This window comes from Streptomyces sp. 5-10, assembly GCF_014712245.1.
In the GTDB taxonomy this organism is placed as follows: Bacteria; Actinomycetota; Actinomycetes; order Streptomycetales; family Streptomycetaceae; genus Streptomyces; species Streptomyces violaceusniger.
This window is the reverse complement of sequence record NZ_JACVYG010000002.1, coordinates 224,124-454,809: the sequence shown is the minus strand read 5'-3', so window position 1 is coordinate 454,809 and position 230,686 is coordinate 224,124. Positions and strand designations below refer to the sequence as shown.

The window sequence follows — 230,686 nt, the reverse complement described above, 5'->3', positions numbered from 1 at the left end:
CGCAATCTCTTCTGGTGCCCTGACTGCCAGCGGCCGTAAGGCGCCGACGGTCGTAAGGCGCCGACGGCCTTACGGTGGCGGCGGCCTTACGGTGGCGGCGGCCTTACGGTGGCGGCGGCCTTACGGTGCCGACGGCCTTACGGTGGCGGCGCCCACAAGATGGCCGCCTCAAGGCGGCCACCGGGCCTCTCATGGTCCCCTTGACGGCGCCGCCCGCCGCCCCGAAGCCGTCAGAAGGCGTGGGGCAGCCACGGGGCGACCGGGGACGCGAACGCGGTCGCGGCCTCCGTAAGGGCGCCCTGACGGGCCTCCTGGACGCGCCCCGCACCCGCCAGCGCGGTCAGCGAGACCCCGCCGAGATACGCCGCCCCCAGGTCCCGCGCGCCCAGCCGGAGATCGGGAGCGTCGTCCGTGCGCTCGCAGGAGGCGCCCTTGGCGTCGCCGCTCAGCCGCCAGCGCCCCTCGTTCCAGGGGCAGAAGGGGTCCGTGACCTCCAGGACGGTCTCCACGGGCGTGCTGTACGTCCGCGCCTCGAGCGCGGCCCCCACGTCCACCAGGCGGACGAACAACGAGTCGCGCAGCCTTACGGCGCACCGCCGGATGTCCGAGACCAGGAGCTGCCAGGGATCGTCGACCGGGCGGGGGCCGGTCCGGATCACCGAGGTCAGGTCGAGGTCGAAGAGGAAGCGCCAGAGCGCCGCGTAGGACGCCGGATCCAGGGCCTCCAGGTCGCGCAGGACGACCGTGCCCTTCGGCCCGGCCAGGTCCCAGTCGGGCTTGACCGCGAACCGCACATAGCCGCTGACCTCGCCGCCCGACTCGGCCAGCACACAGCGCAGCGGGGACGCCCCCTCGCGGTCGCCCGGCGGGTCCAGCAGCGGCACCCGCTCCCAGCCGGGGATCCGCTCCAGCATGCCCGGGCGGGTGGGTACCCGCCGGGCGTAGACGGCCTCGCACGCCTCGACGGCGGACTCCAGGGGCACGGCGCGCAGCCGCACGTCGTCGGTGCCTTCGGGGACGGTCAGCCGCACCCGGGTGGTGTCGATCTCGGCGTAGGCGGTCTGGGTGGCCGCGCCGTAGCCGAACCGTCCGTAGATGTCCGGTTCCGACGCGGTCAGAACGGCCAGCGGCTCATCGCCCGCCGCGCGGATGTCGTCCAACTGCCGCCGCATCATGGCCCGGAGCACCCCGCGCCGCCGGTGCGTGGCCTGCACGCTCACCATCGTGACCCCGGCCGCCGGTACGATCCCGCCGCCCGGGACCGACAGCCGGAAGCTGCTGAGCGACGCCGTGCCCACGATGTCGGCGCCGTCCCAGGCGCCGATCGAGCGCTCGCATTCGGTCAACTCCCGCCAGAGCGTGGATTCCTCCGGCGCTTCGGGAACTCCTCCGAAGGCGAGTACCAGTTTTCCGTACCAATCATCCCAAATCGATGGGTCGAGCACGCGCAGCTCAGTCCTCATATTCCCATCCCTAGCAGCCGTTTCCCGTACACGCGAACGAATTTCGCTTACGATTGCCCCCCTGGCTGGGTGGTTCAACGCGCCACGAATCGACGCGCGTCCGAACGGGTGGGTAGGGTCCCGATGCAATGACTGGCGGCGTGGACACTCCGTGGGCCCGGATGCGCAGAGCTCTGCACCGGGCTCGCACAGGCGTGCGCAAAGCCGGAGTGGACTACTTCCGCGGTGAGGGCTCCGACCGGCTCGCCCTGACCGCCCTGCTCCTCGGCGTCCCCGCCATCGCCGGAGGCACCATCGCCCAGCCCGACTGGTGCTCCCCGTCCGCCCTCGTCCTGCCCATCGTCGCGGGCGGGCTGCTGCTGCGCCCCGCCAGCCTGCTCGCCCTGTACGCGGCGGCCGCCACGGCCCTGATCGTGGAGTCCGCCGTGCTCGGCCCGTACACCGAGGAGGACGCCTCCTCCCGGGTCACCCCCGGCACCATCCTGGTCGTCGCCGCCGTCGGCTTCTTCGGCCTGCTGATCGCCCAGTTCCGCAGCCGCGTCGGGGTGCCCTGGCGGCGCGGCGGCACCATGCTCTTCGACCTGCGCGAGCGCATCCGCGTCCAGAGCAAGCTGCCCGGCCTGCCGCGCGGCTGGCACCGCGAGATGGCGCTGCGCCCGGCCGGTGGGCAGTCCTTCTCCGGCGACTTCGTGGTGGCCGCCCGCACCGGCGGCGGCCGCATCCTCGAGGTCGTCCTCACCGACGTCTCCGGCAAGGGCATGGACGCCGCCTCGCGCGCCCTGCTGCTCTCCGGCGCCTTCGGCGGCCTCCTCGGCTCCCTGCCACCGCACGGCTTCCTCCCGGCCGCCAACGGCTATCTCCTGCGCCAGGACTGGGACGAGGGCTTCGCGACCTCCATCCATCTCGTCCTCGACCTCGACAGCGGCGACTTCGAGCTCTTCTCCGCCGGGCATCTGCCCGCGCTCCAGCTGAGCGCGGGCACCGGCAAGTGGGAGGAGAAGTCCGCGGACGGCCCGCTGCTGGGCGTCTACGACGGCGCCCAATTCGACCCGACCAAGGGCACGCTGCGGCCCGGCGACGTCCTGATGCTCTTCACCGACGGCCTCGTGGAGACCGCCGACCGGGACATCAGCGAGGGCATCGACCGCCTCACCGGCGAGGCGGACCGCTACGTCGGCTCCGGCTTCCACGGCGCGGCCTGGCACCTGATCGAGACGGTCGCCAAGGACGTCAACGACGACCGCGCCCTGCTGCTGATCTGCCGCCAGTAGGGGTGGCTCGCGGCCGCCGGTAGAGGCGCCTCGCGGCCACCGGTAGGGCGCCTCGCGGCCACCGGTAGGGGTGCCTCTCCGCAGTCAGCACGGCCGCCTTACGGCCGCGCCGGACTGCCCCGCGGCGCCTTACGGTCCGATCGGCCCGCCCGGCGGGGGTTAGCCCCACCCCGGATACGCCGGTGGCCGTCATGGCTGCGGAGGGGACGTGATCCGTACGTTCGAGGGGAATCGGGCGAACTCCTCGGAAGGGTCACCACCATGGGGCTGCGCAGGCGGCGACAGACAGCGGCGGCACCGGCCCCGCACCACGCCCATGCCATCGAACTCCACGGCGTCCAGCGCCGCTACGGCCGGGGCCGCACCGCCGTCCACGCCCTGCGCGGTATCGACCTGGCCCTTCCGCACGGCAGCTTCACCGCCGTCATGGGCCCCTCCGGCTGCGGCAAATCGACATTCCTGCAGTGCGCCGCCGGGCTCGACCGGCCGACCGCCGGGACCGTCAAACTCGGTGGCACCGAAATCACCGGAATGAGTGAGAACACGCTCACCGCATTGCGCCGCGCCCGCCTCGGGTTCGTCTTCCAGTCCTTCAACCTCCTCCCCTCCCTGACGGTCGAGCAGAACGTGCTGCTCCCGATGCGGCTCGCGGGCGCCCGCCCCGACCGCCACCGGGCCCATGAGGTGCTCGCCCAGGTCGGGCTGGGGGACCAGGCCAGGCGGCGGCCCGGTGAGCTCTCCGGCGGCCAGCAACAGCGCGTGGCCATCGCCCGAGCCCTCGTCACCCGCCCCGACGTGGTCTTCGCCGACGAGCCGACCGGCGCCCTGGACACCAACACCGCCGCAGAGGTGCTCACCCTCCTGCGGGAGGCTGTGGACGCGCTGGGTGCGACCGTCGTGATGGTCACCCACGACCCCGTCGCCGCGAGCTACGCCGACCGTGTGCTGTTCCTCGCCGACGGCGCGATCGCCGACCGGCTCCTCCGCTCGCCCGCACACGAGATCGCCGAGCGGATGACCCGCCTCACCGCCCGCACTCCGGCCCTCGCGGGCGCCCGGGCCGAGGAGAGGGCCCGATGAGGCCGCTCACCAACGGGCTGGCCCGCGCCGCCGTCCGTTTCAAGCCGTCCGCCTTCGCGGGCACCTTCGTCGCCCTGGCCATGGCCGCGGCGATCGTGTCCGCGTGCGGCATCCTGCTGGAGACCGGGCTGCGGGCCTCCGTACCGCCGCAGCGCTACGCGGGCGCCCCGGTCGTGATCGCCGCCGACCAGCGGGTGCACTACGTCATCGGCCACGGCGACGGGCGCTCGGAGGAGTCCGAGCAGGTCCCCGACCGGGCCCGGCTCGACGCCTCCCTGGTGGCCACCGCCGCCCGCACCCCCGGAGCCGCGGCCGCGGCCCCGGACGTGACCTTCCCGCTGCGCACCGCCCATGGGGCGCTCACCGGCCACGGCTGGGGCGCGGCCCCCTTCACGGGGGTGGCGCTCGCCTCTGGGGCGGCGCCTCGCGAGGGCGAGGCCGTGCTCAGCCCCGGGGCCGCCCGTGCGGCGGGCACCGGCCTCGGCGGCCGGATCACGGTGACCGCGCCGGACGGCCGCCACACCTTCCGGGTCTCCGGTGTGACCCGTAAGGCGGGCGGCGCCGACGGTGACGGCCTTACGGTGTGGTTCACCGACCGCCGGGCCCGTGCGCTGAGCGGTCACCCCGCCACCGTGGACGCCGTCCTCGTCCGCCCCCTCCCCGGCACCAGCCCCGGCCGGCTGGCCGCACGCCTGGAGCGGACCGTGAAGGGCGCGGCGCACTCCCCTCGTGTGCACACCGGCGGCGGGCGCGGCGCCATCGAGGAGCCCTCGCTCGCGAACGCCAAGGAGACGCTCATCGGGCTCGGCGGCTCCTTCGGCGGCATCGCGACCGCCGTCGCCGTCTTCACCACCGCGGGCACCGTCGCCCTCTCCGTGGGCCAGCGCGGCCGCGAGGTGGCCCTGCTGCGGGCGATCGGCGCCACCCCGCGCCAGATCCGCCGCTCGGTCGCGGCCGAGGCGCTGCTGGTCGCCCCGCTCGCGGGCGCGGTCGGCCTGCTGCCCGGATGGGCGCTCGCCCGCTGGTGGTTCGGGCAGCTCAAGGAGAAGGGCGCCATCCCGGGGCCCGTGGAGCTCGCCATCTCCTGGATCCCGCTGCTCGTCGCGGTCGGCGCGGGCCTCCTCACCTCGCTCCTGGCGGGCCTGATGGCCGCCCGCCGCCCGGCGCGGGTCCCGCCGGGCCGGGCGCTCGGCGAGGCGGCCGTGGAGCGGCTGCGGCCCGGTGTGATCCGTACGGTCCTCGGCGTCGCGGCCCTGGCCGGCGGCTGCCTCATGACCGGCGTCGCCGCATCCGCCTCCGGCGACGACGCGGCCAACGCCGCCCTCGGGGTCGTGATGCTCTTCATGCTCGCCGTGGCCCTGCTCGGCCCGGTCATCGCCCGCCTGTGCGCCTGGCTGATCGGCCTGCCGCTGCGCGCCGGACCGGCGCCGGCCCACCTGGCCGAGGCCAACAGCCGGGCCAACGCCCGCCGCCTGGCCTCGGCGATCACCCCGATCGTGCTGGCCATGGCCTTCGCCTCGACCCTGGTCTTCATGCACACCAGCGAGGACCACACGGGCGCCCGCCAGCGGCGGGCGGGCATCGTCGCCGACCAGGTGATCTCCGCCCCGGAGGGGCTGCCGTCCGGCGCGGCGGCCCGCGCCGCTTCCGTACAGGGCGTGGCCGCGTCCGTGGGGCTGCTGCGCACCGGAGTGCTGGTCCCGGTGGGCTCGGGCGACGGCCGCTGGCTGCGGACCGCGTCGGCGCAGGGCGTCACCGGGAGCGGCCGCGACCTGGCGGCCGTACAGGACCTGGACGTCCGTAAGGGGCGCCTGGACGCCCTGGGGCCGGGCCGGGTGGCCGTGGACGGGCTGCTGGCGAAGGCGGCCCATGCCCGGGTCGGCCACCGGCTCGCCCTGCACCTCCCGGACGGTACGACGATCTCGCCCACCGTGGTCGCGATCTACGGGCGCGGGCTGGGGATCGCCGAGCTCACCCTCCCCCGTGCGGCGCTGTCCGGCCATGTGACGTCGTCGTTCGACAGCGATGTGCTGGTGCGGGACGCCGAAGGCGCCGACCGTAAGGCCGTCGCCGCGGCGCTCGGCCGGCGGCTCGGCGAGGACGTCACCGACCGGGACGGCTACGCGGCGGCCCAGGACGAGGAGCGGAAGCTGAACGCCTGGGCCAACACCGTCATGGCGGGCGTCCTCGGCGGCTTCGCGGCCGTCGCCGCCGTCAACACCCTGGTGATGACCGTGCTGGACCGCCGCCGCGAGCTGGGCATGCTGCGGCTGATCGGCACCACCCGGCGGCAGGTGCTCGGGATGGTGCGCTGGGAGGCCCTGCTGGTGGCCACGGCGGGCATCGGCCTGGGCTCGGCGATCGCCCTGGCCACGCTCGTGCCGATGATGCGCGGCCTGACCGGCGAGGACCCGTACGTCCCGCCGCTGACCTACGCGGGGTTCGCGGGCACCGCCGTGGCGCTGGGCCTGGCGGCGACGGCGCTCCCGGCCCGTGCGGCGCTGCGTCGCACGACGCCGAAGCCGTGAACCTCGGAAGAGCCGAGAAAGGGCTGGCCCGTGGGACCCACGGGCCGGCCCTTCGCGTCGTGGCGGCCGTTGGCGCGCTAGGCCGCCGTCGTACGGCTGCGGGCTTGTTCGGCCGGGTCCTTACGGAAGGCCCAGGCCATCTTCGGCTCCATGGCGAAGCGGAAGGCGCGCTGGACAGGAGGCGTGCACAGCACGGTGACCACGGTGGCGGCGATGACCGTGACCGCGATCTCCCCCAGCGGCTTGTGCAGCCACTCGTACTCGTCGAACCAGCCCCAGAACCGGGAGCCCTTGGCCAGGAAGCCGTGCAGCAGATAGCCGTACAGCGTCCCGGCGCCCAGCACCGTGAACCACATGTGGCGCCGCGGCACCCAGGCGAAGAAGCAGCTGACGAGCACGACCGAGCAGCCGAAGAGGGCGAGCGTCATCACCGGGCCGGTCCACGGCGGCGCCCCCAGCTCCTGGACGCTGTCGCGGTGGTAGAACCACGCCGAGCTCATCCGCGGCGCCGCCCAGTAGGCGAACACGAGGGCACACGCGAAGATCGGCACCGACGCGATCCGCACCGAGCGGCGGCGGATCATCTGGAAGTGCTCGGGCTTCATGCACAGGCCGAGGACGAAGAACGGCAGGAACTGCAGCAGCCGCTGCATGTCCAGGTCGTCGCCGATGTCGGGCGAGACCGCCGCGAGCGTGGCGACGGCGAGCGCGAGCGGGATCGGCCAGCGCACCAGCTTCCAGATCGGAGTGGTCAGCCGCCATGCGAACAGCGCGATCAGGAACCAGGTGAGGTACCAGGGGTCCAGCAGGCTGAAGTCGTACGTCGGGTCGTCGTCCGCCCAGCGCTTGAACAGCGTGTACGTGACCTCGAAGATCACATAGGGCACCGCGATGCCGGTGATCAGCCGCTTGAGCCGGTCCGGCCGCATGTCGAAGCTGCGCGAGAAGTAGCCGGAGATCAGGATGAAGGCCGGCATGTGGAAGGTGTACACGACCATGTACAGCGCTTCCGCGGTGCGGCTGCTGTCGGTGAGCGGCTCCCAGGAGTGGCCCATCGCGACCAGCACGATCGCGAGGTACTTCGCGTTGTCGAAGAACGCGTCCCGCTGTTTGGGCTTCTGCCCGGCGGGGGAGGCGGCCAGCGGGGTGGTCGCCTGCTGCCCTGGTTCTTCGGCCCGCGGCGAGGGGGGAGTGGGCGCCGCCTCCTGGGGGAGCGGGGTCCGCTGATAACCGTGCGGGCGCAGGGAGTTGGTCACAGGCCCTCCCACCAGGAACTGGGGGAGAGCACCCTCGACCTCACTGCGCGTGGGGGAGTCGTGGCAGCGTGAAACATCTGAGGCACGATAGCGCCGAAACCTGTATTGCGTAAAACCTCGTTCAGTTTGCTTTCCGTTCATCGTCTTCGTATCGCGGCCGATAGTCGATCCCGGTAAGTCGGCCGGGGAGTCGACAAAGCGATGCGATCATTCGATATCCGGGCGTGGGCTGTCCGTTCTGACGGCTTTCATCCCGCTTAATTGGGGCATATGCCCCGCAGGGGGCTCTGGTGGAATGTCTGATTCATTGATGTTTTGTCACCCTGCCGAGTGACCGCCGAGTGAATTCCGAATTCCTGCCCGGGATCGTCCGGGGTGATCGGAATTCACCGGTCGGGCGGCTCGCCGAGTTGTGGGGAGCGTCACCCGCGCCCCTTTGAATGAACGGTTACCGGCCGGGTACCGAGGGGGTGGGTGTCGTGTGCACATGTGACCGTTTATCGCTCCACCCCACTGCTGACCGGGGGGAGTTGATGGCACGATGGTGACTGCGGGGGTGTGCGGGGTCGCGTGCTTCCGGGGCCTGTGAGACGTGTGCGACCGAGGGTGGGATGTTGTGGCCATTTCCCTGTCATTGGTGCTGCTGGTGGGCATCATCCTGGTGTTCATGATCCGCAATGGCCGGGTCAAGTGGGGTCCGGCCCTGGTCGCGATCCTCTTCGGGTTCCTGCTCGCCTCGTCCAACGTCGCGCCGGACATCCAGAAGTTCCTCGACTCGGCCGCCGAGGCCATCGCCGACATCAACCCCTGATCGCCAACCCCTGGCATCGACTCCCGAGGCATCCGCCCCCGCGTCCACGCGTCCCGGAGGGCGGGTGCCGGGGACGCGCGAGTGTGCGCAAAAGCGAACGGCCCGGTCCGGGGAACTCCCCGGGCCGGGCCGAAAGCCGTGGAGCGGGCGACGGGAATCGAACCCGCGTAGCCAGTTTGGAAGACTGGGGCTCTACCATTGAGCTACGCCCGCACACGCCGCGTACACGGATGCACCGGTCTCCCGGACACCTCCGCCCAGGCATGATCGCCCGGATCGCGGCACGGCATGCATCGTAGCGGTTCTCGACCGTTCCCCGCACACCCTTGCCCACCAGTCGAATAACCGGCAGCCGGGGCGTCCGCGGGCATGTACCCTACGTGTCGCACCGACGGGGTGTGGCGCAGCTTGGTAGCGCGTCCGCTTTGGGAGCGGAAGGTCGTCGGTTCGAATCCGGCCACCCCGACCATCCACAGGCTTCAAGATCGCATTGTGGGGCCCGTCATGCTTGCGGTTACTATGCAAGCTGCGTGTCTGTGTCTTTTAACCGGACGCGAATCCGCTGCGACGCGACAGCGCACCGCAGCTGAACACCACACGTCAGCCCCCAAGGAGACCGAACCGTGAAGAGCGCCGTGGAGAACCTGAACCCGACCCGGGTTCGGCTCACTGTCGAGGTGCCCTTCGAGGAGCTCAAGCCCAGCCTCGACGCGGCGTACAAGAAGATCAACCAGCAGGTCACGGTGCCTGGGTTCCGCAAGGGCAAGATCCCGGCCCGCATCATCGACCAGCGGTTCGGTCGTGGCGCCGTGCTCGAGGAGGCCGTCAACGAGGCGCTCCCGAAGTTCTACACCGACGCGGTCAACGAGGGTGAGCTGAACCCGCTCGGCCAGCCCGAGGTCGACATCACCGAGCTCAAGGACAACGAGCTGCTGACCTTCACCGCCGAGGTGGACATCCGCCCGGCGATCGAGATCCCGGACTACTCCGGCATCGAGGTCACCGTCGACTCCGTCGAGGTCTCGGACGAGGACATCGACAAGTCCGTCGAGCAGCTGCGGGAGCGCTTCGCCACCACCAGCCCGGTGGACCGCCCCGCCGCCGAGGGCGACATCGTCGTGATCGACCTCGAGGCCAAGGTCGACGGCGAGGTCCTGGAGGACGGCGTCGCCACCGGCGTCACCTACACCATCGGTTCGGGTGAGCTGCTGGACGGCATCGACGAGGCCGTGACCGGCCTGGAGGCGGGTGGCGAGGCCACCTTCACCTCCGAGCTCAAGGGCGGCTCCGCCCAGGGCAAGGAGGCCGAGGTCTCGGTCAAGGTCTCCGAGGTCAAGGCCCGTGAGCTGCCCGAGCTCGACGACGACTTCGCCCAGCTGGCCAGCGAGTTCGACACCCTCGAGGAGCTGCGCGGCGACAGCCGTAAGCGCCTGGAGCGGTCGAAGAAGTTCGAGCAGGCCACCCAGGCCCAGGAGAAGGTACTGGACGCCCTGCTGGAGCTGGTCGAGGTGCCGATCCCGGAGAAGCTCCTCCAGGACGAGATCAACACCCGTAAGCACAACCTCGAGCACCACCAGCTCGGCCAGATGGGCCTCAACCTCGAGTCTTACCTGCAGATGCAGGACAAGACCGCCGAGGAGTTCGACGCCGAGCTCAAGGAGCAGGCCGAGAAGGGCATCCGGACCCAGTTCGTCCTCGACGAGCTGGTCAACAAGGAGCAGCTGTCCGTCGGCCAGGAGGAGCTCACCGAGCACCTCATGCGCCGTGCGCAGTCCTCCGGCATGAGCCCGGACCAGTTCGCCCAGGCCGTCGTCGAGGGCGGCCAGGTGCCGATGCTCGTCGGCGAGGTCGCCCGCGGCAAGGCGCTGGCCGTGGTGGTCGAGGCCGCCAAGGTCGTCGACGACAAGGGCGAGACCGTGGACCTGGACGACGAGGAGGACGAGACCGGCGAGACGGTCGAGGCCACCTCCGAGACCGCCGAGGAGCCCGCCGCGGCCGAGGCGGAGGCCGCCGAGGCGCCCGCGGAGTCCGGGGAGAAGCAGGACAAGGCCGAGAGCTGATCCCGGTCCGCTCCACAGCCCGTACGAACGGGCCCGAACGTCTGCGCGCGTCCGGGCCCGTTCGTGTTCCGCGACGCCGGTCCGGCGCCGGAACATGCGCTCAGAGCGAACAGTTCCTGATGCGGGATGGCGCCCGCCGACCAGCGCGTTAGGGTCCGTAGATACGAGGGCAGGGGAGTCTCGCGAGCCCGCCGGGGCCACACCGGCGGCCAGGTCCCCACACCCCAGAAGAAGACGCTGAGACGGCCAGTCAGCCGTCAGAGACGAGCAGGTGGATACGTGACGAATACGATGCCTTCCGCCGCCGGCGAGCCGACCGTCGGTGGCCTCGGCGACCAGGTCTACAACCGGCTGCTCGGCGAGCGGATCATCTTCCTCGGCCAGCCGGTCGACGACGACATCGCCAACAAGATCACGGCTCAGCTGCTCCTGCTCGCCGCCGATCCCGAAAAGGACATTTACCTCTACATCAACTCCCCGGGCGGCTCGATCTCGGCCGGCATGGCGATCTACGACACCATGCAGTACATCCAGAACGACGTGGTCACCATCGCCATGGGCCTCGCCGCCTCGATGGGCCAGTTCCTGCTGAGCGCGGGCACCCCGGGCAAGCGCTTCGCGCTGCCCAACGCCGAGATCCTGATCCACCAGCCCTCCGCGGGTCTGGCGGGTTCCGCCTCGGACATCAAGATTCACGCCGAGCGGCTGCTGCACACCAAGAAGCGCATGGCCGAGCTGACCGCCTTCCACACCGGTCAGACGGTTGAGCAGATCGTCCGTGACTCCGACCGCGACCGCTGGTTCTCCGCCGATGAGGCCAAGGAGTACGGCCTGGTCGACGACGTCATGACGTCCGCCTCCAGCGTTCCGGGCGGGGGCGGCACCGGGGCCTGAGGCCCGCCGTCCCGTAGCCGACCTCCAGCCCTCAGATCGCCACAGGATGGTGAAGACCCAGATGAGCAACTTCCCCGGCAGCGGCCTGTACACCGGCCCGATGGCCGAATCCCGCTATGTCGTTCCGCGTTTCGTCGAGCGCACCTCCCAGGGCATCCGCGAGTACGACCCGTACGCCAAGCTCTTCGAAGAGCGCGTGATCTTCCTGGGCGTCCAGATCGACGACGCCTCGGCCAACGACGTCATGGCGCAGCTGCTGTGCCTGGAGTCGATGGACCCGGATCGTGATATTTCGGTCTACATCAACTCTCCCGGCGGCTCGTTCACCGCGCTGACCGCCATTTACGACACGATGCAGTTCGTCAAGCCCGACATCCAGACGGTGTGCATGGGCCAGGCGGCGTCCGCCGCGGCCGTGCTGCTCGCCGCCGGAACGCCGGGCAAGCGGATGGCCCTGCCCAATGCCCGGGTGCTGATCCACCAGCCGTACAGTGAGACCGGGCGCGGTCAGGTCTCCGACCTGGAGATCGCGGCCAACGAGATTCTGCGGATGCGCTCGCAGCTCGAGGAGATGCTGGCCAAGCACTCCACGACGCCCATCGAGAAGATCCGCGACGACATCGAGCGGGACAAGATCCTCACGGCCGAGGAGTCCCTGTCGTACGGTCTTATCGACCAGATCGTCTCCACTCGTAAGACCTCGGTCGGTCTCGGCTGAATCTTCGGTGGAAACACCCCCCTTGGACCGAGTAGGTCCAAGGGGGGCCCGAACCGGGGGCCCGGCAAGGTACCGTCGTAGAGGGCTGGGGGCCCCGGCCCATGGGAAAGAAGCAGAAAGCGCAGCGCAAGCACCCGGTTCCGCGGAGCAAAGCGGATCCAAGGCGAAGGGGAAGCACCTCGTGGCACGCATCGGTGACGGCGGCGACCTGCTCAAGTGCTCGTTCTGCGGGAAGAGCCAGAAGCAGGTGAAGAAGCTCATCGCGGGCCCGGGTGTGTACATCTGCGATGAATGCATCGATCTCTGCAACGAGATCATCGAGGAGGAGCTCGCCGAGACCTCCGAAGTGCGCTGGGAGGAACTCCCCAAGCCGCGCGAGATCTATGAATTCCTCGAGGGCTATGTGGTCGGCCAGGAGGCCGCCAAGAAGGCCCTCTCGGTCGCCGTCTACAACCACTACAAGCGGGTCCAGGCGGGCGAGAACGGCGGCCACAACCGCGACGACGGCATCGAGTTGGCGAAGTCCAACATCCTGCTGCTCGGCCCCACCGGCTCCGGTAAGACCCTGCTCGCGCAGACCCTCGCCCGGATGCTCAACGTCCCCTTCGCCATCGCCGACGCCACCGCGCTCACCGAGGCGGGTTATGTCGGCGAGGACGTGGAGAACATCCTCCTCAAGCTGATCCAGGCCGCCGACTACGACGTCAAGAAGGCCGAGACGGGCATCATCTACATCGACGAGATCGACAAGGTGGCCCGCAAGAGCGAGAACCCCTCGATCACCCGCGATGTGTCCGGCGAGGGCGTTCAGCAGGCGCTGCTGAAGATCCTGGAAGGGACCACGGCGTCGGTGCCGCCGCAGGGCGGCCGGAAACACCCGCACCAGGAGTTCATCCAGATCGACACCACGAATGTGCTGTTCATCGTGGGCGGAGCCTTCGCCGGTCTGGAGAAGATCATCGAGGCGCGGGCGGGCGCCAAGGGCATCGGATTCGGCGCCACGATCCGCTCCAAGCGCGAGATCGAGGCGAGCGACCAGTTCCAGGAGGTCATGCCCGAGGACCTGGTGAAGTTCGGAATGATCCCGGAATTCATCGGCCGTCTCCCGGTCATCACCTCCGTCCACAACCTCGACCGCGAGGCGCTGCTGCAGATCCTCGTCGAGCCGCGGAACGCCCTGGTGAAGCAGTACCAGCGGCTGTTCGAACTCGACGGGGTTGAGCTGGACTTCGACCGTCCGGCCCTGGAGGCCATCGCCGACCAGGCGATCCTGCGCGGCACCGGGGCCCGGGGCCTGCGCGCGATCATCGAGGAGGTGCTGATGTCGGCGATGTACGAGGTGCCCTCCCGCAAGGACGTGGCCCGCGTCGTCATCACCGAGGACGTCGTGCACTCCAATGTGAACCCCACGCTGGTGCCCCGCACCCGCGGCACCGAGCCGGGCGAGCGACACGAGAAGAGCGCGTAACCGCACCCGCACGCGTAGCCGCCCCGCTGAGAGCGTACGAAGAGGGCCCCGGTCCCCGGGGCCCTCTTCGTGTCGTACGCGCCCTGTGGCCGCTTTACGGGCGGTTCAGGCGGGCTTGCGGGTGTCCTGGTAGATGCCCGCGGTCACCTTGGCGAAGGAGTCCATGTCGGCGTCGGACACCGAGGTGTTCTCCGCGTTCACGTCGAGCACCATCGCCGCGTCCGTCTCCTCCGCCCAGACGCAGGCCGGGGCGTAGATCCGGTCGTAGAGCTTGACCACCTCGCACTCCACCGACGGGCCGTCAGCGCCCTTCGGCTCGAACCGCTTGCGCTTCCGCTCCACCGTGGGGGAGCCGTCGCCGCCCGCGAAGCCCTTGAACATCTCGTCGCGGACCGTGTCCGGGTCGCTGATGTCGCCGTACATACCGGAGAAGGCGAGCCCCGAATTGTCGTCGTCCGACCGCTTGTACTGGGCCAGGACCGAGGTCGCGCCCTCGGGCATGCTGCCCTGCACGCTGGTGCCCTCGTTGTCGAGGTCGTCCGTGCCCTTGTCCAGCGTGTAGGTGCCGTCGTCGAGCGTCTTGGGGGTGACCAGCTTCATCGCCTTCGGGCCGTCGTCGCCGCCGGACAGCACCACGGCGCCGGTGACGATCGCGCCCACCACCACGAGCCCGGCCACCGTCACCGCGATGATCTTGGTGCGGTTGCCGCCCCCGCCGGCCGCGGGCGGCGCGGGGTAGGGAGGCTGGCCGTAGGGACCCGCCTGCTGCGGGTAGCCGTAGCCCTGCGGGGGCTGCGCCTGCGGATAGCCGTACCCGGGCGACTGCGCATACGGGTTCGGCTCCGCGGGCTGCTGCTGCCCACCGCCGTACGGATGGGGCTGGGCGCCCCCGTACGGGCCGGGCCCGCCGCCGTAGGGCCCCGGCGGCGGTGGCTGGTTGTGGCTCATGGCTGTGGGGGTCCCCCTCCGGATCGGCTGTGGCCTGTGAACCGCGCGGCCCGCTCGGCTACTTGATCTCCACGCGCGCGTCGTTGCGGACCTTCGCGGTGATGTCACCGGCCTCGTCGAGCGACATGCTCTTGCCGGACAGCGCCGCGGCCGCGTCGGAGACGACCACGTAGGCCACCGTGCTGTGGTCGCCCCACATGCAGATCGGGATCGAGAAGCCCTTGGTGGGTATGCCGCTGGAGCCGGAGTCCCCGGTCGGGGTGAACTTGGTGTTCTGGCACTTCATCACGGCGTTCTCGAAGCCGCTGGGCGTCACCGTCTCCGGGCTGCCCACGAGTTCGGCCTTCATCCCGCCGCTGGTGGAGGGGTCCTTCTCGGCCTCCTGCGCGATCTTCGAGAAGGCGCCGTCGACGACCGCCTCGGGGTCCTTCACCTCGCCCCAGACGCCGTTGAGCTGGAGCTGCTTGGCGCTCATGCCCTCGCCGGACTTGTACTCCGCGCTCTCGGTCTTGGGGTTGGTGACGCCGAACTTCTCGAAGTCGCCCGCGTCCGAGTCGGTGAGCCCGCCCCCGCCGGAGGAGCTCTTGGTGTAGTCGCCGGCCACCGTCTCGGGGGTGGTGAGCTTGTACCGCTTGCCGTCGTCGGCGACCTTACCGCCGCCACCGCTGTCGTCCCCGCCCTGGACCACCAGGACACCGCCGACGACCGCGGCCACCACGACCACCGCGCCGATCGCGATCGCCAGGCCCTTCTTCTTGCCGCCGCCCTGGCCCGGGCCCGGCTGGTACGGCCCCGGCATGCCCGGCTGGCCGTACGGCTGCTGCTGCTGGGCGTACGGGTTCGGCTGCTGGCCGTAGGGGCCCGGCTGCCCCTGCGGCTGCCCGGGGTAGCCGTAGCCCTGCTGGGGCGGCTGCTGCGGCTGCCCGTAGGGACCCGGCTGGCCCGGCTGCTGCGGCTGTCCGTAGGGACCCGGCTGACCCGGCTGCTGCGGGTAGCCGTAGCCGGGCTGACCGGCCGCTCCACCCTGTCCGTAGGGACCCGGCTGTTGGGGCTGCTGGCCGTAAGGGCCCGGCTGGTTGTAGCTCATCTGTATCCCTCGTTAGAAACGTGCTGTTGTGTTGCTCTGCGCCGGCCGCGGGCTAGCCGTCGATCTCGACGCGCGCGTCCTCGCGCACCTTGGCCGTGATGCCGGCGGCGTCCTCAAGGGACATGCCACCGCCGAGCACCGCGGCCGCCGGATCCGCCATGACTGTGACGCCCAGGGTGTCCTTGTCGCCCCAGACGCACGCGGGGGCCTCCATGGATCCCTGATCCGAGGTGAACTTCATGGACTGGCACTTCAGGACGTCCCCGTCGAAGCCGTCCGGCGAGAACGTCTGGGGGCTGCCCTTGGCCTGCGCGGTGCCGTTGTCCTGCAGCGTCTTGACGATGACCGCCAGCGCGAGGTCCGCGCCCCGCTCCGGGTCGGTCACCTCGCCCCAGACGCCGGTGAACTTCAGCATCTCCTTACCGGAGGTCTGGTAGTCGGCCGCCACCAGATGCGGGTCCTTGACGACCGGCACCTGCTGGAGGTCCTTACGGCCCGCCGCGGACAGGTCGCTGTCGTCCGTGCCCGAGCCCTGGCGCTCGTAGTCCGCGGCCACGGTCTCGGGCGTGGTCAGCTTGTACGGGCCGCCGCTGCCGCCGCCGAACAGCGCGAACGCCCCCGCCCCCAGTGCCGCCACGACCACCACCGCGCCGACCGCGAGCCCCACCTTCCTGCCCTTACCGGCGCCACCGGCCGCCGGCCCCGGGGGCGGCGTCTGGGGCCCGCCGTAGTAGCCCGGGCCCTGCTGGGGCGCGGGGCCCTGCTGGGGCGGCTGCGGCGGCTGACCGTAAGGGTTGGCGGGCTGAGGATGGCCATAGCCGCCGCCGGACCCGCCGTACGGATTCGGCTGCCCGTAGCCGCCCTGCTGGGGCTGCTGTGGATAGCCATAGCCCGGCTGCGCATACGGATTCGGCACGGGAGGCTGACCGGCGCCGTACGGCCCTGGCTGGCCCCCGTAGGGGCCGGGCTGCGGCGGCGGCTGCTGATGGCTCATGTGCCTCTCCTTATGCGCATGACAGGTTCCAAACATCCTTCCCGACGCCCTCGGGCGCCTTGGCGCCGGGGCCACAACGGGTTCGTAACGGAAGGCCGCGGCCCTTTAGACTGCGGGCGTGACCGAGAACTCTTCGCAGCGCCCCGCGAGCGGGCCGAACAGCCACCCCGAACTGCCGACCCAGTACGCGCCGGCCGATGTAGAGGGGCCGCTGTACGAGCGCTGGGTAGAGCGCGGTTACTTCGAGGCGGACGCGAAGAGCGACAAAGAGCCCTACACCATCGTCATCCCGCCCCCCAATGTGACCGGCTCGCTCCACCTCGGCCATGCCTTCGAGCACACGATCATTGATGCGCTCACCCGGCGCAAGCGAATGCAGGGCTTTGAGACGCTCTGGCAGCCGGGGATGGACCACGCCGGTATCGCCACGCAGAACGTGGTCGAGCGCGAGCTGGCCAAGGAGGGCGTCTCCCGCCACGACCTGGGCCGCGAGGCGTTCGTCGAGCGCGTCTGGCAGTGGAAGCGCGAGTCCGGCGGGCAGATCTCCGGCCAGATGCGGCGCCTGGGCGACGGCGTCGCCTGGAACCGCGAGCGCTTCACCATGGACGAGGGGCTCTCCAAGGCCGTCCAGACGATCTTCAAGCGGCTCTACGAGGACGAGCTGATCTACCGCGCCGAGCGCATCATCAACTGGTGCCCGCGCTGCCTTACGGCCATCTCGGACATCGAGGTGGAGTACGACGACGATGACGGCGAGCTCGTCTCGATCCGGTACGGCGACCTGGAAGAAGGGGCGGCGCGCAGCGCCTCGGCTGAGGGCGGTGGCGGGCGACGGGCGGGCACCACGATTGTCGTCGCGACGACCCGTGCCGAGACGATGCTGGGCGACACCGCGGTCGCCGTCCACCCCGACGACGAGCGCTACCGCCACCTGGTCGGCACCGAGATCGAGCTGCCGCTCACCGGCCGCCGGATCCCGATCGTCGCCGACGAGCACGTCGACCCCGAGTTCGGCACCGGCGCGGTCAAGGTCACCCCGGCCCACGACCCGAACGACTTCGAGATCGGGCAGCGGCACGGCCTGCCGAACCTGACCGTCATGGACGAGCACGCGGTCATCACCGCCCACGGCCCCTTCCAGGGCCTGGACCGGCTGGAGGCGCGCAGCGCCGTCGTCGGCGCCCTGCGCGCCGAGGGCCGCATCGTGGCCGAGAAGCGCCCGTACACCCACTCCGTGGGCCACTGCTCGCGCTGCAAGACCACCATCGAGCCGCGGCTGTCCATGCAGTGGTGGGTCAAGGTCGGCCCGCTGGCCAAGGCCGCGGGCGACGCGGTCCGCGACGGCCGGGTGAAGATCCACCCGGAGGACATGTCGAAGCGCTACTTCGACTGGGTCGACAACCTCCACGACTGGTGCATCTCGCGCCAGCTGTGGTGGGGCCACCGGATCCCGGTCTGGTACGGGCCGAACGGCGAGGTCGTCTGCGTCGGACCGGACGAGGAGCCGCCGAGCGGCGAGGGCTGGCACCAGGACAGCGACGTCCTGGACACCTGGTTCTCCTCCGGCCTGTGGCCGTTCTCCACGCTCGGCTGGCCCGAGCGCACCGACAGCCTCGAGAAGTTCTATCCGAACTCGGTCCTGGTCACCGGCTACGACATCCTCTTCTTCTGGGTCGCCCGGATGATGATGTTCGGCCTGTACGCGATGGACGGCACCCCGCCGTTCCACACCATCGCGCTGCACGGGATGGTCCGTGACCAGTTCGGCAAGAAGATGTCCAAGTCCTTTGGGAACGCGGTCAATCCGCTGGACTGGATGGACACCTATGGATCGGACGCGGTCCGCTTCACCCTGGCCCGGGGCGCCAACCCCGGCGTGGACGTCCCGATCGGCGAGGACTGGGTCCAGGCGTCCCGCAACTTCGCCAACAAGATCTGGAACGCGACCCGCTTCGCGCTGATGAACGGCGCCACGGTCGAGGGCGAACTGCCCGCCCCCGAGCGGCTGTCGGCCACCGACCGCTGGATCCTGTCCCGGCTGAACGCGGTGGTCGCCGAGGTCGACGCGTACTACGAGGACTATCAGTTCGCCAAGCTCTCCGACGTCCTCTACCACTTCGCGTGGGACGAGGTCTTCGACTGGTACGTCGAGCTGTCCAAGACCACCTTCGCCAAGGGCGGCGCGGAGGCCGACGCCGCGCGGCGCGTCCTCGGCGAGGTCCTGGACGTCACGCTGCGGCTGCTGCACCCGGTGGTCCCGTTCGTCACCGAGAAGCTGTGGACCTCGCTGACCGGCCAGGAGTCCGTCGTCATCGCGGACTGGCCGGGCGACAGCGGCTTCCGGGACGAGGCGGCCGAGCGGGAGATCGAGAACCTCCAGCAGGTGGTCACCGAGGTCCGCCGGTTCCGCGCCGACCAGGGCCTCCAGCCCGGTCAGCGGGTCCCGGCCCGGCTGGAACTCTCCGGCACCTCGCTGGCCGCCCACGAGGACGCGATGCGCTCCCTGCTGCGCCTGCAGCCGGCCGGTGAGGACTTCGCGGCCACCGCCTCGCTGCCGGTCGCGGGCGCGACCGTGGCGCTGGACCTGTCCGGCGCCATCGACGTCGAGGCGGAGCGCAAGCGGCTGGCCAAGGACCTCGCCGCGGCCGAGAAGGACAAGGCGCAGACGACCGCGAAGCTGTCCAACGAGGGCTTCCTGGCCAAGGCCCCCGACCATGTCGTGGAGAAGATCCGCACCCGGCAGGCGACCGCCGAGGCCGATATCGCCCGGATCACCGCCCAGTTGGCGGCCCTCCCCAAGGGCTGACCACCGAGGAGCACCGATCGCACCACGGCGCCCCCGCCGGAATCCGCGGATTCCGGCGGGGGCGCTTGTGTGCGAGGTGTGTGCGATGTGCCACAGACGCCCCGGAGAAGCCTCACAGGCGGCCTGGAGAAGGCTCACAGGCGGCCTGGAGAAGGCTCACAGGCGGCCTGGAGAAGCCTCACAGGCGCCCCACAGGCCCCTCACAGCAATGCCCCACCGGGAACCAAACACTGCCTTCGGGGAGTTATCCGGCCGTACGTCCCGGAAGGAGCTCCCCCTCCATGAACAAGCCGCTGAGAAGGGCATCCGTTTTCTCGCTGCTGCTCGTGCTGGCCCTGCTCGCCTGGGTCACCTATGTGCAGTTGGCGAGAGGGGACAGTCTCCGGGAGAACCCGCGCAACGCCCGGGTGGCCATCTCCGAGTACGCCGGGCCGCTGGGCGACATCATCGCCGGCGGCAAGCCGGTCACCGGCTCGGCCGCCACCAAGGGCGACCTGAAGTACAAGCGCACCTACCCGGACGGGAAGCTCTGGGCGCCGATCACCGGCTATGCCTCCCAGTCCTACGGCAGCACCCAGCTGGAGGCCCTGGAGCGGCAGGTGCTCGACGGCTCCGACAGCCGGCTGAAGAACCCGCTCGAGGCGGTGACGCGGGAGCGGTCCAAGCCCGGCGACGTGGTCACCACGATCAACCCGGCCGTGCAGAAGGCCGCCTACGAGGGGCTGGGGAACAAGACCGGCGCGGCCGTGGCGATCGACCCCACCACTGGCGCCGTCCTGGGCCTGGCCAGCACGCCCTCGTACGACCCCGGCACCTTCGCGGGCTCCTCCACGGGGGACCAGAAGGCGTGGACCGCGCTCCAGAAGGACGACAAGCAGCCGATGCTGAACCGCGCGCTGCGCCAGACGTACCCGCCGGGCTCGACCTTCAAGGTGCTGGTCGCCGCAGCGGCGCTGGAGAACGGGCTGTACTCGTCGGTGGACGAGCCGACCAAGAGCCCGGATCCGTACCGGCTGCCGGGCACGGTCACCGATATGCACAACGAGAACAGGTCGGCGCCCTGTGAGAACGCGACGATACGCACCGCCCTGCAGTACTCGTGCAACACGGTCTTCGCGAAGATGGCCGTGGACCTGGGCCAGTCCAAGGTGGCGGCGGAGGCCAAGAAGCTGGGCTTCGACAATGGCGAGCTGGACATCCCGGTACGCGCCGCGAAGAGCACCTACCCGAGCGGGATGGACGACTCGCAGACGGCCCTGACCGGTATGGGGCAGTTCGATGTGACGGCCACTCCGCTGCAGATGGCGATGGTCTCCTCGGCCATCGCGAACGACGGCAAGCTGATGACCCCGTACGAGGTCGACCGCACCACGGACGGCAGCGCGTCCGCCCTGGACCGCCACCAGGACAAGACCTACAGCCAGGCGATGTCCCGGCACACCGCGTCCGAGCTGCAGTCCGCGATGCGGACGGTCGTGGACCAGGGCACCGGGACCAACGCGAAGATCCCCGGGGTGACGGTGGGCGGCAAGACCGGCACCGCCCAGCACGGTGAGAACAACAGCGCCAATCCGTACGCCTGGTTCATCAGTTACGCGGACGCCGGCGGCGGCCACAAGGTCGCGGTCGCGGTGGTGGTCGAGGACAGCGACGCGGCCCGCGCCGACATCTCCGGCGGCGGCCTGGCGGGGCCGATCGCCAAGTCGATGATGAAGGCGGCGCTCGCTGATACCGGCTCGTGACCGGGCGGATGGCGCTGGGCCGGGTTGTCACCCCTCCCTCGTAGACTGGTCGGCGTGAGCGAGGAGCGTCCCCAGAACGAGTCCGACGAGTTCGAAGAGATCGTCGGAGCCGAGACCGACCGTGACCCCGATCTGGCGGTGATCGAGGCCGGGAGCCGGACGCTGCGTGCGCAGTCCGGGCCGCCGCAGGGGGACGGCGTCCCCGCCCGCCCGGCCGACCCCGAGGTGGACCGTGCCCTGCGCGAGGTGGAGGGCGAGCTGGCCGGGCGCTGGCCGGAGACCAAGCTGGACCCGTCGCTGGTGCGGATCGAGTCGCTGATGGACATCCTCGGCTCGCCGCAGCGGGCCTATCCCTCGATCCACATCACCGGTACGAACGGCAAGACCAGCACCGCCCGCATGATCGAGTCGCTGCTGGGCGCCTTCGAGCTGCGCACCGGCCGCTACACCAGCCCCCACGTCCAGTCGATCACCGAGCGGATCAGCCTGGACGGGGCGCCGATCTCCGCCGAGCGGTTCATCGAGACGTACGAGGACATCCGGCCGTACATCGAGATGGTCGACGCCCAGCAGGAGCACCGGCTGTCCTTCTTCGAGGTGCTCACCGGCATGGCGTACGCGGCCTTCGCGGACGCGCCCGTGGACATCGCGGTGGTCGAGGTCGGCATGGGCGGCTCCTGGGACGCCACCAATGTGATCGACGCGGGTGTCGCGGTGATCATGCCGATCTCGCTGGACCACACCGACCGGCTCGGCACCACTCCGGAGCAGATCGCCGTCGAGAAGGCCGGCATAGTGAAGCAGGACGCCACCGTGGTGCTCGCGCAGCAGCCGGTGGAGGCCGCCTCGGTGGTGCTCAAGCGCGCGGTCGAGGTGGATGCCACGGTCGCCCGTGAGGGCATGGAGTTCGGTGTGCTGTCCCGGGAGGTGGCGGTCGGCGGTCAGCTGCTGACCCTGCGCGGCCTCGGCGGGGAGTACACCGATGTCTTCCTCCCGCTGCACGGCGCCCACCAGGCACACAACGCGGCGATGGCGCTGGCGGCCGTGGAGGCGTTCTTCGGCATCGGCTCCCAGCACGCCCGGCCGCTCGACATCGACACCATCCGCTCCGCCTTCGCCTCCGTGACCTCGCCCGGCCGGATGGAGGTCGTGCGCCGCAGCCCCACCGTGGTGCTGGACGCCGCGCACAACCCCGCGGGCGCCCGTGCCGCCGCCGAGGCGGTCACCGAGTCCTTCGACTTCAGCCGGCTGATCGGCGTGGTCGGGGGGAGCACCGGCAAGGACGTGCGCGGTCTGCTGGAAGCCTTCGAGCCGATCTTCGCCGAGGTCGTGGTGACCGGCAATTCCAGCCACCGCGCCATGGACCCGGACGAGCTGGCCGCGATCGCCGTCGAGGTCTTCGGCTCCGACCGGGTCCAGGTCGAGCCGCGGCTGGACGACGCGCTGGAGGCCGCCATCACCCTGGCGGAGGAAGAGGGTGAATACGCGGGAGCGGGCGTTCTGGTGACCGGGTCGGTGATCACGGTCGGCGAGGCCCGGCTCCTCCTGGGAAAGGGCTGATATGCGAACGCTGTGCGCTTCCACCCTCATCGGCGAGTTCTTCGTGATCGGCTTCGCCGGGCTGGTCGCGATGAAGACGTCCGGGCTGTCCACGGGCACCGTCTGGACGGTCAGCGGGATCGCCATGGGGCTGTGTGTGCTGCTGTGCGGGCTGCTGAGCCGTCCGGGTGCGGTGCAGATCGGCTGGGCCCTGCAGATCGGCCTGGTGCTGAGCGGTTTCGTGGTGCCCACCATGTTCTTCCTGGGGGCGGTCTTCGCCGCGCTGTGGTGGGCCTCGGTCCACTTCGGCCGCAAGGTCGACGAGGCCAAGGCGCGGTTCGCCGCGTCCTCGGCCGCCTCACCTGACACTGCGTGACGTGGCGCTCGTTCCCCCATGTAGCCTCTGCCTCACACCCCCACCGCATGTCTTTTCCCAAAGGAGCCCGCACCGTGAGCCAGCGCACGCTCGTCCTGCTCAAGCCCGACGCCGTCCGACGCGGACTGGTGGGCGAGATTCTGGGGCGGATCGAGAAGAAGGCGGGCTGGACGATCAGCGCCCTCGAGCTGCGTCAGCTGGACCGTGAGGTCCTGGAGCAGCACTACGCCGAGCATGTCGGCAAGCCGTTCTACGAGCCGCTGGTGGAGTTCATGGCCTCCGGTCCGGCCGTGGCGCTGGTGGTCGAGGGCGAGCGGGTGATCGAGGGCGTCCGGGCGCTGGCCGGGCCGACCGACCCGATCGCCGCGGCGCCGGGCTCCATCCGTGGCGATTTCGGCACCATCGTTCGGGAAAATCTGATCCATGCCTCCGACTCGGCGGAGTCCGCCGAACGGGAAATCAAGATTTTCTTTCCCGGGCTCGCCTGATCCCGATCCGATCGTGACTGATCGGCCATCAGTTTGATCATCAGCTTGCCACACCCCTGCTGACCTGGGGGCGGTCGAATTACCCGGCCGCCCTTCGGCATATGCGAGCCGATCGGGGGAACGCATCTCCGCGACACGACGTCACCATTAGAGGAGGCGGGGTCGTGTTCTGCTGACAATGGCGGAGGACCCCCGCAGCGTGTTCGAGCGGGCGTGACTACGATGAAGCCTCCGCGCCTCGCAGCGCACACCCATCCTGCCGACCTCAAGCAAGCAATCGCTCCAGCAGGGAAGGCCTGACGTATCCTCATGGGGAACAACATGTCGTTCATCGGCCGTGACATGGCTGTCGACCTCGGGACCGCCAACACGCTGGTGTACGTCAGGGGCCGCGGGATCGTCCTCAACGAGCCATCCGTCGTCGCCATCAACACCAACACCGGCGGAATTCTCGCCGTGGGCGCCGAGGCGAAGAAGATGATCGGCCGCACCCCTGGCAACATCGTCGCTGTGCGTCCGCTCAAGGACGGCGTTATCGCCGACTTCGAGATCACCGAGCGGATGTTGCGGTACTTCATCCTGAAGATTCACAAGCGACGCTATCTCGCCCGGCCCCGAGTGGTCGTCTGTGTGCCGTCCGGTATCACCGGCGTCGAGCGTCGTGCCGTCATCGAGGCGTCCACCCAGGCGGGCGCCCGTCAGGTGCACATCATCGAGGAGCCCATGGCCGCGGCCATCGGCTCCGGCCTTCCGGTCCACGAGGCCACCGGCAACATGGTCGTGGACATCGGCGGTGGCACCACCGAGGTCGCCGTCATCTCGCTGGGCGGCATCGTCACCGCGCAGTCCATCCGGGTGGCCGGCGATGAGCTGGACAACGCGATCATCCAGCACATCAAGAAGGAGTACAGCCTCCTGCTCGGCGAGCGCACCGCCGAGAACATCAAGATCACCATCGGCTCGGCGTACGAGGGCGACGAGGAGGAGCACACCGAGATCCGCGGCCGTGACCTCGTCAGCGGCCTCCCCAAGACCGTGGTGATCTCCGCCGCCGAGGTCCGCAAGGCCATGGAGGAGCCGGTCAACTCGATCGTCGACGCGGTCAAGACCACCCTCGACAAGTGCCCCCCGGAGCTCTCCGGCGACGTCATGGACCGCGGCATCGTGCTCACCGGCGGCGGTGCGCTGCTGCGCGGCCTGGACGAGCGGCTGCGCCGCGAGACCGGGATGCCGATCCACATCGCCGAGGACCCGCTGGACTCCGTCGCACTCGGGTCCGGCAAGTGCGTGGAGGAGTTCGAGGCGCTCCAGCAGGTGCTGGACGCCCAGCCCCGCAGATGACAACGCGGCGGACCGGCCGTGCGGGTGGTTGGCTGCCCGTGCGGCGGAACGCTGATATACAGGCATAAGGCTCCCCAGGACCGACCGGTCTCTTTCATCCCCGGCACCGGTCCGACTTCGACGAGGAAGGCACGTCGCCGCACGTGAGGGACACACGAGAGAGCCGGCTGCTCCTGGTGCTGCTGGTCGCCATCGCGTTCGCGCTGATCACGGTGGATATCCGCGGCGGCGAGGACTCACCCCTCGACGGCGCCCGGCACGCCGCCGCTTCCGTCTTCGGGCCCGTGGAGGACGGCGTCGCGTCCGCCGTGGACCCGGTCGGCAACGCGGTCGCCGCGGTACGGGAATCCGGTGACCGGCACGACCGGGTCCGCCGGCTGGAGGAGGAGAACACCAAGCTCAAGCAGCGGCTGGGCAACAACGCCCGCGACCGCGCCCGCTCCGCCGAGCTCGACAAGCTGCTGAAGACCGCCGGGGCCGGTCAGTACGGCATCAAGGGCGCCCAGGTCATCGGCATCGGCGCCGCCCAGGGCTTCTCCTGGACCGTCACCATCGACATGGGCAGCAGCGACGGCATCCGCCGCGACATGACCGTCATCAACGGCGACGGGCTGGTCGGCCGGGTCACCACCGTCGGCTCCTCGACGGCCACCGTGCTGCTCGCCATCGACCCGGACTTCACCGTCGGCACCCGTATGGAGGGATCGGGCGAGCTCGGTTTCGCCACCGGGCGCGGCGACCGCTCGCTCCATGTGCAGCTCCTCAACGGCAAGGCCCGGATCAAGAAGGGCGACCGGATGGTCACCTTCGGCTCCCAGGCGGACAAGCCGTTCGTCCCCGGCGTCCCGGTCGGCAAGGTCGTCCGCGTCGACCCCACCGGGGGCGACCTGACCCGCACGCTCCAGGTGCGCCCGTACGTCCGGTTCAGCAAGCTGGACATCGTCGGGGTCGTCGTCCAGCCGCCGCGCGTCAACCCGCGGGACAGCGTGCTCCCGCCCAAGCCCGCGAAGCCCAAGCCGACGCCCACGGTCACCGTCACGGCCAACCCCTCCGCCACCGCCACCAGCCCGGCCGCCAACAGGAGCTGACCGATGCTGCACCTCAACCGGATCATCCTGTCGACCTGCCTGGTGGTCTTCGCCCTCGTCGTCCAGATCTGCGTACTGGCCCGCCTCCAACTGCCCGGCGCCGTGCCGGACCTGCTGCTGCTCGTCGTGCTCGGCCTCGCGCTCGTCTACGGCCACACCGGTGGCGCGCTCATCGGCTTCGGCGCGGGGCTGCTCGCCGACTTCGCCCCGCCCGCCGACCACGCCGCGGGCCGCTATGCCCTGGTGCTCTGCGTCATCGGCTATCTGGCCGGGCTCGCCAAGCCGGAGACCGGCCAGCTCAGGTCGGCCACCGGGCCGATGCTGGTGGTCGTGGCGGCGGCCATCGGCGCCACGCTGCTGTACGCCGGGGTCGGCATCCTCGTCGGCGACGACGCGGCCCGTCAGGTGGGCCTGGGCAAGCTGCTGTTCACCGCGGCCCTCTACGACCTGCTGCTGGCCCCCTTCACGGTGCCGCTGATCATGGGGCTCGCCAGACGGAGTGAGAACGATCCGATGGCCGACAGCGCGGGCGGCGGCGGTGAGAGCCCGTCCCGCTGGATCAGCACGGCGGGCGGCGTCAGCACCGGCCGGATCGGCCGGATGAGCCGGCTCAGGCGCCCGGGCCGGGCGGCCCGGATCGGCAGCCAGCGCGGCGGGCTGCTGGCCCGCACCGGGAAGAACAGGACGGCACGCATCAAGGGGGTCAAGCGCCTGTGAGCAACGCCCTCCCGTCGCCCGTCGCCCTCCCGTCTCCCGCCGCCCTCCCGTCGCCCGTCGCCCTCCCGTCGCCCGCCGCCGCCCTCAGGGGATGCCATGAGTAATATTCCTGAGACCGGACGGACCCCCCGGGTCACCATCCGGCTCGTCGGCCTCCAGATCCTGGTCTTCTCGCTGCTGCTGACCCTCGGCGGACGCCTGTGGTACCTGCAGATCCGCAACGGCGACGAGTACACCGCCGAAGCCGCCAACAACCACGTCCAGCAGGTCGTCCACCCCGCCGTGCGCGGTTCCATACTGGACGCCCGCGGGGTGCCGCTGGCCGACAACGAGACCCGTCTGGTGGTCTCCGCCAGCCGGACCGAGCTGATGAAGATGCCGGACGACGGCAAGGCCGTCCTCACCCGTCTCGCCGACGTCCTGGGCATGAAGCCCAAGGACGTCCTGGACAAGGTCCGGCTGTGCGACGCCAAGACCCCGCAGCCCTGCTGGAACGGCTCCCCGTACCAGCCCATCCCGATCACCGACGAGGCCAGCGCCAAGCAGGCGCTCCAGATCCGCGAGCGCGAAGAGGACTTCCCCGGCATCAGCGCCGAGCCCACCGCCGTGCGCCGCTACGCCGCGCCCGCCGGCTCCAACGCCGCCCAGGTGCTCGGCTATCTCTCCCCGGTCACCGATGAGCAGGTGAAGGCGGCCGAGCACACCAAGTCGCCGCTGCTCCGCTCCGACCAGGTCGGCAGCAACGGCCTCGAGCGCCAGTACGACAGCGAGCTGCGCGGCAAGGCGGGGGTGACCCGCTACGAGGTCGACAACCTCGGCCGGGTCATCGGCCAGCGGGAGAGCCAGAAGGCCCGCCCCGGCGCCAACGTCGTCACCAGCATCGACTCGCGGGTCCAGGCGGTCGCGGAGAAGGAGCTGGACCAGGCGATGCGGGACGCCCGCAAGCAGCACGACCGGAACACCGGCACCAACTACAAGGCGGACTCCGGCGCGGTCGTGGTCATGGAGGCCAAGACCGGCCGGGTGGTGGCCATGGCCTCCAACCCGACGTACGACCCCAACGCCTGGGTCGGCGGCATCTCCGGCAAGGACTACAAGCGGCTCACCGGCAAGAAGTCCAACTACCCGCTGCTCAACCGGGCGATCCAGGGCCAGGCGGCCCCCGGCTCGATCTTCAAGGTGATCCCGACGACCGCCGCGGTCAACGCCGGCTACGACTTCAACGGCCCCTACGCCTGCACCAGCTCGTTCAACATCGGCAGCCAGGTCTTCAAGAACTTCGAGTCCGAGAACTACGGCGGGATCAGCCTCGGCCGCGCGCTGGAGGTCTCCTGCGACACCGTCTTCTACCGGATCGCCTACGACGAGTGGAAGAAGGACGGCGGCAACAAGCCCAAGAAGAAGCCGGGGGACTGGTTCTACAAGACGGCGCACCAGTTCGGCCTCGGTAAGGAGACCGGGATCGACCTGCCCAACGAGGTCACCGGCCGGATCCCGGACCGCCAGTGGAAGAAGGACTACTGGAAGGCCAACAAGGACGCCTGGTGCAAGAGCGGCAAGAAGGACGGGTCCTACGGCGAGCGGATCGCCTACGAGAACTGCCTCGAGGGCATGAAGATGCGCGCCGGTGACTCCGTGAACTACTCCATCGGCCAGGGCGACACCCTCGTCACCCCGATCCAGATGGCCACCATCTACGCGGCCATCAGCAACGGCGGAACGCTCCACGACCCGACCGTCGGCAAGGCGATCGTCAGCCCCGACGGCAAGGACATCCAGGAGATCAAGCCGAAGTCGCACGGCAAGCTGCCGATCAGCGCCGCACTGCACAAGAAGATCGACAGCGCGCTCGCGGGCGTGGCCACCCGGGGCACCGCCGCCTGGCGGTTCCAGGGCTGGCCGCAGAGCAAGATCCCGATGCACGCCAAGACCGGTACCGCGGAGGTCTACGGCAAGCAGACCACCTCGTGGTTCGCCACGTACACCAAGGACTACACGGTCGTCATGACGATCTCCCAGGGCGGCACCGGCTCGGGCGCCTCCGGCCCCGCCGTGCGCAAGATCTACAACGCGCTGTACGGGGTCGACGCCAAGGGCGGCATCGACAAGAAGAAGGCGCTGCTGCCCCAGCCGCAGGCCAACCTGCCGAAGATCTCGTCGGACGGCTCCATCGAGGCCCAGCCGCTCGGCAAGCAGTTCGAGGCGGCGTCGCGGGAGCGGCGGCGGGGAGCTGATTCATGAGCGCGTCCACGCATGGGTACTCCGTCCGCCGCTTCACCCCGGAGCGCGGCGCCTGGAGCAAGCTCATGGCGCGCGACTCGGTCGTCCGCCGCCTCGACTGGGTGCTGCTGCTCACCGCGCTGGCCCTGTCCGCGATCGGCGGGGCGCTCGTCTACTCCGCCACCCGCAACCGCACCGAGCTCAACCAGGGCGACCCGTACTACTTCCTGGTCCGGCACGCCCTCAACACCGGCATCGGGCTGCTGCTCGCCATCGGCACCATCTGGCTGGGCCATCGCACCCTGCGCGGCGCGGTCCCGGTCCTCTACGGGCTGTCCGTCATCCTCGTCCTCGCCGTGCTCACCCCGCTGGGCTCGACGATCAACGGCGCCCACGCGTGGATCGTGATCGGCGGCGGATTCTCCCTGCAACCGGGTGAGTTCGCCAAGATCACGATCATCCTGGGGATGGCGATGCTGCTGGCCGCGCGCGTGGACGCGGGCGACCGGCTCAACCCCGACCACCGCACCGTCGTCCAGGCGCTCGGCCTGGCCGCGCTGCCCATCGCGATCGTGCTGCTGATGCCGGACCTCGGCTCGGTGATGGTCATGGCGATGATCGTGCTCGCCGTGCTGCTCGCCTCCGGCGCGTCCAACCGCTGGATCGCGGGGCTCATCCTCACGGCCGTGGTGGGCGCGCTGCTCGTCTGGCAGCTGCACGTCCTCGACCAGTACCAGATCGACCGCTTCGCGGCCTTCGCCAACCCCGCGCTCGACCCGGCCGGCGTCGGCTACAACACCAACCAGGCGCGCATCGCGATCGGCTCGGGCGGGCTCACCGGCAAGGGGCTCTTCCACGGCACCCAGACCACCGGTCAGTTCGTCCCCGAGCAGCAGACCGACTTCGTCTTCACGGTCGCGGGGGAGGAGCTCGGCTTCCTCGGCGCGGGCCTGATCATCGTGCTGCTGGGGGTCGTGCTGTGGCGCGCCTGCCGGATCGCGCGCGACACCACGGAGCTGTACGGGACCGTCGTCGCGGCCGGGATCATCGCCTGGTTCGCCTTCCAGTCGTTCGAGAACATCGGGATGACGCTGGGCATCATGCCGGTGGCCGGTCTGCCGCTGCCGTTCGTCTCCTACGGCGGATCCTCGATGTTCGCCGTATGGATCGCGATCGGGCTGCTCCAGTCCATCCGGGTGCAGAGGCCCGTGTCCGCATAAGGGCGCCCATCCACTTGGCGTCGCGTCTCCGCTTGGGGCGTCGCGTCTCCGCTTGGGGCTGATAAGCCCGAGTTTGGGTACGTGACTCACATGGTGGACACGAAGCAGGAGATAGAACGCAAGTACGAGGCCACCGCCGAGGAAGCCGGCCCGTCCGGGCGGCCCGACCTGCCGGGCCTGCCCGAACTGACCGGAGCGGGGCCGGTCGCGACCGTGGTGAGCCGGGGCGTCGCCACCCTGGAGGCCACCTACTACGACACCCCCGGGCGGCGGCTGCTGGCCGACGCCATCACCCTGCGCCACCGCACCGGCGGCGATGACGAGGGCTGGCATCTGAAGCTGCCCGTCGGCCCGGACACCCGGGAGGAGCTGCGGGCGCCGCTGGGCGACGAGGTGCCCGCCGAGATGGCCGCGCTGCTGCGCTCGCGGGTCCGCCACGACCCGCTGCGCCCGCTCGCCCATCTGCGCACCGAGCGGGACCGCAAGGATCTGGTGGACGCCGACGGCACCGTGCTCGCCGAGGTGTCCGTCGACCGCGTGACGGCCCGGCGGCTGGGGCCAGAGGAGAGCCGGCCGGTCCGGTGGACCGAGGTCGAGGTCGAGCTCGCCGAGGGCCGGGGCCACGATCAGCGGCTGCTCGACGCGGTCGAGGTGCGGCTGCGCGACGGCGGTCTGCACCGCGCCGACACCCCCTCCAAGCTCGCCAAGGCCCTGGCCGAGACGGAGAAGGCCGCGGTCGCGGCCGGGAGCGGCGCGGGCGGGCCCGGCAAGCCCGCCAAGCCTGCCAAGCCCGGCAAGCCCGCGAAGACCGCCCGTCAGGTCGCACGGGCCGCGTCGGAGCCCCGGCGGCCGCTGGGCGCCGACGATGTCGTCCTGGACTACATACGCCGTCAGGTCGACGCCCTGGTGCGGCTCGACCCGGCCGTGCGCGGGGACGTGCCGGACGCGGTGCACCGGATGCGGGTCGCCACCCGCCGGCTGCGCAGCGCGTTCCGCTCCTACCGCAAGGTACTGGACCGTTCGGTGACCGATCCGATCGGCGACGAGCTGAAGTGGCTGGCCGGTGAGCTGGGCGTGGAACGCGACCGTGAGGTGCTCACCGAGCGGCTGGAGGGCCGTCTCGCCGAACTGCCGGAGGAGCTCCGGCGCGGCCCGGTGCGGGAACGGCTGCACCACTGGTCGCACGGGCGGCGCGACGGCGCCCGCGCCACCGTCCTGGGCGCGCTGGACAGCGAGCGCTACCTGACGCTCCTGGACACCCTCGACGCCCTGGTGGCCGATCCGCCGCTGCGCCGCGACGCCGCGAAGCCGGCCGCACCGGTGGTCGCCAAGGCCGTGCTGCGCGACTACGAGCGGCTGGCGGGCCGTATGGCCACCGCCCTGGAGACGCCCCCGGGGCCGGACCGCGACATCGCCATCCACCAGGCCCGCAAGGCCGCCAAGCGCGTCCGCTACGCCGCCGAGACGGCCCGGCCCGCGCTCGGCAAGTCCGCCAAGCGGTTCGCCCGCCGCATGCAGGACGTGCAGGACGTGCTCGGCGACCACCAGGACAGCGTCGTCGCGCGCGAGGCGCTGCGGCAGCTGGCCACCCAGGCCCATGTGGCGGGGGAGAGCGACTTCACCTTCGGGCTGCTGTACGGCAGGGAGGAGGAGCGGGCGGCCGCCCGCGAGCGTGAGCTGCCGGACCTGTGGGCCGAGGTCTCGCGCGAGAAGCACCGGGCGGACCTGGAGGTGTGACCGAACGGGCTGTCGATCGTTGGTACGGGTGCACGGCTTTCCCCGCTCACGCGGGGGTGGTCCTGACTGAGGCTCGTGCGATGTCCGTTGGGCTCCGTCGGCCCCGCGATCTGCGGGGTGATCCTATGGCCGTGCGAGGGGTGGCTCCGGTCGCGTTAGGCTTGAGGGTCACCCCTGTCGGCGCACGAAGGTTACTGATGTCTGTCGAGTCGGTCTTCCCACAGCTCGAGGCCCTGCTCCCCCATGTGCAGAAGCCGATCCAGTACGTCGGCGGTGAGCTGAACTCCACCGTCAAGGCGTGGGAGGCGTGCGACGTCCGCTGGGCGCTCATGTACCCGGACGCCTACGAGGTCGGGCTCCCCAACCAGGGCGTCATGATCCTCTACGAGGTCCTCAACGAGCGTGAGGGCGTGCTCGCCGAGCGCACCTACAGCGTGTGGCCGGACCTCGAGGAGCTGATGCGCGAGCACAAGGTGCCGCAGTTCACCGTGGACGCGCACCGCCCGGTGTCCGCGTTCGACTTCCTCGGCGTGTCCTTCTCCACCGAGCTGGGGTACACCAACCTGCTCACCGCGCTGGACCTCGCCGGCATCCCCCTGGACGCCGTGGACCGCACCGAGGACCACCCCGTGGTGGTCGCGGGCGGTCACGCCGCGTTCAACCCCGAGCCGATCGCCGACTTCATCGACTGCGCGGTGATCGGCGACGGTGAGCAGGCCGTGCTCGACATGACCGGGATCATCCGGGACTGGAAGGCCGAGGGCCGTCCGGGCGGCCGCGATGAGCTGCTCTTCCGTCTCGCCCGCACCGGCGGCGTCTACGTCCCGAAGTTCTACGACGTGGAGTACCTGGCCGACGGGCGGATCTCGCGCGTGGTGCCGAACCGCTCCGGCGTGCCGTGGCGGGTGTCCAAGCACACCGTCATGGACCTCGACGAGTGGCCCTACCCCAAGCAGCCGCTGGTGCCGCTGGCCGAGACCGTCCATGAGCGGATGTCGGTGGAGATCTTCCGCGGCTGCACCCGGGGCTGCCGGTTCTGCCAGGCGGGCATGATCACCCGCCCGGTGCGCGAGCGGTCGATCACCGGGATCGGCGAGATGGTCGACAAGGGGCTGAAGGCCACCGGTTTCGAGGAGGTCGGCCTGCTGTCGCTGTCCTCCGCCGACCACACCGAGATCGGCGACATCGCCAAGGGCCTCGCCGACCGGTACGAGGAGGACAAGATCGGCCTGTCCCTCCCGTCGACCCGGGTGGACGCCTTCAACATCGACCTCGCCAACGAGCTGACCCGCAACGGGCGCCGCTCGGGCCTCACCTTCGCCCCCGAGGGCGGCAGTGAGCGCATCCGTAAGGTCATCAACAAGATGGTCTCGGAAGAGGACCTCATCCGTACGGTGGCCACCGCGTACGGCAACGGCTGGCGGCAGGTGAAGCTGTACTTCATGTGCGGTCTGCCCACCGAGACCGACGACGACGTGCTCCAGATCGCCGACATGGCCACCAAGGTCATCGCCAAGGGCCGCGAGGTGTCCGGCAAGAACGACATCCGCTGCACGGTCTCGATCGGCGGCTTCGTCCCCAAGCCGCACACCCCCTTCCAGTGGGCCCCGCAGTTGAGCGCCGAGGAGACCGACGCCCGGCTGGAGAAGCTGCGCGAGAAGATCCGCGGCGACAAGAAGTACGGCCGCTCGATCGGCTTCCGCTACCACGACGGCAAGCCCGGCATCGTCGAGGGCCTGCTCTCGCGCGGCGACCGCCGGGTGGGCGCGGTCATCCGCGCCGTCTACCAGGACGGCGGCCGCTTCGACGGCTGGCGCGAGCACTTCAGCTACGACCGGTGGATGGAGTGCGCCGAGCGGACCCTGCCCGACTTCGGCCTCGACGTCGACTGGTACACCACGCGCGAGCGCACCTACGAGGAGGTCCTGCCCTGGGACCACCTCGACTCGGGCCTCGACAAGGACTGGCTGTGGGAGGACTGGCAGGACTCCCTCGACGAGACCGAGGTCGACGACTGCCGCTGGACCCCCTGCTTCGACTGCGGCGTCTGCCCGCAGATGCAGACCGAGATCCAGGTCGGCCCCACCGGCCGGAAGCTGCTGCCGCTGTCGGTGAAGTAGCCGACCGGCGGTGACGGCCGTCCGGCAGTGAGGTAGCCGTCCGGCGGTGACGTGGCGGTCGGACGGTGACGTAGCGGTCCGGTGGCCCTCCGTCACCGGGCCGCCCGTGACACCCACAAAGTAGGCTGGAAGACACCGGGGCCCGCGTGGCCCTGGTGTTCGACCGCAAGCAAGTACAAGGAGACAGTCCCCTGGGCAAGCGACAGCCCGAAGGCCCGCCGCCCGCACCCGCGGTGCAGCGCATCCGTTTGCGTTACACCAAGCGCGGCCGCCTCCGGTTCACCAGCCACCGCGACTTCCAGCGCGCCTTCGAGCGGGCGCTGCGCCGCGCCGAGGTGCCGATGGCGTACTCGGCGGGCTTCACCCCGCATCCGAAGGTGTCCTACGCCAATGCCGCACCCACCGGCACCGGCAGCGAGGCGGAGTACCTGGAGATCCAGCTGACCGAGGCGCGCGACCCCGAAAAGCTGCGGGCGGTCCTCGACGAGTCGCTGCCCGCGGGTCTCGATGTGATCGAGTCCGTGGAGGCCGGCACCTCGGGGCTCGCCGACCGGCTGCAGGCGTCCGTATGGGAGATCCGGCTCGACCGGGTCGACCCGGCGGACGCCGAGCGGGCCGTCGCGGCCTTCCTGGAGGCCGACACGGTCGAGGTGGAACGCCGAACGAAAAACGGGTTGCGAACCTTCGACGCCCGTGCCGCGGTGGCCCGGCTGGAGACGCTTCCGGCTCGGGCCGATAGGCCCGGCGACGGTTGCTGTGCGATACTGCGGCTGGTGGTACGGCATCTGACACCTGCCGTGCGACCCGACGACGTCCTGTCCGGTCTCCGCGCTACGGCCGACCTGGCGCCGCCGGTCCCCGCAGCGGTGACCAGGCTGGCGCAGGGGCTGCTCGATGAGGAGTCCGGCACGGTGACCGACCCGCTCGCGCCCGATCGCGAGGCAGCTCAGGCCGCTCCATCCACGGCCGCCAAGCTGACCGCCGCGATGGCGCCGGAAGGTTCCGCGTAGGGCCGCCGTCGATGCGCCGCCGATGCACTTGGGAGCCACCCGGGTCCGGCTGGCGCACTGACCAGAAGACTTTCGCCGGTCCCGACAGATCCGGTCCCGGCGAGCGAGACGACAGCTCCCGTGCGGCGCCCGCGCCCCGGACGGCGGCACCCGCGCACAGTGCGCGGGTGGCCGGCCGGAAGCAGGCGCGGCGCCCGGGAGCGTGACGGGAGAAACGCCCGCATGCTCGAACCTATTGAGCCGACCCAACCTGTCCAGTCCCTCGGATCATCCGCGCCGCGTGCCGCGGTGCCCGGGGAATCCATCGAGAACACACCCAGCGACACGCTGCCGCCGCGCCGCCGCCGCGCGGCCTCCCGCCCGGCCGGTCCGCCGTCCGGCGCGGTGGGCGAGGCCGAGGTCACCACGTCCTCGGTACCGGCCATAGCCGCTGAGCGGACCGGTGCCGTCGCCGCCGAGGCCGCTTCCGAGCCCGTCGCCGCCGGTGCGGCCATGGCCACCGCGAGCGGATCCGTATCCGGGCCCGACACCGAATCCACCGCTCCGCCCGCCCGTCCGCGGCGCCGGGTCGCCCGCAAGGCGACCGCCCCGGCGGGCTCGCCGGAGGCCGCGGAGACCGTGGTCCCGGCCGACGCCGGGCGTGGCGGCGAGGAGACCGGGGCCGCCGCCGAGCCTGTCGCGGAGCCCGTGGTGGAGACCGCTTCCGAGGCCACGCCGCCCGCTCGTACGCGTCGTCGTGCGACCCGTAAGGCGACCGCTCCGGCCGGTGCCCCCGCGGAGGCGGAGGCCGCCGAGGTCGTGGCGCCGAACGAGCCGGAGGCGGCGGAGGAAGCCGAAGAGACCGAGGAGGCCGCTGCGGCTGTGGAGGCCGAGGCCGAGACCGTGCCCCCGGCCCCCGCCCGTACCCGTCGTCGTGCGACCCGTAAGGCCACCGCCCCCGCGGGCGCGCCCCAGGCGGAGGCCGCCGACGCGGACGCGTCGTCTGCGGCGGCCGCTGGTGGCAGTGGCGACGAGGCCACGGCCCCAGCCGCAGTCGCAGCCGATGCCCCGGCCGACGAGGCCCCGCGTACCCGTACCCGCCGTCGTGCGGCCCGTAAGGCGACCGCTTCGGCCGGTGCCCCGGCGGAGGCGGAGGCCGCGGAGGTCGTGGCGCCGGAGGAGGCCGAGGAGGCCGCGGCGGCTGTGGAGGCCGAGGCGGAGACCGTGCCCCCGGCCCCCGCTCGTACCCGTCGCCGTGCGACCCGTAAGGCCACCGCCCCCGCCGGAGCGCCCGCGGAGGCCGATGAGGCCGCTGAGGAGCCCGCCGCCGAGCAGCGCGGCGAGAGCGCCGAGGAGACCGCCGGTACGCGGGCCGAGGACGACGCGCCGCGCACCCGCACCCGCCGCCGTGCCACCCGGAGCACCGCCCCCGCCGCCGAGGAGCCGAGCGGCGCTCAGGAGCCGCGGGCCGCCGAGGCCGAGACTCCGGCCGCCGAGGCCGCGTCCGAGCCGGAGCCCGCGCCCCGTTCGCGGCGCCGGGCGGTCCGCCCGCCGACGGCCGTGTTCCAGGCGCCCGTCTTCACCGAGCCGGTCTTCCAGACGCCGGAGAGCGCGGCCGCCGAGGCCGCCGCCGCGCTGGAGGAGCCCGAGGAGGAGGACGAGGAGCAGCCGACGGCCGAGACCGTCGAGCCCGAGGCGCCCGTCGGCCGCCGCCGGCGCCGCCGCCGTGGCGCCGCGCCCGCCGAGGAGCAGCCGGAGGCCGAGGAGCCCGAGGCCGCCGAGGAGACCGAGACCGAGGCCGAGGCCGGTCAGCCCGAGGGCGAGCCCGGCGAGGAGGAGTCGGGCGACCGTCCGGCCCGTCGCCGCCGCCGGGGCGGACGGCGTCGCCGCCGGGGCGAGACCGCCGAGGCCGAGGGTGCCGAGGGGCGCTCCGAGACCGGTGAGCACGAGGACGAGTCGGCCGCCGAGGGCGAGGGCGCCGAGGAGCAGGGCGAGGGCCGGGACGAGCCGGGCGCCGAGGCCGGTGAGCCCGGCGGCTCCAGCAGCAGCCGTCGTCGCCGTCGCCGTCGCCGTCGCAGTGGCGACGCCGTCGAGCCCGAGGCGGCCGGTGACGACCCGGAGCGCACGGTCGTCAAGGTCCGTGAGCCCCGTGAGCGGCGCGGCAAGGAAGCCGAGTCCAGCGCCGACGAGGTGCAGTCGATCAAGGGGTCGACGCGTCTGGAGGCCAAGAAGCAGCGCCGTCGCGAGGGCCGTGAGCAGGGCCGCCGCCGCGTGCCGATCATCACCGAGGCCGAGTTCCTGGCCCGCCGCGAGGCGGTCGAGCGGGTCATGGTCGTCCGGCAGAACGGCGACCGCACCCAGATCGGGGTGCTGGAGGACAACGTCCTCGTCGAGCACTTCGTCAACAAGGAGCAGGCCACCAGCTACGTCGGCAACGTCTACCTGGGCAAGGTCCAGAACGTGCTGCCGTCCATGGAGGCCGCCTTCGTCGACATCGGCAAGGGCCGCAACGCCGTGCTGTACGCGGGCGAGGTGAACTTCGAGGCGCTGGGGCTCGCCAATGGGCCGCGCCGCATCGAGACCGCCCTGAAGTCCGGCCAGTCCGTGCTGGTGCAGGTCACCAAGGACCCGATCGGCCACAAGGGCGCCCGGCTGACCAGCCAGGTCTCCCTGCCCGGCCGCTACCTGGTGTACGTGCCCGAGGGCTCCATGACGGGCATCAGCCGCAAGCTGCCCGACACCGAGCGGGCCCGGCTGAAGCAGATCCTCAAGAAGATCGTCCCCGAGGACGCGGGCGTGATCGTCCGCACCGCCGCCGAGGGGGCGAGCGAGGAGGAGCTGTCCCGCGACGTCGCCCGGCTGCAGGCGCAGTGGGAGGAGATCAAGAAGAAGGCGAAGAGCGGTGGCGCCCCGTCGCTGCTCTACGGCGAGCCCGACATGACCGTCCGGGTCGTCCGCGACATCTTCAACGAGGACTTCTCCAAGGTCATCGTCAGCGGTGACGACGCCTGGGAGACCATCCACGGCTATGTCTCGCACGTGGCGCCCGACCTCGCGGACCGGCTCCAGAAGTGGACCTCGGACGTCGACGTCTTCGCCACCTACCGGATCGACGAGCAGCTGATGAAGGCGCTGGACCGCAAGGTCTGGCTGCCCAGCGGCGGTTCACTGGTGATCGACCGGACCGAGGCGATGGTCGTCATCGACGTCAACACCGGCAAGTTCACCGGTCAGGGCGGCAACCTCGAGGAGACGGTCACCAGGAACAACCTGGAGGCGGCCGAGGAGATCGTGCGCCAGCTGCGGCTGCGCGACCTCGGCGGCATCATCGTGATCGACTTCATCGACATGGTGCTGGAGTCCAACCGCGACCTGGTGCTGCGGCGGCTGCTGGAGTGCCTGGGCCGGGACCGTACGAAGCACCAGGTGGCGGAGGTCACCTCGCTCGGCCTGGTCCAGATGACCCGTAAGCGGGTCGGCCAGGGGCTGCTGGAGTCCTTCTCCGAGTCCTGTGTGCACTGCAACGGCCGCGGCGTGATCGTCCACATGGACCAGGCGTCGTCCGCCGGCGGCGGTGGCGGCAAGCGCAAGAAGAAGAAGTCCGCTGCCGGTGCCGCGCAGCAGCAGGAGCGGGCCGCGGCGGCCGAGGCGGAGGCTGAAGCCGAGGCCGAGGCCGAGGCCGAGGCCGAGGACGTCACGGAGGCGGCGGCCGAGATCGCGGCGGAGGCCACCCAGCCCAAGCCGCTGCCCGAGCCGGTCTTCGCGGCCGACGAGGAGCTGTACAGCAGCGCCGCGGAGGCCGAGGCCGCCGCGACCCGTGGGCGTACGCGCCGCCGTGCCACCCGTAAGGTGTCCGCCCCGGCGGGCGCCCCTAAGGCCGCCAAGGAGCCCGAGGGCGTGGTGGTCGTGGTGGCCGACGAGCCGAGGGAGGCGGCCCCGGCGGAGCCGGAGGCAGCCGTCCGGGCCCCCGCCGCCGCGCCCACCGAGGAGCCGGCCCCGCTCGAGGGCGTTCCCGCGCCGCGTACGCGCCGCCGTGTGACCCGTAAGGTGAGCGCCCCCGCGGGCTCGCCGACGGGCTCCGAGGAGGCGGCCGTGGTGGTCGTGAGTGGGTCTTCCGCGGAGCCGGAGCCGGAGCCGGAGTCGGACCGGGAGTCGAAGCCTGAGTCCGAGTCGAAGCCCGAGCCGGAGGCGGCGCCCGAGATCGCGTCCGCCGAGGGCGAGGGCGAGGCCGAGACCGCGGCACCGGCGAAGAAGACAGCCCGTAAGACGGCCAAGAAGGCCCCCGCCAAGAAGGCGGCGGCCAAGAAGACCGCCGAGAAGAAGACGGCGGCGAAGAAGACGGCCGCCAAGAAGACCACGGCCAAGAAGACGACCGCCAAGAAGACGGCGGCGAAGAAGACCGCGGCGGCGGAGCAGCAGACTCCGCAGTCGGTCTCGGCCGCCGCCGACGACTGACGGCACCCGGCCCCCGAGGGGCGCCCGCGCACCCGCGCAGGCGCCCTTCGAGGCTCTGGTAGCCTTGACCCTCGGCGTCTGTACGCCAAACCCCTGAGCACATCCCTTCCGCTTCGCCGGAAGAGGCCGTTCGGCCGATGGTGAATCGCATGATCACTCGGTTGTCACGACCCTCGTGGGCCGTGTTGGGCGGCTGGCATCAGAGGTCCCGTTTTCTAGCGAGAGAGTGAGAACCGCGTGTACGCAATCGTGCGCACCGGCGGCCGCCAGCAGAAGGTGGCCGTGGGCGATGTCATCGAGGTCGACCGTCTGGCCGCCAACAAGGTCGGCGACACCGTCGAGCTTTCCACTCTGCTCGTTGTCGACGGCGATGCCGTCACCAGCGACCCGTGGGTCCTGGCCGGTGTGAAGGTTCACGCCGAGGTCGTCGACCACCACAAGGGTGGCAAGATCGACATCCTGAAGTACAAGAACAAGACCGGTTACCGGAAGCGGATCGGCCACCGCCAGCTGCACACCGCGCTGAAGATCACCGGCATCGACTCGGCTGCGAAGTAAGGGACTGAGGAGAGATGGCACACAAGAAGGGCGCATCGTCCACTCGGAACGGTCGCGACTCCAACGCCCAGCGGCTCGGCGTCAAGCGCTTCGGCGGCCAGGTCGTCAACGCGGGTGAGATCCTGGTCCGCCAGCGCGGCACGCACTTCCACCCGGGCACGGGTGTCGGCCGCGGCGGCGATGACACGCTGTTCGCGCTGGCCGCCGGTGCGGTGCAGTTCGGCACCAGCCGTGGCCGCAAGGTCGTGAACATCGTTCCGGTCGCTGAGTAATCAGCCCGGGCGACATCGCACAGCCTTTTCCGAGGGCGGACCGCTCTTCCCGTGACGGGAAGCGGGTCCGCCCTCGGCGCGTTACGAGCGTGAGGCACATCAGAACACCCCCGAACCCGTATGTAACTGGAGGCACCCGTCATGACCACCTTCGTGGACCGCGTCGAACTGCACGTCGCCGCGGGTAACGGAGGCCACGGCTGCGCCTCCGTGCACCGCGAGAAGTTCAAGCCGCTCGGAGGGCCGGACGGTGGCAACGGCGGCCGGGGCGGCGATGTGATCCTGGTCGTGGACCAGTCCGTCACCACCCTGCTCGACTACCACCACAGCCCCCACCGCAAGGCCACCAACGGCAAGCCGGGCGAGGGCGGCAACCGCTCCGGCAAGGACGGCACCGACCTGGTCCTGCCGGTCCCGGACGGCACCGTCGTCCTCGACAAGCGGGGCAATGTCCTGGCCGATCTGATCGGGCAGGGCACCACCTACATCGCCGCCCAGGGCGGCCGCGGCGGCCTCGGCAACGCGGCGCTCGCCTCGGCCCGCCGCAAGGCCCCCGGCTTCGCGCTGCTGGGCGAGCCGGGGCACTCCGGGGACGTCATCCTGGAGCTGAAGACCGTCGCGGACGTGGCCCTCGTCGGTTACCCGAGCGCCGGCAAGTCATCGCTGATCTCGGTGCTTTCGGCGGCCAAGCCGAAGATCGCCGACTATCCGTTCACCACGCTGGTGCCCAACCTCGGTGTGGTCACGGCCGGTTCGACCGTCTACACCATCGCCGACGTGCCCGGCCTGATCCCCGGCGCCAGCCAGGGCAAGGGCCTCGGCCTGGAGTTCCTGCGCCATGTCGAGCGCTGTTCGGTGCTGGTGCACGTGCTGGACACCGCGGCGCTGGAGTCCGAGCGCGATCCGCTGACCGACCTCGATGTCATCGAGGCGGAGCTGGCCCAGTACGGCGGTCTGGACGACCGGCCGCGGGTCGTGGTGCTCAACAAGGTCGACATCCCCGACGGCAAGGACCTGGCCGACATCATCCGGCCCGATCTGGAGGCCCGCGGCTACCAGGTCTTCGAGGTCTCGGCGGTCGCCCATCTCGGCCTCAAGGAGCTGTCCTTCGCCCTGGCGAAGATCGTCGCGGAGGCGCGGGAGGCGAAGCCGAAGGAGGAGGCGACCCGGATCGTCATCCGGCCGAAGGCCGTGGACGACGCGGGCTTCACGGTCGTCGCCGAGGAGGGTTTCTACCGCGTGCTGGGCGAGAAGCCCGAACGCTGGGTGCGCCAGACCGACTTCGCCAACGACGAGGCCGTGGGCTACCTCGCCGACCGCCTGGCCCGTCTCGGCGTCGAGGAGGAGCTGATGAAGGCGGGCGCCCACTCGGGCGACGAGGTCGTCATCGGCCCCGAGGACGACGCGGTCGTCTTCGACTGGGAGCCGAGCCTCGCGACCGGCGCGGAGATGCTGGGCCGCCGTGGCGAGGACCACCGCTTCGACGCCCCGCGCCCGGCCGCGCAGCGGCGGCGCGACCGGGATGCCGAGCGGGACGAGGCGGACCAGGAGTTCGACACGTTCAAGCCGTTCTGAGGGCCGCACGGCCGTAGCGGGCGCTCTTGGGGGTGTGGGGGCGCCGTGTCCGGTCCGGGGCCCCTGCGCGGGCTCTGAGCGGGCTTCTCGGCGCCGCCCGGCGGGCAGCATGCGTGACGAAGGGCCCGGGAGGGATCTCCCGGGCCCTTCGTCACGCTGTCGGTGCCCGCCGTCGGCTCGGGCCCTGGGACGTCAGACCGTCGCGGTCTCCTCCGACTCCGGCGAGCCGGACTCCAGTTCCATCTCCTCCGCCGCGTCCCGGGCCTCGCGCTGCGAGGGGATCTCGTCGGTGAGCCGGGTGGCCATCCGGGCCCGGCGCTCGTCGGCCTTGCGGCACAGGGCCTGCGTGGCCTGGTTGAAGCGCACCAGCGACGGCGGGTCGGACGGGCCGAGCAGATGCACCTTCAGCTCGGCGCGGGCGCCCGCGAGGGTGTCCTTCTCGGGGTCGCGGACCGCTTCCAGCAGTCCGGCCACGCCCGCGGCCTCCGGCGTGAGGATCGTGGCGGCGCGCACGGTCGGGAAGCCCGCCCGGAACTCCTCCTCCGTCATCCCGCTGGTGTTCGCCACCGCGTACGGCTTCTCGCTCGTCAGGTAGTCCGAGACCACGCTGGAGACATCGCTGATCAGCACGTCGGCCTGGTTGAAGCAGGTGAAGATCGCCGGACGCGGGCCGGTGATGATCTGGTGCTCCCAGGCCGGCAGCGAGGCCCAGTAGGCGCTCTCCCAGGCGGCCGTCGCCGCGGCCACGGCCGCCGCGCGGTCGCCCTCCGGGGCCCCCTGGAGCTTCATGCGCTCGGTCTCGTCCGCGCTGGGGCGGAAGGAGGTGCTGGTGAGCCGGTTGAGCTCATCGGCGCACCGGGCCAGCTCGGCGGCGGCCTCCGGGCCGGGGCGGGCGCCGCCGCGCTTGGTGTTCGCCTCGGCGATCATCGCCTTGATGCGGTCGTTGGCGCGGCCCGCGCGCGGGTCCACGGAGCCGGTCATCGGGTGCGGCTTGTACAGCAGGCGCACCTTGGGGTCGGCGAGCAGCTCGCGGACGATGTTCTCACCGGCCAGGATCACCGAGGTGTTGCCGGGGTTCCCGTCCCAGCCCTCCCAGGTCGGCGCGTACAGCACCGTCGTCAACTCACCGGTGGGCACGCCCGCGTAGGGGCGGATGGGGGCCAGCTGCGGCCGGCCGACCTCCACGACGTCCTTGTCCTCGACGCCGATGTCGGCGAGCTGGTAGCGCTCGCGCGCCGCCGGGCCCGCGACCCACACCTCGTCGTACGCCTTGGCGTACGGGTTGCAGCTGGAGAGCTTGTCGCTCTCGCCGTGGTTGATGAACGCGTGCTTGATCGAGGGGATGCGCAGCACCTGCGAGGTCTTGCCGGAGTTCGCCGGGTGCAGCAGCACCTTGAGCGTCGAGTGCTCAAGACGCATCAGATGCGCGACCTTGGGGAGGCAGACGATCGGCACGTCCGTCGCCTCCACCTTCTGCACCATGAACCGCTCACGGAGCACGATGATCGGCTTGCCGTCGAGCGCGGCGAGCGTGGAGAGCCACATGTTCGCCTGGTACGCCGAGGAGTTGCCGCCGGAGAAGTACATGCCCACGGTCGGCTGGTAGTCGGCCAGCCACTGGTCCAGCCAGCGCAGGGCCGTGGCCTCGTTCGCCACGCGCTTGCGCGGCAGCAGCCAGGTGGCGAGGTGGGCCGTGCCGCCGATGCCGATCAGCAACGCGATGGTCAGGCCGACGCCGCCCCAGACGGCGTTCTTGGTGGCGGCGGTGACCAGCAGACCGGCGGTGACCGGCGCGGCCAGCCGCAGCAGACGGCGCCCGTGCTGGCGGGCGAACAGCCGCGGCGGGGCCTCGCTCAGGCGCAGCCCGGACGCGTCGATGTTGCGCGTCACGAACGGCAGCTGGCGGCTCCGGCGGACCAGTATGGCCGCCGCCTGGCACGCGAAGTGCACCAGGTAGAAGAGCAGCAGCCCCACGGTCAGGGGCGCCTGCTCGTGCAGGGGATTGATGCCCTCGATGCGCAGCAGCCCGACCATGATGAGCATGTCGCGGAACAGCTGGCGCACCGTGACGTCGAGGCGGATCTTCCCCAGCAGCGACAGCAGACCGGGCTGCTTGTGCTGCAGGAAGAGATCGAGCGCGAGACCGCACGCCGAGGCGGCGATGAAAAGCGGTACGTTCGGAAGCACGGCGCCGACGAGCTGTGTGGCGAAGAACACGAGCATCGCGAGCAGCGCCGTCAGCTGTACGACCCGGCGTGGGGCGATTCCGGCAGAGGGCACGGGGTGGGCTCCTGGCAGGAGGGCAACGGACTGGGGGGACCCCTGACCGTATGCCGATGCCCCGCCCGGTGACAATCCGCGCCGGTGCCAACCGGTCGCAATCGGTGTCAAAGGGGTCCCGGAGGGTGGCCGCGGGGTGTTGGTGGCGGTGGTGAGGCGGTGTGCGCGGGTGGTGTCCGGAGGCTGAAATGCCGAGGCGGGCGGGGCTCGTCTGTCGTAGATTGCCCCCTTGTCACGATGAGTGTGCAGAGCATGCGTTTCTCAGGGGCGTGTGGTGAGCGGGGACGAGCGAGGGAGCGGCGTGGCGGAGCGGGACGGGTCGGCGGTACGGGACGAGGTGGCCGCCGCCCGCAGGATCGTGGTCAAGGTCGGCTCGTCCTCCCTCACCACCGCGGCGGGGGGCCTGGACGCGGACCGCGTGGACGCGCTGGTCGACGTCCTCGCCAAGGTGCTCGACGGCGACGGTAAGGACGACGGCGGCAGGGACGGCGACGGTAAGGGCGGCACGAACGGCAAGGAGATAGTCCTGGTCTCCTCCGGCGCCATCGCCGCCGGGCTGGCGCCGCTGGGCCTGGACCGGCGCCCCCGCGACCTCGCCCGCCAGCAGGCGGCCGCGAGCGTCGGGCAGGGGCTCCTGGTGGCCCGCTACACGGCCTCCTTCGCGCGCTACGGGCGCCGGGTCGGCCAGGTGCTGCTCACCACGGACGACACCAGCCGCCGCGCCCACTACCGCAACGCCACCCGCACCCTGGACCAGCTGCTGGCCATGGGCGCGCTGCCGATCGTCAACGAGAACGACACGGTGGCCACGGACGAGATCCGGTTCGGCGACAACGACCGGCTCGCGGCCCTGGTCGCCCATCTCGTCCGGGCGGATCTGCTGGTGCTGCTCTCCGACGTGGACGGCCTGTACGACGGGGACCCCAGGACCCCCGGCACCTCCCGGATCGACGAGGTCCGGGGCCCGAGGGACCTGACCGGCGTCTCCATCGGCAGCGCGGGCCGCTCCGGAGTGGGCACCGGTGGCATGGTCACCAAGGTCGAGGCGGCCCGGATCGCCACCGCGGCCGGGGTCCCGGTGGTGCTCACCTCCGCCAGCCGGGCCGGGGACGCCCTGCTCGGCCGCCATACGGGCACGTTCTTCCACCGCACCGGCCGCCGCTCGGCGAACCGGCTGCTCTGGCTCGCCCACGCCTCCGCGCCACGTGGCGCCCTCACCCTGGACGACGGCGCGGTACGGGCCGTCGTGGAGCGCCGCACCTCGCTGCTGCCCGCCGGGATCGCGGCCGTGGAGGGCGAATTCACCGCCGGTGACCCGGTCGAGCTGAGGGACACCGGGGGCCGCCCCGTGGCCCGCGGACTGGTCAACTTCGACGCCAAGGAGATCCCGCAGCTGATCGGCCGCTCGACCAGGGACCTGGCCCGCGAGCTCGGCCCGGCCTATGAACGCGAGGTGGTCCACCGCGACGACCTCGTCGTCCTGGACTGAGCCGCTCCGGCGGCACGGTCCACCCTCGCGGGGGCACCTCCCAGCGGTGGCTGAGGGAGAAGCGAGCCGCCAGAAAATAACCCCCCTCCGAAAAACCTCAAAAGCGCCCCGCGGGCGGGCGTGGGCTGGTCAACTTTGTTCAACGGGGTCGCGCGGGGCAGCGCGCCGGCTGTGGGAGACGCGGCGGAGTCCGAGCGGAAGGCCGCGGCCACGGCACCGTCACGAGATGCTCCGCCCGCGCGTGAGCGGAGCAGCGAGTTACAGGAGGCCGCCGGTGAGACGAGGGCGCCCGGGGGCGTCGCCCAGAGGGGCGGCGGAGCGCACCCTGACCAGTGTCGGAGCGGGCGACGCCGGGTCCGGCGACGCCGTGGCGCACGATGCCGGGCGTGGCGAGGCGTCCCGGCTGTGGCACATCACCCTCAGCGTCTCGGGGAGCGAGGCGCCGCTGCCGGAGGTCCGCAGGGCGCTCGAGCAGCTGGCCCATGACCACCCGTTCCTGCTGACCAGCCGCTATGCCAACGATCACGCCGAGATCCGCTACTGGGAAGAGGCCCGTGATCTGCACGACGCCGCGGCGGTCGCGCTGCGGCTGTGGGGCGAGCACCGGGCCTCGGCCAAGCTGCCGCCCTGGGAGATCGTGGGGCTCGAGGTCATCGACCGTGATACGTATCACCAGCGGGTCGCGGAGGGGTACGGGCCGCCACCGGCCTCCCCGGTGGGCGTGCATCCGTTCTGAGGACGGATGTGCGGCATCGAGATGTGAGAATGCCATCTCGAACTGCGGAATAGTGCGTGGATCTCCGCTCCCGGCTCAGTACGCTTCGGGCATGACCAGCGCACCCACGTCGCCGCTCACCGACCCCTGGCCGAAGTCCCCGGTCCTCCAGGCCGCCTACCGGGCCCAGGTCGCGGCCGCCGATCTCGCGCCGCTGCCGCGCGCCGTCAAGGACGACGCGCTGCTCGCGATGGCCGACGCGCTGGAGGTGCGCACCAAGGAGATCGTGGAGGCCAACGCGGCCGATGTGGAGCGGGCCCGCGAGGCCGGCACCAGCGACGCCATCGTGGACCGGCTCACGCTCACCCCCGAGCGGGTGCGGGCCATCGCCTCCGACGTACGCGACGTGATCGCGCTGCCCGACCCGGTCGGCGAGGTGGTGCGCGGCTCCACGCTGCCCAACGGGATCGACCTGCGCCAGGTGCGCGTTCCGCTCGGCGTCGTCGGGATCATCTACGAGGCCCGGCCGAATGTGACGGTGGACGCCGCGGCGCTCTGCCTGAAGTCGGGCAACGCGGTGCTGCTGCGTGGCTCCTCGTCGGCGTCCCACTCCAACGCCGCGCTGGTGAAGGTCCTGCGCGACGCCGTCGGCGGGGCGGGGCTGCCCGCGGACGCGGTGCAGCTGGTGCCGGGCGAGAGCCGGGAGTCGGTGCGCGAGCTGATGCGCGCCCGCGGCCTGGTGGACGTGCTGATCCCGCGCGGCGGCGCGTCCCTCATCCGTACGGTCGTCGAGGAGTCCACGGTTCCGGTCATCGAGACCGGCACCGGCAACTGCCATGTGTACGTGGACGCCGAGGCCGACCTCGACATGGCGGTCGAGATCCTGGTGAACTCCAAGGCCCAGCGGCCGAGCGTGTGCAACGCCGCGGAGACGCTGCTGGTGCACCAGGACATCGCCGCCCGGTTCCTGCCCCGCGCCCTGGACGCGCTGGCCGAGGCCGGGGTCACGGTCCACGCGGACGAGCGGGTCATGGCGCTCGCGGAGGGCTCCAAGGCCACGGTGGTCCCGGCGGTGGTCGAGGACTGGGAGACCGAATACCTCTCGTACGACATCGCGGCGGGCGTCGTGGACTCCCTGGAGGCCGCGGTGAGCCACATCCGCCTGTGGTCCTCCGGGCACACCGAGGCCATCGTCACGTCGTCCCAGCGGGCCGCCCGCCGCTTCACCCAGCTCGTGGACTCCACCACGGTCGCCGTGAACGCCTCCACGCGGTTCACCGACGGCGGGCAGTTCGGCTTCGGCGCCGAGATCGGCATCTCCACCCAGAAGCTGCACGCCCGGGGGCCCATGGCGCTGCCCGAGCTGACCTCGACGAAGTACATCGTCACCGGCGACGGCCACACCCGCTGACTCACCCCTTCGGGGGAGGGTCGATTCCCGGCGCCGCTGGGGTGGATCTTCCCCCGAATACCATTTCACCCTGCCCAAATTGACCCGTCCGGTCTACTCTGAATGGGTGCCGGACGACGTGGGGGGCAAGCCGTTCCCGGACGGCGACGAGCCCGACGACCGCAGCCACGGCGAGACGAACGACGAGTTCGCCGCCGTGGTCTTCGACGAGGACTTCGTACGGTCGGCCCCGATCCATGAGCCCACCGCCATCGAGCGGATGCTGGCCGCCGCCGAGGCCCGCGCCGAGGCCGAGGCGTCCCGGCGCCGCAGGGCCGGTGTCCCTCCCGAGGACGAGCTCTTCGAGGACGGGTACGGCGCTGAGGCCGACCTCTATGGCGCGGACGACCCCGAGGGGCGCTTCGGCCCGGGGCGGGACGGGGACGACGCCTACGGCCCTTATGGGCGTTACGGCAGCGCGGGGCGCCCTTACCGCGGTCATGCCCGCTGGCACCGCCCGGTGGCCTGGCTGCTGGCCGTCCTGATGGGCATCGGGGTGGTCGCCCTGGCCTTCACGGCGGTCTACCGAGGAGCCTCGGGCAACCGCCAGGACCCCGCCCCGCCGCCCGCCACCAGCGGTGTCGACGGCTCGCCCTCGGGACAGCCGCGCCTGGAGCCCTCGGCGTCGGAGTCGGCCCCGGAGCCGACCGGGGCCAAGGGCTCGCCCGCCACCGCCGTACCGCCGTCGCGGTGACGTCCTGGCACATCGTCGGCACGTCGCGGCCTATGGGGCGTTTCCTCCGCACTCGCCTCCCAAGTTGTGGAGTACCACCGCGTTTACCGTCGCCCCTGGCGACCTACTCTTGAGATATGGCCGGGCGTGGAGACCCTCCCGAGGGGACACCCGAGGGCGTCCCGGGAGGTGGTGAGGACGAGTACCGCTCCGTCGTGTTCGACGAGTCGTTCGTCCGTGCTGCCCGGCTCCAGGAGTTCTCCGCCGACGAGCGCATGGGCGAGCACGCGCGGGCGGTGCGCAGCCGGCACGCCTGGGCCAGGGCCGGGGCGTCCCGCCAGGCCGTCGCGCTCGTCCTGCTGATCGCCATCGCCTTCGCCGCGGCCGTCTACATGGGGGTGCGCCACCCGTACCAGACGCCGCAGCCGCAGACCGTGGAGCCGCTGCACAGCAGCGTGGTGCCGCTCGCGCCGCGCGGTGAGGTGCCCGGAGGGCCGCCGGACCGGCTGTTCCGCAACAGCCCGGCCGCCGAGTTCCGCACCGGCGCCGAAGGGGTCACCGTGCCCGGCGCCCGCCGCACCCAGAGCTTCTCCGAGAGCCAGGTGATGACGGCGCTCACCACCGCCAAGGACTACCTGGTCAAGTCAGCCATCGACCCCGGTGTGCTCACCGGCGGCCCGGTGCAGGCCGTAAGGCTGTTGCTGGATCCCGCCCAGCAGACCCAGTTCGACCAGAGCTTCCACCACCCGGTCGACGACGGACGGCATGCGGCCACCGGCTGGCTGACCCGCTTCAACCCGGCCGAGGTGACCCTGGCCGACACCCCGGTGCGGGTCCGCGGCACCCTTACGGTCATCGAGCGCAGCGCCGCGACCCTGGAGGTCGCCGCCGACCACGTCTTCGTCTACGCGCTCCAGCCGGCCCATGAGCGCGGACCGGACCATGCCTCGCTGTTCACCGTGCGCCGCGAGACGCGGTTCCGCTTCGACCGGGACGATCTGCGCGACCACCATGTGGAGCTGGTGCAGAGCACCGTGCTGGCGGGCCCGCAGGCATGCGCCGCGAACGCCTCCGGCTATCTGCGGCCGATGCTCGCCGGTCAGAGCGCCAAGGGCGACGCCCCGACGGGCACCGACCCGTACACCACGGGCCGGACCACGGTCTCGCTGTGCGGCGTCATGGCCCCCGGGACCCAGCCCGCGGTCAACGGGCGGTCCTGAGGGCGCCAGGGGGCCTGGGGTCTCCAGGGGCGCCTGCCTGGCCTTGGGGTCCCGGGGCCCTCTTGGGGTCTCCAGGAGGCCTGAGGGGCTGCGAGGAGGCTCTCAGGGGCCGTCTCAGCGCTGCGGCGGGGTGTCCCCGGGCCCGTCGTTCCCCGGCCGCTCCTCCGGCCCGTCTCCGGGCCGCTGGTCCTCAGCCGCGTCCTGGGCCCCGCCCTGGGTCCCGCCCTGGGTCCCGTCCTGGGCCCCGCCCCGGGGCTCGTTCCGGGGCTCCTCCCGGGGCGGCGTGCCCTCCTCGGCGGTCTCGCCGTGCTTGCCCGCGCCGCCGGTGAACCGGTCGCGCAGCTTGCTGCCCAGGTCCCCGGCGCCGCCCGCCACGTCCCTGACGAAGGCGAGCAGCGGGTCCTTGCTGTTGCGGACCGACTCCGCGTAGTGGCTCGCGGACTCCCGGAACGAGTCGCTGACCGAGGTGTCCCCGTCCTCGTCGCGGCGCGGGTAGTGGCCGTCCATGAGCCGCTGGTAGTCGCGGGTCGCGGCCCACTTCTTGAGCTCGGCGGCGCGCACGGTGGTGAACGGATGGCTGCGCGGCAGCATGTTCATGATCTTGAGGACGGAGTCCCGCAGATCGCCGCTCGACTCGTACTCCTCCGCCTGCTCCAGGAAGGCGTCCACGTTCATCTCATGGAGGTGGTGGCCGCCCGCGAGCTTCATCAGCCCGCGCATCGAGGCCCGCAGGTCCTGCCCGACCAGCAGCCCCGCCCGGTCCGCCGACAGCTCCGACTTGCGGAACCACTCCCGCAGCGCCGTGACCAGCGCCAGCACCGCCACATTGCCGAGCGGAATCCAGGCAACCTTCATGGCGAGGCTGGTGAGGAAGAGCAGTATCGTCCGGTAGACCGAGTGCCCCGACAGCGCATGGCCCACCTCGTGGCCGATGACCGCCCGCATCTCCTCCTCGTCGAGCAGCTCGACCAGACCGGTGGAGATCACGATGATCGGCGCGTCCATGCCGATGCACATCGCGGTCGGCTGCGGGTTCTGGGTGACGTACATGGCCGGGACCCGCTCCAGGTCCAGGATGTAGCAGGCGTCCCGCAGCATGTCGTGGAGATGGGTGAACTGCCGCTCGCTGACCCGCACCGAGTCGGAGAGGTAGAGCAGCCGCAGGCTCCGCTCGGGCAGCAGACCGCTCATCGCCTTGAAGACGGTGTCGAAGCCGGTCAGCTTGCGCAGCGCGACCAGCGCGGAGCGGTCCGCCGGATGTTCGTACGCACGTGAGGAGATCCCGGGGAACCGCCGCCGCTCCCGGCCGGGCACATGCTCCCGGGCGTCTCCCGTCCCGTTTCCACCACCGGTCTCGTGGATGTCGCTCATGTCGCCCCCTCGTTGATGGCCCGCTCGGCCGGGCACCCGGTCAGGGCCCTCGTCCGGCGGCCCCCAGCCTAGGCCCTGAGCGCCTGGGGGTTAGCGTGGAGACATGCCCGAAATGACTGGCCTCACCGAAGCCCTCGCCGCCACCTCCCACAGCAACGACGGCCCGGGAGCGCTGCTGCGCATCGTCATCGTGGTCGGCGTGGTGGGCGCCGCCCTGCTCGCCTGGTTCCTGCTGCGCGGTTACAAGCAGGACTGAACTGAACCGAGCGGGCGAGCAGGACCGGTACGAGCGGGGCCGGTACGAGCCGGGCTGCCGCAAGCAGGACGGACATCGGGACCGAAAACCGCCTCGCATACGATGTGGCCGACGTGTTGTGACGCCTAGACCCGGATAGGTACTGCCGCGATGACCGCTTTCAGCACCGCACATGCCGCCCTGACCACGCTCGCGTCCGAGGGCGGTGAGCACACCGACACCCACCCGAGCATCAGCCCCTTCATGACCGGCGGTGCGGCCCTGGTGATCCTCTTCCTGCTGCTGTGGATCACCACGCGCTTCAACCGGGACCGCTGACCTGGGCGATTGCCCCTATGGGCCCCGGCTCCGGGCCGGGCCCAGTAGGGTCTGCACGCATGGAAGAGCAGAAAGGGTCCGGCAAGCGGCGACTGGGTGTGATGGGCGGGACGTTCGACCCGATCCACCACGGCCACCTGGTCGCGGCGAGCGAGGTGGCCTCGCAGTTCCACCTCGACGAGGTGGTGTTCGTGCCGACCGGGCAACCCTGGCAGAAGAGTCACAAGAAGGTCTCCCCGGCCGAGGACCGCTATCTGATGACGGTCATCGCGACCGCCTCGAACCCGCAATTCTCGGTCAGCCGTATCGACATCGACCGCGGCGGGCCCACCTACACCACCGACACGCTCCGGGAACTGCGCGCGCTCAATGGTGACGCCGATCTGTTCTTCATCACCGGGGCCGACGCACTCGCCCAGATCCTCACCTGGCGCGACGCCGAAGAGCTCTTCTCGCTGGCCCACTTCATCGGGGTGACCAGACCCGGGCACATACTGGCCGACCCGGGGCTGCCGGAGGGCGGGGTGTCGCTGGTGGAGGTTCCGGCTCTGGCGATCTCGTCATCGGACTGCCGGGCGCGGGTCGCTCATGGCGACCCCGTCTGGTACCTGGTGCCGGACGGCGTGGTGCGCTACATCGACAAGCGCGAGCTGTACCGGCACGACTGCTGAAGGGGTACCGGTGAACGACCGGCAGGATCCGTACGACCCGTACGCACAGGACCCGTATGGCCAGGAGCCGCAGATCTACGGCTATGACGCCTATGGGCGTCCGGTTTACCAGCCGCAGGCGGAACAGCAGCAGGGTTACGACCCGTATGCGCAGCAGCAGGCGCAGTACGGGGAGCAACAGCAGCAACAGCAGCAGCACGACGGGTACGGCTACGACCCCTACGGCCAGCCGCAGCATCACCAGTACCAGCAGCCCCAGCAGCTTCACACCCAGACGCAGAACTACGACCCGTACGTTCAGCCCCAGCAGCCCCAGTACCAACAGCAGCCACCGCAGGGTTACGGCCACGGCTACCCGCAGGCGGCCGCCGCCCCGACCGTCCCCCCGCAGCGCGAGGAGCCCAGCCCCGAGCCCAACCCCTACGAGGAGCTGAGCCCGGAGCAGCTGCGCCCCGGGTCCGAGGCGCCTCCGGCCGAGGAGCCCCGTTCCGCCGGTCCCCGGTCCACGGAGCGGAAGCGCCCCGGGGACGCCGATCAGCAGGAGTACCGCACCGAGCAGTTCTCCTTCGTCGAGGAGCAGGACGAGGAATCCGACGACGTCATCGACTGGCTGAAGTTCGCCGAGACCCGTTCCGAGCGCCGTGACGAACGCCGCCGTAAGGGCCGCAACCGCCTCGTCGCGCTCGTCGTGGTCCTGGTACTCGCCGCGGCGGGCGGGGTCGGTTACCTCTGGTACGCGGGCAAGCTCCCGGGGCTGTCCGACGACGCCCAGGACCAGGCGGCCGCGGGCGGTCCGCAGAAGCGCGATGTGATCGTCGTCCATCTGCGCGAGACCAAGGGCGGCCGCACCTCCACGGCCCTGCTGGTGGACAACGAGACCACCAAGAAGGGCACCACCGTCCTGCTGCCGAACTCGCTGGCCGTCTCCACCGAGGACGGCGCCTCCACCACGCTCGGCAAGTCCGTGACCGACGAGGGCTCCGACTCCACCCGGGACGCCCTGAGCACCCTGCTGGGGTCGAAGATCCAGGGCACCTGGCGGCTGGACACGCCGTATCTGGAGAACCTCGTCGAGCTGGTCGGCGGGATCACCCTCGACACCGACGCGACCGTCCCCAGTCCCCAGAAGGGCGAGGACCCCCTGGTCAAGCGGGGCAAGGACCAGATCGTGAGCGGCCAGGCGGCCGTGGCGTACGCCACCTACCGCGCGCCCGGCGAGGCACAGTCCAAGCAGCTCGCGCGGTTCGGACAGGTCATGCACGCGGCCCTGAAGAAGCTCTCCAGCGACCCGAAGGGCGCCACCAGCACCGTGGAGTCGCTGGCCCAGATCCCCGACCCGTCGCTGTCCGAGCAGCAGCTGGGCGCGTCGCTGGCGAAGCTGGCCGGACAGGCCAAGAGCGGCGCGTACGACACCGCGATGCTGCCGGTCCAGCCGGATGGGACGCTCAGCAGCCAGGCGACCGACCACGTGGTCAAGGACATCCTGGGCGGCACGGTCAAGAACTCCGACAAGAACACCGCGCCCCGGGTCAGCGTGACCAACGCCGGAGGCCCCAAGGACGCGTCGAGCGCCGCGCGGGTGGCGCTGGTCAACGGCGGCTTTACGGTCGTCACGGCTGCCGAGGGCGGCGATGCGCAGTCGGCCTCGCGGGTGACCTACGCGGACGCCGCCCAGGCGGGCCAGGCCAAGGAGGTCGCCAAGACGCTCGGGCTGCCGGAGACGGCGGTGCGGAAGGGCAAGGGCGCGGCCAACGCGGACATCACGGTCCTCCTCGGCCCGGACTACGACGCCACGGGCTGAGGCGACTGCCTGGCCGCAGGCGCCCTGGGGTACCCCGGGGCGCCCCGGGCGTTCCCCCGGGGTACTCCCGGCGTTCTCCCCGGGCACTCCGGGCGGTCGTTCCTCGGCCGCCCGGCGTGACGGTGGGCCGTGAGACCCTAGGGGGGAGCCAGACCTTCGAGGTACCACCGACCGAAAGCCTTGCCTGTGACCGCCACGGACCGCTCCCTCGAGCTCATCAACGCCGCCGCCCAGGCGGCCGCCGACAAGCTCGCGCACGACATCATCGCGTACGACGTCAGCGATGTGCTCTCCATCACCGACGCCTTCCTGCTGGCCTCGGCGCCCAACGACCGCCAGGTCAAGTCGATCGTCGACGAGATCGAGGAGCGGCTGAACAAGGACCTGGGCGCCAAGCCGGTGCGTCGCGAGGGCGACCGCGAGGCCCGCTGGGTGCTGCTGGACTACGTGGACATCGTGGTGCACGTCCAGCACAGCGAGGAGCGGGTGTTCTACGCCCTGGAGCGGCTCTGGAAGGACTGCCCGCAGCTGGAGCTTCCGGCCGACGCCGATGCCACCCGCGGCAAGGCGCAGGAGTACGCGCAGGCGCAAGGCCCGGACGGCGGCGTGGGCGGTGAGCTGAGCTGAACGGCACCCAAGGCGCCCGTGGCCGCCGCATCGTCCTGTGGCGCCACGGCCAGACGGCCTGGAACATAGAGCGCCGTTTCCAGGGCTCCCTGGACATCGAGCTGACCGACACCGGTGTCGCGCAGGCGCACCGCGCGGCCCGGCTGCTGGCCGCCCTGAAGCCGGACGCGATCATCGCCTCCGATCTGAAGCGGGCGGCGGCCACGGCCGCCGAGCTGTCCGCCGTCACGGGTCTGTCGGTCGCGCATGACGCGGGCCTGCGGGAGACCTACGCGGGCAAGTGGCAGGGGCTGACCCACGAGGAGATCATCGAGCGCTTCGGCGGGGAGTACGCGGCGTGGAAGCGCGGGGAGCCGATCCGGCGCGGCGGCGGTGAGCTGGAGACCGAGGTCGCCGACCGGGCGGCGCCGGTGGTGCTCGAGAGCGCCGACAAGCTGCCGGACGACGGCACGCTCGTGGTGGTCAGCCACGGCGGCACGATCCGCACCACCATCGGCCGGCTGCTCGGTCTGGAGCCCCGGACCTGGGAGGCGCTGGGCGGCCTGTCCAACTGCTGCTGGTCCGTTCTGGGCGAGGGCGCGCGGGGCTGGCGGCTCCTGGAGCACAACGCCGGATCGCTGCCCGAGCCGGTGCTCGGCGACGACGACTGAGCGGATTTCCTTTTCCGGCAGGTCACCGGCTATGCTCCTTCTCGTTCGAAGCGCTCCGGCGCGGAGAACAGCGGGGCTATAGCTCAGTTGGTAGAGCGCCTGCATGGCATGCAGGAGGTCAGGAGTTCAATTCTCCTTAGCTCCACAGGACCGGGATCCCGTCTCCCTCACAGGGAGGCGGGATCGCTGCTTTCCGCCCCGCTTCCGGCCCGTGTCTTCACCGCGGCTCTTTCCTCCCGCAGTACGGAGAGCGGCTTGGCGTGCATCGTGCAGCCGATCAGCGGGTCGTGGAGGTCGCGCACCCGCCGCACATGGTCGCGGCTCTCCTCGTCGCAGGGGGTGTAGACCACGATCCGGGTCTCCGGCACCCCGCTGACCCGCATCGAGGTCGAGGTCAGCCGGATCTCGCCGACCGAGGCGTGCCGCACCACCTTGATCCGGGAGCCCGGCGGCGCCACGTCCCCGCTCCGCCACAGCCGGGCGAAGTCGTCGCTGGCCTCCAGCAGCCGGGCGATGAAGCCCTCCCAGGCCGGCTCGCCCACATGGCGTCCGTACCCGCCGCGCAACGTGGCCACCAGGAGCGGCAGCTCCTCGTCGAGGCTCACGTAGGGGGCGCAGCAGCGGCGGGCCACGAACAGCTGCCACAGGGCGTTCCGCTCGGAGGCGGGGGAGAGCAGCATTTGCGGGAACAGGCCGCCGTACGCGGCATTGGCGGCCAGGACGTCGTAGCGGGCGTTGTAGACGACCGCCGGGAGCGGGTCGAGCGCGTCGATGATGCCCTGCACCTCCGGGCTCACGCTGCGCGGCTCGCGCTCCCGGCCGGGCACATACGGCACCTCGGCCAGGTGGTAGAGGTGCTCGCGCTCGGTCTGGTCCAGCCGCAGGGTGCGCGCGACCGCGTCCAACACCTGCACGCTGGCGTTGATCGGGCGGCCCTGCTCCAGCCAGGTGTACCAGGTCACGCCGACACCGGAGAGCTGGGCGACCTCCTCACGGCGCAGCCCCGGGGTGCGGCGCCGCAGACCGGGTGCCATGCCCACGTCGGCGGGGGTCACCCGGGCGCGGCGGCTGCGCAGGAAGGCGGCCAGCTCGGGCCGTCTGCGCCGAGTGTTCGCGGTCATCGTCGCTCTCCCCATCCCCCGTGCCGTCGGGCCGCACGATCCCCCTGTCGAGCCGTACCGTCCCCCCGTCGAGCCGTACGGTCCCATGCTCCCGGGGGCGGCGGGCGGCTGCCAGGTGCTGCCACTACCAGCATCGGCGGGCTCTCGTTACCCGTATCGGCCCGGCCACAGGCTCGGCCCATGAGACACACCACCCCGACCACCCTTCCTCCGACGGGGGACCTCGGTGGATCCAGTAAAAGCGAGACCACTGACAACCGGTCCGAGACCAGCTCGGCTGCCGGTCACCGGGCGGCACGGCGCCCTGCCGCGCGGCGGCCTCCGCGCCCCGGCTGGCTGCTCGCGATCGTCCTCACCGGCCAGCTCATGGCCGTCCTCGACGTCTTCATCGTCAATATCGCGGCCCCGACCGTCCGCGCCGATCTGCACGCCTCCGGCGCCGGGCTGCAGCTCGTCATCGCGGGCTACACCATCTCCTACGCCGTGCTGCTGATCACCGGGGCGCGGCTGGGCGCTCTGATCGGCCACCGGCGGATGTTCCTCACCGGGCTCGCGGTCTTCACCGGCGCCTCGCTGGCCTGCGGGCTCGCCGCCACCACCGGGCAGCTGATCGCCTTCCGGTTCGTCCAGGGCGCGGGTGCCGCGCTGATGCTGCCGCAGGTGCTGAGCCTGATCCAGCGGACGTTCACGGGCGGTTCGCGGGCACGGGCGTTGGGCGCGTACTCCGCGGTGCTGGCCTCCGGCGCCGCCGGCGGGCAGATCCTGGGCGGGCTGCTGGTCGAGGCCGATCTGCTCGGCTCCGGCTGGCGCCCGGTCTTCCTGGTGAACGTGCCGATCGGGCTCGCGCTGCTGGCCCTCGGCCCGCGGCTGCTGCACGACCCGGCCGACCCGCCGCGCCCCGCCGATGCCGCGCGCTCCGCCGATGCGCCGCGCCCTCGCGGGGAGGGCGCGGCCGTTCGCCGAAGCGGTCTGGATCTGCCCGGGCTGATGCTGCTCGCGGCCGCCGTACTGCTGTTCACGGCGCCGCTGGTGCTCGGGCAGGAGCGGGGCTGGCCGCTGTGGTGCTGGATCGTGCTGGGGCTGAGCGCGGTCCTCGTGGCGCTCTTCGCCGCGTACGAGACCCGGCTGGCCCGGCGCGGCGGTGCGCCGCTGATCTCCCCCAGGGTGGCGCGGGCGCCGGGGATACCGCTCGCGGTGATCCGTATCGCACTGGGGATGGCGGCCAACGCGGGTTTCCTGTTCGCCCTGACCCTGCATATGCAGGGCGGGCTCGGCTACAGCCCGCTGCGGGCGGGGCTGACGTTCGTCCCCACGGCCGTCGCGTTCGGCGTGGTGGGCCTCAACTGGCAGCGGCTGCCCGCCCGCTGGCACGCCGCCACCGTCCCGGGCGGATTCCTGCTGGCGGCCGTCTCGTTCGCCGGGGCCGGTCTGGCCCTGCGCGACGGCACGGACGGCGGCCCATGGCTCCTCGTCGCCCTTACGGCGTCCGGCGCGGGGCTCTCGCTGGCCTACAGTCCCCTGCTCACGCGGACGTTGGCGACCGTAAGGCAGCAGGACGCGGCGGACGCCAGCGGGGTACTGGTGACGGCGGCTCAACTCGGCCTGCTCATCGGCGTCGCGGTCTTCGGGGCGGTGTTCCTGGGCGCGGCGGACGATACGGTGCCCAGTGCGGGTGCCTCCGCGGACGCCCTGTGGGTGACCTGCGTCGCCTTGGCCGGGGCCGCGCTGTGCGGAGCACTGATGAGTCTGGTGAGACGAGTGGGGCATCTCCGCTGACCTGCGCGTCGTCCCGTGGCAGAATCGGACGGCCGGAGGGGGATGGGGCCGACACATCCGATGGGGAGGGCAGGTGGGATGCGGACCAGCATCCTCGATGCGATCGAGGACCCGTCCCGCAGGGCACGAGCGGGCATCGTGTGCCCGTCCTGCGGCTCCGGACACGTGGCACAGGTCCTCGGCGACAACGGCGGTGTTTCCTACGTGTGTACGGCCTGCGGCCATAGCTGGAGCTGAGTGAGATGGGAGCCCACAGCCGGAAGTGCGACTGGTGCGGCACCGGCACACCGATCGTCCGCGACATGGAGCCGCTCAACTCCGACTACCAGTACTGGTGTGCGGAGTGCGCGCGGGCGCTGATCATCAGGGGTGATCCCATCGAGACCTACCGTGAGCTCGAAGGGGAGCCGATCTACGGCCGGCTCCTCGACGAGCACTGCACGCTGAAGCGTTTCTATTCGTTCGCGACGGCGTAACGGGGATCTGCTCCGGCCTCCGGTCAATCGATTTGGCGGAAGGCCGGGGCATCCGTGTAATGTAGGCGTCGCCGCCGGGGAAACCGGGCGGGGCAAGACCTGGGGCTATAGCTCAGTTGGTAGAGCGCCTGCATGGCATGCAGGAGGTCAGGAGTTCAATTCTCCTTAGCTCCACATCAAGGAGGCGGGCCGTCCGTAAGGGCGGCCCGTCTTTCGTGTCACGTGACGAGGGCCACCACCTCCGTGCGCCTCGTCGGTGCCCTGCGGTAACCTGGCTCCATGCGTGCCGTACGCCTTCTGCTTAGCGGGCCGCGCTGATCGGTACCGGCCGAGTACAGCTCCGGTCGGCATCAGCGCGGCGTCCCCTCCTGTGCGAGGGGTCTTTTTGTTTCGGAAGCAGGGATCCGCTGCGTTGCCGCAGGCAGAGACGACCGATGGAGCTTTGAGGACCATGAGCGAGACCAATGCCGCGGCCGAGGTGGCCGCGCCGCACCGCTACACGGCCGCCCTGGCCGCCGACATCGAAGCCCGCTGGCAGGACTTCTGGGACGCGCATGGCACGTATGAGGCGTCCAACCCGAGCGGCGACCTGGCCGGCGACGCCGAGGCCGTCGCCCGGCCCAAGAAGTTCGTCATGGACATGTTCCCGTACCCGTCGGGGGCGGGACTGCACGTGGGCCATCCGCTGGGCTACATCGCCACCGACGTGTTCGCCCGCTACCACCGCATGACGGGCCACAACGTCCTGCACACCCTGGGCTTCGACGCCTTCGGCCTGCCCGCCGAGCAGTACGCGGTGCAGACCGGCACCCACCCGAGGGTCAGCACCGAGGCCAACATCGAGAACATGCGGCGGCAGCTGCGCCGGCTGGGCCTGGGCCACGACATGCGCCGCTCGTTCGCGACGATCGACCCGGACTACTACAAGTGGACCCAGTGGATCTTCCTGCAGATCTTCAACTCCTGGTACGACCCGGAGGCGAAGACGGCGCGCCCCATCGACACCCTGGTCCAGCAATTCGCCTCGGGTGAGCGCCCCACCCCCGACGGCCGCCCCTGGGCCGAGCTGACCGAGTCCGAGCGCGCCGACATCCTGGGCGACCACCGCCTGGCCTACGCCTCGGACGCGCCCGTCAACTGGTGCCCCGGCCTGGGCACCGTGCTGGCCAATGAGGAGGTCACCGCGGACGGCCGCTCCGAGCGCGGCAACTTCCCGGTCTTCAAGGCCAAGCTGCGCCAGTGGAACATGCGCATCACCGCCTACGCCGACCGGCTGCTGGACGACCTGGACGAGCTGGACTGGCCCGAGGCCATCAAGCTGCAGCAGCGCAACTGGATCGGCCGCAGCGAGGGCGCCCGGGTCGACTTCCCGGTGGCCGAGCACCCCGACGCCAAGATCACGATCTTCACCACCCGCCAGGACACCCTGTTCGGCGCCACCTACATGGTTCTGGCGCCCGAGCACGGCCTGGTGGACGAGATCGTTCCGGCCGCCTGGCCCGAGGGCACCCACGACGTCTGGACCGGCGGCCACGCCACCCCGGCCCAGGCCGTCGACGCCTACCGCAAGCAGGCCGCGGCCAAGTCCGACGTCGAGCGGCAGGCCGAGGTCAAGGAGAAGACCGGCGTCTTCACCGGCGCGTACGCCGTCAACCCGGTCAGCGGCGAGCGGGTGCCCGTCTTCATCGCCGACTACGTCCTGATGGGCTACGGCACCGGCGCGATCATGGCCGTCCCGGCCCACGACAGCCGTGACTTCGCCTTCGCCCGCACCTTCGAGCTGCCCGTGCGCTGTGTCGTCGAGCCCTCGGACGATCGCGGCACCGACCCCTCCACCTGGGACGACGCCTTCGTCTCGTATGACGCCAAGATCGTCAACTCGACGGGGGAGTCCGTATCGCTGGACGGCCTGGGCGTCGTCGAGGCCAAGGCGCGCATCACCGAGTGGCTGGAGTCCCGCTCCATCGGCGAGGGCACCGTCAACTACCGGCTGCGCGACTGGCTGTTCAGCCGGCAGCGCTACTGGGGCGAGCCCTTCCCGATCGTCTACGACGAGGAGGGCGTGGCCCACGCCCTGCCCGAGTCGATGCTGCCCCTGGAGCTGCCCGAGGTCGAGGACTACTCGCCGCGCACCTTCGACCCGGACGACTCCGACACCTCCCCGGAGACCCCGCTGTCCCGGAACGAGGAGTGGGTCAACGTGGTGCTGGACCTGGGCGACGGCCGCGGGCCGCGGCCGTTCCGCCGCGAGACCAACACCATGCCCAACTGGGCCGGCTCCTGCTGGTACGAGCTGCGCTACCTGGACCCGCACAACAGCGAGCGGCTGGTCGACCCCGAGGCCGAGCGCTACTGGATGGGGCCGCGCGAGGGGCAGCCGCACGGCGGTGTCGACCTGTACGTGGGCGGCGCCGAGCACGCGGTGCTGCATCTGCTGTACGCCCGGTTCTGGTCCAAGGTGCTGTTCGACCTGGGGCACGTCTCCTCGGCCGAGCCGTTCCACAAGCTGTACAACCAGGGCATGATCCAGGCGTATGTCTACCGGGACAGCCGCGGTATCGCCGTCCCGGCCGCCGAGGTCGAGGAGCGGGACGGCGCCTACTGGTACAACGGCGAGAAGGTCACCCGGCTGCTGGGCAAGATGGGCAAGTCCCTGAAGAACGCCGTCACGCCGGACGAGATCTGCGCCGAGTACGGGGCCGACACGCTGCGGCTGTACGAGATGGCCATGGGCCCGCTGGACGTCTCGCGCCCCTGGGACACCCGCGCGGTCGTCGGCCAGTACCGGCTGCTGCAGCGGCTGTGGCGCAATGTCGTCGACGAGAGCACCGGAGAGGTCACCGTCGTCGACGCCGAACCCGACGAGGCGACGCTGCGCGCCCTGCACAAGGCGATCGACGGCGTCCGGCAGGACATGGAGGGCCTGCGCTTCAACACCGCCATCGCCAAGATCACCGAGCTGAACAACCACGTCACCAAGGTGCGCGAGGTGCCCCGCTCGGTGGCCGAGGGGCTGGTGCTGCTGATCTCGCCGCTGGCCCCGCACGTCGCGGAGGAGCTGTGGCGTCGGCTGGGCCACTCCGGGTCGGTCGTCCACGAGCCCTTCCCGGTCGCCGATCCGGAGTACGTCGTGGACGAGACCGTCACCTGTGTGGTGCAGGTCAAGGGCAAGGTCAAGGCCCGGCTGGAGGTCGCGCCCTCGGTCTCGGACGAGGACCTGGAGGCGCTGGCGCTGGGCGACCCGGCGGTCGTGGCGGCGCTGAACGGCGCTGGCATCCGTAAGGTCATCGTGCGCGCGCCGAAGCTGGTGAACATCGTTCCGGCCTGATCGGCTTTTCCCGTGTGGGCGGGTTGGGGGTTCGTCAGGAACCTCTGGCCCGCCCGGCGCGTTTACGCTGAGAGGACGACCGCCACCGTGCCGTGACCGCCGCCCCAAGGAGCGCACATGGAAGCCATTTGGATCCTGTTGACGCTTTTCGTTCTGATCATGCTGGCGGGGGTCTACGGGGCCGTTCGCGCGGTCAGGGCGGCCAAGCGCGGTATCGACCGTACGGTGCACCAGGCCCGCGTCACGGTGGAGGAGACCAGACTCCGGGCCCGGCAGCTCGCCCAGCCGGGCGCGGCCGGTGAGCTCGCCCAGCTGCGGCTCTCCCTGCGCGGCTCGATGCGCGCCACCGGGCAGGCGCTGCAGGCGGCCGCCCCGCAAGACCGGTCCCTGTCGGAGTCGTTGGGCCTGTTCCAGCGGCTGAGCGCCCATGCGCGGGACCTGGAAGCGGATCTGAAGCGGCTGGAGCAGGAGCCCGACAGGGCCCGGCTCGCCGCCCTGCTGCCCGAGATGCGGGAGCGCACACAGCGGATCACCCACTCGGCCGACTCGCTGCGCTGGGCGGTGCAGGAGCGGACACAGCGGTTCGCGCACGACGATCTGGACTCGCTGGGCCGCGAGATCGAGATGGAGGCGGGGGCGCTGCGGCACTGGACGGCGGCGGAGCCGGACGAGCCGTGGACGGCCCCCGAGGCGAGTGCTCGACCTGGACCCGACGCGGGGGCGCGACCTGGGCCGGAGGCGGGTGCCCGACCTGGGCCCGGGGCGGGGCAGGCGCCGGAGCCGCCCCGGCCGTCGCTCGGGGCGAGGGGGAATACGGAGCCCCAGCCGTGGCAGAAGCCCTGGCAGAAGTCCCCCCGTCCCGAGAACACGGCCTGAGACCCCGGAACCCGGGAACTCGGGAACTCGGGAACTCTGTAACGAACCCGGTCTGAGAACAGGATCTGAGTCACGTCTGAACAGGGCATGATCGGCAAGGCAATTGATCACCCGGTGGGGTCGCGCTGTCGGCAGGCGCCATCCCCCGATAACCTCCCAGTCATGTCCCGCCATGTCGCGATCGTGACCGATTCCACGGCGTACTTGCCGCAGGATGCGATGGAGCGGCACCGCATCACCGCCGTGCCGCTGACGGTGGTGCTCGGGGACCGGGCCCTGGAGGAGGGCACCGAGATCTCGGCCCGGTCCCTCGCACAGGCGCTGCAGAAGCGGAAGCCGGTGACGACGTCCCGGCCCAGCCCGGAGACGTTCGCGGCCGCCTATCGGGCCGCCGCCGAGGAGGGCGCGACGGGCATCGTCTCCCTGCATCTGTCGGCCGAGTTCTCCGGTACCTACGACGCGGCCGTGCTCGCGGCACAGGACGCGCCCGTTCCGGTGCGGGTGGTGGACAGCGGAATGGTCGCGATGGCGCTCGGCTTCTGCGCGCTGGCGGCGGCAGAGACGGCGGAGGGCGGCGGCACGCTGGACGAGGCCGTGGCGGCGGCGGAAAAGCGGGCCGACGGCACGGCGGCGTACTTCTACGTCGACACCCTCGACTATCTGCGGCGCGGCGGCCGCATCGGCGCGGCCCAGGCCCTGCTCGGCTCGGCACTCGCGGTCAAACCGCTGCTCCAGCTCGACGAGGGGCGGATCGAGCTGAGGGAGAAGGTCCGCACCGCCTCGAAGGCCATCGCCCGGCTCGAGGAGATCGTGGTGGAGCGGGCCGGCCGGAGCCCGGTGGACATCGCGGTGCAGCACCTGGCGGCGGGCGAACGGGCGGCGGCGCTCGCGGAGCGGCTGAGGGAGCGGGTGCCGGGGCTGGCGGAGCTGTATGTGAGTGAAGTGGGCGCGGTGATCGGGGCGCACACCGGGCCGGGGCTGCTGGGGGCGGTGGTCTCTCCGCGGTAGCGGAGGGTGGGGGCGGCTCTTCACTCGGTGGGGTGACGGAGTTGTCCACAACGCGGCGGTTATCCCCGGAAATTGCGGCGGATCGGCGCGATCGGCCGCGTGTGCCTACCGTCAGGTGGCATGAGGTCACGATCACGCACAGTAACCACTGGTCCGGGGCGGAGCCGCCATCGCGACGGCGGGGCGGGCCGCCGCCCTCGCCCGCCGTCCGGTACGGGGTTGGTGGGTGGCGGAAGCCGCCGCCGCAGCGTCCACCGCCAGACGCACCCCGCCGCGTCTTCACGCGCGAGTCGCGCGGCGGCGCTCTTCGCCACGGCCTCGTCGGCGCCTCCGGCGTCTCCGGCGTCCCCGGTCGTGGTCCGGTCCATCGCGCTGGGCAGCAGGGACGGACCGAAGCACGTCGCGGGGTCGGCCGAGGCGGCGGAGGAGGTACGGAACGAGGAGCCGCCTGAGGACGGGCACGAGGAGGGGCACCAGGAGGGGCCTGAGAACGCGTCCGGGAACGCGTCTGGGAACGCGTCCGGGAGCGGGGCTGGGAACGGGTCCGGGAACGCTCCGCTGCGCAGACGCGACCGGGCAGGGCTGGCCCTGCGCGAGCGGCTGCCGTTGTGGCTTCAGCTGCGCTGCGGCATGGAGCTGAAGACGGTCGCCGCCCTGGCGGTCGCCCTGCTCACCGCGGTGGCCTTCGCGGCCTACCACTTCTGGACCGGCCGTCCCCAGACCGTGCGCGCCCCGGACCCGGAGCCTCCGCGCGCCGCACCCTCCGAACCCGGCCCCACGCCGGGCGGGCAGCTCACCCCGTCCGGCGGCGGCCGGAAGGTCGTGGTGGATGTGACCGGCAAGGTCCGCCGCCCCGGCCTGCGGAAGCTGCCGGACGGGTCGAGGGTCGCCGACGCGCTGGAAGCGGCGGGCGGGGTGCGGCCGGGCGCCGACCTGAGCGGGCTGAACCGCGCCCGCCCGCTGGTGGACGGAGAACAGATCGTGGTCGGCGCCCCCGCGGCGGGACCACCGGCGCCGGGCGCGGCGGCCGGTGGCTCGAACGCACCCAACGCGCCCAACGCACCCAACACAGCCAACGCGCCCAACGGGCCCAACGCACCGGCCGGGCCGGGGGCACCCGGTGGCTCGGTGAGCCTGAACTCCGCGACCGCCGAACAGCTCGACACCCTCCCGGGCGTCGGCCCCGTCCTGGCCCGGCACATCATCGACTACCGCACCCAGCACGGAGGTTTCCGCTCCATCGATGAACTCCGCGAGGTGAACGGCATCGGCGAGCGCCGGTTCGCCGACCTGCGCCCGCTGGTCCAGCCATGACGTCCGCACAGCCCCCACGCACCCGCGCCCCGGTCCATGTGGCAGCCGCGTCCCCACGCGGTGCGTCACACCCACGTCAGGAGGGCCCACCCGACCTCCGCCTCGTACCCCCGGCCCTGGCCGCCTGGGCAGCCGCGGCACTAGCCCTGGACGCACCGCCGTCAACGGTCGCCCTCGTCTGCGCAGCAGCCACCCTCGTAGCGGCGGCCCTGCTCATCCGGACCCGCCGACGAGCCCCGACACCGCCCGGCCGACGCCACGCCCCACCCGGCTTCCGATGCGGACCGGACGACCGGAGCACGCCCGAGCCCACCGCGTCGCGGGCTCACGGCGCCGAGCCTTGGCGGCAGGGGCGAACGCCGAATGCCGGACGGCCGCCCAACGCCGCACCCGTGCCCCACGGGGATGGCCACAAGGTGTCGGCCGGGCATGCCACGTCGCCGCCGCGCGGCGCCGTGCGGCGCGCACGCCGCACGGCAGGGGCGGTCGCCGGACGTTCGCCCGGTGCCGTACCCGCGGCCCGCAGGTGGCTGGGCCCCGGCGATGGCCGCAACGTGTCGGGGCAGCGAGCCACTTCACCACCGCGCGCCGTCACGTGGCGTGGACGGCGCACGGCGGGAGCGATGGCCGCATTGCTGTTGTGCGGGGCCGCTGCGGGGGCGGTCGCCGGGCTGTACGGGGCGGACGTACGCCGTGGCCCCGTCCCCGCACTCGCCCGGGAGTACGCCGAGGCCACCGCCGAGGTGACGGTCACGGGGGACCCACGGCTCACCCGGCCACGGGTGCGGGGCGCGGCGCTCGCGCCGGCGTCCGTGGTCCTGGAGGCTGAGGCCGATCGGATCACCGGCCCCGACGGCACCACGACCACCACCCGCACGCCCGTCCTGGTCACGGTCCACCCCAGGTCCGGTGAAGAGCGGACGGCCTGGCTCGGGCTGCTGCCGTCCACACGTCTACGGGTCCACGGCCGCTTGGCGCCGCCGCTGCGCGGCGGTGACCGCATAGCGGCCGTAGTGCGCGTGAGCAGCGGGCCCCCGAGGGTCACGGGCCCGCCCAGCGCGGTCCAGCGGCTGGCCGGGCGGCTGCGCGCCGGGCTGCGCACCGCGACCGACGGGCTCTCCCGGGACGCGCGGGCGCTGCTCCCGGCGCTGGTCGTGGGGGACACCTCACGGGTGCCGCCCGAGCTGGACGAGGCGTTCCGGGCCACGGACATGCTGCACCTCATGGCCGTCTCCGGCAGCAATCTGACGCTGGTGCTCGCCCTGCTCACGGGCCCGCCCCAGTTGGCCGGGCGCGCCGAACGGCGCGGTCTCGCGGGCGCGCTCGGCATCCGGCTGCGCACCACCGCCCTCCTCGGCGGCGGACTCACGCTCGCCTTCGTCATCGTCTGCAGACCCGAGCCCAGTGTGCTGCGTGCCGCCGCCTGCGGGCTGATCACCCTGCTCGCCCTCGGCACCGGCCGCCGCCGCACCCTGCTCCCGGCCCTGGCCGCCGCCGTCCTCGCGCTGGTGCTCTACGACCCCTGGCTGGCCCGGAGCTATGGCTTCCTGCTCTCCGTGCTGGCCACCGGCGCCCTGCTCACCATCGCGCCGGGATGGAGCGCGGCCCTCCAGCGCCGTGGCGTACCGCCCCGGGTGGCCGAGGCGCTGGCGGCCGCCGCCGCGGCCCAGGCGGTCTGCGCACCGGTCGTCGTGGTGATGGCCGCGCGAGTGAGCCTGGTGGCGATCCCGTGCAACCTCATCGCCGAAGTGGCGGTAGCCCCCGCCACCACCCTCGGCTTCGCCGCGCTCGCGGCAGCCGCCGTCGCGCCGCCGCTCGCCCAGTGGATCGCCTGGCCGGCGGGCTGGCCAGCCGAGTGGATCGCCCAGGTGGCCCGCACCGGCGCGGCGCTGCCCGGGGCCGGGGCCGACTGGCCGGACGGCTGGACCGGCGCGCTCCTGCTGGCCGCCGTCACCCTGGCCGTGGCCCTCGCGGGCCGCCGACTGCTGCGCCACCGCCTGCTGTGCGCCGTATGCGCGCTGCTGGTGCTGCTGGCCGTCGTACGTCCGGCACCCCTGGCCCGGGTCATCACCGGCTGGCCACCGCCCGGTTGGCGGATGGTGGCGTGCGATGTGGGCCAGGGCGACGCCCTGGTCCTGGCCGCGGGCCCCGGCACGGCCGTCGTCGTGGACACCGGCCCCGAACCGCGAGCCGTCGACCGCTGCCTGCGCTCCCTGGGCGTCGTCCGGATCCCGCTCCTGATCCTGACCCACTTCCATGCCGACCATGTGGCCGGGCTGACCGGTGCGTTACGCGGCCGCGCGGTCGGGGCGATCGAGACGACCGCCCTGGAAGAACCACCAGGCCAGGCCGAGTTCGTACGCCGCGAGGCCGGGTCGGCGCACATCCCAGTCATCGCGGCGCGGCCAGGGGAACGACGACGCTTCGGCCCGCTGTCCTGGCAGGTCCTCTGGCCCGCCCAGCCACCCGCCCCGGCCGCGGCCGAGGGCCCGAACGACGCAAGCGTCACCCTCCTCGTCCGCACGGCGGGCCTGACCCTGCTCCTCCTGGGCGACCTCGAACCCCCCGCCCAGCAGGCCCTGCTGACGACACACCCGGCCCTCCCCGAGATCGACGTGCTCAAGGTCGCCCACCATGGCTCGGCCTACCAGGACCCACAGCTGCTCCGACGCCTCAGCCCCCGTCTGGCCCTGATCTCCTGCGGCGCCGACAACCCCTATGGCCACCCCTCGCCCCGCACCATCGCCTCCCTGCGCGCCCAGGGCGCCGCCGTACTGCGAACCGACACCGACGGCCCCATCGCGGTCACGCGCGACCGGGGCCTGCGCGCGGTCCTCGGAGGCCGCGGCGGGGCTGCGTGACGGTCCGCCTGAAACACCCCAACTACCGATCACTCATGTCCGCGGCACGCGTCAGTGATGGTGGCCGTGTCGGCCCAGGGTCTCCACGGGGGTCGCGCCGGGGCGGGTCCACTGCGGCACGGGGCGGCTGGTCGGGCCCCAGGTGGCGTTCCCTTCCGCGTCCGAGCGCCAGGACCAGCAGGCGTTGCCTCCCTTCGGCCAGCCCTCGGGGTTGTCCTCCCACGCCTCGCCGCGGCCGTAGGGCGTCATGTCGAGCAGGCCGAGGGACCCGTTGACCCGCTCGTTGCCACGGCCCGTCGTGGAGTAGGTGAGGAACACGCGGTCGCCGTCGCGCAGATAGCTGGTGAGGTGCCCCATGTCGCCGCCGACCGGCGGGTCCACGTCGCGCACCGAGTACCAGGGCTGGGTGTAGCCCATGAACGCGACGTAGGAGGCCACCTCGTCCCAGCGGCCCGTGGTCAGGACGGCGAACGAGACGCCGCGGGCGTTGAGGTAGACGGCGTCCTTCAGGTGCCAGGCCGTGGTGGTGCAGCCCTCGCACTGCCCCTGGTGCGGCGCGCCGTCGTACCACATGTGCTTGTAGACCACGAGCTCGTCGCGGCCCTGGAACAGGTCCAGGAACGGGACCGGGCCGTCGGGGCCGACGACCTCGACCGTCCCGTCGAACTCCACCATCGGCAGCCGGCGGCGGGCCGCGGCGATGGCGTCGCCCTCGCGGGTGTGGGCCTTCTCGCGGACCAGCAGCTCGTCACGGGCCGCCTGCCAGGTGGCCAGGTCGACCACGGGCGGGCGGCCGGGCAGCGCGGTGGTCGGGTCGTCCGGTGTGGCCGTCATGGTGTCCTCCGTGGTGTCTCGTGCAGGGCAGCGTCGTACGGCGTTCTACGACGGTCACCAGAAGAGACTCCCGGCCCGGCCGGAACTCATCGCGACAGGGAGCGCCCGCTCTCAGACGCGGTCCAGGGGGCGGTGGGGTTCGGCGGGGAGCTCGGCGTGGATCAGGTCGCCCGGGCGGACGGTGCCGCCCTCCCGCACGATGCTCATGATTCCGGCCTTGCGGATGACGTTTCCGGCCTCGTCGCGGCCGACGACCTGCTTCAGGAGGCCGTTTTGGAAGTGGTCGATCTGCAGGCAGGGATTGCGGAGGCCGGTGGCCTCCAGCACTGCCTCGTCGCCGATGCGCAGCAGGGTGCCGACGGGGAGGGCGAGCAGGTCGATGCCGCGGGTGGTGATGTTTTCACCGAGGTCACCGGGCAGCACCTTGAAGCCCTCCGCACCGACCTCCGCGAAGAGTTCTTCGTGGATGAGGTGGACCTGGCGCAGGTTCGGCTGGGTGGGGTCCTGGGCGACGCGGGAGCGGTGCTTGACCGTTACGCCGGCATGGACGTCGCCCTCCACGCCGAGGCCGGTGAGCAGGGTGATGCTGTCCCGGTTCGGCTTGGTGAACGAGTACTCGCCGTTGCTGCTGACTGCCGTCACCGTTCCGCTCATCCTCGGAGTCCCCCTCTTCCGTGACCACGGTTCGTTATGAGCCTAGTCCCGGACGCTATTCGGCCTCCAGCCAGCCGTCGTACTCGTCCGCGAGCGCGTCCAGCGCCGTCGGGTCCAGCCGGCCGGCCGGGTCCTCGATCACCACCAGCCACTGGGCGTCCTCGGCGTCGTCCTCACCCGCCAGGGCGTCCCGCACCAGCTGCGGTTCCTGGGCGATGCCGAAGCGCTCGGGAAGGGCCTCGGCCACCTCCTCCGCCGCGTCGCGGTCGGGGAGCACCAGGATGTGCCGGGCGTGCGGGGCGCCGGTCAGTCCTTCATCGATCACCGGAACATTGTCGGACATCCGGACGGCGGGGCTGTCGGTGGTCCGTGGGATGCTGGACCGCGATGGCCAGGAAGACGACGACCGACGATCCACTCGCCCCGGTGACCCTCGCCGTGGGCCAGGAGGAGCTGCTGCTCGACCGCGCCGTGCAGCAGGTGGTGGCGGCCGCCCGCGCGGCCGACCCCGACACCGATGTGCGCGACCTCATGCCCGACGCGCTCCAGCCCGGCACTCTCGCCGAGCTGACCAGCCCCTCGCTCTTCGCGGAGCGCAAGGTCGTCGTGGTGCGCAACGCACAGGATCTGTCGGCCGACACGATCAAGGACGTGAAGGGCTACCTCGGCACCCCCGCCGAGGAGATCACCCTGGTGCTGCTGCACGCGGGCGGGGCCAAGGGCAAGGGGCTGCTCGACGCCGCCCGTAAGGCCGGGGCGCGCGAGGTCGCCTGCCCGAAGATGACCAAGCCCGCCGACCGGTTGGCGTTCGTACGGTCGGAGTTCCGTGCCACCGGCCGGTCCGCCACCCCCGAGGCATGCCAGGCCCTGGTCGACGCCATCGGGAGCGATCTGCGCGAGTTGGCCAGCGCGGTCTCCCAGCTCGTGGCGGACGTCGAGGGCACGATCGACGAGGCCGTCGTCGCCCGCTACTACACCGGGCGTGCCGAGGCGTCCAGCTTCACCGTGGCCGACCGCGCCGTCGAGGGCCGCGCGGCGGAGGCCCTGGAGGCCCTGCGCTGGGCCGTCTCCACCGGGGTGCCGCCGGTGCTGATCACCAGCGCCCTGGCGCAGGGCGTCCGCTCCATCGGCAAGCTGGCCTCCGCACCGCGCGGCGCCCGGCCCGGCGATCTCGCCCGTGAGCTGGGCATGCCACCGTGGAAGATCGACCGGGTGCGGCAGCAGATGCGCGGCTGGTCGGCGGACGGTGTGGCGATCGCGCTGCGCGCCGTCGCCGAGGCCGACGCGGGGGTCAAGGGCGGCGGGGACGATCCGGAGTACGCCCTGGAGAAGGCCGTCGTCACGATCGCCCGCGCCGCCCGGGCGGGCCGCCGCTAACCGTCAGCCGGGCCCCGGGGTTGGGGAGCGCGTCTCGTTCCGAGCACGTTTCTTTCCCCACCCCGCCCCTTCCCGAACCGGGGCTGCGCCCCGGGCCCCCGCCGGGGCTGCGCCCCGGGCCCCTATTGGGGCTCCGCCCCGCGTCGATACGCGGGGTTCGGGACCGTGATTACTCCTTCATCTTCGTCAGCGTCGCCTTCGCGCTCTTCTTCAGCATCTCGGTGGCCTCGTCCGGGGTCTTGGCCGAGGCACTGGAGGAGGACGACACGTACTCCGACCAGGTCGACTGATAGGTCATCCAGCCTTCCCGCACGGCGAGGATCACATAGGCGCCGGTGTTGGAGGTGCTGCTCTTGCTCTCCTGCCTCACCACATACGCCTCGTCGCCCAGCCCCCCGACCGGGCTCACCTCGTAGCTGTAGCTGGACGTCTTCTGGTCCTCGTACGCCCGGTACTGGGCCTCGAACTCGGGGCCGGGGTCGGTCTTCTTGTGCAGCGACGCCGTCGTGTAGAGCCACACCGAGGAGTAGTCGCTGCTGCTCGCGCCGCTCGGCTCGAAGTCGATGTTGCAGGTCATCGAGTCCAGCGCGGGGCTCTCGGAGCTGCTGTGCTGGGGGTTCGACGACGAGTCGCTCTTCTGCTCGTACCCGGAGTCCTCGAAGGCCTGGGAGTCCGTCGAGCCGCACAGATTGGTCGTGTAGCGGTAGCCCGCGAGATCGGCCTTCGCCTCGCTCCCGTCGAAGCCTCCCGTGGCGAACAGCACCCCGGTCCAGACCGCCGAGGCGACGACGGCCCCGCCCAGCCCCCACAGCCAACCCTTGCCGCCGCCCCCGGCCCCGGGGCCCATGGGCGGTGCTGCCCCGGGAGGCGTGCCCGGCGCGCCCATCGGGCCGTAGCCGCCGCCCAGGGGGACGGAGGGCATCGTCGGCTGGGCGTACGGATTGTGCTGGGACGGCTGGGTCTGGGGCGGCACCTGCCCGTACGGGCCGGGCGGCGGGCTCTGCGGCGGGCCCTGCGGTGCTGATCCCTGGAGCCCCTGCGCCGGGCTCTGCTGAGGCGGCTGAGGCGGTTGGGGCGGCTGCGGCGGCCCGTACGGATTGGGTGTTTCCCCCGGTGTCGACATGACGTGAACATACCCGAATTAAGCGCGAAAGCCCCGCGCTGTCCTGGGGATAAGGACAGGCGCGGGGCCTTCGTATCGATCAAGTGCGCCGCACCCGCGTGGCGAACGCAGGCCGCGTGCGGCGCGGTGCCGCTGAAGAGGCGGAAGGGGCTGAAGAGGCTCTCGGCTGCCGGTCGGAGCGGGTGAGAGGGACCGCTGTGCCCAAACCGGCTGGAGACCAACCCCGGAAGGCGTCAGCCTTCGAGGTCAGCCCCGGAGGGGGTCAGCCCCGGAAGGCGTCAGCCCTGGATGCTGGAGACCTGCTGGGCGAGCGCCGACTTCTTGTTGGCGGCGTTGTTCTTGTGCAGAACGCCCTTGCTGACGGCCTTGTCGAGCTTGCGCGCGGCGATGCGGATGGCTTCGGTGGCCTTCTCGGCGTCACCGGCGGCCACGGCCTCGCGGGTGCGGCGGATGGCGGTCTTCAGCTCGGACTTGACCGCCTTGTTGCGCAGGCGCGCCTTCTCGTTCGTCTTGTTGCGCTTGATCTGGGACTTGATGTTCGCCACGTAAAAGCCTTCACAGGTTCGTTGGGTTTCACTTGCTTCGTGGTGCGTCCGTGCCCATGGCGGCGTCCGCGGCGTCCGTGAAGACGTCCATGGAGCCCCCTACGGAGATGTCCTGGGAGATCTCCGTGAAAGAGGGGGCACGAGACACAGTCGGCCAGGTTACCAGCAGGGTCCATGGCGTCCCAAACCCGGAAGAGGTCGCCATTCATGGGACCATGGACGGGACTGACCCATACCGATAACACCGAGTCCCGCCTAGACACAGGACCCTGCGTGCCCGCGACCCCTACCAATGTGCCGGAGCCGAGCCGTACCGACCCGGCTCTGATCCGTAACTTCTGCATCATCGCGCACATCGACCACGGCAAGTCGACGCTCGCCGACCGCATGCTCCAGCTGACCGGTGTGGTCGAGCAGCGGCAGATGCGCGCGCAGTACCTCGACCGCATGGACATCGAGCGCGAGCGCGGCATCACGATCAAGTCCCAGGCGGTCCGGCTGCCCTGGGCGCCGACGAAGGACGAGGGCGGCGAGCCCGCCACCCACATCCTCAACATGATCGACACCCCCGGCCACGTGGACTTCACCTATGAGGTCTCGCGCTCCCTCGCCGCGTGCGAGGGCTGCATCCTGCTGGTCGACGCGGCCCAGGGCATCGAGGCCCAGACCCTCGCCAACCTCTATCTGGCGATGGAGCACGACCTCACGATCATCCCGGTCCTCAACAAGATCGACCTGCCCGCCGCCCAGCCCGAGAAGTACGCCGCCGAGCTCGCCCACCTCATCGGCTGCGACCCCTCCGACGTGCTGAAGGTCTCGGCCAAGACCGGCGAGGGCGTGGCCGAGCTGCTGGACCGGGTCGTCGAGCTGGTGCCCGCCCCGGTGGGCGTCCACGACGCCCCCGCCCGCGCGATGATCTTCGACTCCGTCTATGACGCCTACCGGGGCGTCGTGACCTATGTGAAGGTCGTCGACGGCACGCTCAGCAAGCGCGAGCGGATCAAGATGATGTCCACCGGCGCCGCCCATGAGCTGCTGGAGATCGGCACCAACTCGCCGGAGATGACCCCCGCCGACGGGCTGTCCGTGGGCGAGGTGGGCTATCTGATCACCGGTGTGAAGGATGTCCGCCAGTCCAAGGTCGGTGACACGATCACCCAGGTCAGCGGCGGCGCGCAGGAGCCGCTGGGCGGCTACAAGGACCCGAAGCCGATGGTGTTCTCGGGGCTGTATCCGCTGGACGGCTCGGACTACCCCGAGCTGCGCGAGGCCCTGGACAAGCTGCAGCTCAACGATGCCGCGCTGGTCTACGAGCCGGAGACCTCGGCCGCCCTCGGCTTCGGCTTCCGCGTCGGCTTCCTCGGGCTGCTGCACCTGGAGGTCATCCGTGAGCGCCTGGAGCGCGAATTCAATCTCGACCTGATCGCCACCGCGCCCAATGTGGTCTATCGGGTCGAGATGGAGGACGGCACCGAGCACACGGTGACCAACCCCAGCGAGTTCCCGGTGGGCAAGATCGCCACGGTGCACGAGCCGGTCGTCCGGGGCACCATCCTCGCCCCGAGCGAGTTCATCGGCGCGATCATGGAGCTGTGCCAGAACCGCCGCGGGGTGCTGCTCGGCATGGACTACCTCTCCGAGGACCGGGTCGAGATCCGCTACACCCTGCCGCTCGCCGAGGTCGTCTTCGACTTCTTCGACCAGCTGAAGTCCAAGACCCGCGGCTATGCCTCGCTGGACTACGAGCCCACCGGTGAGCAGACCTCCGACCTGGTCAAGGTCGACATCCTGCTGCACGGCGACAAGGTGGACGCGTTCTCGGCGATCACCCACAAGGACAAGGCGTACGCGTACGGCGTCCGGCTGGTCGCCAAGCTGCGCGAGCTCATCCCGCGGCAGAACTTCGAGGTGCCCATCCAGGCGGCCATCGGCTCCCGGGTGATCGCCCGTGAGACGGTCCGTGCCATCCGTAAGGACGTCCTCGCCAAGTGCTACGGCGGTGACATCTCCCGTAAGCGGAAGCTGCTGGAGAAGCAGAAGGAAGGCAAGAAGCGGATGAAGATGGTCGGCAGCGTGGAGGTGCCCCAGGAGGCCTTCATCGCGGTGCTGTCCTCCGACTCCGACGGCAAGGACTCCAAGGCGAAGAAGTAGGACCCCGCCCCGGGAGACGAAGAGAGCGCCCCGGGAGAAGGAGCAGAACCTCGTCCCGGGAGAAAAGGCCCGAGGCCACGGCACCGGGGACAGTGTGGTCAGCGGGCCTGGCGTGATGGATGCGCCGGGCCCGCCGCCATCCGGGGCGTCTCTTGGGCATCTCGTGAGAACAACGTGACCCGGCCCCCTTACGCCGTAAGGATTCGGCCCCTACCCTGATCACCTACTCGAAGGTTACTCGCGAGTCACCAAGCAATGATGCGGGCCCCGGAGGATGCCGTGACCGACACACAGAACTTGCTCGAGAACCGGCCGCCGTCCCTGGCGACGCACTTCCTCCAGCGCGTCGAGGCGACGCCGGACAAGGAGGCGTACCGGTATCCGGTGCCTCCTGCCTCGGGCACGGGCCCCGACGAGTGGCGGCCGCTGACCTGGCGGGAAAGCGCGGATCGGGTCTTCGCCATCGCCGCCGGGCTGATCGATCTGGGCATCCGCCCCGAGGAGCGGGTGGCGCTGGCCTCCTCCACCCGCGTCGAGTGGATCCTGGCCGACCTCGGCGTGCTGTGCGCGGGCGCGGCCACCACCACGGTCTACCCGACCACCAACGCCGACGAGACCTCCTTCATCCTCTCCGACTCCGGCAGCCGGGTGCTGATCGCCGAGGACGCGACGCAGCTCGCCAAGGTGCGGGCGCAGCGCGAGGAACTCCCCGAGCTGGCCCATGTGGTGGTGATCCAGGCCGACGACGCGGTCCCCGCCGCGGACGACCCCGAGGGCTGGGTGCTCTCGCTCACCGAGCTGGAGAAGCGGGGCACGGCCCTGCTGGAGCGGCAGCCGGACGCCGTACGGGAGCGGATGGACGCCCTGCGCAGCGATCAGCTGGCGACGCTCATCTACACCTCCGGTACCACCGGGCGCCCCAAGGGCGTACGCCTGGCGCATGACTCCTGGTCCTATATGGCCATTGTGATCGGCAATCAGGAGGGACTGCTCTTCCCCGACGATGTGCAGTACCTGTGGCTGCCGCTCGCGCATGTCTTCGGCAAGGTGCTGACGGCGGGGCAGATCTACGTCGGCCACACCACGGCGGTGGACGGCCGGGTCGACAAGATCATCGACAATCTGCCGGTGGTCCGGCCGACCTATATGTGCGCGGTGCCGCGGATCTTCGAGAAGGTCTACAACGGGGTGGCCCAGCGGGCGCGCGAGGGTGGGGCGGCCCAGTACAAGATCTTCCAGTGGGCGGCCGGGGTCGCCCGGGACTACGCCAGGATCTCCCAGGACAACTTCCGCCGCACCGGCACCGCCTCCGTGCCCTTCGGCCTCCGGGCCCAGCACGCGCTGGCCGACAAGCTGGTCTACGGCAAGTTGCGCGAGGCGTTCGGCGGCCGGCTGCGGGCCGCGGTATCCGGCTCCGCCGCGCTCGCGCCCGACATCGGCTACTTCTTCGCGGGCGCCGGGATCAACATCCTGGAGGGCTACGGCCTGACCGAGTCCAGCGCCGCCAGCTTCCTCAACCCGGCGGACTACCGCACCGGCACGGTCGGCAAGGCGTTCCCGGGCCTGGAGGTGCGGTTCGCCGAGGACGGCGAGGTGCTGCTGCGCGGCCCCGGCATCATGCAGGGCTACCACGGGCTGCCGGAGCTGACCGCGCAGGTGCTGGAGTCCGACGGCTGGTTCCACACCGGGGACATCGGCGAGCTGTCCCCCGACGGCTATCTGCGGATCACCGACCGCAAGAAGGACCTGATCAAGACCTCGGGCGGCAAGTACGTGGCGCCGGCGGAGGTCGAGGGCCAGTTCAAGGCGGTGTGCCCGTTCGTCTCCAACATCCTGGTGCACGGCGCCGACCGCAACTACTGCACCGCGCTGATCGCCCTCGACGAGCCCACGATCATGAAGTGGGCGGGCGACCACGGCCTCGGGGGCAGGACCTACGCGGAGGTCGTGGACACCGATGAGGTGCGCGAGCTGATCGGCGGCTATGTGCAGCGGCTCAACGACGGGCTGCAGCGCTGGCAGACGATCAAGAAGTTCCGGCTGCTGCCGCGCGATCTGGACGTGGAGCACGGGGAGTTGACGCCCAGCCTGAAGCTCAAGCGCCCGGTCGTCGAGCGTGAGTACAAGGAGCTGATCGAGGACATGTACGCGGGCGCGCGGGAGGTTTAACGGGCAAGGATACGACCCCGCACCGGATTTCAGGTTGACCGGCCCGCCGGACACATGAATTTTCCCCTTATCGCGGTTCACTTGCGTAACCCGGTGCATATGAGGGCGGTCCGTCTGTCACTCTGTCCGTGCCGGATACGGTTACGGATACGGCGTTATGACGGAGCTTCTTCAGGAGCCGCACAGTGGGGACGTCATCTTCTGCCACTTCTGGTGGGTCGGTTGAGGGCGGTGGGGTGGTTCTACCGGTCGGGGGTGGGGTCGGCCCCGTCCGTACCAGCGCATCGGCACGCGTCAGCCTGCCCGGCACTCCGCTCGCGGCCTCGGCCGCGCGCCGGTTCGTCCGTGCCGCACTCGCCGACTGGGCCGCGCTCGAGGTCCCGGCCGCCGACCGGGTCACCGACCAGGTGGCTGACGAGGCCGTACTGCTGGTGAGCGAGCTGGTCACCAACGCGGTGGTGCACGCGGGCACCGCCGTCGAGGTGAGCTGTGCGCTGGATGTCTCGGACCGCGAGGGTGAGCCGCCGTCCCTGGTGGTGGAGGTGACCGACCACCATCCCACCCGGGTGGTGCGCGGCGATCCGCCGGACGCGGACGAGCCGCCGGAGTACGCCGGGGGCCACGGGCTGCGGCTGGTGGCCGAGATCGCCGAGTCCTGGGGGACGACCTACCGGCGGGCGACCAAGTCGGTGTGGTTCCAGATGGCGGTGGCGCCCACGGGCCCGGCCGCCGCGGGCGGCATGGGCTCGGCCTTCATGGACGCCGCGGCCGCCGTGGACGCCATGGACGCCATGGATGCCATGGACGCGGCGAACGCCTCCGTGGCCGGGCCGGACGGCGGATTCGGGGCGGGGGCCGTCGCCGGGGGTTTGGGCGCCGTCCCCGACGGCCTGGAATCCGTCCCTGAGGGGCTGGGAGCCGTCTCCGAGGGCTCGGGAGCTGTCTCCGAGGGCCTGGGCGCTGAGGGCCTGGGGACCGTCGGTGAAGGCCGTAAGGAGGGCGTCGAGGCCGTCGAGATCGTCGCGCCCGCGCAGGGCCTCGTCCCCGTCCGCCGGGACCCCGAGTGGATCCAGCGCGGCGCGCTCTCCTTCCTCGCCGAGGCGTCCGATCTGCTGGCCGGGCAGTTCGACGAGGACATGGTCACCTCGCTCGCCGGACAGCTGCTGGTGCCCCGGCTCGCCGACTGGTGCGCGGTCTGGCTCGACTCCACGAGCGGCCCGCCGCGGCTGGCCCGGGTCTGGCACGCCAGCGAGGGGCGCATCGAGGGCCTGCGGCAGGTGCTGGAGAAGGAGCCGCCCCATGTGCCCACCGCCGTCCGCGGCAGCGCCGTGGAGTGGCCCTGGCCGGCCGACCCCGCCGCGTACGGGCCCGGCGGCGCGGCCCTCGCATGCCGGCTGGTGGCGGGCGGCCGCGCGCTCGGCACGCTGCTGCTGGGGCGGGCCGGGCTGGTGCGGATGCCGGCCGAAGTGGTCGGCCTGATCGAGGACTTCGCCCGCCGCGTGGCCCTGGCGCTCGCCTCCGCCCGCCGCTACACCCGGCAGGCGACCATCAGCCGGGTGCTCCAGCGCGGGCTGCTGCCGTCCGTGATCCCGCGGATCCCCGGGGTCGAGTCGGCGGTGGTGTATGAGCCGACGGGCGAGATCTCGGCCGGGGGCGACTTCTACGACGTCTTCCCGGCCGGTGACGGCCGCTGGTGCTTCGTCCTGGGCGACGTCTGCGGGAACGGCCCGGAGGCGGCCGTGGTGACCGGCCTCGTACGGCCCTGGCTGCGGCTGCTCGCCCGCGAGGGGTACGGCGTGGGAGAGGTCCTGGACCGGCTCAACCAACTGCTGGGCGAGGAGGCGGTGGAGCAGGCCGTCGAGGGCGCCGCGGAGGCCGTGGTGGCCGGTGTGGAGGCCGTGGGAGGCCCCGCGGGGGTCGTGGAGCTGGTGGACGGCGGCCTGGTCGGAGGCGCGGGGCTGCCGCCGGGCGGCGGGGTCGCGCGGTTCCTGTCGCTGCTGTACGGGGAGCTGGAGCCGCTGGGCGACGGCCTGGGGGTGCGCTGCACGCTGGCCAGCGCGGGGCATCCGCTGCCGCTGGTGCTGCGGCCGGACGGCGAGGTGCGGACGGTCGCGGCGCCGCAGATACTGCTGGGCGTCGTGGAGGATGTGTCGTACGAGAGTGAATCGTTCGATCTGACGCCCGGGGAAACGCTGCTCTGTGTGACGGACGGGGTGACGGAGCACCGATCGGGCGACCGGCAGTTCGACGACGAGGACGGCTTGGCGGCGACGTTCGCGCTGTGCGCGGGGCTGAGCGCGCGGCAGGTCGCGGAGCGGGTGCGCCGGGCGGTGGACGAGTTCGCGGCGGATCCGCCGGACGACGATCTGGCGATGCTGGTCCTGAAGGTGCTCTAGGGAGTGTCCGGCGGGTCGTGACGCCTGCGGCGGGCTGCTCCCCTCCCCGCCCCTTCCCGAAACCGGGGCTCCGCCCCAGACCCCGGACGGGGCTCCGCCCCAGGCCCTGGAACTGGCGCTCTGTCTCAGGCCTCGGGTGGGGCTCTGCCTCGGGCCTCGGGTGGGGCTCTGCCCCGGGCGCTGGGTGGGGCTCTGTCTCAGGCCTCGGGTGGGGCTCCGCCCCGGGCGCTGGGTGGGGCTCTGCCTCAGGCCTCGGGTGGGGCTCTGCCTCGGGCCTCGGGTGGGGCTCTGCCCCGGGCCCCGGGGGGGGCTCTGCCTCAGGCCCCGGATCGGGGCTTCGCCCCCAGGCCCTGGAACTGGCGCTTCGTCCCCAGGCCTCGGGTCGGGGCTTTGCCTCAGGCTCCGGGTCGGGACTCTGCCTCAGCACCCGGGCTGGGCTTCGCTCCTCCCCGCAGCAGCGATATGCGGCTCCGCCGCGCTGGGCCGGGGTCCAGGGGCGGAGCCCCTGCCGCGCGGCGGAGCCGCATATAGGTGCTGCGGGAAGGGGCGGGGAGGGGAAGTATCGCTATGCGGCTCCGCCGCGTGGTCCGCCGGACACCCCGTAGGTCCGCCGGAGACCTCGTAGGTCCGGTCGCCTGGGGCCGTGGCGTCCGGTCGCCGGGGGCCGCCGCGGCTGGGTGCCGTCTCGCGGTCCGGGTGGCGCCGGTGGTGCCGGACAATGGGGGCATGCCTTCCGTATTGCCTGATGGTGAGCCCATGCCCGAGGACGGCGCACTGCCCGCGACCGCTTTGGCGGGGGCGGAGCGGCGGCCGCTGGGGTTCTATCTGCACGTGCCGTACTGCGCCACCCGCTGCGGCTACTGCGACTTCAACACCTACACCGCCAGTGAGCTGCGCGGTTCCGGCGGTGTGCTCGCCTCGCGGGACAACTACGCCGAGCAGGTCGTCGAGGAGGTGCGGCTGGCGCGGAAGGTGCTGGGGGACGACCCGCGGGCCGTGGAGACCGTGTTCGTCGGCGGCGGGACCCCGACCCTGCTCGCGGCGGCCGACCTCGGGCGGATGCTGGGGGCGATCCGGGACGAGTTCGGGCTGGCCGAGGGGGCCGAGGTCACGACCGAGGCCAATCCGGAGTCGGTCGATCCGCGGTATCTGGTGGAGCTGCGGGAGGCGGGGTTCAACCGGATCTCCTTCGGGATGCAGAGCGCCCGGCAGCACGTCCTGAAGGTGCTGGACCGTACGCACACCCCGGGGCGTCCTGAGGCGTGTGTGGCCGAGGCACGGGCGGCCGGATTCGGCCATGTGAACCTGGACCTGATCTACGGGACGCCCGGCGAGAGCGACGCGGACTGGCGCGCCTCCCTGGAGGCGGCCCTCGGGGCGGGCCCGGACCATGTGTCGGCGTATGCGCTGATCGTCGAGGAGGGCACCCAACTGGCGCGGCGGATCCGGCGCGGCGAGGTGCCGATGACCGACGACGATGTGCACGCGGACCGCTATCTGATCGCCGAGGAGACCCTTACGGCCGCCGGGTTCGCCTGGTACGAGGTCTCCAACTGGGCCACCTCGCCCGCCGGGCGCTGCCGCCACAACGAGCTGTACTGGCGCGGCGCCGACTGGTGGGGCGCCGGCCCCGGCGCGCACAGCCATGTGGGCGGTGTGCGGTGGTGGAACGTGAAGCACCCCGGGGCGTACGCGCAGGCCCTGGGCGAGGGCCGGTCGCCCGGTGCCGGCCGGGAGCTGCTGTCCGCCGAGGAGCGCCGGGTGGAGCGGATCCTGCTGGAGCTGCGGCTGGCCGAGGGCTGCCCGCTGGAGCTGCTGCGCCCGGCCGGGGCGGCGGCCGCGGCACGGGCCCTGGAGGACGGCCTGCTGGAGCCGGAGCCGTACGGGCGCGGGCGGGCCGTGCTCACGCTCCGGGGGCGGCTGCTGGCGGACGCGGTGGTGCGGGACCTGGTGGACTGAGGCGGGGCCGTCAGAGGGCCGATACGGAAGATACGGAAGATACGGAAGATACGGAAACCCTCAGGCGGGCCTGAACAGGAGCCGTCAGCCCTTGCGGGAGCCCGTCAGCCCTATGGGAGCCATTAAGCCCTTACGGAGGCCATTAGTCAGCCCCTTACGGCGGCCATCAGCCCCTTACGGCGGCCGTCAGCCCTGTGGGGCCGTCACGAAGTCGATCAATTCCTCCACCCTCCCCAACAGCTCCGGCTGGAGGTCCTTGTAGGAGTGGACCGAGGACAGGATCCGCTGCCAGGCGGCCCCGGTGTTTTCCGGCCAGCCCAGGGCGCGGCAGACGCCCTTCTTCCAGTCCTGGCCGTGCGGCACCGTCGGCCACGCCGGGATGCCGACGGAGGACGGCTTCACGGCCTCCCAGATGTCGATGTAGGGGTGGCCGAGGACCAGCACATGCTCGCCGGTGACCTCCGCGGCGATACGGGACTCCTTGGAGCCCGTCACCAGATGGTCGACGAGGACGCCGAGCCGGGCGTCCGGACCGGGGGAGAAGCCGTCGACGATGGCGGGCAGGTCGTCGACGCCCTCCAGGTATTCCACGACGACGCCCTCGATGCGCAGATCGTCGCCCCAGACCCGCTCGACCAGCTCCGCGTCATGGCGTCCCTCGACATAGATGCGCCCCGCGCGGGCGACCCTCGCACGGGCTCCCGGAACGGCGATCGACCCCGAGGCCGTGCGCCGGGGCGCGCCGGGGGCCGCCGCGCGCGGGCGTACGAGGGTGACGACACGCCCCTCGAGCAGAAAACCGCGCGGCTCCATGGGGAAGACGCGATGTTTGCCGAAGCGGTCCTCCAGAGTGACCGTCGGACCCTGGGCGGTCTTCTCGCAGCGGATCACGGCACCACAGAATCCGGTGGTGACCTCCTCCACGACGAGGTCCGGTTCGGCGGGGACCTCGGGGGCGGGCCGCTGCCGCTTCCAGGGAGGGGTCAGGTCCGGGTCGTACTGTCGCATCCGGATGACGATAGCGCGCGACGGCCACCCGCTCCCGCAGGCGCACAACCGGGCGAACGAGTGGGCGAACGGCTAAGCGAACGACTAGGCGAACGACTAGAGCGACGGTGAGCCGGACACGCCAAAGCGGGCCGCCAGCTCGTCGCGTTGGGCCCGTACGAACGCGGCGTCCACCACGGAGCCGTGCCCCGGGACGTACCGGGCGTCCGCGCCGCCGAGGGCGAGCAGCCGGTCGAGCGCGGCGGGCCAGTGGCCGGGGATCGCGTCGGGCCCGGCCTGGGGCGTGCCGGACTCCTCCACCAGATCGCCGCAGAAGACCACCTCGGGCCGGCCGGGCACCAGGACGGCCAGGTCATGGGCGGTGTGGCCGGGCCCCACATTGGCCAGCAGCACCGTACGGCCGCCGAGGTCGAGGCTGAGCTCCCCGCAGACCAGGTGGTGCGGGGAGACCAGATGGTCCACGGCCTCGGTGGCGGCGTCCCGGTCCACCCCGTGGCGGATCGCGTCCTCGCGCAGCGTCTCCCGCTCACGGCGCAGCAGCTCGTCCAGGCCCGTGGCGCCGTAGACCTCGCAGCCCGCGAAGGCGGCCGAGCCCAGGACGTGGTCGAAGTGCGGATGGGTGAGCGCGATCCGGGTGGGGCGGCGGCCGGTCAGCCGGGTGATGCCGGAGCGCAGCTCGGCCCCGGCGCGCAGGGTCGCGCCGGTGTCCACGACCAGGACGTCGGTCCGGCCGACGACCACGCCGACCGTCTCGTCCCACTCCGGCATCCGACGGCGGGCCACACCGGGCGCGAGCCGCTCCCAGCCCGCCTCTTCCCAACACGTCTCCATACCGCGACGCTAGCTCAACGGGGATGGGGGAGAGTTGCTGCCAGCGTCGGCTCTTGCCCATGCCACCGCACCCCGCCGTACACTGGCGGAGGGGTTCTGGCACTCGTGCCCGGTGAGTGCCAGGCGGACGACCTGATGAGACCGCTGGACTGGAGGTGCGCGGGGTGCTCAGCGAACGCAGACTCGAGGTGCTGCGTGCCATTGTCCAGGACTATGTGGGGACGGAGGAGCCGGTCGGCTCCAAGGCGCTCACCGAGCGGCACCGGCTGGGGGTCTCCCCGGCCACGGTGCGTAACGACATGGCCGCCTTGGAGGACGAGGGCTTCATCGCCCAGCCGCATACGAGCGCCGGGCGGATCCCCACGGACAAGGGCTATCGCCTGTTCGTGGACAAGCTGGCCGGAGTCAAGCCGCTGTCCAGCCCGGAGCGGCGGGCCATCCAGAACTTCCTGGACGGCGCGGTCGACCTCGACGATGTGGTGGGGCGCACGGTCCGGCTGCTGGCGCAGCTGACCCGGCAGGTGGCGGTGGTGCAGTATCCGTCGCTGACCCGTTCGACGGTGCGCCATGTGGAGCTGCTCCCGCTGGCCTCGGCCCGGGTGATGCTGGTGCTGATCACCGACACCGGCCGGGTGGAGCAGCGCATGGTCGACTGCCCCGCCCCGGTCACCGAGGATTCGCTCGCCGATCTGCGCGCCCGGCTCAACAGCCGGGTCGTGGGACGGCGTTTCGCGGATGTGCCGCAATTGGTGCAGGATCTTCCGGAGTCCTTCGAACAGGAGGACCGGGGGACCGTCTCGATCGTACTGTCGACCTTGCTCGAGACGCTCGTGGAGGAGACCGAGGAGCGGCTGATGATCGGCGGCACCGCGAACCTCACGCGTTTCGTGCATGATTTCCCCCTGACGATCCGGCCCGTTCTGGAGGCACTCGAGGAGCATGTGGTCCTCCTCAAGCTGCTGGGCGAGGCCAAGGACTCGGGCATGACCGTGCGAATCGGGCATGAGAATGCTCACGAGGGGCTCAACGCCACCTCGGTCGTCGCGGTCGGTTACGGTTCCGGCGACGAGGCGGTCGCCAAACTCGGCGTGGTCGGACCGACCCGCATGGACTACCCCGGAACGATGGGAGCGGTACGCGCAGTGGCACGTTACGTCGGACAGATCCTGGCGGAGTCGTAAGTGGCGACGGACTACTACGCAGTCCTGGGCGTGCCTCGTGATGCCTCGCAGGACCAGATCAAGAAGGCATTCCGGCGGCTCGCCCGCGAGCTGCATCCGGACGTGAACCCGGATCCGAAGACCCAGGAGCGGTTCAAGGAGATCAACGCCGCTTACGAGGTCCTGTCGGACCCGCAGAAGAAGCAGGTCTACGACCTGGGCGGGGACCCGAACGCCGGGCCGGGCGGCGGTGGCGCCGGCGGCTTCGGCGCGGGTTTCGGCAACTTCTCCGACATCATGGACGCGTTCTTCGGCACCGCATCGCAGCGCGGTCCGCGCTCCAGGACCCGGCGCGGTCAGGACGCGATGATCCGCCTGGACGTGGAGCTCAGCGAGGCCGCGTTCGGCACCACCAAGGACATCCAGGTCGACACCGCGGTCGTCTGCACGACGTGCAGCGGCGAGGGCGCGGCGCCGGGCACCTCGGCGCAGACCTGTGACATGTGCCGTGGCCGCGGTGAGGTCTCCCAGGTGACGCGTTCCTTCCTGGGCCAGGTCATGACCTCGCGGCCGTGCCCCCAGTGCCAGGGCTTCGGCACCGTGGTGCCGACCCCGTGCCCGGAGTGCGCGGGCGACGGCCGGATCCGCTCGCGGCGCACCCTTACGGTGAAGATCCCCGCCGGTGTGGACAACGGCACCAGGATCCAGCTGGCCGGTGAGGGCGAGGTCGGACCGGGCGGCGGCCCGGCGGGCGACCTGTACGTGGAGATCCACGAGCTCCCGCACCCGGTCTTCCAGCGGCGCGGCGACGACATGCACTGCACGGTGACCATCCCGATGACGGCGGCGGCGCTGGGCACCAAGGTGCCGCTGGAGACGCTGGACGGCCTGGAGGAGGTCGACATCCGGCCCGGCACCCAGTCCGGCCAGTCGATCCCGCTGCACCAGCGCGGCGTCACCCATCTGCGGGGCGGCGGCCGGGGCGACCTGATCGTGCACGTCGAGGTGACCACCCCGACCAAGCTGGACCCGGAGCAGGAGGAGCTGCTGCGACGGCTGTCCAAGCTGCGCGGCGAGGAGCGCCCGACCGGCGAGTTCAAGCCGGGGCAGCAGGGGCTGTTCTCGCGGCTGAAGGATGCGTTCAACGGGCGGTAGGCGCTTCGGCCGGGGGTACGGGGGTTGGCCCCCGGGGGAGTGCGGCAAGCCGGGGCAGCAGGGGCTGTTCTCGCGGCTGAAGGATGCGTTCAACGGGCGGTAGGCGCTTCGGCCGGGGGTACGGGGGTTGGCCCCCGGGGGAGTGCGGCAAGCCGGGGCAGCAGGGGCTGTTCTCGCGGCTGAAGGATGCGTTCAACGGGCGGTAGGCAAGGGCTTTTCTCGCGCTTGAAGGACGCCTTCAACGGACGCTGAGCAGGTCGGAGGAAGTCCGCTACTGTTCGGCAGCGCCCCGAAGGGGCGCGGGGCCGTGTCGATATGCGGCTTCGCCGCGGCTGTGTCGATGTGCGGCTTCGCCGCGCGGGCGTGACCAGCCACGACGGCGCCGCAGTCGGCCGACGACGCATCGCGGCACCTCCAGCGGAGCGCTCAGGCGCTTCGGCCGGGAATCGGCTCGCGGCGCCCTTGATCCGGTGGTGAGCCGGTGCGGAGGGCATGACACGATGTGGCCATGTCCTCCGCGCTGACCGATCTTTACCGGTACCCGATCGTGCAGGCGCCGATGGCGGGTGGAGCCTCCTGCCCGCAGCTCGCCGCCACTGTCTCCGAGGCCGGTGGCCTCGGTTTCCTCGCCGCCGGCTACAAGACGCCGGAGGCGATGTATGAGGAGATCAAACAGCTGCGGGGGCTGACCGGCCGGCCCTTCGGCATCAATCTGTTCATGCCGCAGCCGCCCAACCCCGACCCGGCCGCCGTCGCGGCCTACGGCGAGCGGCTCGCGGGCGAGGCGGCCTGGTACGAGACCTCGCTGGGCGACCCGGAGTCGGGCTCGGACGACGCGTACGACGCCAAGCTCGCCGTGCTCCTCGACAACCCGGTCCCGGTCGTCTCGTTCACCTTCGGCTGCCCGACCCGCGCCGTCCTCGACGCCCTCGCCAAGGTCGGCACCCGTACGGTCGTGACCGTGACCTCGCCCGTCGAGGCGCAGACCGCCCAGTGGGCGGGCGCCGACGCCGTCTGTGTGCAGGGCGTGGAGGCCGGCGGCCACCAGGGCACGTACAGCAATGACCCGGCCGCGGACGGGATGGGTGTCGGGCTCGGGCTGCTGTCGCTGATCACGCTGGTCCGCGAGTACGTCCAGATCCCGATCATCGCGGCGGGCGGGATGATGCGCGGTGCGCAGATCGCTGCCGCGCTGGCCGCGGGCGCGGTCGCGGCCCAGTTGGGGACGGCGTTCCTGGTGTGCCCCGAGTCCGGGGCGAACGCCCTGCACAAGCAGGCGATGACGGACCCGCTGTTCGGCCGCACCGAGCTGACCCGGGCCTTCTCCGGGCGCCCGGCCCGGGGCCTGGTCAACCGCTTCATGCGCGAGCACGGCCCGTACGCGCCCGCCGCCTACCCCCAGCTGCACCACATGACCTCCGGCCTCCGTAAGGCGGCCGCGAAGGCGGGTGACCCCCAGGGGATGGCGCTGTGGGCCGGGCAGGGCCACCGGCTGGCGCGTGAGCTGCCCGCCGCGCGGCTGGTGGAGACGCTCGCGGTGGAACTCGACGCGGCGCGGGCCGCGGTGGCCCTTCAGCCCCAGCGGGGTGCGGTGTCGTGACCGCCCCGGTGTTCGTGGCCGACTCCCTGGCGGGGGCGGCCGCGGGGGCCCGGGTCTGGCTGGAGGGCCCTGAGGGGCGCCACGCGGTGTCCGTAAGGCGGCTGCGCGTCGGTGAGCCGGTGGTGCTGACGGACGGTCACGGTACGGGCGTCCAGGGCACCGTGGCGGCCGTCGAGGGCAAGGACCGGCTGGAGGTCGTGGTGGACGAGGTGCGCCGGGAGACGGCCCCGGACCCGAGGATCACCGTCGTCCAGGCGCTGCCCAAGGGCGACCGGGGCGAGCTGGCGGTGGAGACCATGACGGAGACCGGTGTGGACGCCGTCGTGCCGTGGTCGGCCGCCCGCTGCATCACCCAGTGGAAGGGCGAGCGCGGCCTCAAGGCGCTCGGCAAGTGGCGGTCGACCGCGCGCGAGGCGGGCAAGCAGTCCCGTCGGCTGACCTTCCCCGAGGTCACGGACGCGATGACGACCCGGCAGGTTGCCCGACTTCTCGCCGAAGCCGATTTCGCGGCCGTGCTCCACGAGGAGGGCGGCGAACCGCTCGCGACGGCCCAACTGCCCGCGAGCGGCGGGATCGTGCTGGTGGTCGGGCCCGAAGGGGGCGTGTCCCCCGAGGAGTTGGCCGCCTTCGCCGAGGTGGGCGCGCGGCCGTACCGGCTGGGCCCGAGCGTGCTGCGCACCTCCACGGCCGGAACGGCGGCCGCCGCGCTGCTGCTCGGCCGCACCGGCCGCTGGGGGTGAAAGGTCCCTCCGAGGCCCCTCGTCTGGGGATGAGAGACCCTTCCGGGGCCTCGTCTGGGGGTGGAAGGTCCCTCCGGGGCCCTCGTCGGGCACGTCCGTACCTGGCCGAGGACGGCCTTCCGGTGCGCGCCGGCCGATGGGAACCTACCCCCATGGGGGTATTGAGCCAGGCAAGGCAGGCACGACGGGCACGGCAGGCACGGCAGACAGGACGGGCACGGCAGGCACGGCAGGCATGGCGGACACGACGGGGACGGACGCTCTTCGCCATAGCGGCGGCAGGCGCGGCGGCGGTCGCGGTGACCGCCTGTGAGCCCACGGGCGGCGGTATCAGCTCCGTGACGGTCGCGATCACCACGGACCAGGTCGCCACCGAGGCGCTGGAGCGGGGCGGTGTCGGCGTCCGCTGGATGAGCTGCAACGCCGAGTTCAGGAACGGCCGTACGGCGGGTGCCGCTTCGCCCTCGCAGAGCGAGCGGGCCGGGGAGACCGACGCACGGGTGGACTGCCACGGCAGGACCGACAACGACAAGGACGTCCGGATCAGGGGCCGGGTCACCTACGTCCGGGAAGACCACTGCGTCCGGGGCGACTTGACCGGCCAGGTGGACGGCCGGAAGGTCTTCGAGGCGAATGTGATCGGGGAGTGCCAGGGCGGCGGCCGGGACACCGGGAGCCCCCGGCCGACCCGAAGCCAGCCCTGGGAGCACCGGACCACGGAGGCTCCCGAGCCGACCCGCAGCCACCCTTGGGAGCACCGGACGACCGAGGCCCCCGAGCCGACCCGCAGCCACCCTTGGGAGCACCGGACGACCGAGGCCCCCGAGCCGACCCGTAGCCATCCTTGGGAGCACCGGACCACGGAGGCCCCCGAGCCGACCCGCAGCCACCCTTGGGAGCACCGGACCACGGAGGCCCCCGAGCCGACCCGCAGCCACCCTTGGGAGCACCCGTCCACCGAGGGCCGGGCCGGCCAGGTCGGTGCCGACGACGGCGCCGGTGACGACGGTAAGGGCGGCACCGGGGGCGGTGCTCGGAGCGAATAGCCCGCGATCGCTTCGGTCGGCAGGCCCTCCCGGTACCATCCGGACCGTACGTGCCGACGATCCGTGAGGAGCCACCGGTGGCGGGAGAACCGCAGGCCGACTGCCTGTTCTGCAAGATTGTGTCGGGGGAGGTGCCGGCCACCGTCGTCCGCGAGACGGACACCACCGTCGCCTTCCGGGACATAAACCCCCAGGCGCCCACGCACGTCCTGGTGATTCCCAAGGCGCACTACCCGGACGCGGCCTCCCTCGCGGCGGCCGAACCGCAGATCACCGCGGATGTGCTGGGCGAGGCGGGCGCGGTCGCCGCCGATGAGAAGCTCGACGAGACGGGCTACCGCGTGGTGTTCAACACCGGCTCCGGCGCCGGTCAGACCGTCTTCCACGCGCATGCCCACGTCCTGGGCGGCCGCGGGCTCAACTGGCCCCCCGGATAACCCTTGTCCGCGAGGGAACTGATCGTCCTCGGCACCGCCAGCCAGGTGCCGACCCGGCACCGCAACCACAACGGCTATCTGCTGCGCTGGGACGGCGAGGGTCTGCTGTTCGACCCCGGCGAGGGCACCCAGCGCCAGATGCTGAGGGCCGGGGTCGCCGCCCATGACATCGACCGGATCTGTGTCACCCACTTCCACGGGGACCACTCCCTGGGCCTGGCCGGGGTGATCCAGCGGATCAACCTCGACCGGGTGCCGCACCGGGTGACCGCCCACTACCCGGCGAGCGGACAGCGGTTCTTCGAGCGGCTGCGCTACGCGACCGCCTACCGCGAGACGGTGGCGCTGGCCGAGGAGCCGGTCGCCGGTGACGGCGCGGTGCTGGCCCACACCCCCGCGTACACGCTGGAGGCGGTCCGGCTCTCGCACCCCGTCGAGTCCTACGGCTATCGCCTGATCGAACCGGACGGCCGCAGGATGCTGCCCGAGCGGCTCGGCGCGCTCGGCGTCCGGGGCCCGGACATCGGCCGGCTCCAGCGGGAGCGGGCGCTGGAGATCGAGGGGCGCACGGTGGCGATCGAGGAGGTCAGCGAGGTGCGCCGGGGGCAGCGCTTCGCGTTCATCATGGACACCCGGCTGTGCGACGGCGCCGACGCGCTGGCGCAGGGGTGCGATCTGCTGGTCATCGAGTCGACCTTCCTGGACGAGGACGAGGCCCTGGCGGTCGAGTACGGGCATCTGACCGCCGGGCAGGCGGCCCGGCTCGCGGCCGGGGCGGGGGTGCGGCACCTGGTGCTGACGCACTTCTCGCAGCGCTACGGCGACCCCTCCGAGTTCGAGCGCCAGGCGCGGGACGCGGGGTTCGACGGCGAGCTCACGGTCGCCCAGGACCTGATGACGGTGGCGCTGCCCAAACGGCGCTGAGGGCGCCCCGGCGGGGGCGCCGGGACCGTTGACCGCCGAGGGTGACAGTGGGCCGGACCCCGGCCCGTTGTCGGTGCCATCGTGCACACTGGCCGCACCCGCATCCGACGGCGGAGGCGGACCGGCAAGACCTGGGAGAGCGCGGTGACGACACACGACGGCGACAAGCTCACGGCGGGCTACCACCTGCTCGACCCGCTCGCGGACGTGCGCCGCCCCGGCGACGCCGACTGCGACGTCTATCTCACCGGCACGGTCTTCCTGGACATCATCTTCACCGGTCTTGACAGCGCCCCCGTCCGCGGCACCGAGTCCTGGGCGCGCGGCATGGGCTCGAGCCCCGGCGGCGTCGCCAATATGGCCACCGCCCTGGCCCGGCTCGGCCTGCGCACCTCGCTCGCCGCCGCCTTCGGCGACGACCACTACGGGGACTACTGCCGGGACGCCCTGGACCACGGCGAGGGCATCGATCTCTCGCTCTCCCGCACGATCCCCGGCTGGCACTCCCCGGTGACCGTCTCCATGGCCTACGAGGGCGAGCGGACCATGGTCTCCCACGGCCATGAGGCCCCGCCGCCCGAGGAGCCCGCACCCAGCAGCCCGCCCCCGGCCCGCGCCGCCGTGGCCTCCCTGGTGCCCGGCCGCGGCCAGGAGTGGGTCGCCGAGGCCGCCCGCCGCGGCAGCACGGTCTTCGCGGACGTCGGCTGGGACGACACCGGCCGCTGGGACCCGGCCGACCTCGCCGAGCTGGAGCACTGCGAGGCGTTCCTGCCCAACGCCGAGGAGGCGATGCGCTACACCCGCACCGACTGCCCGCGCGCCGCCGCCCGGGCCCTGGCCGACCTGGTCCCGCTCGCCGTCGTCACGCTCGGCTCCGAGGGGGCGTACGCGGTCGACGGCCGCACCGGCGAGACCGCCGAGGTGCCCGCGATCTCCGTGGAGGCCCTGGACCCGACCGGGGCCGGGGACGTGTTCGTCGCCGGTTTCGTCACCGGCACGCTCGCCGGGTGGCCGCTCGCCGACCGGCTGGCCTTCGCCGGGCTGACCGCCGCGCTGTCGGTGCAGGAGTTCGGCGGCTCGCTGTCGGCGCCCGGCTGGGTCGAGATCGCCGCCTGGTGGCAGCACGCCCGCGCCTACGACGACCAGCCCGCCCGCGCGCTGCGCCGCTACGCCTTCCTCGACCGGCTGCTCCCGGCCGCCGCCCGCCCCTGGCCGCTGCGCCGGGCCGTCCCGACGATCGGTTTCCGCCAGGCGTAGCGCGGGGCGCGGGCCGGGCGTAGCGCGGGGCGTGGACCGGGCGTAGCGCGGGGCGTGGACCGGGCGTGGCGTCGGGGCCCCGGGCCCTGGAGCATCCGGGGGCGCGGGAGGCTCCAGGTGAGCGGGGCGATGAGCGGATAGGAGTAAAAGGGCTCGGGTGTTGTCGGTGCTCCGTCGTACCCTTGGAACCCAAGGTTGTCGAGCGGCGAGAACCCTTGTAGCGGGAGGTAGAAGCAGGCCAGAGAGCCGGCCCATGACGCAACCAACCACAGCACCGCAGGCGCATGCGCAGTTCACGGTCCCGAGCAAGCACCCCATGGTCATGGTCCTGGGATCCGGTGACGCGCTGCTCCGTGTGATCGAGAACGCGTTCCCGGCGACCGATATTCACGTACGCGGCAATGAAGTCAGCGCCACCGGGGATCCGAAGGAAGTCGCCCTGGTCCAGCGTCTGTTCGATGAGATGATGCTGGTGCTCCGCACCGGTCAACCGATGACGGAGGATGCGGTGGAGCGCTCGATCTCGATGCTGCGCGCGGCCGATAACGGCGAGAGCGGGGTGCGGGAGACGCCCGCCGAGGTGCTCACCCAGAACATCCTCTCCAACCGCGGCCGCACCATCCGCCCCAAGACGCTCAACCAGAAGCGCTATGTCGACGCCATCGACAAGCACACCGTCGTCTTCGGCATCGGCCCCGCGGGCACCGGCAAGACCTATCTCGCCATGGCCAAGGCGGTCCAGGCGCTGCAGTCCAAGCAGGTCAACCGGATCATCCTCACCCGGCCGGCGGTCGAGGCGGGGGAGCGGCTCGGCTTCCTGCCCGGCACCCTCTACGAGAAGATCGACCCGTATCTGCGGCCGCTCTACGACGCGCTGCACGACATGCTCGACCCCGACTCCATCCCGCGCCTGATGGCCGCGGGCACGATCGAGGTCGCGCCACTGGCGTACATGCGTGGCCGTACGCTCAATGACGCGTTCATCATCCTCGACGAGGCCCAGAACACGAACCCCGAGCAGATGAAGATGTTCCTCACCCGGCTCGGCTTCGACTCCAAGATAGTGATCACGGGCGACATCACCCAGATCGACCTCCCCGGCGGGACCAAGAGCGGTCTGCGCCAGGTGCGGGAGATCCTGGACGGCGTCGAGGACGTGCACTTCTCCATGCTCACCAGCACCGACGTGGTCCGTCACAAGCTGGTCGGCCGGATCGTCGACGCATACGACCAGTACGACAGTCGCAACGGAAAGTAATCACGAACCCCCATGGCGATCGACGTCAACAACGAATCCGGTACCGATATCGACGAGCGGGCGGTGCTGGACATCGCCCGGTACGCGCTCGCCCGGATGCGTATCCACCCGCTCTCCGAGCTCTCGGTGATCGTCGTCGACGCCGACGCCATGGAGCAGCTGCACATCCAGTGGATGGATCTGCCGGGGCCCACCGATGTCATGTCCTTCCCGATGGACGAGCTGCGCCCGCCGGCCAAGGACGACGAGGAGCCCCCGCAGGGCCTCCTCGGGGACATCGTGCTCTGCCCCGAAGTGGCCAAGAAGCAGGGGGAGGAGGCGCCGACCGGGCACTCCATGGACGAGGAGCTCCAGCTGCTCACCGTCCACGGCGTCCTCCACCTGCTCGGCTATGACCACGAGGAGGCGGACGAGCGCGCCGAGATGTTCGGCCTCCAGGCCGCCATCGTCGACGGCTGGCGCGCGGAGCAGGGCGTCACCGGCCCCTCCCCGGCCCCCACCGTCCGATGAGCGCGCAGCTCGTCACCGCGGCCGTCCTGCTGGTCGTGGTGGCCTGGCTGGCGGCCTGCGCGGAGGCCGGTCTGGCCCGCACCACCCGGTTCCGCGCCGAGGAGGCCGTGCGCTCCGGGCGCCGGGGCAGCGCCAAGCTGATGCTCGTCGCCGAGGACCCCACCCGCTATCTCAATGTGGCGCTGCTGGTCCGCGTCGCCTGCGAGGTCGCGGCGGGCGCGGTCGTCACGTTCGCGAGCCTGCGCGAGTTCCCCGAGACCTGGAAGGCGCTGACCGTCGCGATCGGCGTGATGGTCCTGGTGTCGTACGTGGCCGTCGGCGTCTCCCCGCGCACCATCGGTGCCCAGCATCCGCTCAACACCGCGACCGTCGCCGCCTATGTGCTGATCCCGCTGGCCCGGGTCATGGGCCCCATCCCGCCGCTGCTGATCCTCCTCGGTAACGCGCTCACGCCCGGCAAGGGCTTCCGCAAGGGCCCGTTCGCCTCCGAGGCCGAGCTGCGCGCCCTGGTGGACCTCGCCGAGCAGGAGTCGCTGATCGAGGACGAGGAGCGGCGCATGGTCCACTCCGTCTTCGAGCTCGGCGACACCCTGGTGCGCGAGGTGATGGTGCCGCGCACCGACCTGGTGGTCATCGAGCGCTTCAAGACCATCCGGCAGGCGCTCACCCTCGCGCTGCGCTCCGGCTTCTCCCGGATACCGGTCACCGGCGAGAACGAGGACGACATCGTCGGGATCGTCTACCTCAAGGACCTGGTCCGCAAGACGCACATCAACCGCGAGGCCGAGACCGAGCTGGTCTCCACCGCGATGCGGCCCGCCGCCTTCGTCCCGGACACCAAGAACGCGGGCGATCTGCTGCGCGAGATGCAGCAGGATCGCAACCACGTGGCCGTGGTGATCGACGAGTACGGCGGCACGGCCGGGATCGTCACCATCGAGGACATCCTCGAGGAGATCGTCGGCGAGATCACCGACGAGTACGACCGCGAACTGCCGCCCATCGAGGACCTCGGCGACGGCACCCACCGGGTGACCGCCCGGCTCGCCCTGGGTGACCTGGGGGAGTTGTACGGCACGCATCTGGAGGACGAAGACGTCGAGACGGTGGGCGGGCTGCTCGCCAAGGCGCTGGGCCGGGTGCCGATCGCGGGCGCCAAGGCCGAGGTGGACGTCCCCGAGGGCGGGGTGGACCCCGCGCTCAAGGCGCTGCGGCTGACGGCCGAGTCCCCGGCGGGCCGCCGCAACCGCATCGTCACGGTGCTGGTCGAGCCGGTCCGCGAAACCGCCGCGGCCGAGTAAGTGCTCCGCTGGACGTGCCGCGATGCGTCGTCGGCCGGCTGCGGCGCCGTCGTGCCTGGTCCCACGCGGCGGAGCCGCATATCGACACAGCCCCGCGCCCCTTCGGGGCGCTGCCGAACGCGCTGCCGAACCATAGCGGACTTCCTCTGACCTGCTCAGGCCGCGCACCTGCGGTGCGGCCTCTCCGGACCGGCCCCTTCCCGCGCTCCCGCCGCACGCGCCGGGGCGCGGCGCCCGCCCGCGCGACAGCGGGCCGTCGCGCCAGCGCATCGGCAACGCGCGGGCCGCGCTGCGCCATCTGGGTGGAATAGCCGTCCGCTCCCTGGCCCATCTGGCGTAGGCGCCCGCTTACTTGCAGATACCGACTGGTGGGTCGCCCATACCTCTGTCGGGGGACAGTCGGCCTGTCTGCTTTGACGTAGACGGGTCGGCCGTATGGGCACCCCCGCACAGAGGCCAAGGCTCCGCGCGGCTGCGCCGCGCGGAGCCGGGCGGCTCATCTCCCTGAGCTCAGGAAAGGGCGGCCGCTTCCATGTCCACCACCACGGTGACCTCCACGCCGAACCCCTCCGTCTTCGGTCAATCCGTCACCTACACCGCCACCGTCACCGGCATCACCGCCGGGAGCCCTCCCTGGGGCGACGTGACCTTCGTCATCGCCGGTGGCCCGACCATCGGCCCCGTGACGCTCACCCCAACCGGGGTCGACTCCGGCACGGCCAGCGTGACCGACTCCTCCCTCGCCGTCGGCTCCCACCTGGTCACGGCGAACTTCGTCAACTCCAGCGATCCTTTGGACAATTCGTCCGGCACGACCATCCAGCAGGTCAACCAGTCGGCGACCACCACCGCGGTCACCTTCGTCCCGCCCGCGCCCGTCTGCGGCGAGACCGTGACGCTGACGGCGCATGTGGCGGCGGTGCCCCCGGGCAGCGGCACCCCCACCGGTACGGTCACCTTCATCATCAGCGCGGACGGGCCCACGGTGACCGGGACCCTCGATCCGTCCGGGAACGCCTCCGTCACCGTTCCCGCCCTGAGCGTGGGCACGCACCAGGTCGCCGCGTTCTACAACGGCGACGCCAACTTCGCCCCGTCCAACTCGCCCTTGACGCCGCTCACCATCAATCCGGCGTCCTCGACCACGACCCTCACCACCTCCCCCGCCTCGCCGGTCTGCGGTGAGCCGGTGACCCTGTGCGCCCAGGTGGCGGTCGTCGCGCCCGGCACCTGCACCCCGACGGGCACGGTGACGTTCACGGTCGCCGGCGGTCCGACGCTGACCGGGACGCTGAACGCCAGCGGCCAGGCGTGTGTGACCACCAGCGCCATCCCGGTGGGCACCCATGCCGTGACGGCCGCCTACGCCGGAAACGGGAATGTCGCGGGCTCGACCGACACCGGCTCGATCACGGTCGGTCAGGGAGCGTCGGCCACATCGGTCACGGTGTCCCCGGCCGCACCGGTCTGCGGTGAGTCGATCACCATCTGCGCCCAGGTGACGGTGTCGCCGCCGAGCACCTGTACGCCCACGGGCACGGTGACCTTCGCGATCAGCGGTGGCCCGACCCTGACGGGCACGCTGAACGCCAGCGGCCAGGCATGCGTGACCACCAACGCCCTGACCGCGGGGTCGTACACCGTGACCGCCACCTACGGGGGCAGCACGAACATCGCGATTTCCAGCGGCTCGGCGTCGTTCACCGTGGGCCAGGGCGTCTCGGGCATCTCGGCGAGCATCTCGCCCAGCCCGTCCGTCTGCGGTGAGCCGGTGACCATCTGCGCGGACGTGGGCGTCGCGCCGCCGAGCACCTGTGTCCCCACCGGAAACGTGACGTTCGCCGTCTCCGGTGGTCCGACCCTGACGGGCACGCTGAACGCGACCGGTCAGGCGTGTGTGACAACCAGCGCCATTCCGGTCGGCATGCACAGCCTGACCATCACCTATCCGGGCGACGGGGACGTCCTGGGCTCGACGGCGACCCTCCCCCTGACGGTGAACCAGGCCGCCTCGACGACCGCCCTGACCATCACGCCCAGCACGGCGTCGTGCGGTCAGTCGGTCACCCTGTGCGCGCAGGTGACCACGACCCCGCCGGGGACCTGCACCCCGACCGGAACGGTCACCTTCGCGATCGCGGGTGGTCCGACCTTGACCGGAACGCTGAACGCCAGCGGTCAGGCGTGTGTGACCACCAGCGCCATTCCGGTCGGCACCCATGCGGTGACGGCCACCTACTCCGGCGACACCGGCGTCGCCGGGTCGAACGCCACCGGGTCCGTCACGGTCAACCAGGGCGTCTCCTCCACGACCCTCAGCTTCCTGCCCGCCTCCCCGGTCTGCGGTGAGCCGGTGACCCTGTGCGCCCAGGTGACGGTCGCGTCGCCCAGTACCTGCACCCCGACCGGAACGGTCACCTTCGCGATCGCGGGTGGTCCGACCTTGACCGGGACGCTGAACGCCAGCGGTCAGGCGTGCGTGACGACGAGCGCCATTCCGGTGGGCACGCACGCGGTGACGGCCTCGTACGGTGGCAACACGGGCGTGGCGGGCTCGTCGGCCTCCGGATCCATCACCGTCGGCCAGGCCGCGTCCACGACCGCGCTGACCATCACCCCCGCCTCTCCGGTGTGCGGCCAGCCGGTGACCCTGTGCGCGCAGGTGACCACGACAGCGCCCGGCACGTGCGCCCCGACCGGGACGGTGACGTTCGCGATCGCGGGTGGTCCGACCTTGACCGGGACGCTGAACGCCAGCGGTCAGGCGTGCGTGACGACGAGCGCCATTCCGGTGGGCACGCACGCGGTGACGGCCTCGTACGGTGGCAACACGGGCGTGGCGGGCTCCTCGGCGTCCGGATCCGTCACCGTCGGCCAGGCGAGCACCACGACCACGCTCACCTCCTCGCCGAACCCGTCCACCCCCGGCCAGAACGTGACCTTCACCGCCACGGTGACCGCGGTGCCGCCGGCGACGGGCACCCCGACCGGGAACGTCATCTTCGTGATCAGCGGCGGGCCCACCCTCACCGGCACGCTCAACGCCTTCGGACAGGCCACCGTCAGCACCAACACCCTCACCACCGGGGCGCACACGGTCACGGCCGTCTACGGCGGCGACACCTGCTTCGCCGGTTCGACCTCAGCGACGATCACCCAGAACGTGGTCGCGGCGCCGACCGGGACCACGGTGACCGCCACCCCGGCCACCATCCGGCTGCGGATCAACGGCACGCTGATCATCCCGACCCTGAGCGCGACGCTGAGGGACGCGTCCAACAACCCGATCCCCGGCCAGACCCTCACCTTCGTCGCCAACTCCGCACTGGGCCCGATCGCGCTGGGCAGCGCGGTCACCAACGCCAGCGGCACGGCGACGCTCAGCAATGTCACCGTCCCGCCGACCGTGCTCACCGCCTCGACGTACACCGCCTCCTTCGCGGGCGCTCCGGGCCTGAGCCCGTCGTCGGGTTCGGCCTCGCTGACCTTCCAGCCGTCGCCGATCCTCCCCTAGGGCGCCTGAGGCCCTGAGGCCCTGAGACCCGCCCTGAGCCATCCACACAACCGCGTATCGCCCGCGCCGGGCCGCCGCACCGCGGACCGGCGCGGGCCGCCGTGTGCCCACCGGCGTCACCGCCGGTCAACGCCCCGCATATGCTCATCCGCATGAGCGAAGCAGCGCAGTTGGACCCCGAAGACCGCAAGATCATCACGCTGGCCCGCTCCGTGCGGGCCCGCAACTCCGTGCCGGAGGGCGCCGCCGTCCGCGACGAGACAGGGCGTACGTATGTCGCCGGGACCGTGGCCCTCGACTCGCTGAAGCTGAGCGCCCTCCAGACCGCCGTCGCCATGGCCGTGGCGAGCGGTGCCACGTCCCTGGAGGCCGCGGCCGTGGTGACCGACGCGGAGAGCGCGTCCGAGGAGGACCGCGCGGCCGTCCGGGACCTGGGCGGGGCCGGGACCCCGGTGCTGCTGGCGGGCCCCGACGGCACCCTGCGGGCCACGCTGGACGCCTGACCGGCGCCCTACGGTCACAGTGGGCCCGCCTGCCCCGCCCCACTGCCCGCGGCGGTCGCACGAGGCCGGGACGGCTGGTCCGAATGGGTCGGGGCATCGGGGAGAATGGGGGCCATGACTGCCGGTACCTCCCCGTCCCCGACCGAGCGGCGGGAGACCCCGCACCGCTCGGGCTTCGCCTGCTTCGTCGGCCGCCCCAACGCGGGCAAGTCGACCCTGACCAACGCGCTGGTGGGGACGAAGGTCGCGATCACCTCGAACCGCCCGCAGACCACCCGCCACACCGTCCGCGGCATCGTGCACCGCCCGGACGCCCAGCTGGTGCTCGTCGACACCCCCGGTCTGCACAAGCCGCGCACCCTGCTCGGCGAGCGGCTCAACGATGTGGTGCGCACCACCTGGGCCGAGGTCGACGTCATCGGCTTCTGCCTGCCCGCCGACCAGAAGCTGGGCCCTGGCGACCGCTATATCGCCACCGAGCTCGCGGGGATCAAGAAGACCCCCAAGGTCGCGATCGTCACCAAGACCGACCTGGTCGAGCCTCAGCAACTGGCCCAGCAACTGATCGCCATCGACCGGCTCGGCAAGGAGCTGGGCATCGAGTGGGCCGAGATCGTCCCGGTGTCGGCGGTGGGGGACCAGCAAGTGGATCTGCTGGCGGATCTGCTGGTCCCGCTGCTGCCCGAGGGCCCGACGCTCTACGCCGAGGGCGACCTTACGGATGAGCCCGAGCAGGTCATGGTGGCCGAGCTGATCCGGGAGGCCGCGCTGGAGGGCGTACGGGACGAACTGCCGCACTCCATCGCGGTGGTGGTGGAGGAGATGCTGCCCCGCGAGGGCCGCCCCGCGGACCGGCCGCTCCTGGACATCCACGCCAACCTCTACATCGAGCGGCCCAGCCAGAAGGGCATCATCATCGGCCCCAAGGGCCGCCGCCTGAAGGACGTGGGCACCAAGTCCCGCAAGCACATTGAAGCGCTGCTGGGTACGCCGGTCTTCCTCGACCTGCATGTGAAGGTTGCCAAGGACTGGCAGCGTGATCCGAAGCAGCTGCGGAAGCTGGGGTTCTGAGCCTGGTGCGTGGTCCTCGGCGCATGCGCCGAGGACCACGCGGCCCCTACGCGCCCTCCTTCAGCACCGCGCGGATCAGTTCCCGCTGGGCGTCGCTCAGATGGGGATCCGCGGCGTGGATGGTGCGGCCGTCGACGGTGATCTCGTACTGGAAGCCGTCGGGGACGCCGCGGAGGGCCGTGGTGTGGCCGGTCTCGACGGCCTGGTGGGCCAGGGCGTCCAGATGGGTGGCGTCGGGCCGGCCGGTGGTGTCCAGCTCGGCCCGGCGCTCGATTCCGGCGAATCCGCCGGTGCGGGTGACGGAGATGCGCATGGCTCCATCACTACCCGATGGCGTGGTCTAGCGCGCGCCCACGTGCGCCCGCAGATCGGTGATGCCCACCCCGGCCCAGGCCTCCCGCACCGCCGACTGCTCCTCGCCCTCGCCGTAGCGGGTGTGCGCCGCGGCCACCGTGAGCTGGGCGAAGTCGGCGAACTCCGCGTCGGAGGCCAGATCGCCGCCGGTCAGCACGTCGTACCAGATCTGCCCGGCGCGCTCCCAGGCGTTGCCACCCAGGGCGGTGGCGGCGAGGTAGAAGGCGTGGTTGGGGATGCCGGAGTTGATGTGGACGCCGCCGTTGTCCCGTGAGGTGTGGACGTAGTCGTCCATCGTGCCCGGCTGCGGGTCCTTGCCCAGCACATCGTCGTCGTACGCCGTGCCCGGGGCCTTCAACGAGCGCAGGGCCACCCCGGTGACCCGGTCCGTCAGCAGCCCCGCGCCGATCAGCCAGTCGGCCTCCTCGGCGCTCTGCCCGAGCACATGCTGCTTGACCAGGGAGCCGAAGACGTCGGACATCGACTCGTTGAGCGCCCCGGACTGGCCGAAGTACTCGAGGTTGGCGGTGTACTGCGTGACGCCGTGGGTCAGCTCGTGGGCCATCACGTCGACCGGGATGGTGAAGTCCAGGAAGACCTCGCCGTCCCCGTCGCCGAAGACCATCTGCTCGCCGTCCCAGAAGGCGTTGTTGTAGTCCTCGCTGTAGTGGACGCTCGCGTTCAGCGGCAGCCCGGAGTCGTCGATCGAGCGCCGGCCGTACGCCTTGAGGAAGAGCTCGAAGGTCGCGCCGAGCCCGTCGTACGCGCGGTTCACCGACTCGTCCCCGCTCGCCTGGTCGCCCTCGCCGCGCACCTTCCTGCCCGGCAGCGAGGTCCTGTGCTGGGCGTCGTAGATGGTGCGCCGGGGCTTGTCGGAGGGCGCGGCGGCCCGCGCGGCGGGGACGCCGCGCACGGTGGTGATCCGGCGGCGGGTGCGCTGCAGGGCGTCGTGCTCGAGCGTGCGGCGGGCGGGATCGGCCAGCGAGGTGTCCTCGGCGCGGGACAGCTTGTCCAGGACGTGCGGCGGCACGATCGTGCAGAAGGCGGTGTGGCGGTGACCGCGGGCAGGGCGGGTCGTAAGGCGGGTCTTGCGGCCGTTGGCATTGGCATTGGCATTGGCGTCCATGGCTGGCAATGTCGCATCGCGTGATGCCCGTGTCACGCCTTGCGGTCATGATTGCTGAAATCGAGTGGAAGATGTGTATTCCTCCGAAGCGCATGTATCGGTCCGCATAGTGATACGGGTCCGCCCCGCCCGCCCGTCTCGGTTAGGCTGCTCTGCATCATGCGTTTCGGGCTGCTTCTTCTTAGCTGCCGCGGCGAGGGCCTGTAGTCGAACGGCCGACCCCCTCCCCGCGGAGTTCGGCGTTGCTCTGATCACGCCCCGTCGGTCGCCCCAGGACCTCCGCGACAGCGGATCCGTCCAGCGGACAGCGGACCATCCAAGGAGCCCCGCGCACCATGACTCACTCCGACACGCCCGGCCAGACCTCCGAGACCTCCGAGATCTCCGGTGAGGCCGTCGGCCGTCCCACCCCCATCACCGCCGCCACCGTCACCCAGCGCCCCTCGGGGATGCCGATCCACAAGTACGGCCCGTACGAGGCCGTCGACATCCCGGACCGCACCTGGCCGGACAACCGCATCACCGTCGCCCCGCGCTGGCTGTCCACCGATCTGCGGGACGGCAACCAGGCGCTGATCGACCCGATGTCCCCGGCCCGCAAGCGCGAGATGTTCGACCTGCTGGTGCGCATGGGCTACAAGGAGATCGAGGTCGGCTTCCCCTCCTCCGGCCAGACCGACTTCGACTTCGTACGGTCGATCATCGAGGAGGGCGCGATCCCGGAGGACGTGACGATCTCCGTCCTCACCCAGGCGCGCGAGGAGCTGATCGAGCGCACCGTCGAGTCGCTGCGCGGGGCGCACAAGGCCACCGTGCACCTGTACAACGCCACCGCCCCCACCTTCCGCCGGGTCGTCTTCCGCGGCACCCGGGAGCAGGTCAAGCAGATCGCGGTGGACGGCACCCGGCTGGTGGTGGAGTACGCCGACAAGATCCTCGGCGATGACACGGTCTTCGGCTACCAGTACAGCCCGGAGATCTTCACCGACACCGAGCTGGACTTCGCGCTGGAGGTCTGCGAGGGCGTGATGGACGTCTGGCAGCCCGAGGAGGGCCGCGAGATCATCCTGAATCTGCCGGCCACCGTCGAGCGCTCGACCCCGTCCACCCACGCGGACCGCTTCGAGTGGATGTCGCGCCACCTGTCCCGGCGCGAGCACATCTGCCTGTCGGTGCATCCGCACAACGACCGCGGCACCGCCGTCGCCGCCGCCGAGCTGGCGATCATGGCCGGGGCGGACCGCATCGAGGGCTGCCTGTTCGGGCAGGGCGAGCGCACCGGCAACGTCGACCTGGTGACGCTGGGCATGAACCTGTTCTCCCAGGGCGTGGACCCGCAGATCGACTTCTCGCAGATCGACGAGATCCGCCGCACCGCCGAGTACTGCAACCAGATGGAGATCCACCCGCGCCACCCCTACGCGGGCGATCTGGTCTACACCGCCTTCTCCGGTTCCCACCAGGACGCCATCAAGAAGGGGTTCGAGGCGCTGGAGGCGAGCGCGGCCGAGCAGGGCAAGACGGTGGACGAGATCGAGTGGGCGGTCCCGTACCTGCCCATCGACCCCAAGGACGTCGGCCGCTCGTATGAGGCCGTGATCCGGGTGAACTCCCAGTCCGGCAAGGGCGGCATCGCCTATGTCCTGAAGAACGACCACAACCTGGACCTGCCGCGCAGGATGCAGATCGAGTTCTCCAAGACGATTCAGGCCAAGACCGACGCCGAGGGCGGCGAGGTCACCCCGGCCCAGATCTGGGCGGCCTTCCAGGACGAGTACCTGCCGACCGAGAACAACCGGTGGGGCCGGATCTCGCTGCGCAGCGCGCAGACCTCCACCACCACCGAGGGCACCGACGCGCTCACCGTCGAGGCGGTCGTGGACGGCGCCGAGACGGTGCTGAACGGCACCGGCAATGGCCCGCTGGCGGCCTTCTTCGACGCCCTGGCCGCGATCGACGTGGACGTACGGCTGCTGGACTACTCCGAGCACACCCTGAGCGAGGGCGCCGCGTCCCAGGCCGCCGCGTACATCGAGTGCGCGATCGACGGGCAGGTGCTGTGGGGTGTCGGGATCGACGCCAACATCGTGCGCGCCTCCCTGAAGGCCGTCGTCTCGGCGGTGAACCGGGCTCGCCGGTGATCCTTTCGGAATCCTTCGGATTCCTTCAGGTGCGTAGGTGATCTTTCAGCAGTCTGATCGGACGGGTTCATCACCCCGTTGACCTGGTCACCCATATGGGCCCCGTTCACCCCGCGAGGTGGGCGGGGCCTCGGGTTTGGCCTGTTGTCTCCGTTCGGGGTACTGACGTCACATCATGGATGTGGCTAGCATCACGTCAACGCGGCAACGTGGCCGAAGCGTTATGGAGGTGTGACGTGGTGCACCGGCGAGCCCGCCGTGACCGGGACCTGTGTGTGGTAGGCGTACGCACTCTGTGGCGGACCGTCGGCGATGGTGAGTTCTTCTGCCCCGAGTGCGGCGGTGACCGCAACTACCGCCGCCGTACCGGCCGCCGCCGCATCGTGGTGCTCGGCCTGCCGGTAATGCCGCGCGGACCGGTCGCGCCCATCGTGGAATGCGCGGCCTGCGGCAGCCGCTACGGCACGGAGGTGCTGGACCACCCCACCACGACCCGCTTCTCCGCCATGCTGCGGGACGCGGTGCACACCGTGGCCCTCGCGGTCCTCGCCGCGGGCGGCACCGAGGCGACGGCGGTCCGGCAGGTCGCGGTCGGCGCGGTGCGCGCCGCCGGATTCGCCGACTGCAGCGAGGAGCAGCTGCTCGCGCTCATCGAGGCCCTCGCGGCCGACACCGGGCGGCTCCCGGGCGCGTGCGGCGAGCGCGACGGCCTGGACCCGTGCGGTACGGCGCTCGCCATCGAGCTGCACGAGGCCCTGGAGCCGCTGGCCCCGCATCTGGCCCCCACCGGCCGGGAGGCCATCCTCCTCCAGGGCGCCCGGATCGCCGTGGCCGACGGCCCGTACCGGCCGGCCGAGCGCGCGGTCCTGGAAACGGTCGGCCGGGCCCTGATGATCTGCCCGGACGACACGGCCCGCCTGCTCGCCGCCACAAGGGCGGCCTTTTGATCCAGGACTCGGTTCAGAGCTCGGTTCTCCCCCAGCTACCGCTGGGGAGTGCCCTCGACCGGAAGACCCAAGGGGCCAGAACCGGCCGGAAGACCCAAGGGGCCAGAAGGGGAAGTCCCGCCTCCGTACTCCCCAGGGAGTAATCGCCCCGGTCCCGCCCCCGGCGTAGTAGCCGCCATGTCCGTCGTCGGCGCGACGTATCGGCGTCCCCGCGCCGGAAGCCTGGGGGCATGCAGACGACATCGTCAGGGATCCCGAGCGATCCCCACCAACCGGACGCGTCGCCGCCCGGCGCGGCCGGGGCGCAGCCCGCCGCGGCCGGCGGCAAGCGGCGGCGCACACTGCCCTGGGCGGTCATCGCGGGCTGGGTGCTGCTGCTCCTCGTCGCCGTCCCCTTCGCGGGCAAGCTCGAGGGCGCCAAGCGGGACACGGCCGTCGACTACCTCCCGGCGGGCGCCGACTCCACCCAGGTGGCCCGGCTCCAGGAGCGGCTGCCCGGTGGCGACACCATCGACCTCGTCCTCGTCTTCCACCGCGACGGCGGGCTGACCGACGCCGACCGTAAGGCGGCCGGCGGGCGGGTCGCCGAGGTGGCGGGGCGCCATGACCTCGTCGGTGGCACGGCGCCGCGCGCCATCCCGTCCAAGGACGGCACGACCCTGATGTACCCCATGGCGCTCACCGGCCTGACGGACGAGAAGGAGCGGGCCGACGCCGTCAAGGACGTCCGCGCCGAGCTCGCCTCCCACCCCGAAGGCCTGACCGTCCAGGTCGGCGGCCCAGGGGCGCTCAGCGCCGACTCGCAGGAGGTCTTCGCCTCCACCGACGGCACGCTGATGTTCGCCACCGCCGGGGTGGTCGCCCTGCTGCTGATCATCACCTACCGCAGCCCGCTGCTGTGGCTGGTGCCGCTGGGGGTGGTCGGCGTCGCCGCCATGGCCGCGATGGCGATCGTCTACGGCCTCGTGGAGGGCTTCGACCTCATCGTCACCAGCATGAGCTCCTCGATCATGACGGTGCTGGTCTTCGGCGCGGGCACCGACTACGCCCTGCTGATCGTGTCCCGCTACCGCGAGGAGCTGCGCCGCCACCACGCCCCGTACGACGCGATGCGCGAGGCCCTGCGCGGCTGCGGCCCCGCCGTGCTCGCCTCCAGCGGCACCGTGGCCGCCGGGCTGCTGTGTCTGCTCGCCGCCGACCTCAACAGCAGCAGCGGACTGGGTCCGGTCGGCGCGGTCGGGGTGGTCTGCGCGCTGGCCGCGATGGTGACGCTGCTGCCCGCGGTGCTGGTGCTGCTGGGGCGGCGGGTGTTCTGGCCGCTGATCCCCGTCTACGGCAGTGAACCGCGGGCGGCCCGGCGCGGGTTCTTCGAGGCGATGGGCAGCTCGGCCCGCCGCCGGCCCGGTGCCGTACTCATCGGCGGTGCCGCGCTGCTGGGCGTGCTCGCCCTGGGCGTGCTCAATCTGCCCGGCAACCTCAAGCAGGAGGACACCTTCACCGACAAGCCCGAGTCGGTGGCCGCCACGCAGACCCTCGCCGAGGCCTATCCGGACAGCAGCAGCCAGCCCATCAGCGTGATGGCGCGCACCGCGGGGGCGGACGAGGTGCTGCGGCGGGCGCGCGCCACGGAGGGGGTCGCGCGGGCGGACGCCGGGCGCAGCGGCGGCGGCTGGACGGAGATCGACGTCTTCCCGCGCGGCGCCCCGCAGTCGGCGGAGGAGACGGCCACGCTGCACGCCCTGCGCGCACAGCTGATACGGGTCGAGGGCGCCGACGCGCTGGTCGGCGGACCCAGCGCCCAGCAGCTCGACCTGGAGGACACCAACGCCCGCGACCGGATGCTGGTCATCCCGCTGGTGCTGATCGCCGTGCTGCTGATTCTCGCCGCCCTGCTGCGCAGCCTCGTCGCGCCGCTGGTGCTCGTCGTCGCCGTGGTCGCGGTGTGGGGCGCGGCGATGGGGCTCGGCGGGCTCTTCTTCGACCCGGTCTTCGGCTTCGCCGGAGTGGATCCGGGGCTGCCGCTGCTGTCCTTCGTCTTCCTGGTCGCCCTCGGCGTGGACTACGGCATCTTCCTGATGCACCGGATGCGGGAGGAGTCGCTGCGCGGGGCGGACGTCCCGGACGCGGCGGTGACCGCGCTGCGCACGACGGGCGGGGTGATCGCCTCGGCCGGTCTGGTGCTGGCGGCGACCTTCGCGGTGCTGGCCACGCTGCCGATGGTGATGCTGGTCGAGATGGGGTTCGTGGTGGCGGTCGGCGTGCTGCTCGACACCTTCCTCGTGCGGACGTACCTGGTGACGTCGGCGAGCCTGCTGCTGAAGCGGTGGGTGTGGTGGCCGGGCGCCCTCTTCCGCCGTACGCCCGCCTCGCCGGGCTCGGCCGCCCAGGACGGACCCGCCGCCGGGTCCCACGCCGGGTCCCGTCCCGAACCGGCCGTACGCGGCGGCTGACGCCGTCTCTCTGACGCCGTCCCTCAGCCCGGACCGGCCGCACAGGGGACGGCCGGTCCGGGAACCCATTCGTACCGCTCTATGGCCTATCTATGGCCTACCGCCCTACGGCCGCCCCTGGCCGGTCTATGACCTCTATGACCGCTCTCCGGATCCGTACAGCCCTATAGGACGCATGCAGCCCTATAGGACGCATACAGCCCTATGGCTCGGCCCGAGGCGGATCCCCGAGGATGGAGCCCGTGCCCGTACCTCCCACGACCCACTCCATGGCGAAGCCCGTGAGCACCCCGCGGACGCGCTCCGCCGTCCACCGCGCGATCGCCTCCGCGTCGCGTGCCCTGCACCACGGCGCCCGCCCCGCCGAGGCCCCGGGGGAGGCCCGCAGGCGGCGGCGGGTGGACGCCCGGATCGCCGGTGCGGTGCTGGTCCTCCAGGTGGTCCTGGCACTGCTCAACCCCGACCGGAACGGACACCGCCCCGACGCGGTCGGCTGGGCGCTGCTCGCGGCCAGCGCCACGGTGCTCATCGGGCGGCGGCACAGCCCGATGGTGGTCACCGTGGCGGTGGTGTTCATGGTCGGGCCGTACCACGCCATGGACAACGTCCATATAGCGGTCGTCCCGGCCGGGCTCCTCGCCGTCTACACGCTCGCCGTCATCGGCCCGCCGCTGCGGTCCTTCCTCACCGTCGCCGCCGTGATCTCGATCATGGTGTCGGTGATGACCCTGAGCGGCAAGCCGCACGCCGGTCTCGACATGCTGCGCACCTCCGGCTGGGTGCTGTCGGTCGTGGTGATCGGCGAGGCGGTGCGCATCCACCGCAAGTACATCGCCGCGATCCTGGAGCGGGCCGAACGCGCCGAGCGGACCCGCGAGGACGAGGCGGCCCGGCGGGTCGCCGAGGAACGGCTGCGCATCGCGCGCGATCTGCACGATCTGCTCGCGCACAGCATCACGCTCATCGGCGTCCAGACCTCCGTCGCGGCGCATGTCCTGATCGCCGACCCCGAGCGGCTGGACCGCGAGGCGATGGCCAAGGCGCTCGACTCGATCGCCGACACCTGCCGGGACGCCCGTGCCGAGCTCCGGGCCACCCTCCAGGTGCTCCGCGGCGGCGCGGGCGGCGACGCCGACCGCGCGGACGAGGAGGACACCGGACCGCTGCCGGGGCTCGCCGGACTCGCCGACCTGGCCGCGGCGGCGGAGGCTGCGGGCGTCCGTGTGGACCTTACGGTCGACGTGGAGGCGTCCGAGCTGTCGCCCGCCGTGGGCGCCGCCGCGTACCGGATCGTGCAGGAGGCCCTGACCAACGCCGTTCGGCACGCGCCCGGGACCCGGGTCCGGATCACGCTCGTACGGGACGAGGGGGAGCTGTGCGTCGCCGCCGTGGACGACGGCCCCAGGGGCGAGGGCGCGCCCCTTACCGCGCCCACCGAAACGGGCTACGGCATTGTGGGCATGCGCGAGCGGGCCCGCAGCGTCGCGGGCACGCTGTCCGCCGGACCGCGCGAGGACGGGCCCGGCTTCACGATCAGGGCCGCGCTGCCGTGGGGGAGGGGCGGCTCGCCCGGCGGCCGTACGGGCACCGGCACCGCCACGGGCGCCGCCACCGGCTCCGGCATCGGCAGCGGTACCAGCGCCGCCACTTGCACCGACACCGACACCGACACCGACAGCGGTACCGGCTCCGGCACCTCCATCGCCACCGGCAGCGGTACCGGCTCCGGCACCTCCATCGCCACCGGCAGCGGCAGCGGCACCGCCGACGGACAGACCGCCGTACCGCCCAGGGAGGCCACCGCATGACCACGCCACCGGACCCCGCCCCCGGGGCCGCCGCGCCGATCAGAGTGCTGCTCGCGGACGACCAGACGCTGGTCCGTTCCGCCTTCGCCATGCTGGTCTCCTCGGCCCGCGACATGGACGTGGTCGGGCAGGCGGGCACCGGCCGCGAGGCCGTAGAACTGGCCCGCACCGCCCGCGCCGACCTCGTGGTCATGGACATCCGGATGCCCGACCTCGACGGCATCGAGGCCACCCGCCGGATCGCCGCCGACGAGGACCTCGCCGGGGTCAAGGTGCTCGTGCTGACGACGTACGACACCGATGAGCACATCGTCGAGGCGCTGCGCGCGGGCGCGTCCGGCTTCCTGGTGAAGGACACCCGTCCCGCCGAACTCCTGGACGCCATACGGACCGTGGCGGCGGGGGAGTCCCTGCTCTCGCCCGGCCCCACCGCCCGGCTCATCGCCCGCGTCCTGCGCCTGCCGGAGGCCCCGCCGCCCGGCGTTCCCGCGCCCGCCGCCCTGGCCGCGCTCTCCGAGCGCGAACGGCAGGTGCTCGGCCTCGTCGCCCGGGGCCTCAACAACGCCGAGGCCGCCCAGACGCTCGGCCTCTCACCGCTCACCACCAAGACTCATGTCAGTCGCATCATGGGCAAGCTGGGCGCGCGCGACCGCGCCCAACTCGTCATCGCCGCCTATGAGTCCGGCCTGGTCACCCCGACGGGTCGGTCGGAATCCCCGTGACGCCCGTGCCTGCGGCGGGCTGCTCCCCTCCCCGCCCCTTCCCACAACTGGGGCTCCACCCCAGACCCCGAGGCCTGGGGGCGCCAGCCGCGCGGCGGACACCCGCAGCACACGTCAGCACACGTCAGCACACGTCAGCGGACGTCAGCGCACGTCAGCGCACGTCAGCACACGTCAGACCGCAGGTCAGGGCGCGTCAGCACACGTCAGACCGCGGGTCAGGGCGCGTCAGGGAGCGCCGAACAGGGCGTGGCACGGTTCCAGGCCGGCGATCTCGACCGGGGTGGCGCGGTGCTCCTCCCAGGCCGCGCGGTCCAGCCGCAGCCGCTGAAGGGTGCGGGCCTCGCCCCTTACGGCGAGCACGGACAGCCCGTCGGGGCGGTAGCCGAGCCGCCGGGACACCCCCAGCGAGCGGCCGTTCTCCACCATCGCGCCCGAGGTCAGCGACAGCGCGCCCAGCCCCTCGAACGCCAGGTGCGCCACCGCCGCCCGCATCTCCGTGCCCAGGCCCTTGCCCTGGTGGGCAGTGCCCAGCCAGGAGCCGGTCTCGGCCTCCCGCGTGACGGCGAACTCGGTCGCGTACACGTCCTGCCGCCCGATCACCGCCCCCTCGTGCAGCACGACGAGGCTCAGCGTCCACTGCTCCGGCCGCCATTCGGCGATGGTGCGCAGCACATGCTGGAACGTGCCGCGTCCGCGCTCCTCCGGGGGCGCGTCGGTCCAGGGGACGCCGAAGGGCATCTCGTCCGGGTCGTGCACCCCGCCCGCCGCGACCGCGGCGAGCTCGTCGAGCAGCGGGACGTCGGGAAGCCGCAGCTCCAGGCGTGGCGTACGCAGGCGAAGCCCGTACAGGGGCCAGTAGTGGGGGTCCATGACGAGAGGCTGCCGGAGGCGCGGCCGCCGCGTCGAACCGATTACGAGCCGAATCGTCAACTCATGTTGACGGATAGTGGGGCGTCAACCTACATTGACAACATGACCGAAGCAACGGATCTCGCCGAGCGTGCGGGCGACCGGGACCCCCGGATCGGGCTGCGTGCCGTCGCCGCGCTGCGCCGGCTGTTGGAGCAGTTGGAGTCCGTGCAGGTGCGCAGCGCCCGCGCGCAGGGCTGGTCGTGGCAGGAGATCGCCGCCGAACTGGGCGTCAGCAGACAGGCGGTCCACAAGAAGCACGGGAGGCGTTGAGATGTTCGAGAGGTTCACCGCTGACGCCCGCGAGGTGGTACGCGGCGCCGTCGGCCATGCGGAGGAGACCGGCACCGACACGGTCGGTGAGGCCGAGCTGCTGCTCGCGCTCCTGGACCGTGCTGGCGGCGACCGTACCGGCAGCGACAGCCCAGGCAGTGACCGCCCAGGCAGCGACCGCCCAGGCAGTGACCGTAAGGCCAGCGGCCGTACGAACAGCCCCGCAGCCGAGGTCCTCACCGCCCTCGGCGCGCACGGACGCCGTGCCTCCATCGAGCGGTCGCTGGCCGAGGTCCGTCGGCGCGGGGGCATCACCGGCGCCGACGCGGAGGCGCTGGCCGGGCTCGGGATCGATGTGGACGAGATCGTCGCACGGGTGGAGGAGTCCCATGGCGTGGGCGCCCTCGCCACCGCCGGATCCACCCCCGCACGCGCTCCCCGCCGCGGCAGGCGTCTCGCGCGCCGCCCGTTCTCCCGGGAGGCCAAGTCGGTGCTGGAGCGCTCGCTGCGGATCGCCCTCGCCCGCGGCGACAAGCACATCGGCGATGAGCATCTGCTGCTCTCCCTCACCGCCCGGCCCGGCGTCGCCGCGCATGTGCTGGCCGACCACGGCGTGACGTACGTCCAGGTCGAACGGGCCCTCACCGCCCGCGCCGCGAACGGCTGACCCGGACCCCGTCCCGCGCGCGGGCGCGCAATTCGTTTGCTGTCGTGCGGCATCCGGACGCATCCTGACCCGATGCTGATCCGACGAGAGACCCGCTCCGACATCGACGCCATACGGGCCGTCACCTCGGCCGCGTTCGCGAAGTCGGACACCACCTCGGACCCCTTGAGCAGCTCGAGCCCCCCGCCTCCGATCGAGGCCACGCTGCTGGACGAGCTCCGGATCAGCGACGGCTGGTTGCCCGCGCTGTCGTTCGTCGCCACCGGCGACCGCGGCGAGGTGATCGGCCACGTCGTATGCACCCGTGGCCATGTCGGCTCCGACCTGGCCCTCGGCCTCGGCCTCGGCCCGCTCAGCGTGCACCCCGCCCATCAGGGCCGTGGCGTGGGCCTCGCGCTCGTCCACGCGGTGCTCGGCGCCGCGGACGCCTTCGGCGAATCGCTGGTCGCCCTGCTGGGCAGTCCCGCCTACTACGGCCGGTTCGGCTTCCGCCCGGCGGCCGATTACGGCATCACGCCCCCGGATCCGGCCTGGGGCGAGTACTTCCAGGTCCGGACGCTGACCGCCTATCAGCCGACCATCAAGGGGCTCTTCAGGTACGCCGAGCCGTTCGACCGCGTCTGACGCGGCACGAGCCGAGGGAGACGAGCCGAAGGGCACGAGCCGATAGGCAAGAGCTGAGGGACGCGAGCCGAGGGACGCGAGCCGAGGGACGCGAGCCGAGGGACGCGAGCCGAGGGACGCGAGCCGAGAGACGCGAACCGAGAGACGCGAGCCGAGGCTCACTGCAGCGGTGCGTCGGGCGGCGGCAGCCGGACGATCCGCTCCCGGTCCACCGACTCCACGCCGTCCACCGCCTCCAGTACCGGGATCCGGTCCTCCGCGATCGTCCCGGACAGCGAGCCCAGGATCGGCTGCTCACCGGTGACCGTCAGCCCGGCCCGGCGCGCGGCCTCCACGACCTGGGCGAACCGGTCCGGGTCGACCGAGAGGATGACCCCGACCGGCCCGGACCGTGCCGTCCGCCCCATGGCGTCCCCGCTCACGGGGCCTGGAGCAGACCCGCGCCGATGTCCGCGGCCGGTTGCGCCAGCGGATGGGCGCCGGACAGCAGACGGCTGCTCAGGTCGGCCGCCGAGGCGTCCGGATGCGCCTGGGCCAGCAGCGTGGCCACACCGGCGGCATGCGGCGTCGCCATGCTGGTGCCGCTCATCGTCTGGTACGTGCCGCCGGGCGCGGCCGAGAAGATGTCGACCCCGGGCGCGGCGATATTGACCTCCCCGCCCGCGCCGTTGATGGCGCCGCAGGAGAAGAACGCGGTCCCGAGGTCCTTGCCGAGCGCCGCCACCGCCAGGATGGACGGGCAGTTGGCGGGCCGTCCCACCGGCGCCACGAAGCCCGGCCGTCGGCTCTCGTTGCCCGCCGCGGCCACGATCACGGTGCCGCGCCGCAGCGCGCGCCGCGCCACGTTCTCGTACGTCTGCGGGAACAGCTCGCCCGGCTCCACCGGAGCCCCGAGCGACATGGAGACCACCCGGGCGCCCTGGGCGACCGCCCAGGCCATCCCCGCCAGGATCTCACCGTCGGAGCCCACGCCCTGGTCGCTGAGTACCTTGCCGACCAGCACCCGGGCCTCACCGGCCACGCCGTAGCGCGGCGCGTGCCCGGGCGTGGCCGGACCGGCCACGGTGCCGACGCAGTGGGTTCCGTGGCCATGGCCGTCCTCGACACTCGCCCCGGACACGAAGGAGGCCGTCGCCTCGACACATCCGGTCAGATCCGGGTGGTCGGTGTCCACCCCGGTGTCCAGCACGGCGACCTTCACCCCGCTGCCCGTCAGATGCGACCAGTTGGCGCGGATCCCCTGGACTCCCCAGGTGGTGTTCTGCTCGTCCCACGCCGGTCCCAGCGAGGTGGCGAGCTCGGCCCGGGTGTGCCGGGACACCTCGTCATCGTCGCTGCGGTACGTCGGGAAGAAGCCGGTCAGCGTGCGCTGCGGCTCCGTGATCACCGACGCGTACACCACGCGCTCCGGCTCCGTCGCGATGATCGTCGGCTCCGCCTCCGCCGTGGTGACCAGCGCATGGCGCTGGTCCGGCTGCACATCGACGACGGCGACACCGAGTTCGTCGAAGACCACCGACACATCGGCGCGCCCCAGCAGCTCCGCGGCACCGGGCTCGGCCCCGCGGACGCGCTCCACGGACGAGATCCCCACCGACGAGCGCAGCGCCTCCATACCGCGGTCGGGTTCCTGCTGATCGAGCAGGACCACATACCGCCCGGTGTACTCGGTCTGCTGCGCCCCCAGCGGCATACCGGCCCGCCGCTGCGGCCGCTCCCCGTTCGGCCCCTTACCCATGGGCCCCACGGGCCCAGGTCCGTTCGTCATTGCCTTTCTCCGCTCCTGTGCGCGGTCAGTGTGCTCCCCGGGATGTTCACCCGCCCCACAAGTCCCCCAAGCCCCTCACAGTCCCCGGAGCCCCCACGTCCCCCGAGCCCCTCACGTCCCCCTTATGCCCACGGTCACCCCCCGCGTGGGGGCCCGCAACTCGGGGCCCGGGCGCCCCGCGTCGATGGATCCGAAGCGGCCACGGGGCGAGGCGAACGCATGCGGGTAGGGGACGGCACGGGGAGCGGGGGATCGGACGGCCGGCCCGGTGTCGGACACCACTGGTTCCCGTGATTCCGACACCGGGCCGACCCTCCACGGATTCTCGCCGGCGCCTTACGGGAAGGCGCCGGGGCTCACCCGAACTGGCCGGGCTGGTAGTCGCCTGCGGGCTGCTGGATGATGACGTTCAGCCGGTTGTAGGTGTTGATGACGGCGATGAGCGACACCAGAGCGGCGAGCTGCTCCTCGTCGTAGTACTTGGCGGCGTTCGCCCACGCCTCGTCCGTGACGCCACCGGCCGCGTCGGCGATGCGGGTGCCCTGCTCCGCCAGTTCCAGGGCGGCGCGCTCGGCGTCGGTGAACACCGTGGCCTCTCGCCAGACCGCGATGAGGTTGAGGCGCGTCGATGTCTCCCCGGCCTTCGCGGCTTCCTTGGTGTGCATGTCGGTGCAGAAGCCGCAGCCGTTGATCTGGCTGGCGCGGATCTTCACCAACTCCTGCGTCGCGGGCGGCAGCACCGAGTCGCTGATCACCTTGCCCGCCGAGTTGAGGTGCTTCAGGAACGTGCCGAAGAGCGAGGTGCCGAAGAGGTTCAAGCGAGCGTCCATGATGGGCTCTCCTATGCGGTTGCCGTCGTTACACCTCCCTGACGGAACGGCTCGGAGAGATGTGACAGGGCCGAATGTGACCTGCGTCTCTCGTGGTGGTGGGGGTGGGCTGGGGCGGCGGTCGGCCGGGGCGGCGGGTTCTGGGCGGTCCAGCCGCCGCCTCCGGAACCCCGGGGGCGGCGGCTAGGGCGGCCGAATTGCCGACGGCCGTTCGGAGTCGGCGGGCCGGTCGCGCGTCGCGGCGGCGTTCGCGGTCACTTGCGTACCCGCGCACCAGCAGTTAGCGCGCGAGTGGTCAGCACACCAGCAGTCAGCGCACGAGTGGTCAGCGCACCAGGGGGAGGAAGACCGTGTCCACGATCTCTTCGAGGGTGTGGTCGGGCACGGGGGCGAAGGTCGTGAGGATTTCATGGCGCAGCAGGTCGAAGGGGAGCGACTTGATGCGTTCGGTGAGGAGTTCCCCTTTGATCTCGCCACGGTCGACGGCGCGGTCGAAGAGTGCGTCGAGGGCTTCCGCGCGTCCCGTCACGAGGGGGTCGCGCAGGTCGCCGGGGTTGTTTCCGGTCGCCTGGTGGTAGTCGGCCAGGCGCATGCTCATGATGGTGATGAACTGGACGCGGGTGGAGTTGATCTCCCGCATGAGGGTGAGGATGTCCTCCCGCAGGCTTCCCGTGTCGGGAACGTCGAGGCGGGACTCCTTCAGGGTGTGGACGATGGCTGCCCGGACGAGGTCGTCGCGGTTGGACCAGCGGCGATAGAGAACGGGCGGACTGGTGCCCGCGCGCTTGACGACGGCGTCCATGGTGAACCTGGCGTAGCCGGTGTCCGTGAGTTCTTCCCAGGCCGCGTCGAGGAGCGCCTTCTCCAGTGCCGCTCCGCGGCGTCGCTCGGGCATGCGCCTCTCCCTTAGATAGACTTGCCTTTCTTATCCTACCGCCTTACTGTGGCCGCCGTAAGATAGAACTCTATATCTTAAGGCTGGCTGCCTCATGAGCACTCCCCACCGGTCCGACCCCACATCCGCGGCGGCCGACCCCGATCATGTGGACCCCGATCCTGACCACGTGGACCCCGACCGTGTGGACCCCGATCGTGCGGATCCCGACCGTGTGGACCCCGCCGTGTGGCGCATGGCGATCACCCTCATCGTGGGCGCCCTCGCCGTCGTCTTCGACACCACCATCGTCAGCGTCGCGCTCAACGACCTGGCGAAGGAACTCGACGCCCCGCTGTCCACCATCCAGTGGGTGAGCACCGGCTATCTGCTGGCGGTGTTCGTCACCATCCCACTCGCCGGATGGGCCCAGTCACGGCTCGGCGGCCGGCATCTGTGGATCGCGGCCCTGGGCGGGTTCCTGCTCGGCTCGATCCTGAGCGCGCTGGCGTGGGACGCGACCGGCCTCATCGCCTTCCGTATCGTCCAGGGCGTCGCGGGCGGCATCATGATGCCGCTCATGGCCACGCTGCTCATGCAGGCCGCCCGGGGCCGCAACATCGGCAAGGTCATGGCCATCATCACCGTGCCCACCGCACTCGGCCCGATCCTCGGCCCGGTCCTGGGCGGCCTCATCCTGCATCTGGCCGACTGGCGCTGGCTGTTCTTCGTCAACATCCCCTTCTGCGTCGTCGGCGGCTGGCTCGCCCGGCGCAATCTGCCCGACGACCGGCCCGCGCCCGACCGCCCCCGCGCCCGCCTGGACGTCGTCGGCCTGCTCCTGCTCTGCCCGGGCTTCGCCGCCCTCGTCTACGGCCTCTCCCAGGTCGAGGGCAGCGCGGGCTTCGCCGACGCCAAGGTCCTCGTCCCGCTGCTCGGCGGACTCGTCCTGGTCGGGGGCTTCGCCGCCCGGGCGCTGACCCGCACCACCGGCGCCCTGGTCAATGTGCGGCTGTTCCGCCACCGCGCGGTGGCCTCCTCCTCCACCCTGCTCCTCCTGGGCGGCATCTCCCTGTACGGGTCGATGATGCTGCTGCCGCTGTACTTTCAGCAGGTCCGCGGCGAGGACGCCCTCGGCGCCGGGCTGTTGCTCATCCCGCAGGGTGTCGGTGCGCTCCTCGCCCGCGGCCTGGCCGGCGCGTACACCGATCGCATCGGCCCCCGCGGGGTCGCCTTCGCGGCGTTCGCTTTCGTCGCCGCGTCCACCGTGCCGTTCGCCTTCGTCACCGCCGAGACCAGCGAGGTCCTGCTCATGGCCGCGTTGTTCGTCCGCGGCATCGCCTTGGGCGCCGCCATGATCGCGCCCATGGGCGCCGCGTACGTCGGTCTTGAGCACGGGGAGATCCCCGACGCCAGCATCATCACCCGCATCGCCCAGCAGCTCGGCGGCGCCGTGGGCATCGCCGTCCTCGCCGTCATCCTCCAGCACAGCACCGGTGGCGCCCACACCCCGGGCGCCCTGGCCGACGGCTTCGGCACCGCCTTCTGGTGGTCGGTGGCCCTCACCGCCGTCGCCGTCCCGCTGTGCCTGCTCCTGCCCGGCCTCCCCGAACCGGCGGCCCCCGACGACGCCGATGCGGTCGGGTGACCGTGTCGCGTCCCCCCCTGCTCACACCCGTGTTAGCCGGCCGTTAGCGGGGCGGCAGCCTTGCGGTAGCGGGCCCGACCAGAGTGGGTGACGCACCGAGCAGACCACCACACCAACCGCCCCTGGGGGAACCCGAAATGAGCTCTGGCACCACTGTCCGCACCGTTCGTCGCCGCACCCTGCGCGTTGCCGCCGCGGCCCTGATCGCGGCCGCCGGCCTGACCCTGACCGCCTGCTCCGGCTCGGACACCGCCGACTCGAAGCCCGCGGCCTCCGCCGGGTCCAGCAGCGCGGACTCCTCTACCGGAGGGAAGGGCTCCGATGCCAAGGTCGACACCAAGGCGGGCGCTGCGGACAAGGCGGCATCCTCGGTTCGCACCGAGACCCTGGTGGACGGCAGCACGGCCAAGATCTACAAGCTCGGCGACCTGCACTACCGCCTCAAGATCGTCAACGACGGTGACGTCCTGGCCACGTTCGAAGCGAACGGACGCGACGCCGGGCTCGACGCCAACGGCATGTACGTCGTGCTCACGGCGGGCGGCGAGGTCCAGTCCTGGATGGGCGGCGAACACCAGGGGCCGGGCACCTTCAAGCTCGCGGGCGGTTGGACGGCCAAGGTCACGAAGGTCGGCGAGGCCCAGTACCGTGCGGAGATCATCGGCCACGGTGACGTCATGGGCACGATGGAGGCGAACGGGCACGACGCCGGGCTCGATGCCAACGGGGTGTACATCGTGCTCAGCGCCGGCGGTGTGATCAGCGCCCACCAGTAACCGCCCGCCCGGCCGCGGTTGTGGAGCCGCCTTCCGGTGGCTCCACAACCGCAGTGATTTTTCCGGTCGTCTCCGTAGACTGACGGCATGGCATGTCGCATCAGTGAGCTGATCCTCGACTGCGTCGACCCCGAGCGGCTCGCCGCGTTCTGGAGCGAGGTCCTCGGCTACGTCGAACTCAGCCGGGAGGACGACGGAAGCATCGAGATCGGGCCGCCCGACGTCGGCTTCGGCGGCCTCCAGCCCACCCTCGTCCTCAGCCCCACCAGCGACCCTCGGCCCGAGAAGCTCCGGCTGCACATCGACGTCAACGCCACCGACCGCGACCAGGACGCCGAGTTGGAGCGGCTGCTCGCGCTCGGCGCCAAGCCCGCCGACGTCGGTCAGACCGGCACCGAGGACTGGCACGTGCTGACCGACCCCGAAGGCAACGAGTTCTGCCTCCTGCGCCGCCGGCTCCAGCCCCTCTGACCGGCTTCGACAAAAACCAGTGGAGCGGCACCGCTCCGCGCCATTACCGTCCTGCCGGACCAAGTCGTCTAGGCAAGGACGTGCCGTTGTACACCGTGTGAGACCTCCCAAGCGCTGATGTGTCGCGCGTCGCGCATATGCGCCGCGCTCCTTTTTGCTGCGGATTTCTCACTGAAACCGGTGTACTTCTGTGCTCAATAACTGGGTGGTCATGCCCACCTGCCTGCCGCTCGTTCTCCGCCGTTGTCACGCGTGCCCGTCCGGGCGCTTCCGGGCGAGCGGTAAGTTTCGCGTCAACGCGAACCACAAGCTCATCGACGCCTGGCTCCTCGTGCTCTGTACCGCTTGCGGGGAAACGGCGAAGCTCACGGTCCTGGAGCGGAGGAATGTGCGCTCCGTACGACCTGAGCTGCTGGACCGGCTGCATGACAACGACCTCGGCCTGACGGCCGAGTTGCTCCAGGATCCGGTCGTACGGCGCCGCAATCGCATCGCCCTCGACTGGGACAACGCCTGGCGCCTCGACACCGGCGGATCGGATCACCTGGACCGCGAGGTCATCGACGTCTCGGTCCGCTTCGCGGCGCGGATTCCCGTCCGGCCGGTGCGACTGATCGCTGAAGGTTGCGGTCTTCCGCGGGCCGAGGTCGAGAGGCTGGTCGCGGAGGGCAAACTCGTTTCGGCGGTCCGGCTGAGCACCAAGCTCACCGGCGACTTCACCTTCACGCTCAAGCGCTGAGCCAGACCCCAGGCCCCAGACCCCAGGCCCCAGGCCCCAGGCCCCAGGCCCCGGGGCCTGGGGCGGAGCCCCAGTTGCGGGAAGGGGCGGGGAGGGGAACAGCCCGCCGCAGGCGCCAAGGCCCGCCGGACAGGCCGCCAGTCCCCAGGGCCCGGCACGGGGCTGTGACATCGGCGCCACCGCGTGCGTACGGTGAAGGAGGAGTAACCCTCGGCCGAGCCATCGTCCCGGATAGCGGATGTGATCAGCATCACCATTCCAGGGTGCCCGTACGCGCCGCCCCGTCGTCCCACGCCGCCAACTCACCCGAAACGCGCCCAGGTCGACCGCCGGGGCGTAACGCGCCGACCCTCCGCGCCGTCTCCCGCATTCGCGCAGGTGGGCACCGTCACACGCCGAGGGATCCGCCCACGCGGAGCCGGTATGTAACGTGCGCCCATGCACGCCACGGATGACTCGGCCACCCCGCATGACCACGTCCTCGGACACCGCGCCGCCGGAGGCTGGATGTTCCTCCTCGAGGCCGCCCGCGACATACGCACCACCGGGGCCCTCGCCCCCAGCGGCAGGGCGCTGGCCCACGCGCTGACCGAACCGGTGCGCTCACAGGCGGGGCGGCCGCTGAGCGTCCTGGAGGCCGGCGCCGGTACCGGGTCGGTCACCCGTTCCCTGATCCACCAGTTGCCGGCGGGCAGCCGCCTGGACATCGTCGAGGCCAACCCCCGCTTCACCGGTCGGCTGCGCGACCTCGTCCGCACCCACCCGCACCTGGCCGGACGGTCCGAGCGGATACGTGTGCACGAGGCCTACGTCGAGGAACTCGACGTAGGCCGCCGTTACGACGCGATCATCTCGGCCCTGCCCTTCGCCAACTTCGATCCCCACCAGGTAGAGGCGATCATGGGCCGGTATCTGGAGCTGCTCCGCCCCGGCGGCCTCCTGGCCTACTTCGCCTACCGCGGCACCCGGCAGGCCCGCAGCCTGCTGCCCTCCCGGAACCAGGCGCGGCGGCACCGGGCCGCCGAAGAGGTGCTGGCCGGCTACCGCCGCCGCTACGCCACCGGCCGCAGCACGGTCTGGGCCAACCTGCCCCCGGCCGACGTCTGGCACCTGCGCCGCCCCGCGGGCCGTCTCCCCGCCGCGAGCCCGACATCCGCCGGAGCCGCGGCCGGCTGGTGACCGGCACGACCCGCCGGACGGGCACCGCTAGTCCCGGAACGAACCGTCCGCCCTGCGCGCGTGCCTCGACAGCAGGTGTTTGCACTGCGGGCAGTGCCGCCTGAACCCCTTCTTGATCAGGTAGCTGATGCCGATCGTCACCACGTGCATCAGCCCCACCGCCGCGTTCTGGAACAGCCGTCCCAGCCACGACCTCGTACACGTCTCACAGTCCCGGCAACCGGCCGCCATGGCGTATCCCCCCAACTCGTCGCTGACCTGCCCCGTAGGGCCAGTGTGCGCAATGGAGAACGCCACCGAGCCGCCAACTGCCGTCCCTCCGCCGGGTTGTGACCGGCCCAGATCGCGCCCAGCACACGTCTGTGACATCGCGGCACCGCCATCGCGGCCGGGATGCCGCACCGGCCGTGACGTAGATCACGGAGAAAGGGTGACAGGGTGTTGTCGCGGGCGGCTGCGACCGTCGGTGGCATGACGATCACAGATGAGGACTGCCTCGCCGAAACCCTGGCCTTCAACGAGAAGTTCGCGGCCGACGCGGCGAGCCGGCCGGCCCGTGGACCGGTGCCGAGCGCGGCCACACTGGCGCTCCTGCGGCGCAACCGGCTCGGCGCCGACACTCCACCGGTGAGACTGGAGCACGGCCAGGACCGCGTCGTCGCGGGCGGGGTGAAGGTGCGGACGTTCGTGCCGGACCGCGTCGACGGCGTGCACCTGCACATCCACGGTGGCAGCTGGACGATCGGCTCCGCGGACGGGCAGGACGAGAGGCTCTGGCGGCTTGCCGTGGAGGCCCGGCTGGCCGTGGTGAGCGTGGAGTACCGCCTGGCGCCGGAGCACCCGTTCCCCGCCGGGCCCGACGACTGCGAGGCGGTCGCCCGGTGGCTGGTGGAGCACGCCGCGGCCGAGTTCGGTACCGAACGGCTGCTGATCGGCGGTGAATCGGCCGGTGCCCACCTCAGCGTGCTGACGCTGCTGCGCCTTCGCGACCGGCACGGCGTCACCGGCGCGTTCCGCGCGGCCCACCTGCTCTTCGGCCCCTACGACCTGTCGATGACACCGAGCGTGCGGTTGTTCGGCCCCCGACCGCTGCTGAGCAACACCGATTCGCTCCGGGGCGCCTATGAGCTGTTCACGCCGGGAATGGGGACGGAGCAGCGCCGCGACCCCGAGGTCTCCCCGCTCTTCGCGAACCTGGCCGGTCTGCCACCCGCCCGCATCGTCGTCGGCACCGAGGATCCGCTGCTGGACGACTCCCTGTTCCTGGCCCGGCGATGGGAGTCGGCGGGCGCGCCCGTACGCCTTGACGTCATCGCCGGAGCGATGCACGGATTCACCCTGTTCCCCCTCACGATCACCGAGCGGGAACAGCAGCGCGAGCGGGACTTTCTGGCCGCCGCGTGACGGTAGCGTCGGCCTCATGAACCGCACCGCCCGGCTGTACGCGCTGGTGGAGGAGTTGCGCGCGGCCGCGCCGCGGCCACTGACGGTCGCGGCGCTCGCCGCGCGATTCGAGACCAGCACCCGCACGGTGCAGCGCGACCTCCAGGCACTGATGGAGACCGGCGTTCCGCTGCGCACCACATCCGGGCGGGGCGGGGGCTGGTCCATCGCCCCGGAGATGACCCTCCCCCCGATCCACTTCACCGCCGAAGAAGCCTCCGCGCTGACCGCCGCGCTCGCCGCTGTCGGCGCCGCCACCCCTTACGCGGGCGCGGCCCGCACCGCGGCCCAGAAGATCGCGGCCTCGATGACCGGCCCCGCCTCGACGGCGGCCCGCGAACTCGCCGCACGGATCGTGACGCGGCCGACCCGGACCGACTCCGAGATCCGCACCGCCGTGGAACAGGCCCTCACCCACAATGTGGCGCTGCGCCTGTCCTACACCGACGCGGCCGGACGCGAAACCGACCGCGTCGTGGAACCGGCCGGACTCCTCACCGCCGACGGCCGCTGGTACCTCATCGCCTGGTGCCGCACCCGCCGCGCCGGCCGAGGCTTCCGCCTGGACCGCATCACCGAGGCGACCCCCACCGACGAGCAGTCCCAGCCCCACAACCTGACCGACCTCCTCCTCGGCTCAACCGCCACCGACGCCGTCCGGCCCACCACACTGGCCTCACTGGCCCCGCAAACCGACGCACGGTCCCCTTCGCGGAGACTGAATGCGTGATTCCCCGGCTATCTTTGCCTCGATTATGGCGATGGTGGGGGTGTGGTGGCCATGGAACCGGATCCGACAGGGATGCTCGAGCGGCCGGGGAAACGGCCTCGGAAGCTGATCTTCCGGCTGCTGGTCGCCTTGGGTCTGGCCGCCCTCGTCGGGTGGGGCCTGTGGCAATACCCGGAAGCCGAGCGGGTGGTCACGGGGGATCGGGCCGATGTGCTGGAGGTACGGCGGTGCTCCACCCACAGCTACAAGGGCACCCCGCTGTACACCTGCCGCGCGACGTGGCGGTTCTCCGATGGGCGTACCGGCGAGGGGGATGTCGACGCGGGCGCCGAGCCGACGAGGAAGGGCGCCACCGTGTTCGCCGGCGATGACTGGGGATACGAATCGCGCGGCCAACTGCTGGGCTCGGTGCTGCCGAAGGCCGGCGTCTTCCTGCTGATCCTTGGCGAACTGGCCGTCTTGCTGGTTATCTCCAGGTTCGGGCTCAGGCGCGGCTACACGCTGCCGCGGGTCCGCCGACGCCCCCGTGCATCCGCGGGGTGCGGAACCAGAAGTGCTTGCCGGTGGGCTGCTCGCCGAGCTCCCAGGTGACGCCCGGAACAGGCCCACCCTTCACTTCGGAGCGCTCGCGCGCACCATGAGGGTCCCGACGTCCGCCGGCCTGGGCGCGGGGAGCACACGGGCGTCGATGTCTACGAGCCCGGTCCGCTTGAGCAGATCGGCCCACCACTGTGGCGGGTACGACCAGCGCAGGAGAGTGAGCTTGCGGCCCGCGAGGCCGTTCCCATACATCGGCTGCGGGCCGTAGTAGCCCTCGAGCGGCTCGGCCTGCGAGAAGGCAAGGGTGCCGCCTGGGTTGAGGCGCTTGGCGATCAGTGGGATCAGGTCGTCGGGGTCGGTGAACCAGAGCGCGCCCCAGATGGAGAAGACCGCGTCGTACGTCGTATCAGTCGTCATGAGGTAGTCGCATGCCTCGGCTTGGACGAATGTCAGCCCAGGGGTGCCGTCCCACCATCGGCGGGCACGTGCGACCTGGGCGGCGGAGAAGTCCAACGCGGTCACCGCGACGCCGGTACGAGCGAGGTACACGGCCTCCTTGCCCTCGGCGCAGCCCAGCTCCAGCGCGGTACGCGGGCTGCCCAGGAACTCCTCACCGGGGCCGTGCCCGTCGTACTGGGTCCACGCGAAGGTCTCAACGTCAGGCGTCGGCTGCTCGCCCTCCCCGCGGTACGGCTTGTAGGTGTCCCAGTACTCCGGCAAGGTGGTCGACTCGCGCGGCATGGGCGTCCTCCGGGGTGTCCGACAGGCTGGACACCGTACCCATGTCTCTCGTTGGCCACAGCGGAATCACGTCGTTTCATCCGCACGGGCGCCGAGCGCGCCAAGGTCCGGCAACCTGGCGGTGCCGGACCTGGCTGGTGGGTGCTGGATGGATCAGTGGCAGTTCTCGCCGGGACGGCAAGGGCCACACTTGGAGTAGTCGCGCTCCCACAGCGGCCAGTCGACGTTGAAGCCGTTGTCGGCGATGATGCGTGCGGTGCGTTCGACGGAGCCGTCGTACTTGAACTCAATCTCGGGAATGTGCTCCAGGAACCGGCCATCGAAGTGCTCGTGGCTCCACTCCCGGTAGTTCTTCGTGTCCAGGATGAAGACGTGCACCGCGATGTCGACGAGTCGGCCGCAGCACATCTCCAGACCCTGGCCCCACCTCTCAATGGCGGTGATCAGATAGGAGATCGCTGCTCCGAACAGCCGATTGGCCATGACCTCGTCGAAGGGATGGTCACGCATGAGGAGCTGAATTTCCCGCTCCCAGACCTCGGGCTTCACATAGTCCCGAGGGTCACGGACCTTGGTCTCTGCGGCTGTCGCCATGCTGTCCTCCGTGGCTGGGCCCCGCCACCTCAGCGGGGGCGCACTTCCAGAGAACCGCTCGTCGACCGGCTCCGGTGATCGATTGGCGCCGCGTGCACGCCGCTTGCAGATCCTGCACACGACATATACGGAAAGCGATGATTCTCATACCGTGATTGGGTAGCCGTTCGGGCTCATGCGCGGGAGGCCCCATGAGCATTGATCCGCTGTGGAGCACCGGCGAGGTCCGTATTCTCATCGACCGTAACGACCCCGGAGGGCTCATCCGGCTCGGTCGGCAAGGTCGCGGATGGCGCCAGGCGGAGCTGGGTGCACGCATCGGCTGCTCGGCGTCGACCGTCTCCCGCCTGGAGCAACGCGGCAGACACGCTGATCTGTCACTTATTCGACATGCTGCCGACGAGGTGGGCGTGCCAACACACGTCCTAGCTGCGAGCCTCGGCTTATCCGACTCAGCAACCACTAGAGTTGCGTCGTCAAGGCCGTGCCGTGCCGAGGAGGACCTGATGCGCCGTCGCACCCTGCTCGCCGCTGCCGGTCTGGGAACACCCGCCGCAATGCTCATGGGCGTGGACGACACTCGCAGGCGCGCCCACTGGATCGCCCGTCCCGCTGGACACCCGACTCGCCGCGGCGCGCGCTCACTTCGATGCCGGACACAACACGAAACTGTTGGAGCTGCTGCCCGGCCTTCTCACCGACGCGCATCATGCCGCCCGGAGCCGCCAGGAAATGCCCCTGGCCCGTCTGTCCGCCACATACAGCCTCGCCTCCCAAGTCCTGATCAAGGTTGGCCACTATGAGGAATCGAGGCGTACAGCTGATCGGGCAACGGTCTATGCGGACCTGTCCGGCTCTCCCCTCGCGGCCGCCGCTGCGGCCCGGGAAATGAGCATTGTCCTACGTCATCTCGATGAGTCCGCCGCCGCCCAGCGCCGCATCGTGGACGCCCTCGCCAAGGTTGAGGCCACTGGGCTGAAGACTGACGCTCAGGCGTCGGCCTACGCCCAGATGCTGTGCACCACCTCGTACACGGCGGCAATCGCCGGTGATCGGGACCAAGCCATCACGATGATGAGCGAGGCCACCCGGGCCGCCCGTGACCTGCCTGATGATCCACCGGACGGGCGACTCTTCGCCGTCACCCCCGCCATCGTTGCGCTATACGCCGTGGGAGTGCACTGGGCATTGGGGGACGCCGGACTCGCCTTGGACGCAGGCCGAGGTCTGCGTGCTGCCCAGTTCAAGACGGCTGAGCGCAAGGGAAGGATGCACACTGACCTCGCTCGTGCATGGTGGCAGTGGGGCAAGCCGGAGCAGACGGCGGCGGAACTTCTATCGGCGGTTCGAGTGTCGCCAGGTGAAGTGCGTGACAGGCCCTCGATCCGCAAGATCGTGACCGACCTTCACGTCCAACACCCACGCACAACCGGGGTGCGGGAATTGGTTGCGGCGCCGGGGTTCTGGCTAAGTTTTGATCACTCGGTGAGGGGTTCGCGCAGCTCGAACCAGATGTGCTTGCCGGTGGGGCGCAGCCCGTTCTCCCAGGTGACGCCCCACGCGTAGGCCAGCTCCTGCATCAGGAACAGGCCGCGTCCACCCTCCTCGTCGGGTTTGGCGTCGCGGGGGTACGGGTGGCGTTCCGGGGAGCCGTCACGTACGGCGATCGTCGCGATGCGGTCGCGGACGAGGGTGTCGATGTGGATCAGCTGGGTGTCGGTGTGCTGATTGACGTTCGTCACGGCCTCGGAGACCAGGAGTTTCGCCGTGTCCGCGAGGTCGTGCAGGTCGTTGGCCTGGAGGAGGGCGGCGATGGCGTCGCGGCAGACCCTGGGGCTCTTGGGGGAGTTGGGGGCGCTGAAGCGGTAGGCGTATGGGGGTTCAGTGGCTTCGGCGACTTCGGGCATGGCGGTGCTCCCAACGCGGTGCGTGATTGGTTCGATGCGTTGCGCTATCAGGACCATAGAGCATGTGGGTGCAGCTATGCAGCGATTAGTTCTCTATTCGTGCAGCCGCTCGTGGATTCGAGTAGTGTCGCAGGCGCACTCTGTGACGAGGTGGGCAAGGGGAGGTTCGTACATGCCGCAGAAGGCAGCCCCAACCGCGCGACAGCGCCGCGTTGGTGCCGAGTTGCGCAAGATGCGTGAGCACGCCGGGATGACGGTGGCCCACGCGGCTCAGCAGCTGGGCGCCGAGGGTGCACGGGTCAGCAACATGGAGTCGGGCCGCCTGGGTGTGAGCGAGGAGCGCGTCAGGATGCTGGCTGCTGTCTACTCCTGCGGTGACCAGGCGTATGTTGACGCTCTCGGGGCCATGGCTACCGAGCGCGGCAGGGGCTGGTGGGACGAGTACCAGGGCAAGATGGCTGCCAGCGCCCTTGACCTGGCCGAGCTCGAATTCCGAGCCGTGAGCTTGCGCGCCGTGCAGATCATGCACATCCCGGGTCTCCTGCAGACTGAGGACTATGCGAAGGCAGTGTTCTCGACCGCTGAGCCGGAACCGACTCCCGCGCAACTTCGAGTCAGCCTGTCCTTCCGGTTGCGTCGTCGCGATGTCCTGGATCGGGACGATCCGCCGCCGTGCACCTTCCTGATCCACGAAGCTGCGCTGAGGATGGAGTTCGGTGGGTCCAAGGTGGCCCGCGCTCAGCTGGAGCGTGTCCTTGAGGCATCGGAGCGGGACAATGTCACGGTGCGAGCCATTCCCTTCTCCGCCGGAGGGTTTCCCAATGCCGGGGTCTCGGCTGCCTATGTGCGTGGGGCGGTCCCGCAGTTGGATACGGTGCAGCTCGACGCGCCCACCGGTGTGTTGTTCCTTGACGGAGAGACCCACCTCGCCAACTACCGGCGGATTCTCGATCGGACGGAAGAGCTGTCCCTCACACCCGAAGACACGCGCGATTTCATTCACGCCATCGCGCCCCGACTCTGAAGGCATGGAGATGTCCCACATACAGTGGCGGAAGTCCTCGTACTCGGCCGACGCCCCAGACAACGCCTGCGTCGAGCTGGCCCGAACACCGGACACCGTCCTCCTGCGCGAGAGCGACGAACCCCAGACCGTGATCACCACCACCCCCGCCGCCCTCCGGGCGCTCACCCGGGCCGTCCGGGCCGGGCGGTTCGATCAGCTGTCCCGCTAGGGGACAATGGGCGCCATGAGTCTGTTCCGCGACGACGGCATCGTGCTGCGCACCCAGAAGCTGGGCGAGGCGGACCGGATCATCACCCTGCTCACCCGCAACAACGGCCGCGTCCGCGCCGTCGCGCGGGGCGTGCGGCGGACGAAGTCGAAGTTCGGCGCGCGGCTCGAACCGTTCAGCCACGTTGACGTGCAGTTCTTCGCGCGCGGTGGCGGCGAGCTGATCGGGCGCGGGCTGCCGCTCTGTACGCAGAGCGAGACCATCGCTCCGTACGGTGGGTCGATCGTCACCGACTACGCCCGCTACACCGCCGGTACGGCCATGCTGGAGACGGCCGAGCGGTTCACCGACCACGAGGGCGAGCCCGCCGTGCAGCAGTATCTGCTGCTCGTCGGCGCGCTGCGCACCCTCGCCGCCGGGGATCATGAGCCGCATCTCGTCCTGGACGCGTTTCTGCTCCGTTCCCTCGCCGTCAACGGCTACGCACCGAGTTTCGACGACTGCGCCAAGTGCGGGATGCCCGGTCCGAACCGGTTCTTCTCGGTCGGCGCGGGCGGGGTCATCTGCGGAGAGTGCCGGGTGCCCGGAAGCGTCGTACCCTCGGCGGAGTCGCTGACGCTGCTGGGCGCGCTGCTGACCGGGGACTGGGAGACGGCGGACGCGTGTGAGGCGCGGCATGCCCGGGAGGGCAGCGGGCTCGTGGCGGCGTATTTGCACTGGCACCTGGAGCGGGGACTGCGGTCGCTGCGGTACGTAGAGAAGTAGCTGCAAACAGCAGCATGAGCAGCACAGAGAGCAAGAGCTGAGGGAGACATGGCAGGCATGGCAGGACGCGGGTTTCTGGGCCGACAGCGGCGCGAGTACCGGACCCCGGAACCGCACCCGTCCGGGGCCAGGCCGCCGAAGATCCCCGGCGAGCTGGTGCCGCAGCACGTGGCCTGCGTGATGGACGGCAACGGCCGCTGGGCCAAGGAGCGCGGGCTGCCGCGCACCGAGGGGCACAAGGTCGGCGAGGGCGTCGTGATGGACGTGCTCAAGGGCTGCCTCGAGATGGGCGTCAAGAACCTCTCCCTCTACGCCTTCTCGACCGAGAACTGGAAGCGCTCGCCCGACGAGGTGCGCTTCCTGATGAACTTCAACCGCGATGTCATCCGCCGCCGCCGCGACGAGATGGACGCGATGGGCGTCCGGATCCGCTGGGCGGGCCGGATGCCGAAGCTGTGGAAGTCGGTGGCGCAGGAGCTCCAGGTCGCCCAGGAGCAGACCAAGGACAACGACGCCATGACGATGTACTTCTGCATGAACTACGGCGGCCGGGCGGAGATCGCGGACGCGGCGAAGGCGCTGGCGGAGGACGTCCGGGCGGGCCGCCTCGACCCGTCGAAGGTGAACGAGAAGACGTTCGCGAAGTACCTCTACTACCCGGACATGCCGGATGTCGATCTCTTCCTGCGCCCCTCGGGCGAGCAGCGGACGTCCAACTACCTGATCTGGCAGAGCGCGTACGCCGAGATGGTGTACCAGGACGTGCTGTGGCCGGACTTCGACCGCCGTGACCTGTGGCGGGCGTGCCTGGAGTACGCCTCGCGGGACCGCCGCTTCGGCGGGGCGATCCCCAACGAGGAGCAGCTGAAGAAGGACTCCCAGAAGGGCTCCCAGAAGGGCTCCGAGTCCGCGTAAGCGGTGGGAGCGGGCCCGGACCGGCCCAGGCGGTAAGCCCGGACGCGGTCCCTGCGCCGCCTCACTCCGCCGCCACGATGCGCTCCACCGCCGCCGCCACCAGCTGATCCCGCTCCGCCTCCGTGAAGACGTCCGGCAGGGTGAGCTGCTCGACGATCAGCCAGTTCAGCGCCAGCATGAGCAGCCTGACGGCCGTGGCGTCGCCAGGGAGCCCCGACTCCTCGTGGTACGCGACGTTCGCGTCGAGGTCGCCCCGGACCCGCTCGGTGAGGACCTTGCGCAGCCCGGGCCGGCGGGTGGCCTCGAGGCGGAGTTCCAGCAGCGCCAGGTAGCCGGTGCGGAATGCGGCGACGCGGCTGACGAGCTCGCGCATCAGCTCCGCGTAGGTCTCCCGGTCGCGGCCCGCCGCCCGCTGGCGGGCGATCGTGGCCTCGTCGGGCTGAAGCCGCTCATAGACCCGGGCACCGGCCTGGGTGAGCAGATCGTCGCGGCTGCCGAAGTAGTTGGACGCGGTCCCGGCGGGCACGGCGGCCTCGGCGTCCACCGCGCGGAAGGTCAGGCCGCGCGCCCCTTCCCTGGCCAGCACCTCGATCGCGGCGTCCACGAGTGCGGCGCGCCGCTGGTCGTTCCGTCTCACCATTGACACCACTCCAGCTGTAGTACTACGTTCAAACCACTTCAAGCAGAGTACTACGTATGGAGCAGTTAGAGATGCGAAAGCTCGTCTACTACGTCGCCGTCACGCTCGATGGCCGCATCGCGGGCCCCGACGGCGAGTACGACTTCTTCCCCAGCGGCGACGAGCGGCAGTCCGCCGCGTACTCGACCTGGACCAACGCGCTGTTTCCCGAGACCGTCCCGACCGCCTACCGCGCGGCGGTCGGGCTGGCCGACGTGCCCAACCGGCATTTCGACACCGTCGTCATGGGCCTCGGCGCCTACCGCCCCGGCCTCGACGCGGGGATCACCAGCCCGTACGCCCATCTTCGCCAGTACGTGGTCTCCAGCACCCTCAAGCCCGACACCGATCCGGCCGTCACCGTCGTCCCGGGCGACCCGCTCGCCCTCGTACGCGAGCTCAAGCGGGAGGACGGCGCGGGGCTGGACGTATGGCTGTGCGGTGGCGGCAGGCTCGCGGGCGCCCTGCTGCCGGAGATCGACGAGCTGGTGATCAAGAACTACCCCGTCGTCGCGGGTGCCGGGATCCCGGCCTTCGACGGCGCCTTCGATCCCACCGTCTTCGACGTCGCCGAGCGCACGGCCTTCCCCAACGGCGTCACGCTCACCCACCTCACCCGTCGCTGACTCGGGACTCCGGGTCTGGGTCTGGGTCACCGCTCATTGCCCGCCCGCAGCCAGGCGATGTACTCGGCGACCGCGCGCTCGGTGTCGTAGGCGGGCTCGTAGCCGGTGTCCTGCCGGATGCGGGTGATGTCGAGGTGGCGCGGCGGGGTGGTGCCGCCGGTGGGGAGGTCGACCCGGGCGTCGGGGACGACCTTCTTGATGGCGGCGATGATCTCGGCGTTGCTCGTGGCGCGGCCGGAGGCCACGTTGTAGGTGCGGTGGTTGAGGCGGTCCGCGAGCTGGAGGAGCGCGATGGCCCGGCCCGCGTCCTTCACGTAGCACAGGTCGAGCGAGTCCTCCGCGTACGCGGGCGCCGGGAGGGGCGAGAGGTCCGGCTCGGTGCCGCGCACGGCGGCGTGGACGAGCTCGGGAGCGGCGAAGAACAGCGGGCCGTGGGGCTCGAGCGGCCCCCAGATCCCGGAGATGCGGTAGTTGATGATCTCGATGTCGGTGGCGTCGGCCAGGTGGTCGTTGAGCAGTTCGCCGATCTTCTTGAAGGTCGGGATGAGGTGCCCCGAGCTCAGCGACACGGGCATGTCCTCGGTGAGCGCGGCCTCCGTCCCGCCGCCGTAGACACCGATCGTGCTCGCGACGCCCACGCGCCGCACGCCCCAGTCCCGCGCGGCCTGGAGGACGTTGAGCAGGCCGCCGATCGCCGTGCGCGTCGCCTCGATGGGCTGCTCGGGGTCCGGCGGCCAGGGCATGGACCCGGCGAGGTGCACGATGCCGGTGATCTTGTGGCGCGTGCCGACGTCGAGCAGCGCGCTCAGATCGGTGATGTCGGCCCGCTCCACCGCGACCGGCGCGTCAAACCGCCCGACCGGCGCCTCGGCGGAGCTGCGCTGGACCAGCACACACTCCTCGCCCGCGTCCAGCAGGGCCTGCACGGTGTGGGAGCCGATGAAGCCGAGCCCCCCGGTGACCAGAATCATTCCTGCACTCTCCTTACGGCGCTGTTGCGGCTCCGCGAGAAGCGGAGCGTCGTTCCGATTACTATACGGATCCACGTTCCGTTTCGTCAACGATCCTCGGGAGGGAGAGCGGGGCGCGCGCCGGGGTGAGCACTCTTTGCTCGCTGTAGAGGCCACGTTGAACGGTCTGTGAGAGTCGCCGCCCTAGCCTGGGAGCTTTGTACGACAAACGCTCAGCGGGGGAGGCGTCGCATGGGCAGCGGCGGCGGGCACGGCGACGGCAAGGTCCTGGACATCAAGGTGGCGGACATCAAGTCCGTCGCGCCGACGTTCCACCATCAGGCGGTGAAGCTGAGCGAGGCGCTGACCACGCTGATCTCGATGCTGGATGGCTATGGCGAGCCGTGGGGGACGACAAACCCGGTAAGGACTTCGCCAAGCAGTACAAGCCGAACCAGAAGCACATCGAGTCGGCGGCCGGCATTCTCGTCCTCGGCCTGACCAGCATCTACGAGGCGATGAACGACATGGCCGACGGGCATGTCGACAACGACAAGCTCATCGAGGGCATGTTCACCAAGGCCAAGAAGGACGGGCCGGGGCACGGTGGCGGCCGGTGAGCATCGAGGACAAGGCCAAAGCCCTGCTGATGAAGCTGGGCATGTGGTGGCCGGACGCCAACTCCGGCACCCTGCGCCACGCCGCCGACGCCTGGCGGACGTTCGCCGACAGCGTGGACGATGTGCGGGTCGCGACCAACAAGGCGGCCACGACGCTCATCCATCACAACAAGGGCGAGGCGATCGACGCCTTCGAGACCTTCTGGGGGCGTTACGCCAAGGGCAAGGACGAGGGCTGGCTGAGCAATCTCGCCAAGTCCGCCCGGAACATGGCCAAGGCGCTGGACAAGTTCGCCGACACGGTGGATGACGCGATCGAGAAGCTGTGGACGCAGATCAGCATCGACGCCGTCGCACTCGTTGGCGGCGGGCTGCTGACCATCGTCACCGGGGGCGCCTCCGATGGTGTGGCGGCGGAGATCATCGCCATGGCCGCCGGTCTGGGCGTCGCCGTGGAGGAATCGGTCGCCATCATCGCAGCGGAGATGCTGACGGGCGCGGTCTTCACCAGCGTGCTGTCGGTGACGATCGACGCGGCGGTGGCGCAGCCGGTGAAGATCGCCCTGGGGCAGCAGAAGGGTTTCAGCCTGGACGAGGTCAACCAGGCGGCCAAGGACGGCATGATCGACGGCGGGATCTTCGGCGCCGGGCTCGGGGTGCTCAAGCCCGGTGTGATGCCGAAGCTCACCGGCGTCCCGGACCTGCTCAAGCCGCCGAAGGTGCCCTCGATGCGCCCGAACCTCATCGAGGAGGGCCCGGCCGCACGCCCGGCCAAGAAGTGCCCGTGCACGGGTGAGCCGATCGACATCGCGACCGGCGCGATGCTGATGGAGCACACCGATCTGACGCTGCCCGGTTCGCTGCCGCTGGTCTTCGAGCGCACTCATGTCTCCTCGTACCGGGGCGGGGTGTGGTTCGGCCCGACGTGGGCCAGCCTGCTGGACGAGCGGGTCCAACTGGACGCGGAGGGCGTGGTGTTCGCCGCCGCGGACGGGATGCGGCTGGTGTATCCGGTGCCGGAGCCGGGCGTTCCGACGCTGCCCGCGAAGGGCGCGCGGTGGCCGCTGGAGTGGGACGGCAAGCCGGACGGCGTCATGACGGTCACCGATCCGGAGACGGGTGTGGTGCGGACGTTCGTCCGTCCCGCCGCCACGGAGGCGCCGGGCGCGGTCTATCTGGTCCTGGAGAGCCTCCAGGACCGCAATGGCGCCCGCATCGACATCGAACGCGCCGCGGCCGGGAACCCGCTGGCCATCCGCCACTCCGGGGGCTACTACCTGGCCATCGACACCGAGGGCCAGCGGGTCACCGCGCTCCGGCTCCTCGACGAGCCGCCGTCGGTCTACGCGCCCGAGGGCGGCCGTGAGGGCGGCACGGTGGTGATGCGCTACGGCTACGACGAGGCGGGCAACCTCACCGAGGTCATCAACTCCAGCGGCACGCCGCTGCGGTTCACCTACGACGGCGAGGGGCGGGTGACGTCCTGGACGGACCGCAACGGTACGTCGTTCCGGTACGTCTACGGGCCGGACGGGAGAGTGGTGCGCACCGAGGGCAGCGACGGCGTCTTCAACGGCAGCCTGGAGTACGACGACGAGGCTCGGACGACGGTCTACGCGGACTCGCTCGGTCACCGTACGTTGTATCGGTACAACGCCGACGGTCAGCTGATCGAGGAGACCGATCCGCTGGGTCACACCACGCTGACGGAGTGGGACGCGCGTGGCGACCGTAAGGTCGCGGTGACGGATCCCCTGGGCCGTACCACCCGCTACGTGTACGACGAGGACGGCAACCTGACCGGCGTCACCCTGCCGGACGGGGCGCGGGCGGAGGCCACGTACAACGCCTTGTGCCTGCCGGTGGAGGTCACCGAGCCGGGTGGCGGGACGTGGCGCCACGCGTATGACGACACGGGAAATCTCCTCTCGACGACCGATCCGGCGGGGGCGACCACCGCTTACGGCTACACCGAGCGGGGCCACCTGGCCGAGGTCACGGACGCGCTGGGCAACACCACGCGCCTGACCCCGAACCGGGCCGGGCTCCCCATCGCCGTAACGGACCCGCTGGGCCACACCACGAGCGTCCGCCGGGACCCCTTCGGCCGGGTGGTGGAGGCGACGGATCCGCTGGGCCACACCACCCGTATGGGCTGGACGACCGAGGGCAAACCGGCGTGGCGGGAGGAGCCGGACGGTGCCCGGGAGAGCTGGACCTGGGACGGCGAGGGCAACCTCCTCACCCACACGGACCCGGCGGGCCACACCACCCACCAGACGTCCACCCACTTCGACGTCCCGGCCACCCGTACGGAGCCGGACGGCGCGACGTACGCCTTCGCCTACGACACCGAGCTGCGCCTGACCAAGGTCATCAACCCCCAGGGCCTGACCTGGACCTACACCTACGACCCGGCGGGCCGGCTCACCTCCGAGACCGACTTCAACGGCCGTACCGTGGCCTACACCCACGATGCGGCGGGTGACCTGCTGTCCCGCACCAATGGCGCGGGCGAGACGCTGTACTTCACCCGGGACGCGCTGGGCCGCACGATGGAACAGCGCGACGGGGCGGGCGCACGGACGACGTATGCCTACGACGCGCAGGGCGCCCTGACCCGAGCGAGCAACGCCGACTCGGTGGTGACCCTCGAACGGGACGCGGTGGGCCGAGTCCTGTCGGAGACGGTCAACGGCCGGACGACGACGTACGCGTATGACGCCGTGGGCCGCCGCACCGAACGCACGATGCCCTCGGGCCTGACGACGGCGTGGACCTATGACGCGGCGGGCCGCCCCACCGCGTTGCGCACTGGCACGGCAGGCACGCCCAGGGCCGCCTGACCCGCCGCACCCGCAAACTCCTCAACGGCCAGACCCGCACCTGGACCTACACCTGGAACGCGGAAGACCGCCTGACGGACGCGACAACTCCGGACGGCGACCACTGGCACTACGCGTACGACCCCCTCGGCCGCCGCATATCCAAACAACGCCTGGCGGAGGACGGCACGGTCGCCGAATCGATCGACTTCACCTGGGAAGACACCCGCCTTGCGGAGCAATCCACCCAAGACGGCAGGCACACCACCTGGGACTACGCCCCGGACACCCACCGCCCCCTGACCCAAACCGACCACACGCCACTGGTGCGTGGACCGGGCGAATCCCTCATAGAGAAATTCACCGGCGCCGATGACGACACCACACCGCGCTTCCACGCCATCATCACGGACCTGGTCGGCACCCCAACGGAGTTGGTCACGCCTGTCGGCGACGTGGCCTGGCAACACCGCACCACCCTTTGGGGAACGCACTTCCCCTCCCCGATCAGCCCGGCGGCCGTTGACTGCCCCCTCCGCTTCCCCGGCCAATACGCCGACCCCGAAACGGGCCTGTACTACAACTACTTCCGCCACTACGACCCAGAGACCGCCCGCTACGTCACCCCAGACCCCCTCGGCCTGGACCCTGCCCCCAACCATTACGCGTATGTCACCAACTCGCTCGGCTGGGCTGATCCGCTCGGTCTTCAGCGCTGTCCACAAGAGGCTCTGGACAAGGCCTACGAACTGGACAACACTCCGCGCAAGCTGGAGCATGTAATCGACCCTCCGAAGCACGGGTTCGAGGACATCGTCAAGAATTCTGGAGGCAGGGAACAGGCATTCAGGCGCATCGTTAATAGCTTGGGCGAAAAGGATGACTTGCCGGACGCTGGCGGGTTTGTGGTCAAGCGTACGATCGACGGCGAGGTCGTGACGATTCGCGGAGCCATGGTGAAGGGGGTGCCGCGAGTAGGTACGGCGTTCATCGAAGACAAGTTCCCCGGAGGGAAATGATGGCGGCAGTCGAGCATCCGCCCAGGCATCTACATGCGGCTGAAAGCGATGTACTCAACAAACTCCTGTCAGCGCGATTTCCCGGCGCTGAGCAATTGAGGCAGCAGGTTCCAGCAACGCGTGTCGTCGGTCGCTGGGGGAGTGATTCGCCCAGCGTGGATCTCAAAGTGCTCGAGTCTTTTCCGCCTGCGGATGTCCCCAACGGTGTGATCCCCGCTACTGGCGCTGTGAAGGACTCCTCCGGAGAGTTGGTCGGCGAACTGCTGCTATGGGTGAGCGATGGGAGACTGTCGGCCCTGGAGTACTCCTGGTACACCGACGAGGCTCCGACCGCGCTGCCTGACCCCGGCGACGTGACCGTTGCTGTACAGCACTCATGAGCGGGGAGCATCGGACCGAGGGCGGCGGCTTATGCTGGGCGCGTGACACCGAAAGGCGAGCAGGGGCAGGCGCTGCGGGCGGATGCGGCGCGGAATCGTGCTCGGGTGTTGCAGGTCGCCCGCGAGCAGTTGGCCGCCGGTGATGACTCGCTTCAGCTGAATGCCATCGCCCGGCTCGCCGGGGTGGGCGTGGGGACCGTCTATCGGCATTTCCCCAATCGCCACGCGCTGTGGGAGGCGCTGTCGACCGAGCGCTTTCAGGAGCTGGTTGACGAGGCCCAGGCCGCGGCCGCCGAGGAGGACGCCCTCGCGGGGCTGTACCGCCTGCTGCGTTTTACCCTCCTGCACGCGTTGGGCGACAGCGGCTTCGCCGCCGTTCTCGAATCCGCCAGTGATACCGACGCGCGGACCGCGGCGCTCAAGGCCGAACTCGACGGGGCTGTCGCGCACCTGCTCGACCGGGCCCGCCGGAGTGGCGCCATCCGGCGGGACGTCGAGGCCGACGATGTGCGCCGTCTGCTCTGCGGCATCGAGCACGCCGTACGTTCCGGCGACAGCGACCCGAAGCGCACCGAGGTCTACCTCGACGTCCTCCTCGAGGGGCTGCGTCCCCCGCGCTGACGACTGGTTCACCTCGCTAACCGGATAGCTATCCGGTCGTGCTAGCGTGCCCTCATCGAATCGGATAGCTATCCGATTACGGATGGCGAGGCGGCGGAGGGTAGACCCATGGAGCAGCGGGCGGTCGTGACGGCGGGGACCGGGGGGATCGGTCTGGAGACCGCGATGGGGCTGGCGGCGCGCGGGTTCGCCGTCACCGTGGTGGGCCGTGACGCCGAGCGCGGCGCCCTCGCGGTCGAGCGGCTCGCCGCGGTCACGACCGGCGGCGAGCCGCACTTCATGGCGGCCGACCTCGCGTCCCTCGCCGACGTCCGGGCGCTCGCCGCCCGACTCGCGGCCGAGGGTCCGCTGAAGGTCCTGGTCAACAACGTGGGTGCGATGTTCGCGGACCGGCAGCGGACCGTCGACGGGATCGAGGCGACGTTCGCCGTCAACCACCTCTCGCCGTACCTGCTGACCGAATCGCTCCTCGACCAGCTCCGCGCCGCCGTACCGAGCCGGATCGTGAACGTCAGCTCCGGTGCGATACGCGCCGCCAAGCGCACCTTCGACGCCGTCGAACCGCCGGGTGGCTACTACGGCTTCCACTGGTACGGCCGGGCCAAGCTCGCCAACCTCGCCTACACCCTGGACCTCGCGGAGCGTCTGCGCGGCAGCGGTGTCACGGTCTTCGCGGCCGACCCCGGCGGGGCCGCGACCGGCATGACCAACGGCACCATGCGCTCACCGAAGATCGTTTCCCCGGCGCTGCGCCTGCTGTGGCCGCTGGTCCGGCGGACGTTCGAACGCTCCACCGCCGGACCCGCGGCCCTGGCCGCCCGGTCGTCCATCGTCGCCGCGACCGACGCCTCCCTCGACGGCCGGACTGGCCTGCTCATCGGCCCCGAGGCCACTCCCGTCCCCGCCTTCCGCGGAAGCACCGACCCCCGGATGATCGACAGCGTGCTCAGGCTCAGCCGACAGCTGGCACCCGTTGGCGAGGGTCGCTGATCGTGCCGGACCGGTCGTCAGGAAACGCCGACGTCTAGTACCCGGCTTCCCCGACCCCGGCGCGGGCGACCCCTGCCCGGGACGCCGCGACGGCGGCGACCGCCGTCGCGGCCAGGGCTGCGCTGACCCACGCCGCGTCCCGGTAGTCGCCCGTCGCCCCGGTCGCCGCGCCCGCGATCAACGGGCCCAGAAAGGCACCCGCGTTCAGCGCGACCGTGGCGAACGAGCCGCCCAGCGAAGGGGCCTGGGGCGCGACACGCATGACGCGGGCGACGAGCGTTGAGCCGATGCCGAACGACAGGCCGCCCTGGACGATCGTCACGACGAAGAGCGGGGCCGGGTAAGGGCTGGTCACGGCGAGCAGAGCCCACCCCACGGGCAGGACGCACAGCGCCAGGAGCAGGCCCCTCCCGAGCCCGCCGTCGGCCGTGCGCCCGGCCGTGGTCACCCCCACGAACGCGCCCACCCCGAACGCGGCGAGCAGGGCCGGGACCGCGGCGGCCGGAAGGTGGGCGATGTCCGTGGCGATGACGGCCAGGTAGGCGAAGGTCGCGAAGGTCGCCCCGTTCACCACGGCCGCGAGGACCATCGCCCACCGCACCGGACGCGACCGCAACGCACGCGCCTCCCGCCGGACCGAGACCTCCTCCCGACCCGCCGCGTCGGCGGGCGCCCGGCGGAAGACCAGCGCCAGCGCGGGCAGGCACAGGGCGGCCACGGCCCAGAACGCGGAACGCCAGCCGGACCAGTCCCCGAGCAGCGCCCCCGCGGGAACGCCCGCGACGCACGACAGCGTGACCCCGGACAGCAGAACGGCGGTGGCCCTGCCGCGCCGCTCCCCGGGGACGAGGGCCGTCGCCACGGACATCGCGACCGCCAGGAAACCGGCGTTGACGATCGCGGCGACGACACGCGTTCCGAAGAGCACGGCGAAGTCCGTCGTGACCGCCCCGATCACATGCACCACGACGAACGCCGTCAGAAAGCCCGCCAGCGCGCGACGCCGCGGCCAGCGCGCGCTCAACGCGGCCATCACCGGGGCGCCGACGATCATCCCGATCGCATACGCGGACGTCAGACTCGCCGCGGCTCCCACCGATACGGAGAGGTCGCGGGCGATTCCCGGTACGAGACCGGACAGCATGAACTCGGACGTTCCTTGCGCGAAGACGGCGAGCGCGAGGACATAAAGGAAGACAGGCAAGAGGTCGACTCCAGCGATGGATGAGCGAATGCGGGCAAGAGCGGCCGCGTGCTGGACGCCGGACTACGGCACGAGCCCGAAACGGAACCAGACACACGGAGTCGTGTCCGGTCGCTGGAAGCGAGATCGACCCAGAAACCAGGTCAGCAGAAACCAGATCGCCAGAAACCAGGTCAGCAGAAACCAGGTCAGTTGGTCAGAGAACGACTCGCCGCCGAGTGACCGGCGGCTCCGTTCTGTCTGATTCAGGGCTCATCACGTCGGGCACGGTACCCACAACCCCCACCGAGATCAATCCGATGTCGGCGCGCCCCAGCCCCTCCGGTACGCGGCCCAGTCACCCGGCGTCGCCGCGAAGTCCCCATACAGCGCGACGCCGAACCGCTCGCGGCGCGCGTCCTCGCGGCTCAGCCCGAGGCGGGCGCCCCGGACGGCCGCCGCCACCGTCTCGGCCGACTCACGGTGGCCGATGTTGTCGGTGTGGAAGGCCGGGAGGCCCATCAGCAGGTCGGTGCCGCGCGGGGTCCCCCGGGTGACCGCGTGCACGTCGTCCAGCAGCGAGAGGTAGTCCCGGTCGCCGGAGTGCAGCGGCTCCAGATCGAAGTGGACGCCCGCGAACCCCGCGTCCAGCACCTGGCGCGCCGAGCGCACGACGCGTTCGCGCGTCGCCCGCTCGCCGAGGTCCATCCCCGTCTTGCCTTCGGTCGACAGCACGTCGCCGAGCCACGCCTGAACGCGCACCCCGGGCAGCTCCTGCCGCACCGCCCGCACCAGCCACCGGGCCTTCGGGTAGCGCGAGGCGCGCAGGCTGCCGTCATGCTCCAGCGGGCCCGCGTGCACATACAGATCCCGGACGCCGGTGCCGCGCATCCGCTGGACCAGCTCGGCGAGTTGAGCCTCACCATTGCGCCCGTCCACCCAGGCGTGCCCCAGCCACACCGCGTCCCGCTCACGGGTCCGCGTCCCGGGCGCGGGATCCCCCGCGTACTGCAGCCGCAGCGACACTCCAGCGGTCAGCACGGGCACGACCAGCAGCACGACGGCACCCGCCGCCACCCGCTTGGGCCACTTCAGCCGCGGATGCGCCCAGCCCCGTACGAACGCCGCCCGCCCCCGCCCGAGCACGGAGCCCGCTCGGCGCAGCACGTGGAGGACGGCGGCGCGGCCGGACATCAGGCTTCCCCCCCGACCAGCCGTCATGGGCGTGCCCCTGGGGAGTAGGGGGTGACCCACCGGCGTGGGACTCAGCCCTGGGAGGCCTTTGCCGCGGCGCAGTCGCCGCAGGTGCCGAAGATCTCGATCGTGTGGGCCACGTCCACGAAGCCGTGCTCGGCGGCGATCGCGTCGGCCCACTTCTCGACGGCGGGGCCCTCCACCTCGACCGCCTTGCCGCAGGCGCGGCAGACCAGGTGGTGGTGGTGCTCCTCGCTGTTGCACCGGCGGTAGACCGCCTCGCCCTCCGTGGTGCGGAGGACGTCGACCTCGCCGGCGTCGGCGAGGGACTGGAGGGTGCGGTAGACGGTGGTCAGGCCGACCGAGTCGCCCCGGTGCTTGAGCATGTCGTGGAGCTCCTGCGCACTGCGGAACTCGTCCACCTCGTCCAGTGCCGCCGCCACCGCGGCGCGCTGCCTGGTGGACCGGCCGTGTACTGGGGGACCGGCGGTCGCCACAGCTGCCTCCTCAACCTCGGATGCTCCGTCGCCCTCGGGGCTCGTTCCGCGCCCACTGCGCCTTCTGCCCGGCCATTGTGCCAGTTATCGCTCGGGTAGCGGACGAGACTGATGGGACGGGCGACGGAGCCGAGCGGTGGACCTGGAGCAGGGGACCCGGAGCAGTGGACTATACGAGTACATCGTCCCTCAGGGTGCATCGTTCATCGGCCGCCGCCACCCGCCCCGCGCGTCTTTTCGCCAAGGGGGCGGCCAGCGCCGTGATCATGGCGAAGACGCCGATGGCGAGGACGACGATGCTCGCGCCGGGCGGGACGTTCTTGTAGAACGAGAAGACCGTGCCGGACAGGGTCACCACGACGCCGATGGTGATCGCCAGCGCGAGCGTCATCGCGAAGCCCCGGGTGGCCTGCTGGGCGGCGGCGACCGGGACCACCATCAGGGCGCTGACCAGGAGCAGGCCCACGACGCGCATGGCGACGGTGACCGTGACGGCCGCGGTGACGGCCAGCAGCAGGTTGAGCGTGCGCACCGGGAGGCCGGTCACCCGGGCGAACTCCTCGTCCTGGCAGACCGCGAACAACTGGCGGCGCAGGCCCAGGGTGATCAGTACGACGAAGGCGGCCAGCAGGGAGATCGCGACGACGTCCTCGGGGGAGACCGTCGTGATCGAGCCAAAGAGATAGGTGGTGAGGTTGGCGTTGGAGCCGGTCGGCGAGAGGTTGATCAGCAGCACACCGCCCGCCATCCCGCCGTAGAAGAGCATCGCGAGCGCGAGATCGCCGCGGGTCTTGCCGTACCAGCGGATCAGCTCCATGAGGATCGCGCCGAGGGCGGAGACGGCGACGGCGGTCCACACCGGGTTGGTGCCGGTCAGGAAGCCGAGGGCGACGCCGGTGAGGGCGACATGGCCGATACCGTCGCCCATGATCGCCTGGCGGCGCTGGACGAGGTAGATGCCGACGGCGGGCGCGGTGATGCCCACCAGGACGGCGGCGAGCAGGGCCCGCTGCATGAAGGCGTAGTCGAGGATCTCGAGCATCTCAGGTCAGCAACCCTGTCCGGATCGGTTCGGCGTCGGGCGCCGCATGGGGATGGACGTGATCGTGGCCGGGCAGCGCGTGCTGGCCCACGGCCCTGGGCGGCGGTCCGTCGTGGACGACACAGCCGTCGCGGAGCACCACCGCGCGGTCGATCAGCGGCTCCAGCGGGCCCAGCTCATGCAGGACGAGCAGGACCGTGGAGCCGCCCGCGACCTGCTCGCGGAGGGTGCCCGCGAGGATCTCCTGGCTGGCGAGGTCGACCCCGGCCATCGGCTCGTCCATGATCAGCAGCTCCGGATCGCCCGCGAGGGCGCGGGCGATCAGTACGCGCTGGTGCTGACCGCCGGACAGGGCGCTCACCGGGTCCCGGGCGCGGTCGGCCATGCCGACGAGCTCCAGGGCCCGCTGGACGGCCGCCCGGTCGGCCTTGCGCGGCGGGCCGAACCGGCGGCGGGCCAGCCGCCCCGCCGAGACGACCTCGCGCACGGTCGCGGGGACGCCGCTGGCGGCGGTGGTGCGCTGCGGTACGTAACCGATCCGGGCCCAGTCGCGGAAGCGGCGGCGGGGGATGCCGAAGAGGGTCAGCTCACCGCCGCTGAGCGGCACCTGGCCGACGATGGACCGTACGGCGGTGGACTTGCCCGAGCCGTTGGCGCCGAGCAGCGCCACGACCTCACCGCGGCGGACGGTCAGATCGATGCCGCGCAGCACGGGGCGGCCACCGAGGGTGGCGGTGGCGCCGCGCAGGGATATGGGGTCCGCGGCCGGGTCCTCCGCCGGGTCCTCCGCCGGTGCCGCCGCCCGGGCTGTGGGCGGCGCCTCGGCCACCCCGGATTCCTCGCGAGCCGCCCCGGATTCCCCAGCTTCCCCGGCCGCCCCGGATTTCCTCGCCGCCCCGGATTTCCCCGCCGCCCCGGCCGCCCGGGCCTCCTCGGCTTCCATGGCTTCCTCCGTCACTTGGCGCCCAGTGCCTTCTCCAGCGCCTTCAGATTGGCTCGCATGACCTGGATGTAGTCATCGCCCCTGGACTTGGAGCCGATGCCCTCGATCGGGTCCAGCACATCGGTCCGCAGATGGAGATCGCCCGCCAGCGTCTTGGCCGTGCGGTCGCTCACCAGGGTCTCGAAGAAGACGGTGTTGACCTTGTCCTTCTTGGCTATGGTGTGCAGCCCCTTGACCCGGGCCGGGCTGGGCTCGGACTCGGGGTCGAGCCCGGAGATCGCCTCCTGCCGCAGGCCGTAGCGCTCGGCGAGATAGCCGAAGGCGGCATGGGTCGTGATGAAGGTGTCCGAAGAACGGCCCTTCAAACCGCTCCGGAAGTCCTGATCGAGCGCGCTCAGCTCCTTGACCAGGGCGGTGGTGTTCTTCTTATAGGTCGCGGAGTGATCGGGGTCGGCCTTCTCCAGCGCCTTGCCGACGCCCTTGGCCACCTGGGCGTAGCGCACCGGATCCAGCCAGATGTGGGGGTCGGCGGCCGCGTCGCCGGAGTGGTCGTGCCCCTCGTGGCCGTCGTGGCCTTTCTCGCCCTCGTGCCCCGCCTCGCCCTCGCCGCCGTGCCCGTGCTCGCCCTCGACCTCCGTGCCGTGGTCCTCCAGCGAGGTGTACGAGGCGGCGTCGGCGACGTGTTTCGGCTCGGCCTGGGCGATGGCCCGGTCGACGGAGGGCTGGAGCCCCTTGAGGTAGACCACGAGACCGGCCTCGCTGAGATCGGCGGTCTGCCGGGGACTGATCTCCAGATCGTGCGGTTCGACGCCGGGCTTGGTCAGGGAGGAGACATGGACGGCGCTCCCGCCGATCCGCTGGGCGAGGAACTGCATGGGATAGAACGACGCCACCACATCCAGCTTGCCGTCCGTCCTTCCGTCCCCGGCGTTGGTGGAGCAGGCTGTGAGGGTGGTCAGACCCAGTGCGGCGGCTCCGACGAGGGCGGTCGTGGGCCTGAGGCGGCGTATGTTCATGACTCTCATTTTCAACAAAGATGGAAACGATTGTCAACAACTGTCCTCTTGTTGATCGCTTCGGCTATCGATTTGATCCGGGGGGTGCCGCCGCCGGTAACCTGAAGCATTCGCTTCGTCGTCAATGTCGTCATCAATGAAGAGAGCACCGTGGCCGCCGACAAGATCGACACCATCGTCAGCCTCAGCAAGCGCCGTGGCTTCGTCTACCCGTGCAGCGAGATCTACGGCGGCCAGCGCGCCGCCTGGGACTACGGACCGCTCGGCGTGGAGCTGAAGGAGAACATCAAGCGGCAGTGGTGGCGTTCCACGGTCACCTCGCGTGACGACGTCGTCGGACTCGACTCGTCCGTGATCCTGGCCCGTGAGGTGTGGGAGGCGTCCGGCCACGTCGCCACCTTCACGGACCCGCTGACCGAGTGCACCTCCTGCCACAAGCGGTTCCGCGCGGACCACCTGGAGGAGGCGTACGAGGCCAAGCACGGCCGGCTCCCCGAGAACGGCCTGGCCGACGTCAACTGCCCGCACTGCGGCAACAAGGGCAGCTTCACCGAGCCCAAGCAGTTCTCCGGGCTGCTCGCCACCCACCTCGGCCCGACCCAGGACTCCGGCTCGGTCGCGTATCTGCGCCCCGAGACCGCCCAGGGCATCTTCACCAACTTCCTCGCCGTCCAGCAGACCTCGCGCCGGAAGCCGCCGTTCGGTATCGCGCAGGTCGGCAAGTCGTTCCGCAACGAGATCACACCGGGCAACTTCATCTTCCGTACGCGCGAATTCGAGCAGATGGAGATGGAATTCTTCGTCAAGCCGGGCGAGGACGAAAAGTGGCACGAGTACTGGATGGAGCAGCGCTGGAACTGGTACCGGGACCTCGGCCTCCAGGAGGCGAACATCCGGTGGTACGAGCACCCCAAGGAGAAGCTCTCCCACTACTCCAAGCGCACCGCTGACATCGAGTACCGCTTCAACTTCGGCGGCTCGGAGTGGGGCGAGCTGGAGGGTGTGGCCAACCGCACCGACTACGACCTGAAGGCGCACTCCGCGGCGTCCGGCCAGGACCTGTCGTACTTCGACCAGGAGGCCGGCGAGCGCTGGACCCCCTACGTGATCGAGCCGGCGGCGGGCGTGGGCCGCGCGATGCTGGCCTTCATGCTCGACGCGTACGTCGAGGACGAGGCGCCCAACGCCAAGGGCAAGATGGAGAAGCGCACCGTGATGCGGCTCGACCCGCGTCTTGCGCCGGTCAAGGTCGCGGTGCTGCCGCTGTCCCGCAACCCGCAGCTCTCGCCGAAGGCCAAGGGGCTCGCCGCGGACCTGCGCAAGCACTGGAACATCGAGTTCGACGACGCGGGCGCGATCGGCCGCCGCTACCGCCGCCAGGACGAGATCGGCACGCCGTTCTGCGTCACCGTGGACTTCGACACGCTCGACGACAACGCCGTCACCGTGCGCGAGCGCGACACGATGAAGCAGGAGCGGGTCTCCCTCGACCAGATCCAGTCCTACCTGGGCGGCCGTCTGATCGGCTGCTGACCCGGCCCGGGCCGCCGGCCCGGACCACGGGCACCGGACACACCCGACGACGGGCTCCGGTGCCGCGGACGCGAGGTCCGTGGCACCGGAGCCCGTCGACTCGGCAGAACGGGGGGTTCACCAGTCGTGCGAGGCGTGACGCACCACATCACCGCCATCCGCGAGGACGGCACGGTCTTCGAGGTGAGCTACGGCTACGGTCCGGGGCAGCGGCGGCTGCTCGGCTGCCGGCACTGCGACTGGCAGGAGCGGATCACCTACGGCGGCGCCCGGCACAAGGGGCTCGATCACCTCGCCCAGGCGCACGGGGCCGTCGGCTCGCCGCGGATGACCGCCGACGCGGCGGCGCGGCGGCAGGTCGTCCTCATCGTGCTGGCCTGTTTCGCGGTGGCCGCGGTCATTCTGTGGTGGGCCGCGTCCCAGGGATGAGCCGGTCTGTGGTGACCGGGTCCGCGGTGAGCCGGGCGGTGGTGACCGGGTCCGTGGTGAGCCGGGCTGTGGTGGCCACGGCGGTGGGCCGCTGTTCCCGGCCGAGGGCCAGCGCCGTGCACACCGCCGCCAGCGGCAGCTCCGCGCACAGGGCCATCGCGACCGCCGCCGCCAGCTCCCCGCCCGGCGCGGCCGTGACCGTGTCGAACCACGCGTCCACCACCAGCAGCGCCCCCGGACCCGGGGCTCCGCCCCAAACCTCCGGGCCCGGGGCTCCGCCCCAGACCCCGGGGTGCAGGGGCGGAGCCCCTGGTATCGGGAAGGGGCGGGGAGGGGATCAGCTCGCCGCAGGCGTCAAGACCCGCCGGATACCCCTAGCGGGCCCGAAGACCGTCCAGCAGCAGCTCGCAGACGGCCGCGAAGGCCGGGTCCATGTCCGGGTCCGACCACCGCGGCGCGTAGACGGGGTCGTGGAACCGCGCCGTCGCGTCCCACAGCGCCCGGCCCGTGGCACGGGCGTCCCGCATCGTGAACTCCCCGCTCGCGATGCCGCTTTCGACGATCGTGGTGAGCTGGTCGATCAACGTCTCGACATGGCGCGCGGTGATCTCGCTGTTCTCGGTGGCCAGCTCCAGATACGTGGCGAAGAGCTCCGGATCGACGCCCGCCTTACGGCGCTTGGCGGCGAACAGGGTGAGCAGCCAGTCCTCCAGCCGGTCGGCCGCCGGGCCCTTGGCGCGGGCGATGCGGGACAGGCTGTCGTGCTCCTGGTCCAGCCACCGCTCGGTGACCGCCTCGCGCAGCGCCGTCTTGGAGCGGAAGTGGCGGTAGACGCTGCCGTGGCTGACTCCCAGCGCCCGGGCCACGTCCACCACCGTGGCCTTCGCGGGGCCGTAGCGGCGCAGCACGTCCTCGGTGGCTTCGAGGATGCGGGCGGGCGTCAGGGGAGTCTCGGGCGGCGGCGGCATCGGGTCCCTTACTTCTTCTCGCTGTCGAGGGTGGCCATCTGGGCCTCCGGGTAGCGGTCGCCCGCGGCGGCGTCCGCCGGGACGGCCTCCTCGATGGCGGCCAGATCGTCGGCGTCGAGCGTAACGTCAAGCGCGCCCAGGGCCTCGGTCAACTGGTCGCGGCGGCGGGACCCGACGAGCGGGACGATGGCGGTGGAGCGCCGGACGCCCTGCGCGAGCACCCACGCGATGGCGATCTGGGCGACGCTGACGCCCTTGGCGTCGGCGATCTTACGGAGGGCCTCCACGAGTTCGAGGTTGCGGTCGAGGTTCTCGCCCTGGAACCGCGGGGCCCTGCTGCGGAAGTCCTGGGCGTCCGTGGTGCGCTCCCGCCTCCAGTGGCCGCTGATCAGGCCGCGCGAGAGCACTCCGTACGGGGTGATGCCGATGCCCAGCTCACGGCAGACGGGCAGGATCTCGTCCTCGATTCCGCGCGCGAGCAGCGAGTACTCGATCTGGAGATCCGAGATCGGGGCGACGGCGGCGGCCCGCCGGATGGTTTCGGCACCCACCTCCGAGAGGCCGATGTGCCGTACGTAACCCGCCTGCACGGCCTCGGCGATGGCCCCGACCGTCTCCTCGATCGGGACGGCCGGGTCGAGGCGGGCTATGCGGTAGATGTCGATGTGGTCGGTGCCCAGCCGCTGGAGCGAGTACGCGAGGAAGTTCTTGACGGCGGCGGGGCGCCCGTCCTGGCCGGTCCAGGCGCCGTCCGGGCCGCGCAGCGCACCGAACTTCACGCTGGTCAGGGCGCGTTCGCGGCGGACGACGGGGGCGGTGCGCAGGGCCTCGTTGATGAGCAGTTCGTTGTGGCCCATGCCGTAGAAGTCGCCGGTGTCGAGCAGGGTGATCCCGGCGTCGAGGGCGGCGTGGATGGTGGCGATGGACTCGGCGCGGTCGACGTCGGCGCCGTACATGGGGGACATGCCCATACAGCCGAGGCCGATCGCGGAGACCTGGGGGCCGGTGGTGCCGAGCTGGCGGTTCTGCACGGGGGTGCTCCTTGGGCTGGCGAGCTATTGAGAGGGGAACGAACAGGTACCCAAGAAGAGCGTGGCATATGCGATGACAGATTTCAATATCTGTCATCGCCTACCAGTCACTCCGGCCGTCTGCTCCGCTTGTTCGGCTTGTTCGGCTTGTTCGCTCGTCTCGCTTGTTCCGTGACCCCCTACGCCACCTTGCGCGGCAGCCGCAGGCTCATCAGCAGGGTCAGCGCGATCGCCGCCAGCTGGGCCGCGAGCGTGATGACCAGTGCGTCACCCATGCCCGCCGACGGCTCCAGGGACAGGAAGAGCGTGCCGAGCGTCGCCACGCCCAGCGCCAGCGCCGACTGCTGGGTGGTGACCATCACGCCGCTCCCCACCCCGGCCCGCTCGCTCGGCACATCGGCCAGCACGATCCGGATCAGCACCGGCAGCTGGAGCCCCTGTCCGAACCCGGCCAGCGCGACGCCCGGCAGCAGCCCGACCAGTGACAGATCCGGCCAGTCCCGCCATACGGCCAGCATCAGCAGCGCGACGCCCACGGCCTGGATCAGCCCGCCCGTGGTCACCACGCGGCTGCCGTACCGGCCCACCAGGCGCGGCCCCATCAGCGAGGCCACGAAGAACGTCGTGGCCATCGGCGCCAGCGCCAGCCCGGCCTCCACCGGCCCGTACCGCAGCCCCTGCTGCAGCGCGACCGCGATGACGAACATGAAGCCGCCGAAACCGATCGAGAACGGCACCACCATCACCAGCCCGCGCCGCAGCCCGGGCAGCGCGAACAGGCTCGGTGGCAGCAGCGGCGTCTTCCCCGCGCGGTCCGCGCGCCGCTCCACGACGTAGAACGCGGCGGCCACGAACGGGAACGCGCCAAGACCCAGCCAGGTCCACAGCGGCCAGCCCGCCGCCCGCCCCTCGGTCAGCGGCACCATCAGCGTGATCAGCGACAGGGCCAGCAGCACCGTGCCCGGCACGTCCACCGGCGCGGGCCGCTCCGAGCGGGTCTCGGGGACCGTACGGACCGCGAGCACCAGGCCGATCAGCGCGACTGGCACATTGACCAGGAAGACGGCGCGCCACCCGGTGCCCGCGATGTCCGCGGCCACCAGCACACCGCCCAGGATCTGCCCCGCGACCATGGACAGACCGGCCGTCGCGCCGTACATGCTGAGCGCGCGGGCGCGGCGCGAACCGCTGGTCGAGGAGTGGATCGTGGCCAGCACCTGCGGAAGCATCAGCGCGGCCGAGGCGCCCTGCGCCACCCGGGCACCCACCAGGCTCCAGGCGTCCGGCGCGAGCCCGCAGGCCAGCGAGGTCAGCCCGAAGGCCGCCATCCCGGCGAGGAAGAGCCGGCGCCGCCCGAAGGTGTCGCCCAGCCGCCCGCCGAGGACCAGCAGCACCGCGTACGCCACGCCGTATCCGGCGACGACCAGCTCCAGTACGGCCGGACCGGCATGGAGGTCGCGGTCCATGGTGGGCAGGGCCACATTGACGATGAAGAAGTCGATCAGCGGCAGCGCCGCGCCCAGCAGCACGGTGAACAGCCCGAGGGGGCTCAGCGCGGGTCCGGAGGGGGTGTGGGGCGTCCGCCCGGGGGTCTTCGCCGCACCCGGGGCGGCGGTGCTCGTTCGTATCGTGGAAATCTGTGTTTCGGTCACGCTTACGAAGATCCCGCGTCGCTCAGGCTGGTACCAGAGTGTCTTTATCCTGGTACAAGAAGTACCTGGCAACGGGATGAGCCCTCAGGCACCCTGGAGGCATGACCACGATGGTGCGGGACGCGACGGCCGGAGCCGCGGCCGAGACGAGGAGTACGGGGGCCGAGATACGGAGGGGCGAGCTGGCCGCGTTCCTGCGCAGCCGGCGGGAGCGGATCACGCCCGAGCAGGTGGGGCTGCCCCGGGGCCGCCGCCGGCGCACCCCCGGACTGCGCCGCGAGGAGGTCGCGCAGCTCTCGACCGTCGGTGTGACCTGGTACACCTGGCTGGAGCAGGCCCGCGACATCCATGTCTCGGCGCAGGTCCTCGACGCCATCGCCCGCGCGCTGCTCCTGGACCGCAGCGAGCGCGCCCACCTCTTCGCGCTCGCGGGGGCCATCGACCCGACCCCGGCGAGCGAGTGCACGGGCATTCCGCAGGCGCTCCAGCTCATGCTGGAGCGGCTTGAGCCGTTCCCCGCCTGCGTCCAGAACAGCCGCTTCGACCTGCTCGCCTACAACCGCAGCTACCGGCTGCTGATGTGCGACCTGGACCAGGTGGCGCCGGAGGACCGCAACTGCCTGTGGCTGGCCTTCACCAACGACGAGTGGCGTTCGAGCCTGGTGGACCGGGACGAGACGATCCGGCTGATGGCGGCCAAGTTCCGCGCCGTCATGGCCGAGCATGTGGCCGAGCCCGCCTGGAAGGCGATGGTCAAGCGGCTGGAGGACGCCTCGCCGGAGTTCCGGGAGATCTGGGCGCGGCATGAGGTGGTCCGGCCCGGCGACAAGATCAAGGTCTACCGCCAGTCGCGGGTGGGCATCCTCCGGCTGGCCTCCACCAGCCTGTGGACCGGCCCCCAGCAGGGCTCCAAGCTGCTCACGTACACCCCGGCGGACGCGGAGACGCAGCAGCGGCTGGAGCGGCTGCACGCGCTGGCGCTCGAGGAGGAGGCCGCAACGGAGGAGGCCGTCCCGGCGGCGGTCTGACCCACGGGGCCCGGGGGGCGTCCGGGGAGGGGAACGGTCCGCCGCAGGCGGCACGGTACGCCGGGCTCCCGTCCCCTCGCGTCCACTACGCCTTCGCGTTCGCCGAGGTCTGGCCCGTCGGCGCGCCCTCCTCGAACAGCGCGGCCGCGTGCCGGGTCGTCTTCTCGGCCCAGCGGCCCGTGGTCACCAGCCCCAGCAGCAGGATGACGGCGCCACACGCGGCGATGATCCACCACGCGGGACGGGCCGCGTCCACGAACGACGCGGCGGCCGCGGGCGAGGCGGCGTGCCCCATCCCGCCCGCCGCCGCCGACGCGGCGCCCGCCGCCAGCACCGCGCCGATGACCGCGACGCCGAGCGACTGCCCCACCTGACGGCTGGTGGAGGCGACGGCCGCGGCGACCCCGGCCTGGGAGCGGGGCATCCCGGAGACCGCCGTATTGGTGATGGGCGCGTTGACCATGCCGAAGCCGAGGCCGAACAGCACATAGCCGATCAGCAGCCCCGCATCGGTGGCCTGGGCGTCGAAGGCGGCGAACAGGATTCCGCTGGCCGTTATGGCCACCCCGGCCACCAGCATCGACGGCCGTGGCCCGCGGGCGCCCACCAGCCGACCGGACAGCGGCGCGCAGACGAAGCACATGAACGCCATGGGTAGCATCCACAGCCCGGCGTGTAGCGCGTTGAGCCCGCGCACGTCCTGGAGATAGAGGGTGTTCATGAAGAGATAGCCGCCGAGCGCCGCGAAGGCGCACACCGCGACGACCGTCGCCCCGCTGAACGGCGCGCTGTGGAAGAACCGCACATCGATCAGCGGCTCCTCACGCCGCCGCTCGTAGCGGACCAGCGCGAGCAGCCCCAGGACGGCGACCCCCGCACAGGCCGCGATCAGCGGCGAGTCCCAGCCACGGTCCGGCGCCTCGATGATCGCGTAGGTGAGGGAGCCCAGCACCGCGATGACCAGCACCTGGCCGACGGGGTCGGCCCGGCGCGGCCTGGGGGCACGCGACTCCGGGACGTAGCGGGCGGTGAGGAGCAGCGCCGCGAGCCCGACCGGAAGGTTTATCCAGAAGATCGAGCGCCAGCCGACGGACTCCACCAGCAGCCCGCCCACGATCGGCCCGGCCGCCATGCTGATGCCGACGACCCCGCCCCAGACCCCGATGGCGCGGGCCCGCTCCCTGGGCTCGGTGAAGACGTTGGTGATGATCGACATGGCGACGGGGTTGAGCATCGAACCGCCGATCGCCTGCACCATGCGGAAGATCACCAGCGCTTCCAGGTTGGGCGCGAGGCTGCACAGCCCCGATCCGAGGGAGAAGATCACTAGCCCGGTCTGGAACGTGCGCTTGCGCCCCACCCGGTCGGCCGTCGACCCCGAGAGCATCAGCAGGGCCGCGAGGACCAGGGTGTAGGCGTCGATCGTCCACTGCATCCCCGAGACGGAAGCGTGCAGATCACTTCGCATCGAGGGCAGAGCGACATTGAGGACCGTGTTGTCGAGGCTGACGAGCAGCAGGCTCATGCAGCAGATCGCCAGCACAAGCATGCGCCGCCGATGGCTGAGCTCACGCATGGTTGAACGCTACATCGATACCGTCGGTGTGGCGGTCATCACCGCCCTGTCGATCCCTCTCGCGGGTGCGGGACACGTTCCCTCTCGCGGGTGCGGGACAATGAGAGATCGGCCCCGCCCTTCGGCCCGCCCTCTCACCGTAGTACGCACGAGGAAGCTGATCCCATGACGCAATCGCCGCAGACGCCGCACACGGAGCGGACGCAGCTGCGGATCGGACCGCACACGGTCCAGCCGCCGGTCGTTCTGGCACCCATGGCCGGGATCACCAACGCTCCGTTCCGCACCCTGTGCAGGGAGTTCTCCGGCGGTAGGGGGCTGTTCGTCAGCGAGATGATCACCACCCGGGCGCTGGTGGAGCGGGACGCCAAGACGATGCGGCTGATCCACTTCGACGGCACCGAGAAGCCGCGCTCCATCCAGCTGTACGGGGTGGACCCGGTGACCGTCGGCAAGGCCGTCCAGATGATCGTGGACGAGGACCTCGCCGACCACATCGACCTCAACTTCGGCTGCCCGGTGCCCAAGGTGACCCGTAAGGGCGGCGGCTCGGCGCTCCCGTACAAGCGGCATCTGCTGCGCTCGATCCTGCGCGAGGCCGTGACCGCCGCCGGCCCGCTGCCGGTGACCATGAAGATGCGCAAGGGCATCGACGACGACCACATCACCTACCTCGACGCGGGCCGGATCGCGGTCGAGGAGGGCGTGACCGCGATCGCCCTGCACGGCCGCACCGCGGCCCAGCACTACGGCGGCACCGCCGACTGGGAGGCGATCGCCCGCCTGAAGGAGGCCGTCCCCGAGATCCCGGTGCTGGGCAACGGCGACATCTGGTCCGCCGACGACGCGGTCCGGATGATGCGCGAGACGGGCTGTGACGGCGTGGTCGTCGGGCGCGGCTGCCTGGGGCGGCCCTGGCTCTTCGGCGACCTGGTGGCCGCGTTCGAACCGGGCGGCGGGGCGGCGGCGTCCGGCCCTTCTGGCTCCTCCGGCTCCTCCGGCCCTTCCGGCCCCGGGGCCCCGGCGTACGCGCGGCCGACGCTCAAGGAGGTCGCGGCCGTGATGCGCCGCCACGCCGAGCTGCTCGCCGAGTGGCTGGAGGACGAGGAGCGCGGCGTGATCGACTTCCGTAAGCATGTCGCCTGGTACACCAAGGGCTTCTCGGTGGGCTCGGAGATGCGCAAGCGGCTGGCGATCACCTCGTCCCTCGCCGAGCTGGACGCCCTGCTGGCCGAGCTGGACCTGGACCAGGAGTGGCCCCCCGGCGCCGACGGCCCGCGCGGCCGCACCTCCGGCCGCAACCGCGTGGTGCTGCCCGACGGCTGGCTGGACGACCCGTACGACTGCGCGGGCGTCGGCGCGGACGCCGAACTGGACACCTCCGGCGGCTGAGCCGGGTAGACCGGGGCGTGAGCCGGGTAGGGGCCGTAAGCCGGACGGGCCGCGGGTCGGGCCCGGTAGTCCGGGGGTCACATGGGGGCATCACCGGTTAAAGTGATGGGCTCGTGGTCGCGGTGGGATCTGGACGATCTGGGGGGATCGGTGACAAGCGTCGTCTTCGTCCACGGCACGGGGGTCCGGGCCAAGTCGTACGAGAAGAGCCTCGCGCGGGTCGTGAGCGGCCTGGGGCGGGTGAGAGCCGAGATCAGGGTCGCCCGCTGCTTCTGGGGCGAGGAGCACGGCGCCTCACTGGGGCTCGGCGGGGCGTCGCTCCCGGTGCGCACGAAGAACCGCGGCGTCGGCGACGACGGCGCGCTGGACGAGGACGATCCGCTGGCCGTATGGGCGCTGCTGGAGGCGGATCCGCTCGCGGAGCTGCGGGAGTTCGCGGAGGCGGCGCACGACGACGGCGAGGAGACGGGCTTCGCGCCCGGCCGCGTCGACCCCTGGGAGACCGTCGCCGACACGGTGCGCCGCCTGACGCTCGCTGACACCGGGCAGACCGGCGGCAGCCTGCGGCAGCTCATCGCGGACCTCGCGCCGCACCTCGACGAGGCCGCCGACCGCGTGGCCGACGAGATCTCCGACAGCCTGGGCGGCACCTCGCCCGCCGACGGCATCGAGCCCATCGCCGCCCGCGCCGTGTACGCCCTGGCCGTCCGGCGCGCCGAGGGCCCGTACGGCGACGACGAGCCGCTCGCGGTGGACGGCGCCGACCGCGACGCCGCCGTCGGCGCGCTCACCGATCAGCTGGGCGGCACCGACCGGGGCGGATTCGTCGCCGGTGCCGCGAAGGGCGTCGCCGTACGGGCGTTCAACGCCTACGTTTCGCCGTTCTCCTGGCTGGCCCACGCCCAACGCGGCCGGATTACCGCCACGTCCGTCCCGGCCAGTGGCGACATCCTGCGCTACCAGGTGCGCGGCGCCGGGGTGCGCGCCGCGATCCGGGCGGCGGTGCGCGACGAGATCGCGTCGGGGAACGGCCCGGTGGTGCTGCTCGCCCACAGCCTCGGCGGTATCGCCTGTGTCGATCTGCTCGCCGAGCCCGATCCGCCCGCCGGTGTGGAGCTGCTGGTGACGGTCGGCTCCCAGGCGCCGTTCCTCTACGAACTGGACGCGCTCACCGCGCTGCGCCGTGACGAACCGCTGCCCGGCGCCTTCCCCCGCTGGCTCAACGTCTACGACGAGCGGGACCTGCTCGGCTTCGTCGGGGAGAAGGTCTTCCCCGGCCGGGTCACCGATCTGCGCGTCAACACCCGCCAGCCCTTCCCGCGCGCCCACACCTCGTACTTCGCCCACCAGCGGCTGTACGACCTGCTGGCCCCGGAGCTGCCGAAGTGACAGCGGTGGAGCACGACTGGCGCCGCACCCACGCCGTGATCGTGGCGGTCGAGCAGTACAGCGGCAGCGACAGCTGGACCCTCGACGGTCCGGTGCACGACGCGCTCGCGATGCGGACGTGGCTGACCGGGCTGGGCGTGCCGCCGGAGAACATCCTCCTGCTGGCCTCGCCCACGGAGGGGAACAAGGCCGCCGTGGAGGCGGCGGACCGCGACTACCGCCCGGCGGACGGCCACATCATCCGTAAGGTCTTCATGGAGGAGCTGCGGTCCCTCGACGCGGACCGGCTGTGGATCTACTGGGCGGGGCACGGCGTACAGGCCCCGGGAGGCCGCTGGAGCCTGCTGTACCCGGAGGCGCGGGACCGGGACATGCGGGGCCTCGACGCGCTGAACCTGATGACGCTGCTGCGCACCGAGCATCTGCCGAAGAAGGGCGTGGACCGGGTCACCGTGATCATCGACGCCTGCTGGCAGGCCCTTCCCCTCCGCACCCACATGATGGTCGCCAAACCGGACGAGCTCGCCACGAAGCCGGAGATCAACAGCGCCCGCGAGATCTACTGGATGCGCGCCTGCCAGCCCGGGGCGGTGTCCAAGAACCAGCAGGGCGCGGGCCTGTTCACCTCCGTGCTGTTACGGCAGCTCCAAGCGGCCTCCGCCGGCGGCGTGGCGCCGGACCTCGACCGGGTGTGGCAGGGGGTCCAGGACGAGTTCACCCGGCTGGGCCGGGAGGAGGGCCTGCGGCAGTTCCCGACCGTGCACATCAGCAGGGGGGACGGGAACGGCGAGGACATCCCGCTCGGCCCGCCCCGTTCGCCGCTGGACGAGCAGCAGCGGCGGGAGCGCGGCAAGCTGATCCACGCGGTCGGCGCGCTGCTGGGGGCGGAACCCGGCCGCGCGGCGGAGGTCGTCGTCGGGCTCTGCGAGCAGTTCACCACCGAACCGCCCGCCACGACGCCTCCCTCGGCGGAGGAGTTGGTCGACTGGGCGCTGGAGAACCCGCACGGCACCGTCACCCTCCTCGCGGAGCTCAGCGCACGGGCCCCGGCGCAGGCCCCGGTCCGCACGGAGATCCGCAAGGCGTGCCACGTGCTGCAGAACCAGTGGCTGACCCGTGCCGAGTACGCGGAGCTGACCGGGTTGCTGGAGCGGCTGGGGCAGCGGGGGCGGTGCGACGTCGCCGCGGAGGCCCGGGCGCTGTTCGGCCTGGTCGAGCTGGAGTTCCACGATCCGGTCCGGCTCGCCGACGCGCTGGAGGAGCTGCTGCCCAAGCCGGACCGGCTTCCCCAGCTGCTCAGGGTCGTGGAGCGCTTCGCGGCCGTCGACGACGGACCGGTCGCCGCCGAGCTGCGCGCCTGGTCGCTGCGGTGCGCCGAACGGCTGGGGCTGAAGGGCCAGCTGATGGAGCGGCGCGGCGAGGCCACGGAGTACGCCGAGGCCGTCAAGGCGGCCGGGCTCGCCCAGGATCCGGGGGCACCTCCCAGCGGTAGCCGGGGGAGTGTTCAGATCCGGCTCCACCCGTCCAGCGGCCCCGGACAGCGGCGTGCGTACGAGGTGTGGACGCGGCGCGGCGAGGACGTCCACGCCCTGGCCAAGGTGGACACCCCCGCCGCCCTGGACGAGATACAGGGCGGCCTCGAAGCCCTGCTGAACGCCCAGACCTACACCCCGGACACCCTGGTGGAGTTCTTCGTCTCCGCCACCGACCTCGAACTGGCCGTGCACCAATGGCAGTTCGCCCATCCCGTCAAGCGCCATCTGGGCACCGACTATCCGGTCGTCATGCGCTGCACCGAATTCCGCGAACCCCAGCGGCACGATCTGTGGAAGCGCCGCTGGAACCGCGTCGGCACCGCCGGCACCGAGGAGCTGCGCTGGCTGCCGGGCCATATGGACTGCGGTGAGGTGTACCGCGTCGTCCAGCAGTCCATGGACACTCCGGGCGCGCTGACGACCGCCCCCTCGCGGGCCCGGGCGGATCTCTTCAACGCCTGTCTGTTCGGCGGGGTGCCCGTCCTCCTATGGCACGGCGAGGCGGAACCGTCCATAGCGGAGGACGAGCTACGCGAACTCCTCGGCGAGGAGCGGCCCCTGCGCTCCCTTCCCCAGCGGCTGCGTGAACTCCGCTCCGACAGCGACCCCTACAAGAGCCACCACGGCCGCCATATGGCCCTCCTGTGGGACGATCCGCACCGCCCGCTCCCCGACCAACTCGACCTGTCCGCACCCTGAGGAGAGACGAAGAAGATGGCACAGGACTGGAGGCTCTTCCAGGGCGGCGACACCCGGCCCCACAAGGTGGAGACCTGGCCCTCCGCCCCGCCGTGGCGGCGCTTCGGCGACGACGCGCGGCGCCGGGACACGGAGCGGCCGCTGCCGTACCTGATCTCCGACGAGGACCGCGACGTCGTCAACATGGCGCTGCACCTGCACCGCCCGCTGCTGGTCACCGGCCGCCCCGGCACCGGCAAGTCGACCCTGGCCCACGCCATCGCCCGCGAGCTGATGCTGGGCGAGGTGCTGCACTGGCCGGTCAACAGCCGCTCCACGCTCGCCGAGGGCCTCTACTCGTACGACGCGGTGGGCAGGCTGCGCGAAGCCTCCCTCAAGCGGCGCGCCGACGAGAGCGCCGGGACCGAGCCGGACATCGGCGACTACCTCCGGCTCGGCCCGCTCGGCACCGCGCTCCTTCCGGCCCGCACACCGCGCGTGCTGCTCGTGGACGAGCTCGACAAGGGCGATGTCGACCTGCCCAATGACCTCCTTACGGTCTTCGAGGAGGGCGAGTTCGAGATTCCGGAGCTGGCCCGCCTGGGGGAGGGGAAGACGGTCCACGTGCAGATCGCCGGCTCCCGGGAGAAGGTCGGGATCACCAGCGGCTGGGTCAGCTGCCGGGTCTTCCCCGTCGTCGTCATCACCAGCAACGGCGAGCGCGAGTTCCCCCCGGCGTTCCTGCGCCGCTGCGTCCGGCTCGACCTCAAGCAGCCCGACGAGGCGCAGCTGCGGAGAATCGTCACCATGCATCTGGGCGAGGAGGTCGGCGCGCGGGCCCAGGAGCTGATCGCCGACTTCGTGTCCCGGCGCAACGAGCGGGAGCTGGCCACCGACCAGCTGCTCAACGCGGTCCGGCTGCGGTCCTCCGGGGTGCGGGTCGACCAGGACGTCCTCGACAAGCTGTTCCGCTCGCTGAACGACGTCGACGCGCCATGATCGAGCGGCTGTGCGCCCTGCTGGAGGACGCGGGGGTCGAGCTCTCCGAGGTGGAGCTGCGCGACGTCCTGTGGTTCGCCGCCACCACCGCCCCGGCCCGCGGCGAAGGGGACGGCGGCGAACCGGCGCCGTCCCGGCGTTCCGCCGCTCCCGCCTCCGGCGCGGCCGACGGCGAGGACGAGGCGAAGGACGCCCAGCGGCAGCCCACCGGGGCCCTCACCCCCGGCGAACCCGAGTCCGGCCCCCTCGTCCCCGCCGGGCTCTACGCCCCCGGCGCCGCCCGCCCCGCAGCGGCCCGCCCGGCGCGCGCCGTCGGCGTCCGGGGCGTCCGGGCGCTCCCCGGGACGCGCGGGCTGTCCCGCGCGCTGCGGCCGCTGCGGCGCAGCGTGCCGTCCCGTACGTCCTTCCGCGTCGACGAGACCGCCACCGCCGAGTGGATCGCCGAGACCGGCCTGCCGGACGTGGTGCTGCGCCCCCGCCCGGAGCGCTGGCTGAGCGTCGCGCTCATCGTGGACGACGGCCCGTCGATGGTGCTGTGGCAGCAGCTCGCCGCCGAGGTGCGCGGACTGCTGGAGCGGCAGGGCGCCTTCCGTTCCGTACGGACCTACGGCCTGGACAGCGCCCCCGAGGACCGGCCGGTGCTCAGGGCGCGCCCGTACGCCCCCGGCGCCCCGCGCCGCACCGCCCGCCAGCTCACCGACACCTCCGGCCGCACCGTGATGCTGGTCCTCTCGGACGGGGTGGGCCCGGGGTGGCGCGGCGGCGCGATTCCGCGGCTGCTGCGCCGCTGGGCCCGCCACTCGCCGGTGGCGGTGCTCCAGCCGCTGCCCGCGCGGATGTGGCCGGAGCGCGGTATGCCCACCCAGCGGCTGCTGGTCGACGCGGGCGGCCGCGAGGGCGCGCCGGGCCGTGCGCTGTCGGTGCGCCACCCGGTGCTGCCGCGCGGCCTGGTGTCGTACGACGGCACGACACCGGTGCCCGTGCTGGAGCTGGCCGAGGGCGAGCTGGGCACATGGGCGGCGCTGACCGGTACGGGTGGCGGCGGCGAACCGCTGCCGGTGATGCTGCTGGACGGCGCGGAGAAGCCGGTGGCCGCGCGGGCCACGGCCCATGTCCCCGAGCCGACGGCCGAGGAGCGGCTGCGCCGCTTCCGGGGCGCCGCCTCGCCCGAGGCCCAGCGCCTGGCCGGGGCGCTGGCCACCGTGCATCCGCTGACGCTGCCGGTGATGCGGCTGATCCACCAGGCGGGCGCGGGCCGCGGGGAGCGCTTCCACCCGGCGCAGCTGGCCGAGGTGTTCCTGGGCGGGCTGCTGCGCGGACGGGAGGGGAGCGCGGAGGAGTACGAGTTCCACCCCGGCGTCGCGGATCTGCTGCTGGACGCGGTCCGGACGTCGGACGCGCTGGAGACGGCGGCGCAGGTCACCGAGTTCCTGCTGCACCGCCAGGGCAGCGGCCCCGAGTTCCGCGCCCGGCTCTCCGGCGACCACGGGGACTCCCGCGTCGCCGAGGAGGCCCGCCCGTTCGCGGCGGCGTCGCCGGAGCTGCTGTCGCGGCTGGGGTTGCTGGAGGACGCGGCGGAGGAGGAGCCGCCGCCGCGGCCGAAGGCGCCGGAACGGCAGCCGGTGGTACCGGCCGCCACCTTCCCCCCTCGCTCCTACACCTCCGAGCGCGTCCAGCCGCCGGTGATGGCGGTGGTGCGGCGGATCGCGGCGGACGACGGGCTGCCGAAGTCGGTGCGCGACTACGTCGACAAGATGCTGGACGAAGCCGATGAGCGGAACGAGGAAACCGGCTGGTGGGGGGTGCGGACCCTGCCCGACCTGGCCAAGCAGCTGGTCGACGCCGGGTGGCCGGAGTACGCGGACGAACTGCGGGAGACGGCGCGGGAGCAGATCGAAGGGCTCGGATCCCGGGAAGACCTCGAATCCCGCAATCTCCGCGGGCATCTGGCGATCACCCTGAACCAGCTCGGGGAGCACGATGAGGCGGAGCGCGAGCTGCGCGCGGTGGTCGCGGCCTCGGGACGGGTGCACGGCGAGGAACACGACTACACGCTCTTCGCCCGCGGCTACCTCGTCGATCTGCTGAGCGACGCCGAGCGGGCCGAGGCGGCGGAGGAGGAGTGCCGCACGCTGATCGAGGCATGGGAGCGCCGGGAGGGCGACGACTGCCGGCGGCATGCCCAGGCCAAGCATCTGCGGCGCGGGCGCCTGCTGTTGGACCTCGATCGCGAGGCGGAGGCCGAGGAGGAAATCCGGGTCTCGGTATCCATGGCGCGGGAACTGTATGGGCCCACGCACTACGACACCGTCAACGCACGTGCCTGGCTGTCGACCGCGCTGCGGCGGCTGGATCGCTTCGACGAGGCGGAGGCCGAGATGCGGGCGGCGGCCGAGGAGTGCGCCGCGTCGGCGGAATCGGAGGTGGATTCGCCGCTGTTGACGGCGCTCTTCACGCTCGGCGACCTCCTGAACCTCAGGCAGCGCCATGAAGAGGCGGAGGCGCTCTGGCACGATCTGGTCGACAGGACATCGGCGGGCCTCAGCCCCACCCACTGGCGAGTGCGCTGGGCGCGTCGCAACCGTGTCGAGCGCCTGCGCGTCCTGCGGCGGTACGCCGAGGCGGAGTCCGAGGCCGACGCACTGGTGGAGGAGTCGTTCGCCGCCGTAGGGGAACGGCACGAGACCTCGTTCACCGCGCTGCGGACGCGAGCGAAGGTCCTGGACGACCAGGAGCGGTACGACGAGGCGCAAGCGGCCTACCGCGACCTTCTGGCACGGCAGACCGCCGTGCTCGGGGACGGGCATCACAACACCCTCACCACCCGGCACCAACTGGCGACCAGCCTGGGGAGGGCCGGACGACACGAGGAGGCGCTGGCGGAGTACACCGAGGTGCTCCAGGGCCGCATCCGCGCCTCGGGACCGGACGCCCAGGCGACGCTGGTGGCGCGATACAGCCGTGCCGGGGCCCTGACGCGCGTCGACCGCGTGGAGGAGGCCGAGCGGGAGTACCGCCTGACCATGGAGGGGGAGGCCCGGGTGCTGGGGCCGGACGACCCGAGCGCCTTGCTGACCCTCGTCCAACTGGCCGGCCTGCTGCGCGACCAGAAGCGTTACGAGGAGTCCGAATCCTTGTTCCGCCGGGTGGTCGAGGGGCGCACGCGAGCTGTGGGGGCCGAGGCCAAGGAGACGCTGGCCGCCCGGCACAGCCTGGGCAATGTGCTCAACAAGCTGGGCCGCTTCGCCGAGGCCGAGACGGAGATCCGGGAAACGCTCACGGCCCGGCAGCGCGTTCTGGGACCCGAGAACGTCGGCACCCTCTGGACCCGACACAACCTCGGCACCACCCTCAAGGGCCTCGGCCGCCTCGACGAGGCGGAGGCCGAATGGCGGGCCGTGCTGGAGATCAGTGAGCGCGTCCTGGGCGAGGAGCACAACTGCACCGTTCGGACCCGCGAAGCCCTCGCGGGGCTGTGGGGGCCCGGGAACGACCAGTCGTCCTGAAATATGGCGCGATTCGTTCGCGGGGAACGCCGGGCCCCAGCCCGTGATGCGGAGAGGCACCGCATCAGGGGACCGCGGACGAGCCGGCCCTCGGCATCCGCGGAGGTGGTCGGCCACCCCTCTCGGCGTGTCGCTCATCTGAGCGTACCCCCTCTCGTTGTATCCAAAAGGCGAGACAATGGGCCCTGGCAAGGCGTGATTCTCGCCACTCTGATCGGGCCTTCGCTCAGATGAGCGGCGACTGAGGGGTGATCCGGTGGCACCCGGCTGTGCTCACCTCTCCAATGCGTGGCACTCAGTGCCACCCACTTGATGTTCGACACCTCGAACCATCGGTTACGTATAGTGAAATTCCAAGCGTCCATCACGGGCGGAGGGTGGGTGTGTGTTCGAGGCTTGAAGTCACCTCGTAAGAGCCTCGCTCGGGCGCCGCACTTTCGAACACGTGGCAGGCGGGTGGTTACAGCCGTATGACGGTGGAGTGGACCTGCTCAGGAGCCTTTGATCTGGGTACGCTCCCCGCCGTCAGGGCAGCCGAGCCGAGGAGATCGAGTCCCGTGCCGGAAAAACAAGATCAGCAGAAGTTCGTTTACGACTTCACCGAGGGCAACAAGGATCTCAAGGACCTGCTCGGCGGGAAGGGGGCCAACCTCGCCGAGATGACCAATCTCGGTCTCCCCGTGCCACCGGGCTTCACCATCACCACCGAGGCCTGCAAGGTCTACCTGGACAGCGGTGCGGAGCCCCCGGCCCTGCGCGACGAGGTGAGTGCGCACCTCGACGCGCTCGAAGCGAAGATGGGCAAGAAGCTCGGCCAGGCGGACAACCCCCTCCTCGTGTCCGTACGGTCCGGCGCCAAGTTCTCGATGCCCGGGATGATGGACACCGTCCTCAACATCGGCCTCTCCGACCAGTCCGTGGCCGGCCTCGCCGCGCAGGCGGGTGACGACCGGTTCGCCTGGGACTCCTACCGGCGTCTCATCCAGATGTTCGGCAAGACCGTGCTCGGCGTGGACGGCGACCTCTTCGAGGAGGCCATCGAGCAGGCCAAGCGCGCCAAGGGCGTCACCGTCGACGTGGACCTCGACGCCGCCGACCTCAAGAAGCTGGTCGGCGAGTTCAAGGAGATCGTCGCCAAGGAGACCGGCCGGGGCTTCCCGCAGGAGCCGCGCGAGCAGATGGACCTCGCCGTCCGAGCCGTGTTCGACTCCTGGAACGGCGACCGCGCCAAGCTCTACCGCCGCCAGGAGCGCATCCCCCACGACCTCGGCACCGCGGTCAACATCTGCTCCATGGTCTTCGGCAACCTCGGCCCCGACTCGGGCACCGGCGTCGCCTTCACCCGCGACCCGGCCAGCGGCCACCAGGGCGTCTACGGCGACTACCTGCAGAACGCCCAGGGCGAGGACGTGGTCGCGGGCATCCGCAACACCGTGCCGCTGGCCGACCTCGAGCAGATCGACCAGCGGTCCTACGAGCAGCTGATGCAGATCATGGAAACCCTCGAGACGCACTACAAGGACCTGTGCGACATCGAGTTCACCATCGAGCGCGGCAAGCTGTGGATGCTCCAGACCCGCGTCGGCAAGCGCACCGCCGGGGCCGCCTTCCGGATCGCCACCCAGCTGGTCGACCAGGGGCTGATCGACGAGGCCGAGGCGCTGCGCCGGGTCAACGGGGCGCAGCTCGCGCAGCTGATGTTCCCGCGCTTCGACGACGAGGTCGCCTCCGGCGACAGCGTCCAGAAGATCGGCCGGGGCATCGCCGCGTCCCCGGGCGCCGCCGTCGGCAAGGCCGTCTTCGACTCGTACACCGCCGTCAAATGGTCGCGCTCGGGCGAGAAGGTCATCCTCATCCGCCGCGAGACCAACCCCGACGACCTCGACGGCATGATCGCCGCGGAGGGCATTCTGACCTCGCGCGGCGGCAAGACCTCACACGCCGCCGTCGTCGCCCGCGGCATGGGCAAGACCTGCGTGTGCGGCGCCGAGGAGCTGGAGGTCGACACCAAGCGGCGCCGGATGACGGTGCCCGGCCGGGACGGCAAGGACGGCCTCGTCATCGAGGAGGGCGACGTCGTCTCGATCGACGGCTCCTCCGGCAAGGTCTACCTCGGCGAGGTCCCCGTCGTGCCGTCCCCGGTCGTCGAGTACTTCGAGGGCCGGATGCACGCGGGCGCCGACGAGGCCGACGAGCTGGTCGGCGCCGTGCACCGGATCATGGCGTACGCGGACCGGGTGCGCCGGCTGCGCGTACGGGCCAACGCGGACAACGCCGAGGACGCCGCCCGCGCCCGGCGGTTCGGCGCCCAGGGCATCGGGCTGTGCCGCACCGAGCACATGTTCCTCGGCGAGCGCCGGGAGAAGGTCGAGCGGCTGATCCTCGCCCACACCGACGAGGAGCGGGACACCGCGCTGGGCGAGCTGCTGCCGCTGCAGAAGGACGACTTCGTCGAGCTCTTCGAGGCGATGGACGGGCTGCCGGTCACCGTCCGGCTGCTCGACCCGCCGCTGCACGAGTTCCTGCCCGACATCACCGAGCTGTCGGTGCGCGTCGCGCTCGCCGAGTCCCGCAAGGACCACAACGAGAACGATCTGCGGCTGCTCCAGGCCGTCCACCGGCTGCATGAGCAGAACCCGATGCTCGGCCTGCGCGGGGTCCGCCTGGGCCTGGTCATTCCGGGGCTGTTCGCCATGCAGGTGCGGGCGATCGCCGAGGCCGCCGCCGAGCGCCTGGGCGTCAAGGGCGACCCGCGGGCCGAGATCATGATTCCGCTGGTCGGCACGGTCCAGGAGCTGGAGATCGTCCGCGAGGAGGCCGAGCGGGTCATCGCGGAGGTCGAGCGGGCCCGGGGCGTGGACCTCAAGCTCACCCTCGGCACCATGATCGAGCTGCCGCGCGCCGCGCTGACCGCCGCCCAGATCGCCGAATCCGCCGACTTCTTCTCCTTCGGCACCAACGACCTCACCCAGACCGTCTGGGGCTTCTCCCGTGACGACGTCGAGGCCAGCTTCTTCACCGCCTACCTGGAGAAGGGCATCTTCGGCGTCAGCCCGTTCGAGACCATCGACAAGGACGGCGTCGGCTCCCTCGTCCGCGACGCCGCCCAGGCGGGCCGCGCCACCCGCCCCGACCTCAAGCTGGGCGTCTGCGGTGAGCACGGCGGCGACCCGGAGTCCGTCCACTTCTTCCACGAGGTGGGCCTGGACTACGTCTCCTGCTCCCCGTTCCGCATCCCCGTGGCCCGCCTGGAGGCCGGCCGCGCGGCGGCCAATGGCCGGTAGGAGCCCATAAGACCACCGGAGCCGGCGCCGGGAACACCCACCCTCACCCCCGGCGGTGGCTCCGGATCTCAAAGGGGGCGGCACCTTGTGCGGAGGTGCCGCCCCCTCTCACTCCCCCCACGGGAGCTGTTGCCGCGCGCATCGGCTACGTGCGGCAACACAAGTGCCCAGTCGCCGTAACGTACTCGTCACCCCCCACGGGAACGAGCAAACTGGCTCTGAGCACCGCCTGTTGAATTCCGGACGGCCGCCGGAAGCTTTTCCCGGTGGCCCCGGCTTTCCTGGGGAACAGCTTTCCTCTTCCGGGCTCCGCGCCGCTCCCCGTTTCACATCTGGCCAAAAGGGCGTGGTGACTGACCGTGCCAGCGTGCATACTCATCGGTGATCGGGGGGCGGTCGCAATGTCACGTGTGGGGGTCTGGTGCTCCGTGTTCATTTCAGTGAACTCGATCTGGCCCGGCTGCGGATGGCGGTCCGCCCGGACGCGCTCTGGGAAACCGTTTTAAGTTTCCATAGGTTGCGGGAGAACCGGGCCGAGTCCGTATACGGGAAATGGCGTTCGGAGGCGCGAAACCGACTCAATGGCGAAGCGCGGCTGCTTGCGCCGCTCATTCCGTCGCGGGGCTATTTCCCGGACTTCCTGACACCCGCCGAAGAGGTAATCGGTTGCGATGCCGCGATGTCCGCGCTGCGCGCCATCCCGGGTGAGCGCTTGCATACGGAGCTGGCCGGGCTTCCGGCGGCCCGGGCGCTCCCGGGGTGGATACGGGATCTGGCGCAGGGCGAGCGGAGATCGCTGGACCGGCTGATCAGCACGCTGCGCGCCTACCACCAGGCCGCCGTCGCCCCGTACTGGCCGCATATCCAGGCCCGGATCGAGGCCGACCGGGTGGCCCGGGGCCGCGCCCTGCTGGACGGGGGCGCCGATGGGTTGCTGGCCTCGCTGCCGCCGACGATGCGGTGGCGGGCGCCCGTGCTGGAGGTCGACTATCCGGTGGATCGCGATCTGTGGCTGCGGGGGCGGGGGTTGCTGCTGTTGCCGTCGTTCTTCTGCCGGGGGACGCCGGTGACCTACCGGAACCCGGAGCTGACGCCCGTTCTGGTCTACCCCGTCGAACACGCCCGGTGCGGTGTGATACCCCGCCCCGAGCAGCGGCCCGCCGTGGCGTCCGGGTCCGGGGCCGGGGCCGGGGCCGAGTCCGGGTCCGCCCGGACGCTCGGCAAGCTGGTCGGGCAGACCCGCTCGGCGGTGCTGCTGGAGGTCGGCGGCGGCTGTACGACCAGTGAACTGGCCCGCAGGGTGGGCGTATCGCTGGCCTCGGCCAGTCAGCACGCCAGTGTGCTGCGCGAGGCGGGCCTGGTGCACACCCTGCGCCAGGGCAGCGCCGTCCTGCACACGCTGACCCCGCTGGGGGCGGCGCTGCTGCGGGGCGGGGCGCCGGGGGAGCGCGTCTTCGGGGCACCGGCGGCACCGGCGGCGCTGCCGCCGGTCGCCACGAGCGGACGGGGGCCGTCAGGGCGCGGATGAGGCTTTCCGGGCAGGAAGGGGTGGCGGGATGACCGCGACCGACGAGGCGGCGGACGGCCTCCGCGCCATGATCGCCAAGGGTGAGCTGACCCCCGGGCAGCAGCTCCCCGCCGAGCCCGAACTCTGTGCGCGGCTCGGCGTCTCGCGCGGATCGCTGCGCGAGGCGGTGCGCTCCCTGGCCGCCCTCGGGCTGCTGGAGTCCCGCCACGGCTCCGGCACCTTCATCTCGGCGCTGCGCCCCGGGCAGATGCTGGCCGGGTTCGCCGCCACCGTGGACGTCCTGCCGCTCGACGGGCTGCTGGAGCTGTTCGACGTCCGCCGCCCCCTGGAGGCCCAGGCCGCCGCGCTGGCCGCCGCCCGCGCCGACGAGCGGGTCGTCGCCCGGCTGCGCGAGGTGCAGAAGCGGCTGGCCAGCGACCTCGGCCACGAGGCGCTGATCAACGCCATGGCCGCCCGCGATCCGGCGGCCGCCGCCGCGGCCGCCACCGCGCATCTGTCCCAGACCGAGGCCTGGCTGCGGCGGTACGCCCCGCTGCCGGACGACGGCCCGGCCGCCGGATGAGCCGCACCGGCCTCAGTCGTCGATGCCCGTGCGCTCGACGCCCGCGACGATATGGCGCTGGAGTACGAGGAAGACCACCAGCAGCGGCACGATCGACACCGCCGCCGCCACGAACAGCTCATGGAGGTTGACGGTCTGGGCCGTGGTGAACGTCGACAGCGCCACCTGCACCGTCCACGCGTCCCGGTCCTGCCCGATGACCAGCGGCCACAGGAAGGAGTTCCAGGCGCCGATGAAGACGATCGTGCCGACCGCCGCGAACACCGGCCGGGAGTTCGGCACCACGACCCGCCAGTACGTACGCCAGTAGCCAAGACCGTCCACCCGCGCCGCGTCCTCCAGCTCCCGGGGGAAGCCCAGGAAGTACTGGCGGAAGATGAACGCCGCGACCGCGCTGAACAGCGTGGGCACCACCAGACCGCGCAGCGTGGACACCCACCCGAGCGAGCTGACCAGCACGAAGCTGGGCACGAAGGTGACCGCCGCCGGGACCATCAAGGTGCCCAGGATCCAGTAGAAGACCACATTGGCGTAGGCGTACGGGATGCGGGCCAGGCCGTATCCGGCGAGCGAGGCCAGCAGCAGGGTGCCCACGGTGGTGAGGACCGCGATCAGCGAGGAGTTGAGCAGCGCGTGCGCCATCGGCACGTTGGGGTCGTCGAACAGCTCGCGGACGTTGGACCAGTGCAGCTCGCCCGGGAAGAACGTCCACCCCGGCGAGGTGATGTCCGCCTCGCTCGACAGACCGTTGCGCACCAGCAGGTAGAACGGGATCAGGAAGACCAGCGCGAGCGCGAGCAGCAGCACCAGCCGCACGGCGCGCCCCACGCCGACGAGGGCGTCCCGGACGTCGCGGGTGCTCCGGCGCCGGACGTCGCGCGACTTCGGGGGAGTGGGCATCAGTCCTCCTTCCGGCCCAGGCCGAACCAGCGGGCCTGCACCACCGTCACCACGGCGATGATCAGCGCCAGGATCACCGCGCCCGCACTGCCCAGGCCCAGGTTCTGGCCCTGGCCCAGCGCCGTGTAGTAGAGGTAGACCAGCGGCGGGCGGGCGTAGGGCGGATAGCCGCGGGAGTCCGACAGCAGGTTGTAGAACTCGTCGAACGCCTGGAAGGCGTTGATCACCAGCAGCAGCACCACCGCGACCGAGGTCGCCCGCAGCTGCGGAAAGGTGATGTGCCGGAACACCTGCCAGCCGGGCCGCGCCCCGTCCACGGCCGCCGCCTCGTACAGCCGCGGGGAGATGCGCTGCAGCCCGGCCAGGAACAGCACCATGTAGAACCCCGCCTGGAGCCACAGCCGTACGGTCACGATGACCAGCCAGTACCAGGGCGGGTCCGTGGTCGACAGCCAGGCGATCTGATCGGCGCCGAACCAGTCCAGCACGGTGTTGGCCAGCCCGAAGCGCACCCCGTTGAAGATCGACATCTTCCAGATCAGCGCCGCCACCACATACGAGCACGCCACCGGCAGGAAGAACACCGACCGGAAGAACGCCTGCGCCCAGCGCAGCCGGTTGACCATCAGCGCCAGCGCGAGCGAGAGCACGTAGGTGGCCGGGACGATGAACGCCGTGAAGACCAGGAAGGTCACCAGGCTGCCGGTGAACGCGTCGTCGCCCAGCATCGCCGTGTAGTTGTCGAAGCCGACGAAGTCCGTGGGCGAGACGGTGTTGTGCGCGTCGAAGAAGCTGAGGTAGACGCTCCAGGCCAGCGGGACGTAGGTGAAGAGGGTCAGCCCCAGGACGAACGGGCCGACGAATATCCAGAACCACAGATGGCGGTTCTGCGGGCCCAGGAGCCCGCGGACGAACGCCCCCCGCGTTCCCCGCGCCCCCCGCGTCCCCCACCTTCCCCGCATCAGCTCTTCTTCCGCACGCGCCGCAGCTCGGCCTCGGTCTTGCGGACCACCGACCGCAGCTCGCCGTCCGGATCGGCCCCGCCCTTGATGATCCGGCTCAGCGCGTCCTGGTAGGCCGTACGGCTCGCGGAGGTCCACAGCAGCGGCTCGGCGTGGCCGTGGTCGGTGGCGTAGCGCACCGCCTCACCGGCCGCGCCCTGCCGCAGCTTGGCCGCCTTCGTGGCGAGCGAGATCCGGGCGGGGATGTGGAAGCCGTAGCGGAGCGCGAAGTCCTCCTGGTAGTCGGTCCGTTCGATCCACAGCCACTTCACATACGCCTTCGCCAGCGCCTTGTGCCGGGCCCGGGCGCTGACCGCCGCCCCGTACGCGCCGACCGGCACCGCGGGCGCGCCGTGCGCCCCGTCCCGGGGGAACGGCAGCACCCCGAAGTCGTCCCCCAGCGCCTTCTTCACCTGCGGCAGCGCCCACAGCCCGGACCACTGCATGGCGGTGAGCCCCTGGGTGAACGCGGCCGGGTCCGACCAGTCGGAGGGCGCCCCGAGCAGCAGCGACTTCTCGGCGTAGAGGTGACGCAGCTTGCCGAGCGTCCGGGCGGCGGCCGGGTCGTCGAAGCCGACCTCGCCGTCCTCGGTGACCAGCGTGAGCCCGGCGGCGTTGAGCGGGGTGCCGCCGAGGACGCCGGGGCCGCCGTCATTGCCGAGGAAGAGCCCCTTGACGTGCTTGGTGGTCAGCTCCTTCGCCGCGTCGATCAGCGCGTCGAGGCTGCGCGGCGGCTCCACGCCCGCGTCCTCGAGCATGCTCTTGCGGTAGTAGAGCAACTGGGTGTCGATGACCTGCGGTACGGCCCAGATCTTGCCCTGATACGTCTTCGGGGCGAGCACGGCCGGGTTGAAGTCGTCCTTGGCCTCGCTGAGGAGATCGGTGAGGTCGACCACCTGACCGCCCTGGATCTGGTCCAGCGTCGGGCCGTTGACCTCGAAGACGTCCGGGCCGGACTTCGTGAGCAGCGCGGCGGCGGTCTGCTGGTCGTAGTTGCCCGGCCGCCACTGCACCTGGACGTTGGCCCTCTCGAACGCGTCGGCATAGCGCCTGACGGCCTGTTCGGTGCCGGGCTCGCCGTACTGGTGGTACCACTGCTCGAGCACCGGCTGGCCGGCGTGGTCATCGCCGTCCCGCCCGGTGTTCGACCCACAGGCGGAGGCGAGCGCGCCCGTGAGGGCCAGCCCTCCGCCCGCACCCAGCAGCCTTCGGCGACTCATGGACATTGGTGTGCGCCCCCTCGTCTCCCGGTCTCCGTATGACACAACGATCAACGATGGAGGCGGATTACGACAGAGGTGTTGCGGGGGGATGTCACTTTTCGGTATCGGAATGTGACGCTGAGTCGATGTCGGTGTCGGTGTCGATGTCGGTGTCGGTGTCGATGTCGAGGCCGGTGTCGGTGTCCGTGTCCATGTCGAGGTCCGGCTCGGCGTCGATCTCGTCGAAGACGCGCTGGGCGGTGGCGAAGGCCGAGTTGGCGGCCGGGACGCCGCAGTAGATCGCCGACTGGAGCAGCACCTCGCCGATCTCCTCGCGGGTGAGCCCGTTGCTGAGCGCGGCCCGGATGTGCATGGCCAGTTCGGCGTCATGGCCGTGGGCGATCAGCGCGGTGAGGGTGATACAGCTGCGGGTCCGCCGGTCCAGCCCGTCGGCGGTCCAGATCTCGCCCCAGGCGTAGCGGGTGATGAAGTCCTGGAAGCGGGCGGTGAACGGGGTCGTCCGGGCCACCGCGCGATCCACGTGGGCGTCCCCGAGGACGGCCCGGCGCACCGCCATCCCGGCGGCGTGGCGTGAGGCGTCGTCCCGCAGTTGCGACGGCGCCGGTCCGTTGAGGTGGGTGAGCAGCGCCCCGGTGACCGCCTCCGGCCGCTCCACGCCCGCGAGGTGCGCCGCCCCGGCGACCTCGAGCAGGCTCGCGCCGTGCACCGCGTCGGCGATCCGGCGGGCGTGGGAGGGCGGGGTCGCGGGGTCGTCGCGACCGGCCACGACGAGGGTGGGCGCCGTGATCTTCGCCAGGTCGGCCGTCATGTCGTACGCGGCGAGAGCGTCGCAGCAGGCGGCATAGCCCGCACGGTCGGTGGCCCGCAGATCCTCGATCAGCGCGGTGGCGAGGGGCGTGTGGGCGAAGTCGGGCGAGAACCAGGTGCCGGGGCGGCTCGCCACCATCGCCTCCGTCCCCTCGGCCCGTACGAGCGCGGCCCGCTCACGCCAGACGGCGGGGTCGCCGAACCGGGCCGAGGAGCAGACGACGGAGAGTCGGCTGATCCGGTCGGGGTGGTGTGCGGCGAGGTGCAGCCCGACCGCGCCGCCGATCGAAATCCCCGCGTACGCGAACCGCTCCCACCCCTGATCGTCGGCGAGCCGCAGCACGAGGGCGGCGAGATCGTCGATGGTGGCCGAGCCGTCCGAGGGCAGCGGCGCGACGGGCGACCCGCCGTGGCCGGGCAGATCCCACCGCAACACCCGGTGCTCCCGGGCAAGCGCGGGGAGCTGGGGCTCCCAGACGGCGAGGGAGGTGCCGAGGGAGGGGCCGAGGATGAGGGGTGGGGCGGTGGGGGGTCCGGTGAGGTTGTGGTGCGGACGGTTGTTGGTCATGGGGTGGGTGCTCCGGGGGTGCTCCGGTGGGTGGGCGGGTTGTGTTGTGCGGTGGGGGGTTTTCGGCTCCTTCCCGAACGATGGGCTCCCCCCTGGGGCCTGGGGTTTCGCTGCCTGGGCGCGGGCCGGTGGGTTTTCCCCTCCCCGCCCCTTCCCGAACCATGGGCTTCGCCCCTGGACCCCGGGGTTTGCCGCGTGGGCGCGGGCCAGCCTTCCCGAGTCATGGGCTTCGCTCCTGGACCCGGGGGTTTCGCTGCCTGGTGCGGGCCGGTGGGTGGGTTGTGCCCACCCGTTCCGCCAGGGGGCACCTCCCAGCGGTAGCTGGGGGAAGAACGATTGCCCACAACCGGGTGTATGGCCAGCCTCTCCAGGGGTACCTTCCAGCCCCTCCGGCGATTGAGGAGCGGGGTCCAGGGGCGGAGCCCCGGTGGGGGTTCGGGGGCGGAGCCCCCGAATCGGGGTCTGGGGCGGAGCCCCAGCGGGGGCCGGGGCCGCGCCCCGGTTCGGGAAGGGGCGGGGTGGGGACAGGCCCCCCCCGCAGGGGTTACGCATCGCGGGCCAGGGCCCGCGCCGTCAGGGCGGGGGCCGCGCCCACGTATGTGGTCGGGTCCGTCAATTCGCGTAGCCGATCAAGCGCCAGGACCCCCGACAGCGCTTCGGCCAGCCCCACCCCCTCCCGCGCCGCCTCCGCCAACAGCTCCTTCGCCCGGGCCCGGCCAACCCTCGGCGCAAGCGCGGCGATCAGGCGCTCGCTGACGATCAGCCCCTCCGTCAACCCCAGGTTCGCGGCCATCCGCTCAGGAAAGACCCGCAGCCCGGAGGCGAGCTCCGCGGCATCCCGGGCGGCACCCCCCGCGAGCCGCAACAGCTCCCGCAGCGGCGGCCACTCCGCATGCCACGCCCCACCCGGCCGTTCGTCCTCCGCGGCGAGCGAGCCGAGCAGGGTGGCGGCATGCCCCGGGGCCTGACGGGCCGCGGCGGCCATCAGCGTGGCGCGCACGGGGTTCGACTTATGGGGCATCGCGGACGAGCCACCCCCCGCCCCCTCCGCCACCTCGCCGATCTCCGTCCGCGAGAGCACCAGCACATCCGCCGCCACCTTCCCCAGTGCCCCCACGGCGAAGGCGAGCGCGGTGCCCAGGTCGGCGACGGGGGTGCGCAGGGTGTGCCACGGCAGGTCGGGCTCGGCGAGCCCGGTCTCCTCGGCGAACCGGCCCAGCAGCGGAACCCCGCCGTCGAAGGCGGCCAACGTGCCCGCCGCACCGCCCAGTTGGGCGGGCGGCCGCAGCGCCGCGAGCCGGTCGCGGGCGTCCAGGACGAGCGCCCGCCAGCCCGCCGCCTTCAGCCCGAAGGTGGTGGGCACGGCGTGCTGGGTGAGGGTGCGGCCGGGCATCGGGGTGTCGCGGTGCGCGGCGGCGAGCCGCGCCAGCTCCGCCGCCGTACGCTCCAGATCGGCCACGATCAGCGACAGTGCCCGCGCGGCCACCAGCATCATGGCCGTGTCCACGATGTCCTGGCTGGTCGCGCCCCGGTGGACGTACGACGCGGCCTCGCCGTCCGTACGGGCCACCGCCGCCGTGAGATCGGCGACCAGCGGGATGACCGGGTTGCCCCCGGCGCGGGCGCGCAGCGCCAGATCGCGTACGTCGTACAGCTCGACGCGGGCCGCGCCCGCCACCGCCTCCGCCGCACCGGCCGGTGCCACCACCCGCGCCAGCGCGGCCTCGGCGTCCAGCATGGCCCGCAGAAACGCCGTGTCGCCCGTGGCGGCCTCCACCGCCGACCCGGCCCGCACCGGGGACAGCAGCCCCACGTCGTCGCTGCCGGACGTACCAGGATCACCAGGACTACCAGGACCACCAGGACTAGCGGAACTCAAGGAAAACCGTCTCCCCTTCGCCTTGCAGGCGGATGTCGAAGCGATAGGTCCCCGGCGGGGACGCCGCCGTCGCCACCAGCGTCTCGCGGCGCGCCGGATCCAGCGAGGCGAGCAGCGGATCGGCCGCGTTGGCCTCGGCGTTCTCCGGGAAGTACACGCGGGTGAAGAGGTGGTGCAGCAGCCCCCGGGCGTGGACGCACACGCTGATGTACGGGGCGGCGGGCGCGGCCGGGCCGCCCGGCGGCAGCGTACGGGCCGTCCAGTGGCCGTCCGCGTCGGTGGCGATGCGGCCGAAGCCGGTGAAGTCCACGCCGTTGCGCCCGAGGAAGCCGCCGGTCACCGGGTCGCGCCGCATCGACCCGCCCGCGCCGGCGAGCGAGCCGTCCGGGCCCGCCTGCCACAGCTCCACCAGCGCGTCCGGAACGGGGGCTCCCTCGCCGTCGCGGACATAGCCGTGCAGCGTGATGGCGTCGGGGTGGCCCGCCGGGGCCATTTCGCCGCCGCCGGGGAAGGGCAGGGCGTAGCCGTAGAAGGGGCCCACGGTGTGGGAGGGGGTGGGCGCGAGCCTCTCGGCGGAGGCGCTTTCGCTGGGCGCGAGCCTCTCAGCGGAGGCGCTTTCGCTGGGCGCGAGCCCCTGCCCGGGTGCGAGCCCTTGCCCGGGTGCGAGCCTCTCGTTCATCAGCGCCCCTCCTCGATCCACGTGGCGGACGGCCCGTCCAGCACGATGTCCCAGCGGTAGCCCAGCGACCACTCCGGCCGCGACAGCGCGTGGTCGTAACGGGCGACCAGCCGTTGCCGCGCCGAGTCGTCCGTCACCGACTGCAGGATCGGGTCGTGGACGAAGAGCGGATCGCCGGGGAAGTACATTTGGGTGACCAGCCGCTGGGTGAACGCCGAGCCGAAGACGGAGAAGTGCAGATGCGCCGGGCGCCAGGCGTTCTCGTGGTTGCGCCACGGATACGCGCCCGGCTTGATGGTGGTGAAGTGGTACGAACCGTCGTCGCCGGTCAACGTCCGCCCCACACCGGTGAAGTTGGGGTCGAGCGGCGCGGGGTGCTGATCGCGCAGATGGGCGTAGCGGCCCGACGCGTTGGCCTGCCACAGCTCGATGAGCTGCCCCCGGACGGGGCGGCCCCGGCTGTCCAGGAGCCGTCCGGAGACGGTGATGCGCTCGCCGAGCGGCTCGCCCTGGTGCTGCACCGTGAGGTCGTTGTCGATCGCGGTGATGTCGGTGTGGCCGAAGACCGGGGTGTGCAGCTCCACGGTCTCCGGGTCGCCGTGCACCGCGACCAGCGGCTGCTTGGGGTGGCGCAGCACACTACTGCGGTACGGGGGGAAGTCGCGCGGCGGGTGGTCGGTGGCGGGAGCCCCCTCGGCGCGCGCCTTGTCGTACGACTCCCGTACCTGCGCGAGTTCGCGGTCGATGTCGGACTGGGTGAGAGCCATGTCTGCCGTCAGCCTTACCTTTCCAGGACGAGGGCGAGGCCCTGTCCGACGCCGATGCACAAGGTGGCCAGGCCCGTCCCCGAGCCGCGGGCGGCGAGCTGGTGGGCGACGGCCCCGGCGAGCCGGGCGCCGGAGGCGCCGAGGGGGTGGCCGATGGCGATGGCGCCGCCACGCGGGTTGACGATGTCGGGGTCGAACCCCGGGTCCTGGGCCGACCATTCGGCGAGGCAGCCCAGCACCTGCGCGGCGAACGCCTCGTTGAGTTCGAGCGTGGCCAGATCGGCGAACGAGCGGCCCGCCTTGGCGAGGGCGCGGCGTACGGCCTCCACCGGGCCGAGCCCGAAGTACTGAGGCTCGATACCGGTCACGGCCGAGGCGCCGATCCGGGCCAGGGGTTCGCGTCCGGTGGCCTTCAGCCCCTCCTCGTCGACGAGCAGCAGCGCGGCCGCGCCGTCGTTGAGGGGCGAGGAGTTGCCCGCGGTGACGGTGCCGCCGGGCTTGCGGAAGGCGGGCTTGAGCTTGGCCAGGGCCTCCAGCGATGTGTTCTCGCGGATGGTCTCGTCCCGGACGAGCTCGGTGTCCGGATACGGCAGCACCTCGGCCTCGTACGCCCCGTCCTTCCACGCCCGCGCCGCCTTCTCGTGGCTGGCGAGCGCGAACGCGTCCTGTGCCTCGCGGGTGATGCCGTGCTTGTCGGCGATCAGCTCGGCGCCCTCGCCGAGGGCGACGGTCCACTCGGGCGGCATGTCCGGGTTGGTCATCCGCCAGCCGAGGGTCGTGGAGTACATCTGCTGGTGCCCGGCGGGGAAGGCGCGCTCGGGCTTGGGCAGCACCCAGGGGGCGCGGCTCATCGACTCCACACCGCCCGCGAGCGCGATGTGCGCGTCGCCGACCGCGATCGCGCGGGCGGCCTGGAGCACGGCCTCCAGACCCGAGGCGCAGAGCCGGTTGACGGTCGCGCCGGGCACGGTGACGGGCAGCCCGGCCAGCAGCACGGCCATGCGGGCGACACCGCGGTTCTCCTCGCCCGCGCCGTTGGCGTTGCCGAAGTAGACGTCGTCGATGCGCGCCGGGTCCAGTGCGGGTGTGCGGGCGAGCAGGCCGCGCACCACGTGGGCGGCCAGGTCGTCGGGGCGCACCCCGGCCAGGGCGCCGCCGTAACGGCCGATGGGGGTGCGGACGGCGTCGACGATATAGACGTCACGAGAGACGTCACGAGAGACGTCACGAGAGACGTCACGCGAGGTGGTCATCGGGTCTCCTTCCCCGGCTTCCCGGGCTTCCCCGGCTTCCCGGCGGCTTTGAGGGCGCGCAGCGCCGCAAGCTCTTGGGGGGTGGGCGGCTCGGTGGTGCCCACGGTGTCGGCGACGGTCAGCTCCCAGCCGGTGGCGGCCCGTACCCGCTCCACCGTGACGTCCGGGTGCACTTCGGTCAGCACCAGCTCGGCGGTGGCCGGGTCGGGGCGCAGGATGCCCAGGTCGGTGATGACGGCGGTGGGGCCGGCGCCCGGCATGCCGAGCTTCTTACGGTCGTCGGGGCCGCCGCCGTGGCCCAGGGTGGTCACGAAGTCCAGCCGCTGAACGAAGCTGCGGGTGGAGTGGCGCAGCACCATGAGCACCTTGCCGCAGTTGGAGGCGATCTCGGGGGCGCCGCCCGCGCCGGGGAGACGGCCCTCGGGCTTGTCGGGGCCGCGGTCCACGACGGTGGTGTTGATGTTGGCGTAGCGGTCGACCTGGGCGGCGCCGAGGAAGCCGACGTCGATCCGGCCGCCCTGGAGCCAGTAGTTGAACATCTCCGGGACCGGGACCACCGCGTCGGCCGTCTCGGCGAGTTCGCCGTCGCCGATGGAGAGGGGGAGCCGGGTGGGCTTGGAGCCGATGGTGCCGGACTCGTAGATGAGCACGAGGCCGGGGTTGACGGTGGCGCGGGCCAGGTTGGCGGCGGTGCTGGGGAGGCCGATGCCGACGAAGCAGGTGGTGGCGTCGGCGAGCGCGCGGGCGGCGTTGACCTCCATCAGCTCGTCGCTGGTGAAGCCGGTGGCGGCGGTGGCCCCGGTGGTCCCGGTCGTTCCAGTCGTTCCAGTCGTTCCGGTGGTCCCGGTGGTCCCGGTGGTCCCAGTGGTCCCGGTGGTCCCAGCGGTCCCGTTCGTCCCGGCGGAGGTGGCGGTCATCGGGTGAGGGCTCCCTCGCTGTCGCGCACGTTCTCCTCGATCCACCTCAAGAACGCCTCGCGGTCGCGGGCGATCGGGTCCCATGCCTGGTAGAAGTCGTTGTCGCGGGTCGAGTACCCGGTGGCGTACGAGGGGTGGGCACCGCCGGGGACGACGGACACCGCGTCGATCACCCACGTCGGCAGGACGATCCCGCCGGGGCGCGGCGTGAGCTCCTCGACGATCTCCTCCACGGTCACCAGCACCCGGTCCGCCGCGAGCGCCGCCTCCTTCTGCACCCCGGTCAGCCCCCACATCTGCACATTGCCGGCCCGGTCGGCCTGCTGGGCGTGGATCACGGTGACGTCCGGGTTGAGCGCCGCGACGGCGGCCAGCTCCTCCCCGGTGAAGGGGCAGACGACGGTGGAGACGGTGTCCGTACGGGTCGGGATGTCGCTGCCGCGATAGCCGCGCAACACGGCGAACGGCAGCTTGGAGGCGCCCGCCACATAGCGGTTCGCCATGCCCGCGTGGCTGTGCTCGTCCAGCTCCAGCGGCCGCGGCCAGCCGTTCTCGACGGCGTCACGGAAGCGGTGCAGCGAGCCCACGCCGGGGTTGCCACCCCAGGAGAACACCAGCTTGCGGACGAGTCCGGCGCCGATGAGCTGGTCGTAGATGACGTCCGGGGTCATCCGGACGAGGGTCAGGTCGGTGATGCCCTGGCGGATGACCTCGTGCGCGGCGGCGTACGGGATCAGGTGGGTGAATCCCTCCATCGCGACGGTGTCGCCGTCGTGGACGAGGTCCGCCACGGCGTCCTGGAGGCTTCGGATGTCGGCCATCGTCACTCCGCGGGTCGGGGTGCTCAGTATGCTGACTAATGTGGTGCCGGTTTCGCACGGTGTCATTGGCTGGTGCGCTCGTCAAGGGAGTCTAGGTCGAATGCCGACCTCTCGACATGGGGTCTTCCACAGGGCAGAATCGCTCAGTACACGGACTAATACGCAATCCAGTAATCCAGCAATGCGGCAATGCGGCAATCGAGTAGCGGGGAAGCCGGGAGGCACGGCATGGGCGGCGCGGTGGATCTGAACACGCACCCCGGGCATCTGGCCCGCCGCTTCCAGCAGGCGCACTCCCTGCTGTGGGGCGCGATGGTCTCCGAGGAGACCACCTCGCCGCAGTTCGCGGTGGTCAACGCGCTGATGGAGAAGCCGGAGATCGACCAGCGGACGTTGAGCGAACACGTCCACCTCGACCGCTCCACCATCGCCGACCTGGTCGCCCGGCTGGCCCGCCGCGGCCTGCTGGAACGGGTGCGTGACCCGAACGACGGCCGTCGCAACGTCCTGCGGCTGACGGAGGAGGGCGTCCGGGTCCACCGGAAGCTGGTCACCCGGACGTCCCGGATGAACCGGGTCTTCCTGTCCCCGCTGGACGAGACGGAGCGGGAGACCCTGCTGCGGCTGCTCGCCCGGGTCGCGGACGCGGCGGAGGAGCTGCGCGCGTAGCCGCGCTCGACGGAACCGCGCGCGTAGGCGCGCTCGACCGCCCATCGCACTGTGCCCAGTCCGGGCGGCCCCTGAATGCCCCGCTCAACGACCCCGAGGAGCGGGCGTGTCGGATGACCAGGCGTGCAGGAAATCGTCGATCAGCGGGTTGGCCTCGGCCGAGCGGGTCGCCAGGACGACGCGGACCGGGTCGATGCCCTCGATGGGCACGGTGGTCAGGCCGGGGCGCAGTTGGGGCCGCCGGTCGCCGGCGGCCAGAATCAACACCGTCCGCTCCTCGGCCACAAGGTCGAGCTTGTCCTCGAACGATTCGTAGTCGATCGGCGCGCTGCGAGCCGGAACGCCATCCGGGCGCGGCTCCAGACGGGCGAAATCGCTCCATTGCGGGACCGCGCTCGGGCATTGCGGCAGAACTTCCTCGCTGAGGTCGTCGACGGTCACCGACTCCTTTCCGGCCAGGCGGTGGTCCGTGGAGACGACCAGAACCCGTGGCTCGGTCCACAGCTCGGTGAGGCGTAGGCGGTCGGCGGGGAAGGGCAGCGGGGCGCGGGCGACCAGGGCGTCCACGCGGCGGTCGGCGAGCGCGTGGGCGTCGTTCCACTCCAGGTGGCGGGTGCGGATGCGGGCCGTGGGGTGTCGATGCCGCAGCCGGCGTACGGCGTGCGTGATGACCAGGTCCTCGACGTACCCGATGGTGAACTCGCGCGGGGTGGCGCCGTCGCGGGCGGTGAGCTCGGCTTGATGGGCTGCCTGGAGCAGCGCCTGAGCCTGTGGCAGAAACGCGCGACCGGCTTCGGTGAGCCGACTGCCCTGTGGGGTGCGGTCGAAGAGGCGCACGCCCAGATGTTCCTCGAGGCGCTGGATCTGGCGGCTCAGGGACGGCTGCGCGACGTGCAGCACCGCGGCGGCGCGGCTGAAGTTGGCGTGCTCTGCGACGACCGTGAAGTAGCCGACAAGCCGCAGGTCGAGGTCCGATCCGGGAACGCGCACGCTTCTGATCGTACCAATATGCAATGCGCGCATGACGGGTTGCCTATCAGGTCTTGGACGCCGTCGCCGGTCCGGGATTTGAATCGGGACATGGAAAAGCACAACGGAAAGCGCGCCCTCATCACCGGTGGCAGCAGCGGAATCGGCCTGTCGATCGCACGTCTGCTGGCGGCCGAGGGTGCTCGGGTAATGGTCACGGGGCGCAAGGAAGCCGCGCTCGAAGCGGCGAGCGAAGAGGGGCTGGTCGCGGTGCGCAGCGACTCCACCTCAAAAGCCGACATCGACGCTCTGGCGGGGAAGGTCGAGGAGGAGTTCGGTCAACTGGACGCGGTGTTCCTGAACGCGGGCATCACCGACTCGGTGTCGTTCGAGGCGACGACCGAGCAGATGTACGACGCCATCTTCGCGGCCAACACCAAGGGGCCCTACTTCACCTTGCAGCGGCTGCTTCCGCTGCTCGCCGAGGGCAGCGGCGTGGTGCTGACCACCTCGATCTCGAACGTACTGGGGCAGCTGGACCATGGTGTCTACGCGGCGAGCAAGGCGGCCCTCCGGTCGATGGCGCGCACCTGGGCTCGCGAATTGCAGCCGCGCGGCGTACGTGTCAACGCGGTGAGCCCGGGGCCGATCGACACGGGAATTCTGCACAAGCACCTGCCCGCCGAAGTGGCGGATGAAATGGTGGCGGGTTTCGCCGCCCAGATTCCGATGCTGCGCATAGGGAATCCGGAGGAGGTCGCGCGTGCCGCCATTTTCCTCGCTTTCGACGCGACCTACACCACCGGCGCCGAACTCGCGGTGGACGGTGGCGGCACCCAATTGTGACGCCGCCCGCGGGAACACCGCTCAGGATCGGACGGTGTTCCCGCTCGCCCTCGGTGTCGGATGTGGATTCCGGTCACGCGACCGCCGCCCCTGCTGGACGCGGTCCCGTTGGCCTGGTGCCGATGGCTTGGTGCCGATGATGACCGTGGCGTCCAGCTCGTCGCATTCGGCCAGCCGCGGCTCCAGGCCGTCCTCGGCCACGATGGCCATCGCCGTGGGCGCCTGCCGGTCGCTCGTCTCGAAGAGCAGCGAGCCGCCCGGGGCCAGCCATCCGGCCGCCCCGGCGGTGACCCGGCGCAGCACGTCCAGCCCGTCCGTGCCGCCGTCCAGCGCCACGCGCGCCTCGTGGACCCGGGCCTCCGGCGGCAGCAGCCCGACCTCCTCGGTGGGCACGTACGGGACGTTGGCCAGCAGGACGTCCACACGGCCGCGCGGCGCGGCGGGCAGCGGCTCGTAGAGGTCGCCCTCGTACACCGTGCCGCCCGCCGCCCCGACGTTGCGCCGCGCGCAGCGCACCGCGACGGGGTCGATGTCGGCCGCGTACAGCTCCACCTCGCCCAGGGCCGAGGCCAGCGCGGCGCCCAGCGCGCCCGAGCCGCAGCACAGATCGACCACGACGGCCCCGGGCCGGGCCAGCGATACGGCCTGCTCGACCAGGAACTCGGTGCGCCGGCGCGGTACGAAGACCCCGGCGTCGATGGATATCCGAAGCCCCCGGAAGTCCGCCCAGCCGAGCACGTGCTCCAGCGGCAGCCCGGCGGCGCGCCGGTCCACCATGGCGTCGATCTCGGCCGGGAGGTGGCCCGTGGAAAGGATCAGCCGCGCCTCGTCCTCGGCGAACACGCACCCGGCGGCGCGGAGCCTGGTGACGACGGCGGAAAGGGTGACAAGTGAAGGTGAAGCCGACATGGAAGCCTGGAAGCCTTTCGGGATCCCTGGGGGCGCTCCCGGCAGTCGGCTATCCCGTGTATCCCTGCGGCGAGAGCATCCAGCCTGAACTGGCGTTGATGGGTCTCACCTCCTCGGTGCGTACGGGTGTGGCCACATTACCCGATGCCCCGGCCGCCGTGGCGGTCACGACATAGCCGGAGCATCCGGGGTATTCGGGGCATCCAGGGCATCCGGGGCGCGGAAGGTGCGCCGGTACGCCGACGGGGCGACGCCCGCCTCCGCCGCCAGGTGCCGCCGCAGCGAGGTGGCGGTGGCGAAGCCGACCTCGTGGGCGATCCGTTCCACCGGCAGGTCGCTGGACTCCAGCAGGTGCCGCGCCCGCCGCAGCCGCTGCTGGGTCAGCCAGCGGCCGGGGCTCAGACCGGTCTCCTCCCGGAAGCGCCGGGCGAAGGTCCGTGTGCTCATCGCCGCGTGCGCGGCCAGCTCGTCGAGCGACAGCGGCAGTTCCAGCCGTCCCAGCGCCCAGTCGCGGGTCGGCCCGGTGCCGGTTTCGCCCGCCGGCGGCAGCGGCCGCTCGATGTACTGCGCCTGCCCGCCGTCCCGGTACGGCGGCACGACGCAGCAGCGGGCGACCTGGTTGGCCACCTCGCTGCCGTGGTCCCGGCGCACCAGGTGCAGGCAGACGTCGACCCCGCTCGCCGCCCCCGCTGAGGTCAGCACGTCACCGTGGTCGACGAAGAGCACGTCGGCGTCGAGCTCGACCCGGGGGAACAGCTCCCGGAAGTGGTCGCTGAGCGCCCAGTGGGTGGTCGCCCGGCGCCCGTCCAGGAGACCGGCGGCGGCCAGCAGGAAGGCGCCGGTGCAGATGGACACCAGACGGGTGCCGGGGCGGACGCGGGCCAGGGCGGCGAGGGCCTGCGGGTCCGGGGCGGCGGTCGAGGCTCGGGAGATCGCGTACGGGGGGATGACCACGGTGTCCGCCTCGGCCAGCACCTCGGGGCCGTGCCCGGGGGTGACGGTCAGGTCCGAGTCGGTCCGCACGGGCCGCCCGTCCGCGCTCGCGGACAGCACCTCGTAGCGGCCGTCGGCGGACCCCAGGACCCGGTGCGGGATGCCGAGTTCGAAGGGGTAGACGCCGTCGAGGGCGAGGACGACGACCTTGTGGGCGCCGGGCCGCGGGTCCGGGTGCGTCAGGCGGTCCAGCCAGGCCGCGCGGTCGGCGAGGTCACGGGCCTCACGGGCTTCACGGGCCTCACGGGCCCGGGAGGGCGCGGCGGACGGGGCGGACGGGGCGGACGCGGGGCGGGTGCCGGGAGCGCCGCGGTCGGCGGGGGCGCGACGGGCGGCAGGGGTGCGGCGGTCGGCGGGGTCCATGGGCATGGCAGGAATGTATCGGAGCCTGACCATCTGGCCATCGCCCCGGGCCGTACCGTTCGGCCAGGATCGGGGCATGACTTCGACGGACACCCCTGAGAACCCCGCCGCCCCGGACCCGGCGGCTGCCACGGGCTCCCCGCACCCCGCCGCCCCGGACGGCGCCCCCGTGATGCTCGCCCTGCACCAGACGGCCCTCGGCGGGCCCGAGGTCCTGCGGCTGACCGAGCTTCCGCGGCCCGCGCCCGGCCCCGGGGAGATCCTCGTCGCCGTGCACGCGGCCGGACTCAACCCCACGGACTTCAAGCACCGCGCCCTGAGCATCTTCCTGCCGCCCCCGCCGCTGATCCTCGGCTGGGACGTCTCCGGCACCGTGGTGGAGACCGGCTTCGGCGTCACCCTCTTCCACCCCGGTGACGAGGTGTTCGGCATGCTGCCCTACCCGTACGGGGTCGGCTCCCACGCCGAGTACGTGACCGGCCCCGCCCGCGCCTTCGCCGCCAAGCCCGCCGGGATCGACCACGTCCAGGCGGCCGCTCTGCCGCTGGCCGCGCTCACCGCCTGGCAGGCACTCGTCGATACCGCGGACCTCCGGGCCGGGCAGCGGTTGCTGATCCATGCCGCGGCCGGCGGTGTCGGCCATCTCGCCGTACAGATCGCCAAGGAGCGCGGCGCGCACGTCACCGGGACGGCGAGCGCCCCCAAGCACGACTTCCTGCGCGAACTCGGCGCGGACGCCTGCATCGACCACCGCTCCGAGGACTTCACCGCCACCGAGGAGCGCTACGACGTCGTCCTCGACGCCCTCGGCGGGGAGACCGCCACCCGTTCCGTGAGCGTGCTCCGCCCCGGCGGCGTCCTCGTCTCCCTGGTGCCGCCCGCCAAGGAGACCCGGGCGGCGGCGGAGAAGGCGCGGGTCCGCGCCGTCACCCTGCTCGTGGAGCACGACCAGGCCGGGATGCGCGCCATCGCCGAGCTCGTCGAACGGGGCAGGCTGCGCGCCCACGTCTCCGGCACCTTCCCGCTCGCCGAAGGCGCCCGGGCCCACGTCCAGGGGGAGACCGGCCGCACCACGGGCAAGCTGGTCATCACGGTGCGCTGAGGCGGGACGACCCGAGAGCGGCAGACGTGGCTCAGCTCGCGAGCTCCTCGTACCGCACCCCCGTCAGCCGCTCGGACGCGGCCCACAGCCCCCGCCCCGCCGTGTCGCTGAGCGTCCACTTCGCTCGGGCCGAGCGGACGGGGGAGCCGCGCCACAGCCCCTGGAGCGGCGGGCCGAAGAAGTCGTCCTGGCGGACGTCCGGGCCGGTCGCCGCGTACAGGACGGGGAGCGTGCCCTGCTCCGGGCTCTGGGCGAAGTAGCGGTTGCCGATCTCCATGAACCGCTCCTTCGCCCGGTGGCCCTCCATCTTCGGCGCGGCGGACATGAGGTTGGTCGCGGCGTAGCCGGGGTGCGCGGCGGCCGCCACCAGGCGGACGCCCGCCGCGCTCAGCCGGTGGGCGAGCTCGTGGGTGAAGAGGAGATTGGCGGACTTGGAGCGGGCGTAGGCGACCCAACGCCGGTACCGCCGCTCCATGTTCAGGTCGCGCGGGTCCACCGTCCCCAGCATGTGTATAAAGCTGGAGACGGTGACCACCCGCGCCCCCGGGCCCGCCTCCAGCAGCTTCGGCAGCAGCAGCCCGGTCAGCGCGAAGTGGCCCAGGTGGTTGACGCCGAACTGCATCTCGAAGCCATCGGCGGTCCTGCGGTGCGGGAGGGCCATCACGCCCGCGTTGTTGATCAGCAGATCGAGCCGGTCGCCCTTGTGCCCGGCCGCGAAGGCCCGTACGGACGCCAGGTCCGCGAGGTCCAGCGGCGCCACCTCCACCCGCGCGCCCGGCGCCCGCGCCCGGATCCGCTCCGCCGCCTCGGCCCCCCGCTTCTCACTGCGGCACCCGAGCACCACCCGCGCACCGCGCCGCGCCAACTCCTGGGCGGTGACGAACCCGAGCCCGCTGTTGGCGCCGGTCACGACGGCGGTGCGGCCGGTCTGATCGGGGATGTCGCTCGCGGTCCAGCCCTTCATCACGCGCTCCTTCGCGGTCCGTGTTACGCGCCGGTAGCCTCTGGTGTCCGGCGACAGCCTATGGGCGGGCTCGTGAAGGTGCGAGCCGTGCGGAGCGGCACTCGAACCACACGTCCTTGCCCGTGGGCGTGGGCAGCGCCGCCCAGCGGTACGCGGTGCTGCTGAGGAGGGAACCCCCGGCGGACATCGTCTGGTTGCACAGCGCTACTCCACCGCCTGGGACGAACTGACAGCTGCTGCGCTGTCTCCCGCCGCTTCGCGGCAGCACATCCGGCCGTCAGGCCGTCCGCGACACCAAGGACCGCGAGCGCGGGACGCTGCTCTTCGAGCCGTCCGCCTGGCAGGCGTTCGTGAACGCCGTCCGAGACGGCGAGTTCGGCGGCTAGGAGCACGCCGGGGCTGCTCGGCTCGGTCGGGTGCGGCGCCGTCTCGCGCCTTCGGCGCAATTGAGCAGCGGGGCAGGGGTACCCGGCGCGGGCCGCGTCGCCGGCCGCCGGGCCGGTGGGGGCGGGCGCCGGTGGCGGCTCCGGCGCTCGCGGGGCGGGGACTGTTGCCGGGCTGCCGCTCTGCGGGGTCGGGGTACCCCCTGGAAAACCTTTGACGAATTAGTTGCTTCAGATCAAGCATTTTTAAGGGGGGCACCCGGAGGGGCCGCCCCGGCACCCATCTGCTCGCGGTCCGGCGGGGCCTGGGAGCCGAAGGGGGAAGTCGCCACCGGCGCTCACATCCGCTGACCCGGCACCCGGCGACGGTGCCGCGCTCCCCACCCCCTGCCCCGCTGCTCAACTGCGCCGAAGGCGCGAGACGAAAGCGGCACCCGACCGGGCACAGTAGCCCCGCTCACCTCGTAGGCGGCGGGGTGGCTGTCGGACCCATGAGCGATGATCTCCCCATGGTGCATGTGACGGGGGAGGCCGCCTGGACGGCCGTGGATGATCAGCGCGTGGTGCTCGCGCTGGGTGGGCTCATCGAGGGTCCGGGGATGTGGCGGACCGGGGCGCTGGCCTGCATGGAGCGGACCGGCCGGTTCCTGATCGGGGCGTGGGATCCGCCCGGTCCCGAGGGCGAGGACGGGCCCGGGATCGCCGGGGAAGGGTCGTGGGCGCGGTTCATCGGGCGGATCGGGGCCGTGGCGCTCCGGGCCGCCGTCGCGTCCACGCCCCCCGAGCGGCGCGAGCGGCTGCTGGCGCTGCTGGAGATGTGGGCGGAGAGCCCGTTCGCCGATCCGGCCGCCCGGCTGCGCACCGGGGTCGTGGTCACCGAACGGACGGCGGTGCGCGACGGGCGTGGGGCGGCCGTCAGCGTGGGGTGGGGCCGTGAGGGGCGGCGCCGGTTCGTCGAGCTGCGGACGGGGGACGCGGAGCCGCCGAGCCTGGGGGAGATCGAGGAGGCGCGGGAGGTGCCGCGCGGCTGGGGGAGCCCGGAGCAGCTGCGGCGGCTGGTGGCGCTGGTGCGGGAGCGGGGCCCGGCCCCGTGGGACCGGGAGGCCGTGGCCCTGCTCATGGACGGCACGGGGATGGGCCGGGCGGTGGCGTCGCTCGCGCTGGCCGGGATGGTCAGCTTGAGCTACCGCCCGCTCCTCGACGCCGATGAACGGGCGACGCTGCGGCTCAAGACGGCCGAAGCGGAGGACGCACACGGCGAGTTGGCGCGGGTCGGCCCGGTGGAGCGGCTTGAGCTGCTGGCGGACGTGCTGCCGGAGGACCCGGCCGGGCTGTGGGAGCCGGGAGGGATGCGGCCGGTGGCCGAGCGGCTCGCCGAGGCGTGGCGGGCACGGTACGGGCGGCGGACCATGGTGCCGGAGCGCACGTTCGGCGCGGTCGTCGAGATGCGGCCGTTCCCGCTGACCGCCGGCCGCTTCTGCGCCGCGTTCACCGACCCCGCGGGCGAACCCACGCTCCGCGCCGACCTCGACACCTGGTTGCGGAGGACCGACTACGGATGCTCCGCGGCCGACGAGCGGTGGCAGATCGTGCGGTTCGAGGAGTTGCTGAGCGGCGCCGTCCGCAACCTGCCCTGGATCTACGCCGAGCTGCCCGCGGGCGATCCGGTCCGCGACGGGGTGCCCCGGTTCGTCGGTCTGATCGGGGAACGACTGAACCACCCGGAACTGCTGCTGGACGCGGGCTTCTTCCGGCACGGCGAGAACGAGCCGATCACGGCGCTGCGCGAGGTGTTCGGCGGACGCCCGTACGCCGGGCCGGAGAGGCTGGACGTCGCCACGGTGGACGACGGGCTCACCGTCGGTGCGGAGGGCGCGATCGACCGCCGGGGGTACCGGAACGCCACCCGCCTGTACTTCCGCCCGGCCTTTTACGGGGACGACGAGCGCTCGAAGCGGCTGTCGGCGGCGTCCGCGACCGGAGTCGGCCGCCGGGAGCTGGACGCCGTGGAGTGGCTGCGCGGCCCGGTCTGCGCCCGCATCGTCGAACGGATCGAGAGCGCCTCGCTGCCGGCCGGGGCGTATGAGTCGAACCCGGCGGCATCCGCGCCCGCCCTCGTGGCGCGGGTCGCCGACGCGCTCGGCGTCGACGAGGACGCGGCGGCGCTCCACCTCCAGCTGCTGGCCCTGCCCGCCCCGACCGACCGCAACGTCCGCACCTGGAACGGGTGGAAGGCCGCCCGGCACCAGAAGGCGGCCGCCACACTGGTCGAGCGCGGCCTCGTCATCGAGGACAAGCGCCCCCGGGCGGGCCGCCAGATCTTCCTGCCGGGCGAGTGGATCCACGCCAAGAAGCCGTACCAGCCCATGGAGGCGTGGAAGGCGGAGCTGATCGGGCTGCGCCGCTCCTACAACCTGCGGTTGGAGAACCCGCTGCCGCTGCCCACCCGTACCCTGCCCGAACTGTTCGCCCACGCCTGGTCGCTGGTGGAGAGGGGCGAGGGACCGGCCTGAACCGCCCCCCGGGGCGGCCCGCCCGGGCGGTGGCCTCGGGGCGTGGGGCGTGGGCCGCGACGCCCGGCACCCCCGCCTCCGGGCGTAGGCCCTCCGGGCGTAGGCCCTCCGGGCGTAGGCCCCGGCTGCCACCGCCCGGCGCCTCTCGCCGGCCCGGGCGGCGGCCCCCGGCGTTTTCCCGCCCCCGGGCTACTTCACCCGCACCTCGCACACCATCCGCCGCCGGTGGTCCACCGTGCGCTCGGGTCCGGTCAGCGTCAGCGGCACGGTGTGCCGTACGGCGGAGTCGGCGCTGGAGGAGGCCAGCCGCAGCTCCAGGGCGCCCGGTTCCACCACCCGCGTGCCATCGGCGCCCAGCGGATACGAGGCGAGGTCGGCGTGGAAGGCGAAGTGGACCTCGGCGGACTCGCCCGGCCGCAGCGGCACCCGTGCGTAGCCGATCAGACGGGACACCGGCCGGGCGATACGGGCCACCGGATCGTGGAGGTAGAGCTGTACGACCTCCGTCCCGGCCCGGTCACCGGTGTTGCGCACGGTCAGCCGGACCGTGGTCTCCCCGTCGGTCGGCACCTCGGTCGCGTCGGCCTCCGGGCGCTCCCAGGCGAACGAGGTGTAGGAGAGCCCGTGGCCGAAGGGGAACAGCGGGGTCGGGTCGATCGAGCTGGCGTTGTTCTCCCCCAGCCCGAGCGGCGGCTGGGCATACGTCCATGGCTGGCCGCCGGGCGCGTACGGAACGCTCACCGGCAGCCGGCCCGAGGGGTTGACGCGCCCGCTCAGCACCCCGGCGACCGCCGGGCCGCCCTCCTCACCGGGGAAGAACGCCTGCACGGCGGCGGCCAGCAGACTCGACCAGCGGCCGAGGGCGTACGGCCGGCCGGTGAACAGCACCAGCACCACGGGCGTGCCGGTGGCCACCAGCGTGTCCAGCAACGCCCCCTGCTCACCGGGGAGTTCGAGGTCGGCGGCGTCGCAGCCCTCGCCCGAGGTGCCCCGGCCGAACAGACCCGAGCGGTCGCCCAGCACCGCGACGCACACATCCGCGTCCGCCGCCGCCCTGGCCGCCTGCGCCAGCCGGCTCTCGGCGGTGAGCGCCGCCGCACCGGCCGAGGCCGCGCCCCCCGCGTCACCGGCGGACGCGGCCGGGCCGGGCGCGGCGCACCCCTCGGCATGGGTGATCCGCGCACCGGGCAGCTCGGCGCGCAGCGCGGCGAAGAGCGTCGGCACCTCGAGGCCCAGGGGCAGTCCGGGGTGCTCCACCCCGACGTGGCGGGGGAAGGTGTAGCAGCCGAGCATGGCGGCCGGGTCGTCGGCGAGCGGGCCGACCACCGCGATCCGGGCGTCCGGCGCGAGCGGCAGCACATCGCCGTCGTCGGCGAGCAGCACCACCGACTCCTCGGCGAGCTCCCGCGCGACGGCCCGCATCTCCGGCGGATCGAGATCGAGGTCGTGGTCGTGGTCGAGGTCGACGTCGTGGTCGAGGTCGAGGTCGACGTCGGCGGGTCCCGCGGAGTCCACAGCCCCCGCGAGCGCCGACGGCATCGGCGACCAGTCCGGATCCAGCAGCCCCAGCTCGCACTTCTGCCGCAGCACCCGCAGCGCCGCCCGGTCCACCAGCGCCTCGTCCACCTCCCCGGCCCGCACCGCGTCCCGCAGCGGGGTGCCGAAGCAGCGCACCGCGGGCAGCTCCACGTCCACCCCCGCCGCCAGGGCGAGCCCGGCCGCGCCGCCCCGGGTGTCGGCCACCCGGTGGGCCAGCTCCAGGAAGGACACCCCGAAGTAGTCGGCGACGACGGTGCCGGTGAAGCCCCAGGTGTCGCGGAGCAGTTCGGTCAGCAGCCAGGGGTTGGCGGCCGAGGGCACACCGTCGATGTCGTTGTAGGAGTGCATCACCGACCGCGCGCCCCCGTCCCGTACCGCCAGCTCGAAGGGCGGCAGGACGACATCCGCGAGCTCCCGGGGCCCGATGGAGGCCGGTGCGTGGTTGCGGCCGCCCCGGGAGGCGGCGTAGCCCGCGAAGTGCTTGAGGGTGGCGACGATCCCGGCGGACTCCAGGCCGCGCACGTACGCGGTGCCGATGGTCGCGACGAGATACGGGTCCTCGCCGATGGACTCCTCCGTACGGCCCCAGCGCGCGTCCCGCACCACGTCCAGCACCGGGGCCAGGCCCTGGTGGATACCGGCCGACCGCAGCGAACCGCCGATCAGCCCGGCCGCCCGCCCCACCAGCGCCGGGTCGAAGGACGCGCCCCAGGCGAGCGGGGTGGGGAAGACGGTGGCGCGCCAGGCGAAGAAGCCGGTCAGACACTCCTCATGGGCCAGCGCCGGGATCCCGAAGCGGTTCCCGGCGGCGATCCGGGCCTGGAGGCGGGCCAGCGCGGCGGCGCCCTCGGCCGGTTCGACGGGGGAGGTGCCGAAGGGTCGGGTCAGCTGGCCGATGCCATGCGGGAGGAGGCCGTCGAGGTCCACGGCCTCGGACACCTCGTGCTGGAGCGGGGCGACGTCCTCGCCCTCCTCGGCCTCCGATCCCGGCCATATGCCGGCGAGTTGGGCGAGCTTCTCCTCCAGCGTCATCGAGGAGAGCAGGGCCGCCGCGCGGTCCTCGGCGGAGAGGGAGGTGTCCTGCCAGGGCTGAGGCATGAAGCTCCTTGTCGGGGGGAGGACGGCGGGGTGGGAGAACGGCGTGCGTGCCGCGCGTGGGCGGCCTATTTGCCGCCCACGCCCATCAGTCCACTGATCAGCTGACGGCGGGCGAAGAGATAGACCAGGAAGATCGGGACGATGGAGAGCACCACGGCGGTGAGCAGGGCCGGGGTGTCCACCCGGAACTCGCCCACGTAGTCGTACAGCCCCAGGGTCAGCAGCCGGTTGCTCTTGGACTGGGTGAGCAGCAGCGGGAAGAGGAAGCCGTTCCAGGCGTGCAGGGCCGACATCACCCCGACCGTGGAGATCCCGGACCGTGACAGCGGCACCACGAGCTGGAGCAGCACCCGGGTCGGGCTCGCGCCGTCCAGCGCCATCGACTCGTACAGCTCCTCGTCGATGTCGCGCATCGTGCCGACCAGGATCAGCACGCTGACCGGGAGGGAGAAGGCGGCCGTCGGCAGGATCACCGCGAGCAGGGTGTCGTACAGATGGAGCTTGGTGATGACCAGATAGACCGGGATCACCACCGCCTGGGAGGGGATCGCGAGACCCAGCAGGAAGATCTGGAAGATCCGGCGGGAGGCGCGGCCGCGGGCGCGGACGACGGTGTAGCCGACGGTCACCGACAGCGTGATCACGATCGCCGCGCACACGGCCGTGACCAGCGCGGTGTTGAGGAGGTAGGAGAGGAAGTCGGAGCGCAGCACCCGCCGGTAGTTGGCGAGCGTCGGATGGTCGGGCAGGGCCAGCGGGCCGTCGTCGATATAGCCGTCGCGGGTCTGGAAGGTGGCGGCCACCAGGACGTACAGCGGCAGTCCGACGATGCCGAGCCAGATCAGGGAGCCGAGCCCGGCCGGATAGTTCCAGCGGGGCAGACCCCGGCGGCGGTGGCGGGGGCGAGGAGCCGCCGGGGTCTTGTTCGGCGTACGGACGCCGTTCAGGGGGCGGTTCGGGCGGCGGTTCGGGTGGTCGTGCAGGACGTCGGTCACATCCCCTCCCGGGTGCTGCGCATCGCGGCGAAGCCGGTGAGCCGCACCAGCAGCAGCGAGACGGTGGTGGCGACGACGACGAGGATGGTGGCGACCGCGCTGGCGTAGCCGAGGTCGAACGCCTGGAAGCCGTTCTTGTACATCAGATACGGCACGATCGTGGTGTCGGTGCCCGGTCCGCCCTTGGTGAGGATCAGCACGGTGTCGAAGAAGGTCAGCGCGCCGACCACCATGATCACCGAGGAGGTGACGATGGTGTTGCGCAGCTGCGGCAGGGTGATCGAGAAGAACTGCCGTACGGTTCCGGCGCCGTCGATCGCCGCCGCGTCGTAGAGCGAGCGCGGGATGGCGCGGGCGCCGCCCTGGTAGATCAGCGTGTGCAGCGGGATGAACTGCCAGGCGGTGACGAAGAGGATCGCCCCGAAGGCGCCCTTGGAGCTGCCGAGCAGATCGCCGTCCGCGAAGCCCAGGGCGGGCCCGATGTCGGCGATCAGGCCGAAGTTGGGATCCAGCAGCGACTTCCAGACCAGCGCGAGCGCCACGGAGGAGCCGAGCAGCGGGAGGAAGAAGATCGCCGACAGCACGGCCCGGTTGCGCTGCCGCCCGGCCGCCCATACGCCCAGCAGCAGGGCGAGCGGGGTCTGGAACACCCAGGTCAGCACGGTGAGCACCAGGCTGAGCCAGATGGCCTGATGGGTCTCCGGGTCGTCCCACAGCCGGGACCAGTTGCTCATCCCGGTCCAGCTCGGGGTGCCGATGCCGTCCCAATTGGTGAAGGCGAGGGCGCCGACCAGGACCATCGGCGCCACCGCGAAGAAGACGAAGAACAGCGCGCCGGGGAGGGCCCAGACGACGCCGGGCCGGCCGACCCCGGCCCGGCCGACGCTCACCCGGCCGCCGGATGATTTCGCGGCGTCCGCCATCACATGCCCTTCAGGGCGTCGACGAACCCGGCCGGGCTGAGCTGCCCGTTGAACAGCTTCTGCACGGCGGTGTGCAGCGGCGGGGTGTACTTGGCGGGCAGCGCCTGGTCCCAGGAGAGCGTGAAGTCCGGGGCCTGCTTGACCAGGTCGTACTGGAACCGCGCGTAGTCGGGGTTCTCGTGCTCGCCGAGCAGGGAGGTGGCGTCGGAGGTGGTGGGGACGTCCCCGTTGGCGATCAGGTCCTTGGAGTAGTCCTGCTCCGCCGCGAACTTCACGAACTCGATCGCGGCCTTCTGCTTGTCGCCCTTCACCTTGGCGTTGACCGACCAGTAGTTGGTCGGGTTGCCGACGACGCTCTTGGGGTCACCGCTGCCGCCGGGGACCGCCGGGAAGGTGGTCCAGCCCAGCCCCGACTTGGCGAACGCGGGCTGGTTGGCCTTCTGGTTGGCGTACTCCCAGCTGCCCATCAGATGCATGGCCGCCTTGCCCTTGGCGAAGAGCGTGGAGGCCCCGTCGGCGGTGTAGTTGACCGACTTGTAGTTCTTGCCGAACGCGCCCCGGCCGACCAGGTCCCTGACGGTCTGCGCGGTCTTGAGCACCGCCGGGTCGTCCCACGCCGCCATGCCCTGGCTCTGGATCTTCTGGAACACCCCGGCCCCGCCGTAGCGGTCCACCAGGTACTCCACCCACATCAGCTCGGTCCAGGCGTCGGTGCCGGCCAGTGCGAACGGGGTGACGCCCTTGCTCTTGAACGTGTCGATGAGCTTCAGCAGATCGTCCCAGGACTTCGGGGGCGTGGCCCCGGCGTTCTCGAAGACGTCCTTGTTGTAGAAGAGGATCACCGGCTGCATTCCGCGCATGGGGATCCCGTAGTGCTTTCCGTCGATCGCGCCCGCGTCGAGGATCGTGGGGATGAACGCCTTCTTCAGCTCCGGGTCCTTGGCCATCGCGGGGTCGAGGTCGAGCAGCATGTCCTTCTTGACGAAGTCGCTGATGCTGCCGCCGCCCCAGTTGAAGAAGACGTCCGGGGCGTTGGGCGTGCCCATGGAGGTGCGCATCTTGTCCGAGTAGCCCTCGCCGGGCACCTGGGTGAGCTTCACCTTGATGTCGGAGGTCTTGTTGAACCGCTTGACGACCTCGCGCTGCACCTTGGTCGAGGCGTCCTGGTAGACCCAGACGTCGAGGGAGTCGTCATCCGAACCCCCGGGCCCGCTGCTTCCGCAGCCGGCGAGTGCCGTTCCGAGCAGCAGCACGGCCGCCGCCAGGGTGGACGCACGAAGGGTGGACCTTGACCGAGGTATGCGCATCGTGTGCCTTCCGGAAGTAGCCCGATAATTCTCGGAAGCGGTTGCGTGGAAGGTATGGGGGTGCTGATGCGGTGTCAAGGGTTTCGGCATCCCCCACCCCACCCCTCCCCGAACCGGAGGCTCCGCCCCCGCCCCCCGCAGGGGCTCCGCCCCGCCCCCCGGGGCTGCGCCCCCGGCCCCGCCGGGGTTGGGCCCCCGGACACCCGGGGCTGCGCCCGGCCCCCGGGTTCCGCCTCCGGCCCCCACCGCGGGGGCTCTGCCCCGGCCCCCCCGGGGCTGCGCCTTTGGGCCTGCCGGGGCTGCGCCCGGCCCCCGGGTTCCGCCTCCGGCCCCCACCGCGGGGGCTCTGCCCCGGCCCCCCCGGGGCTGCGCCTTTGGGCCTGCCGGGGCTGCGCCCGGCCCCCGGGTTCCGCCTCCGGCCCCGCCGGGGCTGCGCCCGGCCGCTCGGGGTCTGCCCCTGGCCCCGCCGGGCTGCCCCCCTGACGCCCGGTGCTGCGCCGTCCCCTCGGGGCTGCACCTTTGGGCTCGCCGAGGTCGCGCCCCTGGCCCCGCCGAGGGCTCCTCCCTCGGACCCCGCGAGGGCTGCGCCCTCCGATCTCGCCGGGGCTGCGCCCCTGGCCCCGCCGAGGTTGCGCTCCCGGACACCCGCCCGGCCCTCGGGGCTTCCGTCCCTGGCCTCGCCGAGGTTGCGCCCGGCCCCGGGTTCCGTCCTTGGCGCCGCCGAGGTTGCGGCCCCCAGCCCCGGGGCTGCGCTCCAGGCTCCCGGGGCTGCACCCCTGGCTCCGCTGGGATTGCGCCTCTGGCTCCGCCCCGGACCCCGGTCCTCAATCGCCGGACGGGCTGGATTTTCCAGCCCGTCCGGCGATTGAGGACACGCCCGAAGGGCGTTTGGGGGCGGGGGCGCAGCCCCCGTTCGGGAAGGGGCGGGGTGGGGAATCAACCCTCGGCGGGCGGGGCCTGGGGGAGCAGCCCTCGGCGGGCGGGGCCTGGGGGAGCAGCCCTCGGCGGGCGGGGCCTGGGGGAGCAGCCCTCGGCGGGCGGGGCCTGGGGGAGCAGCCCCCGGCGGGTGGGGCCCGGGGGCAGGCCTCGGTGGGTGGGGCCCGGGGGTTAGCCCCCCGGCGGGCGGGGCCCGGGGGTCAGCCCCCGGTGGGTGGGGCCGTGCTGGCGCGGATGATCAGCTGGGTGGCCAGCTCGACCCTCGGCGACTCGATCTCCTCGCCCCGCGCCTGCCGCAACACCGTACGGGCAGCCAACTTCCCCATATCCGCCAGCGGCTGACGGATCGTCGTCAGCGGCGGCGCCGACCAGCGGACCTCCGGCAGGTCGTCGAAGCCGATGACGCTCACATCCTCCGGAACCCGCAGCCCCCGCCGCCGCAGCGCCTCGATCGCGCCCAGCGCCATCTGGTCGCTGGACGCGAAGATGGCGGTCGGCGGGGTGGGTCCGGACATCAGCTGGTCGCAGCCGTGGAAACCGGACTCGTGGTAAAAGTCGCCCTGCGCGACCAGAGCCTGGTCGAACGGCACCCCGGCCGCCTCCAGCGCCGCGCGATGCCCGTCCAGCCGTGCCCGGCTGCACAGCAGCCGCGGCGGACCGGCGATCAGCCCGATTCGCCGGTGGCCGAGGCTCAGCAGATGTTCGGTGGCGGCCATGCCGCCCGCCCAGTTGGTGGCCCCCACGGTGGGCGCGTCCAGCGCCGGTGAGCCGGCCGGGTCGACGACCACGATCGGCACGTTCAGCCGCCGCAGTTCCTCGTGGACCACCGGCTCCAGTACGGACGTCACCAGGATCACCCCGTCCGAGGCGCGGGCCCGCAGATTCTTCAGCCACTGCCGGGCCGAGCCCGCGCGGCCGTGGATCGCCGAGACCACCGTGCCCACCCCGTCCTGGTGCGCGACGTCCTCCACGCCCCGGATGATCTCCACCGCCCAGGGGCTGTCGAGGTCGTTGAAGACCAGGTCCACCAGGGCGGCGCGGTCGCCGGGCGCGCTCTGGCGGCGGCGGTAGCCGTGGAGTCGCAGCAGGTCCTCGACCCGGGCCCGGGTCTCGGGCGAGACATCCGAACGGCCGTTGACCACCCGGGAGACCGTGGGCACCGACACCCCGGCCTCCTGGGCGATGGCCGTGATCGTCACCTTGGGCCGGGCGCCGCCCTCGGTGCCCCTGCTCTCCGTAGCCATGTCCGCCTCCTCCGTTGACGGGAGCCACCCCCGCCTCGTGCTTCCCGGGGAACGCGTCCTCGGAACCTTGCAGAAGTCTTCCGGAAAACCGGATCCGACGTGAAGAGACGAGAGAGGGACGTCCCCATGAAGCTCCTGAGCTTACGCAGCGCCGCACGGCAACCGCGCCCGGAGGCCGGCAACCGCGTCCGGAGGCCGACAACCGCGTCCAACGGCCGGCAACCGCGTCCAGCGGCCGGCAACGCGGCGGCACCGGCCTCCCACGTCCCGGGCACCCCGCCGCCCGGAATCCCCTCTCCCCGGGTGTAAGAAAGCGCGGCCCTCGACCACTGCATGGTGAGAGAGCCGAGATGAGGAGACGGCGTGACCGACGCCCAACGCTTTCGGGACCTTTACGAGGAGTGTCATCCCCGTGTGCTGGCCTACGCCACCGGCCTGGTGGGCCGGCAGGTCGGTGAGGACATCACGAGCGAGACCTTCACGGTCGCCTGGCGGCGGATGGGGGACATCCCCACGCCACCGCTGCCGTGGCTGCTCGGCGTGGCCCGCAATCTGACCCGCGAGCTGCGCCGCCGCGACGGCAGGCAGTACGCCCTGGCCGCTCGGGAGGCCCAGCGCATCATCACCTCCGGCGCCCAGGTCGAGGACGTGGCCGCGGGGGTGACCGAACGCGCGGTGGCGCTGCAGGCGCTGGCGGGGCTGTCCGCCGCCGACCGCGAACTGCTGACGCTGGTCGCCTGGCACGGGCTCGGCCCGAGACAGGCAGCACGCGTCCTGGGCTGCTCCACCGCCACGTTCTCGGTGCGGCTGCACCGGGCCAGACGGCGGCTGGAGCGGGCCGTGGAGGCCGTTGGACCCTCTCGCGACCTTCACGGCCCTCGCGACCTTCACGGCCCTCGCGACCTTCACGGCCCTCGTGATCCTCGCGGTCCCCGTGATCCTCGCGGTCCCCGTGATCCCCGCGACCCTCGTGATCCTCGCGACTCCCGCCCGAAAGCGACAGTGAAGGAGCACTGACATGGCACGCAAGCGGCCCGATGTCCTGAAGACGCTGGCGGACGCCCGGCCCCCGGAGCTCGACCCGGAGCGCCTGGCCGGTTCGGAACGCGCCCGGCACGACCTGATCACCATCCTGGCCGGCGCGCCGGAGCCGCGGAAGGCGGCGTCCCGGTCCGCCCGGCCGTTCACGTGGCGGTGGGCGCTGCCCGTCGCCGCGACGGCGGCCGCGGCCGGGGTGCTCGTCGCCACCCTGCCCGAGGGCGGCTCCGACACCCAGGACGCCCGCGGCTCCCGCGCCACCGCCGGACCCACCCCGAACGGTCCCCGGCGCACCCCTGAGAGCGGCCGCCTGGCACTGCTCACCGTGGCCGCCCGGGTGGACCGTACGGCGGACGAGGGCACGTACTGGCAGACGACCACGCGGTCGTCCCGGATCGACGTCGCCACCGCGGCCGAGTCGACCTTCGCGGTGGTCTCCTCCGAGACGTCGCAGTGGTCCTTCGGGGTGCGGCCCGGTACGCGGAGCCTGTGGGTCTCGGGGATCGACGCCACCACCGAGCCCCGCACCGAACGCGACACGGCCCGCTGGCGGGCCGCCGGATCGCCGAAGGACCTCACGCTCCCCGCATCCGGGTCGGGCGGCACGCTCGGTCTGCGGCTGGAGCCGGGGGCGAGGAAGCGGCCGACGGTGGAACGGATCAACAGCGGCGACAAGATCGCCGCCCTTGGCGCGCGCAATGTGAGCTACGCGGAGCTGCGGAAACTCCCCGGCGACAGCGCGAAGCTGAAGGAGGTGCTGGCGGACCTGTACGAGGAGGACCGCGGAAGCGAGATCTCCGGCCGCACCGAATGGATGTGGCGGCAGGCGGCCGGGCTGATCGACCTCCCGGTCAGGCCCGGGGTCCGGGCCGCCGCCTACCGCGTCATCGCGGATCTGCCGGGCATCCGCTCGCTGGGCGAGGTGACCGACCCGCTGGGCCGCGAGGGGGTCGGCTTCGCCCTGCCCGCGACCGACCGGCCCGACTACGGGACCGCGCGGTCGGAGTTGATCGTGGACCCGGCGACCGGGGCCCTGCTGTCCGACCAGGAGGTGCTGACCAAGCCGAACGCGAGGGCCGCCGAGGCGGGGCTCACGGCGGGCACGGTGGTGAACTACACTGCCACGGTGCGGTCGGAGTGGACCGACCGGCAGCTGAAGACCCCTGAATGACCGGTCGGGGCGAGCTGTAAGAACGGGCGGGCGGCGGCCATTTCCTTCTGAGAACCCCATCCGAGCAGAAGGAGCGTCATGGACAGAACCGCAGGACGGCCCGGAACCCGCCGTACGCGGCCCGGAACCCGCCGTACGCGGCTGCGCACAGCGGTCGCGGTGTGCGCGGTCGCACTCGGCACGCTCGCCACCCTCGGCACCCCCGCGACCGCCGCGACCGGCACCGCGACCGGCACCGCGCCCAGCGCCTCGTCCGACCGGGCGGCCCGCGCCGACACCCCGTGGAAGCTGCGGACCCCGCTGAGCGAGACCGCCTCGCGGGAGTTCTGGGACGTCGCCGCGACCGGCGCCAAGGACGCCTGGGCGGTGGGCCGCACGACGGACGGCGCCGATGGGCCCGCCCCCCTGATCAGGCACTGGAACGGCAGCACCTGGACGGATGTACCCGCCGCCTCCACCGACGGCAAGGCCGCCCAGCTGGATAAGGTCGCCGCCGCCGCGCCCGACGACGCCTGGGCGGCCGGCACCCTGGCCGACAACACCTCCGCGCCGATCGTGCTGCAGCACTGGGACGGCACGAAGTGGACGAAGGTCGGCCACGCGGCCCCCGCCGAGGGGTCGCTGAGCTTCGTCGGCGACCTGGCCGCGTTCGGTGCGAAGTCGGCCTGGCTGACCAGCTTCGACTGGGATCCGAACGGCGACACCCAGGTCTCCCGCCTGGAACGCTGGACCGGCGCCAGGTGGAAGAAGGTGTCCCTCCCCGCCGCCCCCGGTGGTGGCGAGGTACAGCCCTGGGACATCACCGGCACCGGCCCGGACGACGTATGGGTCACCGCGAGCGCCATGACTGGCGAGGTGTCCGTACCGCTGCTGTACCACTGGAACGGCAGCGGCTGGACGGTCCGCGAGGTGCCGGCCCCCGGCGAGCACCCGACCGGCTGGGTGGCCAACCACGCCGTGGCCACCGGCCGTAACTCGGTCTACGTCGTCGGGAAGACCAACGACCCGCAGTCGCCCACGGCCACCATGGCCACCCGCTGGACCGGCAGCCGCTGGCAGTCGCTGCCCACGCTCCCCCTCACCGAGGCGAACGCCGCGGGCGCGGACGGCGCCGGGCGGCCGTGGATCGCCGGCTGGGCCCCGGGCAAGCCCCACTCCGTGCTGACCCGTTGGACGGGTACGGGGTGGGCGACCGAGGAGCTGCCCGCCGACGTCACCGAGCACAGCGAGATGTCCACGGTGCTCGGCGTCGCGGGCGTTCCCGGGACGAAGGGTGTGCTCGCCGCGGGGACGGCAGGCTGCGCGAGCGACCCCGTCCAGTGCGGGATGCTGGTCTCACGCGACCTGGGCTGACGCCTCGTCCGCGCCCGCCCGCGCACGGGTCGCGTACGCCTGGACGACGACCCCCTCGTCGTCCAGGCACCGCCCCGTCTCCAGGTCGAAGCGCTGCTTCAGCAGCGGGGAGGCGACGAACGGCCGCCCGCCCGCCGAGCCCAGCAGCCCCCGGGAGAGGACGTACGCCCCGGTGAACGGGTCCTGGTTGGCGATCGCGTACACGCGCCCCGAGCGGTCCAGGAAGACCGCCACCTGGGCGCCGTCCGGCAGCAGGGCGGCCACCCCGCGCCCGGGGGTGAGGTCGGTCAGCTCGCAGACGGCGAACCACCGCTGGTCGACGAGGAGTTCCACGCGGACCGCGGTCCGCTCGGGGGCCATGGGCGTCATGGGTGCCATGGTCATCGGCTGGCAGTCCCTTCGAGAGTACGGACGGGGAGGGTGGGGCCTGACAGGATCGTCAGGTCCGGCTTGACCTGGTCGCGCTCGGGCACGAACTTCACCGTCGGGTCGGGCGCGCCCGGCGCGTTGACGAAGGAGACGAAGCGCCGCAGCCGCTCCGGGTCGCCCAGGGTCTCGGCCCACTCGTCGCGGTAGCCGGCCACGTGGTCGGCCATCATCGCCTCGAGCTCGGCGCCGAGCCCGAGCGAGTCCTCGACCACCACCTCGCGGACGTGGTCCAGGCCGCCCTCAATCCGTTCCAGCCAGGCCGAGGTGCGCTCCAGACGGTCCGCGGTGCGGATGTAGAACATCAGGAACCGGTCGATGAGCCGGATCAGCTCCTCGTCGTCCAGGTCCTGGGCGAGCAGATCGGCGTGGCGCGGGTCCGCCCCGCCGTTGCCGCCCACGTACAGGTTCCAGCCGTTGGACGTGGCGATCACGCCGAAGTCCTTGCCGCGCGCCTCGGCGCATTCGCGGGCACAGCCGGAGACGGCCGACTTGAGCTTGTGCGGTGAGCGCAGCCCCCGGTAGCGCAGCTCCAGGTCGATGGCCATCCGGACCGAGTCCTGCACGCCGTAGCGGCACCAGGTCTGGCCCACGCACGACTTCACGGTGCGCAGCGCCTTGCCGTACGCGTGGCCCGACTCGAAGCCGGCGTCCACCAGCCGCGCCCAGATCAGCGGGAGCTGGTCCACCCGGGCGCCGAAGAGGTCGATCCGCTGACCACCGGTGATCTTCGTATAGAGCCCGAAGTCGCGGGCCACCTCGCCGATCACGATCAGCTTCTCCGGGGTGATCTCCCCGCCGGGGATCCGGGGGACGATCGAATACGACCCGTTGCGCTGGAGATTGGCCAGGAAGTGGTCGTTGGTGTCCTGGAGGGCCGCCTGCTCGCCGTCCAGGACATAGCCGCTCGCGCCCAGGGTCGGGGCCAGCGAGGCGATGATCGAGGCCACGGCGGGCTTGCACACCTCACAGCCGTCGCCCTCCCGGGCCTCCACCCGGCCGTGGCTGTCCAGCAGCTGGGCGTAGCTGGTGATGCGCAGGGTGCGGACGATCTCGTACAGCTCGGCGCGGGTGTACGCGAAGCAGCCGCACAGCCCCTTGTCCACGCTGACCCCGCTCGCCTCCAGCTCGTCGTTGACGAGCGAGGTGAGCGCCTTGACGCAGCTGCCGCAGCCGGTGCCCGCCTTGGTGCACTTCTTCACCTCGGGGACGGTGGTGCAGTGGTGGTCGGTGACGGCCGAACGGATCGCGCCCTTGGTGACGTTGTGGCAGTTGCAGATGACCGCCTCGTCCGGCAGCGCGGAGGGGCCGAGGGCGGCGGGTGCGCCCAGCCCTGCCGGGAGGACGAGCTGTTCGGGCGCCACGGGCGGCACCGAGCCGGTGAGGGGGCGCAGCATGCCGTACGCCTCGGCGTCGCCGACCAGCACCCCGCCGAGGAGGGCGCCGTCGGCGCCGACCACGAGCTTCTTGTAGACGCCCGAGCGGGAGTCGGAGTAGACGACGTCCAGGCAGCCGTCGGCGGTGCCGTGGGCGTCGCCGAAGCTGGCCACGTCGACGCCGAGGAGCTTGAGCTTGGTGGAGGTGTCGGCGCCGCGGAAGCCGCCGGTGGCGGCGTCGTTTGCGGTGGTGCCGTCGCTGGTGATGGCGTCGGCGTTGCTCGCGATGGCGTCCGCGGCCACCTCGGCCATCTCATAACCGGGCGCGACCAGCCCGTACACCCGGCCGTCGGCGGCCAGCGCGCATTCGCCGATCGCGTACACCGCGGGATCGCTGGTGCGGCACGTCTCGTCGACCGCGATGCCGCCGCGCTCGCCGACGTCGAGGCCGCAGTCGCGGGCCAGTTGATCGCGGGGGCGCACGCCCGCCGAGAAGATGACGAGGTCGGCGTCGATGGACGAGCCATCGGACAGCGTCATGGCGGTGACGGCGCCGTCGCCGTCCGCCGTGATCTCCTTACCGCCGACGCCGGTGTGCACGATCAGGCCCATGTCCTCGACCGTGCGGCGCAGCGCGGCGCCGCCGCCCTCGTCCACCTGGATGGCCATCAGGCGCGGGTTGAACTCCACGATGTGGGTGGTGAGGCCGAGCCCCTTGAGCGCACCGGCGGCTTCGAGGCCGAGCAGCCCGCCGCCGACGACGATGCCGGACGCGCGGGATGCGCCGGATGCACGATTCTTTGCGTACTCCTCGATCGCGAGCAGATCCTCGATGGTCCGGTAGACGAAGCAGCCGTCGCTGTCCTTGCCGGGCACGGGCGGGACGAACGGATACGAGCCGGTGGCGAGCACGAGCGTGTCGTAGGTGATGGTCAGCCCGGACCGGCTGGTCACGGTGCGGGCGTCGCGGTCGATGACCTGGGCCGGGTCGCCCAGGTGCAGCTCGATGCCGTGCCGCGCCATGAAGCCCTCCTCGACGAGGGAGAGCTCGTCCGGGGTACGCCCGGAGAAGTACGAGGTCAGCTGGACGCGGTCATAGGCGGGACGGGGCTCCTCGCAGAACACGACGACGCGGGCGGTCTCGGTGACCTTCCGCTCGGCCAGCGCTTCGAGGAACCGCTGGCCGACCATGCCGTGGCCGACGAGCACGATGGTGGGTGCGGCGCTTTTGGCGTTTTCGGCATTCTGGGGATTCGATGCGCTCATCGTCAGGACCCTCCATCGTTGGTCAGCAGGTGGAGCAAGGGGGTGGCGGGGAGCGGCTCGTCGCTCTCCCAGGTACGGGCGAGCGCGCCAACGGTGCCGAGATCGCCGAGAAGAATGCCCCCGAGCAGGCGGTCACCGCGGACCACGACTTTGCGGTACGTGTTGCGGGTGGCGTCGGTGAGGTGAATGACGTCGTCGCCGGGGGCGGGGGTGGGGTTGCCGAAGGCAGCGAGATCGAGGGGCCCATCGGTGCCCGATGCGCTCCCTCCGGCGGAGCCGGGCACTGCGGTGAGCGTGAGGCGGGTGAGCGTACGGGTGCCGTGGTACCGGGGCACGGTCTCGTCACCGGGCGCGGCCCGGTGGCCGGGTTGTGCCCACGCAGCGTGGTTGGCGGGTAGGGCGTCCGTGTGCCGGGTCGGGGTTTCGTCGCCGGGTGCGGCCCGGTGGCCGGTTTGTGCCCACCCGTTCCTCCCCCAGCTACCGCTGGGAGGTGCCCCCTCCGCGGAACGATTGCCCACAAACCGGTCCCCAGGTGCGGGCTCCGGGGTGGGGCCCTGGCGGGGGTCAGGGGCGGAGCCCCTGTGGGGGTCCAGGGGGCGGAGCCCCATTGGTTCGGGGAGGGGCGGGGTGGGGGAGAGGCGGTGCGCCAGCACATCCGCCTGCTCCTGCGCCGCGCCCGCCAAGCCGTAGACAATGCCCGCGTGCTCCGCGCAGTCGCCGATCGCGAACACCCGCGGGTCACTCGTCCGCAGCTCGTCGTCGATCACAACCCCCCGCGCCACCTCCAGCCCAGCGGCCCGCGCCAGCCCGACCCGTGGCCGGACCCCGCACGCCAGCACGACCAGGTCCGCCTCCAGGGCGTATCCGTCGGCCAGTTCGACGGCGCTCACCGCGCGCCCGCCGCCGCCCTCGCCATCCACCGTGCGCGTACGCAGGCCGCGGACGCGGCACTCCGTGTGGACCTCCACGCCCAGCGCCGCCATATGCCGCAGCAGCAGCCCCGACGCGCCCGGGTCCAGCTGGCGCTCCATCAGGTGCTCGCCCTGGTGCGCCAGGACCACCTGGGCACCGCGCTGGGCCAGCGCACGCGCGGCGGAGACGCCGAGGAGTCCGCCGCCGATGACGACGGCCCGCGCCCCGGGCCGTACCGCGGCGCCGAGGGCCAGGCAGTCGTCCATGGTGCGGAAGGCGTGGACGCCGTCCGGAAGCTCGTGGCCGTCGGTCTCGAACAGGCCGCGCAGCGGCGGCAGCACCGGGTTGGAGCCGGTGGCCAGCACCAGCGCGTCGTACGGCACGCGGCGGCCGTCGTCGCACACCACCTCCGCCGTGGGTCGGTCGATGCGCACCACCCGCACCCCGCTGAGCCGCCGCACCCCGGCGGCGGGGGCGGGGAGCGCGATGACCTCCGGGGCGTACCGCCCGGCGAGGACCTCGGCGAGCAGCACCCGGTTGTACGCGGGGTGCGGCTCCTCGCCGATGATCGTGACCTCGACGGCCATCCCGCCGGTGCCGGCACCCGCGTCCGCACCGGCAGCACCAGGACCGGCACCGGCAGCACCAGGACCAGCGGCGGCGCCGGCACTGGCCGCAGCGCCGGCACCCGCGCCCCGCGCGGCCAGCTGCTGCGCCAGCCGCGTGCCCGCCATGCCGCCGCCGACGATCACCACCCGGCGGCTCGGGCTCATCGGCTCCCTGTACGACTCCATGCCAGGAAGCCTGCGGGGTGCCTGTTACCCGGCCGCATCCCCACCGTTTCCCGTAGGCAACGCTGCCCTCAGCGCACCTCGTCAGCTGTTGTGAGGCACCCCCGGCCGGATGGGGAGCCGCTGCGGGCTGTTGCCGACGAAGCTGGGGTGGGGGACCAGGGCCTCGTCCGGGACCGCCAGGTCGAGGTCGGGGAAGCGGGTGAAGAGGGCTTCGAGGGCGATCACGGCCTCCATGCGGGCCAGCGGGGCGCCCAGGCAGAAGTGGGCGCCGTGGCCGAAGGACAGGTGGCGTGCGCCCCGGGTGACGTCGAAGCGGCCGGCGTCCGGGCCGTACGCCCGCTCGTCGCGCCCGGCGGCGGTGTACGAGACGAGCACGGGCGCGCCCTTCGGGATGACCGCGTCCCCGACCGGGAGGTCCCTCGTGGCGTAGCGGAACGGGAAGAAGGACACCGGGCTGTCGTACCGCAGCGTCTCCTCGACCACATCGCCCCAGCTCGCGGCCCCGGAACGGACCAGATCCAGCTGATCGCGGTGGTTGCACAGCGCCCGCACCGCGTTGGTGATCAGATTGAGCGTGGTCTCGTGACCGGCGATGATCGTCAGCATCAGGGTGCCGATCAGCTCCTCCTCGCTGAGCCGGTCGCCGTCCTCCTCACGCACCGCGATCAGCGCGCTGGTGAGATCGTCCCCGGGGTCCCGCAGCCGGGCGGCGGCCACCTGGCCGAGGATCGCCACCATCTCGCGGTTGGCGGCCGGGACCCGCTCGGGCGCGGTCTGGGTGGAGACGATCTCGTTGGACAGCGCGTGCAGCCGGTCCTGGTACTGGTCGTCCACGCCCAGCAGTTGGCAGATCACGCTCATCGGCAGCGGCAGCGCGAAGTGGCGGCGCAGATCGGCCACCCCGTCCGGATCGGCCGCGGCCGCCTCGCCCAGCCGCTCCAGCAGCGTGCCGGTCAGCTCGTGGACCACCGGGCGCAGCGCCTCCACCCGGCGCGGGGTGAACGCCCGGGTCACCAGGGACCGCAGCCGCTTGTGGTCCTCGCCATCCGCGGTGATCATGCCGCGGACGGTGGCGAAGGTCCGCATCGGCCAGCCGGGCGGGAGCTCGTCGTTCTGCAGCGCGGCGAAGTGGCAGGCGTTCTTGGCCACGTCGGGGTGGGTGACGAAGTCCTTCAGCTCCTCGTGCCGGGTGATGGCGTACGCCGGTACGTCACCGGGCAGCAGGACCGGGACCGCGGCCCCGCGGGCGCGCAGCTCTTCGTTCACCGCGTGCTGGCGCGCCCCGGTGGGGTCCAGGCGGTGCGGTGCGGCGGGGTCGGCGTGCGGCACGGGGCATCGGCCGTCGGTCATCTGTTGTCTCCTGCGGGGGAGTCGGGGGTCGGGACCGGTGGTCAGTCGGGGGGCGTTGCCGGTGAGCCGGGGGCCGGGGCCGCTGATCCCGGGGCCACTGAGCCCCAAGCCCAAGCCGAACTCGAACCCGAGGCCGAACCCGAACCCGAGGCCGAACCCGGAGCCGACGCCGAACCCGAACCCGACGCCGGGGCATCCGCGGCGAGCTGCGGCGCGGAGAACCGCACCGGCAGCTTGGCCAGGCCCTTGGACCACGGCGAGGTGATCCACGGAAGGTGCTCCTCCGGCACCGCGATCTCCATATCGGGCAGCCGGTGGCGCAGCGTGTCCACGGCGGTACGGGTGATCAGTCGGGCCGGATCCCGCGCCGGGCAGCCGTGCGGGCCCGCCCCGAAGGCGAGGTACGAGCGGTTGCCGACCACCGGACGCCCGTCCTCGGGCAGCACCTCCGGGTCCGCGTTGGCGCCCGCGAGGCCCAGGATGAGCATGTCCCCGGCGCGGATGTCCTGGCCGCCGAAGCGCAGATCGCGGGTGGCGTAGCGGCCGGGGAAGTTCTGGGTGGGCGGCTGGCGCCACAGCACCAGGTCCAGGGCGTCGTCCACGGTGAGGTGGCCGCGGGTCAGCGAGGAGCGGAACGCGGGGTCGGTGAGCAGGATCTGGAGCGTGGAGGCGATCCAGTTCACGGTGGTGTTGTTGCCCGCGACGATGATCACCACGAGGTTGTGCAGCACCTCCTCGTCGCTGAGCCCGACGGGGTGCTCCAGCAGCCAGGACGTCAGATCCGCGCCCGGCCGCCGCTTCTTCCCGGCGATCAGCTGGAGCAGGATCTGGCCCATCCGCTTGTTGGCGCCGGTGGCGGCCATGGTCGGGGCGACGATCGTGGTCAGCGTCTCGACCAGCCGCGCCCCGTTCTCCTCGTCGAGGCCCAGCAGTTCGGTGACGACCTGGAGCGGCAGGAGGCGCGCGTAACTCTCGACCAGATCCGCCGCGTGCTGGTCGGCGAACCCGGCGACCAGCCGCTCCGCGGTGGCCCGCACCCTGCGGATCAGCTCATGGCCGTTGATCCGCCCCAGCGCGTCGGCCACCGCCGAGCGCATCCGGCGGTGCGCCGCGCCGTCGGCGAACAGCAGCGCCGGGCGCCAGCCCACGAGCGGCATCAGCGGCGAGTCGGCCGCCACCCGGCCCTCGCGCAGCGGGGTCCAACGGCGCGGGTCATGGGAGAAGTACTGCTCGTCGCGGGTGAGATGGAGGAGTTCCCGGTGGCCGATGACCAGCCACGCCTCGACCCGGGGCGCGATCTCCACCGGGACCACCGGACCGTGGTCTCGCCGCATCCGCTCGTACAACTCGGTGAGCGGGCCGTCGAGCGCGGTCCCGTACAGCGACACCCTGGAGGCGGCGCGGGTGGTCATGACACCTCCGTCAGCGTCTCGATCAGATGCGAGACGAGCGAGATCAGCGCCTGGACCGAGGACTTGTGCTCCCGGGCGTCACAGATGACCAGCGGGGTGTGCGGGAGCAGATCGAGCGCGGAGCGCAGGTCGTCCTCGCTGTGCGGCTTGCTGTCCGGGAAGGCGTTGACGGCCACGGAGAACGGCACGTCCAGGTCCTCCAGATGCCCGATCGCGTCGAAGGACGCCTCCAGGTCGCGGGTGTCGACCAGCGCGAGCGCGCCCAGTGCCCCGCGCGCCAGGTCCTTCCAGGCGGGGAGGAACCGCTGCTGGCCGGGGGTGCCGAAGAGGTACAGCACCAGCTCGCCGCCCAGGGTGATCCGCCCGAAGTCCAGCGCGACGGTGGTCGTGGTCTTCGACGGCCGCACCTTGGTGTCGAGCCGCGCCCCGGCCTGGCTCATCGTCGCCTCGGTGGACAGCGGCTTGATCTCCGACACCGTGCCGATCAGCGTGGTCTTGCCGACGCCCATCGGGCCGACCACCAGGATCTTGGCCGCCCCGGCCACGCTGGACTCCACGTACATGACGGGGGTGTCGTCCATGTCATCCATGTCGTCCGTATCGCCCGTCTCGTCCGTCTCGCCTGTCTCGTTGGTGTGGTCTGTGCGGGTCGTGCGGGTCGTGCGGGTCGTGCGGTTCGCGTGGCCCGGGTGGGCCGTGTGGGCCGTGTGGTCGGTCCTGGTTGTGCCGTCCGTACCGGCCATCGAGATCTCAGAGCTTGCTCTCAAGCCCATCGAGCACCTTCCTCAGCAAGTCCAAATCGGCACGTTTTCGCTTGGCCACCCGGATCGGCGGACGCGCCACGATGTGCCCCCAGTCGATGAGATCCGCGAGCAGCACCTGCACCACGGCCGGTGGCTGACCGAGATGGGCGGCGACCTCCGCCACGGACAGCAGCCCCTGGCAGAAGTCGGCGATCCGCCGGTACTCGGGCTGGAGATGCGGCGGCAGCGCGTTCCCGGACGCCACGACGAGCGTTTCCAGCGGCAGAGCATCCCGTGAGGAACCGGCGCGCCCCCGTGTGATCACATAGGGGCGCACCGCGGCCGTGGTGCGTTCCTCGCCGGGTCGGCTCATGACGCCGGGCGGCCCATCGGCTCCCGCGGCCGGCTGCTCAGATGGGCACCGATCTTCGCGACCAGTAACTGCATCTGCTGGGCCACCAGGCCGACATCCGCATCCGTGTCGGTGGCCACCCCCAGCGAGGCGCCCTGACCGGCCGAGGTGAACAGCACGAACCCGCTGTCGGACTCGATCATCAGCTGCCGCACCCCCGCCTCGTCGCCGAACAGCAGCGACACCGTGGACTGGCTGGTGACCGTGAGCGCGGCACAGGCGGCGGCCAGCGACTCGGCCTCGTCCACCCCCAGCCGGGACACCTCGCCGGTCAGCCCCTCGGCGGAGTCGTGGCCCATGCGCAGACCGTCCTCCGAGACGACGACGGCATGGCGCACCCCGGGGATCCCGGTCAGCGGACGCAGCATCCATCCAACGTCGGGCAACCTGGATATGGTTCCGGCCACTACCGGCCTCCCTCTCGGTCTTCTCGGTCCGGACTCGATGCATCCTCGGGCTGTACGGTCTCTGCTTCCGCCTCCGCTTCCGCTTCCGCCTCCGCACGTCCGCGGCGGGTGCCGGAGAGGACGCTGGTGATGGAGGCGCGGGCGGCCTCGGGTGTCCAGGGGGCCGCCGCGGGCGGCGGGGCGGGTGCGGCGCGGGCCGGGGCGCCGGAGGCGGTCGTGAGACCGGCCGTGTCGGCCGTGTCGGTGGAGAGGGCCGTGTCGGCCAGGGCGGCTCCGGAGGCCGGGCGGCGGCGGTTGCGGCGCCGGGGCAGCCCGGTGCCGAGGGGTGCGGGGGCGTCGGGCGCGCCGGGGATGTCGTCCACGGACACGCCGTTCAGCGGGCCCCCGGCGGGGTCCGCGGCGGCCTGGCCGAGCCCCGCGCCGCCCGCGTCCTGGTTCACCGTGCCGACGACCACGGGCTCCACGACCACCGGCTTGTGGTCCGCCGCCCGTACGGCGCTCGTCTGCTCGGTCAGCAGCCGGTGCGGTACGAAGACCACCACCCGCGTGCCGCCGTACGCCGACGCCGTGGACAGCTCGACGCCGAAGCCCAGCTCCCGCGACCAGCGCCCCACACAGGCGAGCCCCAGCCGGGGCACCGCGCCCAGCTGGGCCAGGTCAAGACCGTCCCGCAGCTGGCCCACGGCCTTTTCCAGCACGTCCGGCGGCATCCCGAGCCCGGCGTCGTCGATCTCGATGACCGCGCCCGCCGCGACCTCGCGGATGGCGACCGCGACCTGGGTGCGGGAGGGCGAGAAGACCGTGGCGTTCTCCAGGAGTTCGGCCACCGCGTGCATCAGGCCCTCCACGGCGGGGGCCACCGCGTAGAGGTTCTGACCGCCGTGGACGTCCACCCGGCCGAACTCCACGATCCGCGACTGGGCGCCCCGCACACAGTCGAAGAGCGACACCGGGCGGGTCTCCCGCCGCGCGGGCCAGATCCCGCACATCACCAGCAGCGTCTGGGCCTTACGGGTCATCTGGGCGGCGGCGTGGTCCGCCTTCATGACCTCGCCCATCAGCGCGGCGTCCTCGACGTACTGCTCCAGGCCGTCGAGGACCTGCTGCTGCACCATCGACATGGCGTGCATATTGCGGGCCACGGACTCGAACGACGCCTGGACCGAGTCGCGCAGGATCCGCTCCCGGCGCGCCGCCTCGTCCAGATCGGTCTGTACGGCGGCCAGTCGGGCGACCTCCTCGCCGCGCTCGGCCGCCAGCGCCCGCTCTTGTGCCGCATTGGCTCGTTCCCGCTCGGAAACGGCTCGTTCTCGCTCGGTCGCCCTACGCGCCTCCGCGAGCGCGCGGCGAAGCCTGACCACCCAGGTGAGGCACAGTAATAACACCAGTACCAGCACCGCGGACGCGGCCAGCACGACGGCCCCCGTCCCCGACAGCACCTTCGACACCTCCATCTGGGACACGGCCAAGAAAGGGCAGATACTACTGACCAACTGATCAGTCTGGTCCGGTAGTTGCCAAACTCTCACGACTGGGAAGCCGCGTCCGCACCGGGGTCGGGGTCCGGCTACGCCGCCCGTGGCAGGCGCAGCAGCAGGCGAGCCCCGCCCCGCGGGCTGGTGAGCACCGTAAGGGTGCCGCCGTGGGCGTGAGCGATGTCATTGGCGATGGCGAGGCCGAGACCGGTGCCGCCGTCCTGGCGGGCCCGCGCATCATCCAGCCGGGTGAACCGCTCGAAAACGCGCTCGCGGTCGCCTTCGGGGATGCCGGGGCCGTCGTCGTCCACGGCCAGTTCGACCAGGCCGCCGTGGACCGCCACGGTGATCGAGACGGTGGTACGGGTGTGGCGGCGGGCGTTGTCGGTGAGGTTGGTGAGCAGCCGGGACAGCTGCACCCGGCTGCCGGTTACGACGGCGGCCGGGTCCTGGCCCCCGGCTTTGGGGAGCTGGTCCATCGTCAGCGCGCCCGGGTGGCGCCGTACCTCCTCGGCCGCCAGCGCGCCGAGGTCCACCGCGGTCTTGGGCGGCGCCTCCCGCACGTCGAGCCGGGCGAGCAGCAGCAGGTCGGAGGCGACGGCCTGGAGCCGGTCGGTGTCCCGCAGTGCCTTGTGCACGGCGACCGGCCAGTCGGTGCGCGACGGGCGGGCCAGGACCAGCTCGAGCTGGGCGCGTACGGCCGCGATGGGGCTGCGCAGCTCGTGCGAGGCGTCGGCCACGAACTGCCGCTGCCGGGTCATGGCCCGGTGCAGCCGGTCCAGGGTGGCGTTCATGGTCCGGGCCAGCCGGTGGATCTCGTCGCGCGCCCGGGGCACCGGCACCCGGCGGTGCAGATCGCGCTCGGTGATCTCGGTGAACTCCCGCCGCATCGCGGCGACCGGGCGCAGGGCGCGGCCCACCAGCAGCCAGGTGAGCCCCGCCACGAACAGCACCAGACCGGCGGCCGCGGGGGCGGCCTGGCGCAGCAGCAGCCCGGTGGCGCTGTCGAGGGAGGTGGTGGAGGGGCTCACCGTCACGCTGTACGGCTGTCCGGCCGCTACGGGCTTGGCGGGTTCGGAGGGGGCGGCGGGGCCGGTGGGCTCGGTGGGCTCGGCGGGGAGCCTCGAGAGCCCGGTCGACCCCTGTGAGCCGGGCTCCGTCGGGGTCGTGGGGGTGACCGTCCGGCCGGCGGCGTCCTTGATCGTCACCGCGCCGGGGGCGACGACGAACACCCGCTGCGGCATGGCCGCGGTCTTCCCCAGCTGGCCCTTGATCGACACGGCGGCCTTCCGGGCGTCCAGGTCGGCGCTGGCGCGGAGGTTGTGCTGGAGGGCGAGCACCAGGGCCAGCATGCACAGCGCGATCGCGAAGGCCACGGTCCCGGCGGCCGCGAGCACGGCCTTGGCGCGCACGCTCAACCCGGAGGTCAGGCGCGGGCGGTGCGCCCGCGCGCCCTCCGACTCCAGCTGCCCGTGCGCCATGCGTTCCGCGCCCGCGATGCGTTCTGAGCCCGCGATGCGTTCTGAGCCCGCTGTGCGCCCCACCGTTTCACCCTCCGTCGCGGGCCAGCAGATAGCCCGCGCCCCGTATCGTGCGGATCGACCGCCGCCCGTACGGCACATCGATCTTCCGGCGCAGACTGCGGATGTAGACCTCGACCAGATTGGCCCCGCCGTCGTACGCGGCGTCCCACACGCTCTGCACGATCTCGGACTTGGAGACCACCTGCCCGGCGCGGCGCGCGAGGTACTCCAGCACGGCGAACTCCTTGGCCGTGAGCGTGACCTCGTCCGTCCCGCGCGCGCAGGCCAACGCCGCGGGCTCCAGCCGCAGATCGCCCAGCTCCAGCACCTCGGGCCGGTCCAGCCCGCCGCGCCGCACCAGGGCCCGCACCCGGGCGATCAGGACGACGAACGAGAACGGCTTGGTCAGATAGTCGTCCGCGCCCACATCGAGCCCATCGGCCTCGTCGTACTCGCCGTCCTTGGCGGTGAGCATCAGGATCGGCGTCCAGTCGCCCTCCTCGCGCAGCCGCGAGCACAGCTGATAACCGGAGCACCCGGGGAGCATCACATCCAGCACGATCGCCGCGTACTCGCCGGACCGGGCGAGCGCCAGGCCGCTCAGCCCGTCCGCCGCCGTCTCGATGGTGAAACCCTCCTGCTCCAGGCCCTCGGTGAGCAGCTCGCGGAGCCGGGCGTCATCTTCCACCACCAGTATGCGCACGCGGTCAGGATGGCACGGGCAAGCTGAGGCCCCGCTGAAACCGGCACCGGCTTCAGCGGGGCCTCAGGTGATTCAGCGAGGACTCAGCATCGGTGCGCCACGGTGAGTGCGCCGACGGATCAAGGGTTCATCGGCAGCCAGTGCAACCCCCTGAGTGAAGGAGAGCTGTGCCCATGTCTCGTTCCCTGCCCCGTGCCTCGGCCGCGAAGCGGCGCGGTGTCGTGCTCGCCGTGGCGGCCGGCGCCCTGGCGCTGGGGGCCTCGGCCCCCGCCTCGGCCTCGGCCTCGGCCTCGGCCTCCCAGTCCTCCTCGGCGTCGGCCTCCGCCGCCAAGGGGAAGACGTCCCACGGTCCGGCCCTCTGTGTGATCCGGGCCGACGACGACAGCGCCACGACGACCAAGCCGACCATGCCGACCAAGCCGGGCAAGGTGGTTGAGCATGCCAAGCCGGTCAAGCTGACCGAGGCGGGCAAGGTCGCCGGTAAGAAGGCCATCGCGGTGTCGAAGGACCGCTCCCGCGGGCACGACGACACCTGCGTCGTCATCCCCGCCTTCCCGACCCACCCCGGGAAGACCTGCAAGGTCGTGGTGATCAAGCGTGGCTCCGGGAACTCTCACTCCGTGCCCGCCTTCCCCACGAAGCCGGGCAAGCCCACCACGCCCACGACCCCCGCGAAGCCCGCCGAGCCCGGTAAGCCCGGCAAGCCGGGGAAGCCGGGCAAGGTCTGCGTGATCGTCCTGCCCAAGGACGGGCACCGGGCCACCAAGCCGTCCGCGAACGCGAAGACCACGGCGGTCGAGGCGACCCGCGCGACCCGCTCCTGATCCACCGGCCGGCCAGGTGGGGGGTCGGCCGTCAAAGGGCCCGGCGCGCACGGCGCGTCGGGCCCTTTCGCGCGCCGTGAGACAGTGCTGGCGCCCGGGAAGCGTACGACGAGCAGAAGGCGTTCATACGGCATGTCGATCATTCACAAGACCACGTTGAGCCCGACCAAGTTGGAGCTCCTCACCCCGTGGCTGCCCCGGCAGCCGTGGTACGCCGCCGCGCGGCGTCCGCCGGAGCTGTCCAGGGTCGGGGGCTTCCGGCTCGACGACCCGGAGGGCGAGGTGGGGATCGAGTTCATGGTGGTCCAGGACGACGCCGGTGACCGGCCCGCCTGGTACCACGTACCGATGACCTACCGCGCGGCGCCGCTCGACGGAGCCGAGCAGGCCCTCATCGGCACGGCCGAGCACGGGGTGCTGGGCCGGCGGTGGATCTACGACGGGCCGCACGATCCGGTGCTGGTGGCCCAGTTGGTCGCGCTCCTCCAGGGCCGCGCCGAACCGCAGGCGCAGAGCCAGTCCCACACCCCGGACCCGTCCGTGACGGCCGAGGTGACCGGAGCCGGACTCGGCGTCCCGGCCGGGGCCGCGGGGGCCCCGGCCGTCGCGAACGGGCCGGACGGCACCCGTGTGGTGCTGGGCGACGGGGGTCCCGCCCTCCAGGTGACGCGCGTTCTGCGCCCGGACTCCGGTGCGGAGTCCACCGGGGTCCGGGGCCATGTCAGCGCGGGCTGGCGGCTGCCGGAGGGCGGCGAGGCCCGCGGTCGGTACGTCGTGCTGTACGACCGCGACACCGCGTCCTGACACCCCGTGAGGTGGGAGCACCGGGCGCCGTTCTGGCGCTGTCCCGGTGCTCCCATGGCGTCCGTAAGGCGCTCACCGGGACAAGAGGTCCAATGAATTGACGCCCGAGAGGCGAAGCGAGGCGATTCGAAGCCGCTGTATTGACGTGCTCCGCTCATAGATCCTACCTTTCCCGGGGTCGCTCCACTCCACTCCACGAGCTCCAAGGGGCTCCAGCAGGGTTCCAGCAAGGTTCCGCAGGGAGGGACATGTCGGAGTACGTACGCTCACGCATCCGGACCGTCCGTAAGGCCCGTAAGGCGGCCCCGAGAGCCGCCGTCGCCGTCGCGGCCGTCTTAGCCACCCTCGCCACCCTCGGCGCCGCCTTCGGCGGCACCGCCGACGCCGTCGCACGCGCTCCCCGCCCCGCCGCCGATGTCTATGTCGCGCCCAACGGCGACGACCGCGCCCCCGGCACCCGCACCGCCCCCGTCCGCACCCCCGAGCGCGCCCGCGACCTCGTACGGAAGCGCGTCCCGCACCAAAGCGGCGACCTTACGGTGCACCTCGCGCCGGGCACGTACCGGCTCGCCCGTCCGCTCGTCCTCGACGCCCGTGACTCCGGGGGCAACGGACACCGCGTCATCTGGCAGGGCAGCCGGGGCACCGTGTTCAGCGGGGGGCGGGCGGTCCGGGGCTGGCGGCCGGTCAAGGGCGACGCCGGGCTGTGGTCGGCGCCCGCGCCCGCCGGACTGGACAACACCCGGCAGCTGTATGTGAACGGCGTCCGCGCCCAGCGGGCGCGCGGGCCGATCCCGGTGACCCTCACCGCCACCGCCACCGGCTACACCGCGTCCGCCGACACCCTCGCCCGCTGGCGCAATCCGTCGGACATCGAGTTCGTCTACCCCAGCGGTGAGGCACTGTGGAACATCCAGCAGTACGGACTCGGCCCGTGGACCGAACCGCGCTGCCCGATCGGCTCGATGACCGGCACCACCGTCACCATGGCCCAGCCGTGCTGGGACAACTCCACCAGGCGCGTGGAGTTCCCCGACATCCCCGGCCGCAGCATCAACATGGTCGGCCCCGCCGAGCTCACGGGCGGCGCGCTGCCCGGCTATGTCGAGAACGCCTTCGAGGTCCTGGACCAGCCCGGCGAGTGGTACCTCGACCGGCACACCCGCACCGTCTACTACCGCCCGCGCCCCGGGGAGAACCCGCGCACCGCCGACGTGGCGGCGCCGGTCCTGGAGAAGCTGGTCGACGGGCGGGGCACCGGGCGCGCGCCGCTGCACGACATCGCCCTGCGCGGTATCGAGTTCTCGTACGCCACCTGGCTCACCCCCTCCTCGCCCGAGGGCTTCTCCGAGGTGCAGGCGGGCTATACGGTGACCGGCCCGGAGGGCTGGAAGACCCAGGGACTGTGCGGATACACCCCGGGCGGCACCTGCCCGTACGCGTCCTGGACCAAGATGCCCGGCAACGTGGCCATCAGCCACGGCCGTGACATCGAGTTCTCCGACGACGCCTTCACCCACCTCGGCGCGGCCGGGCTCGAACTCGGCACCGGGACGCGGAACGCGACCGTACGCGGCAACGTCTTCACCGACATCTCCGGCAACGGCATGGAGATCGGCGGGGTCGACGCGCCGGAGCCGGGCAGCGACGCCGACCTCACCCGCGCGGTGTCGGTGACGAACAACCACCTCTACGCGCTGCCCCGCGAGTACCACGGCGGCGTCGCCATCCTCAACGGCTATACCCGCGGCAACACCATCGCCCACAACCAGATCGACCATGTCGCCTACTCGGCGATCTCGATGGGCTGGGGCGGCTGGCCCGACAAGATCGGCAAACCGGCCACGGCCAATGTCTCCCGCGACAACCGGGTGTCCAACAACCTCATCTTCGACTACTTGCAGGCGCTCGACGACGGCGGCGGCATCTACACCCAGGGACTCACCGGCAGCTCCCTCGCCGACGGCGAGAAGGTCACCGGCAATGTCATCCACGACCAGTGGGGCCTGGGCCGGTCGGTCTACACCGACAACGGCTGTACGTATGTGACGGTCGAGGGCAACGTCCTCTACGGCGCCCAGGCCAACGTGGCGGCGAAGCACATCGACTACCGCGACGGCCTCGGCAACAACGACCCGACCCGGATCGCGGGCAACCACTGGGAGCAGGGCGACCGCGACGGGGACGACAAGGGCGTGGTGACCAGCGGCAACCACATCCTGGCCGATCCGTCCGAGGCACCGGCCGACATCGTGGCCGCGGCCGGTCTCGAACCCCGCTACCGGGGGCTGCTCGGCCGCACGTTCGCCGCCGACTCGGTGCCCGAAGCACCCACCCGCGTGGGCGACTTCGCGGCGGACGGCTCGGTGTACGTCACCTGGAACCCGTCGTACGTCGAGGGCGGTTCCCCGGTCACCTCGTACACCGTCACCGCGACGTCCTCTGACGGCGCCCAGACCGTCTCCACCACCGTCCCGGCGGCGCGCTTCGAGCGGATCGCGTACGCACGGGTCGCCGGGCTCACCAACGGCACGCCGTACACGGTGACCGTCACGGCCCGCAACGGGGTGGGGCGGAGCGAGAGGTCGCTGCCCGCCGCGCCCGTCACGCCCACGGCGGGTGGCTCCGGCGCCCTGCCCGGCGCCCCCACCGGCGTGAAGGCCAACGCCGAGGCCACGGCGGCGACGCTGTCCTGGACCCCGCCCAAGACCACCGGCGACACCCCGGTCATCGGCTACCGGATCACCGTCTCCGACGGCCGCACCGCCACCGTGACCGGCCGGGACGTCCTGGTCTCCCAGCCCCGGGCCAAGGGGATGCTGCGGGTGATCGGCAAGCTGCGCCCGGGCACCGCGTACACGTTCTCGATCGCTGCCCTGACCGCCACGGGTGCCGGTCCGTCGGCGGATGTGTCCCTCACGACCCCGCCCACGTCCGGATAGGGGGGCGAAAGCTCAAATCCTGCTCTGAAACGGCACTCGTCAGGGTTCATCCCCGTTCAGAACGACAAAACTGACGGTAGTTGAGCGGTTCGTACGGAAACGTATGGATGCTGACGGACAAGTGCGGACACAGATGGACACGGATGGACGGGGGCATTCCGATGTGTGCCATGACCAGAGGCCCCGCCCCGGCGGAGCCGCCGGCGCTGGACCTCTATGACATCGCCTATCTGGTGGGCGGGCGGCTATGGGTGATCCAGACCCTCCTGATAGCACTCCAGGAGCGGGATGCGATCACCCTCAGGCGCTCCCGGATCCGCGCCACGACGGGGGAGGGCGCCGAGCGCCCGGGGGCCGGGCGTCCGGGGACCGAGCGCGCGGGGGCCGAGCGTCCGGGGGCCGAGCACCCGGTCGAGCGCGCGCTCATCGCGCTGTGCCCGCGCTCGAAGCCGGTGGACCGTGTGGTCCCCGCGCTGCTCGGCGGACCCGAGCTGGCGGAGATCCGGCGTCGGCTCACCGCCGGCGGACTGCTCACCCGTCTCCGGGGCCGCCCCACCCGCACGGGCAGGCGCCGCGTGGAAGCGGCCGTGCGGGAGGGGGCGCTCCCCTCGTACGTCTTCTACGGCCCCGTCGTCGTCCCGGAACCGGCGCGGCGCAGGGCCGTCAGCGACGCGATACCCATCCCGACCGGCGACCCGGCCTACTGGGACCGGAACCTCCTCATCGCCTACGACCCCCAGTACCTCGACCAGGAGTCCTTCTACACGGCGCACGGGTGGGGCGACGACCGTGCCGAGAGCCACGGCGGCGACCACGGGGCTTACGGCGGCGACCACGGCGGGAGCCACGGCGGCGACTATGGCGGGAGCCACGGCGGCGACTATGGCGGCGGCCACCACTCCTGCGGGGGCGGTGGGGGCGGTGGCGGCGGCAGCGATTAGGGGCTGTCCGCCGGATCGTGCGTGACTCCTGCGGCGGGCCACGCGGCGGAGCCGCACATCGACGCTTTCCCCTCCCCGCCCCCTCCCACAGCTGGGGTTCCGCCGCAAACCCCGGCCGCGTCGCGGGCGGCGCGGTGGGCGCCCCGGCCGGTGAGCTGATCGCGACGGTGGCCGGTTCGCCGACCCCCGGGGTCCGGGGGCGGAGCCCCTGGTAGCGGGAAGGGGCGGGGAGGGGAAAGGCCCGTCGTCAGGCGGCGGCCGCGTCCTCCTCGTACGGGGTGGGACAGCCATGCGTGGCGGTCACGGCCGTCAGCAGCACCACCGAGTCCTCCAGCGCCCGCAACCCGTGCCGTTCGTGCGGCAACTCCTGCACCTGGCCCGCGATGAGATCCATCCGGTCACCGCCGCCGGTCAGCCGTACATGCCCGTGCAGCACCTGGAGGCTGGCCGCCGGGGGAGCGTTGTGCTCGTTGAGCTCACAGCCGGAGACCATGGCGATCACGCTCTGCCGCAGCGGACCGTCATGCAGGAACAGATGTGCGCTGCGCCCGTGCGGATCGGCCTTGGCCTGGTCCAGATGGTGGCGCGCGAGCGTGGTGAGGTCATCCATGAGTGCCCCTCGATCGGTCCGGTCTGATCGTCGGCGGGTTCCCTCAATCCTCACCGGCTAGCGTGGTGGGCGCCAGTTCGCAGCCGCGCCGTGCAATCGCCGTCCCGTTGAGAGAGGTACCGCAGCAGTGGCCGACTACCTGACCGTACTGACCACCACCGACACCCCCGAGAAGGCCGAGGCGCTGGCCCGCGGGGCGATCGAGGCCCGGCTGGCGGCCTGTGCGCAGATCAGCCAGCCCGTGACATCCGTGTACCGGTGGGAGGGGGAGGTCGAGACGGCGGCCGAGTGGCAGGTGCTGTTCAAGACCACCGCCGCGCGCTACGACGAGTTGGAGGCGCATATCCGCGAGGCGCACGACTACGAGACCCCCGAGGTCATCGCGACGCCCATCGTGAACGGCAGCGAGGACTACCTGGCGTGGGTGGTGTCGGAGACGACGATCGGCTGACCGGCGATCGGCTGACGGCGGTCGAGGGCCGGGGTGTGGGGTTCGCCCTTGGGCCCCGGGGTCTGGGGCGGAGCCCCAGTTGCGGGAAGGGGCGGGGAGGGGAAAGCGTCGATGTGCGGCTCCGCCGCGTGGCCCGCCGCAGGCGTCACGGTCCCCGGTCCGCCAGCGCCTCCTCGATCCCCCGCTCCCGTGGCCCCAGGAAACGCGGATCCGGCTCGAACGCCGCGTCCAGAGCCGCCTTTCCCGCCGCCACGACTTCCCGCGTGCCGCCGAAGTACCAGGTCACATCGTGCGGCTCGTCGACCGCGACCCCGTACGCGTCGATCCCCGCCGCCCCGCACAGCGCCAGCGCCCGGCGGACATGGAACCCCTGGCTCACCAGCACCGCCTTGCGTACCCCGAAGACCCGCCGGGCCCGGCTGCAGGAGTCCCAGGTGTCGAACCCCGCGAAGTCGCTCACGATCCGCCGGTCCGGGACCCCGCGCTTGACCAGATACGCGCGCATCGCGTCCGGCTCGTCGTAGTCATGGCGGCTGTTGTCCCCCGTGACCAGCAGCGCACGGACCCTGCCGTCCTCGTAGAGCCGTACGGCGGCGTCCAGCCGGTGCGCCAGATACGGCGACGGCTCCCCGTTCCACAGCCCCGCCCCGAAGACCACCCCGACCGGGGCCGAGGGCACATCGGCGACGGTACGGACCCGGTCGTCCGTGCTCAGCCGCAGCCAGGTCGCGGGCAGCAGGGCCAGTACGCAGACGAGGACGCTCCCCCGCACCAGCCGCCGCCACCCCCGCCGCGTCTCCGGCAACCGCCCCCGCACCCACCCCAGCATGCGCTCCCCCTGTCCGCCTCACCGAATCCGGTCGCGCTGTGTGACGCCAGGGAGGGGGGTGGCGGTTGCCTCGGAATCACTCGGTGGTTTTCTCCTCTTCGGGCTTCTCGGTCTCCAAGAAGAAGTTCGTGTCGAGCTCGAAGTCGAACGGCGCGGGGATGGGCAGCGGCTTGCCGAACGGGACGGTCATCCGCGCGTGGTATCCGCGGTCCGACGGGGCCCAGAAGGCCGTGATCTCGTCGGCCTGCATGTCGACCACGAGGTAGACCGGCACATGGCGACCGTAGACCTCAAGCTTCTCCTGCCAGTCGACATCCCGGGTGGAGACGGACGTGAACTCGGCGACGAGGGACAGCGCCTCGCTGTCGGCATGCCGTCCCCCGACGCCCCGGAAAGCCTCGCCATCCGCGATGAACAGGTCCGGACCGAATGCCCGCTGGGCGGAGGGGAACGTGAAGAGGAAGGGCGAGGTCTCGGCGATGTGCCCCTTGGGCGCATGGGGTTCCAGCCGCAGCCGAAGTTCCCGCATGGGCCACAGGTATGGCAGCCCCGACCACGGCGACACGACGATCTTCCCCCTGATGAGCTCGGCCTTGTAGCCGTCCGGCGTATCCAGTTCTTCGGTGGTGTGAAGCAGTTCCTCGAACTCCGTTCGGGGCTCCTTTCGGCGCTCCGTTCGGGGTTCCTCAGCTGCCGGCGCGTTCTCTGTGGTCATCGGCCGCTCCAATATCGCGGTCACCGTGTCCTCCAACTGCTACGGAGCGTACTGTCCCGCTCACCGTAGCGACGGCCCCCCGGCGGTATCCGTCTTCCGTTCGCATTACCCCCACAAGGGTGACGCATCCGCTCCCACATAGCCTTGACCAGTCGTCCCGCACCACCGAAACCAGCAGGTGATCCACGCCATGCCCCCGATCCCCACCGCAGAGCTCCATCTCCATATCGAGGGCACCCTGGAGCCCGATCTGGCCTTCGCGCTCGCCGAGCGCAATGGGGTCGAGCTGCCGTTCGCCACCCAGGAGGAGCTGCGGGCCGCGTACTCCTTCGGCGACCTCCAGGACTTCCTGGACCTCTACTACGCGCTGATGACCGTGCTGCGCACCGAGGACGACTTCGCCGACCTCACGAACGCGTATCTGGTCCGCGCCCGTGAGCAGGGCGTACGGCATGCGGAGATCTTCTTCGACCCGCAGGCGCACACCGCGCGCGGCGTGGAGATCGACACGGTCATCCGCGGGATCGGCCGCGCGCTGGACGCCGCGCCGCGCGCGTACGGCATCACCACGCGCCTGATCATGTGCTTCCTGCGCGACGAGAGCGCCGAGTCGGCCCTGGCCACCTTCGAGGCGGCCCGCCCCCACCTGGACCGGATCGCCGCCGTCGGCCTGGACTCGGCGGAGGTCGGGAACCCGCCGTCGAAGTTCCGCGAGGTGTACGCGCTGGCGCGGCAGGCCGGGCTGAAGTGCGTCGCGCACGCGGGGGAGGAGGGGCCGCCCGCGTATGTGTGGGAGGCGCTCGACGTCCTCGGCGTGGACCGCGTCGACCACGGGGTGCGGAGCCTGGAGGACGAGGCGCTGGTGGCCCGGCTGGTCGCGGACCGGACCCCGCTGACCGTCTGCCCCCTGTCGAACGTCCGGCTGCGCGTCGTGGACCGCCTCGAGGACCATCCGCTGCCCGCGATGCTGGACGCCGGTCTGCTGGTGACGGTCAACTCCGACGACCCCGCCTACTTCGGCGGCTACGCGGGCGACAACTACACCGCCGTCCGGGACGCGCTCGGCCTCGACGAGGCCACCCTGCGCACCCTGGCCCGCAACTCCTTCCAGGCCGCCTTCCTCGACGAGGAGACGCGGGCGGCGTATCTGAAGGAGGTCGAGAGCTGGAGCGGGCGCTGACCGGAAGCGGTCAGCCCTCGGCCAGCTCCAGCCGCACCGCGCACACCTTGAACTCCGGCATCCGCGACACCGGATCCAGCGCCGGGTTCGTCACCGTGTTGGCCCGCCCCGGCCCCGCCCAGTGGAACGGCATGAACACCGTGTCCGGCCGGATGTCCCGGCTGATACGGGCCGGGGCCACGGCGCGGCCGCGCCGGGAGACCACCGCGATCGACGCGCCCTCGTCCGCGCCCAGCCGCTCGGCGAGCAGCGGGTGGAGCTGGACGTAGGGGCCGGGCGCGGCCTCGTTGAGCTCGCCGACGCGCCGGGTCTGGGCGCCCGACTGGTACTGGGCCAGCACCCGGCCCGTCGTCAGCAGCACCGGATACTCCGCGTCCGGCTCCTCGGCGGCCGGGCGATGGCTGACGGGCACGAAGCGGGCCCGGCCGTCGTCGGTGGCGAAGCGGTCGAGGAAGAGGCGGGGCGTACCGGGGTGCGGGCGGGGACTCGGGCTCACGGAGTCGGCCGCGCGTACGGAGGCGGTCCCCTCCGCGCCCAGGGTCCCCTCCGCGCCCAGGGAGTCGTCCTCCGCGCCCCCGGCGTCCTTCGCGCCCTCGGCGTCCTTCGCGCCGTCCGAGTCGGTCGCGCCGTCCGAGTTGGCCGCGCCGTCCGAGTCGGTCGCGCGTACGGGGTCGGCCTCCTCGGCGTCGTCCCCCTCCACCCTCTCCGGGCACGGCCAGAACACCCCGTCCTCCTCCGCGATCCTCCGGTACGTGATGCCCGAGTAGTCCGCCGCGCCCCCGGCCGAGGCCCGTCGCAGCTCCTCGAAGACCTCCTCCGCGTCCGCCGGGAACCCCTTCTCCCAGCCCAGCCGGGCCGCGAGCCCGCTCAGCACCCACAGGTCCGTCCGGACGCCCGGCGGCGGGGTGAGGGCCGCGCGGCGGAGGAGGACCCGGCCCTCCAGGTTGGTCATGGTCCCGGTCTCCTCGGCCCACTGGGCCACCGGCAGCACCACATCGGCGAGCGCGGCGGTCTCCGAGAGCACGACGTCCGCGACCGCCAGGAAGTCCAGCGACCGCAGCCGGGACTCCACATGGGCCGCGCGCGGGGCGGAGACCAGCGGGTTGGAGCCCATCAGCAGCAGCGCCCGGACGTCCCGTCCGAGGGCGTCCAGGAGTTCGTACGCGCTGCGCCCCGGTCCGGGCAGGTCGTCGGGCTCGACGCCCCAGACGGCCGCCACATGGGCGCGCGCGGCCGGGTCGTCCAGCTTGCGGTAGCCGGGCAGCTGATCGGCCTTCTGGCCGTGTTCGCGGCCGCCCTGGCCGTTGCCCTGGCCGGTCAGGCAGCCGTAGCCGGACAGCGGGCGGCCCGCGCGGCCGGTGGCCAGGCACAGGTTGATCCACGCGCCCACGGTGTCGGTGCCCTTGGACTGCTGCTCGGGCCCCCGGGCCGTCAGCACCATCGAGCTCTCGGCGTCACAGAACATCGTGACGGCCTTACGGAGCTCAGGAACGGGGACGCCCGTGATCCGCTCCACCAGCTCCGGCCAGTGGGCCATCGCGGCGGCCCGCGCCTCGGGCCAGCCGCTGGTGCGCCGTGCGACGAACTCCTCGTCCACCCGGCCCTCCGCGACCACCAGGTGCAGCAGCCCCAGCGCGAGCGCGAGATCGGTGCCGGGGCGCGGCGCCAGGTGCAGATCCGCCTGCTCGGCCGTACGGGTCCGCCGGGGATCGACCACGATCAGCCGGCCGCCCGCCTCCTTCAGCTCGGTCAGATAGCGCAGCGCGGGCGGCATGGTCTCGGCCAGGTTCGAGCCGACGAGGATGACGCATCCGGTGCGGGACACGTCCGCCAGCGGGAACGGCAGCCCGCGGTCAAGACCGAAGGCCCGCTGATGGGCGGCGGCGGCCGAGGACATGCAGAACCGGCCGTTGTAGTCGATCTGTGAGGTGCCGAGCACCACCCGGGCGAACTTCCCCAGCGCGTACGCCTTCTCGTTCGTCAGCCCGCCGCCGCCGAAGACGCCCACCGCGTCGCGGCCGTAGGCCCGGCCGGTGGACTCCAGGCCCTCGGCGATCCGGTCGAGGGCCTCCTCCCAGGTGGCCGGCTCGAGCCGGCCGGTGTCAGGGCGGCGGACCAGCGGCTCGGTCAGGCGCACCCGGGAGGAGAGCACGGCGGGCGCGGTGCGGCCCTTACCGCACAGCGCGCCACGGTTGACGGGGAACGCGGTGCGCTCGACGACCTCGACACCGCCCGGACGGCCGTCCGTCCCGCCACCGGGTCCGTCCGTCCCGCCACCGGGTCCGCCCGGCATCACGGGGCGCAGCGCCATACCGCACTGCAGCGAACAGTAAGGGCAGTGCGTATCGACGGGGGCGGGGTCGGGGGAGGAGGGGGAGTGCTCCCCGGGAACCGGAACGTGCGCCATGCGAAGCAGCGTGCTACGGCTGTGTTACAGCACGCGTCACCTCCCATTACGCCTGCGGGAAGCGGACCTCAGCGCGGCGCCGGGCGGCCGGTGAAGTCGACGCAATCACCTGTGACGGCCACGCAACGGCGGTGCAATCCGCCGCTGCCAGGCTCTCGCCATGACGCCGCAGCCCGCTCCTCCCGGTCCACCCGGCACTCCCGGCCCTCCCAGTACACCCGGCCCTCATGGCACTCAGGGCCCCGACGGCACGGCGGACTTCGACAGCGCCCAGCGGATCATGGCCCGGTTCACCGTCCAGCTCACCACCCAGCTCGACCGGCTGGGCCACCACGGCATCCGCCGGGGTGGCCACGGGCGCCCGCCGACGCTCGTCGCCGTCGCCCACGGCAGCCGGGACCCCGAGGCGCTGCGCACCGTGCACGCCCTCCTGGACCGCGTCCGCGCGCTCCGCCCCGGACTCCCCGTACGCCTCGGCCATATCGAGCTCAACCGGCCGCTGCTGAGCGACACACTGGCGGCGCTGCGCGGTGAGGCCGTGCTCGTCCCGCTGCTGCTGAGCCGCGGCCACCACATCAAACAGGACATCCCGGCGGCCGTCGCCGCCGCGCCCCACCTCACCGCCCGGATCGCCGCCCCGCTCGGCCCGGACCCGCTGCTCGCCGAGGCACTGGACGCCCGGCTGGCGGAGGCGGGCCGCCGCGCCGCGGCTCCGCACCGGGCGGGCGGCGTCGTCCTCGCCGCCGCGGGCTCCCGCGACCCGGACGCGGCCCTCGACACGGCCCGTACCGCCGCCCTGCTCAGCGCCCGGCTCGGCGGGGCGCCCGTGCTGCCCGGCTACGCCTCCGGCTCCGGCCCCACCGTGCCCGAGGCCGTACGCGCCCTGGCCGCGCTCGGCCACGACCGGATCGCGGTCGCCTCGTACTTCACCGCGCCCGGCCGCTTCGCGACCCAGTGCGCGAGCGTCGCCCCCGGCCCCGCGGCCGCTCCGCTCGGCGCCCATCCGGCGGTGGCGCGTCTCGTACTGCGCCGTTACGAACAGGCGCTGGCCTCTGCGCCCTTGTCACACCCGGCGGCTACCGTCGGTGTATGAGCCCCAGCGCACCACCTGAACCCGAACCCGAACCGGATCGGGCCGACACGGCCGGTGTCCCTTCGACGGGCGCCGCCTCGACGGGCGCCGCCTCGGCCGGCGCCGCCTCCATCGGTGCCTCCGAGGCCGACCCCCGCCGCGTCCCCGGCTATGCCGCGGCGGACCTCGAGCGCTGGGCGCCCGAGCCCGACAAGCGGCCGGGCCGGACCGCCTTCCAGCGGGACCGGGCGCGGGTGCTGCACTCCGCCGCGCTGCGCAGACTGGCCGGGAAGACCCAGGTGGTGCCCGCCGCACCGGCCGCCGACCCCGGACCGGCCGGGCGTGCCCCGGCCTTCGACGCCACGCCCCGCACCCGGCTGACCCACTCCCTGGAGTGCGCCCAGGTGGGCCGAGAGCTGGGGGCCGCCCTCGGCTGTGACCCGGATCTGGTGGAGACGGCCTGTCTCGCCCACGACCTCGGCCATCCGCCGTTCGGGCACAACGGCGAGCGGGTGCTCAACGGGATCGCCGAACCCTGCGGCGGCTTCGAGGGGAACGCGCAGTCGCTGCGGCTGCTGGCCCGGCTGGAGCCGAAGCGTTTCGTACCCGACCGGGTCACCGGCGAGCCGCTGAGCGTCGGGCTCAACCTCACCCGCGCCGCGCTGGACGCCGCCACCAAGTACCCCTGGCCCCGCGGCGGCCATCCGCACAGCCCCCGCTCCCCGAAGTTCGGGGTCTACGAGGACGACGTCCCGATCTTCGAGTGGTACCGGCAGGGCGCCCCCGAGGGCCGTACGACGTTCGAGGCCCAGGTCATGGACTGGTCCGACGATGTCGCCTACTCCGTCCACGACGTCGAGGACGGGCTGCACGCGGGCCATCTGAACCCCGCGAGCCTGCTCGCCGAGCCCGAGCGCCGCGAGGTCTTCGCCGTCGCCGCCGACCGCTACGCCCCGGGGGCCGAGCCCGACGAGCTGGCCGAGGCGCTGGACCGGCTGCTGGGCCAGGAGTGGTGGCCGCACGGCTACGACGGCTCGTCCGTCGCCCAGGCCCGCCTCAAGGACGCCACCAGCCAGCTCATCGGCCGCTTCTGCCTGGCCGCCGAGGGCGCCACCCGCGCGGCGTACGGCACGGGCCGCTTCACCCGGTACCACGCCGAGCTGGTCGTGCCCCGCGCCACCCGACTGGAGTGCGCGGTCCTCAAGGCGGTCGCCGACCGGTATGTGATCCAGCGCGCCGACCAGGAGCTGGTCCGGGCCGATCAGCGCGTGGTCATCGCCGAGCTGGGCGAGGCCCTGATCGCCCGCGCGCCTGACGGGCTGGACCCCCAGTTCCGGGCGCTCTTCGACGCGGCCGGGGACGACCGGGGCCGGCTGCGGGCGATCGTCGACCAGATCGCCTCCCTGACCGACACCTCGGCCCGGGGGCTCCACGCCCGGCTCACCGGTTGACGCCGCCCGCCGGGTACGTCCGCCGGATACGGCTCCCGCGCACACAGACGGCCTACCGGCCCTTCCGGACGCACGCGTGGTGCGGGAGGCTCCCCTGTGACACAGCTTTCGGTACATCTTCCCGGTGCCTCTCCCGGCAGGGCATTCTCGGCCCAGCTTTTAGGACGGTTTCGGAACGCACGACCTGACACGACCGGGGTAAGGCACTCATAGAGGAACTGCTCGGCACTGCTCGGCAGCGAGGAGGACAACAAGTGGTCGACGCACACCAGACATTCGTCATCGTCGGAGGGGGCCTGGCCGGGGCGAAAGCCGCGGAAACCCTTCGATCGGAGGGTTTCACCGGGCGGGTGATCCTCATCTGTGACGAGCGCGACCACCCCTATGAACGGCCCCCGCTCTCCAAGGGCTTCCTCACCGGCAGCCAGGAGCGCGACAGCGTCTTCGTCCACGAGCCCGCCTGGTACGCCCAGGCCGATATCGAGCTCCACCTCGGCCTGCCCGCCGTCCACCTGGACCGCGCCGCCAAGGCCGTGACCCTGGGCGACGGCACCCGGGTCCACTACGACCGGCTGCTGCTGGCCACCGGCGCCGAGCCGCGCCGCCTCGACATCCCCGGCACCGACCTGGCCGGGGTCCACCATCTGCGCCGGCTGGCCCACGCCGAGCGGCTCAAGGGCGTCCTCACCACCCTCGGCCGGGACAACGGCCAGCTGGTCATCGCGGGCGCGGGCTGGATCGGCCTCGAGGTCGCGGCCGCCGCCCGCGGCTACGGCGCCGAGGTGACGATCGTCGAGCCCGAGCCCACCCCGCTGCACCCCGTCCTCGGCCCCGAGCTGGGCGCCCTCTTCGCCGACCTCCACGGTGAGCACGGCGTCCGCTTCCACTTCGGCGCCCGCCTTACCGAGATCACCGGCCAGGACGGCATGGTGCTGGCCGCCCTCACCGACGACGGCGAGGAGCACCCCGCCCACAGCGTGCTGGCCGCCATCGGCGCCGCCCCGCGCACCGCCCTCGCCGAGGCCGCGGGCCTTGAGGTGGTGGACCGCGCGGCGGGCGGCGGCATCGCGGTCGACACCGCGCTGCGCACCAGCGACCCGGACATCTTCGCGGCGGGCGACGTGGCCTCCGCCCCGCTCGCGTTCCTCGAGGGCACCCCCGTACGGGCCGCGCTCCCGCCGAGCGCCCGGCTGCGCGTCGAGCACTGGGCCAACGCCCTGAACGGCGGCCCGGCGGCGGCCCGCGCCATGCTCGGCCAGGACGTCGCGTACGACCGGGTGCCGTACTTCTTCTCCGACCAGTACGACGTCGGCCTGGAGTACTCCGGTTACGCCCCGCCCGGCAGTTACGACCAGGTGCTGGTGCGCGGCGACGTCGGCAAGCGGCAGTTCATCGCCTTCTGGCTGAACGACGGCCGCCTGCTCGCGGGCATGAACGTCAACGTCTGGGACGTCACCGAATCGATCCAACGGCTCATCCGTGGCGGCCGGCAGCTCGACCCGGCGGCCCTGGCCGACCCGGCCGTCCCGCTCACCTCGCTGCTCCCGTAGCGCCCCGAGCAGGTATTCGCCGGGGTCCGGCAGGCGGCGGACGGCCGTGTCGGACCCCGGCCGTAGAATTCGGGCGTGGCAGGCAGGATCAACGATGACGACGTGAAGGCGGTGCGGGCAGCGGTCCCGATCGACGCCGTCGTATCCGAATACCTCCAGCTGCGGAACGCGGGGGGTGGCAATCTCAAGGGCCTGTGCCCCTTCCACGATGAGAAGACCCCGTCCTTCCAGGTCAGCCCCAGCAAGGGGCTCTACTACTGCTTCGGCTGCCAGGAGGGCGGCGACACGGTCGACTTCATCATGAAGATCGACCACCTCTCCTTCGCCGAGACCATCGAGCGGCTGGCCTCCCAGTCCGGGATCACCCTGCGCTACGAGGAGGGCGGCTACACCCCCGGCCGCCAGCAGGGCGAGCGCACCCGGCTGGTCGAGGCCCACAAGGCCGCCGCGCAGTTCTACGTGGAGCAGCTGGAGCGCCCCGAGGCGGAGATCGGCCGCACCTTCCTGGCCCAGCGCGGCTTCGACCAGGCCGCGGCGCAGCACTTCGGCGTGGGCTACAGCCCGGCCGGCTGGGACCACCTCGTCCGCTATCTGCGCGGCCGCGGCTTCACCGACAAGGAGCTGATCGTCTCCGGGCTCGCCCAGGAGGGCCGCCGCGGTCCGATCGACCGCTTCCGGGGCCGGCTGATGTGGCCGATCCGGGACATCGCCGGTGAGGTCGTCGGCTTCGGCGCCCGGAAGCTCCGCGACGACGACAACGGCCCGAAGTACCTCAACACCCCCGAGACCCCGCTCTACCGCAAGTCCCAGGTCCTCTACGGCATCGACCTCGCCAAGAAGGACATCGCCAAGTCCAGCCGCGCGGTGGTGGTCGAGGGCTATACGGACGTCATGGCCTGCCATCTCGCGGGCGTCACCACCGCCATCGCCACCTGCGGCACCTCCTTCGGCGGCGACCACATCAAGATCCTCCGACGGCTGCTGATGGACAACGCGGGCGCGGAGGTCGTCTTCACCTTCGACGGCGACGCGGCCGGGCAGAAGGCGGCCCTGCGCGCCTTCGAGGACGACCAGCGGTTCGCCGCCGAGACCTCCATCGCGATCACGCCCGACGGGATGGACCCGTGCGAACTCCGTCTGGCCCGTGGCGACGAGGCCGTGGCGGACCTGGTCGAGAGCCGCACTCCGCTGTTCGCGTTCGCGCTGAAATCGATCGTCTCCCGCTACAACCTGGACACCGAGGAGGGCCGTATCGCTGCGGTCGACGAGGCGGTGCCGGTCGTCGCGGCGATCAAGAACCCCGGGCTGCGGGACCGCTATGCGATCCGGCTGATCGGGATGGTCGGCATCGCCACCCAGGCGGAGGAGCAGTCGATCATCCGCCGGGTGCGCGGGCTGGCCCGCAGCAGGCAGAACGGCGGCCCGGGCGGCCCGGAGCACGGTGGCCGTGGCGATCAGCGGGGCGGCGGCGGTCCGGGCGGGGCCCGGTACGGCGGCCGCGGTGACCAGCGCGGCGGGGGCCCGGGCGGTCCTGGCGGGCCCGGTGGCCCGCACGGGGGTCCCGGCGCCGCGGGCGCGCCGCCGGTCCCGCGCGGACCGGCCCTGAATCTGCGCAGCCCCGCCCATCGCGTCGAGCGCGAGCTGCTCAAGCTGGCGCTGCAACACCCCCATCTGGTCTCCCCGGCCTTCGACGCCTACGGCATCGACGAGTTCACCGCCCCGCCCTACGCGGCGGTGCGCCGCGCCATCGAGGACGCGGGCGGCGCGGCCGCCGCGGACGACGACTATCTCGCCCGGGTCCGGGAGGCGGCGCCCGACGACACGGTCCGGGCGATGGTCACCGAGCTCGCCGTCGAGCCGCCGCACACCCGCCGCGACCCGGACGAGGCGTACGCGGGAGTGCAGTTGGTGGCCGTCCGGCTGGCCGCGGTGAACCACCGCGTGGCCGAGGTGCGCGGCGCCCTCCAGCGCCTGGGGCCGCACGCCGACCCCGCCCACCTCGCCGCCGTGCAGAACGAGCTGTGGGTGCTCCAGCAGTACGGCCAGTCCCTCCGGGACCGGGGCGCGGCGGCGCTGTAGGACGAGCGGGGGCGCTCAGGGCGGGCGACTCAGGGCGGCTCAGGGCGACACAAGGCGGCTCAGGGAGGCGGGGGCGGCCGGGGGCGGCGAGGGCGGCCGCGGCCCGTAGAGGGGTTCCGGCCAGCACGTTCGTGCCCCGGCGGACGGGCCCGGCGGCTCGCTGTAGTCGCCGGGTAGTCGTACGGTCACGGGCCGCTGAGCAAAAAGTGCCCGCACGCCCCTCGTGGCGGGCCTGTGTCGTACTCCACACTGGGATGCGGTGCCTGAGTCCTCGGAGCGCGGCGGTGTTGGCCGGGTAGGGCCGGAATCCCCCGCAGAGTCGCTCAAGATGTACGGGACGGACGGCGGCGCGGCCGCCGTGCCGTACCCGATCGTTCTGCCCCCTCAGCAGCGATCACCCTGGAGGTCGCCCCCGTGCAGACCCAGACCCTCACCGACGCGGCCCTCGCGGCGCACCCCCTGTCCCCCCACTCGCCCCGCGCCACGGCGGTAGCGCCGGCCATGCCCGAGGACTCGGCGGACCTCGCCCCGGAAGGCGCACCGGATACCGGCCAGGACGCCGCGCCGGACCCCATGGCCGAGCTCGCCCCCGGCACCGTCCCGGCCCCCGCGCCCGACGCCGCCGCCCCCGAAGCGGAACCCACCGAGGCCGTAGAGCCCACCGAGGCCGTAGAGCCCGCCGAGCCTGTCGACTCGGTCGAGGCCGTGGAGCCCGTCGAACCGATCGAGCCGCCCGCCCGGGCCGACACCAGCGGCCCCTCCGCCGACCTCTTCCGCCAGTACCTCCGCGAGATCGGGCGGATACCGCTGCTCTCCGCGGCCGAGGAGGTCGAGCTGGCCCGCCGGGTCGAGGCGGGCCTCTTCGCCGAGGAGAAGCTCGGCAACGCCCCCGACCTCGACACCCAACTCGCCCTGGACCTCGACCGGTTGGTGGTCCTGGGCCGGATGGCCAAGCGCCGGCTGATCGAGGCCAACCTCCGCCTCGTCGTCTCCGTCGCCAAGCGCTACGTCGGCCGCGGCCTGACCATGCTCGACCTGGTCCAGGAGGGCAACCTCGGCCTGATCCGCGCGGTCGAGAAGTTCGACTACGCCCGCGGCTACAAGTTCTCGACGTACGCCACCTGGTGGATCCGCCAGGCCATGTCCCGTGCCCTGGCCGACCAGGCCCGGACGATCCGGGTCCCGGTGCATGTCGTCGAGCTGATCAACCGGGTGGTCCGGGTCCAGCGCCGGATGCTCCAGGAGCGCGGCTACGAACCCACCCCCGAGGAGGTCGCCGCCCATCTCGACCTGCTCCCGGAGCGGGTGAGCGAGGTGCTGCGGCTGGCCCAGGAGCCGGTGTCGCTCCACGCGCCGGTGGGCGAGGAGGACGATGTCGCCCTCGGCGACCTCATCGAGGACGGCGACGCGGCCTCACCCGTGG

Annotated in this window: 189 protein-coding genes, 4 tRNA genes and 3 pseudogenes (2 of these 196 only partly in view); 123 read left to right on the top strand and 73 right to left on the bottom strand. The window is 71.9% G+C overall.

The window, feature by feature from the left end; genetic code table 11:
• On the top strand, positions 1 to 39 hold the end of the coding sequence (locus IEJ02_RS04395) for an Fpg/Nei family DNA glycosylase (RefSeq protein ID WP_191063425.1). It extends 771 nt beyond the left edge of the window; the window shows 39 of its 810 coding nt (coding positions 772-810); the start codon falls outside the window, past its left edge; its stop codon occupies positions 37 to 39.
• 191 nt (positions 40 to 230) lie between these two features.
• Here IEJ02_RS04395 and IEJ02_RS04390 read toward each other — a convergent pair whose 3' ends face one another.
• On the bottom strand, positions 231 to 1,463 hold the full coding sequence (locus tag IEJ02_RS04390; protein ID WP_191063424.1) for a GNAT family N-acetyltransferase: 1,233 nt from the start codon (positions 1,461 to 1,463) through the stop codon (positions 231 to 233).
• 128 nt (positions 1,464 to 1,591) lie between these two features.
• On the opposite strand from IEJ02_RS04390, the gene IEJ02_RS04385 reads away from it, so the two are divergent.
• The 3 genes from IEJ02_RS04385 to IEJ02_RS04375 all read left to right on the top strand — a co-directional run bounded on the left by IEJ02_RS04385 (position 1,592) and on the right by IEJ02_RS04375 (position 6,342).
• Positions 1,592 to 2,734, top strand: a complete 1,143-nt coding sequence (locus tag IEJ02_RS04385) for a PP2C family protein-serine/threonine phosphatase (RefSeq protein ID WP_137977957.1) — start codon at positions 1,592 to 1,594, stop codon at positions 2,732 to 2,734.
• Between the two features lie 261 nt (positions 2,735 to 2,995).
• A complete protein-coding gene (locus IEJ02_RS04380; RefSeq protein WP_191063423.1) occupies positions 2,996 to 3,814 on the top strand; it encodes an ABC transporter ATP-binding protein in 819 nt (272 codons plus the stop codon).
• The gene (locus tag IEJ02_RS04375) at positions 3,811 to 6,342 is read left to right on the top strand and encodes an ABC transporter permease (RefSeq protein WP_191063422.1); all 2,532 of its coding nucleotides are present in this window, start codon (positions 3,811 to 3,813) and stop codon (positions 6,340 to 6,342) included. Before IEJ02_RS04380 ends, IEJ02_RS04375 begins: the two co-directional genes overlap by 4 nt.
• A 77-nt stretch (positions 6,343 to 6,419) precedes the next feature.
• Here IEJ02_RS04375 and IEJ02_RS04370 read toward each other — a convergent pair whose 3' ends face one another.
• On the bottom strand, positions 6,420 to 7,598 hold the full coding sequence (locus IEJ02_RS04370) for an acyltransferase family protein (protein WP_191063421.1): 1,179 nt from the start codon (positions 7,596 to 7,598) through the stop codon (positions 6,420 to 6,422).
• A 616-nt stretch (positions 7,599 to 8,214) separates the two neighbouring features.
• Between IEJ02_RS04370 and IEJ02_RS04365 the strand changes: the two genes are divergently transcribed.
• Positions 8,215 to 8,409 carry a hypothetical protein gene (locus IEJ02_RS04365; RefSeq protein WP_037945927.1) on the top strand — a complete coding sequence of 65 codons (195 nt, stop codon included), beginning with the start codon at positions 8,215 to 8,217 and terminating at the stop codon, positions 8,407 to 8,409.
• 139 nt (positions 8,410 to 8,548) lie between these two features.
• Here IEJ02_RS04365 and IEJ02_RS04360 read toward each other — a convergent pair.
• Positions 8,549 to 8,622, bottom strand: a tRNA-Gly gene (locus IEJ02_RS04360).
• A gap of 179 nt (positions 8,623 to 8,801) precedes the next feature.
• On the opposite strand from IEJ02_RS04360, the gene IEJ02_RS04355 reads away from it, so the two are divergent.
• From IEJ02_RS04355 to clpX, 5 genes are all read left to right on the top strand, one after another.
• A tRNA-Pro gene (locus tag IEJ02_RS04355) sits at positions 8,802 to 8,878 on the top strand.
• A gap of 154 nt (positions 8,879 to 9,032) precedes the next feature.
• A complete protein-coding gene (tig, locus tag IEJ02_RS04350) occupies positions 9,033 to 10,469 on the top strand; it encodes a trigger factor (RefSeq protein WP_191063420.1) in 1,437 nt (478 codons plus the stop codon).
• 291 nt (positions 10,470 to 10,760) lie between these two features.
• Positions 10,761 to 11,363 carry an ATP-dependent Clp protease proteolytic subunit gene (locus IEJ02_RS04345; RefSeq protein WP_171072767.1) on the top strand — a complete coding sequence of 201 codons (603 nt, stop codon included), beginning with the start codon at positions 10,761 to 10,763 and terminating at the stop codon, positions 11,361 to 11,363.
• Between the two features lie 61 nt (positions 11,364 to 11,424).
• Positions 11,425 to 12,081, top strand: coding sequence for an ATP-dependent Clp protease proteolytic subunit (locus tag IEJ02_RS04340; protein WP_030837871.1), 657 nt, complete (start codon positions 11,425 to 11,427; stop codon positions 12,079 to 12,081).
• Positions 12,082 to 12,262: 181 nt separating this feature from the next.
• Positions 12,263 to 13,549, top strand: a complete 1,287-nt coding sequence (gene clpX / locus IEJ02_RS04335; RefSeq protein ID WP_037945935.1) for an ATP-dependent Clp protease ATP-binding subunit ClpX — start codon at positions 12,263 to 12,265, stop codon at positions 13,547 to 13,549.
• Positions 13,550 to 13,654: 105 nt separating this feature from the next.
• Here the strand turns inward: clpX and IEJ02_RS49700 are convergent, their stop codons facing one another.
• Genes IEJ02_RS49700 through IEJ02_RS04320 form a run of 3 tightly spaced genes read right to left on the bottom strand, consistent with a single transcriptional unit; the run spans position 13,655 to position 16,578 of the window.
• On the bottom strand, positions 13,655 to 14,497 hold the full coding sequence (locus IEJ02_RS49700) for a hypothetical protein (protein ID WP_191063419.1): 843 nt from the start codon (positions 14,495 to 14,497) through the stop codon (positions 13,655 to 13,657).
• Positions 14,498 to 14,555: 58 nt separating this feature from the next.
• Positions 14,556 to 15,584, bottom strand: coding sequence for a hypothetical protein (locus IEJ02_RS04325; protein ID WP_191063418.1), 1,029 nt, complete (start codon positions 15,582 to 15,584; stop codon positions 14,556 to 14,558).
• 52 nt (positions 15,585 to 15,636) lie between these two features.
• Positions 15,637 to 16,578 carry a hypothetical protein gene (locus tag IEJ02_RS04320; RefSeq protein WP_191063417.1) on the bottom strand — a complete coding sequence of 314 codons (942 nt, stop codon included), beginning with the start codon at positions 16,576 to 16,578 and terminating at the stop codon, positions 15,637 to 15,639.
• 118 nt (positions 16,579 to 16,696) lie between these two features.
• Here IEJ02_RS04320 and IEJ02_RS04315 point away from each other — a divergent pair, with 118 nt between their 5' ends.
• The 17 genes from IEJ02_RS04315 (at position 16,697) to obgE (ending at position 41,821) form a co-directional block, all read left to right on the top strand.
• Complete coding sequence (locus IEJ02_RS04315; RefSeq protein WP_191063416.1) at positions 16,697 to 19,384, top strand: valine--tRNA ligase; 2,688 nt, start codon at positions 16,697 to 16,699, stop codon at positions 19,382 to 19,384.
• Positions 19,385 to 19,665: 281 nt separating this feature from the next.
• Complete coding sequence (locus IEJ02_RS04310) at positions 19,666 to 21,126, top strand: peptidoglycan D,D-transpeptidase FtsI family protein (protein ID WP_191063415.1); 1,461 nt, start codon at positions 19,666 to 19,668, stop codon at positions 21,124 to 21,126.
• 54 nt (positions 21,127 to 21,180) lie between these two features.
• On the top strand, positions 21,181 to 22,686 hold the full coding sequence (gene folC, locus IEJ02_RS04305; protein WP_191063414.1) for a bifunctional tetrahydrofolate synthase/dihydrofolate synthase: 1,506 nt from the start codon (positions 21,181 to 21,183) through the stop codon (positions 22,684 to 22,686).
• Between the two features lies 1 nt (position 22,687).
• Positions 22,688 to 23,041, top strand: coding sequence for a DUF4233 domain-containing protein (locus IEJ02_RS04300; protein ID WP_037945949.1), 354 nt, complete (start codon positions 22,688 to 22,690; stop codon positions 23,039 to 23,041).
• Between the two features lie 74 nt (positions 23,042 to 23,115).
• On the top strand, positions 23,116 to 23,529 hold the full coding sequence (gene ndk, locus IEJ02_RS04295; protein WP_137977951.1) for a nucleoside-diphosphate kinase: 414 nt from the start codon (positions 23,116 to 23,118) through the stop codon (positions 23,527 to 23,529).
• 321 nt (positions 23,530 to 23,850) lie between these two features.
• Entirely contained in the window at positions 23,851 to 24,870 is a 1,020-nt protein-coding gene (locus IEJ02_RS04290; RefSeq protein WP_037946248.1) for a rod shape-determining protein, read from the top strand.
• A 143-nt stretch (positions 24,871 to 25,013) separates the two neighbouring features.
• The gene (gene mreC, locus IEJ02_RS04285; RefSeq protein WP_191063413.1) at positions 25,014 to 25,958 is read left to right on the top strand and encodes a rod shape-determining protein MreC; all 945 of its coding nucleotides are present in this window, start codon (positions 25,014 to 25,016) and stop codon (positions 25,956 to 25,958) included.
• 6 nt (positions 25,959 to 25,964) lie between these two features.
• Positions 25,965 to 26,675, top strand: a complete 711-nt coding sequence (gene mreD / locus IEJ02_RS04280) for a rod shape-determining protein MreD (protein ID WP_191063479.1) — start codon at positions 25,965 to 25,967, stop codon at positions 26,673 to 26,675.
• Positions 26,676 to 26,771: 96 nt separating this feature from the next.
• Positions 26,772 to 28,916, top strand: a complete 2,145-nt coding sequence (gene mrdA, locus IEJ02_RS04275; protein ID WP_191063412.1) for a penicillin-binding protein 2 — start codon at positions 26,772 to 26,774, stop codon at positions 28,914 to 28,916.
• Entirely contained in the window at positions 28,913 to 30,115 is a 1,203-nt protein-coding gene (gene rodA, locus IEJ02_RS04270) for a rod shape-determining protein RodA (protein ID WP_137977949.1), read from the top strand. The genes mrdA and rodA overlap by 4 nt, the downstream gene beginning before the upstream one ends.
• A gap of 90 nt (positions 30,116 to 30,205) precedes the next feature.
• Complete coding sequence (locus IEJ02_RS04265; protein WP_191063411.1) at positions 30,206 to 31,852, top strand: CYTH and CHAD domain-containing protein; 1,647 nt, start codon at positions 30,206 to 30,208, stop codon at positions 31,850 to 31,852.
• A 197-nt stretch (positions 31,853 to 32,049) separates the two neighbouring features.
• Positions 32,050 to 33,972 carry a TIGR03960 family B12-binding radical SAM protein gene (locus tag IEJ02_RS04260; RefSeq protein ID WP_191063410.1) on the top strand — a complete coding sequence of 641 codons (1,923 nt, stop codon included), beginning with the start codon at positions 32,050 to 32,052 and terminating at the stop codon, positions 33,970 to 33,972.
• A 233-nt stretch (positions 33,973 to 34,205) separates the two neighbouring features.
• Entirely contained in the window at positions 34,206 to 34,982 is a 777-nt protein-coding gene (locus IEJ02_RS04255; protein ID WP_191063478.1) for a TIGR03936 family radical SAM-associated protein, read from the top strand.
• A 222-nt stretch (positions 34,983 to 35,204) separates the two neighbouring features.
• Positions 35,205 to 39,416 (top strand): Rne/Rng family ribonuclease, encoded by a 4,212-nt coding sequence (locus IEJ02_RS04250; protein WP_191063409.1) that lies wholly within the window; start codon positions 35,205 to 35,207, stop codon positions 39,414 to 39,416.
• Positions 39,417 to 39,653: 237 nt separating this feature from the next.
• Positions 39,654 to 39,974: a 50S ribosomal protein L21 gene (gene rplU / locus IEJ02_RS04245; protein ID WP_191063408.1), complete on the top strand. Its 321-nt coding sequence runs from the start codon at positions 39,654 to 39,656 to the stop codon at positions 39,972 to 39,974.
• A gap of 14 nt (positions 39,975 to 39,988) precedes the next feature.
• Positions 39,989 to 40,246 (top strand): 50S ribosomal protein L27, encoded by a 258-nt coding sequence (gene rpmA / locus IEJ02_RS04240; RefSeq protein ID WP_020871349.1) that lies wholly within the window; start codon positions 39,989 to 39,991, stop codon positions 40,244 to 40,246.
• A 141-nt stretch (positions 40,247 to 40,387) separates the two neighbouring features.
• Positions 40,388 to 41,821 (top strand): GTPase ObgE, encoded by a 1,434-nt coding sequence (gene obgE / locus IEJ02_RS04235; RefSeq protein ID WP_191063407.1) that lies wholly within the window; start codon positions 40,388 to 40,390, stop codon positions 41,819 to 41,821.
• Between the two features lie 192 nt (positions 41,822 to 42,013).
• On the opposite strand, the gene IEJ02_RS04230 is transcribed toward obgE, so the two are convergent.
• A complete protein-coding gene (locus tag IEJ02_RS04230; RefSeq protein WP_191063406.1) occupies positions 42,014 to 44,101 on the bottom strand; it encodes a CDP-glycerol glycerophosphotransferase family protein in 2,088 nt (695 codons plus the stop codon).
• Between the two features lie 337 nt (positions 44,102 to 44,438).
• Here IEJ02_RS04230 and proB point away from each other — a divergent pair, with 337 nt between their 5' ends.
• The 5 genes from proB (at position 44,439) to IEJ02_RS04205 (ending at position 49,648) form a co-directional block, all read left to right on the top strand.
• Positions 44,439 to 45,590: a glutamate 5-kinase gene (gene proB / locus IEJ02_RS04225; protein ID WP_191063477.1), complete on the top strand. Its 1,152-nt coding sequence runs from the start codon at positions 44,439 to 44,441 to the stop codon at positions 45,588 to 45,590.
• A 274-nt stretch (positions 45,591 to 45,864) separates the two neighbouring features.
• Entirely contained in the window at positions 45,865 to 46,326 is a 462-nt protein-coding gene (locus tag IEJ02_RS04220) for a DUF8830 family protein (RefSeq protein ID WP_063893219.1), read from the top strand.
• Positions 46,327 to 46,417: 91 nt separating this feature from the next.
• The gene (locus IEJ02_RS04215) at positions 46,418 to 47,716 is read left to right on the top strand and encodes a glutamate-5-semialdehyde dehydrogenase (RefSeq protein ID WP_191063405.1); all 1,299 of its coding nucleotides are present in this window, start codon (positions 46,418 to 46,420) and stop codon (positions 47,714 to 47,716) included.
• A 106-nt stretch (positions 47,717 to 47,822) separates the two neighbouring features.
• Positions 47,823 to 48,449 (top strand): SCO2584 family spore wall biosynthesis protein, encoded by a 627-nt coding sequence (locus IEJ02_RS04210; RefSeq protein WP_275558349.1) that lies wholly within the window; start codon positions 47,823 to 47,825, stop codon positions 48,447 to 48,449.
• A 116-nt stretch (positions 48,450 to 48,565) separates the two neighbouring features.
• On the top strand, positions 48,566 to 49,648 hold the full coding sequence (locus IEJ02_RS04205) for an SCO2583 family membrane protein (protein WP_191063403.1): 1,083 nt from the start codon (positions 48,566 to 48,568) through the stop codon (positions 49,646 to 49,648).
• Between the two features lie 114 nt (positions 49,649 to 49,762).
• On the opposite strand, the gene IEJ02_RS04200 is transcribed toward IEJ02_RS04205, so the two are convergent.
• Positions 49,763 to 51,019 (bottom strand): M48 family metallopeptidase, encoded by a 1,257-nt coding sequence (locus IEJ02_RS04200; protein ID WP_191063402.1) that lies wholly within the window; start codon positions 51,017 to 51,019, stop codon positions 49,763 to 49,765.
• A gap of 103 nt (positions 51,020 to 51,122) precedes the next feature.
• On the opposite strand from IEJ02_RS04200, the gene IEJ02_RS04195 reads away from it, so the two are divergent.
• The 7 genes from IEJ02_RS04195 (at position 51,123) to IEJ02_RS04165 (ending at position 55,487) form a co-directional block, all read left to right on the top strand.
• Entirely contained in the window at positions 51,123 to 51,275 is a 153-nt protein-coding gene (locus tag IEJ02_RS04195; protein WP_044575378.1) for a hypothetical protein, read from the top strand.
• Positions 51,276 to 51,425: 150 nt separating this feature from the next.
• The gene (locus IEJ02_RS04190; RefSeq protein ID WP_037945979.1) at positions 51,426 to 51,593 is read left to right on the top strand and encodes a hypothetical protein; all 168 of its coding nucleotides are present in this window, start codon (positions 51,426 to 51,428) and stop codon (positions 51,591 to 51,593) included.
• Between the two features lie 59 nt (positions 51,594 to 51,652).
• On the top strand, positions 51,653 to 52,264 hold the full coding sequence (gene nadD, locus IEJ02_RS04185; RefSeq protein WP_060944022.1) for a nicotinate-nucleotide adenylyltransferase: 612 nt from the start codon (positions 51,653 to 51,655) through the stop codon (positions 52,262 to 52,264).
• Between the two features lie 10 nt (positions 52,265 to 52,274).
• Positions 52,275 to 54,065, top strand: coding sequence for a LytR C-terminal domain-containing protein (locus tag IEJ02_RS04180; protein WP_191063401.1), 1,791 nt, complete (start codon positions 52,275 to 52,277; stop codon positions 54,063 to 54,065).
• 186 nt (positions 54,066 to 54,251) lie between these two features.
• A complete protein-coding gene (gene rsfS, locus IEJ02_RS04175) occupies positions 54,252 to 54,692 on the top strand; it encodes a ribosome silencing factor (RefSeq protein WP_191063400.1) in 441 nt (146 codons plus the stop codon).
• The gene (locus IEJ02_RS04170) at positions 54,689 to 55,342 is read left to right on the top strand and encodes a histidine phosphatase family protein (protein WP_191063476.1); all 654 of its coding nucleotides are present in this window, start codon (positions 54,689 to 54,691) and stop codon (positions 55,340 to 55,342) included. The genes rsfS and IEJ02_RS04170 overlap by 4 nt, the downstream gene beginning before the upstream one ends.
• A gap of 72 nt (positions 55,343 to 55,414) precedes the next feature.
• Positions 55,415 to 55,487: transfer RNA gene (locus IEJ02_RS04165), tRNA-Ala, on the top strand.
• Positions 55,488 to 55,509: 22 nt separating this feature from the next.
• Here the strand turns inward: IEJ02_RS04165 and IEJ02_RS04160 are convergent.
• Positions 55,510 to 56,463: a helix-turn-helix transcriptional regulator gene (locus IEJ02_RS04160; RefSeq protein WP_191063399.1), complete on the bottom strand. Its 954-nt coding sequence runs from the start codon at positions 56,461 to 56,463 to the stop codon at positions 55,510 to 55,512.
• Positions 56,464 to 56,643: 180 nt separating this feature from the next.
• Between IEJ02_RS04160 and IEJ02_RS04155 the strand changes: the two genes are divergently transcribed.
• From IEJ02_RS04155 to IEJ02_RS04120, 8 genes are all read left to right on the top strand, one after another.
• Entirely contained in the window at positions 56,644 to 58,239 is a 1,596-nt protein-coding gene (locus tag IEJ02_RS04155) for an MFS transporter (protein ID WP_191063398.1), read from the top strand.
• A 242-nt stretch (positions 58,240 to 58,481) separates the two neighbouring features.
• Positions 58,482 to 58,715, top strand: a complete 234-nt coding sequence (locus tag IEJ02_RS04150; RefSeq protein ID WP_030835565.1) for a hypothetical protein — start codon at positions 58,482 to 58,484, stop codon at positions 58,713 to 58,715.
• Between the two features lie 101 nt (positions 58,716 to 58,816).
• A tRNA-Ala gene (locus IEJ02_RS04145) sits at positions 58,817 to 58,889 on the top strand.
• Between the two features lie 277 nt (positions 58,890 to 59,166).
• A complete protein-coding gene (leuS, locus tag IEJ02_RS04140) occupies positions 59,167 to 62,043 on the top strand; it encodes a leucine--tRNA ligase (protein ID WP_191063397.1) in 2,877 nt (958 codons plus the stop codon).
• Positions 62,044 to 62,160: 117 nt separating this feature from the next.
• Positions 62,161 to 62,919 (top strand): hypothetical protein, encoded by a 759-nt coding sequence (locus IEJ02_RS04135; protein WP_191063396.1) that lies wholly within the window; start codon positions 62,161 to 62,163, stop codon positions 62,917 to 62,919.
• A gap of 162 nt (positions 62,920 to 63,081) precedes the next feature.
• Positions 63,082 to 63,927, top strand: a complete 846-nt coding sequence (locus tag IEJ02_RS04130) for a DegV family protein (protein ID WP_191063395.1) — start codon at positions 63,082 to 63,084, stop codon at positions 63,925 to 63,927.
• A 354-nt stretch (positions 63,928 to 64,281) separates the two neighbouring features.
• Entirely contained in the window at positions 64,282 to 65,241 is a 960-nt protein-coding gene (locus IEJ02_RS04125; protein ID WP_317985713.1) for a ComEA family DNA-binding protein, read from the top strand.
• Positions 65,242 to 65,864: 623 nt separating this feature from the next.
• Entirely contained in the window at positions 65,865 to 68,102 is a 2,238-nt protein-coding gene (locus tag IEJ02_RS04120; RefSeq protein WP_223863312.1) for a ComEC/Rec2 family competence protein, read from the top strand.
• A gap of 51 nt (positions 68,103 to 68,153) precedes the next feature.
• Here IEJ02_RS04120 and IEJ02_RS04115 read toward each other — a convergent pair whose 3' ends face one another.
• From IEJ02_RS04115 to IEJ02_RS04105, 3 genes are all read right to left on the bottom strand, one after another.
• On the bottom strand, positions 68,154 to 68,936 hold the full coding sequence (locus IEJ02_RS04115) for a DUF899 family protein (protein ID WP_191063393.1): 783 nt from the start codon (positions 68,934 to 68,936) through the stop codon (positions 68,154 to 68,156).
• 111 nt (positions 68,937 to 69,047) lie between these two features.
• Positions 69,048 to 69,590 (bottom strand): MOSC domain-containing protein, encoded by a 543-nt coding sequence (locus IEJ02_RS04110; RefSeq protein WP_191063392.1) that lies wholly within the window; start codon positions 69,588 to 69,590, stop codon positions 69,048 to 69,050.
• Positions 69,591 to 69,645: 55 nt separating this feature from the next.
• The gene (locus tag IEJ02_RS04105) at positions 69,646 to 69,933 is read right to left on the bottom strand and encodes a hypothetical protein (RefSeq protein WP_191063391.1); all 288 of its coding nucleotides are present in this window, start codon (positions 69,931 to 69,933) and stop codon (positions 69,646 to 69,648) included.
• Between the two features lie 44 nt (positions 69,934 to 69,977).
• Here IEJ02_RS04105 and holA point away from each other — a divergent pair, with 44 nt between their 5' ends.
• Entirely contained in the window at positions 69,978 to 70,967 is a 990-nt protein-coding gene (gene holA, locus IEJ02_RS04100) for a DNA polymerase III subunit delta (protein ID WP_020871375.1), read from the top strand.
• Positions 70,968 to 71,136: 169 nt separating this feature from the next.
• Here holA and IEJ02_RS04095 read toward each other — a convergent pair whose 3' ends face one another.
• Together IEJ02_RS04095 and rpsT are read right to left on the bottom strand one after the other, a co-directional pair.
• A complete protein-coding gene (locus tag IEJ02_RS04095) occupies positions 71,137 to 72,090 on the bottom strand; it encodes a hypothetical protein (protein WP_223863311.1) in 954 nt (317 codons plus the stop codon).
• A 278-nt stretch (positions 72,091 to 72,368) separates the two neighbouring features.
• Entirely contained in the window at positions 72,369 to 72,635 is a 267-nt protein-coding gene (gene rpsT, locus IEJ02_RS04090) for a 30S ribosomal protein S20 (RefSeq protein ID WP_137977933.1), read from the bottom strand.
• Positions 72,636 to 72,908: 273 nt separating this feature from the next.
• On the opposite strand from rpsT, the gene lepA reads away from it, so the two are divergent.
• From lepA to hemW, 4 genes are all read left to right on the top strand, one after another.
• Positions 72,909 to 74,786: a translation elongation factor 4 gene (gene lepA, locus IEJ02_RS04085; protein ID WP_137977932.1), complete on the top strand. Its 1,878-nt coding sequence runs from the start codon at positions 72,909 to 72,911 to the stop codon at positions 74,784 to 74,786.
• A gap of 279 nt (positions 74,787 to 75,065) precedes the next feature.
• Complete coding sequence (locus IEJ02_RS04080; protein WP_191063390.1) at positions 75,066 to 76,955, top strand: AMP-dependent synthetase/ligase; 1,890 nt, start codon at positions 75,066 to 75,068, stop codon at positions 76,953 to 76,955.
• Between the two features lie 236 nt (positions 76,956 to 77,191).
• Complete coding sequence (locus IEJ02_RS04075) at positions 77,192 to 79,351, top strand: SpoIIE family protein phosphatase (protein ID WP_317985711.1); 2,160 nt, start codon at positions 77,192 to 77,194, stop codon at positions 79,349 to 79,351.
• Between the two features lie 726 nt (positions 79,352 to 80,077).
• A complete protein-coding gene (hemW, locus tag IEJ02_RS04070) occupies positions 80,078 to 81,310 on the top strand; it encodes a radical SAM family heme chaperone HemW (protein WP_191063388.1) in 1,233 nt (410 codons plus the stop codon).
• Positions 81,311 to 81,496: 186 nt separating this feature from the next.
• Here hemW and IEJ02_RS04065 read toward each other — a convergent pair whose 3' ends face one another.
• Both IEJ02_RS04065 and IEJ02_RS04060 read right to left on the bottom strand, forming a co-directional pair.
• Positions 81,497 to 82,318 carry a DUF3097 domain-containing protein gene (locus IEJ02_RS04065; protein WP_191063387.1) on the bottom strand — a complete coding sequence of 274 codons (822 nt, stop codon included), beginning with the start codon at positions 82,316 to 82,318 and terminating at the stop codon, positions 81,497 to 81,499.
• Between the two features lie 96 nt (positions 82,319 to 82,414).
• Positions 82,415 to 83,149: an MBL fold metallo-hydrolase gene (locus IEJ02_RS04060; protein ID WP_191063386.1), complete on the bottom strand. Its 735-nt coding sequence runs from the start codon at positions 83,147 to 83,149 to the stop codon at positions 82,415 to 82,417.
• 164 nt (positions 83,150 to 83,313) lie between these two features.
• Here IEJ02_RS04060 and hrcA point away from each other — a divergent pair, with 164 nt between their 5' ends.
• From hrcA to era, 14 genes are all read left to right on the top strand, one after another.
• Complete coding sequence (gene hrcA, locus IEJ02_RS04055) at positions 83,314 to 84,330, top strand: heat-inducible transcriptional repressor HrcA (protein ID WP_191063385.1); 1,017 nt, start codon at positions 83,314 to 83,316, stop codon at positions 84,328 to 84,330.
• Complete coding sequence (gene dnaJ / locus IEJ02_RS04050) at positions 84,331 to 85,464, top strand: molecular chaperone DnaJ (protein WP_137977927.1); 1,134 nt, start codon at positions 84,331 to 84,333, stop codon at positions 85,462 to 85,464.
• A 508-nt stretch (positions 85,465 to 85,972) separates the two neighbouring features.
• Positions 85,973 to 87,064, top strand: coding sequence for a nitronate monooxygenase (locus IEJ02_RS04045; protein ID WP_191063384.1), 1,092 nt, complete (start codon positions 85,973 to 85,975; stop codon positions 87,062 to 87,064).
• Complete coding sequence (locus IEJ02_RS04040) at positions 87,061 to 87,804, top strand: 16S rRNA (uracil(1498)-N(3))-methyltransferase (protein ID WP_191063383.1); 744 nt, start codon at positions 87,061 to 87,063, stop codon at positions 87,802 to 87,804. Before IEJ02_RS04045 ends, IEJ02_RS04040 begins: the two co-directional genes overlap by 4 nt.
• A 152-nt stretch (positions 87,805 to 87,956) precedes the next feature.
• Complete coding sequence (locus IEJ02_RS04035) at positions 87,957 to 88,850, top strand: hypothetical protein (RefSeq protein WP_191063382.1); 894 nt, start codon at positions 87,957 to 87,959, stop codon at positions 88,848 to 88,850.
• Positions 88,851 to 88,927: 77 nt separating this feature from the next.
• On the top strand, positions 88,928 to 89,287 hold the full coding sequence (locus IEJ02_RS04030; RefSeq protein WP_191063381.1) for a histidine triad nucleotide-binding protein: 360 nt from the start codon (positions 88,928 to 88,930) through the stop codon (positions 89,285 to 89,287).
• Positions 89,288 to 89,290: 3 nt separating this feature from the next.
• Positions 89,291 to 90,211, top strand: a complete 921-nt coding sequence (locus tag IEJ02_RS04025) for a ribonuclease Z (protein ID WP_137977923.1) — start codon at positions 89,291 to 89,293, stop codon at positions 90,209 to 90,211.
• A 144-nt stretch (positions 90,212 to 90,355) separates the two neighbouring features.
• Positions 90,356 to 91,468: a carbohydrate kinase family protein gene (locus tag IEJ02_RS04020; RefSeq protein ID WP_191063380.1), complete on the top strand. Its 1,113-nt coding sequence runs from the start codon at positions 90,356 to 90,358 to the stop codon at positions 91,466 to 91,468.
• A gap of 253 nt (positions 91,469 to 91,721) precedes the next feature.
• On the top strand, positions 91,722 to 92,726 hold the full coding sequence (locus tag IEJ02_RS04015) for a PhoH family protein (RefSeq protein WP_137977922.1): 1,005 nt from the start codon (positions 91,722 to 91,724) through the stop codon (positions 92,724 to 92,726).
• Positions 92,727 to 92,738: 12 nt separating this feature from the next.
• Positions 92,739 to 93,236, top strand: a complete 498-nt coding sequence (gene ybeY, locus IEJ02_RS04010) for an rRNA maturation RNase YbeY (protein ID WP_020871394.1) — start codon at positions 92,739 to 92,741, stop codon at positions 93,234 to 93,236.
• On the top strand, positions 93,233 to 94,537 hold the full coding sequence (locus IEJ02_RS04005) for a hemolysin family protein (protein ID WP_191063379.1): 1,305 nt from the start codon (positions 93,233 to 93,235) through the stop codon (positions 94,535 to 94,537). The genes ybeY and IEJ02_RS04005 overlap by 4 nt, the downstream gene beginning before the upstream one ends.
• 532 nt (positions 94,538 to 95,069) lie before the next feature.
• Positions 95,070 to 98,051 (top strand): beta strand repeat-containing protein, encoded by a 2,982-nt coding sequence (locus tag IEJ02_RS04000; RefSeq protein ID WP_191063378.1) that lies wholly within the window; start codon positions 95,070 to 95,072, stop codon positions 98,049 to 98,051.
• A gap of 152 nt (positions 98,052 to 98,203) precedes the next feature.
• Positions 98,204 to 98,554, top strand: coding sequence for a cytidine deaminase-like protein (locus IEJ02_RS03995; protein ID WP_137977920.1), 351 nt, complete (start codon positions 98,204 to 98,206; stop codon positions 98,552 to 98,554).
• Positions 98,555 to 98,668: 114 nt separating this feature from the next.
• Positions 98,669 to 99,625 (top strand): GTPase Era, encoded by a 957-nt coding sequence (gene era, locus IEJ02_RS03990; RefSeq protein WP_370466956.1) that lies wholly within the window; start codon positions 98,669 to 98,671, stop codon positions 99,623 to 99,625.
• A gap of 46 nt (positions 99,626 to 99,671) precedes the next feature.
• Here era and IEJ02_RS03985 read toward each other — a convergent pair whose 3' ends face one another.
• Together IEJ02_RS03985 and IEJ02_RS03980 are read right to left on the bottom strand one after the other, a co-directional pair.
• Positions 99,672 to 99,938 (bottom strand): protealysin inhibitor emfourin, encoded by a 267-nt coding sequence (locus IEJ02_RS03985; protein ID WP_191063376.1) that lies wholly within the window; start codon positions 99,936 to 99,938, stop codon positions 99,672 to 99,674.
• Positions 99,939 to 99,965: 27 nt separating this feature from the next.
• Positions 99,966 to 101,105: a M4 family metallopeptidase gene (locus IEJ02_RS03980; protein ID WP_223863310.1), complete on the bottom strand. Its 1,140-nt coding sequence runs from the start codon at positions 101,103 to 101,105 to the stop codon at positions 99,966 to 99,968.
• 335 nt (positions 101,106 to 101,440) lie between these two features.
• Between IEJ02_RS03980 and leuA the strand changes: the two genes are divergently transcribed.
• From leuA to IEJ02_RS03955, 5 genes are all read left to right on the top strand, one after another.
• A complete protein-coding gene (leuA, locus tag IEJ02_RS03975) occupies positions 101,441 to 103,246 on the top strand; it encodes a 2-isopropylmalate synthase (RefSeq protein WP_191063375.1) in 1,806 nt (601 codons plus the stop codon).
• Positions 103,247 to 103,482: 236 nt separating this feature from the next.
• Positions 103,483 to 104,193 carry a TerB family tellurite resistance protein gene (locus IEJ02_RS03970; RefSeq protein ID WP_137977917.1) on the top strand — a complete coding sequence of 237 codons (711 nt, stop codon included), beginning with the start codon at positions 103,483 to 103,485 and terminating at the stop codon, positions 104,191 to 104,193.
• Positions 104,194 to 104,423: 230 nt separating this feature from the next.
• The gene (locus IEJ02_RS03965) at positions 104,424 to 106,643 is read left to right on the top strand and encodes an MMPL family transporter (RefSeq protein ID WP_223863309.1); all 2,220 of its coding nucleotides are present in this window, start codon (positions 104,424 to 104,426) and stop codon (positions 106,641 to 106,643) included.
• A 269-nt stretch (positions 106,644 to 106,912) separates the two neighbouring features.
• The gene (locus tag IEJ02_RS03960) at positions 106,913 to 108,451 is read left to right on the top strand and encodes a sensor histidine kinase (protein ID WP_223863308.1); all 1,539 of its coding nucleotides are present in this window, start codon (positions 106,913 to 106,915) and stop codon (positions 108,449 to 108,451) included.
• Positions 108,448 to 109,173, top strand: a complete 726-nt coding sequence (locus tag IEJ02_RS03955) for a response regulator transcription factor (RefSeq protein WP_191063374.1) — start codon at positions 108,448 to 108,450, stop codon at positions 109,171 to 109,173. The genes IEJ02_RS03960 and IEJ02_RS03955 overlap by 4 nt, the downstream gene beginning before the upstream one ends.
• A gap of 228 nt (positions 109,174 to 109,401) precedes the next feature.
• Here the strand turns inward: IEJ02_RS03955 and IEJ02_RS03950 are convergent, their stop codons facing one another.
• Positions 109,402 to 110,046, bottom strand: a complete 645-nt coding sequence (locus IEJ02_RS03950) for a GNAT family N-acetyltransferase (RefSeq protein ID WP_191063373.1) — start codon at positions 110,044 to 110,046, stop codon at positions 109,402 to 109,404.
• A 102-nt stretch (positions 110,047 to 110,148) separates the two neighbouring features.
• Between IEJ02_RS03950 and IEJ02_RS03945 the strand changes: the two genes are divergently transcribed.
• The 3 genes from IEJ02_RS03945 (at position 110,149) to IEJ02_RS03935 (ending at position 111,649) form a co-directional block, all read left to right on the top strand.
• Complete coding sequence (locus IEJ02_RS03945; protein WP_137977916.1) at positions 110,149 to 110,358, top strand: helix-turn-helix domain-containing protein; 210 nt, start codon at positions 110,149 to 110,151, stop codon at positions 110,356 to 110,358.
• A 1-nt stretch (position 110,359) separates the two neighbouring features.
• Positions 110,360 to 111,025, top strand: coding sequence for a Clp protease N-terminal domain-containing protein (locus IEJ02_RS03940; protein WP_191063372.1), 666 nt, complete (start codon positions 110,360 to 110,362; stop codon positions 111,023 to 111,025).
• A gap of 72 nt (positions 111,026 to 111,097) precedes the next feature.
• On the top strand, positions 111,098 to 111,649 hold the full coding sequence (locus tag IEJ02_RS03935; RefSeq protein ID WP_191063371.1) for a GNAT family N-acetyltransferase: 552 nt from the start codon (positions 111,098 to 111,100) through the stop codon (positions 111,647 to 111,649).
• A 158-nt stretch (positions 111,650 to 111,807) separates the two neighbouring features.
• Here IEJ02_RS03935 and IEJ02_RS03930 read toward each other — a convergent pair whose 3' ends face one another.
• The 4 genes from IEJ02_RS03930 to IEJ02_RS03915 form a co-directional block, all read right to left on the bottom strand.
• Positions 111,808 to 112,071, bottom strand: coding sequence for a hypothetical protein (locus tag IEJ02_RS03930; protein ID WP_275558325.1), 264 nt, complete (start codon positions 112,069 to 112,071; stop codon positions 111,808 to 111,810).
• A complete protein-coding gene (locus IEJ02_RS03925; protein WP_191063370.1) occupies positions 112,068 to 113,417 on the bottom strand; it encodes a S8 family peptidase in 1,350 nt (449 codons plus the stop codon). Before IEJ02_RS03925 ends, IEJ02_RS03930 begins: the two co-directional genes overlap by 4 nt.
• A 356-nt stretch (positions 113,418 to 113,773) precedes the next feature.
• Entirely contained in the window at positions 113,774 to 114,247 is a 474-nt protein-coding gene (locus IEJ02_RS03920; protein WP_191063369.1) for a carboxymuconolactone decarboxylase family protein, read from the bottom strand.
• Positions 114,248 to 114,572: 325 nt separating this feature from the next.
• Complete coding sequence (locus tag IEJ02_RS03915; RefSeq protein WP_191063368.1) at positions 114,573 to 115,142, bottom strand: TetR/AcrR family transcriptional regulator; 570 nt, start codon at positions 115,140 to 115,142, stop codon at positions 114,573 to 114,575.
• 235 nt (positions 115,143 to 115,377) lie between these two features.
• Between IEJ02_RS03915 and IEJ02_RS03910 the strand changes: the two genes are divergently transcribed.
• The 8 genes from IEJ02_RS03910 to IEJ02_RS03875 all read left to right on the top strand — a co-directional run bounded on the left by IEJ02_RS03910 (position 115,378) and on the right by IEJ02_RS03875 (position 122,698).
• Positions 115,378 to 116,769: an MDR family MFS transporter gene (locus tag IEJ02_RS03910; RefSeq protein ID WP_191063471.1), complete on the top strand. Its 1,392-nt coding sequence runs from the start codon at positions 115,378 to 115,380 to the stop codon at positions 116,767 to 116,769.
• 137 nt (positions 116,770 to 116,906) lie between these two features.
• Entirely contained in the window at positions 116,907 to 117,545 is a 639-nt protein-coding gene (locus tag IEJ02_RS03905) for a hypothetical protein (RefSeq protein WP_191063367.1), read from the top strand.
• 87 nt (positions 117,546 to 117,632) lie between these two features.
• A complete protein-coding gene (locus IEJ02_RS03900; RefSeq protein WP_191063366.1) occupies positions 117,633 to 118,016 on the top strand; it encodes a VOC family protein in 384 nt (127 codons plus the stop codon).
• Positions 118,017 to 118,206: 190 nt separating this feature from the next.
• Entirely contained in the window at positions 118,207 to 118,755 is a 549-nt protein-coding gene (locus IEJ02_RS03895; protein ID WP_191063365.1) for a DUF1062 domain-containing protein, read from the top strand.
• A gap of 438 nt (positions 118,756 to 119,193) precedes the next feature.
• The gene (locus IEJ02_RS03890) at positions 119,194 to 119,934 is read left to right on the top strand and encodes a class I SAM-dependent methyltransferase (RefSeq protein WP_191063364.1); all 741 of its coding nucleotides are present in this window, start codon (positions 119,194 to 119,196) and stop codon (positions 119,932 to 119,934) included.
• Positions 119,935 to 120,405: 471 nt separating this feature from the next.
• Complete coding sequence (locus IEJ02_RS03885) at positions 120,406 to 121,338, top strand: alpha/beta hydrolase (protein WP_191063363.1); 933 nt, start codon at positions 120,406 to 120,408, stop codon at positions 121,336 to 121,338.
• Between the two features lie 16 nt (positions 121,339 to 121,354).
• Positions 121,355 to 122,107: a helix-turn-helix transcriptional regulator gene (locus IEJ02_RS03880; protein ID WP_191063362.1), complete on the top strand. Its 753-nt coding sequence runs from the start codon at positions 121,355 to 121,357 to the stop codon at positions 122,105 to 122,107.
• Positions 122,108 to 122,149: 42 nt separating this feature from the next.
• The gene (locus tag IEJ02_RS03875) at positions 122,150 to 122,698 is read left to right on the top strand and encodes a hypothetical protein (RefSeq protein ID WP_191063361.1); all 549 of its coding nucleotides are present in this window, start codon (positions 122,150 to 122,152) and stop codon (positions 122,696 to 122,698) included.
• A 21-nt stretch (positions 122,699 to 122,719) separates the two neighbouring features.
• On the opposite strand, the gene IEJ02_RS03870 is transcribed toward IEJ02_RS03875, so the two are convergent.
• Both IEJ02_RS03870 and IEJ02_RS03865 read right to left on the bottom strand, forming a co-directional pair.
• Positions 122,720 to 123,388, bottom strand: coding sequence for a class I SAM-dependent methyltransferase (locus IEJ02_RS03870; RefSeq protein ID WP_191063360.1), 669 nt, complete (start codon positions 123,386 to 123,388; stop codon positions 122,720 to 122,722).
• A 153-nt stretch (positions 123,389 to 123,541) separates the two neighbouring features.
• Positions 123,542 to 123,982 carry a glycine-rich domain-containing protein gene (locus tag IEJ02_RS03865; RefSeq protein WP_191063359.1) on the bottom strand — a complete coding sequence of 147 codons (441 nt, stop codon included), beginning with the start codon at positions 123,980 to 123,982 and terminating at the stop codon, positions 123,542 to 123,544.
• A gap of 191 nt (positions 123,983 to 124,173) precedes the next feature.
• On the opposite strand from IEJ02_RS03865, the pseudogene IEJ02_RS03860 reads away from it, so the two are divergent.
• A pseudogene (locus IEJ02_RS03860) lies at positions 124,174 to 125,437 on the top strand (helix-turn-helix domain-containing protein); the annotation flags it as partial.
• Positions 125,438 to 125,460: 23 nt separating this feature from the next.
• Here IEJ02_RS03860 and IEJ02_RS03855 read toward each other — a convergent pair.
• Positions 125,461 to 125,889, bottom strand: a complete 429-nt coding sequence (locus tag IEJ02_RS03855; protein WP_191063358.1) for an ATP-binding protein — start codon at positions 125,887 to 125,889, stop codon at positions 125,461 to 125,463.
• A gap of 172 nt (positions 125,890 to 126,061) precedes the next feature.
• Between IEJ02_RS03855 and IEJ02_RS03850 the strand changes: the two genes are divergently transcribed.
• Genes IEJ02_RS03850 through IEJ02_RS03835 form a run of 4 tightly spaced genes read left to right on the top strand, consistent with a single transcriptional unit; the run spans position 126,062 to position 128,804 of the window.
• A complete protein-coding gene (locus tag IEJ02_RS03850) occupies positions 126,062 to 126,913 on the top strand; it encodes a helix-turn-helix domain-containing protein (protein WP_191063357.1) in 852 nt (283 codons plus the stop codon).
• A gap of 10 nt (positions 126,914 to 126,923) precedes the next feature.
• Positions 126,924 to 127,124 (top strand): DUF397 domain-containing protein, encoded by a 201-nt coding sequence (locus IEJ02_RS03845; RefSeq protein WP_191063356.1) that lies wholly within the window; start codon positions 126,924 to 126,926, stop codon positions 127,122 to 127,124.
• Between the two features lie 15 nt (positions 127,125 to 127,139).
• Positions 127,140 to 127,889, top strand: coding sequence for a DNA repair protein RecO (recO, locus tag IEJ02_RS03840; RefSeq protein WP_137977900.1), 750 nt, complete (start codon positions 127,140 to 127,142; stop codon positions 127,887 to 127,889).
• A 57-nt stretch (positions 127,890 to 127,946) separates the two neighbouring features.
• On the top strand, positions 127,947 to 128,804 hold the full coding sequence (locus IEJ02_RS03835) for an isoprenyl transferase (protein WP_191063355.1): 858 nt from the start codon (positions 127,947 to 127,949) through the stop codon (positions 128,802 to 128,804).
• A gap of 61 nt (positions 128,805 to 128,865) precedes the next feature.
• Here IEJ02_RS03835 and IEJ02_RS03830 read toward each other — a convergent pair whose 3' ends face one another.
• Entirely contained in the window at positions 128,866 to 129,444 is a 579-nt protein-coding gene (locus IEJ02_RS03830; protein WP_191063354.1) for a TetR/AcrR family transcriptional regulator, read from the bottom strand.
• Positions 129,445 to 129,515: 71 nt separating this feature from the next.
• Here IEJ02_RS03830 and IEJ02_RS03825 point away from each other — a divergent pair, with 71 nt between their 5' ends.
• Positions 129,516 to 130,109 carry a dihydrofolate reductase family protein gene (locus IEJ02_RS03825; protein ID WP_191063470.1) on the top strand — a complete coding sequence of 198 codons (594 nt, stop codon included), beginning with the start codon at positions 129,516 to 129,518 and terminating at the stop codon, positions 130,107 to 130,109.
• Positions 130,110 to 130,135: 26 nt separating this feature from the next.
• Here IEJ02_RS03825 and IEJ02_RS03820 read toward each other — a convergent pair whose 3' ends face one another.
• The gene (locus IEJ02_RS03820) at positions 130,136 to 131,080 is read right to left on the bottom strand and encodes an NAD-dependent epimerase/dehydratase family protein (RefSeq protein ID WP_191063353.1); all 945 of its coding nucleotides are present in this window, start codon (positions 131,078 to 131,080) and stop codon (positions 130,136 to 130,138) included.
• A gap of 231 nt (positions 131,081 to 131,311) precedes the next feature.
• Here IEJ02_RS03820 and IEJ02_RS03815 point away from each other — a divergent pair.
• From IEJ02_RS03815 to IEJ02_RS03795, 5 genes and pseudogenes are all read left to right on the top strand, one after another.
• Positions 131,312 to 131,679 (top strand): annotated as a pseudogene (locus IEJ02_RS03815) (hypothetical protein).
• A 29-nt stretch (positions 131,680 to 131,708) separates the two neighbouring features.
• A pseudogene (locus IEJ02_RS03810) lies at positions 131,709 to 135,523 on the top strand (DUF6531 domain-containing protein).
• Positions 135,524 to 135,678: 155 nt separating this feature from the next.
• Positions 135,679 to 135,903 carry a hypothetical protein gene (locus tag IEJ02_RS03805; protein ID WP_223863307.1) on the top strand — a complete coding sequence of 75 codons (225 nt, stop codon included), beginning with the start codon at positions 135,679 to 135,681 and terminating at the stop codon, positions 135,901 to 135,903.
• A 42-nt stretch (positions 135,904 to 135,945) separates the two neighbouring features.
• Positions 135,946 to 136,524 (top strand): TetR/AcrR family transcriptional regulator, encoded by a 579-nt coding sequence (locus IEJ02_RS03800; RefSeq protein ID WP_275558315.1) that lies wholly within the window; start codon positions 135,946 to 135,948, stop codon positions 136,522 to 136,524.
• A gap of 108 nt (positions 136,525 to 136,632) precedes the next feature.
• Positions 136,633 to 137,514 (top strand): SDR family NAD(P)-dependent oxidoreductase, encoded by an 882-nt coding sequence (locus IEJ02_RS03795; protein ID WP_191063352.1) that lies wholly within the window; start codon positions 136,633 to 136,635, stop codon positions 137,512 to 137,514.
• 34 nt (positions 137,515 to 137,548) lie between these two features.
• Here the strand turns inward: IEJ02_RS03795 and IEJ02_RS03790 are convergent, their stop codons facing one another.
• The 6 genes from IEJ02_RS03790 to IEJ02_RS03765 form a co-directional block, all read right to left on the bottom strand.
• Positions 137,549 to 138,718, bottom strand: coding sequence for a Cmx/CmrA family chloramphenicol efflux MFS transporter (locus IEJ02_RS03790; protein WP_191063351.1), 1,170 nt, complete (start codon positions 138,716 to 138,718; stop codon positions 137,549 to 137,551).
• A 291-nt stretch (positions 138,719 to 139,009) separates the two neighbouring features.
• A complete protein-coding gene (locus tag IEJ02_RS03785) occupies positions 139,010 to 139,891 on the bottom strand; it encodes a hypothetical protein (protein WP_191063350.1) in 882 nt (293 codons plus the stop codon).
• Positions 139,892 to 139,962: 71 nt separating this feature from the next.
• A complete protein-coding gene (locus tag IEJ02_RS03780; protein WP_191063349.1) occupies positions 139,963 to 140,388 on the bottom strand; it encodes a Fur family transcriptional regulator in 426 nt (141 codons plus the stop codon).
• Between the two features lie 169 nt (positions 140,389 to 140,557).
• Complete coding sequence (locus tag IEJ02_RS03775) at positions 140,558 to 141,430, bottom strand: metal ABC transporter permease (protein WP_191063348.1); 873 nt, start codon at positions 141,428 to 141,430, stop codon at positions 140,558 to 140,560.
• Position 141,431: 1 nt separating this feature from the next.
• Positions 141,432 to 142,373 (bottom strand): metal ABC transporter ATP-binding protein, encoded by a 942-nt coding sequence (locus IEJ02_RS03770; protein ID WP_223863306.1) that lies wholly within the window; start codon positions 142,371 to 142,373, stop codon positions 141,432 to 141,434.
• An 11-nt stretch (positions 142,374 to 142,384) separates the two neighbouring features.
• Positions 142,385 to 143,389 (bottom strand): metal ABC transporter substrate-binding protein, encoded by a 1,005-nt coding sequence (locus IEJ02_RS03765; RefSeq protein ID WP_191063347.1) that lies wholly within the window; start codon positions 143,387 to 143,389, stop codon positions 142,385 to 142,387.
• A 150-nt stretch (positions 143,390 to 143,539) separates the two neighbouring features.
• Between IEJ02_RS03765 and IEJ02_RS03760 the strand changes: the two genes are divergently transcribed.
• Both IEJ02_RS03760 and IEJ02_RS03755 read left to right on the top strand, forming a co-directional pair.
• Positions 143,540 to 144,922: a glycine--tRNA ligase gene (locus tag IEJ02_RS03760; protein WP_191063346.1), complete on the top strand. Its 1,383-nt coding sequence runs from the start codon at positions 143,540 to 143,542 to the stop codon at positions 144,920 to 144,922.
• A gap of 135 nt (positions 144,923 to 145,057) precedes the next feature.
• Entirely contained in the window at positions 145,058 to 145,351 is a 294-nt protein-coding gene (locus IEJ02_RS03755) for a hypothetical protein (RefSeq protein WP_223863305.1), read from the top strand.
• On the opposite strand, the gene IEJ02_RS03750 is transcribed toward IEJ02_RS03755, so the two are convergent.
• The 4 genes from IEJ02_RS03750 to IEJ02_RS03735 form a co-directional block, all read right to left on the bottom strand.
• Positions 145,320 to 145,574 (bottom strand): hypothetical protein, encoded by a 255-nt coding sequence (locus IEJ02_RS03750; RefSeq protein WP_191063344.1) that lies wholly within the window; start codon positions 145,572 to 145,574, stop codon positions 145,320 to 145,322. The two genes, IEJ02_RS03755 and IEJ02_RS03750, sit on opposite strands and share 32 nt — an antisense overlap.
• 151 nt (positions 145,575 to 145,725) lie before the next feature.
• On the bottom strand, positions 145,726 to 146,319 hold the full coding sequence (locus tag IEJ02_RS03745; RefSeq protein ID WP_191063343.1) for a TetR/AcrR family transcriptional regulator: 594 nt from the start codon (positions 146,317 to 146,319) through the stop codon (positions 145,726 to 145,728).
• Between the two features lie 8 nt (positions 146,320 to 146,327).
• Positions 146,328 to 147,350, bottom strand: coding sequence for an aldo/keto reductase (locus tag IEJ02_RS03740; RefSeq protein ID WP_191063342.1), 1,023 nt, complete (start codon positions 147,348 to 147,350; stop codon positions 146,328 to 146,330).
• Positions 147,351 to 147,529: 179 nt separating this feature from the next.
• A complete protein-coding gene (locus IEJ02_RS03735) occupies positions 147,530 to 149,002 on the bottom strand; it encodes an MFS transporter (protein WP_191063341.1) in 1,473 nt (490 codons plus the stop codon).
• A 110-nt stretch (positions 149,003 to 149,112) separates the two neighbouring features.
• Here IEJ02_RS03735 and IEJ02_RS03730 point away from each other — a divergent pair, with 110 nt between their 5' ends.
• Complete coding sequence (locus IEJ02_RS03730; protein WP_191063466.1) at positions 149,113 to 150,030, top strand: helix-turn-helix transcriptional regulator; 918 nt, start codon at positions 149,113 to 149,115, stop codon at positions 150,028 to 150,030.
• Between the two features lie 85 nt (positions 150,031 to 150,115).
• On the opposite strand, the gene IEJ02_RS03725 is transcribed toward IEJ02_RS03730, so the two are convergent.
• Positions 150,116 to 151,606 carry an MFS transporter gene (locus IEJ02_RS03725; RefSeq protein ID WP_191063340.1) on the bottom strand — a complete coding sequence of 497 codons (1,491 nt, stop codon included), beginning with the start codon at positions 151,604 to 151,606 and terminating at the stop codon, positions 150,116 to 150,118.
• 165 nt (positions 151,607 to 151,771) lie between these two features.
• Here IEJ02_RS03725 and dusB point away from each other — a divergent pair, with 165 nt between their 5' ends.
• The 8 genes from dusB (at position 151,772) to IEJ02_RS03685 (ending at position 166,479) form a co-directional block, all read left to right on the top strand.
• On the top strand, positions 151,772 to 152,998 hold the full coding sequence (gene dusB / locus IEJ02_RS03720; protein ID WP_191063339.1) for a tRNA dihydrouridine synthase DusB: 1,227 nt from the start codon (positions 151,772 to 151,774) through the stop codon (positions 152,996 to 152,998).
• Between the two features lie 150 nt (positions 152,999 to 153,148).
• Positions 153,149 to 154,387 (top strand): lipase family protein, encoded by a 1,239-nt coding sequence (locus IEJ02_RS50230; RefSeq protein WP_191063338.1) that lies wholly within the window; start codon positions 153,149 to 153,151, stop codon positions 154,385 to 154,387.
• On the top strand, positions 154,384 to 156,621 hold the full coding sequence (locus IEJ02_RS03710) for a VMAP-C domain-containing protein (RefSeq protein WP_191063337.1): 2,238 nt from the start codon (positions 154,384 to 154,386) through the stop codon (positions 156,619 to 156,621). The genes IEJ02_RS50230 and IEJ02_RS03710 overlap by 4 nt, the downstream gene beginning before the upstream one ends.
• Before the next feature lie 15 nt (positions 156,622 to 156,636).
• Positions 156,637 to 157,599 carry an AAA family ATPase gene (locus IEJ02_RS03705; protein WP_191063336.1) on the top strand — a complete coding sequence of 321 codons (963 nt, stop codon included), beginning with the start codon at positions 156,637 to 156,639 and terminating at the stop codon, positions 157,597 to 157,599.
• Positions 157,596 to 161,105, top strand: coding sequence for an SAV_2336 N-terminal domain-related protein (locus IEJ02_RS03700; RefSeq protein ID WP_191063335.1), 3,510 nt, complete (start codon positions 157,596 to 157,598; stop codon positions 161,103 to 161,105). Before IEJ02_RS03705 ends, IEJ02_RS03700 begins: the two co-directional genes overlap by 4 nt.
• Before the next feature lie 557 nt (positions 161,106 to 161,662).
• Positions 161,663 to 164,389 (top strand): pyruvate, phosphate dikinase, encoded by a 2,727-nt coding sequence (gene ppdK, locus IEJ02_RS03695; RefSeq protein WP_191063334.1) that lies wholly within the window; start codon positions 161,663 to 161,665, stop codon positions 164,387 to 164,389.
• A gap of 421 nt (positions 164,390 to 164,810) precedes the next feature.
• Positions 164,811 to 165,917, top strand: coding sequence for an ArsR/SmtB family transcription factor (locus tag IEJ02_RS03690; RefSeq protein ID WP_191063333.1), 1,107 nt, complete (start codon positions 164,811 to 164,813; stop codon positions 165,915 to 165,917).
• A 28-nt stretch (positions 165,918 to 165,945) separates the two neighbouring features.
• The gene (locus IEJ02_RS03685) at positions 165,946 to 166,479 is read left to right on the top strand and encodes a FadR/GntR family transcriptional regulator (protein ID WP_191063332.1); all 534 of its coding nucleotides are present in this window, start codon (positions 165,946 to 165,948) and stop codon (positions 166,477 to 166,479) included.
• Positions 166,480 to 166,491: 12 nt separating this feature from the next.
• On the opposite strand, the gene IEJ02_RS03680 is transcribed toward IEJ02_RS03685, so the two are convergent.
• The 10 genes from IEJ02_RS03680 to IEJ02_RS03635 all read right to left on the bottom strand — a co-directional run bounded on the left by IEJ02_RS03680 (position 166,492) and on the right by IEJ02_RS03635 (position 177,294).
• Positions 166,492 to 167,379, bottom strand: coding sequence for a carbohydrate ABC transporter permease (locus IEJ02_RS03680; protein ID WP_191063331.1), 888 nt, complete (start codon positions 167,377 to 167,379; stop codon positions 166,492 to 166,494).
• On the bottom strand, positions 167,379 to 168,341 hold the full coding sequence (locus IEJ02_RS03675) for a carbohydrate ABC transporter permease (protein WP_191063330.1): 963 nt from the start codon (positions 168,339 to 168,341) through the stop codon (positions 167,379 to 167,381). Before IEJ02_RS03675 ends, IEJ02_RS03680 begins: the two co-directional genes overlap by 1 nt.
• Positions 168,341 to 169,606 carry an ABC transporter substrate-binding protein gene (locus tag IEJ02_RS03670; RefSeq protein ID WP_191063329.1) on the bottom strand — a complete coding sequence of 422 codons (1,266 nt, stop codon included), beginning with the start codon at positions 169,604 to 169,606 and terminating at the stop codon, positions 168,341 to 168,343. The genes IEJ02_RS03675 and IEJ02_RS03670 overlap by 1 nt, the downstream gene beginning before the upstream one ends.
• Positions 169,607 to 169,694: 88 nt before the next feature.
• The gene (gene pcaDC, locus IEJ02_RS03665) at positions 169,695 to 170,978 is read right to left on the bottom strand and encodes a bifunctional 3-oxoadipate enol-lactonase/4-carboxymuconolactone decarboxylase PcaDC (protein ID WP_191063328.1); all 1,284 of its coding nucleotides are present in this window, start codon (positions 170,976 to 170,978) and stop codon (positions 169,695 to 169,697) included.
• A 544-nt stretch (positions 170,979 to 171,522) separates the two neighbouring features.
• Positions 171,523 to 172,857, bottom strand: coding sequence for a 3-carboxy-cis,cis-muconate cycloisomerase (gene pcaB / locus IEJ02_RS03660; protein ID WP_223863303.1), 1,335 nt, complete (start codon positions 172,855 to 172,857; stop codon positions 171,523 to 171,525).
• On the bottom strand, positions 172,844 to 173,536 hold the full coding sequence (gene pcaG, locus IEJ02_RS03655; RefSeq protein ID WP_191063327.1) for a protocatechuate 3,4-dioxygenase subunit alpha: 693 nt from the start codon (positions 173,534 to 173,536) through the stop codon (positions 172,844 to 172,846). The genes pcaB and pcaG overlap by 14 nt, the downstream gene beginning before the upstream one ends.
• Positions 173,536 to 174,303: a protocatechuate 3,4-dioxygenase subunit beta gene (pcaH, locus tag IEJ02_RS03650; protein ID WP_191063326.1), complete on the bottom strand. Its 768-nt coding sequence runs from the start codon at positions 174,301 to 174,303 to the stop codon at positions 173,536 to 173,538. Before pcaH ends, pcaG begins: the two co-directional genes overlap by 1 nt.
• A gap of 14 nt (positions 174,304 to 174,317) precedes the next feature.
• On the bottom strand, positions 174,318 to 175,556 hold the full coding sequence (locus IEJ02_RS03645; protein ID WP_191063325.1) for a thiolase family protein: 1,239 nt from the start codon (positions 175,554 to 175,556) through the stop codon (positions 174,318 to 174,320).
• Positions 175,553 to 176,317: a CoA-transferase subunit beta gene (locus IEJ02_RS03640; protein WP_191063464.1), complete on the bottom strand. Its 765-nt coding sequence runs from the start codon at positions 176,315 to 176,317 to the stop codon at positions 175,553 to 175,555. Before IEJ02_RS03640 ends, IEJ02_RS03645 begins: the two co-directional genes overlap by 4 nt.
• Before the next feature lie 152 nt (positions 176,318 to 176,469).
• Complete coding sequence (locus tag IEJ02_RS03635; protein ID WP_191063324.1) at positions 176,470 to 177,294, bottom strand: CoA transferase subunit A; 825 nt, start codon at positions 177,292 to 177,294, stop codon at positions 176,470 to 176,472.
• Positions 177,295 to 177,522: 228 nt separating this feature from the next.
• On the opposite strand from IEJ02_RS03635, the gene IEJ02_RS03630 reads away from it, so the two are divergent.
• Positions 177,523 to 177,963: a MarR family winged helix-turn-helix transcriptional regulator gene (locus IEJ02_RS03630; RefSeq protein ID WP_137977870.1), complete on the top strand. Its 441-nt coding sequence runs from the start codon at positions 177,523 to 177,525 to the stop codon at positions 177,961 to 177,963.
• 84 nt (positions 177,964 to 178,047) lie between these two features.
• Here the strand turns inward: IEJ02_RS03630 and IEJ02_RS03625 are convergent, their stop codons facing one another.
• Complete coding sequence (locus tag IEJ02_RS03625; protein WP_317985707.1) at positions 178,048 to 178,953, bottom strand: LysR family transcriptional regulator; 906 nt, start codon at positions 178,951 to 178,953, stop codon at positions 178,048 to 178,050.
• A 90-nt stretch (positions 178,954 to 179,043) separates the two neighbouring features.
• Here IEJ02_RS03625 and IEJ02_RS03620 point away from each other — a divergent pair, with 90 nt between their 5' ends.
• Positions 179,044 to 179,778: an SDR family oxidoreductase gene (locus IEJ02_RS03620; RefSeq protein ID WP_191063322.1), complete on the top strand. Its 735-nt coding sequence runs from the start codon at positions 179,044 to 179,046 to the stop codon at positions 179,776 to 179,778.
• Between the two features lie 21 nt (positions 179,779 to 179,799).
• Here the strand turns inward: IEJ02_RS03620 and IEJ02_RS03615 are convergent, their stop codons facing one another.
• Entirely contained in the window at positions 179,800 to 180,687 is an 888-nt protein-coding gene (locus tag IEJ02_RS03615; RefSeq protein WP_191063321.1) for a putative protein N(5)-glutamine methyltransferase, read from the bottom strand.
• 165 nt (positions 180,688 to 180,852) lie between these two features.
• Positions 180,853 to 182,049, bottom strand: coding sequence for a GlxA family transcriptional regulator (locus tag IEJ02_RS03610; protein WP_223863302.1), 1,197 nt, complete (start codon positions 182,047 to 182,049; stop codon positions 180,853 to 180,855).
• Positions 182,050 to 182,119: 70 nt separating this feature from the next.
• Between IEJ02_RS03610 and IEJ02_RS03605 the strand changes: the two genes are divergently transcribed.
• The gene (locus IEJ02_RS03605) at positions 182,120 to 183,145 is read left to right on the top strand and encodes an NADP-dependent oxidoreductase (RefSeq protein ID WP_191063320.1); all 1,026 of its coding nucleotides are present in this window, start codon (positions 182,120 to 182,122) and stop codon (positions 183,143 to 183,145) included.
• A gap of 31 nt (positions 183,146 to 183,176) precedes the next feature.
• On the opposite strand, the gene IEJ02_RS03600 is transcribed toward IEJ02_RS03605, so the two are convergent.
• Positions 183,177 to 184,109, bottom strand: coding sequence for an oxidoreductase (locus IEJ02_RS03600; protein WP_191063319.1), 933 nt, complete (start codon positions 184,107 to 184,109; stop codon positions 183,177 to 183,179).
• Between the two features lie 233 nt (positions 184,110 to 184,342).
• Between IEJ02_RS03600 and IEJ02_RS03595 the strand changes: the two genes are divergently transcribed.
• Complete coding sequence (locus IEJ02_RS03595; RefSeq protein WP_191063462.1) at positions 184,343 to 184,495, top strand: DUF397 domain-containing protein; 153 nt, start codon at positions 184,343 to 184,345, stop codon at positions 184,493 to 184,495.
• 488 nt (positions 184,496 to 184,983) lie between these two features.
• Complete coding sequence (locus IEJ02_RS03590; RefSeq protein WP_191063318.1) at positions 184,984 to 187,005, top strand: hypothetical protein; 2,022 nt, start codon at positions 184,984 to 184,986, stop codon at positions 187,003 to 187,005.
• Between the two features lie 189 nt (positions 187,006 to 187,194).
• On the opposite strand, the gene IEJ02_RS03585 is transcribed toward IEJ02_RS03590, so the two are convergent.
• The 5 genes from IEJ02_RS03585 to IEJ02_RS03565 all read right to left on the bottom strand — a co-directional run bounded on the left by IEJ02_RS03585 (position 187,195) and on the right by IEJ02_RS03565 (position 195,047).
• A complete protein-coding gene (locus IEJ02_RS03585; protein ID WP_191063317.1) occupies positions 187,195 to 189,642 on the bottom strand; it encodes a beta-xylosidase/alpha-l-arabinosidase in 2,448 nt (815 codons plus the stop codon).
• A 65-nt stretch (positions 189,643 to 189,707) separates the two neighbouring features.
• On the bottom strand, positions 189,708 to 190,523 hold the full coding sequence (locus IEJ02_RS03580; RefSeq protein ID WP_137977861.1) for a carbohydrate ABC transporter permease: 816 nt from the start codon (positions 190,521 to 190,523) through the stop codon (positions 189,708 to 189,710).
• A 110-nt stretch (positions 190,524 to 190,633) separates the two neighbouring features.
• The gene (locus IEJ02_RS03575) at positions 190,634 to 191,560 is read right to left on the bottom strand and encodes a carbohydrate ABC transporter permease (RefSeq protein ID WP_191063316.1); all 927 of its coding nucleotides are present in this window, start codon (positions 191,558 to 191,560) and stop codon (positions 190,634 to 190,636) included.
• Positions 191,560 to 192,867, bottom strand: coding sequence for an extracellular solute-binding protein (locus tag IEJ02_RS03570; protein ID WP_191063315.1), 1,308 nt, complete (start codon positions 192,865 to 192,867; stop codon positions 191,560 to 191,562). The genes IEJ02_RS03575 and IEJ02_RS03570 overlap by 1 nt, the downstream gene beginning before the upstream one ends.
• Positions 192,868 to 194,003: 1,136 nt before the next feature.
• Positions 194,004 to 195,047: a LacI family DNA-binding transcriptional regulator gene (locus IEJ02_RS03565; RefSeq protein ID WP_191063314.1), complete on the bottom strand. Its 1,044-nt coding sequence runs from the start codon at positions 195,045 to 195,047 to the stop codon at positions 194,004 to 194,006.
• A gap of 363 nt (positions 195,048 to 195,410) precedes the next feature.
• Between IEJ02_RS03565 and IEJ02_RS03560 the strand changes: the two genes are divergently transcribed.
• The 3 genes from IEJ02_RS03560 (at position 195,411) to IEJ02_RS03550 (ending at position 198,609) form a co-directional block, all read left to right on the top strand.
• Positions 195,411 to 196,064 (top strand): RNA polymerase sigma factor, encoded by a 654-nt coding sequence (locus tag IEJ02_RS03560; RefSeq protein ID WP_191063313.1) that lies wholly within the window; start codon positions 195,411 to 195,413, stop codon positions 196,062 to 196,064.
• A gap of 1 nt (position 196,065) precedes the next feature.
• Positions 196,066 to 197,256, top strand: coding sequence for a CU044_5270 family protein (locus IEJ02_RS03555; RefSeq protein ID WP_191063312.1), 1,191 nt, complete (start codon positions 196,066 to 196,068; stop codon positions 197,254 to 197,256).
• 78 nt (positions 197,257 to 197,334) lie between these two features.
• Positions 197,335 to 198,609 carry a hypothetical protein gene (locus IEJ02_RS03550; protein ID WP_223863301.1) on the top strand — a complete coding sequence of 425 codons (1,275 nt, stop codon included), beginning with the start codon at positions 197,335 to 197,337 and terminating at the stop codon, positions 198,607 to 198,609.
• On the opposite strand, the gene nirD is transcribed toward IEJ02_RS03550, so the two are convergent.
• The 11 genes from nirD to IEJ02_RS03495 form a co-directional block, all read right to left on the bottom strand.
• Positions 198,592 to 198,987, bottom strand: a complete 396-nt coding sequence (gene nirD / locus IEJ02_RS03545; protein ID WP_370466959.1) for a nitrite reductase small subunit NirD — start codon at positions 198,985 to 198,987, stop codon at positions 198,592 to 198,594. The genes IEJ02_RS03550 and nirD overlap by 18 nt on opposite strands.
• A 2-nt stretch (positions 198,988 to 198,989) precedes the next feature.
• On the bottom strand, positions 198,990 to 201,677 hold the full coding sequence (gene nirB / locus IEJ02_RS03540) for a nitrite reductase large subunit NirB (protein ID WP_191063311.1): 2,688 nt from the start codon (positions 201,675 to 201,677) through the stop codon (positions 198,990 to 198,992).
• 2 nt (positions 201,678 to 201,679) lie between these two features.
• Positions 201,680 to 203,383: an NAD(P)/FAD-dependent oxidoreductase gene (locus IEJ02_RS03535; protein ID WP_191063310.1), complete on the bottom strand. Its 1,704-nt coding sequence runs from the start codon at positions 203,381 to 203,383 to the stop codon at positions 201,680 to 201,682.
• Positions 203,384 to 203,464: 81 nt separating this feature from the next.
• A complete protein-coding gene (locus tag IEJ02_RS03530) occupies positions 203,465 to 204,733 on the bottom strand; it encodes a cytochrome P450 family protein (RefSeq protein WP_191063309.1) in 1,269 nt (422 codons plus the stop codon).
• Positions 204,734 to 204,774: 41 nt separating this feature from the next.
• Complete coding sequence (locus IEJ02_RS03525; protein WP_223863300.1) at positions 204,775 to 206,145, bottom strand: cytochrome P450; 1,371 nt, start codon at positions 206,143 to 206,145, stop codon at positions 204,775 to 204,777.
• Positions 206,142 to 206,912, bottom strand: coding sequence for a GTP-binding protein (locus IEJ02_RS03520; protein ID WP_223863299.1), 771 nt, complete (start codon positions 206,910 to 206,912; stop codon positions 206,142 to 206,144). The genes IEJ02_RS03525 and IEJ02_RS03520 overlap by 4 nt, the downstream gene beginning before the upstream one ends.
• Entirely contained in the window at positions 206,896 to 207,261 is a 366-nt protein-coding gene (locus IEJ02_RS03515; RefSeq protein ID WP_137977856.1) for a DUF742 domain-containing protein, read from the bottom strand. Before IEJ02_RS03515 ends, IEJ02_RS03520 begins: the two co-directional genes overlap by 17 nt.
• Complete coding sequence (locus IEJ02_RS03510; RefSeq protein ID WP_191063308.1) at positions 207,258 to 207,707, bottom strand: roadblock/LC7 domain-containing protein; 450 nt, start codon at positions 207,705 to 207,707, stop codon at positions 207,258 to 207,260. Before IEJ02_RS03510 ends, IEJ02_RS03515 begins: the two co-directional genes overlap by 4 nt.
• The gene (locus tag IEJ02_RS03505) at positions 207,707 to 209,170 is read right to left on the bottom strand and encodes an ATP-binding protein (RefSeq protein WP_370466958.1); all 1,464 of its coding nucleotides are present in this window, start codon (positions 209,168 to 209,170) and stop codon (positions 207,707 to 207,709) included. Before IEJ02_RS03505 ends, IEJ02_RS03510 begins: the two co-directional genes overlap by 1 nt.
• Before the next feature lie 104 nt (positions 209,171 to 209,274).
• Positions 209,275 to 210,663: a sensor histidine kinase gene (locus tag IEJ02_RS03500; protein WP_191063307.1), complete on the bottom strand. Its 1,389-nt coding sequence runs from the start codon at positions 210,661 to 210,663 to the stop codon at positions 209,275 to 209,277.
• A 67-nt stretch (positions 210,664 to 210,730) separates the two neighbouring features.
• Complete coding sequence (locus IEJ02_RS03495; RefSeq protein WP_020871501.1) at positions 210,731 to 211,408, bottom strand: response regulator transcription factor; 678 nt, start codon at positions 211,406 to 211,408, stop codon at positions 210,731 to 210,733.
• Between the two features lie 173 nt (positions 211,409 to 211,581).
• On the opposite strand from IEJ02_RS03495, the gene IEJ02_RS03490 reads away from it, so the two are divergent.
• The 4 genes from IEJ02_RS03490 to IEJ02_RS03475 all read left to right on the top strand — a co-directional run bounded on the left by IEJ02_RS03490 (position 211,582) and on the right by IEJ02_RS03475 (position 216,919).
• Positions 211,582 to 212,232 carry a hypothetical protein gene (locus IEJ02_RS03490; RefSeq protein ID WP_191063306.1) on the top strand — a complete coding sequence of 217 codons (651 nt, stop codon included), beginning with the start codon at positions 211,582 to 211,584 and terminating at the stop codon, positions 212,230 to 212,232.
• Positions 212,233 to 212,364: 132 nt separating this feature from the next.
• The gene (locus IEJ02_RS03485) at positions 212,365 to 213,036 is read left to right on the top strand and encodes a maltokinase N-terminal cap-like domain-containing protein (RefSeq protein ID WP_191063305.1); all 672 of its coding nucleotides are present in this window, start codon (positions 212,365 to 212,367) and stop codon (positions 213,034 to 213,036) included.
• A gap of 248 nt (positions 213,037 to 213,284) precedes the next feature.
• A complete protein-coding gene (locus IEJ02_RS03480) occupies positions 213,285 to 215,978 on the top strand; it encodes a fibronectin type III domain-containing protein (RefSeq protein WP_191063304.1) in 2,694 nt (897 codons plus the stop codon).
• A 170-nt stretch (positions 215,979 to 216,148) separates the two neighbouring features.
• Positions 216,149 to 216,919 (top strand): TIGR04222 domain-containing membrane protein, encoded by a 771-nt coding sequence (locus tag IEJ02_RS03475; protein ID WP_191063303.1) that lies wholly within the window; start codon positions 216,149 to 216,151, stop codon positions 216,917 to 216,919.
• Between the two features lie 247 nt (positions 216,920 to 217,166).
• Here the strand turns inward: IEJ02_RS03475 and IEJ02_RS03470 are convergent, their stop codons facing one another.
• Positions 217,167 to 217,529: a cupin domain-containing protein gene (locus IEJ02_RS03470; protein WP_191063302.1), complete on the bottom strand. Its 363-nt coding sequence runs from the start codon at positions 217,527 to 217,529 to the stop codon at positions 217,167 to 217,169.
• Positions 217,530 to 217,656: 127 nt separating this feature from the next.
• Between IEJ02_RS03470 and cutA the strand changes: the two genes are divergently transcribed.
• Positions 217,657 to 217,980 (top strand): divalent-cation tolerance protein CutA, encoded by a 324-nt coding sequence (gene cutA / locus IEJ02_RS03465; protein ID WP_020871507.1) that lies wholly within the window; start codon positions 217,657 to 217,659, stop codon positions 217,978 to 217,980.
• Between the two features lie 145 nt (positions 217,981 to 218,125).
• Here the strand turns inward: cutA and IEJ02_RS03460 are convergent, their stop codons facing one another.
• Both IEJ02_RS03460 and IEJ02_RS03455 read right to left on the bottom strand, forming a co-directional pair.
• On the bottom strand, positions 218,126 to 218,809 hold the full coding sequence (locus IEJ02_RS03460) for a SanA/YdcF family protein (RefSeq protein WP_191063301.1): 684 nt from the start codon (positions 218,807 to 218,809) through the stop codon (positions 218,126 to 218,128).
• A 76-nt stretch (positions 218,810 to 218,885) separates the two neighbouring features.
• Positions 218,886 to 219,560: a Uma2 family endonuclease gene (locus tag IEJ02_RS03455; protein ID WP_223863298.1), complete on the bottom strand. Its 675-nt coding sequence runs from the start codon at positions 219,558 to 219,560 to the stop codon at positions 218,886 to 218,888.
• Between the two features lie 154 nt (positions 219,561 to 219,714).
• Here IEJ02_RS03455 and IEJ02_RS03450 point away from each other — a divergent pair, with 154 nt between their 5' ends.
• A complete protein-coding gene (locus IEJ02_RS03450) occupies positions 219,715 to 220,704 on the top strand; it encodes an adenosine deaminase (protein WP_191063300.1) in 990 nt (329 codons plus the stop codon).
• 10 nt (positions 220,705 to 220,714) lie between these two features.
• Here IEJ02_RS03450 and IEJ02_RS03445 read toward each other — a convergent pair whose 3' ends face one another.
• Positions 220,715 to 223,111, bottom strand: coding sequence for a molybdopterin oxidoreductase family protein (locus tag IEJ02_RS03445; RefSeq protein WP_191063299.1), 2,397 nt, complete (start codon positions 223,109 to 223,111; stop codon positions 220,715 to 220,717).
• Between the two features lie 160 nt (positions 223,112 to 223,271).
• Here IEJ02_RS03445 and IEJ02_RS03440 point away from each other — a divergent pair, with 160 nt between their 5' ends.
• The 5 genes from IEJ02_RS03440 to IEJ02_RS03420 form a co-directional block, all read left to right on the top strand.
• A complete protein-coding gene (locus IEJ02_RS03440) occupies positions 223,272 to 224,204 on the top strand; it encodes a sirohydrochlorin chelatase (protein ID WP_370466953.1) in 933 nt (310 codons plus the stop codon).
• Positions 224,201 to 225,634: a deoxyguanosinetriphosphate triphosphohydrolase gene (locus IEJ02_RS03435; RefSeq protein ID WP_223863297.1), complete on the top strand. Its 1,434-nt coding sequence runs from the start codon at positions 224,201 to 224,203 to the stop codon at positions 225,632 to 225,634. Before IEJ02_RS03440 ends, IEJ02_RS03435 begins: the two co-directional genes overlap by 4 nt.
• A 254-nt stretch (positions 225,635 to 225,888) precedes the next feature.
• Positions 225,889 to 227,184, top strand: a complete 1,296-nt coding sequence (locus tag IEJ02_RS03430; RefSeq protein ID WP_191063298.1) for an NAD(P)/FAD-dependent oxidoreductase — start codon at positions 225,889 to 225,891, stop codon at positions 227,182 to 227,184.
• A gap of 75 nt (positions 227,185 to 227,259) precedes the next feature.
• Complete coding sequence (gene dnaG, locus IEJ02_RS03425; RefSeq protein WP_191063297.1) at positions 227,260 to 229,263, top strand: DNA primase; 2,004 nt, start codon at positions 227,260 to 227,262, stop codon at positions 229,261 to 229,263.
• Between the two features lie 306 nt (positions 229,264 to 229,569).
• A protein-coding gene (locus tag IEJ02_RS03420; protein ID WP_370466957.1) for an RNA polymerase sigma factor crosses the window boundary here: on the top strand, positions 229,570 to 230,686 show its 5' portion. The gene runs 242 nt beyond the window's last position; 1,117 of the gene's 1,359 nt are visible here — the first part of the coding sequence; it begins with the start codon at positions 229,570 to 229,572; its stop codon lies off the right edge, out of view.

Excerpts from the sequence above, each read along its gene's own strand:
- IEJ02_RS04345 (WP_171072767.1), top strand. The coding sequence starts at position 10,761 with ATGCCTTCCGCCGCCGGCGAGCCGACCGTCGGTGGCCTCGGCGACCAG.
- IEJ02_RS03600 (WP_191063319.1), bottom strand. The coding sequence starts at position 184,109 with ATGAAGGGCTGGACCGCGAGCGACATCCCCGATCAGACCGGCCGCACC.
- IEJ02_RS03685 (WP_191063332.1), top strand. The coding sequence starts at position 165,946 with ATGACCGCGACCGACGAGGCGGCGGACGGCCTCCGCGCCATGATCGCC.
- recO (WP_137977900.1), top strand. The coding sequence starts at position 127,140 with ATGAGTCTGTTCCGCGACGACGGCATCGTGCTGCGCACCCAGAAGCTG.
- IEJ02_RS04290 (WP_037946248.1), top strand. The coding sequence starts at position 23,851 with ATGTCGTTCATCGGCCGTGACATGGCTGTCGACCTCGGGACCGCCAAC.
- IEJ02_RS03820 (WP_191063353.1), bottom strand. The coding sequence starts at position 131,080 with ATGATTCTGGTCACCGGGGGGCTCGGCTTCATCGGCTCCCACACCGTG.
- IEJ02_RS03605 (WP_191063320.1), top strand. The coding sequence starts at position 182,120 with ATGACTTCGACGGACACCCCTGAGAACCCCGCCGCCCCGGACCCGGCG.
- rpmA (WP_020871349.1), top strand. The coding sequence starts at position 39,989 with ATGGCACACAAGAAGGGCGCATCGTCCACTCGGAACGGTCGCGACTCC.
- IEJ02_RS04250 (WP_191063409.1), top strand. The coding sequence starts at position 35,205 with ATGCTCGAACCTATTGAGCCGACCCAACCTGTCCAGTCCCTCGGATCA.
- IEJ02_RS03765 (WP_191063347.1), bottom strand. The coding sequence starts at position 143,389 with ATGAACATACGCCGCCTCAGGCCCACGACCGCCCTCGTCGGAGCCGCC.
- IEJ02_RS03615 (WP_191063321.1), bottom strand. The coding sequence starts at position 180,687 with ATGTCGGCTTCACCTTCACTTGTCACCCTTTCCGCCGTCGTCACCAGG.
- IEJ02_RS03985 (WP_191063376.1), bottom strand. The coding sequence starts at position 99,938 with ATGCGCATCTCCGTCACCCGCACCGGCGGATTCGCCGGAATCGAGCGC.
- IEJ02_RS04385 (WP_137977957.1), top strand. The coding sequence starts at position 1,592 with ATGACTGGCGGCGTGGACACTCCGTGGGCCCGGATGCGCAGAGCTCTG.
- IEJ02_RS03915 (WP_191063368.1), bottom strand. The coding sequence starts at position 115,142 with ATGCCCGAGCGACGCCGCGGAGCGGCACTGGAGAAGGCGCTCCTCGAC.
- pcaG (WP_191063327.1), bottom strand. The coding sequence starts at position 173,536 with ATGAACGAGAGGCTCGCACCCGGGCAAGGGCTCGCACCCGGGCAGGGG.
- IEJ02_RS03730 (WP_191063466.1), top strand. The coding sequence starts at position 149,113 with ATGGTGCGGGACGCGACGGCCGGAGCCGCGGCCGAGACGAGGAGTACG.
- IEJ02_RS04115 (WP_191063393.1), bottom strand. The coding sequence starts at position 68,936 with ATGACGGCCACACCGGACGACCCGACCACCGCGCTGCCCGGCCGCCCG.
- IEJ02_RS03920 (WP_191063369.1), bottom strand. The coding sequence starts at position 114,247 with ATGGACGCTCGCTTGAACCTCTTCGGCACCTCGCTCTTCGGCACGTTC.
- IEJ02_RS04310 (WP_191063415.1), top strand. The coding sequence starts at position 19,666 with ATGAACAAGCCGCTGAGAAGGGCATCCGTTTTCTCGCTGCTGCTCGTG.
- IEJ02_RS04160 (WP_191063399.1), bottom strand. The coding sequence starts at position 56,463 with ATGACCGCGAACACTCGGCGCAGACGGCCCGAGCTGGCCGCCTTCCTG.
- IEJ02_RS03550 (WP_223863301.1), top strand. The coding sequence starts at position 197,335 with ATGGACAGAACCGCAGGACGGCCCGGAACCCGCCGTACGCGGCCCGGA.
- nirB (WP_191063311.1), bottom strand. The coding sequence starts at position 201,677 with ATGAGCGCATCGAATCCCCAGAATGCCGAAAACGCCAAAAGCGCCGCA.
- IEJ02_RS03855 (WP_191063358.1), bottom strand. The coding sequence starts at position 125,889 with ATGCCCGAAGTCGCCGAAGCCACTGAACCCCCATACGCCTACCGCTTC.
- IEJ02_RS03630 (WP_137977870.1), top strand. The coding sequence starts at position 177,523 with ATGGGCGGCGCGGTGGATCTGAACACGCACCCCGGGCATCTGGCCCGC.
- IEJ02_RS03610 (WP_223863302.1), bottom strand. The coding sequence starts at position 182,049 with ATGCCCATGGACCCCGCCGACCGCCGCACCCCTGCCGCCCGTCGCGCC.
- IEJ02_RS04135 (WP_191063396.1), top strand. The coding sequence starts at position 62,161 with ATGGAAGCCATTTGGATCCTGTTGACGCTTTTCGTTCTGATCATGCTG.
- IEJ02_RS04325 (WP_191063418.1), bottom strand. The coding sequence starts at position 15,584 with ATGAGCTACAACCAGCCGGGCCCTTACGGCCAGCAGCCCCAACAGCCG.
- dusB (WP_191063339.1), top strand. The coding sequence starts at position 151,772 with ATGACGCAATCGCCGCAGACGCCGCACACGGAGCGGACGCAGCTGCGG.
- rodA (WP_137977949.1), top strand. The coding sequence starts at position 28,913 with ATGAGCGCGTCCACGCATGGGTACTCCGTCCGCCGCTTCACCCCGGAG.
- IEJ02_RS03700 (WP_191063335.1), top strand. The coding sequence starts at position 157,596 with ATGATCGAGCGGCTGTGCGCCCTGCTGGAGGACGCGGGGGTCGAGCTC.
- IEJ02_RS04390 (WP_191063424.1), bottom strand. The coding sequence starts at position 1,463 with ATGAGGACTGAGCTGCGCGTGCTCGACCCATCGATTTGGGATGATTGG.
- IEJ02_RS03795 (WP_191063352.1), top strand. The coding sequence starts at position 136,633 with ATGGAGCAGCGGGCGGTCGTGACGGCGGGGACCGGGGGGATCGGTCTG.
- IEJ02_RS03905 (WP_191063367.1), top strand. The coding sequence starts at position 116,907 with ATGAGCTCTGGCACCACTGTCCGCACCGTTCGTCGCCGCACCCTGCGC.
- IEJ02_RS03435 (WP_223863297.1), top strand. The coding sequence starts at position 224,201 with ATGAGCCCCAGCGCACCACCTGAACCCGAACCCGAACCGGATCGGGCC.
- IEJ02_RS03460 (WP_191063301.1), bottom strand. The coding sequence starts at position 218,809 with ATGCTGGGGTGGGTGCGGGGGCGGTTGCCGGAGACGCGGCGGGGGTGG.
- IEJ02_RS03770 (WP_223863306.1), bottom strand. The coding sequence starts at position 142,373 with ATGGAAGCCGAGGAGGCCCGGGCGGCCGGGGCGGCGGGGAAATCCGGG.
- IEJ02_RS03870 (WP_191063360.1), bottom strand. The coding sequence starts at position 123,388 with ATGCCGCGCGAGTCGACCACCTTGCCGGAGTACTGGGACACCTACAAG.
- IEJ02_RS03535 (WP_191063310.1), bottom strand. The coding sequence starts at position 203,383 with ATGGAGTCGTACAGGGAGCCGATGAGCCCGAGCCGCCGGGTGGTGATC.
- IEJ02_RS04205 (WP_191063403.1), top strand. The coding sequence starts at position 48,566 with ATGGCCGGGCGTGGAGACCCTCCCGAGGGGACACCCGAGGGCGTCCCG.
- IEJ02_RS03670 (WP_191063329.1), bottom strand. The coding sequence starts at position 169,606 with ATGTCCATGAGTCGCCGAAGGCTGCTGGGTGCGGGCGGAGGGCTGGCC.
- IEJ02_RS04380 (WP_191063423.1), top strand. The coding sequence starts at position 2,996 with ATGGGGCTGCGCAGGCGGCGACAGACAGCGGCGGCACCGGCCCCGCAC.
- leuS (WP_191063397.1), top strand. The coding sequence starts at position 59,167 with ATGAGCGAGACCAATGCCGCGGCCGAGGTGGCCGCGCCGCACCGCTAC.
- IEJ02_RS03635 (WP_191063324.1), bottom strand. The coding sequence starts at position 177,294 with ATGGCCGACATCCGAAGCCTCCAGGACGCCGTGGCGGACCTCGTCCAC.
- IEJ02_RS04015 (WP_137977922.1), top strand. The coding sequence starts at position 91,722 with ATGACGCAACCAACCACAGCACCGCAGGCGCATGCGCAGTTCACGGTC.
- IEJ02_RS04300 (WP_037945949.1), top strand. The coding sequence starts at position 22,688 with ATGCGAACGCTGTGCGCTTCCACCCTCATCGGCGAGTTCTTCGTGATC.
- holA (WP_020871375.1), top strand. The coding sequence starts at position 69,978 with ATGGCCAGGAAGACGACGACCGACGATCCACTCGCCCCGGTGACCCTC.
- IEJ02_RS03955 (WP_191063374.1), top strand. The coding sequence starts at position 108,448 with ATGACCACGCCACCGGACCCCGCCCCCGGGGCCGCCGCGCCGATCAGA.
- IEJ02_RS04215 (WP_191063405.1), top strand. The coding sequence starts at position 46,418 with ATGACCAGCGCACCCACGTCGCCGCTCACCGACCCCTGGCCGAAGTCC.
- IEJ02_RS04320 (WP_191063417.1), bottom strand. The coding sequence starts at position 16,578 with ATGAGCCATCAGCAGCCGCCGCCGCAGCCCGGCCCCTACGGGGGCCAG.
- IEJ02_RS04260 (WP_191063410.1), top strand. The coding sequence starts at position 32,050 with ATGTCTGTCGAGTCGGTCTTCCCACAGCTCGAGGCCCTGCTCCCCCAT.
- IEJ02_RS04195 (WP_044575378.1), top strand. The coding sequence starts at position 51,123 with ATGCCCGAAATGACTGGCCTCACCGAAGCCCTCGCCGCCACCTCCCAC.
- IEJ02_RS03675 (WP_191063330.1), bottom strand. The coding sequence starts at position 168,341 with ATGCGGGGAAGGTGGGGGACGCGGGGGGCGCGGGGAACGCGGGGGGCG.
- obgE (WP_191063407.1), top strand. The coding sequence starts at position 40,388 with ATGACCACCTTCGTGGACCGCGTCGAACTGCACGTCGCCGCGGGTAAC.
- IEJ02_RS03440 (WP_370466953.1), top strand. The coding sequence starts at position 223,272 with ATGACGCCGCAGCCCGCTCCTCCCGGTCCACCCGGCACTCCCGGCCCT.
- hemW (WP_191063388.1), top strand. The coding sequence starts at position 80,078 with ATGCCTTCCGTATTGCCTGATGGTGAGCCCATGCCCGAGGACGGCGCA.
- IEJ02_RS03565 (WP_191063314.1), bottom strand. The coding sequence starts at position 195,047 with ATGGCTACGGAGAGCAGGGGCACCGAGGGCGGCGCCCGGCCCAAGGTG.
- IEJ02_RS03885 (WP_191063363.1), top strand. The coding sequence starts at position 120,406 with ATGACGATCACAGATGAGGACTGCCTCGCCGAAACCCTGGCCTTCAAC.
- IEJ02_RS03445 (WP_191063299.1), bottom strand. The coding sequence starts at position 223,111 with ATGGCGCACGTTCCGGTTCCCGGGGAGCACTCCCCCTCCTCCCCCGAC.
- IEJ02_RS03965 (WP_223863309.1), top strand. The coding sequence starts at position 104,424 with ATGCAGACGACATCGTCAGGGATCCCGAGCGATCCCCACCAACCGGAC.
- IEJ02_RS03525 (WP_223863300.1), bottom strand. The coding sequence starts at position 206,145 with ATGACCACCCGCGCCGCCTCCAGGGTGTCGCTGTACGGGACCGCGCTC.
- IEJ02_RS03725 (WP_191063340.1), bottom strand. The coding sequence starts at position 151,606 with ATGCGTGAGCTCAGCCATCGGCGGCGCATGCTTGTGCTGGCGATCTGC.
- IEJ02_RS04110 (WP_191063392.1), bottom strand. The coding sequence starts at position 69,590 with ATGAGCGGAACGGTGACGGCAGTCAGCAGCAACGGCGAGTACTCGTTC.
- IEJ02_RS03775 (WP_191063348.1), bottom strand. The coding sequence starts at position 141,430 with ATGCTCGAGATCCTCGACTACGCCTTCATGCAGCGGGCCCTGCTCGCC.
- IEJ02_RS03570 (WP_191063315.1), bottom strand. The coding sequence starts at position 192,867 with ATGCGCATACCTCGGTCAAGGTCCACCCTTCGTGCGTCCACCCTGGCG.
- IEJ02_RS04340 (WP_030837871.1), top strand. The coding sequence starts at position 11,425 with ATGAGCAACTTCCCCGGCAGCGGCCTGTACACCGGCCCGATGGCCGAA.
- IEJ02_RS03585 (WP_191063317.1), bottom strand. The coding sequence starts at position 189,642 with ATGCCTCAGCCCTGGCAGGACACCTCCCTCTCCGCCGAGGACCGCGCG.
- IEJ02_RS03845 (WP_191063356.1), top strand. The coding sequence starts at position 126,924 with ATGTCCCACATACAGTGGCGGAAGTCCTCGTACTCGGCCGACGCCCCA.
- IEJ02_RS03900 (WP_191063366.1), top strand. The coding sequence starts at position 117,633 with ATGGCATGTCGCATCAGTGAGCTGATCCTCGACTGCGTCGACCCCGAG.
- nirD (WP_370466959.1), bottom strand. The coding sequence starts at position 198,987 with ATGGCACCCATGACGCCCATGGCCCCCGAGCGGACCGCGGTCCGCGTG.
- IEJ02_RS04045 (WP_191063384.1), top strand. The coding sequence starts at position 85,973 with ATGTCCTCCGCGCTGACCGATCTTTACCGGTACCCGATCGTGCAGGCG.
- IEJ02_RS04095 (WP_223863311.1), bottom strand. The coding sequence starts at position 72,090 with ATGTCGACACCGGGGGAAACACCCAATCCGTACGGGCCGCCGCAGCCG.
- nadD (WP_060944022.1), top strand. The coding sequence starts at position 51,653 with ATGGAAGAGCAGAAAGGGTCCGGCAAGCGGCGACTGGGTGTGATGGGC.
- IEJ02_RS03890 (WP_191063364.1), top strand. The coding sequence starts at position 119,194 with ATGCACGCCACGGATGACTCGGCCACCCCGCATGACCACGTCCTCGGA.
- pcaH (WP_191063326.1), bottom strand. The coding sequence starts at position 174,303 with ATGGCTCTCACCCAGTCCGACATCGACCGCGAACTCGCGCAGGTACGG.
- IEJ02_RS04105 (WP_191063391.1), bottom strand. The coding sequence starts at position 69,933 with ATGTCCGACAATGTTCCGGTGATCGATGAAGGACTGACCGGCGCCCCG.
- IEJ02_RS03485 (WP_191063305.1), top strand. The coding sequence starts at position 212,365 with ATGTCGATCATTCACAAGACCACGTTGAGCCCGACCAAGTTGGAGCTC.
- IEJ02_RS04265 (WP_191063411.1), top strand. The coding sequence starts at position 30,206 with ATGGTGGACACGAAGCAGGAGATAGAACGCAAGTACGAGGCCACCGCC.
- IEJ02_RS03825 (WP_191063470.1), top strand. The coding sequence starts at position 129,516 with ATGCGAAAGCTCGTCTACTACGTCGCCGTCACGCTCGATGGCCGCATC.
- IEJ02_RS03490 (WP_191063306.1), top strand. The coding sequence starts at position 211,582 with ATGTCTCGTTCCCTGCCCCGTGCCTCGGCCGCGAAGCGGCGCGGTGTC.
- IEJ02_RS03680 (WP_191063331.1), bottom strand. The coding sequence starts at position 167,379 with ATGCCCACTCCCCCGAAGTCGCGCGACGTCCGGCGCCGGAGCACCCGC.
- IEJ02_RS04150 (WP_030835565.1), top strand. The coding sequence starts at position 58,482 with ATGGGAGCCCACAGCCGGAAGTGCGACTGGTGCGGCACCGGCACACCG.
- leuA (WP_191063375.1), top strand. The coding sequence starts at position 101,441 with ATGACTCACTCCGACACGCCCGGCCAGACCTCCGAGACCTCCGAGATC.
- mrdA (WP_191063412.1), top strand. The coding sequence starts at position 26,772 with ATGAGTAATATTCCTGAGACCGGACGGACCCCCCGGGTCACCATCCGG.
- IEJ02_RS03555 (WP_191063312.1), top strand. The coding sequence starts at position 196,066 with ATGGCACGCAAGCGGCCCGATGTCCTGAAGACGCTGGCGGACGCCCGG.
- era (WP_370466956.1), top strand. The coding sequence starts at position 98,669 with ATGACTGCCGGTACCTCCCCGTCCCCGACCGAGCGGCGGGAGACCCCG.
- IEJ02_RS03590 (WP_191063318.1), top strand. The coding sequence starts at position 184,984 with ATGAGCGATGATCTCCCCATGGTGCATGTGACGGGGGAGGCCGCCTGG.
- IEJ02_RS03880 (WP_191063362.1), top strand. The coding sequence starts at position 121,355 with ATGAACCGCACCGCCCGGCTGTACGCGCTGGTGGAGGAGTTGCGCGCG.
- pcaDC (WP_191063328.1), bottom strand. The coding sequence starts at position 170,978 with ATGACCAACAACCGTCCGCACCACAACCTCACCGGACCCCCCACCGCC.
- IEJ02_RS03910 (WP_191063471.1), top strand. The coding sequence starts at position 115,378 with ATGGCGATCACCCTCATCGTGGGCGCCCTCGCCGTCGTCTTCGACACC.
- IEJ02_RS04005 (WP_191063379.1), top strand. The coding sequence starts at position 93,233 with ATGAGCGCGCAGCTCGTCACCGCGGCCGTCCTGCTGGTCGTGGTGGCC.
- IEJ02_RS03745 (WP_191063343.1), bottom strand. The coding sequence starts at position 146,319 with ATGCCGCCGCCGCCCGAGACTCCCCTGACGCCCGCCCGCATCCTCGAA.
- ybeY (WP_020871394.1), top strand. The coding sequence starts at position 92,739 with ATGGCGATCGACGTCAACAACGAATCCGGTACCGATATCGACGAGCGG.
- IEJ02_RS04190 (WP_037945979.1), top strand. The coding sequence starts at position 51,426 with ATGACCGCTTTCAGCACCGCACATGCCGCCCTGACCACGCTCGCGTCC.
- IEJ02_RS03980 (WP_223863310.1), bottom strand. The coding sequence starts at position 101,105 with ATGGACGCCAATGCCAATGCCAATGCCAACGGCCGCAAGACCCGCCTT.
- IEJ02_RS03475 (WP_191063303.1), top strand. The coding sequence starts at position 216,149 with ATGACCAGAGGCCCCGCCCCGGCGGAGCCGCCGGCGCTGGACCTCTAT.
- IEJ02_RS03945 (WP_137977916.1), top strand. The coding sequence starts at position 110,149 with ATGACCGAAGCAACGGATCTCGCCGAGCGTGCGGGCGACCGGGACCCC.
- IEJ02_RS04060 (WP_191063386.1), bottom strand. The coding sequence starts at position 83,149 with ATGGAGACGTGTTGGGAAGAGGCGGGCTGGGAGCGGCTCGCGCCCGGT.
- IEJ02_RS03785 (WP_191063350.1), bottom strand. The coding sequence starts at position 139,891 with ATGTCCGGCCGCGCCGCCGTCCTCCACGTGCTGCGCCGAGCGGGCTCC.
- IEJ02_RS04130 (WP_191063395.1), top strand. The coding sequence starts at position 63,082 with ATGTCCCGCCATGTCGCGATCGTGACCGATTCCACGGCGTACTTGCCG.
- IEJ02_RS03515 (WP_137977856.1), bottom strand. The coding sequence starts at position 207,261 with ATGAGCCGACCCGGCGAGGAACGCACCACGGCCGCGGTGCGCCCCTAT.
- IEJ02_RS03470 (WP_191063302.1), bottom strand. The coding sequence starts at position 217,529 with ATGGATGACCTCACCACGCTCGCGCGCCACCATCTGGACCAGGCCAAG.
- IEJ02_RS03500 (WP_191063307.1), bottom strand. The coding sequence starts at position 210,663 with ATGGCGCACGGGCAGCTGGAGTCGGAGGGCGCGCGGGCGCACCGCCCG.
- IEJ02_RS04120 (WP_223863312.1), top strand. The coding sequence starts at position 65,865 with ATGGCCGCATTGCTGTTGTGCGGGGCCGCTGCGGGGGCGGTCGCCGGG.
- IEJ02_RS03925 (WP_191063370.1), bottom strand. The coding sequence starts at position 113,417 with ATGACGAACGGACCTGGGCCCGTGGGGCCCATGGGTAAGGGGCCGAAC.
- IEJ02_RS04200 (WP_191063402.1), bottom strand. The coding sequence starts at position 51,019 with ATGAGCGACATCCACGAGACCGGTGGTGGAAACGGGACGGGAGACGCC.
- IEJ02_RS03850 (WP_191063357.1), top strand. The coding sequence starts at position 126,062 with ATGCCGCAGAAGGCAGCCCCAACCGCGCGACAGCGCCGCGTTGGTGCC.
- IEJ02_RS03935 (WP_191063371.1), top strand. The coding sequence starts at position 111,098 with ATGCTGATCCGACGAGAGACCCGCTCCGACATCGACGCCATACGGGCC.
- IEJ02_RS03835 (WP_191063355.1), top strand. The coding sequence starts at position 127,947 with ATGGCAGGACGCGGGTTTCTGGGCCGACAGCGGCGCGAGTACCGGACC.
- IEJ02_RS03950 (WP_191063373.1), bottom strand. The coding sequence starts at position 110,046 with ATGGACCCCCACTACTGGCCCCTGTACGGGCTTCGCCTGCGTACGCCA.
- IEJ02_RS03960 (WP_223863308.1), top strand. The coding sequence starts at position 106,913 with ATGGCGAAGCCCGTGAGCACCCCGCGGACGCGCTCCGCCGTCCACCGC.
- IEJ02_RS03530 (WP_191063309.1), bottom strand. The coding sequence starts at position 204,733 with ATGACCGACGGCCGATGCCCCGTGCCGCACGCCGACCCCGCCGCACCG.
- IEJ02_RS03575 (WP_191063316.1), bottom strand. The coding sequence starts at position 191,560 with ATGGCGGACGCCGCGAAATCATCCGGCGGCCGGGTGAGCGTCGGCCGG.
- IEJ02_RS03830 (WP_191063354.1), bottom strand. The coding sequence starts at position 129,444 with ATGGTGAGACGGAACGACCAGCGGCGCGCCGCACTCGTGGACGCCGCG.
- IEJ02_RS03640 (WP_191063464.1), bottom strand. The coding sequence starts at position 176,317 with ATGGAGGTCAACGCCGCCCGCGCGCTCGCCGACGCCACCACCTGCTTC.
- IEJ02_RS03645 (WP_191063325.1), bottom strand. The coding sequence starts at position 175,556 with ATGACCACCTCGCGTGACGTCTCTCGTGACGTCTCTCGTGACGTCTCT.
- IEJ02_RS04000 (WP_191063378.1), top strand. The coding sequence starts at position 95,070 with ATGTCCACCACCACGGTGACCTCCACGCCGAACCCCTCCGTCTTCGGT.
- IEJ02_RS03940 (WP_191063372.1), top strand. The coding sequence starts at position 110,360 with ATGTTCGAGAGGTTCACCGCTGACGCCCGCGAGGTGGTACGCGGCGCC.
- IEJ02_RS04065 (WP_191063387.1), bottom strand. The coding sequence starts at position 82,318 with ATGCGACAGTACGACCCGGACCTGACCCCTCCCTGGAAGCGGCAGCGG.
- IEJ02_RS49700 (WP_191063419.1), bottom strand. The coding sequence starts at position 14,497 with ATGAGCCACAACCAGCCACCGCCGCCGGGGCCCTACGGCGGCGGGCCC.
- IEJ02_RS03705 (WP_191063336.1), top strand. The coding sequence starts at position 156,637 with ATGGCACAGGACTGGAGGCTCTTCCAGGGCGGCGACACCCGGCCCCAC.
- IEJ02_RS04375 (WP_191063422.1), top strand. The coding sequence starts at position 3,811 with ATGAGGCCGCTCACCAACGGGCTGGCCCGCGCCGCCGTCCGTTTCAAG.
- IEJ02_RS03865 (WP_191063359.1), bottom strand. The coding sequence starts at position 123,982 with ATGGCGACAGCCGCAGAGACCAAGGTCCGTGACCCTCGGGACTATGTG.
- IEJ02_RS03450 (WP_191063300.1), top strand. The coding sequence starts at position 219,715 with ATGCCCCCGATCCCCACCGCAGAGCTCCATCTCCATATCGAGGGCACC.
- IEJ02_RS03620 (WP_191063322.1), top strand. The coding sequence starts at position 179,044 with ATGGAAAAGCACAACGGAAAGCGCGCCCTCATCACCGGTGGCAGCAGC.
- IEJ02_RS04035 (WP_191063382.1), top strand. The coding sequence starts at position 87,957 with ATGGGGGTATTGAGCCAGGCAAGGCAGGCACGACGGGCACGGCAGGCA.
- IEJ02_RS03480 (WP_191063304.1), top strand. The coding sequence starts at position 213,285 with ATGTCGGAGTACGTACGCTCACGCATCCGGACCGTCCGTAAGGCCCGT.
- IEJ02_RS03995 (WP_137977920.1), top strand. The coding sequence starts at position 98,204 with ATGAGCGAAGCAGCGCAGTTGGACCCCGAAGACCGCAAGATCATCACG.
- IEJ02_RS04155 (WP_191063398.1), top strand. The coding sequence starts at position 56,644 with ATGAGACACACCACCCCGACCACCCTTCCTCCGACGGGGGACCTCGGT.